This is a genomic window from Micromonospora sp. WMMB235, from assembly GCF_001855515.1.
GTDB classification, from domain to species: domain Bacteria; phylum Actinomycetota; class Actinomycetes; order Mycobacteriales; family Micromonosporaceae; genus Micromonospora; species Micromonospora aurantiaca.
On sequence record NZ_MDRX01000001.1, the window covers coordinates 4,852,212 to 5,078,455 of the forward strand.

215 protein-coding genes, 2 pseudogenes and 2 riboswitches (2 of these 219 cut by a window edge) are annotated in these 226,244 nt (G+C 73.2%); of the genes and pseudogenes, 120 read left to right on the top strand and 97 right to left on the bottom strand.

All coding sequences use genetic code 11. From position 1 onward, the window contains the following. Both BFV98_RS21355 and BFV98_RS21360 read right to left on the bottom strand, forming a co-directional pair. Positions 1–176 carry the 5' portion of a type 1 glutamine amidotransferase domain-containing protein gene (locus BFV98_RS21355; protein ID WP_232236698.1) on the bottom strand. It extends 481 nt beyond the left edge of the window, so 176 of the gene's 657 nt are visible here — the first part of the coding sequence; its start codon is at positions 174–176; the stop codon falls past the left edge of the window. 75 nt (positions 177–251) lie between these two features. Continuing rightward, positions 252–701: a hypothetical protein gene (locus BFV98_RS21360; RefSeq protein WP_030272068.1), complete on the bottom strand. Its 450-nt coding sequence runs from the start codon at positions 699–701 to the stop codon at positions 252–254. A gap of 170 nt (positions 702–871) precedes the next feature. Between BFV98_RS21360 and BFV98_RS21365 the strand changes: the two genes are divergently transcribed. Together BFV98_RS21365 and BFV98_RS21370 are read left to right on the top strand one after the other, a co-directional pair. After that, positions 872–3,271, top strand: coding sequence for a M4 family metallopeptidase (locus BFV98_RS21365; protein WP_013475056.1), 2,400 nt, complete (start codon positions 872–874; stop codon positions 3,269–3,271). Between the two features lie 76 nt (positions 3,272–3,347). Next, positions 3,348–4,112, top strand: a complete 765-nt coding sequence (locus tag BFV98_RS21370; RefSeq protein WP_030272070.1) for an enoyl-CoA hydratase/isomerase family protein — start codon at positions 3,348–3,350, stop codon at positions 4,110–4,112. 48 nt (positions 4,113–4,160) lie between these two features. Here BFV98_RS21370 and BFV98_RS21375 read toward each other — a convergent pair whose 3' ends face one another. Continuing rightward, a complete protein-coding gene (locus BFV98_RS21375) occupies positions 4,161–4,712 on the bottom strand; it encodes a peroxiredoxin-like family protein (RefSeq protein WP_030272072.1) in 552 nt (183 codons plus the stop codon). Positions 4,713–4,781: 69 nt separating this feature from the next. Between BFV98_RS21375 and BFV98_RS21380 the strand changes: the two genes are divergently transcribed. Further along, positions 4,782–5,405, top strand: coding sequence for a TetR/AcrR family transcriptional regulator (locus tag BFV98_RS21380; protein ID WP_030272074.1), 624 nt, complete (start codon positions 4,782–4,784; stop codon positions 5,403–5,405). Positions 5,406–5,480: 75 nt separating this feature from the next. Here the strand turns inward: BFV98_RS21380 and BFV98_RS21385 are convergent, their stop codons facing one another. The 4 genes from BFV98_RS21385 to BFV98_RS21400 form a co-directional block, all read right to left on the bottom strand. Further along, on the bottom strand, positions 5,481–5,921 hold the full coding sequence (locus BFV98_RS21385; protein WP_013475060.1) for an HNH endonuclease: 441 nt from the start codon (positions 5,919–5,921) through the stop codon (positions 5,481–5,483). A gap of 217 nt (positions 5,922–6,138) precedes the next feature. After that, positions 6,139–7,275, bottom strand: coding sequence for a hypothetical protein (locus tag BFV98_RS21390; protein WP_030272076.1), 1,137 nt, complete (start codon positions 7,273–7,275; stop codon positions 6,139–6,141). Between the two features lie 54 nt (positions 7,276–7,329). Next, the gene (locus BFV98_RS21395; protein ID WP_030272078.1) at positions 7,330–8,874 is read right to left on the bottom strand and encodes an FAD-dependent oxidoreductase; all 1,545 of its coding nucleotides are present in this window, start codon (positions 8,872–8,874) and stop codon (positions 7,330–7,332) included. A gap of 197 nt (positions 8,875–9,071) precedes the next feature. After that, positions 9,072–9,551: an MSMEG_6728 family protein gene (locus tag BFV98_RS21400; RefSeq protein ID WP_071097575.1), complete on the bottom strand. Its 480-nt coding sequence runs from the start codon at positions 9,549–9,551 to the stop codon at positions 9,072–9,074. Positions 9,552–9,638: 87 nt separating this feature from the next. On the opposite strand from BFV98_RS21400, the gene BFV98_RS21405 reads away from it, so the two are divergent. After that, entirely contained in the window at positions 9,639–11,423 is a 1,785-nt protein-coding gene (locus tag BFV98_RS21405; RefSeq protein WP_176921712.1) for a TrkA family potassium uptake protein, read from the top strand. 124 nt (positions 11,424–11,547) lie between these two features. On the opposite strand, the gene BFV98_RS21410 is transcribed toward BFV98_RS21405, so the two are convergent. Continuing rightward, on the bottom strand, positions 11,548–12,789 hold the full coding sequence (locus tag BFV98_RS21410; protein WP_071097577.1) for an APC family permease: 1,242 nt from the start codon (positions 12,787–12,789) through the stop codon (positions 11,548–11,550). A gap of 298 nt (positions 12,790–13,087) precedes the next feature. Here BFV98_RS21410 and BFV98_RS21415 point away from each other — a divergent pair, with 298 nt between their 5' ends. After that, a complete protein-coding gene (locus BFV98_RS21415; protein WP_071097579.1) occupies positions 13,088–14,233 on the top strand; it encodes a hypothetical protein in 1,146 nt (381 codons plus the stop codon). 97 nt (positions 14,234–14,330) lie between these two features. Here BFV98_RS21415 and BFV98_RS21420 read toward each other — a convergent pair whose 3' ends face one another. Next, complete coding sequence (locus BFV98_RS21420) at positions 14,331–16,883, bottom strand: glycosyl hydrolase family 18 protein (protein WP_071098963.1); 2,553 nt, start codon at positions 16,881–16,883, stop codon at positions 14,331–14,333. An 85-nt stretch (positions 16,884–16,968) separates the two neighbouring features. Next, on the bottom strand, positions 16,969–17,736 hold the full coding sequence (locus BFV98_RS21425; protein WP_071097580.1) for a phosphatase PAP2 family protein: 768 nt from the start codon (positions 17,734–17,736) through the stop codon (positions 16,969–16,971). A gap of 111 nt (positions 17,737–17,847) precedes the next feature. Here BFV98_RS21425 and BFV98_RS21430 point away from each other — a divergent pair, with 111 nt between their 5' ends. Further along, positions 17,848–19,056 (top strand): DUF4032 domain-containing protein, encoded by a 1,209-nt coding sequence (locus tag BFV98_RS21430; RefSeq protein ID WP_013288884.1) that lies wholly within the window; start codon positions 17,848–17,850, stop codon positions 19,054–19,056. A gap of 13 nt (positions 19,057–19,069) precedes the next feature. On the opposite strand, the gene nagA is transcribed toward BFV98_RS21430, so the two are convergent. The 3 genes from nagA to BFV98_RS21445 all read right to left on the bottom strand — a co-directional run bounded on the left by nagA (position 19,070) and on the right by BFV98_RS21445 (position 22,150). After that, positions 19,070–20,179, bottom strand: a complete 1,110-nt coding sequence (nagA, locus tag BFV98_RS21435; RefSeq protein WP_047891124.1) for an N-acetylglucosamine-6-phosphate deacetylase — start codon at positions 20,177–20,179, stop codon at positions 19,070–19,072. Further along, the gene (locus BFV98_RS21440; protein ID WP_071097582.1) at positions 20,176–21,108 is read right to left on the bottom strand and encodes an ROK family protein; all 933 of its coding nucleotides are present in this window, start codon (positions 21,106–21,108) and stop codon (positions 20,176–20,178) included. The genes nagA and BFV98_RS21440 overlap by 4 nt, the downstream gene beginning before the upstream one ends. A 112-nt stretch (positions 21,109–21,220) precedes the next feature. After that, the gene (locus tag BFV98_RS21445) at positions 21,221–22,150 is read right to left on the bottom strand and encodes an SIS domain-containing protein (protein WP_071097584.1); all 930 of its coding nucleotides are present in this window, start codon (positions 22,148–22,150) and stop codon (positions 21,221–21,223) included. Between the two features lie 199 nt (positions 22,151–22,349). Here BFV98_RS21445 and BFV98_RS21450 point away from each other — a divergent pair, with 199 nt between their 5' ends. The 4 genes from BFV98_RS21450 to BFV98_RS21465 all read left to right on the top strand — a co-directional run bounded on the left by BFV98_RS21450 (position 22,350) and on the right by BFV98_RS21465 (position 25,911). Continuing rightward, on the top strand, positions 22,350–23,135 hold the full coding sequence (locus BFV98_RS21450) for a DeoR/GlpR family DNA-binding transcription regulator (RefSeq protein ID WP_013288879.1): 786 nt from the start codon (positions 22,350–22,352) through the stop codon (positions 23,133–23,135). A gap of 142 nt (positions 23,136–23,277) precedes the next feature. Next, positions 23,278–24,276: an ATP-binding cassette domain-containing protein gene (locus tag BFV98_RS21455; RefSeq protein ID WP_071097586.1), complete on the top strand. Its 999-nt coding sequence runs from the start codon at positions 23,278–23,280 to the stop codon at positions 24,274–24,276. Then, positions 24,273–25,286 carry an ABC transporter permease subunit gene (locus tag BFV98_RS21460; RefSeq protein WP_013475074.1) on the top strand — a complete coding sequence of 338 codons (1,014 nt, stop codon included), beginning with the start codon at positions 24,273–24,275 and terminating at the stop codon, positions 25,284–25,286. Before BFV98_RS21455 ends, BFV98_RS21460 begins: the two co-directional genes overlap by 4 nt. A gap of 136 nt (positions 25,287–25,422) precedes the next feature. After that, on the top strand, positions 25,423–25,911 hold the full coding sequence (locus BFV98_RS21465) for a DUF3263 domain-containing protein (RefSeq protein ID WP_071097588.1): 489 nt from the start codon (positions 25,423–25,425) through the stop codon (positions 25,909–25,911). A 6-nt stretch (positions 25,912–25,917) separates the two neighbouring features. Here the strand turns inward: BFV98_RS21465 and BFV98_RS21470 are convergent, their stop codons facing one another. Beyond that, a complete protein-coding gene (locus tag BFV98_RS21470; RefSeq protein WP_013288875.1) occupies positions 25,918–26,130 on the bottom strand; it encodes a hypothetical protein in 213 nt (70 codons plus the stop codon). 152 nt (positions 26,131–26,282) lie between these two features. Here BFV98_RS21470 and BFV98_RS21475 point away from each other — a divergent pair, with 152 nt between their 5' ends. The 4 genes from BFV98_RS21475 (at position 26,283) to BFV98_RS21490 (ending at position 29,486) form a co-directional block, all read left to right on the top strand. Further along, positions 26,283–27,185 (top strand): hypothetical protein, encoded by a 903-nt coding sequence (locus BFV98_RS21475; protein WP_071097590.1) that lies wholly within the window; start codon positions 26,283–26,285, stop codon positions 27,183–27,185. 150 nt (positions 27,186–27,335) lie between these two features. Then, the gene (locus BFV98_RS21480) at positions 27,336–27,845 is read left to right on the top strand and encodes a GNAT family N-acetyltransferase (protein WP_013288873.1); all 510 of its coding nucleotides are present in this window, start codon (positions 27,336–27,338) and stop codon (positions 27,843–27,845) included. A gap of 150 nt (positions 27,846–27,995) precedes the next feature. Further along, positions 27,996–28,451: a hypothetical protein gene (locus BFV98_RS21485; protein ID WP_013288872.1), complete on the top strand. Its 456-nt coding sequence runs from the start codon at positions 27,996–27,998 to the stop codon at positions 28,449–28,451. Between the two features lie 3 nt (positions 28,452–28,454). After that, a complete protein-coding gene (locus BFV98_RS21490) occupies positions 28,455–29,486 on the top strand; it encodes an SRPBCC family protein (RefSeq protein WP_013475077.1) in 1,032 nt (343 codons plus the stop codon). A gap of 19 nt (positions 29,487–29,505) precedes the next feature. On the opposite strand, the gene BFV98_RS21495 is transcribed toward BFV98_RS21490, so the two are convergent. Genes BFV98_RS21495 through BFV98_RS21525 form a run of 7 tightly spaced genes read right to left on the bottom strand, consistent with a single transcriptional unit; the run spans position 29,506 to position 37,831 of the window. Continuing rightward, positions 29,506–31,746: an AAA family ATPase gene (locus BFV98_RS21495; protein ID WP_071097592.1), complete on the bottom strand. Its 2,241-nt coding sequence runs from the start codon at positions 31,744–31,746 to the stop codon at positions 29,506–29,508. Between the two features lie 37 nt (positions 31,747–31,783). Further along, entirely contained in the window at positions 31,784–32,278 is a 495-nt protein-coding gene (locus BFV98_RS21500; RefSeq protein WP_013288869.1) for a hypothetical protein, read from the bottom strand. A gap of 45 nt (positions 32,279–32,323) precedes the next feature. Then, positions 32,324–33,085, bottom strand: coding sequence for an ATP/GTP-binding protein (locus BFV98_RS21505; protein WP_013288868.1), 762 nt, complete (start codon positions 33,083–33,085; stop codon positions 32,324–32,326). Beyond that, positions 33,063–33,512, bottom strand: coding sequence for a DUF742 domain-containing protein (locus tag BFV98_RS21510; protein ID WP_013288867.1), 450 nt, complete (start codon positions 33,510–33,512; stop codon positions 33,063–33,065). The genes BFV98_RS21505 and BFV98_RS21510 overlap by 23 nt, the downstream gene beginning before the upstream one ends. Next, complete coding sequence (locus BFV98_RS21515) at positions 33,509–33,973, bottom strand: roadblock/LC7 domain-containing protein (protein WP_013288866.1); 465 nt, start codon at positions 33,971–33,973, stop codon at positions 33,509–33,511. The genes BFV98_RS21510 and BFV98_RS21515 overlap by 4 nt, the downstream gene beginning before the upstream one ends. Continuing rightward, positions 33,970–36,666: a nitrate- and nitrite sensing domain-containing protein gene (locus tag BFV98_RS21520; RefSeq protein ID WP_030272106.1), complete on the bottom strand. Its 2,697-nt coding sequence runs from the start codon at positions 36,664–36,666 to the stop codon at positions 33,970–33,972. Before BFV98_RS21520 ends, BFV98_RS21515 begins: the two co-directional genes overlap by 4 nt. Next, positions 36,653–37,831 (bottom strand): hypothetical protein, encoded by a 1,179-nt coding sequence (locus BFV98_RS21525; RefSeq protein WP_013288864.1) that lies wholly within the window; start codon positions 37,829–37,831, stop codon positions 36,653–36,655. Before BFV98_RS21525 ends, BFV98_RS21520 begins: the two co-directional genes overlap by 14 nt. 374 nt (positions 37,832–38,205) lie before the next feature. Between BFV98_RS21525 and BFV98_RS33095 the strand changes: the two are divergent. The 4 genes and pseudogenes from BFV98_RS33095 to BFV98_RS21540 all read left to right on the top strand — a co-directional run. After that, a pseudogene (locus tag BFV98_RS33095) lies at positions 38,206–38,908 on the top strand (alpha/beta hydrolase); the annotation flags it as partial. A 104-nt stretch (positions 38,909–39,012) separates the two neighbouring features. After that, positions 39,013–41,070 (top strand): annotated as a pseudogene (locus BFV98_RS21530) (ATP-binding cassette domain-containing protein); the annotation flags it as partial. Further along, positions 41,070–41,987, top strand: a complete 918-nt coding sequence (locus tag BFV98_RS21535; RefSeq protein ID WP_013288862.1) for an ABC transporter permease subunit — start codon at positions 41,070–41,072, stop codon at positions 41,985–41,987. The pseudogene BFV98_RS21530 and the gene BFV98_RS21535, both read left to right, overlap by 1 nt. Positions 41,988–42,138: 151 nt before the next feature. Next, positions 42,139–42,585, top strand: a complete 447-nt coding sequence (locus BFV98_RS21540; RefSeq protein WP_013288861.1) for a DoxX family protein — start codon at positions 42,139–42,141, stop codon at positions 42,583–42,585. A 55-nt stretch (positions 42,586–42,640) separates the two neighbouring features. On the opposite strand, the gene BFV98_RS21545 is transcribed toward BFV98_RS21540, so the two are convergent. After that, positions 42,641–43,294, bottom strand: a complete 654-nt coding sequence (locus BFV98_RS21545; protein ID WP_255368193.1) for a DUF4232 domain-containing protein — start codon at positions 43,292–43,294, stop codon at positions 42,641–42,643. 170 nt (positions 43,295–43,464) lie between these two features. Then, positions 43,465–43,597: riboswitch (SAM riboswitch) on the top strand. Between the two features lie 12 nt (positions 43,598–43,609). Here BFV98_RS21545 and thrC point away from each other — a divergent pair. The 3 genes from thrC (at position 43,610) to paaN (ending at position 48,027) form a co-directional block, all read left to right on the top strand. After that, the gene (gene thrC, locus BFV98_RS21550; RefSeq protein ID WP_071097597.1) at positions 43,610–44,899 is read left to right on the top strand and encodes a threonine synthase; all 1,290 of its coding nucleotides are present in this window, start codon (positions 43,610–43,612) and stop codon (positions 44,897–44,899) included. A 382-nt stretch (positions 44,900–45,281) separates the two neighbouring features. After that, complete coding sequence (locus tag BFV98_RS21555; RefSeq protein WP_071097599.1) at positions 45,282–46,301, top strand: GNAT family N-acetyltransferase; 1,020 nt, start codon at positions 45,282–45,284, stop codon at positions 46,299–46,301. Positions 46,302–46,353: 52 nt separating this feature from the next. Then, positions 46,354–48,027: a phenylacetic acid degradation protein PaaN gene (gene paaN, locus BFV98_RS21560; RefSeq protein ID WP_176921714.1), complete on the top strand. Its 1,674-nt coding sequence runs from the start codon at positions 46,354–46,356 to the stop codon at positions 48,025–48,027. A 63-nt stretch (positions 48,028–48,090) separates the two neighbouring features. Here paaN and BFV98_RS21565 read toward each other — a convergent pair whose 3' ends face one another. After that, the gene (locus tag BFV98_RS21565; RefSeq protein WP_013288856.1) at positions 48,091–48,606 is read right to left on the bottom strand and encodes a GNAT family N-acetyltransferase; all 516 of its coding nucleotides are present in this window, start codon (positions 48,604–48,606) and stop codon (positions 48,091–48,093) included. Between the two features lie 218 nt (positions 48,607–48,824). Between BFV98_RS21565 and BFV98_RS21570 the strand changes: the two genes are divergently transcribed. From BFV98_RS21570 to groL, 3 genes are all read left to right on the top strand, one after another. Then, positions 48,825–49,028, top strand: a complete 204-nt coding sequence (locus BFV98_RS21570) for a cold-shock protein (protein WP_013288855.1) — start codon at positions 48,825–48,827, stop codon at positions 49,026–49,028. 110 nt (positions 49,029–49,138) lie between these two features. Next, positions 49,139–50,491 (top strand): hypothetical protein, encoded by a 1,353-nt coding sequence (locus BFV98_RS21575; protein ID WP_071097601.1) that lies wholly within the window; start codon positions 49,139–49,141, stop codon positions 50,489–50,491. 274 nt (positions 50,492–50,765) lie between these two features. Next, positions 50,766–52,388: a chaperonin GroEL gene (gene groL / locus BFV98_RS21580; protein ID WP_013288853.1), complete on the top strand. Its 1,623-nt coding sequence runs from the start codon at positions 50,766–50,768 to the stop codon at positions 52,386–52,388. Positions 52,389–52,459: 71 nt separating this feature from the next. Here groL and BFV98_RS21585 read toward each other — a convergent pair whose 3' ends face one another. The 3 genes from BFV98_RS21585 to BFV98_RS21595 form a co-directional block, all read right to left on the bottom strand. Next, positions 52,460–52,702 carry a hypothetical protein gene (locus BFV98_RS21585; protein WP_013288852.1) on the bottom strand — a complete coding sequence of 81 codons (243 nt, stop codon included), beginning with the start codon at positions 52,700–52,702 and terminating at the stop codon, positions 52,460–52,462. 70 nt (positions 52,703–52,772) lie between these two features. Beyond that, the gene (locus tag BFV98_RS21590) at positions 52,773–53,699 is read right to left on the bottom strand and encodes a GNAT family N-acetyltransferase (protein WP_013288851.1); all 927 of its coding nucleotides are present in this window, start codon (positions 53,697–53,699) and stop codon (positions 52,773–52,775) included. Between the two features lie 43 nt (positions 53,700–53,742). Then, positions 53,743–56,148 (bottom strand): S8 family serine peptidase, encoded by a 2,406-nt coding sequence (locus BFV98_RS21595; protein WP_071097603.1) that lies wholly within the window; start codon positions 56,146–56,148, stop codon positions 53,743–53,745. Positions 56,149–56,216: 68 nt separating this feature from the next. On the opposite strand from BFV98_RS21595, the gene BFV98_RS21600 reads away from it, so the two are divergent. Together BFV98_RS21600 and BFV98_RS21605 are read left to right on the top strand one after the other, a co-directional pair. Beyond that, positions 56,217–58,034, top strand: a complete 1,818-nt coding sequence (locus BFV98_RS21600) for a glycerol-3-phosphate dehydrogenase/oxidase (protein ID WP_030272120.1) — start codon at positions 56,217–56,219, stop codon at positions 58,032–58,034. A 66-nt stretch (positions 58,035–58,100) separates the two neighbouring features. Further along, complete coding sequence (locus tag BFV98_RS21605) at positions 58,101–58,604, top strand: hypothetical protein (RefSeq protein ID WP_013288848.1); 504 nt, start codon at positions 58,101–58,103, stop codon at positions 58,602–58,604. Here the strand turns inward: BFV98_RS21605 and BFV98_RS21610 are convergent. Beyond that, positions 58,601–60,001: an FAD-binding oxidoreductase gene (locus BFV98_RS21610; protein WP_013288847.1), complete on the bottom strand. Its 1,401-nt coding sequence runs from the start codon at positions 59,999–60,001 to the stop codon at positions 58,601–58,603. The two genes, BFV98_RS21605 and BFV98_RS21610, sit on opposite strands and share 4 nt — an antisense overlap. A gap of 33 nt (positions 60,002–60,034) precedes the next feature. On the opposite strand from BFV98_RS21610, the gene BFV98_RS21615 reads away from it, so the two are divergent. Then, a complete protein-coding gene (locus tag BFV98_RS21615) occupies positions 60,035–60,367 on the top strand; it encodes a DUF4031 domain-containing protein (protein WP_030272127.1) in 333 nt (110 codons plus the stop codon). Here BFV98_RS21615 and BFV98_RS21620 read toward each other — a convergent pair. Beyond that, positions 60,293–60,928 (bottom strand): metal-dependent phosphohydrolase, encoded by a 636-nt coding sequence (locus BFV98_RS21620; protein WP_071097605.1) that lies wholly within the window; start codon positions 60,926–60,928, stop codon positions 60,293–60,295. The two genes, BFV98_RS21615 and BFV98_RS21620, sit on opposite strands and share 75 nt — an antisense overlap. Positions 60,929–60,997: 69 nt before the next feature. Between BFV98_RS21620 and BFV98_RS21625 the strand changes: the two genes are divergently transcribed. Next, positions 60,998–62,251, top strand: coding sequence for an aromatic acid exporter family protein (locus tag BFV98_RS21625; protein ID WP_013288844.1), 1,254 nt, complete (start codon positions 60,998–61,000; stop codon positions 62,249–62,251). A 144-nt stretch (positions 62,252–62,395) separates the two neighbouring features. Here BFV98_RS21625 and BFV98_RS21630 read toward each other — a convergent pair whose 3' ends face one another. Further along, positions 62,396–63,658 (bottom strand): aminotransferase class V-fold PLP-dependent enzyme, encoded by a 1,263-nt coding sequence (locus BFV98_RS21630; protein ID WP_071097606.1) that lies wholly within the window; start codon positions 63,656–63,658, stop codon positions 62,396–62,398. A 45-nt stretch (positions 63,659–63,703) separates the two neighbouring features. Further along, positions 63,704–63,826: riboswitch (SAM riboswitch) on the bottom strand. A 23-nt stretch (positions 63,827–63,849) separates the two neighbouring features. Between BFV98_RS21630 and BFV98_RS21635 the strand changes: the two genes are divergently transcribed. Beyond that, positions 63,850–65,400 carry a PrsW family intramembrane metalloprotease gene (locus BFV98_RS21635; RefSeq protein ID WP_030272133.1) on the top strand — a complete coding sequence of 517 codons (1,551 nt, stop codon included), beginning with the start codon at positions 63,850–63,852 and terminating at the stop codon, positions 65,398–65,400. A gap of 27 nt (positions 65,401–65,427) precedes the next feature. On the opposite strand, the gene BFV98_RS32325 is transcribed toward BFV98_RS21635, so the two are convergent. Both BFV98_RS32325 and BFV98_RS21640 read right to left on the bottom strand, forming a co-directional pair. Beyond that, positions 65,428–65,586 carry a hypothetical protein gene (locus tag BFV98_RS32325; RefSeq protein WP_162881441.1) on the bottom strand — a complete coding sequence of 53 codons (159 nt, stop codon included), beginning with the start codon at positions 65,584–65,586 and terminating at the stop codon, positions 65,428–65,430. Positions 65,587–65,704: 118 nt separating this feature from the next. Then, complete coding sequence (locus BFV98_RS21640) at positions 65,705–66,052, bottom strand: co-chaperone GroES (protein ID WP_013288840.1); 348 nt, start codon at positions 66,050–66,052, stop codon at positions 65,705–65,707. Positions 66,053–66,224: 172 nt separating this feature from the next. Here BFV98_RS21640 and BFV98_RS21645 point away from each other — a divergent pair, with 172 nt between their 5' ends. After that, positions 66,225–67,499, top strand: coding sequence for an AI-2E family transporter (locus BFV98_RS21645; RefSeq protein WP_030272135.1), 1,275 nt, complete (start codon positions 66,225–66,227; stop codon positions 67,497–67,499). 52 nt (positions 67,500–67,551) lie between these two features. On the opposite strand, the gene BFV98_RS21650 is transcribed toward BFV98_RS21645, so the two are convergent. Next, the gene (locus BFV98_RS21650; protein ID WP_013288838.1) at positions 67,552–69,693 is read right to left on the bottom strand and encodes an ATP-dependent DNA helicase; all 2,142 of its coding nucleotides are present in this window, start codon (positions 69,691–69,693) and stop codon (positions 67,552–67,554) included. 124 nt (positions 69,694–69,817) lie between these two features. On the opposite strand from BFV98_RS21650, the gene BFV98_RS21655 reads away from it, so the two are divergent. After that, positions 69,818–70,324, top strand: a complete 507-nt coding sequence (locus BFV98_RS21655) for a DUF402 domain-containing protein (protein WP_071097610.1) — start codon at positions 69,818–69,820, stop codon at positions 70,322–70,324. Positions 70,325–70,330: 6 nt separating this feature from the next. Here the strand turns inward: BFV98_RS21655 and sigJ are convergent, their stop codons facing one another. Continuing rightward, positions 70,331–71,284: an RNA polymerase sigma factor SigJ gene (sigJ, locus tag BFV98_RS21660; protein WP_013288836.1), complete on the bottom strand. Its 954-nt coding sequence runs from the start codon at positions 71,282–71,284 to the stop codon at positions 70,331–70,333. 187 nt (positions 71,285–71,471) lie between these two features. Between sigJ and BFV98_RS21665 the strand changes: the two genes are divergently transcribed. The 3 genes from BFV98_RS21665 to BFV98_RS21675 all read left to right on the top strand — a co-directional run bounded on the left by BFV98_RS21665 (position 71,472) and on the right by BFV98_RS21675 (position 74,207). Continuing rightward, entirely contained in the window at positions 71,472–72,422 is a 951-nt protein-coding gene (locus BFV98_RS21665) for a PPK2 family polyphosphate kinase (RefSeq protein ID WP_013288835.1), read from the top strand. Between the two features lie 149 nt (positions 72,423–72,571). Beyond that, the gene (locus BFV98_RS21670) at positions 72,572–73,198 is read left to right on the top strand and encodes a DUF47 domain-containing protein (protein ID WP_013288834.1); all 627 of its coding nucleotides are present in this window, start codon (positions 72,572–72,574) and stop codon (positions 73,196–73,198) included. A gap of 4 nt (positions 73,199–73,202) precedes the next feature. Then, positions 73,203–74,207, top strand: coding sequence for an inorganic phosphate transporter (locus BFV98_RS21675; protein ID WP_013288833.1), 1,005 nt, complete (start codon positions 73,203–73,205; stop codon positions 74,205–74,207). Positions 74,208–74,250: 43 nt separating this feature from the next. On the opposite strand, the gene BFV98_RS21680 is transcribed toward BFV98_RS21675, so the two are convergent. Both BFV98_RS21680 and BFV98_RS32765 read right to left on the bottom strand, forming a co-directional pair. Continuing rightward, positions 74,251–75,219 (bottom strand): Gfo/Idh/MocA family protein, encoded by a 969-nt coding sequence (locus tag BFV98_RS21680; protein WP_030272139.1) that lies wholly within the window; start codon positions 75,217–75,219, stop codon positions 74,251–74,253. A gap of 124 nt (positions 75,220–75,343) precedes the next feature. Next, positions 75,344–75,481: a hypothetical protein gene (locus BFV98_RS32765; protein ID WP_232236700.1), complete on the bottom strand. Its 138-nt coding sequence runs from the start codon at positions 75,479–75,481 to the stop codon at positions 75,344–75,346. A gap of 277 nt (positions 75,482–75,758) precedes the next feature. On the opposite strand from BFV98_RS32765, the gene BFV98_RS21685 reads away from it, so the two are divergent. Then, a complete protein-coding gene (locus BFV98_RS21685) occupies positions 75,759–76,586 on the top strand; it encodes an NUDIX domain-containing protein (RefSeq protein WP_071097612.1) in 828 nt (275 codons plus the stop codon). Positions 76,587–76,657: 71 nt separating this feature from the next. On the opposite strand, the gene pstB is transcribed toward BFV98_RS21685, so the two are convergent. The 7 genes from pstB to BFV98_RS21720 all read right to left on the bottom strand — a co-directional run bounded on the left by pstB (position 76,658) and on the right by BFV98_RS21720 (position 83,734). Next, entirely contained in the window at positions 76,658–77,434 is a 777-nt protein-coding gene (pstB, locus tag BFV98_RS21690) for a phosphate ABC transporter ATP-binding protein PstB (protein WP_013288829.1), read from the bottom strand. 20 nt (positions 77,435–77,454) lie between these two features. Then, on the bottom strand, positions 77,455–78,543 hold the full coding sequence (gene pstA / locus BFV98_RS21695; protein ID WP_030272142.1) for a phosphate ABC transporter permease PstA: 1,089 nt from the start codon (positions 78,541–78,543) through the stop codon (positions 77,455–77,457). Continuing rightward, a complete protein-coding gene (pstC, locus tag BFV98_RS21700; protein ID WP_013288827.1) occupies positions 78,540–79,625 on the bottom strand; it encodes a phosphate ABC transporter permease subunit PstC in 1,086 nt (361 codons plus the stop codon). Before pstC ends, pstA begins: the two co-directional genes overlap by 4 nt. 41 nt (positions 79,626–79,666) lie before the next feature. After that, complete coding sequence (gene pstS / locus BFV98_RS21705) at positions 79,667–80,770, bottom strand: phosphate ABC transporter substrate-binding protein PstS (RefSeq protein WP_013288826.1); 1,104 nt, start codon at positions 80,768–80,770, stop codon at positions 79,667–79,669. 233 nt (positions 80,771–81,003) lie between these two features. Further along, complete coding sequence (gene mshD / locus BFV98_RS21710) at positions 81,004–81,942, bottom strand: mycothiol synthase (RefSeq protein WP_071097614.1); 939 nt, start codon at positions 81,940–81,942, stop codon at positions 81,004–81,006. A gap of 67 nt (positions 81,943–82,009) precedes the next feature. Further along, positions 82,010–82,864 (bottom strand): polysaccharide deacetylase family protein, encoded by an 855-nt coding sequence (locus BFV98_RS21715; RefSeq protein ID WP_071098965.1) that lies wholly within the window; start codon positions 82,862–82,864, stop codon positions 82,010–82,012. A gap of 150 nt (positions 82,865–83,014) precedes the next feature. Further along, positions 83,015–83,734 (bottom strand): response regulator transcription factor, encoded by a 720-nt coding sequence (locus tag BFV98_RS21720; RefSeq protein WP_176739763.1) that lies wholly within the window; start codon positions 83,732–83,734, stop codon positions 83,015–83,017. Between the two features lie 245 nt (positions 83,735–83,979). Here BFV98_RS21720 and BFV98_RS21725 point away from each other — a divergent pair, with 245 nt between their 5' ends. From BFV98_RS21725 to BFV98_RS21750, 7 genes are all read left to right on the top strand, one after another. Then, positions 83,980–85,029 carry a hypothetical protein gene (locus tag BFV98_RS21725; protein ID WP_071097615.1) on the top strand — a complete coding sequence of 350 codons (1,050 nt, stop codon included), beginning with the start codon at positions 83,980–83,982 and terminating at the stop codon, positions 85,027–85,029. 79 nt (positions 85,030–85,108) lie between these two features. Then, a complete protein-coding gene (locus tag BFV98_RS21730; RefSeq protein ID WP_013288821.1) occupies positions 85,109–85,891 on the top strand; it encodes a DUF2993 domain-containing protein in 783 nt (260 codons plus the stop codon). A gap of 95 nt (positions 85,892–85,986) precedes the next feature. Continuing rightward, positions 85,987–86,064, top strand: a complete 78-nt coding sequence (locus tag BFV98_RS33100; RefSeq protein ID WP_311202345.1) for an Ms5788A family Cys-rich leader peptide — start codon at positions 85,987–85,989, stop codon at positions 86,062–86,064. Positions 86,065–86,270: 206 nt separating this feature from the next. Then, entirely contained in the window at positions 86,271–87,119 is an 849-nt protein-coding gene (locus BFV98_RS21735) for a sulfurtransferase (protein ID WP_013288820.1), read from the top strand. Continuing rightward, positions 87,119–87,457 carry a DUF1416 domain-containing protein gene (locus tag BFV98_RS21740; protein WP_013288819.1) on the top strand — a complete coding sequence of 113 codons (339 nt, stop codon included), beginning with the start codon at positions 87,119–87,121 and terminating at the stop codon, positions 87,455–87,457. Before BFV98_RS21735 ends, BFV98_RS21740 begins: the two co-directional genes overlap by 1 nt. Positions 87,458–87,586: 129 nt before the next feature. Further along, positions 87,587–88,639 (top strand): hypothetical protein, encoded by a 1,053-nt coding sequence (locus BFV98_RS21745; protein ID WP_013288818.1) that lies wholly within the window; start codon positions 87,587–87,589, stop codon positions 88,637–88,639. Positions 88,640–88,693: 54 nt separating this feature from the next. Then, positions 88,694–89,545 carry a hypothetical protein gene (locus BFV98_RS21750; protein WP_013288817.1) on the top strand — a complete coding sequence of 284 codons (852 nt, stop codon included), beginning with the start codon at positions 88,694–88,696 and terminating at the stop codon, positions 89,543–89,545. A 2-nt stretch (positions 89,546–89,547) separates the two neighbouring features. On the opposite strand, the gene BFV98_RS21755 is transcribed toward BFV98_RS21750, so the two are convergent. The 3 genes from BFV98_RS21755 to BFV98_RS21765 all read right to left on the bottom strand — a co-directional run bounded on the left by BFV98_RS21755 (position 89,548) and on the right by BFV98_RS21765 (position 92,448). Beyond that, the gene (locus tag BFV98_RS21755) at positions 89,548–91,626 is read right to left on the bottom strand and encodes a glycogen debranching N-terminal domain-containing protein (RefSeq protein WP_013288816.1); all 2,079 of its coding nucleotides are present in this window, start codon (positions 91,624–91,626) and stop codon (positions 89,548–89,550) included. After that, positions 91,623–92,012, bottom strand: coding sequence for an SCP2 sterol-binding domain-containing protein (locus tag BFV98_RS21760; RefSeq protein ID WP_013288815.1), 390 nt, complete (start codon positions 92,010–92,012; stop codon positions 91,623–91,625). Before BFV98_RS21760 ends, BFV98_RS21755 begins: the two co-directional genes overlap by 4 nt. 73 nt (positions 92,013–92,085) lie before the next feature. Continuing rightward, positions 92,086–92,448, bottom strand: coding sequence for a DsrE family protein (locus tag BFV98_RS21765; RefSeq protein WP_013288814.1), 363 nt, complete (start codon positions 92,446–92,448; stop codon positions 92,086–92,088). A 23-nt stretch (positions 92,449–92,471) separates the two neighbouring features. Here BFV98_RS21765 and mtfM point away from each other — a divergent pair, with 23 nt between their 5' ends. Both mtfM and BFV98_RS21770 read left to right on the top strand, forming a co-directional pair. After that, entirely contained in the window at positions 92,472–92,576 is a 105-nt protein-coding gene (mtfM, locus tag BFV98_RS33010; protein ID WP_013475110.1) for a small membrane protein MtfM, read from the top strand. Positions 92,577–92,631: 55 nt separating this feature from the next. Beyond that, positions 92,632–93,222 carry an FABP family protein gene (locus tag BFV98_RS21770; protein ID WP_013475111.1) on the top strand — a complete coding sequence of 197 codons (591 nt, stop codon included), beginning with the start codon at positions 92,632–92,634 and terminating at the stop codon, positions 93,220–93,222. A 73-nt stretch (positions 93,223–93,295) separates the two neighbouring features. Here BFV98_RS21770 and BFV98_RS21775 read toward each other — a convergent pair whose 3' ends face one another. Continuing rightward, complete coding sequence (locus BFV98_RS21775) at positions 93,296–94,153, bottom strand: aminotransferase class IV (protein WP_071097617.1); 858 nt, start codon at positions 94,151–94,153, stop codon at positions 93,296–93,298. 92 nt (positions 94,154–94,245) lie between these two features. Between BFV98_RS21775 and BFV98_RS21780 the strand changes: the two genes are divergently transcribed. From BFV98_RS21780 to BFV98_RS21795, 4 genes are all read left to right on the top strand, one after another. Next, a complete protein-coding gene (locus BFV98_RS21780) occupies positions 94,246–94,653 on the top strand; it encodes a Fur family transcriptional regulator (protein ID WP_082171454.1) in 408 nt (135 codons plus the stop codon). Continuing rightward, entirely contained in the window at positions 94,650–95,759 is a 1,110-nt protein-coding gene (locus tag BFV98_RS21785) for a folate-binding protein YgfZ (protein WP_071097619.1), read from the top strand. Before BFV98_RS21780 ends, BFV98_RS21785 begins: the two co-directional genes overlap by 4 nt. Before the next feature lie 112 nt (positions 95,760–95,871). Further along, the gene (locus BFV98_RS21790) at positions 95,872–96,714 is read left to right on the top strand and encodes a 3-keto-5-aminohexanoate cleavage protein (RefSeq protein WP_013475115.1); all 843 of its coding nucleotides are present in this window, start codon (positions 95,872–95,874) and stop codon (positions 96,712–96,714) included. A gap of 94 nt (positions 96,715–96,808) precedes the next feature. Next, positions 96,809–97,768 carry an asparaginase gene (locus BFV98_RS21795; RefSeq protein WP_013288807.1) on the top strand — a complete coding sequence of 320 codons (960 nt, stop codon included), beginning with the start codon at positions 96,809–96,811 and terminating at the stop codon, positions 97,766–97,768. A gap of 121 nt (positions 97,769–97,889) precedes the next feature. On the opposite strand, the gene BFV98_RS21800 is transcribed toward BFV98_RS21795, so the two are convergent. Continuing rightward, on the bottom strand, positions 97,890–98,687 hold the full coding sequence (locus tag BFV98_RS21800) for an alpha/beta fold hydrolase (protein ID WP_225319748.1): 798 nt from the start codon (positions 98,685–98,687) through the stop codon (positions 97,890–97,892). Positions 98,688–98,800: 113 nt separating this feature from the next. Between BFV98_RS21800 and BFV98_RS21805 the strand changes: the two genes are divergently transcribed. The 5 genes from BFV98_RS21805 (at position 98,801) to BFV98_RS21825 (ending at position 102,246) form a co-directional block, all read left to right on the top strand. After that, positions 98,801–99,451, top strand: coding sequence for a helix-turn-helix domain-containing protein (locus BFV98_RS21805; protein ID WP_071097621.1), 651 nt, complete (start codon positions 98,801–98,803; stop codon positions 99,449–99,451). Further along, complete coding sequence (locus tag BFV98_RS21810; protein WP_013288804.1) at positions 99,448–100,227, top strand: hypothetical protein; 780 nt, start codon at positions 99,448–99,450, stop codon at positions 100,225–100,227. Before BFV98_RS21805 ends, BFV98_RS21810 begins: the two co-directional genes overlap by 4 nt. Positions 100,228–100,298: 71 nt before the next feature. Continuing rightward, positions 100,299–100,613, top strand: coding sequence for a DUF2516 family protein (locus BFV98_RS21815; protein ID WP_013288803.1), 315 nt, complete (start codon positions 100,299–100,301; stop codon positions 100,611–100,613). Beyond that, the gene (locus BFV98_RS21820) at positions 100,610–101,497 is read left to right on the top strand and encodes an alpha/beta fold hydrolase (protein WP_013288802.1); all 888 of its coding nucleotides are present in this window, start codon (positions 100,610–100,612) and stop codon (positions 101,495–101,497) included. The genes BFV98_RS21815 and BFV98_RS21820 overlap by 4 nt, the downstream gene beginning before the upstream one ends. A gap of 11 nt (positions 101,498–101,508) precedes the next feature. Then, positions 101,509–102,246, top strand: coding sequence for an alanyl-tRNA editing protein (locus BFV98_RS21825; RefSeq protein ID WP_013288801.1), 738 nt, complete (start codon positions 101,509–101,511; stop codon positions 102,244–102,246). A 1-nt stretch (position 102,247) separates the two neighbouring features. Here BFV98_RS21825 and BFV98_RS21830 read toward each other — a convergent pair whose 3' ends face one another. Further along, the gene (locus BFV98_RS21830) at positions 102,248–102,844 is read right to left on the bottom strand and encodes an ABATE domain-containing protein (RefSeq protein ID WP_071097624.1); all 597 of its coding nucleotides are present in this window, start codon (positions 102,842–102,844) and stop codon (positions 102,248–102,250) included. A gap of 46 nt (positions 102,845–102,890) precedes the next feature. On the opposite strand from BFV98_RS21830, the gene BFV98_RS21835 reads away from it, so the two are divergent. Then, positions 102,891–103,340 carry a VOC family protein gene (locus BFV98_RS21835; RefSeq protein ID WP_013288799.1) on the top strand — a complete coding sequence of 150 codons (450 nt, stop codon included), beginning with the start codon at positions 102,891–102,893 and terminating at the stop codon, positions 103,338–103,340. A gap of 4 nt (positions 103,341–103,344) precedes the next feature. Here BFV98_RS21835 and BFV98_RS21840 read toward each other — a convergent pair whose 3' ends face one another. Further along, entirely contained in the window at positions 103,345–104,016 is a 672-nt protein-coding gene (locus BFV98_RS21840; protein ID WP_071097625.1) for a DNA polymerase beta superfamily protein, read from the bottom strand. A 76-nt stretch (positions 104,017–104,092) separates the two neighbouring features. Here BFV98_RS21840 and BFV98_RS21845 point away from each other — a divergent pair, with 76 nt between their 5' ends. After that, positions 104,093–105,007 (top strand): SDR family oxidoreductase, encoded by a 915-nt coding sequence (locus BFV98_RS21845; RefSeq protein ID WP_071097627.1) that lies wholly within the window; start codon positions 104,093–104,095, stop codon positions 105,005–105,007. On the opposite strand, the gene BFV98_RS21850 is transcribed toward BFV98_RS21845, so the two are convergent. Then, positions 104,998–105,990, bottom strand: coding sequence for a YafY family protein (locus tag BFV98_RS21850; RefSeq protein WP_071097629.1), 993 nt, complete (start codon positions 105,988–105,990; stop codon positions 104,998–105,000). The genes BFV98_RS21845 and BFV98_RS21850 overlap by 10 nt on opposite strands. 40 nt (positions 105,991–106,030) lie before the next feature. Between BFV98_RS21850 and BFV98_RS21855 the strand changes: the two genes are divergently transcribed. Continuing rightward, positions 106,031–106,822, top strand: coding sequence for an EI24 domain-containing protein (locus tag BFV98_RS21855; protein ID WP_013475126.1), 792 nt, complete (start codon positions 106,031–106,033; stop codon positions 106,820–106,822). 1 nt (position 106,823) lies between these two features. Next, positions 106,824–107,342 carry an O-acetyl-ADP-ribose deacetylase gene (locus BFV98_RS21860; RefSeq protein ID WP_071097631.1) on the top strand — a complete coding sequence of 173 codons (519 nt, stop codon included), beginning with the start codon at positions 106,824–106,826 and terminating at the stop codon, positions 107,340–107,342. On the opposite strand, the gene BFV98_RS21865 is transcribed toward BFV98_RS21860, so the two are convergent. The 7 genes from BFV98_RS21865 to BFV98_RS21895 form a co-directional block, all read right to left on the bottom strand. After that, a complete protein-coding gene (locus BFV98_RS21865; protein WP_071097633.1) occupies positions 107,335–108,240 on the bottom strand; it encodes a GNAT family N-acetyltransferase in 906 nt (301 codons plus the stop codon). The two genes, BFV98_RS21860 and BFV98_RS21865, sit on opposite strands and share 8 nt — an antisense overlap. A 124-nt stretch (positions 108,241–108,364) precedes the next feature. Continuing rightward, a complete protein-coding gene (locus tag BFV98_RS21870; protein ID WP_013288792.1) occupies positions 108,365–109,372 on the bottom strand; it encodes a LacI family DNA-binding transcriptional regulator in 1,008 nt (335 codons plus the stop codon). Between the two features lie 19 nt (positions 109,373–109,391). After that, positions 109,392–110,759, bottom strand: coding sequence for a GH1 family beta-glucosidase (locus tag BFV98_RS21875; RefSeq protein ID WP_013288791.1), 1,368 nt, complete (start codon positions 110,757–110,759; stop codon positions 109,392–109,394). Next, on the bottom strand, positions 110,756–111,589 hold the full coding sequence (locus tag BFV98_RS21880) for a carbohydrate ABC transporter permease (protein ID WP_013288790.1): 834 nt from the start codon (positions 111,587–111,589) through the stop codon (positions 110,756–110,758). Before BFV98_RS21880 ends, BFV98_RS21875 begins: the two co-directional genes overlap by 4 nt. Further along, positions 111,586–112,575, bottom strand: a complete 990-nt coding sequence (locus tag BFV98_RS21885) for a carbohydrate ABC transporter permease (protein WP_013288789.1) — start codon at positions 112,573–112,575, stop codon at positions 111,586–111,588. The genes BFV98_RS21880 and BFV98_RS21885 overlap by 4 nt, the downstream gene beginning before the upstream one ends. Positions 112,576–112,645: 70 nt before the next feature. Next, a complete protein-coding gene (locus BFV98_RS21890) occupies positions 112,646–113,953 on the bottom strand; it encodes an extracellular solute-binding protein (RefSeq protein ID WP_013288788.1) in 1,308 nt (435 codons plus the stop codon). A 176-nt stretch (positions 113,954–114,129) separates the two neighbouring features. Next, positions 114,130–114,885, bottom strand: coding sequence for a maleylpyruvate isomerase family mycothiol-dependent enzyme (locus BFV98_RS21895; RefSeq protein WP_013475131.1), 756 nt, complete (start codon positions 114,883–114,885; stop codon positions 114,130–114,132). 70 nt (positions 114,886–114,955) lie between these two features. Here BFV98_RS21895 and BFV98_RS21900 point away from each other — a divergent pair, with 70 nt between their 5' ends. Next, a complete protein-coding gene (locus BFV98_RS21900) occupies positions 114,956–116,047 on the top strand; it encodes a UDP-N-acetylmuramate dehydrogenase (protein WP_071097634.1) in 1,092 nt (363 codons plus the stop codon). A gap of 331 nt (positions 116,048–116,378) precedes the next feature. On the opposite strand, the gene BFV98_RS21905 is transcribed toward BFV98_RS21900, so the two are convergent. Together BFV98_RS21905 and BFV98_RS21910 are read right to left on the bottom strand one after the other, a co-directional pair. Further along, the gene (locus BFV98_RS21905) at positions 116,379–117,161 is read right to left on the bottom strand and encodes an SAM-dependent methyltransferase (protein ID WP_071097636.1); all 783 of its coding nucleotides are present in this window, start codon (positions 117,159–117,161) and stop codon (positions 116,379–116,381) included. Further along, complete coding sequence (locus tag BFV98_RS21910) at positions 117,161–117,925, bottom strand: SDR family NAD(P)-dependent oxidoreductase (RefSeq protein ID WP_013288784.1); 765 nt, start codon at positions 117,923–117,925, stop codon at positions 117,161–117,163. Before BFV98_RS21910 ends, BFV98_RS21905 begins: the two co-directional genes overlap by 1 nt. A gap of 171 nt (positions 117,926–118,096) precedes the next feature. On the opposite strand from BFV98_RS21910, the gene mshA reads away from it, so the two are divergent. From mshA to BFV98_RS21925, 3 genes are all read left to right on the top strand, one after another. Next, positions 118,097–119,458 carry a D-inositol-3-phosphate glycosyltransferase gene (mshA, locus tag BFV98_RS21915; protein WP_071097637.1) on the top strand — a complete coding sequence of 454 codons (1,362 nt, stop codon included), beginning with the start codon at positions 118,097–118,099 and terminating at the stop codon, positions 119,456–119,458. Between the two features lie 45 nt (positions 119,459–119,503). Beyond that, positions 119,504–120,037 (top strand): YbjN domain-containing protein, encoded by a 534-nt coding sequence (locus tag BFV98_RS21920; protein ID WP_013288782.1) that lies wholly within the window; start codon positions 119,504–119,506, stop codon positions 120,035–120,037. Positions 120,038–120,324: 287 nt separating this feature from the next. Beyond that, on the top strand, positions 120,325–121,149 hold the full coding sequence (locus BFV98_RS21925; protein WP_369830087.1) for a hypothetical protein: 825 nt from the start codon (positions 120,325–120,327) through the stop codon (positions 121,147–121,149). A gap of 390 nt (positions 121,150–121,539) precedes the next feature. Here BFV98_RS21925 and BFV98_RS21930 read toward each other — a convergent pair whose 3' ends face one another. Together BFV98_RS21930 and BFV98_RS21935 are read right to left on the bottom strand one after the other, a co-directional pair. Beyond that, complete coding sequence (locus BFV98_RS21930) at positions 121,540–122,790, bottom strand: MFS transporter (RefSeq protein WP_013288780.1); 1,251 nt, start codon at positions 122,788–122,790, stop codon at positions 121,540–121,542. 80 nt (positions 122,791–122,870) lie between these two features. Further along, positions 122,871–124,196, bottom strand: a complete 1,326-nt coding sequence (locus BFV98_RS21935; protein ID WP_071097640.1) for an MFS transporter — start codon at positions 124,194–124,196, stop codon at positions 122,871–122,873. Positions 124,197–124,347: 151 nt separating this feature from the next. On the opposite strand from BFV98_RS21935, the gene BFV98_RS21940 reads away from it, so the two are divergent. Beyond that, positions 124,348–125,115 (top strand): phosphoglyceromutase, encoded by a 768-nt coding sequence (locus BFV98_RS21940; RefSeq protein WP_071097642.1) that lies wholly within the window; start codon positions 124,348–124,350, stop codon positions 125,113–125,115. Positions 125,116–125,213: 98 nt separating this feature from the next. Here the strand turns inward: BFV98_RS21940 and phoU are convergent, their stop codons facing one another. Further along, positions 125,214–125,858, bottom strand: coding sequence for a phosphate signaling complex protein PhoU (phoU, locus tag BFV98_RS21945; protein ID WP_013288777.1), 645 nt, complete (start codon positions 125,856–125,858; stop codon positions 125,214–125,216). A gap of 201 nt (positions 125,859–126,059) precedes the next feature. Here phoU and BFV98_RS21950 point away from each other — a divergent pair, with 201 nt between their 5' ends. The 3 genes from BFV98_RS21950 to BFV98_RS21960 all read left to right on the top strand — a co-directional run bounded on the left by BFV98_RS21950 (position 126,060) and on the right by BFV98_RS21960 (position 129,658). Then, on the top strand, positions 126,060–127,352 hold the full coding sequence (locus BFV98_RS21950) for a cell wall metabolism sensor histidine kinase WalK (RefSeq protein ID WP_244879688.1): 1,293 nt from the start codon (positions 126,060–126,062) through the stop codon (positions 127,350–127,352). A 21-nt stretch (positions 127,353–127,373) separates the two neighbouring features. After that, entirely contained in the window at positions 127,374–128,057 is a 684-nt protein-coding gene (locus BFV98_RS21955; protein WP_030272198.1) for a response regulator transcription factor, read from the top strand. A gap of 1,028 nt (positions 128,058–129,085) precedes the next feature. Continuing rightward, complete coding sequence (locus BFV98_RS21960) at positions 129,086–129,658, top strand: hypothetical protein (RefSeq protein ID WP_071097644.1); 573 nt, start codon at positions 129,086–129,088, stop codon at positions 129,656–129,658. A gap of 58 nt (positions 129,659–129,716) precedes the next feature. Here the strand turns inward: BFV98_RS21960 and BFV98_RS21965 are convergent, their stop codons facing one another. Next, positions 129,717–130,523: a hypothetical protein gene (locus BFV98_RS21965; RefSeq protein ID WP_041799125.1), complete on the bottom strand. Its 807-nt coding sequence runs from the start codon at positions 130,521–130,523 to the stop codon at positions 129,717–129,719. Positions 130,524–130,597: 74 nt separating this feature from the next. Here BFV98_RS21965 and BFV98_RS21970 point away from each other — a divergent pair, with 74 nt between their 5' ends. Next, positions 130,598–131,542, top strand: coding sequence for a Ppx/GppA phosphatase family protein (locus BFV98_RS21970; protein WP_013288772.1), 945 nt, complete (start codon positions 130,598–130,600; stop codon positions 131,540–131,542). Between the two features lie 75 nt (positions 131,543–131,617). Continuing rightward, positions 131,618–132,424, top strand: coding sequence for a sugar phosphate isomerase/epimerase (locus BFV98_RS21975; RefSeq protein ID WP_013288771.1), 807 nt, complete (start codon positions 131,618–131,620; stop codon positions 132,422–132,424). 57 nt (positions 132,425–132,481) lie between these two features. Here BFV98_RS21975 and BFV98_RS21980 read toward each other — a convergent pair whose 3' ends face one another. Genes BFV98_RS21980 through BFV98_RS21990 form a run of 3 tightly spaced genes read right to left on the bottom strand, consistent with a single transcriptional unit; the run spans position 132,482 to position 134,511 of the window. Then, entirely contained in the window at positions 132,482–133,048 is a 567-nt protein-coding gene (locus tag BFV98_RS21980) for a CGNR zinc finger domain-containing protein (protein WP_013288770.1), read from the bottom strand. Between the two features lie 19 nt (positions 133,049–133,067). Continuing rightward, positions 133,068–134,234, bottom strand: coding sequence for a glutathionylspermidine synthase family protein (locus tag BFV98_RS21985; protein WP_013288769.1), 1,167 nt, complete (start codon positions 134,232–134,234; stop codon positions 133,068–133,070). A 1-nt stretch (position 134,235) separates the two neighbouring features. Continuing rightward, positions 134,236–134,511: a hypothetical protein gene (locus BFV98_RS21990; RefSeq protein WP_225319763.1), complete on the bottom strand. Its 276-nt coding sequence runs from the start codon at positions 134,509–134,511 to the stop codon at positions 134,236–134,238. A 117-nt stretch (positions 134,512–134,628) separates the two neighbouring features. On the opposite strand from BFV98_RS21990, the gene BFV98_RS21995 reads away from it, so the two are divergent. Continuing rightward, the gene (locus tag BFV98_RS21995; protein ID WP_013288767.1) at positions 134,629–135,549 is read left to right on the top strand and encodes a proline dehydrogenase family protein; all 921 of its coding nucleotides are present in this window, start codon (positions 134,629–134,631) and stop codon (positions 135,547–135,549) included. A gap of 1 nt (position 135,550) precedes the next feature. On the opposite strand, the gene BFV98_RS22000 is transcribed toward BFV98_RS21995, so the two are convergent. Then, entirely contained in the window at positions 135,551–135,955 is a 405-nt protein-coding gene (locus tag BFV98_RS22000; protein WP_071097646.1) for a VOC family protein, read from the bottom strand. Between the two features lie 77 nt (positions 135,956–136,032). Between BFV98_RS22000 and BFV98_RS22005 the strand changes: the two genes are divergently transcribed. The 11 genes from BFV98_RS22005 to BFV98_RS22050 all read left to right on the top strand — a co-directional run bounded on the left by BFV98_RS22005 (position 136,033) and on the right by BFV98_RS22050 (position 145,997). After that, entirely contained in the window at positions 136,033–136,827 is a 795-nt protein-coding gene (locus BFV98_RS22005; protein ID WP_071097647.1) for an alpha/beta fold hydrolase, read from the top strand. Beyond that, positions 136,820–137,389 (top strand): TetR/AcrR family transcriptional regulator, encoded by a 570-nt coding sequence (locus BFV98_RS22010; RefSeq protein WP_013288765.1) that lies wholly within the window; start codon positions 136,820–136,822, stop codon positions 137,387–137,389. The genes BFV98_RS22005 and BFV98_RS22010 overlap by 8 nt, the downstream gene beginning before the upstream one ends. Then, positions 137,386–137,721: a YrdB family protein gene (locus BFV98_RS22015; RefSeq protein WP_013288764.1), complete on the top strand. Its 336-nt coding sequence runs from the start codon at positions 137,386–137,388 to the stop codon at positions 137,719–137,721. Before BFV98_RS22010 ends, BFV98_RS22015 begins: the two co-directional genes overlap by 4 nt. 115 nt (positions 137,722–137,836) lie before the next feature. Then, positions 137,837–139,390 (top strand): hypothetical protein, encoded by a 1,554-nt coding sequence (locus BFV98_RS22020; RefSeq protein ID WP_071097649.1) that lies wholly within the window; start codon positions 137,837–137,839, stop codon positions 139,388–139,390. Positions 139,391–139,418: 28 nt separating this feature from the next. Continuing rightward, positions 139,419–140,816 carry an efflux RND transporter periplasmic adaptor subunit gene (locus BFV98_RS22025; RefSeq protein ID WP_071097651.1) on the top strand — a complete coding sequence of 466 codons (1,398 nt, stop codon included), beginning with the start codon at positions 139,419–139,421 and terminating at the stop codon, positions 140,814–140,816. Continuing rightward, the gene (locus tag BFV98_RS22030; protein ID WP_013288761.1) at positions 140,813–141,682 is read left to right on the top strand and encodes an ABC transporter ATP-binding protein; all 870 of its coding nucleotides are present in this window, start codon (positions 140,813–140,815) and stop codon (positions 141,680–141,682) included. The genes BFV98_RS22025 and BFV98_RS22030 overlap by 4 nt, the downstream gene beginning before the upstream one ends. Further along, the gene (locus BFV98_RS22035; protein WP_013288760.1) at positions 141,679–142,863 is read left to right on the top strand and encodes an ABC transporter permease; all 1,185 of its coding nucleotides are present in this window, start codon (positions 141,679–141,681) and stop codon (positions 142,861–142,863) included. The genes BFV98_RS22030 and BFV98_RS22035 overlap by 4 nt, the downstream gene beginning before the upstream one ends. A gap of 213 nt (positions 142,864–143,076) precedes the next feature. Next, the gene (locus tag BFV98_RS22040) at positions 143,077–143,286 is read left to right on the top strand and encodes a helix-turn-helix domain-containing protein (RefSeq protein ID WP_013288759.1); all 210 of its coding nucleotides are present in this window, start codon (positions 143,077–143,079) and stop codon (positions 143,284–143,286) included. A gap of 220 nt (positions 143,287–143,506) precedes the next feature. Continuing rightward, entirely contained in the window at positions 143,507–143,608 is a 102-nt protein-coding gene (locus BFV98_RS31575; RefSeq protein ID WP_007465623.1) for a 30S ribosomal protein bS22, read from the top strand. Positions 143,609–143,727: 119 nt separating this feature from the next. After that, entirely contained in the window at positions 143,728–144,801 is a 1,074-nt protein-coding gene (locus tag BFV98_RS22045; RefSeq protein WP_013288758.1) for an NAD-dependent epimerase/dehydratase family protein, read from the top strand. Positions 144,802–145,139: 338 nt separating this feature from the next. Beyond that, positions 145,140–145,997 (top strand): lysophospholipid acyltransferase family protein, encoded by an 858-nt coding sequence (locus tag BFV98_RS22050; RefSeq protein WP_030269196.1) that lies wholly within the window; start codon positions 145,140–145,142, stop codon positions 145,995–145,997. Between the two features lie 15 nt (positions 145,998–146,012). Here BFV98_RS22050 and BFV98_RS22055 read toward each other — a convergent pair whose 3' ends face one another. The 3 genes from BFV98_RS22055 to BFV98_RS22065 form a co-directional block, all read right to left on the bottom strand. Next, positions 146,013–146,891 carry an HAD family phosphatase gene (locus BFV98_RS22055; protein WP_071097653.1) on the bottom strand — a complete coding sequence of 293 codons (879 nt, stop codon included), beginning with the start codon at positions 146,889–146,891 and terminating at the stop codon, positions 146,013–146,015. 112 nt (positions 146,892–147,003) lie between these two features. Then, positions 147,004–147,861 (bottom strand): DUF5667 domain-containing protein, encoded by an 858-nt coding sequence (locus BFV98_RS22060; RefSeq protein WP_071097655.1) that lies wholly within the window; start codon positions 147,859–147,861, stop codon positions 147,004–147,006. 283 nt (positions 147,862–148,144) lie between these two features. After that, on the bottom strand, positions 148,145–149,116 hold the full coding sequence (locus BFV98_RS22065) for an ECF subfamily RNA polymerase sigma factor, BldN family (protein WP_013288754.1): 972 nt from the start codon (positions 149,114–149,116) through the stop codon (positions 148,145–148,147). A 495-nt stretch (positions 149,117–149,611) separates the two neighbouring features. Between BFV98_RS22065 and BFV98_RS22070 the strand changes: the two genes are divergently transcribed. Genes BFV98_RS22070 through BFV98_RS22080 form a run of 3 tightly spaced genes read left to right on the top strand, consistent with a single transcriptional unit; the run spans position 149,612 to position 152,198 of the window. Then, entirely contained in the window at positions 149,612–151,288 is a 1,677-nt protein-coding gene (locus BFV98_RS22070) for an AMP-binding protein (protein WP_071097656.1), read from the top strand. Further along, a complete protein-coding gene (locus BFV98_RS22075) occupies positions 151,278–151,532 on the top strand; it encodes a glutaredoxin family protein (RefSeq protein WP_013288752.1) in 255 nt (84 codons plus the stop codon). The genes BFV98_RS22070 and BFV98_RS22075 overlap by 11 nt, the downstream gene beginning before the upstream one ends. Positions 151,533–151,556: 24 nt before the next feature. After that, the gene (locus BFV98_RS22080; RefSeq protein WP_013288751.1) at positions 151,557–152,198 is read left to right on the top strand and encodes an HAD family hydrolase; all 642 of its coding nucleotides are present in this window, start codon (positions 151,557–151,559) and stop codon (positions 152,196–152,198) included. A gap of 9 nt (positions 152,199–152,207) precedes the next feature. On the opposite strand, the gene BFV98_RS22085 is transcribed toward BFV98_RS22080, so the two are convergent. After that, on the bottom strand, positions 152,208–152,864 hold the full coding sequence (locus BFV98_RS22085) for a response regulator transcription factor (RefSeq protein WP_013288750.1): 657 nt from the start codon (positions 152,862–152,864) through the stop codon (positions 152,208–152,210). Positions 152,865–152,966: 102 nt separating this feature from the next. Continuing rightward, positions 152,967–154,271 (bottom strand): sensor domain-containing protein, encoded by a 1,305-nt coding sequence (locus tag BFV98_RS22090; protein WP_013288749.1) that lies wholly within the window; start codon positions 154,269–154,271, stop codon positions 152,967–152,969. Positions 154,272–154,660: 389 nt separating this feature from the next. Between BFV98_RS22090 and BFV98_RS22095 the strand changes: the two genes are divergently transcribed. From BFV98_RS22095 to BFV98_RS22120, 6 genes are all read left to right on the top strand, one after another. Continuing rightward, the gene (locus BFV98_RS22095; protein WP_013288748.1) at positions 154,661–155,431 is read left to right on the top strand and encodes a redox-sensing transcriptional repressor Rex; all 771 of its coding nucleotides are present in this window, start codon (positions 154,661–154,663) and stop codon (positions 155,429–155,431) included. Beyond that, entirely contained in the window at positions 155,428–156,801 is a 1,374-nt protein-coding gene (locus BFV98_RS22100; RefSeq protein WP_013288747.1) for a glutamyl-tRNA reductase, read from the top strand. The genes BFV98_RS22095 and BFV98_RS22100 overlap by 4 nt, the downstream gene beginning before the upstream one ends. Next, on the top strand, positions 156,798–157,784 hold the full coding sequence (hemC, locus tag BFV98_RS22105) for a hydroxymethylbilane synthase (RefSeq protein ID WP_013288746.1): 987 nt from the start codon (positions 156,798–156,800) through the stop codon (positions 157,782–157,784). The genes BFV98_RS22100 and hemC overlap by 4 nt, the downstream gene beginning before the upstream one ends. Further along, positions 157,781–159,361: a uroporphyrinogen-III synthase gene (locus BFV98_RS22110; RefSeq protein ID WP_013288745.1), complete on the top strand. Its 1,581-nt coding sequence runs from the start codon at positions 157,781–157,783 to the stop codon at positions 159,359–159,361. The genes hemC and BFV98_RS22110 overlap by 4 nt, the downstream gene beginning before the upstream one ends. Positions 159,362–159,374: 13 nt before the next feature. Continuing rightward, positions 159,375–160,358 carry a porphobilinogen synthase gene (gene hemB, locus BFV98_RS22115; protein ID WP_071097658.1) on the top strand — a complete coding sequence of 328 codons (984 nt, stop codon included), beginning with the start codon at positions 159,375–159,377 and terminating at the stop codon, positions 160,356–160,358. A 680-nt stretch (positions 160,359–161,038) separates the two neighbouring features. Beyond that, positions 161,039–161,524, top strand: coding sequence for a helix-turn-helix transcriptional regulator (locus tag BFV98_RS22120; RefSeq protein WP_255368200.1), 486 nt, complete (start codon positions 161,039–161,041; stop codon positions 161,522–161,524). Positions 161,525–161,556: 32 nt separating this feature from the next. Here BFV98_RS22120 and BFV98_RS22125 read toward each other — a convergent pair whose 3' ends face one another. The 3 genes from BFV98_RS22125 to BFV98_RS22135 form a co-directional block, all read right to left on the bottom strand. Continuing rightward, positions 161,557–164,829, bottom strand: a complete 3,273-nt coding sequence (locus BFV98_RS22125) for a lamin tail domain-containing protein (RefSeq protein WP_071097660.1) — start codon at positions 164,827–164,829, stop codon at positions 161,557–161,559. A 91-nt stretch (positions 164,830–164,920) separates the two neighbouring features. Further along, on the bottom strand, positions 164,921–165,937 hold the full coding sequence (locus BFV98_RS22130; RefSeq protein WP_013288741.1) for a GNAT family N-acetyltransferase: 1,017 nt from the start codon (positions 165,935–165,937) through the stop codon (positions 164,921–164,923). A 67-nt stretch (positions 165,938–166,004) separates the two neighbouring features. After that, positions 166,005–167,186, bottom strand: a complete 1,182-nt coding sequence (locus tag BFV98_RS22135) for a lytic transglycosylase domain-containing protein (RefSeq protein ID WP_071097662.1) — start codon at positions 167,184–167,186, stop codon at positions 166,005–166,007. Positions 167,187–167,224: 38 nt separating this feature from the next. On the opposite strand from BFV98_RS22135, the gene BFV98_RS22140 reads away from it, so the two are divergent. Together BFV98_RS22140 and BFV98_RS22145 are read left to right on the top strand one after the other, a co-directional pair. Beyond that, positions 167,225–167,440: a zinc ribbon domain-containing protein gene (locus BFV98_RS22140; RefSeq protein ID WP_013288739.1), complete on the top strand. Its 216-nt coding sequence runs from the start codon at positions 167,225–167,227 to the stop codon at positions 167,438–167,440. A gap of 155 nt (positions 167,441–167,595) precedes the next feature. Next, the gene (locus BFV98_RS22145; protein WP_013475161.1) at positions 167,596–170,412 is read left to right on the top strand and encodes an adenylate/guanylate cyclase domain-containing protein; all 2,817 of its coding nucleotides are present in this window, start codon (positions 167,596–167,598) and stop codon (positions 170,410–170,412) included. Positions 170,413–170,470: 58 nt separating this feature from the next. On the opposite strand, the gene BFV98_RS22150 is transcribed toward BFV98_RS22145, so the two are convergent. Continuing rightward, positions 170,471–171,013: a phospholipase gene (locus BFV98_RS22150; protein ID WP_013475162.1), complete on the bottom strand. Its 543-nt coding sequence runs from the start codon at positions 171,011–171,013 to the stop codon at positions 170,471–170,473. Between the two features lie 159 nt (positions 171,014–171,172). Then, positions 171,173–172,840, bottom strand: coding sequence for a glycoside hydrolase family 10 protein (locus BFV98_RS22155; RefSeq protein WP_013288736.1), 1,668 nt, complete (start codon positions 172,838–172,840; stop codon positions 171,173–171,175). 273 nt (positions 172,841–173,113) lie between these two features. Here BFV98_RS22155 and BFV98_RS22160 point away from each other — a divergent pair, with 273 nt between their 5' ends. Continuing rightward, positions 173,114–174,607, top strand: a complete 1,494-nt coding sequence (locus BFV98_RS22160) for an amino acid permease (protein ID WP_013288735.1) — start codon at positions 173,114–173,116, stop codon at positions 174,605–174,607. A 96-nt stretch (positions 174,608–174,703) separates the two neighbouring features. On the opposite strand, the gene BFV98_RS22165 is transcribed toward BFV98_RS22160, so the two are convergent. The 4 genes from BFV98_RS22165 to BFV98_RS22180 are packed head-to-tail and all read right to left on the bottom strand — an operon-like array spanning position 174,704 to position 179,387. Further along, a complete protein-coding gene (locus tag BFV98_RS22165) occupies positions 174,704–175,528 on the bottom strand; it encodes a carbohydrate ABC transporter permease (protein WP_030269210.1) in 825 nt (274 codons plus the stop codon). A gap of 9 nt (positions 175,529–175,537) precedes the next feature. After that, complete coding sequence (locus BFV98_RS22170; protein WP_047894644.1) at positions 175,538–176,500, bottom strand: carbohydrate ABC transporter permease; 963 nt, start codon at positions 176,498–176,500, stop codon at positions 175,538–175,540. Between the two features lie 6 nt (positions 176,501–176,506). Then, positions 176,507–177,838 carry an ABC transporter substrate-binding protein gene (locus BFV98_RS22175; protein ID WP_030269212.1) on the bottom strand — a complete coding sequence of 444 codons (1,332 nt, stop codon included), beginning with the start codon at positions 177,836–177,838 and terminating at the stop codon, positions 176,507–176,509. A gap of 37 nt (positions 177,839–177,875) precedes the next feature. Continuing rightward, positions 177,876–179,387, bottom strand: coding sequence for an alpha-N-arabinofuranosidase (locus BFV98_RS22180; protein WP_030269214.1), 1,512 nt, complete (start codon positions 179,385–179,387; stop codon positions 177,876–177,878). A 150-nt stretch (positions 179,388–179,537) separates the two neighbouring features. Here BFV98_RS22180 and BFV98_RS22185 point away from each other — a divergent pair, with 150 nt between their 5' ends. Beyond that, positions 179,538–180,536: a LacI family DNA-binding transcriptional regulator gene (locus tag BFV98_RS22185; protein ID WP_013288730.1), complete on the top strand. Its 999-nt coding sequence runs from the start codon at positions 179,538–179,540 to the stop codon at positions 180,534–180,536. 104 nt (positions 180,537–180,640) lie between these two features. Here BFV98_RS22185 and BFV98_RS22190 read toward each other — a convergent pair whose 3' ends face one another. The 3 genes from BFV98_RS22190 to BFV98_RS22200 form a co-directional block, all read right to left on the bottom strand. Then, positions 180,641–181,366 (bottom strand): BON domain-containing class I SAM-dependent methyltransferase, encoded by a 726-nt coding sequence (locus BFV98_RS22190; protein WP_071097664.1) that lies wholly within the window; start codon positions 181,364–181,366, stop codon positions 180,641–180,643. Positions 181,367–181,730: 364 nt separating this feature from the next. Beyond that, positions 181,731–182,048 carry a hypothetical protein gene (locus tag BFV98_RS22195; protein WP_013288728.1) on the bottom strand — a complete coding sequence of 106 codons (318 nt, stop codon included), beginning with the start codon at positions 182,046–182,048 and terminating at the stop codon, positions 181,731–181,733. A gap of 38 nt (positions 182,049–182,086) precedes the next feature. Continuing rightward, the gene (locus BFV98_RS22200) at positions 182,087–183,724 is read right to left on the bottom strand and encodes an ABC-F family ATP-binding cassette domain-containing protein (protein WP_071097666.1); all 1,638 of its coding nucleotides are present in this window, start codon (positions 183,722–183,724) and stop codon (positions 182,087–182,089) included. Positions 183,725–183,809: 85 nt separating this feature from the next. Here BFV98_RS22200 and BFV98_RS22205 point away from each other — a divergent pair, with 85 nt between their 5' ends. From BFV98_RS22205 to BFV98_RS31580, 4 genes are all read left to right on the top strand, one after another. Next, positions 183,810–184,580, top strand: a complete 771-nt coding sequence (locus BFV98_RS22205) for an ROK family protein (RefSeq protein ID WP_071097668.1) — start codon at positions 183,810–183,812, stop codon at positions 184,578–184,580. Between the two features lie 86 nt (positions 184,581–184,666). Continuing rightward, the gene (locus tag BFV98_RS22210) at positions 184,667–185,029 is read left to right on the top strand and encodes a M48 family metallopeptidase (protein WP_013288725.1); all 363 of its coding nucleotides are present in this window, start codon (positions 184,667–184,669) and stop codon (positions 185,027–185,029) included. Positions 185,030–185,088: 59 nt separating this feature from the next. Then, a complete protein-coding gene (locus tag BFV98_RS22215; RefSeq protein WP_013288724.1) occupies positions 185,089–185,343 on the top strand; it encodes a Smr/MutS family protein in 255 nt (84 codons plus the stop codon). 47 nt (positions 185,344–185,390) lie between these two features. Then, on the top strand, positions 185,391–185,786 hold the full coding sequence (locus BFV98_RS31580) for a CPCC family cysteine-rich protein (RefSeq protein WP_083395376.1): 396 nt from the start codon (positions 185,391–185,393) through the stop codon (positions 185,784–185,786). Between the two features lie 144 nt (positions 185,787–185,930). Here BFV98_RS31580 and BFV98_RS22220 read toward each other — a convergent pair whose 3' ends face one another. Further along, positions 185,931–186,620 carry a hypothetical protein gene (locus tag BFV98_RS22220; protein WP_255368205.1) on the bottom strand — a complete coding sequence of 230 codons (690 nt, stop codon included), beginning with the start codon at positions 186,618–186,620 and terminating at the stop codon, positions 185,931–185,933. 38 nt (positions 186,621–186,658) lie between these two features. Between BFV98_RS22220 and BFV98_RS22225 the strand changes: the two genes are divergently transcribed. Then, the gene (locus BFV98_RS22225; protein WP_071097671.1) at positions 186,659–186,904 is read left to right on the top strand and encodes a hypothetical protein; all 246 of its coding nucleotides are present in this window, start codon (positions 186,659–186,661) and stop codon (positions 186,902–186,904) included. Positions 186,905–186,908: 4 nt separating this feature from the next. Here the strand turns inward: BFV98_RS22225 and BFV98_RS22230 are convergent, their stop codons facing one another. Further along, entirely contained in the window at positions 186,909–187,457 is a 549-nt protein-coding gene (locus BFV98_RS22230) for a YciI family protein (protein ID WP_071097673.1), read from the bottom strand. Between the two features lie 107 nt (positions 187,458–187,564). Then, a complete protein-coding gene (locus BFV98_RS22235; protein WP_030269220.1) occupies positions 187,565–187,915 on the bottom strand; it encodes a helix-turn-helix domain-containing protein in 351 nt (116 codons plus the stop codon). Positions 187,916–187,944: 29 nt separating this feature from the next. On the opposite strand from BFV98_RS22235, the gene BFV98_RS22240 reads away from it, so the two are divergent. Continuing rightward, positions 187,945–188,829, top strand: coding sequence for an NAD(P)-dependent oxidoreductase (locus tag BFV98_RS22240; RefSeq protein WP_071097675.1), 885 nt, complete (start codon positions 187,945–187,947; stop codon positions 188,827–188,829). 82 nt (positions 188,830–188,911) lie between these two features. Here the strand turns inward: BFV98_RS22240 and BFV98_RS22245 are convergent, their stop codons facing one another. Beyond that, a complete protein-coding gene (locus tag BFV98_RS22245) occupies positions 188,912–191,290 on the bottom strand; it encodes a M28 family peptidase (protein WP_071097677.1) in 2,379 nt (792 codons plus the stop codon). Between the two features lie 293 nt (positions 191,291–191,583). Between BFV98_RS22245 and BFV98_RS22250 the strand changes: the two genes are divergently transcribed. The 7 genes from BFV98_RS22250 to BFV98_RS22280 all read left to right on the top strand — a co-directional run bounded on the left by BFV98_RS22250 (position 191,584) and on the right by BFV98_RS22280 (position 200,380). Beyond that, positions 191,584–192,795, top strand: a complete 1,212-nt coding sequence (locus BFV98_RS22250; RefSeq protein WP_013288718.1) for a PP2C family protein-serine/threonine phosphatase — start codon at positions 191,584–191,586, stop codon at positions 192,793–192,795. 70 nt (positions 192,796–192,865) lie between these two features. After that, positions 192,866–194,623, top strand: coding sequence for an ATP-binding protein (locus BFV98_RS22255; protein WP_071098967.1), 1,758 nt, complete (start codon positions 192,866–192,868; stop codon positions 194,621–194,623). Continuing rightward, the gene (locus BFV98_RS22260; RefSeq protein ID WP_013288716.1) at positions 194,620–195,072 is read left to right on the top strand and encodes a response regulator; all 453 of its coding nucleotides are present in this window, start codon (positions 194,620–194,622) and stop codon (positions 195,070–195,072) included. Before BFV98_RS22255 ends, BFV98_RS22260 begins: the two co-directional genes overlap by 4 nt. Next, a complete protein-coding gene (locus tag BFV98_RS22265; RefSeq protein ID WP_013475179.1) occupies positions 195,065–195,874 on the top strand; it encodes an inositol monophosphatase family protein in 810 nt (269 codons plus the stop codon). Before BFV98_RS22260 ends, BFV98_RS22265 begins: the two co-directional genes overlap by 8 nt. A gap of 184 nt (positions 195,875–196,058) precedes the next feature. After that, positions 196,059–197,096, top strand: a complete 1,038-nt coding sequence (locus tag BFV98_RS22270; protein ID WP_013288714.1) for a hypothetical protein — start codon at positions 196,059–196,061, stop codon at positions 197,094–197,096. Between the two features lie 36 nt (positions 197,097–197,132). Beyond that, positions 197,133–198,689 carry a fused MFS/spermidine synthase gene (locus BFV98_RS22275; protein ID WP_071097679.1) on the top strand — a complete coding sequence of 519 codons (1,557 nt, stop codon included), beginning with the start codon at positions 197,133–197,135 and terminating at the stop codon, positions 198,687–198,689. Between the two features lie 71 nt (positions 198,690–198,760). After that, positions 198,761–200,380 carry a serine/threonine-protein kinase gene (locus BFV98_RS22280; RefSeq protein ID WP_071097681.1) on the top strand — a complete coding sequence of 540 codons (1,620 nt, stop codon included), beginning with the start codon at positions 198,761–198,763 and terminating at the stop codon, positions 200,378–200,380. Positions 200,381–200,466: 86 nt separating this feature from the next. Here the strand turns inward: BFV98_RS22280 and BFV98_RS22285 are convergent, their stop codons facing one another. Further along, positions 200,467–201,135: a TrkA family potassium uptake protein gene (locus tag BFV98_RS22285; protein WP_071097683.1), complete on the bottom strand. Its 669-nt coding sequence runs from the start codon at positions 201,133–201,135 to the stop codon at positions 200,467–200,469. Further along, positions 201,125–202,459, bottom strand: a complete 1,335-nt coding sequence (locus BFV98_RS22290) for a TrkH family potassium uptake protein (RefSeq protein ID WP_071097684.1) — start codon at positions 202,457–202,459, stop codon at positions 201,125–201,127. The genes BFV98_RS22285 and BFV98_RS22290 overlap by 11 nt, the downstream gene beginning before the upstream one ends. A 106-nt stretch (positions 202,460–202,565) precedes the next feature. On the opposite strand from BFV98_RS22290, the gene BFV98_RS22295 reads away from it, so the two are divergent. After that, positions 202,566–203,684, top strand: coding sequence for a glycerophosphodiester phosphodiesterase (locus BFV98_RS22295; protein WP_071097686.1), 1,119 nt, complete (start codon positions 202,566–202,568; stop codon positions 203,682–203,684). 262 nt (positions 203,685–203,946) lie between these two features. Here BFV98_RS22295 and BFV98_RS22300 read toward each other — a convergent pair whose 3' ends face one another. After that, positions 203,947–204,174 carry a GntR family transcriptional regulator gene (locus BFV98_RS22300; protein ID WP_013288708.1) on the bottom strand — a complete coding sequence of 76 codons (228 nt, stop codon included), beginning with the start codon at positions 204,172–204,174 and terminating at the stop codon, positions 203,947–203,949. A gap of 277 nt (positions 204,175–204,451) precedes the next feature. Between BFV98_RS22300 and BFV98_RS22305 the strand changes: the two genes are divergently transcribed. From BFV98_RS22305 to BFV98_RS22325, 5 genes are read left to right on the top strand one after another with little or no spacing between them, the layout of a single operon-like run. After that, positions 204,452–205,654 (top strand): substrate-binding domain-containing protein, encoded by a 1,203-nt coding sequence (locus BFV98_RS22305; protein WP_013288707.1) that lies wholly within the window; start codon positions 204,452–204,454, stop codon positions 205,652–205,654. A 3-nt stretch (positions 205,655–205,657) separates the two neighbouring features. Then, a complete protein-coding gene (locus BFV98_RS22310; protein ID WP_013288706.1) occupies positions 205,658–206,401 on the top strand; it encodes an ABC transporter ATP-binding protein in 744 nt (247 codons plus the stop codon). Then, positions 206,402–207,130, top strand: coding sequence for an ABC transporter ATP-binding protein (locus BFV98_RS22315; protein ID WP_071097688.1), 729 nt, complete (start codon positions 206,402–206,404; stop codon positions 207,128–207,130). It begins immediately after the preceding gene. Then, entirely contained in the window at positions 207,127–208,017 is an 891-nt protein-coding gene (locus tag BFV98_RS22320) for a branched-chain amino acid ABC transporter permease (protein WP_013288704.1), read from the top strand. Before BFV98_RS22315 ends, BFV98_RS22320 begins: the two co-directional genes overlap by 4 nt. Then, positions 208,014–209,132, top strand: coding sequence for a branched-chain amino acid ABC transporter permease (locus BFV98_RS22325; RefSeq protein WP_071097689.1), 1,119 nt, complete (start codon positions 208,014–208,016; stop codon positions 209,130–209,132). Before BFV98_RS22320 ends, BFV98_RS22325 begins: the two co-directional genes overlap by 4 nt. 169 nt (positions 209,133–209,301) lie before the next feature. Here the strand turns inward: BFV98_RS22325 and BFV98_RS22330 are convergent, their stop codons facing one another. Then, positions 209,302–210,126, bottom strand: a complete 825-nt coding sequence (locus BFV98_RS22330) for a hypothetical protein (RefSeq protein WP_013288702.1) — start codon at positions 210,124–210,126, stop codon at positions 209,302–209,304. Positions 210,127–210,267: 141 nt separating this feature from the next. Here BFV98_RS22330 and BFV98_RS22335 point away from each other — a divergent pair, with 141 nt between their 5' ends. From BFV98_RS22335 to BFV98_RS22350, 4 genes are all read left to right on the top strand, one after another. After that, positions 210,268–212,124 carry a BTAD domain-containing putative transcriptional regulator gene (locus tag BFV98_RS22335; protein ID WP_071097691.1) on the top strand — a complete coding sequence of 619 codons (1,857 nt, stop codon included), beginning with the start codon at positions 210,268–210,270 and terminating at the stop codon, positions 212,122–212,124. Then, entirely contained in the window at positions 212,121–214,238 is a 2,118-nt protein-coding gene (locus BFV98_RS22340) for a RecQ family ATP-dependent DNA helicase (RefSeq protein ID WP_176921715.1), read from the top strand. Before BFV98_RS22335 ends, BFV98_RS22340 begins: the two co-directional genes overlap by 4 nt. A gap of 165 nt (positions 214,239–214,403) precedes the next feature. Continuing rightward, positions 214,404–214,634: a heavy-metal-associated domain-containing protein gene (locus BFV98_RS22345; protein ID WP_013288699.1), complete on the top strand. Its 231-nt coding sequence runs from the start codon at positions 214,404–214,406 to the stop codon at positions 214,632–214,634. Next, a complete protein-coding gene (locus tag BFV98_RS22350; RefSeq protein ID WP_071097698.1) occupies positions 214,627–215,781 on the top strand; it encodes a hypothetical protein in 1,155 nt (384 codons plus the stop codon). Before BFV98_RS22345 ends, BFV98_RS22350 begins: the two co-directional genes overlap by 8 nt. A gap of 22 nt (positions 215,782–215,803) precedes the next feature. Here the strand turns inward: BFV98_RS22350 and BFV98_RS22355 are convergent, their stop codons facing one another. Next, the gene (locus tag BFV98_RS22355; RefSeq protein ID WP_013288697.1) at positions 215,804–216,223 is read right to left on the bottom strand and encodes a helix-turn-helix transcriptional regulator; all 420 of its coding nucleotides are present in this window, start codon (positions 216,221–216,223) and stop codon (positions 215,804–215,806) included. 180 nt (positions 216,224–216,403) lie between these two features. On the opposite strand from BFV98_RS22355, the gene BFV98_RS22360 reads away from it, so the two are divergent. After that, the gene (locus BFV98_RS22360; protein WP_071097700.1) at positions 216,404–216,829 is read left to right on the top strand and encodes a hypothetical protein; all 426 of its coding nucleotides are present in this window, start codon (positions 216,404–216,406) and stop codon (positions 216,827–216,829) included. Positions 216,830–216,855: 26 nt separating this feature from the next. Here the strand turns inward: BFV98_RS22360 and BFV98_RS22365 are convergent, their stop codons facing one another. Beyond that, positions 216,856–218,004 carry an SAM-dependent methyltransferase gene (locus tag BFV98_RS22365; RefSeq protein WP_071097702.1) on the bottom strand — a complete coding sequence of 383 codons (1,149 nt, stop codon included), beginning with the start codon at positions 218,002–218,004 and terminating at the stop codon, positions 216,856–216,858. 191 nt (positions 218,005–218,195) lie between these two features. After that, entirely contained in the window at positions 218,196–219,857 is a 1,662-nt protein-coding gene (locus BFV98_RS22370) for a DEAD/DEAH box helicase (protein WP_071097704.1), read from the bottom strand. 282 nt (positions 219,858–220,139) lie between these two features. On the opposite strand from BFV98_RS22370, the gene BFV98_RS22375 reads away from it, so the two are divergent. Beyond that, positions 220,140–220,811: a ferritin-like fold-containing protein gene (locus BFV98_RS22375; RefSeq protein ID WP_071097705.1), complete on the top strand. Its 672-nt coding sequence runs from the start codon at positions 220,140–220,142 to the stop codon at positions 220,809–220,811. A 46-nt stretch (positions 220,812–220,857) separates the two neighbouring features. Here BFV98_RS22375 and BFV98_RS22380 read toward each other — a convergent pair whose 3' ends face one another. Together BFV98_RS22380 and BFV98_RS22385 are read right to left on the bottom strand one after the other, a co-directional pair. Next, on the bottom strand, positions 220,858–221,085 hold the full coding sequence (locus BFV98_RS22380; RefSeq protein ID WP_013288692.1) for a DUF3107 domain-containing protein: 228 nt from the start codon (positions 221,083–221,085) through the stop codon (positions 220,858–220,860). A gap of 65 nt (positions 221,086–221,150) precedes the next feature. Continuing rightward, on the bottom strand, positions 221,151–221,789 hold the full coding sequence (locus BFV98_RS22385; RefSeq protein ID WP_013288691.1) for a TetR/AcrR family transcriptional regulator: 639 nt from the start codon (positions 221,787–221,789) through the stop codon (positions 221,151–221,153). A 149-nt stretch (positions 221,790–221,938) separates the two neighbouring features. On the opposite strand from BFV98_RS22385, the gene BFV98_RS22390 reads away from it, so the two are divergent. The 3 genes in view from BFV98_RS22390 to BFV98_RS22400 are tightly spaced (at most 40 nt apart) and all read left to right on the top strand, a layout consistent with a single transcriptional unit that may run on beyond the window. Then, positions 221,939–224,755, top strand: coding sequence for a hypothetical protein (locus BFV98_RS22390; RefSeq protein WP_071097707.1), 2,817 nt, complete (start codon positions 221,939–221,941; stop codon positions 224,753–224,755). Between the two features lie 40 nt (positions 224,756–224,795). Continuing rightward, the gene (locus BFV98_RS22395) at positions 224,796–225,794 is read left to right on the top strand and encodes an alpha/beta fold hydrolase (RefSeq protein WP_071097709.1); all 999 of its coding nucleotides are present in this window, start codon (positions 224,796–224,798) and stop codon (positions 225,792–225,794) included. A 5-nt stretch (positions 225,795–225,799) separates the two neighbouring features. Continuing rightward, positions 225,800–226,244, top strand: partial view of a DUF3152 domain-containing protein gene (locus BFV98_RS22400; RefSeq protein WP_071097711.1) — the 5' portion only. The gene runs 419 nt beyond the window's last position; only the first 445 of its 864 coding nucleotides appear in the window; the start codon lies at positions 225,800–225,802; its stop codon lies beyond the right edge, outside the window.

Here is a 226,244-nt window from a genome sequence, read left to right on the forward strand (position 1 = left end):
TCGTCCCGCCCGTCGACGGGCGGCTCCCCGCCGGCCACGGAGACCAGGTCGACGTCGTACCCGGCGGCCCGGAACACCTCCCACGGCTCGGCGGCCTCGCCGACGTAGTAGCCGGTCGAGCGGCCGGTGCGGCCCAGCTCGGAGTGACTGGTCAGGGCGATGAGTGCGCGAGTCATGGCTTCCATGCTGGCGCGGCCGGCCCGCCCCGGCCATAGGCCGATGTCACAGCCGGAACGGGTTTGACGGGCCGGTCAGCCGGTGGCGCCGTTGAGCAGGTCCACCACCTGCGCGGTGACGGCCGGTGGCGTGGTCTCCGGCGGGCAGTCCACGTAGCCGACCTGGTTCGGCCCGATGGTGAGCCGGTAGGTGAACGCGTCGGCGCACATCGTCGGCAGCACGGTGACGGCGGCCTCGGCGGCGAGCCGGGGGTCGGCCGCGAGCTGCCGCAGCCGGGTGAGCTTCTCCGCGGCGAGCTGTCCCTCGCGGGAGGCGCCGCCGCGGTCGGTCCTCGTCCAGTGGCCGTCCGGCTCGACCCGGACGGTGTCGGACAGCCCGGCGATGCCGCCCGACTTCACGAGTACGACCTCGGTGGCCAGCGGCGAGGGTCCGTCCGTGAGGACGGGTGGGGCGTCGGTGCGGGCGCAGCCGGCGAGCGGGAGGAGAAGGGCGGCGACGGCCGCCGCGGCGGAGGCAGCTCTCATACCCGATCGGACGCGCGACGGGACCACCCGGTTCCGGCCCACCGGTCCTCCTCATCCGTTCGGTCAATGTCTCAGGCGGGATCTCGCCAGCCTCTTTCACGTTCTTCGATGTATCGCTATATCTACATCAGTGACTACCCCCGTCACAACTTCGCCTTCCAGGAGGGCCCGTGAAAAGATCCGTCGCCGCCGTCAGCGCAGCGCTGCTCACCAGCAGCGTGCTGGCCTGCGTCACCACCTCGGCGCAAGCGGCAGCGCCAACCGCCCCCAGCCCCGAGACCTCTGCCGCAGCCAAGGCCGCGAGCCTACTGCGCGCCAACCCCGGCGTCGTCCAGGGCGCCGGCGGTGAGGCCTACCAGGCCGTCCGCACCAAGGTCGACCCCTCCGGGGCGGCGCACACCCGGTACAGCCGGACCTACCAGGGTCTCCGGGTGTACGGCGGTGACTTCGTCATCCACACCGCCCCGAACGGCACCCTGACCAGCGCGTCGGTCAGCCTGTCCGCCCCGCTGACCCTGAGCACCACCGCGAAGGTCGGCGCGGACGCGGCCAAGGCCAGCGCCCGCAAGACGTTCTCCGGGTCGCTCACCTCGGTCGGCGCGCCGGAACTGTTCGTCGACGCCAGCAGCGGCAAGGGCCGCCTCGCCTGGGAGACCGTCGCGACCGGCTGGAAGGCGGACAAGCAGACGCCGTCGAAGCTGCACGTCATCACCGACGCCACCACCGGCAAGGTGATCGGCTCGTACGACGAGATCGAGACGGTGGCCGGCACCGGCCAGGGCGTCTACAGCGGCTCGGTCACCATCGACACGACGCTCTCCGGCAGCACGTACCAGATGATCGACCCGGTGCGCGGCAACGGCCGCACCTGCGACATGAACAACGGGACCTCCACCTGCACCACGTTCACCGACGCGGACAACGCGTGGGGCAACGGCGCCACCTCGAACCGGCAGTCGGCCGCCGTGGACGCGCACTTCGGCGCCGCCAAGACGTTCGACTACTTCAAGAACGTGCACGGCCGCAACGGCATCTTCGGCAACGGCCAGGGCGTGCCGAGCCGGGTGCACTACGGCAACAACTACGTCAACGCGTTCTGGGACGGCTCCCAGATGACCTACGGCGACGGCTCGGGCAACTCCCGCCCGCTGGTCTCGCTGGACGTGGCCGGTCACGAGATGAGCCACGGCGTCACCGAGGCGCTGGCCGGGCTGGTCTACTCCGGTGAGTCCGGTGGCCTCAACGAGTCCACCAGCGACATCTTCGGCAACATGGTGGAGTTCTACGCCGCCGCGCCGAGCGACCCGGGCGACTACCAGGTCGGTGAGAAGATCAACATCAACGGCAACGGTACGCCGCTGCGCTACATGTACAACCCGTCGCTGGACGGCTCGTCCGACTCCTGCTGGTCCACCAGCACGAAGAACAAGGACGTGCACTACTCCTCCGGCGTCGGCAACCACTTCTTCTTCAACCTCGCCGAGGGCACCGGCGCCACCGCGTACGGCACCTCGCCGGTCTGCGGCTCGGCCCCGGCGGTGACCGGCATCGGCCGCGCCAAGGCGGAGAAGATCTGGTACCGGGCGCTCGACGTGTACTTCACCTCGAACACCTCGTACGTCAACACCAGCAACCCGGCCAACACCGCCCGCGCGTACACCCTGCGGGCCGCGACCGACCTGTACGGCAACTGCTCCACCGAGTACAAGACCGTCCAGGCGGCGTGGACCGCGGTGAACGTGGCCGGCAACGACGCTCCGTGCAGCTCGACCGGTAACGACTTCTCCGTCTCGCTCTCGCCGACCTCCGGGTCGGTGACCGCGGGTGGATCGGCCTCCGCCACCGTCGGCACGTCCACCACCAGCGGCACCGCGCAGACCGTGACGTTCTCCGCGTCTGGCCTGCCGACCGGCGCCACCGCGTCGTTCAGCCCCGCCTCGGTGACCTCGGGCGGCTCGTCCACGCTCACCATCGCCACCAGCTCCGGCACCCCGACCGGCACCTACTCGGTGACCGTCACCGGCAGCGCGGCGTCGGGCACCAAGACCGCCACGTACTCGCTGACGGTGACCGGCACGGGCGGCGGCTGCACCGGCGCCGGCCAGAAGCTCGGCAACCCCGGCTTCGAGTCCGGCAACACGGTCTGGGCCACCACCTCCGGCGTGATCGGCCAGTACGGCTCGCAGGGCCAGCCGACCCGCACCGGTACGTGGAACGCGTGGCTGAACGGCTACGGCAGCACCCGCACCGACACGCTGTCGCAGTCGGTGAGCCTGCCGAGCGGCTGCTCCGCGTACAACCTCTCGTTCTGGCTGCACATCGACTCGGCCGAGAGCACCACCAGCGTCCAGTACGACAAGCTGAACGTGCAGGTGCTCAACTCGTCCGGCTCGGTGCTGGCCACGCTGGCGACCTACTCGAACCTGAACAAGGCCAGCGGCTACAGCCAGAAGTCGTTCTCCCTGGCGGCGTACGCCGGGCAGACCGTCACGCTGAAGTTCACCGGCACCGAGGACGTCTCGCTGCAGACCTCGTTCGTGATCGACGACACCGCGATCAACGTCTCCTGACCTGACCGCCGATCCCGGGGCCCGGCGGCCACCCCACGCGGGTGGTCGGCGGGCCCCGGCCGTTACGGTCGGACCCATGTCCGACGCGGAACTGACAGTCACCCTGGACGGCCCGGTGGCCACTGTCGTCATCCACAACCCGGCCCGGCGCAACGCCATGACCCCGGCCATGTGGCGGCAGCTCCCGGTGTTGCTAGACGGCCTGGAGGCGGACCCGGCCGTACGGGTGCTGGTCCTCACCGGCGCGGGCGGCACGTTCTGCGCCGGCGCCGATCTGGGCGACCTGGACGAGCTGCTGGCCGCCGGTGACGGCAGCATCGCGGTGGCCGCCGAGGAACGGCTCGCCGCGTTCGGCCGCCCCACAGTCGCCGCGATCGAGGGCGCCTGCGTGGGTGGCGGGTGCCAGCTTGCCGTCGCCTGCGACCTGCGCCTGGCCGCGGCGGACGCGCGGTTCGGCGTACCCCCGGCCCGGCTCGGCCTGGTCTACCCGGCACCGACCACGCGGCGGCTGGCCGCGCTGGTCGGCCCGTCGGCGGCCAAGCACCTGCTGTTCACCAGCGAGCTGGTCGACGCCCAGCGGGCGCTGCGGATCGGCCTGGTGGACGAGGTGCTGCCGGCCGGTGAGCTGGCCGGGCGGGTGGCGGCGCTGACCGCCACGGTCGCCGAGCGGTCCCGGCTCACAGTGACCGCCGCGAAGGAGATCGTCGATGGGCGCGCCGACGCCGACCGGCTCGCCTGGTGGCACGCCCAGGTGCGGGACAGCGGCGAGGCACGCGAGGGCGTGGCCGCGATCAACGAGCGCCGCCCGCCGCGCTTCGGCTGGACGCCGCCCGCCGTCTGACCGGCCGGCAGGCGTCAGCCGCGAACGGCCGGCCGGCACGGTCCGCCGTCACCGCGACGCGCGGTCCGCGCTGACGTGGGCCAACAGCTCGTCCACCGACCACTGGTCGGAGGCGTGTTCGCCGTATTTCTCGGCGAGCACCCGCCCGTCGGGTGCGATCAGGAAGTCGGCCGGCAGCCCGAGCCGCCCGCCGTGCGGGGAGGCGGACGGCAGTCGCTCCCGGCCGCGCAGCACGTGCCAGGTGCCGGTCACCACTGCTCGCAGGATCGGCAGCCAGGCGCGCGGGTCGAGCAGCGACCGCCGCGCCGACTCCACGCCGAACTCCCGGTAGAGCCGCCGGTCCGGATCGGCCACCACGGCGAACGGCAGGTCGGCGACGTGCTCGCGCAGTTCGTCGGCGGGGGAGTGGAAGAGCACCACCTCGCGTACGCCCGCGGCCTCGATCTCGGCGTGCCGGCGGACGATCGAGCGCAGGTGGAGGTTGCAGACCGGGCAGCCGGCGAAGCGCCGGAACTGGAGGTGGATCAGGCGGTCCGGATCCGGCAGGTCGATCCCGGTGCCGGTCACGCTGGTCAGGTGGCGGGGGGTGACGACGTCCATGCGCGCTCCCGTTGTAGGCGTACGACGTACTCCTACAACCGTAGGCGTATCTTGTACGCTGTCAAGGCCATGCCCCGTCCCCGTTCCCTGACCCCGGCCCAGCTCGCCGACGCGGCGCTCGCGGTGCTCGACCGGGACGGCCTCGCCGGCCTCACCATGCGCGCAGTCGGCGCGCAGCTCGGCACCAGCACGATGGGCCTCTACCGCTACGTCGCCGACCGGGACGAACTGGAGGCGCTCGTCGTCGAGCGGGTCCTCGAACAGGTGGACACCCGTCCGCCGGGCGACGTCCCGTGGCCGGACGGCATCCGGGACCTGGCCGACCGGGTGCGCCGCGCGGTCGGCGTCCATCCGGCAGTGGTGCCGTTGCTCCCCGCGTACCGGCACCGCTCGCCGACGATCCTGCGCTGGGGCGAGGCGGTGCTCGCGGTGCTGACAGGGGCCGGCTTCACCGGCGTCGGACGGGTGATCGCGTTCCGCGCCCTGCTCGGCTACGTGGTCGGCGCGATCCAGATGGAACACCTCGGCGCGCTGTCGGGCCCCGGAACGGCTGTCATCGCGGCGCTGCCCCGCGACGAGTTCCCCCTGCTCGCCGCGACCGCGCGCGAGGCCGGCGCGGTCGCACCGGAGGACGAGTTCGGCGGTGGGCTGGACCTCCTGCTCGACGGGCTGGCCCGGCGTCTCGACAGCTAGGCGACTTGGTGGGACCGGCGGGCGCGGCGCCGGGGCTCACCCCCGGCACCGCCCCCTGTGCCCGCCGGCCGTCCGTCACCGCGCCAGTGCGGCCCAGCTCGGCGTCACCGGCTCCCGCCGCAGCGGCATGCCCGCCTCGGCCGGGGTCCGGTCGCCCTTGCGCTGATTGCACGCGTAGCAGGCGGCGGTGGTGTTCCCCCAGGTGTTCCGGCCACCGCGCGAGCGGGGCAGGATGTGGTCGATCGTGCTCGCCGCGCCGTCGCAGTACGCGCACTTCCGCCGGTCGCGCGCCAGCACCCCGGCCCGGGACCAGGCCGGGCCGGCGCTGAACCGCCAGCGGGTCACCACGTACCGGACGAGGCGGACCACACGCGGCAGCGGGAAGACGCCGATGACCCGGTCGGGCTCGGCCTCGTGGATCTCGGCGACCCGGCGGCAGAGCATCCGGATCGCGTGCTTGACGGTGACCCGGTGCAGCGGGCCGAGGTCGGCGTTGACGACGAGGACGGCGTCCACCGGGTTCTCCCTTCACGATCGGCGCTACGGCGACGAAAAAGCCGCCCGGTCCACGGGGACCGGGCGGCGACGACGGGGACGCGCGAGGCGCGTCAGTCGTGCCCTCCGGGCCAGGGACCGTGTTCCCGGCAGCCGTCGCCGAGCAGCCACGACGTCATCGTGGTGGCGGGTCGTAGCGACATCGACGGCTCCCGGAGCGGTGGTTGACCTTGCGCGCTCACGGTAGATCGATCCGGGAATCGTGGGCAACGTATTTCGATCCGTCGTCGGCGGGCCGCCGCTGCCGTCCGGCCCGGCCGGCGCGCCTCGCGGCGGCGAGCGGCCGGTCGATGCGGGCGGTCATCTGCACCACCAGCTCGCTGTCCAGCAGCGGGCGGTTCACCTCGGCCGCCACCGACAGCGTGGGCGTGGAGATCGACCGCCAGATCGCGGTGAGCCCGGCGCCCAGGCCGACGAGCGCCACCGCCGCCCGGGTGGTGGGGGAACCGGCCGCCGCGGCGGCGCTGACCCCGACGACCGCCAGCAGCACCACCAGCAGGGGCGCCAGCACCGGCCAGAAGATCCCACGGGCGGCCTGCGCCACCAGCTTCCGGTCCCGGATGACGACGTTGCGGGCGATCACCGCCCAGTTCTCCTCGTCCAGCAGGTCGCGCGGGTGCAGGCCGCCGGTCAGTACGTCCTGCCACAGGTCGCCCTGGTTGCGCAGCTCGCGGGCCAGCTCGGCGAGCCCAGCCTCGCCCGGGTCGCCCACAGTGGCACGACCGACAGCCTTCGCCCAGGCGGCGAGCGAGCGGCGCACCACGGCGGCCGAGTACGGCGGCAGCACGCTCGCCAGCTCGTCCAGCCACCTGCTGATCTGGAGATGCCGGCCGCCGAAGCGCGCGGCGAGCTGGCCGGCGTCGCCGCGCCGCACGGTGTCGGCGAGCGAGCGCCCGAGCCGGTACGCCACACCCACCCGGTGGTTCGTCGCCATCGTCCAGCGCAGCACGTCGATGTTGAGGTCGTCGAGCGCGCGCAGCAGCGTTTCCCGGCCCGCCTCGGTGGCGCCCCGGGCGGCGGCGGTGGACGGCACCGTACGGCCCGCAGTGGTCAGCGGCGCGATCTGGGCCAGCGCGACGTCCACGCCGTCGAGGTACATGCCGAGCCGGTGCCGTCCGGCCAGCTCGGTCAGGTTCGACAGTTTCGGCGGCGCGGGCGCCGGCCGGTGCCCGTCCCCGGTCAGGTCGGCGGTCTGCGCGTGGTGGTAGGCGTCCGCCATGGACCAGCCGAGTCGCAGCGCGGTGACCACCGCGGTCCGTTCGTCCCGAGGTGTCCCGTGCTCCTCGTCGCGCCGATCCCGCGTCGCGGTGCTCACCGCCCGACCTCCCGTGTCGCCGGATCAGTCGAGCGTAGAGTCGATTTTATGCGCTTATGACCGTTTCGGCCCAGCCTTGCCGGCCAGCAGGCCGCGCGGCCGGATCGACCGGACCGGCTCGGCCGCCGCGCCCTCGGCACGGAGGATGTGGTTCGCGGCGATGATCCCGGTGGCCGCCGACCGTTCCATCAGCGCACTCGGGAAGTCGGTGCGAATGCCGTCCCCGGCCAGGTAGAGGCCCGGCGCGTCGGTCTCCACCCCCGGGCGCCAGGCGTGGCTGCCAGGCGTGAACGCAGGCGCCTGCGCCTCGACGCGGGCCCGCAGCTCGCGTACCCGAAGGTCGGCCACCTCCGGCCAGAGCGCGGTCAGCTCCCGCAGCATCCGGGCGGCCAGCTCGTCGGCCGGCACGTCCGGCTCGCAGGCGTACGCGTGCAGCTCCACCACCGAGCCGCCTGTGCGCGCGGCCCAGCGGCGGGGCTCGTCCTCCAGCCGGTGGTAGAGCGTCACCGAGTCCAGCGTGGGCTGCCGGGAGACGCCGCTGAACACCGCGCGGTCGGCCCGGACGTCCCCGTCCATCCAGTAGCGCGCCACCGCGTACGGCGGTCCGGGTCTGCCGAACGCGGGCATCCGCGCCACCAGCTCGGGTGCCGCCGCGACCAGGCCGGGGGAGGCGTCGACGAGCGCGGCGAGCGCGGGCGGGTCCACCGCGAGCACCACGTGCGGCGCCTCCCAGACGTCGCCGTCCGCGCCGGTCACCCGCCACCCCGCCGGGGTACGGTCCAGCCGGGCCGCCGCCGCGCCGGTCAGCACCCGGCCGCCGTGCTTCTCCACGTACCGGGTCAGCGGCTCCCAGATCGCCGTGCCGTAGTCCCGATCCGGGCAGTCGAAGGCCAGCCCCTCCGGGTTGCCGAGCAGGTAGAAGTGGAACTGCGCGATCATCTCGGCGGCCGACATCTCCGCCTCGTGGTTGAAGAACGAGTGCGAGAAGACCTCGAACAGCATGGCCCGCGCCCGGTCCGGCAGCCGCAGCGAGGTGAGCAGATCGTCGGCGGTCCGCTCGTCGAACTCCTCGTAGGTGCGTACCGGGTCGTAGGTGAGCAGCGGCAGCGCCGCGTCCCGGTCCATCGTGCGCAGGTCGGCCAGGCGCAGGCTCGGGCTGCGCAGCAGCAGCGCCAGCAGGTTCGCCGGCGGCGCGGGCGGCAGCTTGCCGAACTCCTCCGTGGGCCACTGCTCGGACAGGATCGGGTAGCCCGGGATCGGCTTGAGGAAGCCCAGCGCCGGGTCGACGCGGCGCAGGATCGACCGCCAGTTCCAGTACTGCCGGAAGAACGCGTGGAAGCCGTGCTCGTTGCGCTGGACGCCGTCGGACAGATCCTCCGGCCAGGCGCCGAGCCGCCCACCGAGGTGCGGCGCCGCCTCCAGCACCGTCACCGCCACCCCACGCTCGGCCAGCACCACCGCCGCCGACATGCCGGCGATGCCGCCGCCGACCACCAGCGCCGGGACCGGGCGCGGCACGCGGTCGGCGCCACCGCCGCCCGGGTCCACCACGTGCTCGCGTACGCCGATCAGGCGACCTACCACTTGCGACAGACCCACGGGGCATCCTCCAGTCGGCGGTCCCCCCAGTCTGCCCGAGGTGAAAGGAAGGGGCCCCTTTTAACGCATACGGATGTGCGGGGCCCCTTCTTAACGCCGCGTCGCCCCCGTGCTGGGTGCGTCGCGTGGGTGTGTGGGGCGAGGTGTTAACAAGGGGCCCTTCCTCTACCGCAGGCGTTAATAAGGGGCCCTTCCTTTCACGGCAGGCAGCGGCGGGGGCGGTCCGACGGCGGCCAGACGTACTCCAGGTCGGGGGAGACGTCGGCGAACAACCGTGCATAGTGGGCGGGGTCCTTGCGCAGCAGCGACGACTGGTGGCTGCGGTGCAGGTCGTCGTGGCCCAGCCAGGGCGGCAGCTCACCGGCGGCGGCCAGCTCGTCCTGGGTCCGGATCACCGAGATGCCGCAGGCGGCGGCGAGGTCGGTGGCGAGCGTCCCGGCGCAGGTGTCGGCCCGGCCCGGCTCGCACCACACCGCGCACATGTCCAGCCCGTACCGGGTCAGCGCCTCCTCGTACCCGGCCCACATCTTCACCGCGGGGTGGTTGCGCCAGCCGTAGTCCGGCCGGGTCAGCCCGCGCAGCACCTGGATCGCCTCCACGCGCTGCTTGCCCAGCCGCTTCTGGTCCAGCGTGCGCGCGCTGGCCAGGAAGTCCGGATACGGCAGGAACGTCTGCATGGCGGTGCTCTACCCGTACCCGGCCGTGCCATGCGTTCATGATCGCCGGGGCTGCGCGGATCGCGAGCGGCTGACTACGATCCGGACATGGCCGAGCCTCTGCGCGACCGCGCGCGCCGCGCAACCGGCTGGCGGCTCCGGATGAACGGTGACGAACGCCCCCACTACGTGGTCTGCGGCTCCGACCCGCTCGCCTACTGGGTGGTCCGGTCGCTGCTCGCCACCGACAGCGCCGACGGCCGGGTGCGGGTCACGCTCGTGGTGCCGGGCCGCCGCCGGTCCGAGGGCCCCGACGGCCGGGACGTGCCGGGGGTACGTGTGGTCACGGCGGAGCGCCTCGACGAGGCCGCGTTCCGCCGGGCCGGGCTGGCCGGCGCGGCCGGGCTCGCCCTGCTGCATCAGGACGACGTGGGCAACATGCACGCCGCGCTCTGCGCGCAGGAGGTCGAGTCGCGGCTGCGCCTGGTGGTTCGGATGTTCAACACCAACCTGGCGGACGGGCTGCGGCAGCTCTTCCCCGACTCGGCGGTGCTCTCGGACGCCTCGATCGCCGCACCCGCCTTCGTGGCCGCCGCGCTGGGCGAGGTGGCGCCGACCCACTTCCGGCACGCGGGGCGCACGCTCTACGTGGCCCGCCGCGACGACGTACTCCAGCAGGACGTGGTCTGCGGCCTTGCCGTCACCACCGATCCGGACCTGGTCCGGGTGCTGCCCGCTGACGAGGCGGCGGCCGACGTGGTGCTGGCCGAGGCGACCGGGCGGCCGGCGGGCACCGAGGTCGCCGCGCGGCGGCTGGTACGGGCGCGGCGGCGCAGGCAGCCGGTCGCCGTCCTGCTGCGGGCGGTCCGTCACTTCGCCACCCGCAAGATCGGTATCGCGGTGCTGGTGCTGCTCGGGGTGATCGCGGCGCTGGGCTGGCTCAACGCGCGGGCCGCCGACGTGAGCTGGAGCGAGGCGGTCTACCTGACGCTGGTCACCACGCTCACCGGCCAGGATCCGGACGTCAACAAGCCGGTCGCGGCCCAGGTGATGCAGGTGGTGCTCAACCTGGCCGGGCTGGCGCTGATCCCGCTGATCACGGCCGCGGTGGTCGACGGCATCGTCAACGCCCGGCTGGCGTTGCACGCGGGCCGGGTCCAGCCGGACCGCTCCGGGCACGTGGTGATGGTCGGGCTGGGCAACATCGGCACCCGGGTGATGGCGCAGTTGCACGACTTCGGTGTCGAGGTGGTGGCGATCGACAAGAACCCGGACGCACGCGGCGCCCCGCTGGCGCGCCGGCTGGGGGTGCCGCTGATCGTGGGCGACGCGGGCCGGGAGGAGACGCTCCGGTCCGCCTCGGTGGACACCTGCCAGGCGCTCGTGGTGGTGTCCACCGACGACGGGACGAACCTGCGAGCGGCGCTGATCGCCCGGTCCCTCGACCCGGACCTGCGCGTGGTGCTGCGGCTGTTCGACGGCGACTTCGCCGAGCGGATCCAGCAGGCGTTCGGCATCGGCATCTCGCGCAGCGTGTCCTATCTGGCCGCGCCGGCGTTCGCGGCGGCCCTGCTGGATCGCGCTGTGGTCGCCACCATCCCGGTCGACCGGCACGCGCTGCTGGTCACCGAGGTGCCGGTGGTGGCCGGTTCGCCGCTGGACGGGAGTCCGCTGAGCGCGGTGGCCCGGCCCGGCGAGGTACGCCTGCTCGCGCACACCCGGCCGAACCAGAAGGCCGACTGGTCGGCCGACCCCCGCATGGTGATCCAGGCCGGTGACCGGCTGACTGTGGTGGCCCGGCGGGCCGGGCTGACCGCCCTGCTCCGGGAGACCACGCCCGCGCCGCCGCCGGCACCCACCGGCCCGCCCGCCGCACGCCGCCCGCAGGAGTGACCGGACGCGCCAGCGGTCACGGCCGCCGGGCGCCAAGGCCGCCGGGCGCATTAAGGGCAGCCAGCGCATCAAGGGCTGCCGGCGCATCAAGGGCTGCCGGCCGCGTCAAGGCGGCCGGGCCGCGTCAGGCAGGTCGACGACGGCTGCGGACCGCGTACCCGAGCGCGCCGAGGGCGAGCACGCCGAACCCGGCGAGGACGCTCGGCAGCGGCAGGTTGACCGCCAGCACCAGGCAGCCGACGAGCCCGAGCGCGGCGAGCAGCCGTACCGGGACGCGCCGGGCCGGGTCCGGGCCGAGCGTCAGCGCCGACGCGTTGGTGATCGCGTAGTAGACCAGCACCGTGCAGCTGGAGAAGCCGATCGCGCCCCGGATGTCGCCCACTGTCACCACGGCGGCGACCACGGCGGCCACCGCCAGCTCGGCGCGGTGCGGCACCCGGTGGCGCGGATGGACCGCCGCGAGCGCGCCGGGCAGGTCCCGGCGGCGGGCCATCGCCAGCATGGTGCGGCCGACGCCCGCCAGCAGCGACAGCAGCACACCGGTCACCGCGACTGCGGCGCCGGCCCGGACCAGCCAGGCCAGGCCCGGGTGCCCGGCGGTGGTCACCACCTCGACCAGCGGCGCGTCGGTGGACGCCAGCCGGTCGGCGCCGAGCACGCCGAGCGCGACCACTGCCAGCGTCAGGTAGATCGCCAGCACCGCGCCGAGCGCCAGCGGCATCGCCTGGGGGATGGTGCGCTCCGGGTCGCGGACCTCCTCGCCCAGCGTGGCGATCCGCGCGTACCCGGCGAAGGCGAAGAACAGCAGGCCGGCGGCGGTCAGCACGCCGCCCGCCCCGATTCCGGCCGGCGCGGTGAGCCGGTCGGCCGCCACCTGCGGCGCGCCGGTCACCGCCACCACGGTGAGCACCGTGAGCACCACGGCGACGAGGACCCGGGTGGCGGTGGCGGTCTTGCCGATGCCGCGCAGGTTCACCGCCGTCACCGCCACCACCGCGAGGACCGCGACGAGCCGCGCCCGCCCCGGCCACAGGTACGCCCCGACGGTCAGCGCCATGGCCGCGCAGCTCGCCGTCTTGCCGACCACGAATCCCCAGCCGGCGAGGAAACCGGCGAACGGGTGCAGCCGTTCCCGGCCGTAGACGTAGGTGCCGCCGGACTCGGGGTAGCGGGCGGCGAGCCGGGCCGAGCTGGTCGCGTTGCAGTAGGCGATGAAGCCCGCGACCGCCAGCGCGACCAGCAGGCCCGGACCGCCCGCGGCAGCCGCGGCCGGTGCGAAGACCACGAAGACGCCCGCGCCGAGCATCGAGCCCAGACCGATGACCACCGCATCGGGTACGCCGAGTCGCCGCGTCAGTTGTTCCACACCGGCAGCCTAGGGCGCTCAGGTGAACGGCAGGTGCCCACCGGCCGGAAATTGACGAAAATGATTTGCATAATTAATCGGCGTTCAGCGGTGGCCGATCGCCGAACCCCTCGGTAGAGTCGTTTATGCAGGTCAAAGCGGGAGCGAATCGCCCCGCCAGCGCGGTTCGCAAATGTTCCGTGCCGATTATCCGATGGCGATGATCAGATTCTTTCTGCGTCGATCGGGCAATGGTGCCCTCGAATCGGCTCCGGCAATTTCGGGAACGTCTTCTCCGCGAACGCGGGAGGTACCGCACATGACGCTTTTCGGCTGGGACGCCAGTGACTACGACGTCGACCGGGGGTTGACGGCCGACCGGATCCGGGAGGCCCGCGCCGCGGGCATCGACTTCATGACCTACAAGGGCACGGAACAGTCGCGCGACGGCACGTTCCACAGCCAGTACTACGGGGTGATGCTCACCGCCGCGAAGGACGCGGGCATCCCGTTCCTGGGCATGTACGTGGTGGTGCACTCCGACGTCTCCATCGAGGACCAGGCGGCCACCGCCATCGACTACGCCGACAAGCACACCCCCTGGTGGCGCACGTACGACGGGTTCTTCTGGCAGATCGACCTGGAGCGCTGGCCGACCGACGACGTGCCCCCGCACATCGGCGTCGACGTGGGCCGGGAACTGGAGGAACGCACCGGCAAGGTGGCGGTGATGTACGCGTCGCGCGGCCAGTACGGCGACGACGACCTGGGCGACTTCCCGCGCTGGAACGCCGACTACCCGTACCGGGTGGCCGAGGACTTCAAGGCCGCGTACGCGCGGGCCGGCGGGGACTCCGGCCCGGGCTGGACGCGCTACGGCAAGCCGGCGGAGACGCCGCGGATCTGGCAGTTCACCGATTCGGCGATCATCGGCCGCCAGCACACCTGCGACGCGGACGCGTTCCGCGGCACCGCCGACGACTTCGCGAAGATGATCGGGGAGAAGACGTCCACGACGACCAAGCGGGACGTGATCGCCACCTTCCACAGCACCGCGCACGCCGGCGACACGCTCGACACCACCGACCGGTTCCACGCCATCCGCTGGGCTACCGGCCTGTACCACTGGACGGTGCCGGAGACCGGGCTGGTGAGCATCCAGGCGACAGTCGACCTGCGCGGGTTGCGGCGTGACGACCTGGTCCGGATACGCGCCGAGTACACCCGGCCCGGAGACGCGGAGAACGACACCCCGTTGCTGCGGCAGGAGCGGGTGTCGGTCGACCCGGAGACCACCGGCGGGGTGTTCGTGGTGAGCACGCCGGACGAACGGGTCGAGCTGCCGAAGGGCACCCAGATCCGCGTCCAGGTGGCGGTGCGGCCGGCGGACGACGACCACCGCCGGAGGCTGACCTACAGCACCCGTACCCGGATCAGCATCGTGGAGATCCGGACGGCAGGCTGAGCGCCGTGCCCGCCGTTCCACACACCGGAGGCCCGGGTCCCCCGGGTGAACGGCCGGTGCCGCCGGCAGGATCCCGCCGGCGGCACCGGGATCGGGTTCAGCAGGGCCCGTTGTCGGTCCACACGCCCTGGCTGTTGGTCCCCGGCACGTCTCCCTGGGTCCACCACCGGGAGGTCCACCGGTGTCCGCCGTAGGACACCACGGCACCTCCGGGGTACGCGGTGCCCGCGGCCCAGGCCGGCGCGGCACATGCACCGCCGGTGGGTGACGGCGAGCCGGTGGGCGTCGGGGAGGTGGTCGGCGTCGGGGAGCCCGTGCAGGCACCCTGGTCGGCCCAGACCGCGGCGCTGCCCGGCGTCTCGCCCTGGGTCCACCACTTCGCGCTCCAGGTCCGTCCGGCGTGCGAGACGGTTGCACCGCCGGAGTACGCGGTGGACGCCGACCAGGCCGGCGCGGTGCAGGTGCCCCCGCCGGGTGGGACGGAACCGCTCGGGCTGGGCGACGGCGTGACCACCTCGCCACCACGTGCCCAGTCCCCGGCCAGCGCGTACGTCTGGCCGCCGAAGGCGAGCGTGAAGTTGGCCGGGCCGGAGATCGGGAGCTGATAGTTGAGCGTCACCTCGGCGTACGAGCCGGGCGCGATTGCGGCCGGCACGGTGAGGCGTACCCGGTTGTGGTCGCCCTTCAGGCCGCCCACGTTGCTGCCGGTGTGGCCGGTGGTGACAGTGGTGAGCGCCCAGCCGGACTGCTGGCTGAGCGTGGCCGGGGTGGTGGTGGGATAGTCGAACTCCAGGTGCGCGCCGGCCGGGATCGGTGCGCCGGTGTTGTTGGTCAGCCGCAGCTCGGGGTTGATCGGGTAGTTGTTGTCGCCGAGCGCGAAACCACCCATGCCGACCGCCACGTCCAGCGTCCGGGTGGGCATGGTGATGCCCGCCTTGCGGGCGCCGTACGCCGGTGCGGCCTTCAGCCGGTCGTAGAGCAGCGTGGTCAGCGTGTCGCCCATGCCGTACCGGCCCTTGGCGGAGTCGTAGGCGTAGTCGCCGGCGAGTTCCCAGATCATCACGCCGCCGAGGCCCTTGGCCGCGACGTAGTCGGCCTTGGCGGCGAGCGACTGGTCGTCCTCGGTGGAGAGGAAGACCTTCTTCTCCGCGTTCCACAGCCAGGGCGCGACCAGCGCGGCCGAGTAGTTACGGGCGTAGCTGCCGCTGATCCGGTCGGCCGGGTCGGTGGCCGGGGTGAGGCCGTATCCGGCCAGGTAGTCGCCGGTGATGCCGGCCTGGAGGTTCTTCGCGTGCCACATCGGGTTGGCGCCGCCGGGCACCTCGTTGCCGGCGGCGTCGAGGTCGTGCCAGAGGTTGTCGATGCCGACCGCGCCGTTGCCGCAGGGGGTGGTGGAGCCGATCGAGCCGCCGGTGCCGGCCGGACACTTGGTCTGGTCGGGCAGCGCCGCCCGTCCCCACAGGCCGTTGGTGCCGCCGGTGACGCCCTGCCAGCCCCGGGTGTAGTAGGGCACGCCGATGTTCACCCTGCCGCTGGGCAGCGCGCCCCGGAAGTAGTGGTACGCCCAGTCGGTGTTCAGGTAGCCGATGCCGGAGTAGGCGCCGTACACGCCGCCCGCGGCCAGCTCGGCGTCGTCGCCGTTGTCGTAGAGCGCCGCGTTCGGCCCGACGAAGTGGTTCCACGCGCCGTGCAGGTCGTAGGACATCGCGTTGACGTAGTCGAGGTACTGCAACGCCTGGTAGGACTCCATCCCGCGCAGCAGCCAGCCGGACGCGGGCGCGGCCACGGTGAGCAGGTAGTGCCTGCCGTCGGTGGCGGCAGCCCGGTCGAGCTTCTCCCGCAGCGTGCGCATCAGCACCTGGTACGAGGCGTTGAGACCGGCCCGCTTGGCGTCGGCCTGGGCGAAGTCGAGCGGGTTGCCGGCCTTGTTGTTGGAGGTGGGGTACTCGTAGTCGATGTCCACCCCGTCGAAGCCGTACGTGCGCAGGAACGTCACCACCGAGTCGGCGAACGTGTTGATGCCGGCGGTGTTCACCGTGTTGGTGCCGGTGGTGGTCATCCGGTAGAAGCCGCCGGAGTCGATGCGGTTGCCTCTGTCGTCGATGAAGCCGCCGGTCTCGGCCCAGCCGCCGACGCTGATCAGCGTGCGGACTCCGGGGTTCTGCTTCTTGTACTTGTTGAGCAGGTTGAAGTGCCCGGTGTACGGCAGGGCCGGGTCCATCTCGGCACCGGCCACGCCGGGCCAGGTCATGTTCGTCGCCGGGTTGTCCGGGGCGCCGGGGTCGCCCACGGAGATGCGGTTGCCGCCGTCGACGTGGGCGAACGCGTAGTTGATGTGGGTGACCTTCTGCCAGGGGATCTGGTTCACCAGGTAGGCCGGGGCGCCGTTGCGGCCGGTCCGCCAGCTGGTGAAGTAGCCGATGATCCGGCGGGTGTGGTCCGCACCCATCTTCTCCCGGCCCGCGGTGTCGTAGACGGTGCAGTAGGGCACCGAGACCCCGGGCGTGCGGTAGAGCCCGTCGGGCCGGCACGCCTCGTCGTCGGCGGCGGCCGACCGGGCGTCCGGGGCGGCCACGACCACCGCCGTCATCGCGGTCAGCAGACCGGCGGCGCCGGCCGACAGCCAGCGGCTGATTCGTCTCGCCAGCACGCGCACCTCCTACATTTAACAAACTTAACTGTTAAGGTCGCTAAATGTATACCGGTGTCGATACGCCGAGACAAGAGGCGGACTGCTAGTCGAGATGCTCCGCCGGCCGGGCCCAGCCGTGGAGCCGCGCCGGCAGCGGCAGGCTGTTCCAGGGCACCCGGTGCAGCAGGCGGTCCAGCAGCAGGCCGAGCAGCAGCCCGGCGACCGAGTCGGTCAGCCAGTGCCAGCCCAGGTAGACGGTGGTGCAGAAGACCACCGCCGGTGGCACCACCCGGACCACTGTGACCAGCCGGGGCGGCACTGTGCGGCCGAGCGTACGCACGAGCGGGGCCAGCAGCAGGGCCAGGACGCCGTACCAGACGATCGAGTTGGCGACGTGCCCCGACGGGTACGACTGCGCGAAACGCACCGGCAGGTCGTGCTGGAACAGCGGCAGCGTCTGCTCGGGCGACAGGAACGGCTCCTTGACCGAGGCGCTCGGCGCCGGGCGGGCCGTCCACACCTTCAGCGGGCCGATCGTGAAGAACGTGAGCACGAACCCGGCCACCGGCGGCAGCAGCGGCCGCACCGAGCGCAGCCGCCACGCCAGCAGCACGCCCAGCCCGGCCGCGAGCAGCGTCAGCGGCGTGCCCTGGCCGAGCAGGTTCAGCGTCATCGCCACCCAGCGGGCGGCGGCCGGGCGGTTCTCGTCGGACCAGTCGGCCACCGCCCGGTCGAGGCCGAACAGGTGACCGGAGGCGAGCGCGACGGTCAGCGCCACCACTGCCGCGAGCAGCAGCAGGTCGAACCACCACCCGGCCGGCCGGACCGGCCGCAGCCGCAGGTCACCGCGTACCCCCGAGGTCTGACGCACGCGACCACGCTACCGGCCGCCGGCGGCGGCGGGGCGGCGCGGGCATCGGCGGCTGTGTGCCCAACCACGAAGGGAAGCGCGGCGCGGGGGTCAGCGGTCACACTGGTTGCCGTGCGGATCACCTCGGCTCTCGTCGACCCGGCGCTGCTCGACCTCCCCTGGTCGACACCGCTGGAGCAGTGGCCTGCCGAACACCTGGTGGCGCTGCCGCAGGGCATCTCCCGGCACATCGTGCGGTTCGTCCGGCTCGGCGGGTACGTCTACGCGGTGAAGGAGACCGGCGAGCGGGTCGCCGAGCGCGAGTACGACCTGCTGCGGGCGCTGGAGCGGATCGACTTCCCGTCGGTCGAGGCCATCGCGATCGTGGCCGACCGGCAGACCGACGACGGTGAACCGCTGGACCCGGTGCTGATCACCCGTCACCTCCAGTTCTCGCTGCCCTACCGGGCGCTGTTCTCCAACACGCTGCGCCCGGAGACCATGAACCGGCTGCTGGACGCGCTGGCCGCGCTGATCGTGCGGATGCACCTGACCGGCTTCTTCTGGGGCGACTGCTCGCTGTCGAACACGCTGTTCCGGCGGGACGCGGGCGCGTTCGCCGCGTACCTGGTCGACGCAGAGACCGGCGCGCTGCACCCGTCGCTGTCGAACGGCCAGCGCGGCGAGGACCTGGAGATCGCCCGGGTCAACATCTTCGGCGAGGCGCTCGACCTCCAGGCCGCCGGCCTGCTGCACGAGTCGATCGACCCGGAGGTGGTCTGCGAGGAGGTCGTGCAGCGCTACGAGCGGCTCTGGCACGAGATCACCTACGAGCAGCAGGTCGAGCGCGCCGCCCGGCACGACATCGAGGGGCGCATCCGCCGCCTCAACGAGCTGGGCTTCGACGTGGCCGAGGTGGCCATGTCGACAGTCGACAACGGGCGCTACCTGGTCCGGCCGAAGGTGGTCGACGCCGGCTACCACACCCGGCGGCTGCTGCGCCTGACCGGCCTGGACGCGGAGGAGAACCAGGCCCGCAGGCTCCTCAACGACCTCGACGCCTACCGGCTGGAGAGCGACCTGACCGACGAGCAGCAGGCGGCGCACCGCTGGCTGACCGAGGTCTTCGAGCCGGTGGTCCGGGCCGTGCCTGCGCACCTGCGGAACAAGCTGGAGCCGCAGGAGCTGTTCGCCCAGATCATCGAGCACAAGTGGCTGCTCTCCGAGCAGGCCGGGCGGGACGTCGGGATGCGCCGGGCGGTGCAGTCGTACCTGGCCGACGTGCTCGTGCACCGGCCGGACGAGCAGGCGGTGCTCGGCGTCGAGGTGCCGAGCGCCTGACGCCGGGGGCGGATCACTCCACCCAGTCGCCGCCGCGCATCACCCGCACCACGTTCAGGTCGTCGTCCAACATCACCAGGTCGGCGCGCAGCCCGGCGACCAGCGCGCCCACCTGGTCGCCCAGGCCGATCGCGCGGGCCGGGGTGGTGGCGACCATCCGGCAGGCGTCCGGCAGGGCCACACCCGCGCCGACCGCGTGCCGCAGCGCCGCGTCCATAGTGAGCGTGCTGCCGGCGATCGCGCCGTCACGGCTGAGCCGGGCCACCCCACCGGACACGGTGACCGCTTGGCCGCCCAGCTCGTACTCGCCGTCCGGCATCCCGGCGGCGGCCATCGCGTCGGTGATCAGCGCGGCCCGCTCCGGGCCGGCCACCGACGTGGCGAAGCCGAGCATGCCGTCGTGCAGGTGCACCCCATCGGCGACCAGCTCGCACACCACGTTCGGGGCCTCCAGCAGCGCCACCACCGGGCCGGGCTCGCGGTGGTGCACCGGGCGCATCCCGTTGAACAGGTGGGTGCCGACCGTCGCGCCCGCGGCCACCGCCGCCCGGGTCTGCTCCCAGGTGGCGTCGGTGTGCCCGACCGCCACGACCACGCCGTGCGACACCAGCAGCTCGATCGCCTCGGTGGCGCCGTCCCGCTCGGGAGCGATCGTGACCATGCGTACGGCGCCGCCGCCCAGCTCGATCAGCTCGGTCAGCTCCGCGGTGGACGGGTCGCGCAGGAACTCCGGGTTCTGCGCGCCGCAGCGGTCGGCGGACAGGTACGGGCCTTCGAAGTGGACGCCGGCGAGCACGCCGGACTCCACCAGCGGACGGTAGGCGGCGGTCGCGTCGCGCATCAGCTCGAACGGGGAACTGACCAGGCTGGCCAGCAGCGTGGTGGTGCCGTGCCCGCTGTGGAACGCGGCAGCCTGCCGGGCCGACTCCGCGTCGCCGGTGGTGAACGTGTGCCCGCCGCCGCCGTGGGTGTGCATGTCCACGAAGCCCGGCACGATCCAGTGGCCGTCGCGCACCGACGGATACTCGGCGACAGCGGTGATCCGCCCGTCGGCGATCTCCACGCAACCCTGCCGGATGACGCCGGTCGGGGTCACCACCTTGCCGGTCACGCGCCGGGTCATCGACTCTCCTTCGCCAGGGTGTCCAGGGCCAGCAGGGCGGCGCCCAGGCAGCCGGCCTCGTCACCGAGGTCGGCCGCGACCAGGCGCGGCTCGCGGTGGAACGTCAGCCGCTCGCGCAACGCCGTCCGCAGCGGGTCGAACAGCCGGGGACCGGCCTGGGCCAGCCCGCCGCCGAGCACCACTGTCGAGACATCGTAGAGCGCCTGCCCGGTGGCGAGTCCGTCGGCGAGCGCCTCGACCGCCTCCTGCCACACCTCCACGGCGAGCGGCTCACCGGCCGCCGCCCGGTCGGCCACCTGGGCGGCGGTGGTGGGCGCGCCTGACAGCTCGGCGTACCGGCGTCCGATCGCCGAGGCCGACGACACCGCCTCCAGGCAGCCGGTCCGCCCGCATCCGCAGCGCGGGCCGCCGGGGCGTACCAGGATGTGGCCGATCTCCCCGGCGGCGCCGTGCGCGCCGGTGGCGGCCGACCCGTCGACCACGTGGGCGGCGGCGATGCCGGTGCCGATCGCGACGAACAGCACATGCCCGCCGTCCCGTCCGGCACCGAGCCGGGCCTCGGCCAGGCCGCCCGCCCGCACGTCGTGGCCGAGCGCCGCCGGCAGTCCCAGCCGCGTGCCCGCCAGCTCCCGCAGGGGTACGTCCCGGAAGCCCACGTTCGCCGACCAGACCGCGACGCCGCGCTCCTCGTCGACCACTCCGGGTACGGCGATGCCGCAGGCCACCGGGGTACGGCCGTCGGCGCGGGCCTTGCCGGCGAGCCCTTCGGCCACGTCGAGGATTGTGCCGACCACGGCCTCCGGGCCGCGCTGCGCGTCGGTGGCGTGCCGTTCGGTGTGCACAGTCGTGCCGTCCGGCCGGACCAGGGCGCACTTCATCCCGGTGCCGCCCACGTCCAGCGCGACGACGACCTCGTCGCCTGCGCTCACGCCGTCTGCCGGCTTCGCATGCGCTCACGGCCCTCGCTGCGCTCGGTGCGTTCGCTCATGCCGTGCCGGCTTCGCATGCGCTCACGGCCCTCGCTGCGCTCGGTGCGTTCGCTCATGCCAGGACCACGGACCGGGTCAGGTGGCGCGGCGCGTCCGGGTCGAGGCCGCGGCTGGTGGCGAGCGCGACCGCGAAGCGCTGGGCCAGGATCAGGTCGGCCATCGGGTCGACCGGGTTGCGGCCGGCCGACCAGCTCGTCAGCACCGTGCGCCAGCCGTGCGTGCGGCTGTGCACGAACGCGGCGCCGGTCGCGGCCACGTCCTCGGGCAGGCCGTCCGGGATCTCGCCGAGTGCCCAGACCAGCCGTCCGGGCGCGGCGACCGAGATCGGGCCGTGCCGGTAGTCCATGGCCGGGTACGCCTCGGCCCAGAACGTGGCCGCCTCGCGGCACTTCAGAGCGGCCTCCTGGGCCAGCCCGACGGTCCAGCCGCGACCGAGGAAGGTGACCTGCTCGATGCCGGCCGGGTCGATCGGCAGCGGGGCGCGTACGGCCACCTCGGCGTCGGCGGCCAGCCGCCCGAGGTCCTCGCCGAGGTGGGCGCGCAGCAGCGCGAGCGCGGTGGTGGCGAAGCGGGTCTGCACCACCGACCGCTCGTCGGCGAAGGGCAGCGCGACCGTGGCGTCGGCGAGCGCGACGGCGGCCGAGTCGGGGTCGCCGACCAGGACCGTGGTGGGGATCCGGCCGCGCAACGCGGTGAGCAGGTCGAGCACCTCGGTGGTGGTGCCGGAGCGGGTGATCGCGATCAGCCGGTCGTAGCGGCGGTCGGCCGGGAACTCGCTGGCCTGGAAGGCGTCGGTCTCGCCCTGGCCGGCGGCCTCGCGCAGCCCGGCGTACGCCATCGCCATGAACCACGACGTGCCGCAACCGACCACGGCGACCCGCTCGCCGGGGCGCGGCAGGTGCTCGGCGACGGTCGGGGCGAGTCGCGCCGCCTCCCGCCAGCAGTCGGGCTGGCTCGCGATCTCCGCGTGCACGTACGCCATGACAACTCCTCCCCAGGGGAGACCTTGCGCAATACGGCGCGATACGGCCGCCTTTCGCGCGTCATTCTGCGTGAAACCTGGTGGCCGTGGCAACCGTCTCCCCGTTCGCGCAGCGCAGGGTTTTGCGCGGACCTAGTTTCGCGCACTAGTGTGCACGCAACCGATCACCGTTCACGCACAGTCTGGGGAGGGCCCCGCGGTGGACCGCTACGCGCGCTGGAACGCGCTGCTGGAGATGCTGACCGACAGCGGCCGGGTCAGCGTCGAGGAGGCGGCCGGGCGGCTCGACGTCTCCCAGGCCACCATCCGGCGCGACTTCGACCAGCTCGCCCAGCAGCAGATGATCACCCGTACCCGGGGTGGCGCGGTCGCCAACGGCGTCTCCTACGACCTGCCGCTGCGCTACAAGACCGCGAAGCACTCGGCCGAGAAGCAGCGGATCGGCACCGCCGCCGCGGCGCTCGTGTCGCCGGGCACCGTCGTCGGTCTCAACGGCGGCACCACGAGCACCGAGGTGGCGCGGGCGCTCGCCGTCCGCCCCGACCTCAACACCAGCGCCGAGGGTGCCCAGCTCACAGTGGTGACGAACGCGCTGAACATCGCCAACGAGCTGCTGGTGCGCTCGCGGATGAAGGTGGTGGTGGCCGGCGGCGTGGTCCGGCCGAAGTCGTTCGAACTGGTCGGCCCGCTCGGCGGGGCGCTGCTGCGCGAGGTCACGCTGGACGTGGCGCTGCTCGGCGTGGACGCGATCGACCCGCAGCTCGGCGCCGCCGCGCACCACGAGGGCGAGGCGGCCATGAACAGCCTCATGGTGGCCCGGGCCAAGCGGGTCGTCGTGATAGCCGATTCGTCGAAGCTCGGCGGGCACGCGTTCGCCCGGATCTGCCCGGTGGACCGGGTCGAGACGCTGGTGACCGACTCCGGCGCGTCGCCGGACGTGGTGGCGGCGTTCCGTGAGGCGGGCGTCCACGTCGTCTGCGCCTGACGTGCAAGGAAGGGCCCCTTCTTAACGCCTGCGGTAGAGGAGGGGCCCCTTTTTAACGCGCCGACACTGCATACCGGGTATTGCCTTCCGGTGCATACCGCGTATGGTGTCGCTGACGCCTACTTATCGGGGGAGGTCAGCTGTGTCGGCTGTCCTGGAGATCGAAGGTCTCCGCAAGACGTACCGAAGCCGGAAACGCGGGGTTCGCCACGCGCTCGACGGCTTCGACATGCGAGTGGAAGCCGGCCAGGTGCACGGCTTCCTCGGCCCGAACGGTTCGGGCAAGACCACCACGCTGCGGACGCTGCTCGGCCTGATCAAGCCGAACGGCGGCCGGATGGCCATCCTCGGCCAGGAGCTGCCGCACGCGCTGCCGGCGGTCGCCGGGCAGGTCGGCGCCATCGTGGAGAGTCCGCAGTTCTTCCCGCACTTCACCGCGCGGGACACGCTCGGCCTGCTCGCCCAGGCCGGTGAGCTGCCCAAGCGGCGCGTGGACGAGGTGCTGGAGCTGGTCGGGCTGCGCGACCGGGCCGGTGAGCGGGTCAAGACCTACTCGCTCGGCATGAAGCAGCGCCTCGCGGTCGCCTCCGCGCTGCTCAAGAACCCCAAGCTGCTGATCCTCGACGAGCCGGCGAACGGCCTCGACCCGGGCGGCATCCGGGAGATGCGCGGGCTGATGCGGGAGCTGTCCGAGGCCGGGATGACAGTGGTGCTCTCCAGCCACATCCTGGGCGAGATCCAGCTCATCTGCGACTCGGTCACCATCATCTCGCTCGGCCGCCGGGTCGCGTTCGGTCCGGTCGACCAGGTGCTCGCGGCCCACTCCCAGGGTGCCGTGCGGGTACGCCTGGAGGCGGTCAGCGACCTGCCCCAGGCCGCCGACGCGCTCACCCGGGCCGGGGTCCACGTGGCCGCCGAGCCGGACCACCTGATGCTGTCCGGCGTGGACAAGCCGGCCACCGTCAGCCGGCTCCTCGCCGAGCAGGGCCTGTACGTCAGCGAGCTAACCCCGGTCGCTGTCGACCTGGAGAGCGTCTTCCTCGAACTGACCGCCACCGCGCCGGTCCCCGGCCAGCACCGTCAGGTCGATCAGTCCGCCAAGGTCGACCAGACCGGCACCGCAGGAGGTTGGGGCGCATGAGCCTGTTCGTCACCGAGCTGCGCCGGCTCGGCAAGCGCCGGGTGACCCGGCTGATGCTCGTGCTGCTGGTGCTCGGCCTGGCCACCGTCGCGACCGCGTTCAGCTTCTCCAGCGAGAAGCTCTCGCCCGTCGTGGTCGCAGAGGCCGAGGCCAAGGCGAACAACGACTACCAGTCCGCGATGACGGAATGGAAGCGCACCATCGCGGAGTGCGAGGCGGCCCAGGCGCGCGGCGAGAAGACCGAGGAACGGTACGGCCCGAACTGCGGCAAGGACTACCAGCCGCAGCCCGACATGTTCGAGGCGAAGTGGTACCTGCCGTACCAGTTCGACTTCCGGGCCGAGTTCCCCCTGTTCATCGCCGTGTTCGCCGCCTCCGTGGCGCTGTTCGGCTTCATCGTCGGCGCCTCCTTCGTGGGCGCCGAGTGGAACACCGGCGGAATGATGAACCTGTTGCTCTGGCGGCCGAAACGACTGACCGTGCTGGGCACGAAGCTGGCCGCCCTGCTCACCACCGTGTTCGGCCTGACCGTGGTGCTCGGCGCGCTCTGGACGGCGGCGTTCTGGCTGATCGCCAGCCAGCGCGGCAGCACCGCGAAGATGACCGCCGGAGTGTGGCAGTCGATCGGGCTGGACGGTCTGCGGGCGCTGGGGATGACGCTGCTCGTGGCGGCGGTCGGGTTCGCGCTGGCCTCGCTCGGCCGGCACACGGCGATGGCGCTCGGCGCGGCGGTGGGCATCTTCGCGGTGAGCGAGATCGGCATCCGGATCGCGGTCGCCGTGCTCGGGGTCCAGTTCGGTGACCGGTACGTGCTGTCCACGTACGCCCAGTCGTGGTTCCTGAAGCAGGCGGAACTGTTCGACTACGACACCTGCCAGTTCTCCCAGGGCGCCTGCGAGCCTGCGACGTACGTGGTCACCTGGCAGCAGTCGGCTGTGGTGTTCGGCGTGGCGCTGGTGGGCGCGTTGGCGGCCGCGTTCTGGACGATGCGCCGGCGGGACATCGCCTGACCTGGTCCGCGCCGCCGGCCGGTGCCGGCGGCGCGGACCCCGCGTCCGATGCGGCCGGGGGCGGCCCTGGTTACGCTGGGGCTCCCCCGGCCGGCGCGCTCCGCGTGCCGGTCACCCGCCGTCGGAGAGGAGCGCCATGTCCGCCGACGCCTCGCAGCGGGCCGCCGTCGACCGGTCCGGCCCGGCAGCGGGTACGCGCCACGCGGGCGGGACTGTTCCGCCACCGCGCACCGCTCCGCCCGTCGAGTCCACCGCACCGTCGGAGCCGTCGGAGTCCGCCCGGCCCGCCGAGCCCGCCACGGCCGGGCCCGCCGCGCCGCCCGTCGAGTCCGCCGCGCCGGTCGAGCAGGCCGGTCCAGACGCGGCGGAGGCGGCCGCTGTAGGCACGACGCCGGCCGGCCTGACCGAGCGGGAGCAGCGGATCCTCGCGTTCGAGGCGCAGTGGTGGAAGCACGCCGGCGCCAAGGAACAAGCCATCCGGGACACGTTCGGGCTCTCCGCGACCCGCTACTACCAGCTGCTCAACGCCCTGCTCGACCAGCCGGCCGCGCTCGCCGCCGAGCCGGTGCTGATCGGCCGGCTGCGTCGGCTGCGCTCGTCGCGTGCCCGTAACCGGCGCCGCTGACCGGCGTCACTTCTCGTACGTGCGCAACCCGTTGCCGATGGCGAAGAACGTCGGGGCCCACTCGCCGATGAAGATGCCCCAGCGGTCCGCCCGCGCCACCCCGGCGCGCTCCATGTGCTTGGAGAGGAACCAGCTGGTCACCGAGAGGCCGATGCTGACGAACCCGGCGAGGTAGGCGTGCTCCGCCCGGATGCCGCCCTCGTGCAACCGCTCCAACATCTCGTACCCCCTGTCGCCGGGACCGACCCGGTCGCGTCCGACGCTACCGAAGGTCCGGAGAAGATGACGCACGGTTACCTCGATCGGGTCGGCCGGCGGATGACCGGCCGCGGTCCGGGTAGGCGGCCCGCGACGACGAACGGAGGCCGACGATGGGGGCACCAGACCGCCGGTACGCGATCGGCAGCAGGCTGGCCCGCCCGGTCGCGGAGGCGCCGGTGATGCGGGTGCGTTCCGCCTCCGACCCGGCGCCCGGCCGACCGGAGAACGAGGACGCGGTCTTCCGGTTCGGCCCGCTCGTCGGCGTCCTCGACGGCGCGACGGTGCCCGAGGGCTTCGACACCGGCTGCGTGCACGGTCCCGCCTGGTACGTCCGGCACCTGGCCGCCCGGATCGGCCTGGCGATCGCGGCCCGCCCCGCCGCCACGCTGATGAGCAGCCTCGCGGCGGCGATCCTCGCGGTGCGGGCCGATCACGGCGGAACGTGTGACCTCGACCATCCCGGCACCCCGTCCTCCACCGTCTGCCTGCTCCGGCACAGCGGCGACCGGGTCGACTACCTGGTGCTCTGCGACAGCCCACTGGTGCTCGACACCGACCAGGGGATCGAGGTGGTCACCGACGACCGGCTGGCCGACGCGGTGGCGGACCTGCGCCGCAGCGTCGCCGCACTGCCGGACGGCGAGACCGACCCGGTGACCCGGTTCCGGCGCGCGACGACCGTGCAGCGGACCCGGATGAACCGCACCCACGGCTACTGGGCGGCGGCGAGCGACCCGGACGCGGCCTACCACGCGCTCACCGGGACGCTTCCGCTGCGCGGTCCGGGGGCGCTGCGCCGGGCCGCGCTGCTCAGCGACGGCGCCTCCTGCGCTGTCGACCAGTTCGGCCTGTTCGACTGGGCCGGGTTGCTGGAGGTGCTGACGGTGGAGGGTCCGGAAGGGCTGATCGACCGGGTCCGCGCTGCCGAGCGGGACCACCCGGACCGGCTGCGGCGGCACAAGCGCACCGACGACGCCTCGGCTGTGCTCTGCGAGTTCGGCCCTTCGGCGTGAGCACGCTCACGTCGGAACGACCGGTCGGATGACAACGCAGCGTGAGGCGGGAACACCCCGGGGGTACGACCGGACGAGGCGGTCGGCCATAGCGGCAATCCCTCCCCAAAGGGGTGGACGACCCGGACCACGCGCGGCAGACTGCGCGACGTGACGGGTGCTGTACGGCTGGAGCCGGTGGACGAACGGAACCTGGAACCGTTGCTCTCCGTAGCGGCGGCCGAGGCGGAACCGGAGGACGTCATGCCTCCGGTGGACGCCCCCGCGGGCTGGTCGCTGGCCCGCCGCGACGCGTTCCGCGAGTTTCACCGCGCCAGCCTCGGCGGGCTGAACGGCCCGACCGGCACCGCCATGTACGCGATCGTCTCCGGCGGTGAGGTCGTCGGCATGGTGCGGATGACCCGCCGGGACGAGCCGGGAACAGTGGAGACCGGCATGTGGCTCGGCCGGTCCGCGCGGGGCCGGGGCCTGGGCGCCGCGGCGCTGCGGCAGTTGCTGCACGTCGCCGCCGGGGCCGGGATGCACACGGTGGTCGCGAACACCACGCCGGACAACGCGGGGGCGATCTCGGTGCTGCGTAAGTGCGGCGCGGAACTGCGTGAGGAAGATGGAGTGCTGCACGCCCGGATGTCCCTGGATTCGGCCCTGCCGATCCGCTGACCCCGCTTCCTTCCCCGATCACGTTTCTCCTGCTCAGAGTCGCCTCGGTGGGTGGTTTCGTGCTTGCACGGAAGTGTTTTGCCGAGGGGGTGACGGGTACTGCCCGCGTCTCCGGGCCCTGACTTTCCCGGGGAGCGCGGAGGAGAGCGGATGAAGAGCGGAACACGGGTGGCGTTCGCCGTCGGTCTCGGCTACCTGCTGGGTCGCCGGAAGAAGATGCGTACCGCGCTGACGCTCGCCGCGGCGGTCGCCGCCGGGCGGGCCAGTCGGCGCCCGGGCGGCCTGAAGCAGCTCGGCGCGGACCTGATGGCCGCGAACCCGCAGCTGCGCAACCTCGGCGGGCTGGCACCGCCGCTGGTGGCCGCGGGCCGCGCGGCCGCGACCGCCGCCGCCGGCAACGGCATCGACGCCATCGGCGGACGACTGCGTGAGGGCGCCGGTGCGTTGCGCCGCAAGGCGGGTACGGGCCGGCCGGACGCCGGGCGTTCCGCGTCGGACGAGGACCGTTCCGGGCCGGGCGCCGAGCGTTCCGCGCCGGACGAGGAGCAGGAACTGGACGACCAGCCCGGCGCGCCGGTGCCGGCCCGAGCCGATCGGGGGCGGTGAGCCGTGGCGACGGGCAGCCTGGCCGACCGGGCCCGCGACCAGATCGGCGGCGAGCTGCGCAACCTCGCCTCCGCGCTCGGTGAGCGGGCCGTGCAGGTGGTCACCGAACGGGTCACCGACGCCACCGGGCGGCTGAGCGAGTACGCGAAGCAGGGCGGCGATCCTGGCCTGGTCGCCGCCGCCACCGGCGCGCAACGGCTCGCCGAGGGTGCCTCCCCGGTGAGGGCGATGTTCCATGCCGGCCTGGCCGGCGGTAAGGAGAAGCTGATGGCGGCGTTCGGTCGCAAGGGTGGCCGGGACGGCGGCCAGAAGCTCAAGGTCACCAACATCGTCGAGACCGTCGAGGTCGGCGTGCCGGTCCGGGTCGCCTACAACCAGTGGACGACGTTCGGCGACTTCCCGAGCTTCATGAAGAAGGTCGAGCAGGCCGACTGCGACGCCGACGAGAAGATGACCTGGAAGGCGCAGGTGCTCTGGTCGCACCGGAGCTGGGAGTCGACGATCGTCCGGCAGATCCCGGACCGGCTCGTCCACTGGCGGTCGAAGGGCGAGAAGGGCTCGGTCGACGGCACCGTCAGCTTCCACGAGGTCGCCCCGGAGCTGACCCGGATCCTGGTCGTGCTGGAGTACCACCCGCAGGGCTTCTTCGAGCACACCGGCAACCTGTGGCGGGCGCAGGGCCGGCGGGTCCGGCTGGAGCTGAAGCACTTCGTCCGGCACGTGATGACCCGGACCGTGCTCGACCCGGACGCGGTCGAGGGCTGGCGCGGCGAGATCGAGGACTCCCAGGTCGTCAAGGACCACGAGACCGCGCTCCGGGAGGAGCGGGGAGACGCCGGGCCGGCCGACGACGAGTACGCCGCCTACGACGAGGGCAACGACTTCGACGACGACGAGTACGCCGACGAGCCGGTCCTGACCGAGCCGGAGCGTGCCCGCAGCCGGACGGCCCGCGGGCAGCGCGAACCCGAGCGCCGCCGCCGTGTCCCGGAGAGGCCTCGCCGCCCGGCCGCCCGCCGCCGCGACGAGCGCTGACCGGAGGCGGGCCGGTTCGTCAGGACCGGCCCGTGGCGTACGACTCCAGGTGCGCGAGCTGCACCGGGTCCAGGGAGGGGCGGACCCGGTTCCGGGCCGCCTCGACGTGCGCGGCGGTCACGGTGCTCGCGCTCAGCGACTCCCGCATGGCTGCCAGCGCCGCCTCCCGGATCAGCGCGGCGCAGTCGGCGGCGGAGAAGCCGTCCAGCTCTGCGCCGAGCGCGTCGAGGTCCACGTCCGGCGCGAGCGGGACGTCCCGGGCCGAGGCGCGGAGGATCTCCGTACGCGCCGGGCCGTCCGGCGGCGGCACGTAGACCAGCCGTTCCAGCCGGCCGGGACGCAGCAGCGCCGGGTCGACCAGTTCGGGGCGGTTGGTCGCGCCGACCACCACCACGTTGCGCAGTGCCTCCACCCCGTCCAGTTCGGTCAACAGCGCCGCCACCACCCGGTCGGTCGTACCGCCGTCGGTGGCCTGCCCGCGTATCGGGGCCAGCGCGTCCACCTCGTCGAGGAAGACGAGCGTGGGTGCGGCCTGGCGGGCGCGGCGGAACAGCTCCCGGACCGCCCGCTCGCTCTCACCCACCCACTTCGAGAGCAGCTCCGCGCCCTTCACCGACAGCACGTTCGCCCGCCCGGACCCGGCCAGCGCGGTCACCAGGTAGGTCTTGCCGCAGCCGGGCGGACCGTAGAGCAGCACCCCGCGCGGCGGCGTCACGCCCAGCCGGGCGAACGTGTCCGGATAGGTGAGCGGCCACAGCACCGACTCGGTGAGCGTCTGCTTGACCTCGTGCAGCCCGCCCACGTCGTCCAGCGTCACCGACGCCAGCTCCAGCGTGGACGCGGACATCGTGGTCGGCCGGACCACCTCCAGCGCGGCGGTGAAGTCGGCCATCGCCACCGTCGGCGTCTCCGCCGTCTTCTGGCGCAGCGCCGCGCGTACCCCTGCCTCGCGTACCAGCGCCGCCAGGTCCGCCGCGACGAACCCGGGGGTACGGGCGGCCACCTCGTCCAGCCGGACGTCACCTGCGAGCGGCACCTCACGGGTCAGCACCGTCAACTGCTCCCGGCGCAGCGCCGCGTCGGGCAGCGGCACGGTGATCCGCAGCGCGAGCAGGTCCGGGCCGCGCAGCGCCGGATCCACCGCCTCGGGGCGTCCGCTGGTGCACACCACAGCGGCACCGGCCCGCAGCGTCTCGGCCACCACCTGGCGGAACACCGTGGCCAGGGGGCCCGGCTCGTCGGCCGGGGCGATCGACTCCACGTCGGTGACCAGCAGCACGGCGGGACCACCGGCGCGTACCGCCGAGGCGGCCTCGCGCAGCCGGCGTGCCGCCGCGTCATTGCTGAGCGCGGCCAGCTCGGGCGCCCAGAGCGGCCGTACGCCCGCGCCGACCCGGGCGGCGACGGCACGCACCAGCGCGGACTTGCCCGAGCCCGCCGGGCCCTCCACCAGCACACCGAGCGAGACGGTGGTGCCGAGCCGGCCCAGCACCTCACGGTGGTGGAAGCCCAGATCCAGCAGTTCGGTCAGCTCCTCGGCCTGGGCGCGCAGGCCGGGCAGTTCGTCCACGTCGGGCGCGTCCTCCGGACCGAGCAGGTCCCCGTCGGGTTCCGTCCCGGGCGGCGTGGCGGGGGCGGAGAACCGCGCGGGGGAGGCCGAGGACGCCGGGCCGGAGCCGCGGGTGGCGGCGCCGTGCTCCCAGCCCACCACCGTGTCCATGGTGACGAGCGCGCCGACCGCCGGTTCGGCCGACACGACTGTGAGTAACGTGCTCGTCCAGGCGTACCCGACGGAACTGGCCAGACTGCGCCGCGCGGCCTCGATCAGGCCGCGCACGGCGGCGTCCGGCAGCACGTCCTGCGGCAGCAGCGAGACGTCGTCCCCGGCGGTGACCACCTTGCCCAGCAGCGCGAGCCGCAGCATCTCCGGCGGGACCGCGGCGACCACAGCGGCCGGGCCGGAGAGGGTGAGCCGGCGTGCCGGGGTCGCCGGCAGCGGGCTCACAGTGACCTGGCCGCCGGCCCGCAGGCCGAGGTTGCCCAGCAGCAGGTCGTCGGCGTGCAGGAGGGCGCCGCTGGTGCTCGGCTCGGCGGCGGCCGCGATGCCGGCGGTGACCCGGCGGCCGGTCAGGCGTACCGGGTCGCCGGGGCGCAGCGCCAGCGCGGTGAGCACCTCGGGATGCAGGCGCACCACGCCGCGGCGGGCGTCGAGCGCGGCCGGCCGCAGCGTCGCGGTCAGGGTCAGGTCGGGTTCGGCCACCCGCCGACAGTAGCCGCCCCGATCATCGGGTGCCGGGTCAGCGCGGGCCCGGGTCGTCCAGGAGCGACGGGTCGCGCCGGATCATCTCGGCCAGCCGGGCCGCCGGGTCGGATTCCAGCGGGTCGTGGCCGGGCGCGGGCACCGTCTTCACCGACATGGGCCACGCCGGCGGCGGCGCGGGCGGCGCCGCCGGGCCCACCGTCACCGCCGCGCCGGACCAGGAGACCCGCAGCGGGTACGCCTGCTCGCCCAGTTCCACGCGCAGCGTCACGGCCAGCCCGGGGTGCTCCGCCACCACCCTCCGGACCGCCTCGGCGACCTCCTCGACCGGGTCACGCCGAACCGGCGCCTCGCCACCGCGCAGCCGGTACGCGCCGCGCCCCGCCCGCTCGTCGCCCGGCTCGTCCGCCGCCTCCACGGGCACGTCCCGCTCGGGCGTCCCGGCCGGTTCGCCGGGCATCGGCGCCCGGCGGCGCAGCGCCTCCTCGCGCCGTGCCATCCGGGCCAGTGTCTCGTCCAGATCACCTCTCATGGCGTCCACCCCTTCGCCAGACAACGGATCGAAACGACTGCGAGTTCAGCCTGCCCGGGATCGGGTGGCCCGGTCCAGCGCACGGTCCAGGACGACGAGCAGGGCGTCCCGTACCGAGAGGCGGTCCCGGGCGTCGAACTGCACCAGCGGCACGTGCTCGCCGATCGCCAGCGCCCAGCGGATCGACGGCAGGTCCAGGGCCAGCCGGCCGTCGAAGGCGTTGACGCCCACCGCGAACGGCAGGCCGGACCGCTCGAAGAAGTCGATCGCCGGGTAGCAGTCGTCGAGCCGGGCGCTGTCCACCACCACGAGCGCGCCGAGCGCGCCCCGGGCCAGGTCGTCCCACATGAACCCGAAGCGCGCCTGGCCGGGCGTACCGAAGAGGTAGAGCTTCAGGCTGCGGTCGATGGTCACGCAGCCGAAGTCCATGGCGACGGTGGTGGTGGTCTTGCCGGCGACCCCGCCCGGGTCGTCGATGCCGATGCCGGCGGTGGTCATCTCCGCCTCGGTGGTCAGCGGCGCGATCTCGGAGATCGCGCCGACAGTGGTGGTCTTGCCGACCCCGAACCCGCCGGCTATGAGGATCTTGACCGGGATCGGCGGCCGGGGCGCCGGTACCCGGCTGACGATCGGGGCAGGTTCGGCCGGCGGCACACCCGGCGGCAGGTACGGCAGTGGCGGCGTGGGCGGGGGTGGCGTGGCCCGGCCGATCAGCGGCGCCGGGCCGCCGTAGCGGCTCGGGGCGCTGTTGGCGGCCGGCCCACCCGTGGCGGCCGCCGGCCATTCAGGAGATCGCACGAAGTCCATCAATCACTCGCAGGATGATGTCGGGATCGAGGGCGTCGTCGACGTCCGCGACGTGCACGTCGAGATGGCCGGCGGCGCGAAGGTCGCCGACCAGCACCCGGGTCACCCCGAAGTGCATCCGGGTCCGGGCGGAGATCTCGGCCACCGAGACGGGCTCGGCGCAGATCGCGACGATCGCCGCCAGCTCCGGGGCCAACCGGGCGGTCACCGCCCACGAGGTGCTGCCCGGACGAGCGGTGACCTGGGTCTCCAGGCCGATCGCCGGGTCGCCGTCCACCCGTCCGGAGGTCAGCACGAAGGGGCGTGGGCCGGTCGGCTCCCCGTCGCCCGCGTCCGGCTCCGGCACCGGAGCGGACGCGTGCAGGAAGGGGCGGATCCGGACGCCGGGTTCCGGCTCCGGGTCCGCGCCGGCGGCCCCTGGGATCATTGCTGTACGGCGTTCTTCAGCTCGGCGATCAGGCGCGGACTCAGGGCGCCGCCGGCGCGGCCGGCGAACAGCGTCATCTCGTACGCCACGGTGCCCAGGTTCGCCGTGCGGTCGGCGACGACGCCGAGCACCGAGCCGCTGCTGATCGCGCTGATCAGCAGGTATCCCTCGGCCATGTCGACGATCACCCGGTTGAGCGCGCCGAGCGCGTACCAGCTCGCCGCGCCCCCGGCGAGACTGGTCATGCCGGAGACCACGGCGGCGAGCCGTTCCGCGTTGGACCGGTCCTTGATCGCGGACATGGCCATCAGCAGCCCGTCCGAGGAGACCGCGATCGCCTCCATCACCCCGGCGGTGCTGGAGGTGAACGAGTCGAGCAGCCAGTTGAAGGTGCGTGCCTCGGGGCTGAGGTCGCCGGTGGTGCTCTGTTCGACGTTCTCGTGGAGGAAGGGGCTGGTCACCGTGATGGGTCCTCTTCGTAGCGGCGGTCGGTACTGACTTCGCGCAGAGCACGGGCGACGCCCGCCTCGAACTCGCTGATCCGGTTGCGTACCTCGACGGGGTCGCCGGGGTCGGAGCTGGTGGGGGGCACGGACTGCGCCGGGGAGACGGACAGGTTCGCGCCGGGCACCCGGCGGCTGAGCCGGGGCCGTTCCGCAGCCGGGGGCGCGTGGTCGACGTCGCCCTCGGCCCGCCGTACCCCGTCCTGGAACGCCTCGACCAGGGCCCGGACGCTCGACGGGTCCGCCGGTACGCCGATCAGTGGTCCGCCGGTGGCCGGTCCGGCCGGGCCGGCGGGCGGGGTGGCCGGCAGGTTCGCGCCGGGCACCCGCTGCCGGATCGGCGAGCGGGTACCGGGCCGCCCGGCGGGCGGCCCGACCGGGTTCGGCCCGGTCGGCGCCGGCATGACCGGGGATGACCCGGCGGGCGCCGGGGCCGGGCGGGTGGCCGGCGGCGTCAGGGTCGGGCCGGTCGCCGGCCCGGCGGCCGGGGGAGCGGCCGGGGCCGGGCCGACGACCGGTGTCGGCGGGGAGACGTGCCCGGGACGCGCCGCCGGTCCGGCCGGCCGGGTGTCCGACGGCGGCCAGGCCGGCGGCGGACCGCCGGTGGCCTGGCCCTGGTCCTCGATCGGCTCCGCGGTGTCGGCCTGGTGGCCGAAGGCGTTCCACGGGTCGCCGCTGGACATGCTGCGCGTGGCCCGGGTCAGCAGCTCGGCGTCGAAGCCGGACGGCGCCTCGACGGCCGGTGGCTCCGGCTCGCGGGTGCCGGGCACGGCGGCCCGGCCGGCGCCGGCGCCGACCGGCTCGGGGCGGCGGATCACGAGCGAGGCGCCCGGGATCTCCAGGGCGGCGGTGACGCCGCTACCGGGGGTGTGGCTCAGCCGGACGCTCCAGCCGTGCCGGCGGGCCAGCCGGCCGACCACGAACAGGCCGAGCACCTCGGTCGGGGCGAGGTCGAGGCGTTCCCGCCGGGTGAACCGGGCGTTCTCCTCGGTCATCCGGTCCTCGGTCAGGCCGATGCCGTGGTCGACCACGACAAGTCGTGCGCCGCCGTCGGTCAGCTCACCGGTCACCACCACACGGGTGTGCGGCGGCGAGAACGAGGTGGCGTTCTCCATCAGCTCGGCGAGCGTCAGCACCAGGTCGCCCGCGATGGCGGGGGCCGCCGCCACGCCGGGCGGTACCTCCACGTCGACGCGGGTGTAGTCCTCGATCTCGCCGAGCGCGAGCCGGACCACGTCGGCCAGCGGGACCGGCGCCACGTGACCGTCCGAGCCGGTGGCGCCGGAGAGCACCACCAGGCTGCCCGCGTTGCGGCGCAGCCGGCTGGAGATGTGGTCCAGCCGATAGAGGTGCTCCAGGCGGCCCGGGTCGGTCTCCTGCCGTTCCAGCCGGTCGATGAGCGCGATCTGGCGGCCGACGAGGTTCTGCGTACGCCGGCCGACGTGGCCGAACATCTGCGCCACGTTGCGCCGCCCGGCGACCTGCCGCTCGACCAGCCGGGCGGCGGTGTGCTGCACCCGGTCGAACGCGCGGGCCAGGTCGCCGATCTCGTCCCGGGCGCTGATTTCCACCGGGTCGAGGCGTACCGGGGGGACCGTCTCGGACTCGTCGTCGGCGACCCGGGTCAGCTCGGCCTCGGTGACCCGGGCGACCCGCTCGGCGGAGCGGGTGAGCCGGCTCAGCGGCCGGGCCACCGTACGCGCCACCGTCATGCTCAGCAGCACCACGACGAGCAGGATCGCCGCCGCCGCCAGGCTGACCAGCCAGGCCGCGGTCAGGGCCTCCCGTTCCCGGGCGCGGGTCTCCGCGATGACGTCCGCGACGACCTTCTTCTCCACGAACTGGCCCAGCGTGATCATCGACCGGGCCGACGGGAACAGCACGTCCAGCGGCACCGGCGCGATCGCCTTGTCCGGATCCCGGAGGCTGTCCACCAGGAACGTCGGGCTGGTCCGGGCGGCCACCGCCGCGTCGTCCAGCTCGGCCACCTTCAGCTGCTCCGGCGTGATCAGCTTGCGGAACCGCCGGTTGTCGACGTTGAGCCCCGCCATGCAGGCCACGAACGACCGGGCCACCTGCGGATCGCCCGTCGCCTTCACCAGCACGATCTGCGTGGTGCACGAGCTCAGTGCCTCGTCGACGCGCAGCAGCGCGTCCAGGGCGAGCACCTGCCGTCCGGCCGCGGTGTCGGTGTCCACCTGGAAGGGCAGCCGTAGCGCGTCGATCAGGGCGGTGTCGACCTCGCCGAACACGGTCAGGATCTGCTGCGGCGTGGCCCGGCCGCCGAGCGTGGCGTTGCGGACGTCCTCCAGCCGGCGTACCCCGTCGAGGCTCTTGCGGACCGCCGTCGGCAGCGTCTCGGCGCGCAGGTCCGCGACCCGGTCGTCGACGGTGGCCGACTTCTGGATCAGCTCGGTCCGGCTCACCCGCCCGAGCAGCAGCCCGACCGACAGCAGGCGTTCCTGCTGGAGGTCCTGGACCAGGCTGCCGACCCGGCTGGCGACGCGGACGGTCTCGGCGGTGTCGGCTGCATCCCGGGCGGCGGTGACCCGGTCGATGACGACCGGTACGGCGAGTCCGACCATGCTGAGCAGCGGAATGATGACCAGCAGGGCGAGCTTGCCCCGGATGCGTAACCTACCGAGCAGCATCGAACGGCCTCCACCGGTCGGCGTCGCCACCGTGCCCCACCGCGACCGGCTGGCGGTCGGCCCCGGGCGCGGAGAGCGGTGGCTCCGGGTGGACAGTCGGCGCCGGCCCGGCCTCGGCCGGTTCCCGGCGTGCCGGGGTGGCCCGGGACCGGTCCCGGCGCAGCGCGGCCACGTGCAGCGCGACGATCCCGGCGATCAGCACCACCGCCGCCCCGGCGGCGATCCGGCCCAGCAGCCGGTCCCGCTCCAGGGCGTCGAGTCGTTCCCGCAGCAGCGCGTCGAGCTGGTCGAGGATGACCGTGCGGAGCTGCTTGGCGGCGTTCTGCGCGCTGATCCCGGCGCGGGTGAGCTGGTCGGTGCTCGGCGCGGAGCGGCCGGCGCCGGGCGCCGAGTAGACAGCGAACGTCTCCAGTGAGCGCTGGTAGGTGTCCAGCGGCGTGAGCACGTTGGCGCCCAGGTCGGTGCTCTCCGAGCTGTCGACCGCCGAGCGCAGGTCGGCGACCAGGTCGGTGGCGGGACCGAGCGCGGAGACGCGCAGCTCGGCCAGCTCCGCGCCGACCCGCGCGCGTTCGGCGGCGGGGCGCTTGGCGGACAGCCGGGCCAGGTCGACGAGCCGCCCGGCCAGCACCGTCGCGGTGGGCAGGTCCCCGCCGATGCCGTCCTGGAGGAAGAACGAGTCGGAGCGCGGGTCGCGGATCAGGCCGGAGCTCTCCCGTACCTTCCGGTAGAGGGCCAGGAGCAGGTCGGACGCCTCGCCGTAGGCCCGGTACGCGGCCTCGGGGTCACCGATCCCGCGGTCCGGCAGCGCCTCCAGCTTGGCCCGCAGCCCGGCCCAGCGTTCGTGGGTGCGCAGCTCGTCGCCGACGGCGTTGTCCACCTCCGCGACGCCCTCGATGGCGGCGGCGAGCGAGGCCCGGGAGACGGCCCCTTCGGCGACGGCGATGGCCTGGGCCTCCACCAGCGTGTCGGTGACCGGCCCGAGGGCGCGCAGGTAGCGGACGCCGAGCCGCTCCCGGCTCACCAGGTCGTGGTCGTCGGCGAAGTCGCGTTCGGCCTGGACGAAGATCAGCCCGAGCGGGGCCAGCAGCGCCAGCACCAGCACCAGGGCGAGCGTGCGGCCCGGTACGGCGGGCCGCCGGCGAACCCGCGACGCGGGGACTGTCATGGTGTGTCTCCTCCGGCGACGGCGGGGCGATCGGTGCCCCGGGAGGTCGCCGTACGCAGTCCCGTGCACCGGACCGGAAAAGTAGCCGAACCGGACGCGCGTGAGACCTCGGCCGATGAGTCGGCTTCACGTCAGTCCATTTTGGGTGACCCTGCGTCAGGGCGAAAGGTACGTAGCGTGTGATCGTGTTGCCGAGAAATGACATCGACGATGGTTTGCGCCTGTAGATGTGAATTCACATGATCCGAATACGTCCCGCTGGGATGCTCTGGACCTTTGGCGGATGACGGACGCTACGCGACGATCGGTGCAACCGGACAGACGTACGGCGGATCTCAGCGAATGCTCAGCCGTCGGCCCGTACCGTGTGGCGCATGAGATCAACCGCCGCGCGGCTCCGGCGCGCCCTGGCCGGCCATCCGCGCCGCATCGTCGCCGCAGTGGTGGTGGTCGTCCTCGTCGCCGCCGCGCTGGTCTGGGTGGCCCGGCCGCGGGGCGCGGACTTCCGGACCGAGCCGGCCCTGGTGACAGTGCGTTCCGGGCCCTCCGGCGACGAGCCGGTCGACCTGGACACCACGCTCTACCTGCCGGAGGACGCCTCGTCGTCGAACCGGGTGCCGGCGGTGCTGCTGGCGCACGGCTTCGGCGGGACCAAGGACTCGGTCCGCTCCGACGCCGAGGACCTGGTCGCCCGCGGGTACGCGGTGCTCACCTGGACCGCCCGCGGGTTCGGGCGCAGCGGCGGCCAGATCCACCTGGACAACCCCGACTACGAGGTGCGGGACGCGCAGCGGCTGCTCGACCGGCTCGCGCAGCGGCCGGACATCCGCCTCGACGCGGCCGGCGACCCCCGGGTCGGTGTGGTCGGCGGCTCGTACGGCGGCGGCCTGGCCCTGCTGCTCGCCGCGCAGGACCAGCGGATCGACGCGATCGTCCCGATGATCACCTGGAACGACCTGTCCCGCGCATTCCTGCCGGAGAGCAGCGGCCGGCAGCCCACCGACGGCGTGTTCAAGAAGGGCTGGGCCGGCATCTTCTTCGGCGGCGGCGGGAACGCCGGATCCGGCCCGGCCGGGCTCTCCGGGGCCACCGCCGCCGCACCGGAGGGCGCACCCGAGTCGGCCGGCCCGCCGAGCCCGCAGCCGGGCGCCGGGCCGGGCACCGGTGCCGGTCGCGCGCCGGCCGGCGCCGCCGACCCGTCCTGCGGGCGCTTCGCGGCCGACGTCTGCGCCGCGTACCTGCGCATCGCCACCACCGGCCGGGCCGACGCGGCGGCGGTCGAACTGCTGCGCCGGTCGTCGCCGGCCGGCGTGCTGGACCGGATCAAGTCGCCGACGCTGCTGGTGCAGGGCGAGGCGGACACGCTGTTCCCGCTGGCCGAGGCGGACGCCAACGCCCGGGGCATCGCCGCCGCCGGCACCCCGGTACGGGTCGCCTGGTTCACCGGCGGCCACGACGGCGGCTCCGGACCCACCTCCGACTCCGACCGGGTGAAGTTCCTGACCGCACAGTGGCTCGACCACTACGTCAAGGGCGACGGGGCGGCGCCCGGCGACACGTTCACGTTCTCCCGGATCGCCGGGTTCGACGCGCTCGACCGGGGCCTGGTGGCGACCGGCTTCCGTACCGCCGACTACCCGGGGCTGACCGGGCAGGACCGCCGCGAGGTGACGCTCGCCGGTCCGCCCCAGCCGGTCGCCGTACCGCCGAACGGCAACCCGGCGGCGATCTCCTCGGTGCCGTTCGCGGGCGCGCTCGGCTCGCTGCTGGACGGCGTCGCCGGTGACATCCCCGGCCAGCACGCCCGCTTCGAGTCGGCGCCGCTGGACGAGCCGGTCGACGTGGTGGGCGCGCCCACCGTGCGGATCAGGGCCGCCTCACCGACCGGCGAGGCGGTGCTCTTCGTGAAGCTTTACGACGTCGACCCGCAGGGCGCTGCCACGCTGCCCTCCGGCCTGGTCGCGCCGGTGCGCCTGACCGGCCTGCCGGCCACCGTCGACGCGGCCACGCCGGTCACCGTGACGCTGCCGGGGATCGTCCGGCGGGTCGAGGCCGGGCACCGGCTGCGGCTCGTGGTGGCGACGTCGGACCAGGCGTACGCCTCGCCCGCCGAACCGGCCGTGCACACGGTGGCGCTCGCCGACGGGCCGCTGACGCTGCCCACCGTCGACGCCACGCCGATCCCCACCACCGCCGCGATCTGGCGCTGGGCGCTGGCCGGCCTGCTCGTCGCGATCGTGGCCGGGCTCGTCGTGGTCGTGCTGCTCACCCGCCGCCGGCACCGTCGCCAGGACGACTCCGTGCACCCGGAGTACGCGGGCGTCCCGCTCGCCGTGCGCAACCTGCGCAAGGAGTACGCGGACGGCTTCGTCGCGGTCTCCGACGTGGACTTCGAGGTGCACCCCGGCCAGGTGGTCGGCCTGCTCGGGCCCAACGGCGCGGGCAAGACCACCACGCTGCGGGTGCTGATGGGACTGACCCAGCCCACCGCCGGGGAGATCTACGTCTTCGGTCACCGGCTGGTGCCGGGCTCGCCGGTGCTGTCCCGGATCGGCGCGCTGGTCGAGGGGCCGGGCTTCCTGCCGCACCTGTCCGGCCTGGACAACCTCAAGGCGTACTGGCGGGCCACCGGCCGGCCGTGGGAGGACGCGCACTTCGACGAGGCGCTGGAGATCGCCGGCCTGGGCGACTCGGTGCACCGGCGGACGAAGAAGTACAGCCACGGCATGCGGCAGCGGCTGGCCATCGCCCAGGCCATGCTCGGCCTGCCCGAGTTGCTGGTGCTGGACGAGCCGACGGACGGGCTGGACCCGCCGCAGATCGCCGAGATGCGCCGGGTGCTCCAGCGTTACGCCACCGACGGCCGGGCGGTGCTGGTCTCCAGCCACCTGCTGGCCGAGGTGGAGCAGACCTGTACGCACGCGGTGGTGGTGAACAAGGGGCGGATCGTGGCGTCCGGCCCGGTGGAGGAGATCGTCGGCGAGTCGCCGAGCGTGCTGTTCGAGGTGAGCGACCCGGACGCGGCGCGCACGGTGCTCGACCGGCTCGACGGCGTACGGGTGCTGCCCGACGCCGAGGGCGGGCTGGTGGTCGACACCAACGGCACCGCCCGCAGCGAGGTGGTGGCCGAACTGGTCCGCGCCGGCATCGGGGTGGACCGGGTGGTGCCCCGGCGCCGCCTGGAGGACGCGTTCCTCGCCCTGGTGGGCGAGAACTCTCGGGGAAGCGGGGACCGGTGATGGCGGGTTCGTCTGTGGCATCGTCGCCTGGTGGCGGCACGTCCGGTACGGCGGCGCCGGGCGCGGGCGGGGCGGCGGCCGGTTACCGGCCCTCGGCCACGCTCCCGTTCGGCGCGGAGTTCCGGCGGCAGGCGTCGCGCCGGCGTACCCAGCTCGCGCTGGGGTTCATGGTGCTGCTGCCGCTGATCATCCTGGTGGCGTTCCAGTTCGACGCCGGGGACGACGACGGCGGCGGGCGGGGCGAGTTCTCCAGCCTGGCCGACCTGGCCACGTCGGGCGGGCTCAACTTCACCCTGTTCTCGATCCTGGTGTCCGCGTCGTTCCTGCTGGTCGTGGTGGTGGCGCTGTTCTGCGGCGACACGGTGGCGAGCGAGGCGAGCTGGGGCAGCCTGCGCTACCTGCTGGCGGTGCCGGTGCCCCGGGCCCGGCTGCTCGCGGTGAAGCTGGTCGTCGCGCTCGCGTACTCCGGGCTGGCCCTGCTGTTGCTGGCCGGCACCGCGCTGCTCGCCGGCACGCTCCGGTACGGCTGGAAGCCACTGAGCAGCCAGGTCTCGGCCGAGCTGGCGCCGGCGGACGGGTTGCTGCGGCTGCTCGGCGTGCTCGGCTATCTCGCGGTCGTGCTGCTGGTGGTGGCCGGACTGGCGTTCCTGCTGTCGGTGACCACCGATGCCGCGCTCGGCGCGGTCGGCGGCGCGGTGCTGCTGTGGATCCTGTCCAGCATCCTGGACCAGATCACCGCGCTGGGCGGGCTGCGGAACCTGCTGCCGACCCACTACAGCAGCGCCTGGCTGGGGTTGCTGTCGACGCCGATGCAGACCGACGACGTGGTCAAGGGCGCGTTCTCGGCGGTCGTCTACGCCACGCTGTTCTGGGGCCTGGCCTTCTGGCGCTTCACCCGCAAGGACGTCACGAGCTGAGGTGATCGGACGGGGTCACCACGGGAGCGCCTCGGCCCATATCATGGGAGCGTTCCCATGCGATTGTCCCGCCTGCAAAGATATCGATTAACATCAATCGATACTCCCGCCATCCTGGACGGCGTCCGGCACCCGTACCAGGAGGTTCCCTATGATCCCGGCGCAGCTGAAAGACCCCGTGCTGTCCCTGTTCCGCATCGTCACCGGCCTGCTCTTCCTCTGCCACGGCGCCGCCTCGATCTTCGGCCTGTTCGGCGGCAACCCGGCCACCGGCGGTGCCGTCCCGTTCGCCACCTGGCCCAGCTGGTGGGCGGCGCTGATCCAGCTCGTGTGCGGCGCGCTGGTCCTCGTCGGCCTGTTCACCCGGCCGGCCGCGCTGCTCGCCTCCGGCTCGATGGCGTACGCGTACTTCGTGGTGCACCAGCCGCACCACCTGATGCCGATGCAGAACGGCGGCGAGCTGGCCGCGCTCTTCTGCTGGTCGTTCCTGCTGGTCGCGGTGCTCGGCCCGGGAAACTGGGCGCTCGACGCGCTGCTGGCCCGCCGCCGGTCCACCGCGACCGAGCCCGCCGCCGCGCCGGCCTCGGTCCCGGTCTGAGCGTTCGCACCGAACCAGATCCCGGTCGGGGTGCTCCCGTGCCGGGCTCTGGTTCCTACAGCGGATTGACCGGCGGAGTCGTGGGCGAGGGCGGGGCGGCCGGCGTGGGCGTGTCGGCCGGGCCGGGCTTGCGGCGCTCCCACGCGCTGACGCCCAGCCGGCCGGTGTTGCCGAGGTCGATCGGCCCGTCCAGGGCGACCGGGTGCGCCGGCCGGCCGGCCACCGGCGCGACGTCGAGTCCGGTGCCGTTCGTCGCCGGCACCGTCGCGTCGGTGACCAGGTTCCGCCAGATCAGCGCCGCGCCGGCCCGCTCGCCGGGGGCCAGCACGATCCGGGTGGGCGGGTGGTCGAAGCCGGAGGTGATCGGCTTGGCGCCCGGGATGATCCGCACCTCGATCGGGTCGCCGTCGGCGTCCCGGAGCGCGACCGCCGGATAGCCGCGCAGCTCGTACGGCCGGTCGCCGCAGTTGAGCAGGTCCAGGCCCATCGCCCGCAGCCCCATCGCGGCGCTCACCCCCAGCTCGGTGATCGCGACGCCCTCCGGCGAGCAGGTGGCGGCGGGCGTCGGCTCGGCCGTGGCGGCACCCGGCCGCGGCGGCGCCGTGGGCATCGGATCGGACACTCCTTCCGCGGGCCCCTGCGCCGGGGCGCAGGCTGCCATCAGCGTCACGCCGGTGAGGGCGCCGATCAGGCGCACCGATCTCCGCATCGGGTGATCATGCCACTCGGCCGCGCTCGGCGAGGACCGCATCGAGCAGGCCCGGGTAGCCCGCTGTGGTGGAGCCGGTCGCGGTGGTCGGACGCCGAGCCGGCCCACAGCGTGGGATCCCGAGGTGGCGCGGCCGTGAGCAGCGCCTAGACTCGGCGGCACAACTGAATACCTCATCCAGAGGGGCTGAGGGATACGGCCCGACGACGCCCCGGCAACCACCCGCACGCTCGACGACGAGCGACAGCGGGCAGGTGCCAATTCCGTCCCCGCCGCACCCGGCGATGCGGGGAAAGATGAGAGGAACTCCTCGACATGACGTCGACGCTTCCCGTCGCCACCGGTATCGACACCACCCTCAGCCCGGCCCGCGCCCTGGTCTGCCGTGCCTGTTCGGCGCGGTACCCGCTCGCCGCGCAGCACGCCTGCTACGAGTGTTTCGGGCCGCTGGAGGTCGACTACGACACCGCCGCGCTCGCCACCGTCACCCGTGAGCAGATCGAGGCCGGTCCGGACAACATCTGGCGGTACGCGGCGCTGCTGCCGGCCGGTCAGGACCCGGCCACCCGGGTCACGCTCGACCCGGGGCTGACCCCGCTCGTCGCCGCCCCGCACCTCGCGGCCGAACTGGGGCTCACCGCGCCGCTCTGGGTCAAGGACGACAGCGCGAACCCCACCCACTCGTTCAAGGACCGGGTCGTCTCGGTGGCGCTCACCGCGGCCCGCGCGCTCGGCTTCGCCCGCTACGCCTGCGCCTCCACCGGCAACCTCGCCAACTCCGTCGCCGCGCACGCGGCCCGGGCCGGCGTGCCGTCGATCGTCTTCATCCCCGGCGACCTGGAGCAGGGCAAGGTCGTCACCACCGCTGTGTACGGCGGCGACCTGGTCGCCATCGACGGCTCGTACGACGACGTGAACCGGCTCTGCGGCGAGCTGGTGGAGACCGACGAGTTCGAGGACACCGCGTTCGTCAACGTGAACGTCCGGCCCTACTACGCGGAGGGCTCCAAGACGCTCGGCTACGAGGTGGCCGAGCAGCTCGGCTGGCGGATCCCGGCCCAGGTGGTCATCCCGATGGCCAGCGGCGAGCTGCTCACCAAGATCGACAAGGCGTTCGCCGAGCTGGTCGAGATCGGGCTGGTCGAGGCGCCGGCCGGCGGCTGGAAGGTGTTCGGCGCGCAGTCGGCCGGCTGCAACCCGATCGCCACCGCGCTGCACGGCGACACCGACACGATCGTGCCGGTCAAGCCGGCCGGCATCGCCAAGTCGCTGAACATCGGCGACCCGGCGGCCGGGCTGTACGCGCTGGAGGCGGTGCGGCGTACCGGCGGCTGGATGGACTACGCCGCCGACGACGAGATCCGCGCGGGCATCCGGCTGCTCGCCCGTACCACAGGGGTGTTCGCCGAGACGGCCGGCGGCGTGACGGTCGCGGTGCTGCGCAAGCTGGTCGAGTCGGGCCGGCTCGACCCGGCCGCCGAGACGGTGGTGTTCAACACCGGCGAGGGCCTGAAGACGCTCGACGCGGTGGCCACCCAGGTCGGCCCCACCCACCGCATCAAGCCCAGCCTCCGCGCCGCCCGCGACGCCGGCCTCCTGGCCTGACCTTCCGGTCCTCCGCCACCTGCGCGGTGATCAAGGAGTATGTGTCGCCGGCCGGGCCGTTTCGTGACACGAACTCCTTGGTCACCGCCGTCGGCGGGGGTGGCCGGGTGGGGGAGGTGGGGCTCGCCCGGGTGGGGGATCGGGTGAGACCGGTGGGTAACCGGTGATGTGCGGTGAGTGCCAGAAAACCGCCCTCAAGGACTTGACGGCAGGAACCGGACGGCGCAAGATGCTTCGTGCGGGAGGGCATCCGCCGGAGACTTTTCAAGTTCTTGCGACCCAACGCCGGAGGCGTTGTGCGGACGTCCCTCCCGACCAACGTCCGAAGAGGCCAGCGGAAAACCGCTGGCCTCTTCGCTGTGTCCGGCGCACCCTCGGTGGCATGACGCTCACGGTGACGCCGCTGGATCCGACCGACCGGCAGACGCTCGACGCGGTCTACCGGATCGCCTGCGGCGCGCAGGCCGTCGACGAGCCGGACCTGCCCGACCTCTGCCGGCGGCGGTTCGAGGCGCCGCTGCGGCACCCGATGCCCGGCATCGACACGCGCTGGCTGGTGGCCCGGTTGGACGGGCAGCCCGTCGGCTGGCTCCGGCTCTACCTGCACACGATCGACAACACCGAGAACGCGAGCGTCGAGCTGACCGTGGACCCGGCGTGCCGGCGGCAGGGCATCGGGCGCACGCTGCACGACCACGGCGTCCGGCTGCTGCGGGAGCACGGCGGCAAACGACTGGTCGGCGCTACCGTCGCCGCGCTGCCCGACGAGGAGGGGCGGGTCTTCCCCGGTGCCGCGTTCGCCGCCGCCGTGGGCGCCAAGCCGGCGCTGGCCGACGTCCGCCGCCGCCTCGACGTGGCCGGGCTCGACCGTGACCGGCTCGCCGCGCTGCTGGCCGACGCGCGCGCCGCGGCGACCGGCTACCGGCCGGTGCGGTGGCGCGACCACACGCCCGAGGAGTACGTCGCGGACGTCGCCTACCTGGAGGGCCGGCTGCTGCTCGACGCGCCGATGGGCGAGCTGGACTGGGAGCCGGAGCAGATGGACGCCGCGCGGGTGCGGGACGCGGAGCGGGCACTGGACGCCCGGGGCGTACGCCGGTACAACACCGGCGCGGTGCACGAGGCGACCGGCCGCCTGGTCGGGTGGACCCAGCTCAGCCTGGACGCGAGCAGCACCGACCACGCCTGGCAGCAGATCACCCTCGTCGACCCCGGCCACCGCGGCCACCGGCTGGGCCTGCTCTGCAAGGCCGGGAACCTGGAGTACGCGCTGGCGCACGAACCGGCGTTGCGGGCCGTCGACACCTGGAACGCGGCCGTGAACCGCCACATGATCGCGATCAACGAGCAACTCGGGTTCCGCCCCGCCGCCGGTTCGGTCGACTGGCAGTTGACGATCTGAGTTGTGACACGCCCCTACTGATCTGGTGCCTTTCTGTTGCATGATGGCGGGCATGACGGAGACCCCGCACCCCCTGTACGACAGGCACCGCGAGACCCTCGACCGGGCGCTGACCGCCATCGCGGAGCGCGGGTACTGGTCGGCCTATCCCGAGTCGCCCAGCCCCCGGGTGTACGGCGAGACCGCCGCCGCCGACGGCAAGGCCGCCTTCGAGGCGTACCTGGGCGGGGACTTCCCGCTCGACCAGGCCGGTGACGGCACCACGGTGGCCACCGAGGCCAGCCCGTTCGGGGTGGCGCTGGACGTGCGCTACCCGCACGCGGGCGCCGACCAGCTGGTGTCCGCCGCGAGCGCCGCGCTGCCCGCCTGGCGCGACGCGGGCCCGCAGGCCCGGGCCGGTGTCTGCCTGGAGATCCTGGACCGGCTGCACCGCAACGTGTTCGAGCTGGCCAACGCGGTGCAGTTCACCAGCGGCCAGGCGTTCGTGATGGCGTTCCAGGCCGGTGGCGCGCACGCGCTGGACCGCGCGCTGGAGGCGGTCGCCTACGCGTACGCCGAGATGACCCGCCACCCGGGGACGGCCGGCTGGGAGAAGGCCGCCGGCAAGGGCGACCCGCTGCGGATGACCAAGACGTTCCACGTGGTGCCGCGCGGGGTCGCGCTGGTCATCGGCTGCAACACGTTCCCGACCTGGAACTCGTACCCCGGTCTGTTCGCCTCGCTCGCCACCGGCAACCCGGTCGTGGTGAAGCCGCACCCGCGCGCGGTGCTGCCGCTGGCGATCACCGTCAGGTACGCCCGCCAGGTGCTCGCCGAGGCCGGCTTCGACCCGAACCTGGTGCAGCTCGCCCCCGAGACCGACGGCGAGAAGCTCGCCACCACGCTGGCCCTGCACCCGGCCGTGAAGATCGTCGACTTCACCGGCTCCACCGAGTACGGCGACTGGCTGGAGGCGAACGCCCGGCAGGCCGCCGTCTACACCGAGAAGGCCGGCCTGAACACGGTGGTGATCGACTCCACCGACGACTTCGCCGGGCTCTGCCGCAACCTCGGTTTCACGCTGACGCTGTACAGCGGCCAGATGTGCACCACCTCGCAGAACCTGCTGATCCCGCGGGACGGCATCGAGACCGACCAGGGTCACAAGAGCTTCGACGAGGTGGCGGCCGGGATCGCCGGCGCGGTCGCCAAGCTGACCGCCGACCCGGCCCGGGGCGTCGAGCTGACCGGCGCGATCGTCAACGACGGCGTGCTGGAGCGGCTGGAGGAGGTCACCAAGGTCGGCGAGCCGGTGCTGGAGTCGCGCACCGTCGAGCACCCGTCCTTCCCCGGCGCGGTGGTGCGTACGCCGACTGTGGTGAAGCTCGACGCGTCCGACACCGCCACCTACTCGCGGGAGTGGTTCGGGCCGATCTCGTTCGCCATCGCCACCGACTCCACCGAGCACAGCCTGCGCATCCTGCGCGAGACGGTGGGGGAGAAGGGCGCGCTGACCGCGGGCGTCTACTCCACGAACGAGGCGGTGCTGGACGCGGCCGAGGCGGCGGCGATCGACGCCGGGGTGCACCTGTCCTGCAACCTGACCGGCGGGGTGTTCGTCAACCAGTCGGCGGCGTTCTCCGACTTCCACGGTTCGGGCGCGAACGCGGCGGCCAACTCGGCGCTGACCGACGGCGCGTACGTGGCAAACCGGTTCCGCATCGTGCAGAGCCGCCGGCACGTCTGAAAGGAGGGGCCCCTTCTTAACGCCTCCGGTAGAGGAGGGGCCCCTTATTAACGCCGCGCCGGCTCAGGCCGGGCGGCGCATCTGCAGCTCGTGCAGACCGGCGATCCGGGGGTGCGGCACGCGTACGCCGGTGTCCACGAAGCCCAGCTTCTGATAGGCCCGGTAGGCGCGGTCGTTGCCGACCACCACCTCCATCATCAGCTCGGGCCGTCCGCAGGCGCGCGACCAGGCAGCCACCTCGTCGACGAGCGCCGCCAGCAGGCCGCTGCCCCGCCGGGCCGGCGTCACGTAGACCGCGTAGACGAGCGTCAGGCCCGGCTCGTCCGGCGCGGCGATGCCGCCGGCGTGGCCGACCAGACGGCCGCCCGGGTCGGCCACGAACTGCGCGGTGTGGTCGCCCCGGGAGACGGCCGCGACCCGGGCCGCGAACTCCGCGTGCGGCCGGGCGGCGGCCTCGGCCACCGTCTCCAGGAAGGCCAGCGGGGAGTCGGCCAGCATCTCCAGCCGGAGCGCCCGCATCCGGCCGGCGTCCTCCGGCCGGACCCGGCGGACGGTGGTCGTGGTGCTCACGCTGGTCATGCCGCATGCATACCGGACGGCCCGCGACGGGTGTGCGACAGGCCCGGGTACGCCCCGGAATATGCCCGATTTGTGGTCGTGCGCCGTCGTCACGCCTCGTGTAGCGTGCGATTTCGGTCACCGAATTCAGCGTCGCCGATCGCTGGACCGGTGCGCCACCGGTGCCGGTCCGCCGGTTTCCGGGTGTTGGAACGCCGCGCAGAGTGAGGAAGTGCACCGTGGCACAGGGCACCGTGAAGTGGTTCAACGCCGAAAAGGGCTACGGCTTCATCGCCGTCGACGGCGGGCAGGACGTCTTCGTCCACTTCTCCGCGATCGAGATGGACGGCTACAAGGCGCTCGACGACGGCCAGCGCGTCGAGTTCGAGATCGCGCAGGGGCAGAAGGGTCCGCAGGCCGAGCGGGTCCGCGTCATCGCCTGACCTGCGGCGGGCGGTGCTCCCGCGACCGGACCCCGGCCCGGGGGCTGCGTTGCGGCCGACCACCATGGAAGATCATGAGCCGTTCCAGCCGTAGTCGCTGAGGAGGGCCCATGTCCGATCTGCCCCCGTCGGGTTCCACCGAGCCGGCGGCGTCCGGCCCTCCGGCCGACCCGACCGCGCCCCCGCCGCCTGCCGCCGAGCCGGCACCGGGACCGTCGGGGACCACCGGAGGGGCCACGCCCGCCTCCGGCGCGTCCGGCGCCGACCCGTGGGCCGGTCATACCGGCCCCGTGCCGATCGTCCCGGCCGAGCCGGGGTACGACACCTCGCAGCCCGGCGCCCCGTTCCCGGCCAACCCGCCCGGATGGACCGCGCCGGATGACACCTCACCCGGCCACACCTCGCAGGGCTGGACCGTGCCGCCGGGCACTCCTCCGCAGGGCTGGAACGCGCCGGGCACTCCTCCGCACGGTTGGAACGCGCCGCCGGGCACCCCGCCGCCGGGATGGGGTGGTCCGGCGTACCCGGGCTATCCGATGCCCGGTGCGGCCTACCCGGTCCCCGGTGCGGCGTACCCGGTGCCGGCCGGTCCCGGGGCGTACGCCGGCTGGTTCCCGGGCATCGACCCGCAGGATCCGCTCGTCAACCCGCCGCACGCGGGCATCGGTCCCTGGTTCGCCCGCTGCACCGCCGCGCTGCGGCGCGGCTGGCGGCAACTGCTGCCCATCGTGCTGCTCACCCAGGTCGTCCCGGCGGCGGTGATCGGCGTCCTCACGCTCGTCTTCAGCCCCGAGGGCGAGATGGCGACCGCCCCGGACGGTGCGCCGGTGCTGCCGGCCGGCTTCTGGGGGCAGATGTTCGCCTTCTACGGCGTGCTCCTGTCCGCCGGGCTGGTGTTCGGCCTGCTCCAGGCGGCGGGCTGGGCCGCCGGCACCTGGGTGGTCGCCCGCCAGGCGGCCGGCGAACCGACCGGACTCGGCGCCGCCTTCCGGTACGGGCTGCGCCGTGCCCTCGGCCTGTGGGGCTGGACGCTCCTGGTCTCGCTGCTGGTCATGATCGGCAGTTGCTTCTGCCTGCTGCCTGGCCTCTACGCCGCGTTCGCGCTGGCCCTGTTCGGTCCGGTCTACCTGTTCGAGCGGCGGGAGCCGATCGGGCGGGCGTGGCGGTTGTTCCACAGCCGGTTCGGCATGGTGCTGGGCCGGGTCGCGCTGGTGATGGCTGTCCTCCTCGCGGCGACGGTGCTGGACGCGGTCGTGGGCGGGATCAGCGGGGCGGTGTTCGGCGTCGAGCCGATGAAGGCCGTCGGCACCGCGATCGGCGCCGTGGCGCTCGCCGTGTTCGGCGCCCTGCTGGCTGCACCGGCCTACCTGGCGCAGCAGGTCGGGCTGGTCGTCACGTACGCCGAACAGCGGGCTCAGGAAGGCCCGGTGAACGCGGCCCGGCTGGCGGCGGAACTCGGCTGAGCGGGGCTGTCGTGCTTGCACTCGGCTAGGGAGAGTGCTAAACAAGTCATTGGCACTCGCGTACGGTGAGTGCCAGAAGGTCGGGGCGGTAGGGCCACGGCCGCGCCGGTGTCCGAAGGGACGCCGGAGCGGTACGAGGCCGGTCGTCGCGGGCTGTCCGGCCCGACCGAGGAGACGTCGTCGTCGCCAGGTGGCGACGTCCCCAAGGTGCGTACACCAGACGGCCCATCCGGGCATCCGGGTGGCCCGTGAGTGTCCAGGAGGACAACGCCGTATGGCCAAGATGATCGCGTTCGACGAAGAGGCGCGCCGCGGCCTCGAGCGGGGCATGAACCAGCTCGCCGACGCCGTGAAGGTGACCCTCGGCCCCAAGGGCCGCAACGTCGTGCTCGAGAAGAAGTGGGGTGCCCCCACCATCACCAACGATGGTGTGAGCATCGCCAAGGAGATCGAGCTCGAGGACCCGTACGAGAAGATCGGCGCCGAGCTGGTCAAGGAGGTCGCGAAGAAGACCGACGACGTCGCCGGTGACGGCACGACGACGGCGACCGTCCTGGCCCAGGCCCTGGTCCGTGAGGGTCTGCGCAACGTGGCCGCCGGCGCCAACCCGATGGCCCTGAAGCGGGGCATCGAGGCCGCCGTGGCCAGCGTCTCGGAGGAGCTGCTCAAGCTCGCCAAGGACGTGGAGACCAAGGAGCAGATCGCCTCCACCGCCTCCATCTCCGCCGCCGACCCCAGCGTCGGCGAGATCATCGCCGAGGCGATGGACAAGGTGGGCAAGGAAGGTGTCATCACCGTCGAGGAGAGCAACACCTTCGGCCTGGAGCTCGAGCTCACCGAGGGCATGCGCTTCGACAAGGGCTACATCTCCGCCTACTTCATGACCGACCCGGAGCGTATGGAGGCCGTCTTCGACGACCCGTACATCCTGATCGTCAACAGCAAGATCTCGTCGGTGAAGGACCTGCTCCCGATCCTGGAGAAGGTCATGCAGTCGGGCAAGCCGCTGCTGATCATCGCCGAGGACCTGGAGGGCGAGGCCCTCGCCACCCTGGTGGTCAACAAGGTCCGTGGCACCTTCAAGTCGGTCGCCGTCAAGGCGCCGGGCTTCGGTGACCGCCGCAAGGCCATGCTGACCGACATCGCCATCCTCACCGGTGGCCAGGTCATCAGCGAGGAGGTCGGCCTCAAGCTGGACGCGACCGGCCTCGAGATGCTGGGCCGCGCCCGCAAGGTCGTGGTGACCAAGGACGAGACCACCATCGTCGACGGTGCCGGCGACGCCGAGCAGATCCAGGGCCGGGTGAACCAGATCCGGGCCGAGATCGACAAGAGCGACTCCGACTACGACCGGGAGAAGCTGCAGGAGCGTCTGGCCAAGCTGGCCGGCGGTGTTGCGGTGATCAAGGTCGGCGCGGCCACCGAGGTCGAGCTGAAGGAGCGCAAGCACCGCATCGAGGACGCCGTCCGCAACGCGAAGGCCGCCGTCGAGGAGGGCATCGTCCCGGGTGGTGGCGTCGCGCTGGTGCAGGCCGGCAAGACCGCCTTCGACAAGCTGGACCTGGCCGGCGACGAGGCGACCGGCGCGCAGATCGTCAAGATCGCGCTGGACGCCCCGCTGCGGCAGATCGCCGTCAACGCCGGTATGGAGGGTGGCGTCGTCGTCGAGCGGGTCCGCAACCTCGACCCGGGTCACGGCCTCAACGCCGCGACCGGCGAGTACGTGGACCTGCTGGCCGCGGGCATCATCGACCCGGCCAAGGTGACGCGTTCCGCGCTGCAGAACGCCGCCTCGATCGCCGCGCTGTTCCTCACCACCGAGGCCGTCGTGGCGGACAAGCCGGAGAAGACCCCGGCCGCCCCGGCGGGCCCGGGTGGCGGGGAGATGGACTTCTGAGTCCAGCTCCACCCAGTACGCCGAAGGGGGCGGGCCGCGTCAGCGGTCCGCCCCCTTTCCGCGTATCCGGCTCAGGTGGGCAGCCGGCGCTGGTTGCGCCGCTTGTGCGCCCTGTCGTACGGCGGTGGCGGCCGCCTCGGCTCGTCCACCGGCTGCCGTGGCTCCTCCACCGGTGGTGCGTCTGCGCCGGTCAGCTCGGCGAGCTGCTCGGCGTCGCCGACGTCGAGCCGGTCGAACGGGAGCTGGCCGGGAAGCTCGTCGGCCGGGCGCCGGGCCGCCGCCGGATCCTCGGCCCGTTCGTCATTCGTGGTCATGCACCGCCTCCTCTGCTCCGACCGTAGAGCCCGGTCGATGGCGAAGGAGGCTGAATGGCACTATTGACGTCTATGCCCCTTTGATGGCTTTCCGGTAGAGGAAGAACACCCGCTCGATCCGGGCGCCCGCCGCGTTCGAGTAGAACGGCACCGGCCCCACCCAGCCGATCTGCGCCGCGGTGATCCCGGCCGCCGCCTGGTCGCGCAGGCACCGGCGCAGCAGCACGCCGCCGATCCCGGAGCCCTCCGCCGCCGGTGCGGTGCCCATCGGCCCGAACCAGCTCGGCCGCGCCGAACCGTACGCGGCGAACCCGAGGATCTCGCCGTCCCGCTCGGCGAGGTGCACACCCGCGTCCGGCCGTCCCACCGAACCGGCCAGCTCACCGTCCCAGGCGCCGCCGAACGTGGACCTGGCGAACGCGGCGAGCGCCGGCAGGTCGTCGGAGGCGGCACGGCGTACCGTCACGCCCCGCCCGGCCAGCCGCTGCTCGGCGGCCTCGGTGGGGCGCAGCGCCGCCGACCCCTCGGACAGCTCGGCGGTCATGTTCCAGGCGGTACGGTCCTGCCGGTAGCCGAGCCGCTGCGCGGCGCAGACCGCCGGGGTGTAGCGCACGTCGACGCCCGGCCAGGCGTAGTGCGGCGGGTTGCCGGCGAGCAGCACCTCGGCCGCGCCGAGCGCGCCGAGCCGGCTCTCCGCCTCGGTCAGCAGCGCCCCGCCCACGCCCTGGCGGCGCTCAGTGGGCGCGACAGCGACCAGGTCGACGTGGCCGAGGCGCGGATCGGCCGCCGACAGCGACCCGACGAGTACGCCGACCAGCGCGCCGTCGCGTACCGCACCGAGGCGCAGCACCGGGCGGTCGGCTGCGGCCCGCTCCGCCACGGTGACCACCACGGCTGACGCCTCGGCCGCATCCTCCGGCAGATCGAACGACAGCCGGCACAGCTCGACCACCTCGGGCAGCCGGTCCCGGCCCAGCTCGATGATCTCCACGTCCATGGACGCCGACCCTAGGGCATCGGCAGACCAATGGACAGGGTTGTTAACCGGTCGCCACCGACCGGGCCGCGCGGACCGCCGCGTACGCGTCGACGAGCCCGGCGCCGGAGACGTCCTGCGTTCCACCGCAGGCGTCGGCGGGCTGGGTGACCGGCTGCGCGGTGTCGCGCAGGATCGCCCGGGTCCGCTCCAGGTCTCCGACCAGTGCCGGGTTCGCCGACCACATCAGCGCCACCACGCCCGCGACCTGTGGCGTGGCCATCGAGGTGCCGTCCAGGGTGGCGTACCCGCCGTCCGGCATCGCGGACAGCACCGCGGCGCCCGGGGCGACCAGGTCCGGCTTGGCCCGACCGTCCGGCGCCGGGCCGCGGCTGGAGAACTCGGTGACGCGCCGCTGCCGGTCCACCGCCCCGACGGTCAGCACGTCCGGGTACGGCGCGGGCGCATCGTTGATCGAGCCGCACGACGGGCCGGTGTTCCCGGCCGCGGCCACCACCAGGATGCCGGCCGCGGTCAGCGCGGCGGTCGCCGGTCGCAGCGCCCCCGGGTCGCACCCCTCCACCGGCGGGCAGCCCCACGAGTTGGTGAGCACGTCCGGGGCGCGTGAGGGACGGCCGTCGGTGAGCGGGTTCCCGCCCTCGGGGAACGGGGCCAGCATGAACTGGAGGCAGTCGAGGTAGCGGGCCGGGCTGCCCATGTTGCGCTCCAGGTTGACGCAGCCGACCCAGCTCGCACCCGGCGCCACGCCGATCCCGTCCCGGCCCACCGCGCTGCCGAGCGTGTGCGTCCCGTGGCCACCCCGGTCGGCCGGGGCGCTGCGGCCCTCCCACGGGTCGTACCACGAGTCGTCGCCGCCCCGGAAGCCGCCCGCGAGCGCCGGGTGCCGGCCGTCCACCCCGGAGTCGGAGCTGCCGACCACCACGCCGGACCCGGTGACGCCCAGGTCCGACCAGACCCGGTCCGCGCCGATCAGCGAGACGTTCCAGGCCGGGCCGGCCGGCGCCGGGGCGTCGCCGCGCGCCTGCGGGGCGAGCGCGGGCAGCGGGCGCAGGCGCTGGCTCACCAGCACCCGGGCCACCTCGGGACGACTCGACAGCCAGGCCCGCACCGCCGGCCCGCCGTCCGTCTCGATCGCGTTCACCAGGTAGTACGGCGTCGGGTTCAGCCGCATCCCGGCCAGCGTGCGGCGCAGGTCGCCCTGCGTGCGGTCGGCTGTCGCCACCAGCCGCCGGTAGACCTCGGTCGCCCGGACGTCCCGCCCGGCCCGGCCCGGCGTCCCGGCCGGCAGGCCGGTCAGATCGGCCTGCTCGCGCAGCACCACCAGCAGCCGCTCGCCGTACAGTCCGGGCCGGCCGGGGACCACGTACACCACGGCGACGGCGGCGAGCAGCGCGGCGGCGACCAGCGCGGCCGGACCGCGCCGGGGCGCGCGGGTGCGGGACCGGGCGAGCAGCACGCCGTACCCGACTGCGAGCAGGACCGCGACGGCGAACGCCACGCCGGTGCCCACCGCGACCCAGAACGGCGCGTCGCGGGTGGCGGACAGCAGGAGGCTGATCTCCTCCGGGTCGGTGAACGCCAGCGGCCCCAGCAGGGCGAGCCCGACCAGCCGGCGCACCGGCGCGGGCCCGGCCGAACGACCCGCGTGGCGGGCCGCCGCCTCCAGCGCGGCCAGCACGAAACCGAGCGGCGGCAGCAGCACCAGCGCCGGCAACTGCACGCCCGACTGCCCGGCGCCGGCCGCGAGCGGCGTCAACGCGACACCCGCGACCAGACCGCCGACGAGCACCAGCCGGACCGGACCCGGCCCGAACGCGGCCCAGAAACCGGCGCCGAGCAGTGCCCCGGCGAGCGCGCCCAGCGCGGCGGCGGCCAGGCCGGCGAGCAGCGTCTCCAGCGCTCCGCCGAGCGCGCCCACCCAGGCCCACGGCAGGAGTACGGCCAGCCCGGCCGCGATCGCCAGCAGCGACACCGACCCGAACCGGCCCTCCGGGGCCGCGTCCACCACCACCGGTGGCCGGACCCGGCCGAGACGGACGGCGACGAGCGCGAGCGCCGCGGCGGTCACCGCGAGCGCGGCCAGGTACGCCTCGTGGTGCACCGGCGGCACCGTCCGCAGCAGCGTGGTCGCGCCGAGCGCGACCACGGCGGCGGTCCAGGCCCGGCCGGTCGCCCGCAGCGCGGGGGAGCGGGGCGCGAGCGCGAGCGCCAGCGCCGGGGCGCCGGCCAGCAGCACCGTGGCCACCGCGACCACCGGCCAGGCCGCCACCGGCCGGTCCGCGCCGATGACCAGCGCCACCTGGTCGACCAGCCAGCCGGTGATCTGGCCCGGCACGGTGACCAGCACGATCCACACCCCGGTCGCCACCGCCGCCACGACCGGCCACGGACCGGTCTCGCGCGGTGGCGGCGGTACGGGGGCGAGCGGCGGACCGGTCAGCATGGTCATCACGGTACGGCCGGGCCGTGTCGCCGCGCGCCCGGGACGGTTACCGTTGACTGGTGCGTGACCCGAGTGTGTCCCGATCCACGGCCGGCCGGCTGTCCGCCGAGCGCCGCGCCGACGACCTGCGCCGCCTCCGGGCCGAGCGGTTCGACGTGCTGGTCATCGGCGGTGGCGTCACCGGAGCGGGCGCCGCGCTCGACGCCGCCTCCCGAGGGCTGAAGGTCGCCCTGGTGGAGGCGCGCGACTACGCCGCCGGCACGTCCAGCCGGTCCAGCAAGCTGATCCACGGCGGCCTGCGCTACCTGGAGCAGCTGGAGTTCCACCTGGTCCACGAGGCGCTGACCGAGCGCGGTCTGCTCGCCACCCGGCTCGCGCCGCACCTGGTCCGGCCCGTGCCGATCCTGGTGCCGCTGCCCGCCGAGGGCGGCGCGGGCGACCTGCCCCGGCGGTTCTTCCGCCGCTCCTACTACGGCCTCGGCGTGGCCGCGTACGACGCGTTCGCCGGGATCTTCGGCGGCGGTCGCGGCATGCCGCTGCACCGGCACCTCACCCGCGAGGGCACCCGCCGGATCTTCCCCAGCCTCCGGCCGGACAAGCTGGCCGGCGCGATCCGCTACTACGACGGCCAGGTCGACGACGCCCGCCTGGTGGTGACGCTGGCGCGTACCGCGGCGAGCCTCGGCGCGACTGTGGTGACGAGCGCCCGCGCGGTCGGCCTGACCCGGCAGGCCCGGGAGGTCACCGGCGTGCGGGTCCGCGACCTGGAGGCGCCCGCCGGTTCGCCGGACGCCGAGTTCGAGGTACGCGCCCGCACCGTGATCGCCGCCACCGGCGTGTGGAGCGACGACATGTCGCGGATGCTCAACGACGTCGGGCTGCGCCCGAAGCTGCGGGTCCGGGCCTCCAAGGGGGTGCACCTCGTGGTGCCCCGCTCGGCGATCGTCGGCGAGACCGGCCTGATCCTGCGTACCGCGACGAGCGTGCTGTTCGTCATCCCCTGGGGCGGGCACTGGATCATCGGCACCACCGACACGGACTGGCAACTCGACAGGTCCCACCCGGCCGCGACCGCGAGCGACATCGACTACCTGCTGTCGCAGGTCAACATGGTGCTGGACCGGCCGCTGACCACCGCCGACATCGAGGGCGTCTACGCCGGGCTGCGCCCGCTGCTGGCCGGCGAGGCGGACTCCACCTCCAAGCTGTCCCGCGAGCACGCCGTGGTGGAGCCGATGCTCGGCCTGCTGCTGGTCGCGGGCGGGAAGTACACCACCTACCGGGTGATGGCCTCCGACGTGGTCGACCGCGCGATGCACCGGCTCGGCCGGACCCGCTCCTCGCGTACCGCCGACCTGCCGCTGCTCGGCGCCGACGGGTACGCCGCCATGTGGCGGGACCGGGCCGACCTGGCCCGCCGGCACGGGGTGGCGGTCGGCGTGGTCGAGCACCTGCTGGAGCGCTACGGCAGCCTCACGCTGGAACTGCTCGCCCTGGTCGACGCCGATCCGCTGCTCGGCTCGCCGCTCGCGGGCGCGCCGGAATACCTGGCCGCCGAGGTGACGTACGCCGCCCGCGCCGAGGGCGCGCTGCACCTGGAGGACGTGCTCACCCGGCGTACCCGGATCTCGATCGAGACCAGCCACCGCGGCCTGGAGTCGGCGGAGCACGCCGCGGAGCTGATGGGTGCGGTGCTCGGCTGGGACGCGGCGACCCGGGACCGGGAGGTCGCCCACTACCGGGCGCGGGTGCTGGCCGAGCGGGAGTCGCAGCTCATGCCGGACGACATCGCTGCCGACGCGGCCCGCCTCGGCGCGCCCGACGTCCGCGGATTCGAGGCCGACCGGGGCACCGACGGTCCGGGCGTTGAACTTCCGGCCTCCCCCAGGTAGGGGATCCCCTACCCGGGCCGCTCGGCCGGTAGTGCGCGCTACCTACGGAAGTGTAGGTTTCCCCGCGTGGTTCGCCCATCCTGGTCGCGCGTCCCCGCTCTGTCCGCCGTCGTCCTGCTTGCGGCCGCTCTGACCGGCTGCTCCTTCGGACGGGCCGAGGGCGCCACCGCACCCGGGGCGGCGGGCACGGCCGGCCCGACACCGGACGGCAGACGCGTCTCCCTGGTGCAGCGGCTCGGTGACGGCCCGGTCCGCAACCTCGACGTGGACCCGTCCGGCCGCTGGCAGTGCCGCGACTGCGCCGGTGACGGCGTGGACGCCACCGGCACGCTCAGCCTGGAGCAGACCACGCGGCTCCAGCGGATGCTCGCGGACCCGGCGATCGCGAAGGAGACCGACCAGGCCCGCAGCTACAAGCAGGGCTGCATCGGAGTGCTGACGTCGACGCTGCTCGTGCCGCCGGACCTGACAGTCACCATCCAGGACTGCCCGGGCGAGCCGAAGCCGAAGGTGGCCTACGACGTGCTGCTGCTCGTCACCCAGGCCACGCCGGCCGAGGACAAGGGCTAGAAGACCTTGCCGGGGTTGAGCAGGCCGGCCGGGTCCAGCGCCGCCTTGATCGCCTGGTGCACGCGTACGCCCACCGGCCCGATCTCGCGGGCCAGCCAGTCCCGCTTGAGCAGCCCGACGCCGTGCTCCCCGGTGCAGGTGCCGCCCAGTTCCAGCCCCAGCCGCATGATCTCGTCGAAGGCCCGCCGTCCCCGGGCCAGGCTCGCCGGATCGGCCCGGTCGACCACGATGTTCGGGTGCATGTTGCCGTCGCCCGCGTGACCGACCACCCCGATCGGCACCCGGCACGCCTCGGCGATCCGGGCCACCCCGTCGAGCAGCTCCGCGAGCCGGCCGCGCGGCACCGCCACGTCGTCGATGACCAGGCCGCCGTTGCCGCCCGGGAACGTCTCCGCCGCGAACCGCTCCATCGCCGGATGGGCCAGCCGCCGCGCCTGGAGCAGGGCCGCCGCCTCGGTCGCGTCGGTGGCCGCGTAGACCTCGTCGGCACCCGCCGCCGTGCACACCTCGGCCAGCCGGGCCAGGTCGTCGGCGGCACGCGGGCCGGTGTCCACCGCCGCGAGCAGCAGCGCCTCGGCATCGGTGCGCAGACCCATCGGCCGGTACGCCTCGATCGCCCGCAGATGCGTCCGGTCCAGCAGTTCCAGCAGGCTCGGGGTGAGTCCCCGCTCGGCGATCCCGGCGACCGCGCCACCTGCCGTCGCCACAGTGGGAAAGACCGCGACCAGGGTCAGTGACTCCTCCGGGGCCGGGCGCAACGCCACAGTCACCTCGGTGATCACGCCGAGCGTGCCCTCCGAGCCGACGAAGAGGCGGGTCAGGTCGTACCCGGCGACCCCCTTGGCGGTACGCCGCCCGGTCCGCAGCACCTCGCCGGAGGCGAGCACCACCTCCAGGCCCAGCACGTACTCGCTGGTCACGCCGTACTTCACGCAGCACATGCCACCGGCGTTCGTGGCCACGTTGCCGCCGATGGTGGACGACTCCCACGAGCCGGGGTCCGGCGGATACCAGAGGCCGTGCTCCCGTACCGCACGGGCGAGCGCCGCGTTCACCACGCCCGGCTGCACCACGGCGATCCGGCCGACCGGGTCGATCTCCCGCACCGCGTCCATCGCCACGGTGCTCACCACCACCGCGCCGGCGACCGCGTTCGCCGCGCCGGCCAGCCCGGTCCGCGCACCCTGCGGCACCACCGGTACGCCGTGCCGCCCGGCCGCCCGGACCACAGCCACCACCTCATCCGTGCCGCGGGGGCGCACCACCGCCAGCGGGGTGCCCGAGTCGCACAGGTCGGCCTCGTCGCGCTCGTGCCCGGCCAGCAGATCCGGGTCGGTCAGCACGGCGGCGTCGCCGAGCGCGGCCCGCAGGTCGTCGAGGAGGGGATGGGCGGCCATGCCGGGAAGGCTACCGGCGTACCGTCTGTTGCCGTGCTCTACCTGGACCCGCCCGCCGTGCCCTGGCGCGGCCGGCTCTGGTCGCACCTGATCAGCGACGTCTCGTACGCCGAACTGCACGCGTTCGCCGAGATGCTCGGCGCGCCCCGGCGCGGCTTCGACCGCGACCACTACGACGTGCCGGCCGAGCGGTTCCGGGCGGCGGTCTGGCTGGGCGCCACGGTCGTGCCGTCGCGGGAGATCGTCCGCCTGCTGCGGGACTCCGGTCTGCGCCGCCCGAAGCACCGCGTCTCAGGTGAGCGCGGCCAGCTCCCGGGACAGATTGGCCCGGGCCGGGGCCTCCCAGCGGGCGTGCGGCTCGGGTAGGCGGTAGAGCGCCGGCAGGGCGAGCAGGTGCCGCAGCACCGCGGCCCGGCCGGTGCGGAAGTCCGGATCGGGCACGTGCGCGTACTCGGCGCGGATCGCCGCGGCGTACCTGTCGTAGCGCGCCGGCGGGGCGGCGAGCACCGCCAGGTCCGCGTCGCACAGCAGCGCGCCGTCCGGGTCGTCCGGCCCGACCGCGTGGCCGACGGTGAGCAGCACCAGGCGGCGTACCCCGGTCACCGTCGCGGCCGGGAGCCCGGCGGCGGCCAGCAGCTCGCCGGCCAGGTCGGCGCTGGCCCGCTCGTTGGCGTCGCCCGCCGCGCGCGGGTCGTAGACGGCGTCGTGGCACCACGCCGCCAGCCGGACCAGGTCGGGGTCGCGGGCCAGATCGGCGTACGCGTCGACCACGTCGAGCACCGCCCGCAGGTGCTCCTCGTCGTGGTAGCGCCGGTGCGGCTCCCGCCAGCCCGCCAGCAGCCGGGCACCGGCCCGGTCGGCTCCCGCCGGATCGGTCGCGCCCGCCGCCCGTGCCGTTTCCCGCCAGCGTGCCGTCAGGTCGTCCATCGGGTGCAGTCTGCCCCACTCCGGCCCGGTCGGAGGGATTCAGCCGGAGCGGTACGGGTAGTACCGGCCATGGCCCGGGAAGGACGACTGCGGTTCCTGCGTCGTGGCAACCTGCGTGAAGGGCTGGCGGACCGTGACGGGCAGCGGATCGCCTCCGCGATGGAGGAACTGCGGCACCGGGGCAAGGCGACGCTGCACGACCGGCTGCACCGGGTCCGTACCGCGTTCGGCCTCGCCGTGCAGGCCGGGCTCGCCGCCGGCCTGGCGTACCTGATCTCGCACCGGCTGCTGAAGAACCCGCAGCCGGTCTTCGCCCCGATCTCCGCTGTCGGCACGCTCGCCGCCTCGGTGGGGCAGCGGTTCCGGCGCACCGTCGAGCTGATCGTCGGGGTCGCGGTGGGCGTGCTCGTCGGCGACGCGCTCATCTACTTCGTCGGCACCGGCGCCTGGCAGCTCGCGCTCGTGGTGACCTCGGCGATCCTGCTGAGCATCTTCGCCGGGGCGAGCGTGGCCATCGTGATCCAGGCCGCGGCCACCGCGGTGCTGATCGTGACGCTCAGCCCGTCCACCGAGAACCTGGAGTTCCCCCGCTTCATCGACGCGTTGCTCGGTGGCGGCATCGCGCTGCTGGTCACCGCCATCCTGCTGCCGCTCAACCCGCTACGGGTGATCAACCGGGCCGCCCGGCCCGCGCTGGACCTGCTCGCCGGCCAGCTCGACGCCTGCGCCGACGCGGTGCGCAGCCGGGACCGGGACGCGGCCCAGCAGGCGCTGTTCCGCCTGCGGGAGAACAAGGAGGAACTGGCCGCCCTCTCCGAGGCGATCGAGGGCGCGAAGGAGACCAGCACGCTGTCCCCGGCTCGCTGGCACCGGCGCAGCGAGCTGACCCACTACGCCGAGGCGGCCGACCCGATCGACCGGGCCATGCGCAACACCGGCACGCTGATCCGCCGCGCGGTCACCATGATCGAGGACTCCGAACCGGTCCCCGAGCCGATGCCGGACGCGATCGGTCACCTGGCCGAGTCGGTGCGCCTGCTCCGCCAGGAGTTCGCCGCCGGGCAGGAGCCGCAGGAGGCCCGCGAGCGGTCGCTGCGCGCGGTGAGCGAGGCCGGGCGGGCGTACGCCGAGGGGGTCGGCTTCTCCGGCAGCGTGGTGATCGCCCAGGTGCGTACCACGGCGAGCGACCTGATGGTGGCCTCCGGGATCGAACAGGAGGAGGCGAACCGGCTGGTGCGGCAGGCGTTCGGCGAGAACCGCCAGGGCGAACCCGCAGCCCGGAACCCCGCCGCTCATCCCCCCACAGCCCCACCCGTCGGCTGACCCCCGCCCGGTCGCGCTCCCGCCCTGGCTCCCGCGCTCCCGCCCTGGCGCCCTGCCGCGTTGATCAAGGAGTTACCGGACTCCGAGGAGATCAACTAGTGCACAAACTCCTTGATCACCGCTCGAGGTGCGGTGGGGAGAGGGCTAGGGGAGGTGGGTCAGGGCGGTCAGGAGGGTGTCTACCTCCGGCTCTGTGGTGCCCAAGCCGAGGCTGGCGCGCAGGGCGGTCGGGGGCAGGTCGGTGCGGCCGGTACGGGCGGCGGCCTCGGCCAGCAGACGCCGGGTCAGCGGGTGCGCGCAGAACAGGCCGTCGCGTACCCCGATCCGGTGCCGGCTCGCCAGGTGGGCGGCCACCTCGGCGGAGTCCCGTCCGGCGACCACGAAGCTGACGATGCCCACCCGGGGCGCTTCGGGGGAGAACACGCGCAGCTCCACCACGTCCGGCAGCGCGGCCAGGCCGGTACGCAGCCGGGCCAGCAGCGCCTGTTCCCGGGCGTGCAGCGCGTTCCGGTCGGCCGCGCCGAGCGCCTCGCAGACAGCGGCGAGCGCCACCGCACCCAGCAGGTTCGGGGTGCCGGCCTCGTGCCGGGCCGGGCCGGCCGTCCAGCGCACCTCGTGCGTCGCGGCGCCGACGTGGCTGGTGGCGCCGCCTCCGGCCAGGTACGGCGGGGCCGCGTCCAGCCAGTCCGCGCGCCCGGCCAGCACGCCCGCGCCGAACGGGGCGTACAGCTTGTGCCCGGACAGGGCCACATAGTCCACGTCCAGCGCGGTCAGGTCGACCGGGGCGTGCGGGGCGAGCTGCGCGGCGTCGACCAGGATGCGGGCGCCGTGCCGGTGGGCCACCCGAGCCAGCTCGGCGACCGGCCAGCACTCGCCGGTGACGTTGCCGGCGCCGGTGACCGCGACCAGCACGGGCAGGCCGGGCCGGGCGTCGCGGGCGAGTTCGCCGAGCGCCGCCGCGAGGGACCGGACCGCTCCGGCCGGGCTGTCCGGGACCGGCAGCCGTACCGAGCCGCGCGGCCAGGGCAGCAGGTTGGCGTGGTGCTCGGCGCCGAACGTGATCACGGTGGTGCCGGCGGGCAACGCCCGGGCCAGCAGGTTCAGCGCGTCGGTGGTGTTCCGGGTGAAGATCACGTGGTCGTCGGGGCGGGCGCCGAGGAAGTCGCCGACCGTCTGCCGGGCCCGCTCGTACGCCAGTGTGCAGCGTCGCGACAGCGCGCCCGCGCCGCGGTGCACGCTCGCGTACCAGGGAAGAAGCCCGGCCACCGCGTCGGCCGCGGCCCGCGCGCACGGCGCGCTGGCGGCGTGGTCCAGGTTGATCTCCCCCGGTACGCCGAGCACGCCGAGCGGGTCGGGCCGGACCGGCGCGGGCAGCACGGGCAGTGAGGGTACGAGGGTGACGGTCATGCCGGAGCCTCCCGGGTCACAGGACCCCAGGCGGTGCCGGGACGGGGTCCGCGCTTGCCCGGCGCGCGGAGCGGCACCGGGCCCGGTCATCACCCGGGGCACCCCACCGCGAACCTCGACGAGGGTTGCCGGCCAGCAAGCCGGGGCTTGACGCTGGCGCTCGTGACCTGTCCGGGAGCATAGCCCTCACGATGCGACCGGACCAGTGGGTCGCAGGTGACTACGCTGACCGCATGGCCGACACCCCGCCCGGCGCAGCCCCGCCGCCACCGCATGCGCCCGCCGCCCCGCCGGGGGCGCCGACGCCCCGGATGCCGCTGCGCCGGCTCGGCTGGCGGCGCTTCCTGGTGCTGGCCGGTGTGGTGCTGCTGATCGCGGCCGGTGCGCTGTTCATGGTGTTCACGCTCGGCGAGAGCCTGGGCGCCGAGGCGCTGCTGATCGGCGTGATCGCGGCGATCCTGCCGGTGCCGGTGCTGGTCTTCTGCTTCCTCTGGCTCGACCGTTACGAGCCGGAGCCGCTGAAGTACCTGATCTTCTGCTTCGCCTGGGGCGCCTTCGTCTCCACCGCGATCTCGCTGCTGGTGAACACGGCCAGCGCGGGGCTGTTCGAGGACCGAGGGCTGCCGGTCGCGCTGACCGCGGTGCTGGTCGCGCCGTTCATCGAGGAGCTGACCAAGGCGGCCGGTCCGCTCCTGGTGCTGATCTTCCGGCGGCGGGAGTTCTCCGGGATCACCGACGGCCTGGTCTATTGCGGGCTCTCCGCGGTCGGCTTCGCCATGGTGGAGAACATCCTCTACCTGGGCGGGCACGGCTACCGCGCCGGCGCCGACGAGTACGGCCCGGCCACCGGCGCGCAGCAGGTGATCGCGATCTTCATCGTCCGGATCCTGCTGTTCGGCTTCGCCCACCCGCTGTTCACGTCGATGACCGGCGTCGGGCTGGGCGTCGCCGCGCGTACCGCCGACCGGCGCGTGCGGGTGCTCGCGCCGCTCGCCGGGCTGCTGCTGGCGATGATCCTGCACGGCACCTGGAACCTGCTGCCCTCGCTGGCCCAGGCCACCGGGGAGGTGGTGATCGTGCTCTACGGCTACATCGGCGTGATGGTGCCGATCTTCTTCGCGATGGTCGGGCTGGCGGTCTGGCTGCGCGCCTGGGAGGGCCGGCTGACCGAGCGCACGCTGCCCGACTACGTCCGTGCGGGCTGGCTCACCCCGCCCGAGGTGGCGGCGCTGGGCAGCCTGGGCCGGCGGCACGCGGCGCGCACCTGGGCACGGCGGGTCGCCGGTGACGGCGGGGTACGCGCGATGCGCGGCTACCAGTTCGCCGCGACCCGCCTGGCGCTGCTGCGCGACGGGATGCGCCGGGGACTGGACCGCAAGCCGGAGGAGCGGGAGCGGACGGCACGGGAGGAACGGGAGCTGCTGGACGCGATCACCGCGTACCGGTCGTTCTTCGTCGGTCGCGACCCGCAGGCGCCGGTCGGGGTCTGGGACGGTCAGCGCTACCACCTGCGGTTCCCGGACGGTTCGCAGCGCCCGGTCGAGGCGCCGGACGACCCGGTGGTGCCGATCCCGGTGGTGCTGGCCCAGCCGCCCGCATTCCCGCAGGGCGGCTACGGTCCGGGCGGCTGGCACGGCGGCCCGGGCGGTCACGGCCCGGCCGGCTGGCACGGCGGCCCGGGTGCCGGGCACGGACCGGGCGGCTGGCACGACCCCGGCGCGCCCTGGCACCCCGGGCGCTGAGGCCGGCCGGCTAGTCGGGGGCGCCGGTCAGCTCATCAGGCCGGTCAGGAAGTCGCCGAGCCCCTGGGCGATGGCCATCAGCGCGCCGCCGATGCCCTTGAACACCTGCGCCGCGCCGTCCGGCCGGAACGCCATGAAGTAGATCAGGAACGCGAGGAATCCCCAGGCGAGGATCTTTTTGATCACTACCGGCATGGTGTCCCTCCCCAGGGCGCGCTGAGGTGCCTGGGCTTCCCGCCGGGCAGCGCCGCAAACAGCACCGCCGCAGAGCGACCGGCACCGGAGCGCGGCAACAGGTAAGGACCTACAGGTAGAGACCGGTGGAGCCGGCGGCGGTGCTCTCCACCCGCTCGGCCGCCACGGCGTGCACGTCCCGCTCGCGCAGCAGCACGTACGCCCGCCCGTGCAACTCGACCTCGGAGCGGTCGTCCGGGTCGAACAGCACTCGGTCACCGGCCACTATCGCGCGGACGTTCGGCCCCACGCCGACCGCCGTGGCCCAGGCCAGCCGCTTGCCCACGGCTGCCGTCGCGGGGATCACGATGCCGGCGGTGGAGCGGCGTTCCCCCTCCGCACCCTCGGTACGCACCAGCACGCGGTCGTGCAGCAGGCGGATCGGCAGCCCGGCGTCGAGACTCTGGTCGGCGGTCACGCGAAGACGCTACCGCGTGCCCGTCGGTCGATCCCGGCGTGGTTGGCGAGAGCGCCGGGCGGGCAATGTGTGGCCGAGTCGCCCTAGGGTGGGGCGTACGGACGTATCCTGTGCCCCCTGCGACCTGGTGGGGCTGATTTTGCCGGAGGTGCGCTTGAGCCGCTTCGAGCGGATGCGCGGACGGCTCCGCCGCGCGTACGAGTCGGGCCGGGAGGCGGCCCGGACCCGGCGGGCCGCCGCGGACACCGGGGACGCCGGAGTGGCCTCGCCCGCCGCGCCGGGGCCACCCGCCGCGCCGGAGGCGGTGGTCGTGGGCGCCGCGTCGCCGGCGGCGTTGCACTCCTCGACTGTGAGCCGGGACGACACGGAGGTGCCGCACGCGCTGCGCATCGCCGCCGCGTGGTGCTGGCGCCTGATCGTGATCGGCATCGTGACCTGGGCCCTGCTCAGGATCGTCGGCACCATCAGCATCGTGATCATCCCGTTGACCGTCGCGCTGCTGCTCTCCGCGCTGCTCGCCCCGGCGGTCGGCTGGCTGCTCCGGGCCCGGCTGCCCCGCTCGCTGGCGACAGCCGTGGTGCTGGTCGGCGGCCTGGCCGCTGTCGTCGGCACGCTCACGCTCGTGGTCAACGAGTTCATCAAGGGCGTACCGGAGCTGAGCCAGAAGTCCTCCGAGGGCGTACGCCAGATCCAGGACTGGTTCAAGACCGGCCCGCTGCACCTGTCCGACAGCCAGCTCAACCGCTACATCGACGAGGCGCAGAACTGGATCAACGGCAACACCGAGCGGTTCACCAGCGGTGCGATAAGCACCGCCGCCACGCTCGCCGAGGTGCTCACCGGCACCGTCCTGGTCCTGTTCGCCACGTTCTTCTTCCTGCGCGACGGCAACAACATCTGGCGGTTCCTGGTCCGGCTGCTGCCGGTAGCCGCCCGCTGGAAGGTCGACGACGCCGGTCGCGCGTCCTGGGCGACGCTCGGCGCGTACGTGCGGGCCACCGTCCTCGTGGCGTTCATCGATGCGGTCGGCATCGGCATCTTCCTGGTGCTGTTCGACATCCCGTTCGCGTTCCCGCTGGCCGCGCTGGTCTTCCTGGGCGCGTTCATCCCGATCGTCGGCGCGTTCCTGTCCGGCGTGGTGGCCGTGCTGGTGGCGCTCGTCGACAGCGGCCCGGTGACCGCCCTGATCATCCTGGGCGCGGTGATCGGCGTGCAGCAGGTCGAGGGCCACGTGCTCCAGCCGCTGATCATGGGCCGCGCGGTGGCCATCCACCCGCTCGCCGTGATCATCGGCATCGCCGCCGGTGTGGTGCTCGCCGGCATCGCCGGCGCGCTGGTCGCGGTGCCGCTGATCGCCGTCCTCAACACCGCGGTGCGCCGGCTCGCCGCGCGTACCGTGCCGGACACCCCACCGGACGCGGTGGTGGTCGCCTCCCAGGCGCCCTGACCCGGCAAGACCTGCCGACGCCCGCGTCACCCCGCCCGGGGAGGCGCGGGCGTCAGCTCTTGGCGAGCCGTTCCAACGCGCCCCGGGCCACCTCCGGCCGGGTGGTGTACCAGAACGGCGGCAGCGACCGGCGCAGGAACGGGCCGTACCCGCGTGCCGTCTCCAGCCGCGAGTCGAGCACCGCCACCACGCCCCGGTCGCCGGTGGCCCGGATCAGCCGGCCGACACCCTGGGCCAGCCGGACCGCCGCGATCGGCACGCTCACCGCCGCGAAACCGGACCCGCCACCGGCGTCCACAGCCGCCGCCCGCGCCGCCGCGAGCGGCTCGTCCGGACGGGGGAACGGCAACCTGTCGATCACCACGAGCTGGCAGGCGTCGCCCGGCACGTCCACCCCCTGCCAGAGCGACATCACCCCGAACAGGCAGCTCTCCCGCACCTCGCGGAACCGGCGCACCAGCAGCGGCAGCGCCTCCTCGCCCTGGAGCAGCACCGGCAGGTCGGTCCGCGCGCGGACCAGCTCCGCGGCCTGCTGCGCGGCCCGTCGCGACGAGAAGAGCCCGAGGGTACGACCACCGAGCGCCTCGACCAGCGCCAGCAGCTCCTCACCTGCCGGTCCGGGCAACCCGGAGACGCTGGGGCGGGGAAGGTGCGCGGCGACGTACAGGATGCCCTGCCGGGCGTAGTCGAACGGCGAGCCGACGTCGAGCGAACTCCAGCCCGGCCCTTCGGTCGCGGGGACGGTGCCGACCGACGCGCGGCTGCCCTCGGCGGCGGCCACCGGCGTGACCGGGGAACGGCCCGCGGCGGCAGCGGTGGCGATCGCGGCGGCGGCCGGTGACGGCGGGGCGGGCGGAGGCGCGTCCAGCCCCAGCGCCCGGGCCACGGTGTCGAAGCGGCCGCCCAGCGCCAGTGTCGCCGAGGTGGCGACCACTGTGCGCTCGTCGTACAGGTGGGTGGCGAGCGTGCCCGCCACCGACAGCGGCGCGACGACGAGCGCCCGGCGGCTGCCGTTGTCCGGCTTCTCGACCCAGGCGACGTCGTGGTCGGCTTCCTCCAGCAGCCGCTGGGCGGTGGTGGACAGCTCGTCCAGCACGGCCTTGGCCTGCTGCTTGCGTACCGGATCGGGGTCGTCGGCCTTCACGTCGCCGATCCCCTCCAGCGCGGCCCGGGTCGCCGAGTCCAGCAACGTGCACGCCTCGCGCAGCGCGGGCGGCAGACCGGCGGTGAGCCGCCCGGCCGGCGCCTCGGCCAGCCCCACGGCGAGCGCGTCACCGGCCTCGGTGAGCCGTTCGGCCACGTCCGGGCGCAGCAGGGGCCGCGCCCGCCGGGTGGACCTGTCGATCAGCTCCGGCACCAGCTCGGCCTGGGCGGCCGACGAGACCCGGTCGGCCAGTTCGTGCGCCTCGTCCACCACGAGCAGCCTGTGCGGCGGCACGATGTGCCGCCCGGCGAGCATGTCGACGGCGAGCAGGCTGTGGTTGGTGACCACGATGTCGGCCTCGCGGGCGCGTGCCCGGGACGCCTCCGCGAAGCACTCCTGCCCGAACGGGCAGCGGCTGGCGCCCACGCACTCCCGGGCCGGCATGGAGACGCTGCGCCACACCTGGTCGTCCACGCCCGGATCCAGCTCGTCGCGGTCGCCGGTGGCGGTCTCCTCGGCCCAGTCGCGCAGCCGCTGCACCTGCTTGCCCAGCCGGCCCGCCTCACCGAGCCACTTGGTGCCGCCGTTGCCGGAGTGCGGCGCGTCGAACAGCGCGTCGTCCGGCTCGTCCTCGACCGAGCTGTCCAGCCGGGCCAGGCACAGGTAGTGGTGACGGCCCTTCAGCACGGCGAAGGTCGGGCGGCGGCCCAGCACCGGCTCGACCGCGTCGGCCAGCCTCGGCAGGTCGTGCTCGACGAGCTGGGACTGCAACGCCAGTGTGGCGGTGGAGACCACCACCGGCCCGTCCACTGTGAGCGCCGGAGCGAGGTACGCCAGGGACTTGCCGGTGCCCGTGCCCGCCTGCACCAGGAGATGCTCGCCGGAGGCGATGCTGCGCTCGATCGCCTCGGCCATCTGCTGCTGACCCGGCCGGGCCGCGCCACCCGGAACCGCGCCCACCGCGGCGGTCAGCAACTCCCCGGCACCGGCGCGGCCCTTGCGGCGCTTCTTCGGGACGGCCGGGCCGGTGGCGGTGCGGGACGGGGTCACCGTGCGACCGTACCCGCCGGCACCGACGGCGGTCCGGCCGCTCCGACGGCGTGGCGGGACGGCGGGTCGCGTCCGGTTACCTCCCGATCGCGTGGCGTGGCCGGAATCGGTTAGGGTGCCAGGCATGCCGAGCGATGTGGTCCGCGTGATCTACCGCAAGTACGACGGCAGCGCACACCGCGACTACCCGGCCCGCCGGCTCGCCGAGGACGATCTCGGCGTCTGGCTCGGCGTGCCCGCCGGCACCGAGTCCGTCTACCACGGCCGCCCGTCGGTCGAGCAGATCCCGTTCGTCCTGCTGGTGCCGCACCACGGGTGGTGGACCGGCATGTTCAACCCGCCGCCGCGCACCAGCGAGGTCTACTGCGACATCGCCACCCCGGCCCGCTGGGAGGGTGAGGAGACGGTCCACCTGATCGACCTCGACCTGGACGTGGTGCGCCGCCGTGAGACCGGCCTGGTCGAGCTGCGCGACGAGGACGAGTTCGCCGTGCACCGGGCCCGCTGGGGCTACCCGGAGGACGTGGTCACCGAGGCCGAGGCCGCGTCCCGCTGGCTGCTCGGCGCGCTCGGCGACGGCACCGAGCCGTTCGCCACGTCGTACCGGAAATGGCTCGCACTGGTGGTCTGAGCCGGCTCACCAGCGCGGCGGCCAGGCGGCGTCCGGGCCCAGCGGCGGCAGCTCGCCGACCTTGGCCGGGTTGAGCTGGTTGAACACACCGGTGACCCGCCCCTCGTGGATCGCGAACGAGGTGACCATCCGAATGGTTCGCCCGTCCCGGTGGAAGAACTCCGTCTGCCATCCCAGCGTGCCGTCCACCAGCACCGGGCGTCCGCGCAGGCCACCCCGCTGCCGGGCCTGGCCGTAGAGGCCGAGCAGCAGGCGGCCGACCGACTCCACACCGACCACCGGCCGGCGACCGGCCGGGAAGTGGCCGCCGGCGTCGCCGATCGACACCACGTCCGGGGCGAGCACGCGGACCAGCTGCTCCAGCTCACCGGACTCCACCGCGGCGGCGAACGCGGCGAGCACCCGCCGCTGCTCGGCGAGGTCGGCGCTGTGCCGGGGCGCGTCCGGCCCGTGCACCGCCCGGCGGGCGCGCGACGCCAGCTGACGGGCCGCCTCCGGCGTCACCGCGAGCACGTCCGCCACGTCGGAGAACGGCACCGCGAACACGTCGTGCAGCACGAACGCCACCCGCTGCTCCGGCGTCAGCCGTTCCAGCACCACCAGCAGCGCGGTGCCGAGCTGGTCGGCCCGTACCGCCCGCTCGGCCGGGTCGGGCGCGAACCCGTCCGCCGCCGGCGCCGCTGTCACCATCGGCTCGGGGAGCCACTGACCCGGGTACGCCTCCCGGCGCACCCGGGCGGAGCGGAGCACGTCCAGGCAGATCCGGGAACAGGTGGTGATGAGCCAGCCCCGCAGATCGCGTACGCGGGCGCGCTCCCCCGGGTCGCTCAGCGCGCCGGAGAAGCGAAGCCAGGTCTCCTGCACCGCGTCCTCGGCCTCGCTGCGGCTGCCCAGCATCCGTTGCGCGACCGCCAGGAGACGCCCTCGTTCCGCCTCGAACTCCCCCGCAAGCTCGTCCACCCCCTCATTCTCCCGCCCCACCGCCCGTCACGGCACCCGCCCACCCTCGCCGGCACCCCGCCCACCCTCGCCGATCTTGCACTTGCCGCCCCGGCAAACGGTGCTTTCCGGGCGTACCAGGGGCCGCAACTGCAAGATCGACGGGGCGGGGCGGGCGGGGAACGGCTCCGGGGGTGAGGATCGGGGGATGAGTGAGGTGGTGGGGCCCGACGGCGGGCCTATGCGGGAACTGCTTCGGGTGGGGCCGGGCACTGTCGATCTGGCGGCTGTCGATCCTCGGTCGACGCCGGGCCTACCGGTGGCGGCCGGGCACGGGCCGGCGCGCAAGGAGTGGGCGCGGGCCCAGGTCGAGCTGATCGGCGCGGAACTGGGGCGGCAGCAGGAGATGCTGTACGCCTCCGCGCAGGGCGCCGCCGGGCCGGGCAGCGCCACCAGCGCGCCGGCGCAGGCGGACGCCGGGCTGGACGGCGACCGGCCGCGCCGGGTGCTGCTGGTGCTCCAGGCGATGGACTGCGGTGGCAAGGACGGCACGGTCAAGCGGGTGGCGGGCGCGATGAACCCGCTCGGGTTGCACATCCGCTCGTTCGGGCCGCCGACCGAGGAGGAGTTGCGGCACGACTTCCTGTGGCGGGTACGCCGGGCGCTGCCGCCACCCGGGTACGTGGGCGTGTTCAACCGCTCCCACTACGAGGACGTGCTCATCGCCCGGGTCGAAGGGCTGGTCGACGAGGCGACCTGGCGGTCCCGGTACGCGATCATCAACGACTTCGAGCGGGAACTGACCGAGCAGGCGGTCACAGTGGTGAAGGTCATGCTGCACATCTCGTACGCCGAGCAGGGCGAGCGGCTGATGGAGCGGCTCACCGACCCGACGAAGTTCTGGAAGTTCAACCCCAGCGACCTGGACACCCGGGCACGCTGGGGCGACTACCAGGACGCGTACGCCGAGGCTCTGGAGCGTTGTGGCACGGACGCCGCGCCCTGGTTCGTGGTGCCGGCGGACCGCAAGTGGTACCGGGACTGGGCGGTCGCCCACCTGCTGCGGGAGACGTTCGGCGGGTTGGATCTGGGGTATCCGCCTGCCGATTTCGACGTCGAACGGGAGCGTGACCGGTTACGGAGCCAGCGCCGTCCGTGATCAGGTGAACGGAAGGTGAACGAGCGGTGAATCGGGCCTGACCAGGGGTGGGCCGATCGAAAGTGGGTTCGGCGCGGTCCCTAGCATGCGCAGAGCAGACGCCCGGGGGGCGACGGCCACCCTTCCACCGACACGACGAGGTCCGTGCTGTGAAGTTTTCCTTCCGTCCCACCGAGGGCGCCTTCTACGAGCTCTTCACCAGGGCCGCGCAGAACCTGGTGAAGGGGACCGAACTGCTCAACGAGCTGGGTCTGCCCGGTGCCGACGTGCAGTCGATCAGCGAGCGGCTGACCGACATCGAGCACGACAGCGACCAGATCACGCACGAGCTGTACAAGAAGATCAACTCCACGTTCATCACGCCGTTCGACCGGGAGGACATCTACCGGCTGGGCTCGCTGCTCGACGACGTGATGGACCACCTGGAGGCGGTCGGCAACCTGCTCTACCTGTACGGCCTGACCAAGCTCCCGTCGCTCCCGCGCGAGCTGCACGAGCTGGTCAACGTGCTCGACCTGCAGGCCAAGCTCACCGCCGAGGCGATGCCCCGGCTGAAGTCGATGAAGGATCTCGAGGACTACTGGATCGAGTGCAACCGGCTCGAGAACGACGGCGACCAGGCGTACCGGATGCTGCTGGTCCGCCTCTTCTCCGGTGAGTACGACGCGCTCACGGTGCTGAAGATGAAGGAGGTGGCCGACGAGCTGGAGGCCGCCTGCGACGCCTTCGAGCACGTCGCCAACACCGTCGAGACCATCGCGGTCAAGGAGTCCTGATCCAGTGACACCCGAACTCATCGCCGTGCTGGCGGTGATCGCGGTCGCCATGGCGTTCGACTACACGAACGGCTTCCATGACGCGGCCAACGCGATCGCCACCAGCATCTCGACCCGGGCGCTGACCCCCCGGATCGCGCTCGCGCTGGCCGCCGTCGGCAACTTCGTCGGTGCGCACTTCGGCGCCGGGGTGGCCAAGACGGTCGGCGACGGGCTGGTGACGTTGCCGACCGGGGTGGAGAGCCTCGGCGTGGTCTTCGCCGGCGTGCTCGGCGCGATCATCTGGAACCTGATCACCTGGTACTTCGGCCTGCCGTCCTCGTCCTCGCACGCCCTCTTCGGCGGCCTGGTCGGCGCCACCCTGTTCGCCGCCGACGGCATCGTCCAGTGGGGCACCATCATCGAGAAGGTCCTCATCCCGATGGTGCTCTCGCCGGTGGTCGGCCTGATCCTCGGCTTCCTGATGATGCTGGCGATCATGTGGCTGTTCCGGAAGGGCCAGCCCGGCAAGCTCAGCCGTGGCTTCCGGTGGGCGCAGACCGCGTCCGCCGCCGCCATGTCGGTCGGCCACGGCATGCAGGACGCCGCCAAGACCATGGGCATCATCGTGCTCGCGCTCTACACCGGCGGTTTCCAGGAGAGCAAGACGCACATCCCGGGCTGGGTCTTCTGGACCTCCGCCGCGATGCTGGCCGCCGGCACGTACGCGGGCGGCTGGCGGATCATCCGGACGCTCGGCCGGAAGATCATCGACCTCGGCCCGGCCGAGGGCTTCGCAGCCGAGACCGTGGCCAGCGCGGTGCTCTACTTCAACGCGCTGGTGCTGAAGGCACCGATCTCCACCACGCACACGATCACCTCGGCGATCATGGGTGTGGGCGCGACGAAACGGCTCTCCGCGGTGCGCTGGAACGTGGCGGGCAACATCGTGATCGCCTGGATCATCACGTTCCCGGCCGCCGCCGCGATCGCCTGCCTCGCGTACCTACTGGTCCGGCCCTTGTTCTGAGTGACCTGACGCCGAGGGGTTCCCCGCCGTGGCGGGGGACCCCTCACGCGTAGGAGACGCCGATCCGGGCCTTGATGTCGTCGATCAGGCCCATCACCTCGAGCGTGGCGGAGTGCGGGACCAGCGGGCTCTCGGTCAGCCCGGCCGCCAGGCAGCGCTGCACCTCGATCGCCTCGTACTGGTAACCGCCGCCGGTCAGGTCCGCCGGGATCGTCTCCGGCTCGGCGCCGGCCCGGTGCAGCACCACGTGCGCGGGCCGGAAGAACAGCTCGGGCAGGTCGATCCGGCCGGTCGTACCGGTGATCGACGCGGAGATCTCTGTCGCCCCGACCATGCCGCAGCTGAGCGTCGCCACGGCGCCGGAGTCCCAGCCGAGCACCATGCCGGTGTTCTCGTCCACCGCCTCCGGGGTCAGCTTGGCCCATGCCTGCACGTGCTGCGGCACGCCGAGCACCAGGTGGGCCAGGCTCAGCGGGTAGACGCCGAGGTCCAGCAGCGCGCCGCCGCCGAGCGTGCGGGCCCGCATCCGGTGCTCCGGCGGGAACGGGCCGGCCACGCCGAAGTCCGCCCGTACGTGCGTCACCTCACCGATCGCGCCGTCCCGGATCAGCTCCAGCACCCGCAGGATCAGCGGGTTCGTCCGCATCCACATGGCCTCCATGAGGAACAGCCCTCGGGCGCGGGCCGTCTCCACCAGCTCGGTGGTGGTCGGCAGGTCCAGCGTGCACGGCTTCTCCACCAGCACGGCCCTGCCGCCGGCCAGGCAGGCGAGCGCCGCCTCGTGGTGCGCGGCGTGCGGCGTCGCCACGTAGATCGCGTCCAGGTCCGGGTCCGCGGCCAGTTCCGCCCACGAGGCGTACGCCCGCGGCACGTCGTGCCGGCGCGCGAACAGTTCGGCGCTCTCCCGGGTACGCGAGCCGACCGCGACCAGCTCGGCGTCCGGCACCAGCCGCAGATCCTCGGCGAAGCGGGCGGCGATGTTTCCGGTGGCCAGGATTCCCCAACGCGTCATGCCGGGCACGCTATCCCTTCCCGCTCCGGGGCCGGCAGGGTGATCCACCCGTCGGGACGTCAGGCGGTGCCGTGGGTGTCGGCGGCGGCCCGGGCGGCCCGTTCGATCATCGCCCGACGCACCGTCAGCGTCGGCTGGTCTCGGTCAGCACGTGGACCATGACGTTGAACAGCTTGACGTCGTGCCGCTTCGCGGTGAACACGTAGCGTGAAGACTGCGCAGAGTGACGGCTGCCGCCCTCCTCCTCGTCGAAGCTAGGCACCGAAAAGCGATCAACCGGACATAAGTCGGCGCTGGCGCGAGCTGGACTGACTACCTCTCGCCGACTTTGCTCTGCAGCCTCATGCGCACCGATCACGGACGGTTGCCGATGCGGATCTGGCTGCAGAGCAAAGGCGGCAGAGGGGTGTCTGTTGCTCCGGGGCCGAAAACTACGCATCGTGACCAGACGGCGCGGTCGGGGAGTGTGGGTGAGGCGGCGTGCGTCTCCGCCCGGCCGCCGCCGGGCCGGGCCGCCCGTCGCGAACTAGGCTCGGCGCATGACGATCGACGGCTTCGCCGCACCCCCCGCCCTGGTGGAGCACGCCCGCCGGTTCCAGGCCGAGGGCGCCGTACCAGCCGTACCCCGGGTCGCCGCCACCGTGCTGCTGCTCCGCCCGGCCGGCGACGGCTTCGAGGTCTACATGATCCGCCGGGTGGCGGCGATGACGTTCGGCGGCATGTACGCCTTCCCCGGCGGCGGGGTGGACCGCTCCGACTCGGAGGCGCACCTCGGCTGGGCCGGCCCGGACCCGGCGGCGTGGGGTGAGCGCCTCCGGCTCGACCCGGCCGCCGCGCAGGCGGTGGTGTGCGCCGCCGCCCGCGAGGTCTTCGAGGAGGCGGGCGTGCTGCTCGCCGGGCCGGACCCCGACACCGTGGTAGGCGACGTGAGCGGCGACGACTGGGAGGCGGCCCGGCAGGACCTGGAGGGACGGCGGGTCGGCTTCGCGGACCTGCTGGCCGGTCGGGGCCTGACGCTCCGGTCGGACCTGCTGCTGCCGTGGAGCCGGTGGATCACCCCGGAGTTCGAGCCGCGCCGCTTCGACACGTACTTCTTCGTGGCCCTGCTGCCCGAGGGGCAGCGGACCCGGGACGTCTCCGGCGAGGCCGACCACACGCTGTGGCTGCGCCCGGCCGACGCCCTGGCCCGGACCGAGGCCGGCGAGCTGACCATGCTGCCGCCCACCATGGTCACGCTCGCCGAGGTCGCCGCCGCGGGCGACCTCGCCGGCGTGGCCCGCGCCGCGGCAGAGCGAGAGCCGGGTACGCCGATCCTGCCCCACATCGACGGCCTGGACGGTGCCGAGCCCCGCTTCCGCCTGAGCTGACCTCGGCCGGAGGTGTTAAGAGGGGCCCCTTCCTCTACCGGAGGCGTTAACAGGGGCCCCCTCCTTACACCTCAGCCGAAGCGGCCGGTGATGTAGTCCTCGGTCTTCTTCTGGCTCGGGTTGCTGAAGATCTTCTGGGTGTTGTCGTACTCGATCAGGCGCCCCGGGTCGCCGGTCTTCTCGATCGAGAAGAAGGCAGTACGGTCCGACACCCGCGCGGCCTGCTGCATGTTGTGCGTGACGATGATGATGGTGAACTTGTCCTTGAGCTGGAACATCAGGTCCTCGATGGCCAGCGTGGAGATCGGGTCCAGCGCCGAGCAGGGCTCGTCCATCAGCACCACCTGCGGCTCGACAGCGATGGTGCGGGCGATGCAGAGCCGCTGCTGCTGACCGCCGGACAGGCCCGCGCCGGGCTTGGCGAGGCGGTCCTTCACCTCGTCCCACAGGTTCGCCGAGCGGAGCGCCCGCTCGGCCGCCTCCTCCAGGATCGACTTACGCCGCACGCCGTTGAGCCGCAGGCCCGCCACCACGTTCTCGAAGATGCTCATGGTGGGGAACGGGTTCGGCCGCTGGAAGACCATGCCGATCATCCGGCGGACCGCCGTGACGTCCACGTCGCGGTCGTAGATGTCCTGGTCGTCGATGGTGAGGCTGCCCTCGACCCGGGCGCCGGGCAGCACCTCGTGCATCCGGTTGATCGACCGCAGGAACGTGGACTTGCCGCAGCCGGACGGCCCGATCAGGGCGGTGACGGTCTTCGGCTCGACGGTCAGGTTGATGTTCTCGATCGCCTTGAAGCCGCCGTAGTAGGCGGTCACGTTCGTGGCTTCGATGCGCTTGGCCATGGTGGCGGTACCTCCGGGGTTCATCGGCCGAGCCGGTTACGACGGGCCAGCAACTTCGCCGCGACGGTGAGGACGAGGACGAGGGCGACCAGGGTCAGCGCCGCGGTCCACGCCCGTGCCGGCGAGTACTTCGACGCCTCGCCGGCCTGCTGGTAGACGAAGAGGGCCAGCGACGACTGGTTGTTCTCGAACGGGTTGAAGTTGATCGCCGCGCCGCCGCCGGCGACGAGCAGCACCGGGGCGGTCTCACCGGCGGCCCGCGCGATGGCGAGCATGATGCCGGTGACGATGCCGGGCAGCGCGGTCGGCAGCACGACCCGCAGGATGGTCTTCCACTTCGGTACGCCCAGGGCGTACGCGCCCTCGCGCAGCGGCGCCGGCACCAGCCGGAGCATCTCCTCGGTGGAGCGGACCACTGTGGGCAGCATCAGCACGCTCAGCGCCAGCGCGGCGGCGAAGCCGGAGAAGCCCGGCCGGCCGTCGTTGAACCACGGCGAGACGACCAGCACCCAGAAGGCCAGCACGAACAGGCCGGTGACGATCGACGGGATGCCGGTCATCACGTCCACGAAGAAGCGGATGGTGAACGCGAACCGGCCCCGGCCGTACTCGACGATGTAGATCGCGCAGAGCACGCCGAGCGGCACCGTGATCAGGGTGGCGATGCCCACCTGCTGCAACGTGCCGACGATCGCGTGGTACGCGCCGCCGTTGGCGTCCCGCGAGCCGATGTTGTTCATCGAGGTGCCGAAGAAGTTGGCGTCCAGCCGCTCGGAGCCCTTGCTGACAAGCGTCCAGACCACCGAGGCCAGCGGCAGCACCGCCAGCACGAACGCGGAGTGGATCAGCGCGCTCCAGGTGCGGTTGCGGGCCGACCGGCGTCCCTCCACCGCGTTCGCCGCGACGAAGAGACCGGCCAGGTAGAGCAGCGCGCCGACCACCACGACCAGGACCGGGCCGCCGATGCCGGCGCCGTACACCAGGGCCGCCGCGAGCAGCAGCGCCGCGACGGCGATGGCCGGAGCGGCGTACGCGGGAAGCCGCCTCGCCCGCAGCGTGGCCGGCTGGGCCGGCGGGCGCGGGCGGCGGGGGGTGAGGGTAGTGGTCATGCGGCCGACTCCGTGAACTCGCGCCGCCGGTGGATGATCGCCCGCGCGGTGATGTTGACGATCAGCGTGATCGCGAACAGCACCAGGCCGGAGGCGATGAGTGCGCCCCGGCCGGTGTCGTTCGCCTCGGCGAACCGGTTGGCGATGTTCGCGGCGATCGAGTTGCCGCCGCTCTGCAGGATGTTGAACGAGATGGCGTACGTGGAGCCGAGCGTGAGCGCCAGCGCGATGGTCTCGCCGAGCGCCCGGCCCAGGCCGAGCATCACCGCGGCGATGACGCCGGGCCGCCCGTACGGGAGGACCGCGGTGCGGATCATCTCCCAGCGGGTGGCGCCGAGCGCGAGCGCGGCCTCCTCGTTGGCGGTCGGGGTCTGCCGGAACACCTCGCGGGACAGCGAGGTGACGATCGGCAGCACCATGATGGCGAGCACCACCGAGCCGAGCAGGATCGAGTTGCCGTACGGGCCGTCGCCGAAGATCGGGATCCAGCCGAAGTACCTGTTCAGCCACGCGGACAGGTCGGCGACCGGCTGGGCGAAGTAGTCCCGGCCCCAGAGGCCGAACACGACGCTCGGCACGGCGGCCAGCAGGTCGATCAGGAAGCCCAGGGCGTTGCCGAGCCGCCGGGGCGCGTAGTGCGACAGGTACAGGGCGATGCCCAGCGCGACCGGCACCGCCATGAGCAGCGCCAGCAGCGAGCTCAGGACCGTGCCGAAGGCGAGCGCGCCGATGCCGAACTGCGGCGGGTCGTCGTTCGGGAACCAGCCCTCGAACGTCCAGAACGACTCGGTGTTGGCCCGCAGCGCCGGGACGGCCTTGGCGATCAGGAAGATCGCGATGGCCGCGATGACCACCAGGACCGTGGTGCCGGCGGCCAGGGTCAGGCCGCGGAACGCCCGTTCCGCGCCGAAGGCGCGGGCCCGAGGGAGGGCGCCGCCGCCGCCGAGGCCACCGTCGGGGCGGCCCGGGTTACCGGGGCGCTCGGCCACACGCGCCGAGGCACCGGCGGGTCGCTCGTGACTCGTGGTCACGGGGTTCCCGCCGGTGCCGGCGTGGGCCGAGCGGTGAGGGGTGTCACCCATCTGCTCGCTCGCTTCGTGTTGAGGAGGTGTCGGTCAGAGCGTCAGGAGAGGCTCTTGACCGCGGCCTCGACCTTGGTGCGGACGGTCTCGGGCAGCGGCGCGTAGCCCAGCTCGACGAGCTCCTTCTGCCCCTCGGCGCTGGCGGCGTGGCCGAGCAGGCCCTTGACCAGCGGCAGCTTGTCGGCGGCGAGGCCCTTGCTGCAGACGATCTCGTAGGTCGCCAGGACGATCGGGTACGCCCCGGCCTCCTTGGTGTTGTAGTCGATCGACATCTTCAGGTCGTTGCCCTGACCCTCGAACTTGGCGCCCGCGATGGTCTTGCCGGCCGAGTCGCCGGTCAGCTCGACGAACTCGCCGTTGCCGTTCTTGATCTTCGCCATCTTCAGGTCGGAGTTCTCGGCGTACGACCACTCGACGTAGCTGATGGTGCCGTCGGTGCTCTTGACCTTGCTGGCCACACCGTCGGACTTGGCCGCGCCGACGCCGCCCGGGGCCTTCCACGCCTTGGAGTTGCCGAGCGTCCAGTCCGCCTCGGCGGTCTTGGAGAGGTACTTGGTGAAGTTGTCGGTGGTGCCCGACTCGTCCGAGCGGTGCACCGCCTGGATCGCGGTCGACGGCAGCTTGGCGTCCGGGTTGTCGGCCTTGATCGCCGCGTCGTCCCACTTGGTCACCTTGCCGGCGAAGATCTTCGCCAGGGTGGCCGGGCTGAACTGGAGGTTGTCCGCGCCACTGACGTTGTAGACGACGGCGACCGGGCCGATGACCATCGGCAGGTTGAGCGCCTGGCCGCCGGTGCACTTGGCGTCGGCCTGCGGCTGCTCTTCCGGCTTGAGGGCGGAGTCCGAGCCGGCGAAGTCGGCGGTGCCGGCGATGAAGGCCTGGATGCCGGCGCCCGAGCCGCTCGGCTCGTAGTTGATCGTGGTGCCGGCGCACTTCTGCTGGTAAGCCTTGATCCACTCGGCCATGGCGTTCTTCTGGGCGGAGGAGCCCTGCGCGTTCAGCGTGCCCGTCGCGCAGTCCACCGCGGCGGCGGAACCGGAGGCGGAGGCACCGGCCGGCTCGTTGTTGTCCGAGCCGCAGGCGCTGAGACCGAGAACCGCGGTAAGAGCGAGACAGGCGATGGCGCCGTGCCGCTGGAGCTTCACTTGAGGGGTTTCCCTTCACGTCTTTGGTCAGGTCGCCCGGAGTGCCGGGGGCCGGCGCTGACCGGCTGACACGAAAGGTAGGAGGGCCAGGTGGACGGTTCGCCGGACGTAAGTGAACGCGCGGTGAACACGTTCAGCCGACGAGGTGGCCGTACGCTGAGGAGGGGTTGTCCATTTCGTGAACTAGCAGCCCGCTATCGCCTTTGTGGCGAATTTCCGGGGCCGGCGAGCGCTCAGCCGAGCTGGTAGTTGACGTGCGCGGACCAGTGCGCGAAGCCCAGCCGCTCGTAGAGCGCCACAGCGGCGGTGTTGCTCTCGTCCACGTAGAGCATCACCCGGTCCAGCCCGCGCTCGTCGCGCAGGTGGGTCAGGCCCGCGGCGGTGAGCACCCGGCCCAGCCCGCCCCGGTGCGCGGACGGGTCGACGCCGAGCACGTAGACCTCGCCGATGCGGGCCGAGCCCTGCTGCTCGTGCACCTTGGTCCAGTGGAAGCCGAGCAGCCGCCCGGTGGCGGAGTCGACGGCGAGCAGGAATCCGGCCCTGTCGAACCACGGCTCGGCGATGCGGACGCGCAGGTCGTCGAGCGTCCACCTGCCCTGCTCCGGGTGCTGGGCGAAGGCGGCGTTGTTCACCGCCAGCCAGGCCTCGTCGTCCTCGCCGGGGCGGAACGCGCGCAGCGTCACGCCCTCCGGTACGACCGGTGCCGGCAGCTCGGCGGTGAGCGGACGGCGCATCTGCCAGAGCACCCGCGCCCGGGAGAAGCCCAGGTCGACGGCCAGTGCGGCGGCCGACGGGTGGTCGCCGTGCGCCCAGGCGCGCAGCGGTCCGGACGCGGCGGCCACCACGCCACGGGCCAGCGCCCGGCCGGAGCCACGCCGCCGGTACGCCGGGTGCACGACCATCTCCACGCCGACTCCCTCGGCCGGGGCGGTGGTGTCGAGGTGCGCGTACCCGGTGAGGGTGCCCTCGGTGGTCCGGGCGGTGAGGTGCACGGCGGGCGCCTCGGGGTCGCGCAGCCGCAGCAGCACGTGCTCGTCGAGCGGGTCGGCGCCGTCGGCGTCACCGGCGGCGCGGGCCAGCGCCAGCACCTCGGCGACCTCGTCCGGCGTCAGCCGGTCCGCCCGGTCGATCCCGTCGGCCCCGGCACCACTCGTCGGCTCGGTGCTGCTCATCTGAGTCACGGTAGCGGCAGGCGGGCCGCGGTTCCCGTCGGACGACGACGGCGATCGGTGGCGCTCGTCACGGGCTGCCGACGGGCAGCGCCTCCAGCTCGAACCGGGCCAGCAGTTCGGGCAGGAGTTGCTGCAACGCGCTGACGGTGCCGGACCGGTCCCCGCCCGCGTCGTGCATGAGCACGATCGCGCCGGGCCCCATCTGCGAGCGGACCATCGCCTCGATGGTGGTGGCGCCCGGCGCCTTCCAGTCCGACGGGTCCACACTCCAGTGCAGCGGGGTGAGACTCAGGTCGGCGCAGGCCGACATGACGGACGGCGTCCAGGCCCCGCCGGGCTGGCGGTAGTACGCGATCCGCGCGTCGGGCGCGGCGGCCAGGATCGCGTCGTTCGTGCGCAGCAGGTCGGCCCGGATCGTCGCCGGGGCTCGCTTGCCCAGGTTGACGTCGTGGTTCCAGGAGTGGTTGCACAGCGTGTGGCCCTCGGCCACGATCGACCGGACCAGGTCCGGGTGGGCCTCGACGTTCTCGCCGACGACGCAGAAGGTCGCCCGTACGCCGTACTGGGCCAGCAGTGCGAGCACCTGCGGTGTCCAGCGGGGGTCGGGGCCGTCGTCGAAGGTGAGCGCGACCTGGGACGAGCCGGTGGCGACCAGGGCGCCGTACGGGCCGTCGCCGCCGGGCTCGACCGGTGCGGCGTCCGGCACGGCGTCGGGGCTCGGCCGTGGGCTGGCCGTGCCGCCCGGGAAGTCGGTGCTGGGTGGCTGCTCGCCGTAGCGCGGCCCGTTGAGCGTGGTGGCGACTCCGGCGGCCGACGGATGCGGGTCGGGCACCAGGCTGCGGCCCAGCGCGAACGCCGATCCGAGCAGGCCGGCCAGTACGACTGTCACGAGCCCGGCGGCGCGCAGCGTGGAGCCCCGCATCAGCGGCACCGGCCGTTCGTCGCCCCCGTGGTCACCGCACGCACCGTCGCCCCCTTAGCCCGACAATTCCGGCAGCCAGAATATGGCTGACTGATCGGGCAAAAAGGGCATATAAGAAAAGTGCCCTCTAGTGGGGTGGGGCGTGGGCGGTCAGACCGGCAGCGGGGCGGGCTCCGGCTCCGGCAGCGAGCGCGACGGCGGGACGACGAACTTGTAGCCCACCTGGCGGACGGTTCCGATCATCGACTCGTACTCCGAGCCGAGCTTGGCGCGCAGCCGCCGCACGTGCACGTCCACCGTCCGGGTGCCGCCGAAGTAGTCGTAGCCCCAGACCTCGCGCAGCAACTGGTCCCGGGTGAACACCCGCCCCGGGTGCTGGGCCAGGAACTTCAACAGCTCGAACTCCTTGTACGTGAGGTCGAGCGGCCGGCCCTTCAGCTTGGCGGCGTACGTGTCCGGGTCGATGTTCAGCTCGCCGGCCCGGATCGAGCCGCCGGCGCCGGCGGTGGCGTTGCTGAGCCGGCCGACCGCGAGCCGCAGCCGGGCCTCCACCTCGGCCGGCCCGGCGCCGGCCAGGATCACGTCGTCGACGCCCCAGTCCGCGTTGAGCGCGATCAGCCCGGCCTCGGTGACGACCGCGACGAGCGGTACGCCGAGCCCGGTGGCGTGCAGCATCCGGCAGGTGGCCCGCGCCTCGCTCAGCTCGGAGCGGGCGTCCACCAGGACGGCGTCCGGGGTCGGGCCGGAGACCAGCGTGCGGACGTCGCGGGGTGCGGTGCGAACCGAGTGCGGCAGCAGGTCGAGTGCCGGCAACACCGCCGACGGCTCACCGGCCCGCGCGGTCACGAGCAGCAGGAGCTCCACGATCACCTCCGTCCCGGCGGCCTTCCGGCCGCGCGCGACCAGCGACACGCCCGGGTGCGGGCGGCACTGTGAACTTGCGTGGGTCCCGGCGTCGTCGACGGGCGGGTAACGGCCTGAGCGTAACCGATGGACCGGCCGTCACCTTCGCGCGATTTACCGTTTGCCCTTTCTGCCCTCGATCGCGGCGCAGGTTTTAACGTCGTCGAAACCGGGACCTCCGCCGAGCCGCCCGGGTCTGGCACGATCGGGGCGTGTTTCCCTCCACCTCGCGCGACACCGGTCGTGAACCGTGGGCCGACGACCCGTCCGCCGGGCCGTCCGGCCCCGCCCGTGGCTACCCGCCCGCCCCGCGTACCGGCCCCGCCGAGGAGGAGGGCGAGCGGCCGGAGCGCAAGGGCCCGCGCCGGCTGCGCAAGGGCGGTCCCGGCCGGCGTCCCGACGACGAATCCGACGAGGAGCCCGAGGAGGAGGTGCCTCCGGTCCCGGTCCGCCGCCCCCTGGCGCTCACCGTCGCCGGCTTCGCCGCGCTGCTCGGCGTCGGCCTGGTGCTCGGCGCGCAGACCTCGGGCCCCGGGCACCGGCTTCCGTTCGCGGCGATCATCTTCGGCGTCCAGCTCCTGTTCGTGCTGGCCTGGACGATGGCCATGCGACCGCCCGCACTGCTCGTCGTCGCGCTCGTCAGCGCCGCGACGGCGGTGATCGCCGACGTCGCCGCCGTGCAGTCGGACATCGCCGGCCTGGCCCCGCTCGGCTACGCCGCCGCAGCCGGGCTCCTGCTGGCCGTGCTGGGGCAGCTCGTGCGGCGGGTGGACCGGGTCCGGGTGACCGACTCGCTCGGCGGCACCCTGCTGATCGTCGTGGGCGTGGTCGCCTTCGCCACGCTCATCGTGCTCAGCCGGATCCCCAAGGGCACCCAGGCGATCACTGTCTGCCTCACCGCCGCCGGGGTGGCGCTGCTCGTCGCCCGGCTCACCGACGCGGTCGCGCCGTGGCCACGGCTCGCCCCGCAGGTGCCGCGCGGCGCGACGGGCGTGGTCGCCGGCGCCATGATCGGCACCCTCACCAGTGCCGTGCTCGGCAGCTACCTGGTCGGTTTCACCCCGACCAGCGCCGCCCTGGTCGGGGTGGTCAGCGCGGCCACCGCCGTCCTGGCCGACCTCGCGGTGGGGTACGCCGAGGCGGGCCGCCTGATGGCCGGTGAACCGCCGACGATGTGGGTGGCCCGGCACATGCAGGGACCGCTGGGCGGGTTCGCGCTGGCCGCGCCCGCCGCGTACGCCATGTGCGTGCTGTTCCTGTGACGCGGTTGGGGAGGATTCGCCTCGGGTAAGTACGGTTGCGCCGCGAGGCGCGGTGACGGCGGCGAGGACTGGAGGCGGCGTGGCAGAGGCGTATCCGGCGGAGGGCCGACCCCGGCGACGGGGCCGGAAGGTGCTGATCGGCTTCCTCGTCCTGCTGCTGGTGCTGGCCGGGCTGCTCGTGGTCGCCGACCGGGTGGCCGCCGGCGTGGCCGAGCGCGCCATCGCCGACCAGGTCCGGCAGGAGATCGCCAAGCAGGACGCGCAGTCCGCCGCGCCGCAGGTCGAGGTGGGTGGCTTCCCGTTCCTCACCCAGGTGCTCGACGGCCGGTACGAGCGCATCTCGATCCAGCTCACCGACGTGCGCGGCGACGTGCAGGGCGACGCGGTCGAGGTGCCGAAGCTCGACGTGGACGCGCGCAACGTGACCGCCTCGCTGGACACGCTGCGCTCCGGCCGGGGCGACGTGGTGGCCGAGAGCGTCGACGGGCGGGGCACCGTCACCTACGAGAGCCTGGCCAAGCTGCTGGACCGGCCCGGGCTGACGCTGGGCGAGCGCAACGGCAAGCTCGCCGTCACCGCGCCGGTGGACGTCCTCGGCATCAAGCTCACCGTCAACGGCACCGCCGACGTCACGGTGGCCGGCAACAAGGTGGCGCTGCGCTTCAACGACCTCACCGCCGAGGGCCTGCCGAACGTGCCGCTGGCGCGGGCCGCGCTGACCCGGTACGCGCAGGGCATCTCGATCGACGTGCCGCTGCCGGAGCTGCCGTTCCAGCTCAACCTGCGCAAGGTGGAGCCGAAGCCGGAGGGCCTGGTGGTCACGGCGGACGCGGCGAACGTGCCCATCAATTCAGCCGGCTGAAAGCCGCACACGGCCGGTCCGGGGAACGGGCCTGCCGTCCCGGATGCTGGTCGGCCTGGTGGCAGCTGTCGCCTCGGCTGGTAATCTCCCTGCCCATGGGGACCCTCCTCACCAAACGGCGCGCGGTCGACCTGTGCCGCGTGGCCACCTGCCTGTGTCGCCCCGTCATCTGACGGCGGGGCTGTCTCCGGCCGCCTGAACGGCGGCCACCCAGGGTCCACGAACCTTTCCCGGTTCCCCCTCCTCAACGCCCGGCAGCGGCGCCGTCGCACGTACCCGTGATCCGTTCCTAGCTCAGGGTCCGCGTGTGGTGCGACAACCATCGACATCGATCTCCACGCGCAGGCTCACCAAACCATCCTCACCAGGGAGTGATCTGATGAGTCGCGACACCGCACTCGTCTCGGCCGAGTGGGCCGAGAAGAACCTCGGCGCCCCGGGCGTCGTCTTCGTCGAGGTCGACGAGGACACCTCGGCCTACGACACCGGGCACATCGCCGGCGCCGTCAAGCTCGACTGGCGCACCGACCTGCAGGACCAGGTCCGCCGGGACTTCGTCAACAAGAGTCAGTTCGAGGCGCTGCTGTCCGACCGGGGCATCGCCAACGACGACACCGTGATCCTGTACGGCGGCAACAACAACTGGTTCGCCGCGTACGCGTACTGGTACTTCAAGCTCTACGGCCACGGCGACGTGAAGCTGCTCGACGGCGGCCGCAAGAAGTGGGAGCTGGACGCCCGTCCGCTCGTCACCGACGTGGTGGAGCGGCCGAAGACGCAGTACGTCGCGCAGGAGCCGGACACCTCGATCCGCGCGTTCCGCGACGAGGTGGTCGCCGCGATCGGCACCAAGAACCTGGTCGACGTGCGCAGCCCCGACGAGTTCGCCGGCCGGCTGCTCGCCCCCGCCCACCTGCCGCAGGAGCAGGCGCAGCGGGCCGGCCACATCCCGACCGCGATCAGCGTCCCGTGGTCCAAGGCGGCCAACGAGGACGGCACGTTCAAGTCCGACGACGAGCTGCGCAAGATCTACGCCGACGCCGGGCTGGACGACGGCAAGGAGACGATCGCGTACTGCCGGATCGGCGAGCGCTCCTCGCACAGCTGGTTCGTGCTCCAGGAGCTGCTCGGGCACCGCAACGTGAAGAACTACGACGGTTCCTGGACCGAGTACGGCTCGCTCGTCGGCGTGCCGGTGGCGCTCGGCGACGAGCCCGGGGAGGCCTGATGACCGCCGCCTCCGCCGCCTCGACGGCTGCCGCCGGCTGCGCCGCGCCGGACCAGTCCGCCCCCCTCCCGGCGAGCCTGGACCTGGAGAAGGAGACCGTCATCACCGGCCGCGTGCTGGCCGAGTCCGGTGAGGTCGTGCCGGGCGCGTACGTGCGCCTGCTCGACTCGACGGGCGAGTTCACCGCCGAGGTGGTGACGTCGGCGGCCGGGCAGTTCCGGTTCTTCGCCGCGCCGGGCTCCTGGACGCTGCGCGCGCTGTCCCGCCACGGCAACGGCGACACCGCCGTGTCCGCGGCCCGCGGGATCAACGAGGTGACCGTCTCGGTCGCCGCCTGACCCACGCTCTGATCGTGGCCCGCCGCCCACCCGGGTGGCGGGCCACGAGCCGTTCCGGCGACTGTGCGGCTCGCCCGTGGCTGGCAGGCTGGACGGCGGTGCGCCCCGGACGCGCCGGAGGGGGATCAGGTGCTCGACGACGCCGCTGCCCACGCCCGCCGCTATCTGATCGACTTCATCGACGGCAACCGGGGCGAGGAGGTCGTCCGCGAACTCCAGCGCACCGACGCGTCCGGCCGGCGGCGCCCGTTCGACGTCTCGGTGGCCAGCCTCGACACCGATCTGTCGTTCCTCACCAAGCGGGCCACGCTCGTCACGGCCAAGCTGGTCCTGTCCCAGCCGGGCGGCGAGCACCGCTATCTGGTCAACCGGGAGATCTGCAAGAGGTGCGGCGAGGACCCGGACCACTGCGGGCCGCGCTGCCGGTACGAGGACATCCGGATCGACCAGCTCTTCGCCGAGTGCGACGACCTGGGCCGCCTCGGCGCGTACCTGCGGGACTGCGCGCCGCTGCTCGAGCTGGGCCAGCTCGTCTACTTCCCGCAGACCTTCCGCCGCAGCCACCTGGAGTCGCGCGCGCCGGACGCACAGTCCACCTCGTCGCTGTTCGACACATCAGGCCGGATCGAGCTGGGCGACAACCCGGACCGCACGCTCGACCTGATCGTCAAGGGGCATCGGGTCGTCGACGTGCCGAGCGGGGATCCGGTGAAGGCGCGGCTGGTCACCCCGCTGCTCCAGCTCGAACTGCCGATGCTGGAGGGCACGTCGCTGCGGGACTACTGCGCCATCCTGACCCAGGAGGGCGACGCGCTCGCCGCGACCCAGGCGTACCTGCGAGGCCGGATGCTGGAGGTCGACACCGACCCGGACCGCGCGCTGGTACAACTCGTGAAGCTCGACGCGGAGATCCAGGAGGGGGTGCGGGCGGCCCGGGCTGAGGTGGCCCGGGTGGCCCGGCGCTCGGCCGTGCAGGCCGCAGGGGCGGCGGTGGCGACTGTCGCGGCGACGCTGGTGGCGGTCGAGGGCACCCATCTGGCGCCGGTGCTCGGCATGCTGGGCGCGGGCGGGTTCTTCTCCGCCGTGCTCGCCGCCGACCAGTACGCCGACCGTCGCGGCGAGCTGCGACAGCGCCCCTTCTACCTGCTGTGGCTGCTGTCCCGCCGGTCGGAGCCGGTCTGAGCGAGGTGCCGAGGCGCGGCCGGGCGTCTCGCCCGTCCGTGACACCATGGCCGGGTGACTGCCGTCGAGACGGGCTACGCCCCGCCCACCCCGCCCGGCCGGCCCGGCCCCGGCGGCCGACGCCGGCTGCGCTGGCTGACGGTCGCCACCGTGGTGTGGGCCGTGCTGCTCGCGAGTCTGACCTGGTGGTCGGTGCGCACGGACGCGCCGACGGTGAAGGAGCAGCGGTCGCTGGACCAGGCCGGCCCGGTGGTGGACCGGGCGATCGGCGAGCTGACCGCCGCGGTCGGCGCCGCGGGCGTACCGGCGCTCCTGCCGGACCGGCTGGAGCGCGGCTGCCGGATCACGCCGATGGACGACGGCGCGACGCTGGAGCGCGGCGTCGAGGTGGCGATCGGCGGCGACGACGTACGCGAGGTGCTGCGCGGCATCGCCGACCGGCTGCCGTCGGGCTGGCGGGCCGGCGTGTCGACGCTCGACGGCGAACCGCTGCTGCGCGCCGACGCGGGCGAGTTCGTCGCGGTCGAGGGCCGGGCCGGTGGCCCGGGCCGGGTGCTGCTCACCGCCGACACCGGTTGCCGCCCGGCGGGCTCCGGCTACCGGGTTCCGTCCGCCGACGCCGCCGCCGAGTCGGCCGTGCTGGCGTCGGCGCTGGGCCGGTGGGGCGGCGCGACCGGGCCGGTCCAGGTGCTGACCGCGCCCTGCCCGGGTGGCGGGACCGCCCGCACGGCCCGGTCCGAGGCCGCAGTGCCGGCCGACCAGTCGCTGGCCGCCGCGTTCGGCGTCGGCGCCGCGCCGGTGGTGGACTCGGCCGACGCGTACGCACGCCCGGGCGACCCGGCGGTGCTGGCGCTGCGGGCCGGTGAGCGGGTCCGGGTGGCGGTCACCACGCCCTGCCGGGCCTGACGTCAGCCGCCGGGCAGGGTCAGCGCCGGTGGCGACGGCTGTTCCTCGTGCGGCTCCCGGCTGCGGCCCAGCGCGTCCACCCGGCCCCAGCGGCCCGGGATGTCGAGCAGTTCCACCCGGCCCATCCCGGGCGGCACGGCCGGGTCGATGATCAGGTGATCGCCCTGCGGTTCCAGTCCCAGGATCACCCGTAGCAGCAGCAGCGGCGTGCCGGCGGACCACGCCTGCGGGCTGCACGCCGTGGGGTACTCCACCGGGTAGTCGGTGAGGCCGCGCTCGTAGCCGGCGAACACCTCGGGCAGCCGCCCGTCGAAGTAGTGCGACGCGCTGAGCAGAGCGTCGCAGATCCGGCCGGCCTGCTGGCGGAAGCCGTACCGCCACAGGCCCCAGGCGATGATCGAGTTGTCGAACGGCCACACCGTGCCCACGTGGTAGCCGACCGGGTTGTACCGGCCCTGGTCGTCGGCGAGCGTCCGCACACCCCACCCGGAGAACAGGCGTGGGCCGAGCAGATGGGCGGCGACGGCGGGGGCGCGGGCCTCGTCGACGATGCCGCTCCACAGCAGGTGACCGATGTTGGAGGTGAGCGCGTCCACCTGGCGGCCCAGCGGGTCGAGCGCCAGCGCGTAGTACTCGCGGTCCGCGATCCAGAAGTCGCGGTTGAACCGTTCCTTCAGCGCCGCCGCCTCGTGTTCCAGCCGGTCGGCGTACGTCGGGTCGTTCCAGTACGTGCGGGCCAGGCGGGCGCCGCGCAGCTTCGCGTCGTACGCGTACCCCTGGAGTTCGCACGTGGCCCGGGGGAACTCGGGCATCCGCCCGTCGGCGTAGGAGATGGCGTCCGGCGAGTCCTTCCAGCACTGGTTCGGCAGGCCGGTCTCCGGGTTCCGCGACATGTACCAGACGTAACCGGTGCCGAGCAGGTCGCCGTACGTGTCCAGCCAGGTCAGCGCCGCCCGCGTCTCGTGCTCCAGCTTGCGCACCAGGTCGGCGTCGCCGGTCCACCGCTCGTACTCGTCGAGCAGGATCACGAACAGCGCCGTGGTGTCGGCGGCGCCGTAGTACGGCGAGTGCGGCTGCTCCTCGAAGCCGGCGGTCTCGCCGTAGCGCAGCTCGTGCAGGATCTTGCCGGGCTCCTCGTCCCGGAAGTCGTCGACCCGGCTGCCCTGGAGTCCGGCGAGCATGACGATCGTGGGCTTGACCATCTCGGGCAGGAACGGCAGCACCTGCAGCGAGGTGAAGATGCTGTCCCGGCCGAACAGCGTCATGAACCAGGGCAGGCCGGCGGCGAGCAACCGGACGCCGAGCGTGATCGACTCGTACCGGAGCGCGGCCAGGTCGTTGAGGCTGCGCCGGTACGCCCCGGCCAGCGGCTCGCAGTCGCAGCCGAGCTTCGGCGCCCGGCTGATCAGGGCGCTCTGTTCCGCCTCGATGTCGGCCGCCGTCCGCTGGCCGCCCAGCGGCAGGATGGCCCGGATGTCCTCGCCCCGGGCGCCGTAGATGACTGTGTCGATGTGCAGCCGGGTGGTCCACTCGCCGTGCGGGCCGACCCGGATCCGGAACGTCATCCCGCTCTCGTCGACCTCGGCCGGCGCGCTGCTGGTCACCATCGTCTCGCGGTGGAACGCCTGCCGGCGGTAGGTCAGCCGCAGCGCGTTCGTCTCCACGCTGGGCGTGGTGGTGCCCTTCTTGTCCCGCTTGTGCTTGATCTCGAACAGGTCGGCGAAGTCGGAGCCGATCTCCAGCCGGAGCCGGAACTCCATCTCCTGCTCGGAGTGGTTGAGCAGGGTCAGTTCCTCGTCCATGCTGCCGCCGATCGCGCGGCTGCGGATCACCGAGACCTTCGCGTCCAGGTAGTGCGTCGGCTCGCCGGGGACCAGGAAGAACCGCGTCTTGTACGACAGTGAGTCGTCGATGGAGAGCGCGTGCAGGGGTTCCCCGTCGAGGGTGAGGATCCAGGTGGAGAGGAACCGGGTGTCGAAGGAGAACAGCCCGGTGGGGAAGTCGTACGACGGCTGGATGTTGCCGCGATCGTCGCTGACCAGGAACGTGTTGCCGTCGAGGATGCTGACCCGCTCCTTCACGCCACCCGCCGGACGTGGTCGCGGGCGGCGTCCCGCGGATCCCGTACGTCGGGCCGGGTCGGCAGGAACCGGCGGAACGCCAGGAACAGCACGACGTGCCCGCTGAACGTGGCCTCGTTGCGCAGCACCGCGGCCATGCCGGCCTCGCGGCCGGTGACCAGCTTCTCGAACAGTTCGGTGGAGAGGGTCAGCACGCCGTCCGCCTGCCGTTGCTCCTCCCGGCTCACCTGGGCCGATCCGGGGGCCAGCGTCACGTACCAGTGCTCGGTCCGGTTGCCGTCGGCCAGGTCGATCTGGAGCGTGCCGCCGATCGGGCTGTTCAGCACCGCCGCGGCGCGCGCCGGTAGCGACGCGAAGAACTGTTGGATCGCCTCACTCACGTTCACATGGTAGGCGTAATCCGGACATGTCGGGTCAGGATCGGCTCACCGGTCAGAGTGGACGACCCGGGCGGGTCGCTCAGTAGACGAGCGCCTGCGCGCCCTCGGTCATCGCCTCCTCGACGAACACCGCGGCGCCCGCGATGCGTACGCCGGGGATGACGTCGCCCGGGCCGATGTCCCGCCGGGCCGCGCACTGGGTGCAGGCGGTCACCCGGCCCGTGGTCAGGACCACGTGCAGCAGTTCGCCGAGCGGCGCGGAGTGCGGCAGCTCGAACGTCTCCGCCCGCCCGGGGAGCGCGAACCAGGTGGACTCGCCGGTGAGCCAGAGCGACACGTCCACCCCGGCCGCGGCTGCGGTGGAGGCGACTGTGAACGCCTGGGCGCAGCGTTCCGGGGAGTCCGCGCCGGCGGTGGCCTTGACGACGAGAGTGCGCGCCATGACGCCAGCATAGGATGGCCCGGATGGTTACCGAGATCGGGTTCGTCAGCCTGCTGGTCGCCGGCCTGGGCGCGCTCGCCGGTGGCCTGGTCTATGTCGCAGTGCGAATCGCTAGAGGTAGATGGTGAGCGCGAGGAGTGAGCCGGTTTTGCGAGCCCCGCAGTCGCGAACGAAGGTGGCGCTGTGAATAGTGAGAATCCGCTTCAGCCGCCGTGGCTGAACGCGCCGCCGGTCGACCCGTACCCGTACGAGGAGAGCCACGACCTGCGCGTCGGCCCGAAGCTGCACCCGAGCCTGGACGGCCTGCTGCCGTACATCGGGGTCTGGCGCGGCCGGGGCCGGGGTGGGTTCCCGACGATCGAGGACTTCGACTACGCGCAGGAGATCCGGATCAGCCACGACGGCCGGCCGTTCCTGTTCTACGAGTCCCGGGCGTGGATCCTGGACGAGCAGAGCCGCCCGGTTCGTCCCGCCGGCCGTGAGGTGGGCTGGTGGCGTCCGGTGCTCGACGGTGAGCGGGTGACCGACGAGCTGGAGGCGCTGATGACCACGCCGACCGGCGTGATGGAGCTGCACATCGGCAAGCGCAAGGGCACCCAGATCGAGTTCGCCACCGACGCGGTCGTGCGTACCGCCACGGCGAAGGAGGTCACCGCCGGTGCCCGGCTGTTCGGCATCGTCGAGGGCGCCCTGCTCTACGCGCAGGAGATGGCCGCCGTGGGCCACCCTCTGAGCCCGCACCTCTCCGCCCGCCTGACCCGGGTGGCCGGCTGACGTTCCCTTCTCGCTCCGGCGATCATGAAGTTGGCGGCGATCCTTGCCCGATTTGTCGCCGCCAACTTCATGATCAACGGGGTGGGGGTGGGGGGAAGTCCAGGAGGGTCTGGATGCGGGGGGTCAGGGGAGAACTCGGGCGGGGGATTCCGTTCAAGGCCGTGACCTCTGCCGGGCCGCGCAGCGAGCTGGTCAGCCAGATCGCCTCGGCCTCGTGCAGGTCGGCCACGGTGGGCAGGTGCTCGTCTGCGGTCAGGCCCAGCTCTCCGGCGCGTTCCAGCAGATGGCCGGCGGTCACGCCGGGCAGGATTCCGGTCGGTGCCGCCGGCACCGTGAGGAGACGGCCGCCACTCAGCCACACCACGTTCGCGGTGGGCCCCTCCAACACGTAGCCGTCGGTCGAGACCCAGAGCACGTCGTCCACGCCCGTCCGCTGCGCCCACCGCCGGGCGGCGGTGCTGAGCGCGTACGAGGTGGACTTCACGCCGCTCGGCAGCCACCCCAGTTCCGGGCGGGACCGGGCGGCCACCCCGAGCGGCAGCGTGGCCACAGTCACCCCGTCCCGCCGGGCCAGTCGGGCGGACGCAGGCACCTCGCCGAGCGTCGCGTACACCGTGGGCGGCCCACCGCCCTCCGGTCCCCGCGTACAGACCAGCCGCAACGCGCCCTCGGTCCGGGCGGGCCAGCCGGCGCACACCGCGTCCAGCAGCTCGACGAGCGCGGCATCAGGGGGCAGCGGCAGGTCGATCGCCGCCGCGCCGGCCCGCAGCCGGGCCAGGTGCGGCTCCAGCAGCCAGGGGCGGCCGTCGCGCAGGTGCAGCGTCTCGAACAGGCCGTCGCCGTGCAGGACGCCCCGGTCGTCGCCGCGCAGCACCGGCTCGCCCGCCGGTACGAGCCCCCGGCCGAGCACCGCCACCCGTGTCGTACCCACTGGCGCAGCGTAGTGGCGTACCCCCGGCGGCGGACCGGCCGGCGCGGCGGCCGAACTATGATCGAAGGGTGTCCGAATCCTCCCTCGCGGAAATGCTCCGCTCGCGCGGGCTGCGGCTGACGGCGCAGCGGCAGCTGGTGCTCCAGGCCGTCCTGGATCTGGGGCACGCCACCCCGGAGCAGGTGCACACAGCGGTCCGCGAGGTCGCGGCCGGAGTCAACATCACCACCATCTACCGCACGCTGGAGCTGCTGGAACGGCTCGGCCTGGTGACGCACACGCACCTGTCGCACGGTTCGCCGACCTACCACGCGGCGGGTGAGCACCAGCACGTGCACCTGGTGTGCCGGGAGTGCGGGGCGATCGACGAGATCTCCCCGGAGATGCTCCGCCCGCTCGCCGACCAGCTGGACGAGCAGCGCGGGTTCAAGGTCGACATCGGGCATGTCGCGCTCTTCGGGGTCTGCGGCCGCTGCGCACAGAACGGGGAACGCACATGATCGACATCGCGGGCGCGGTGACCACCGACGCCATCGACGACCAGACCCGGGACCAGCCGGAACCGGCCCACCGGGCGGCGGGCGTCGGCCCGGTGGCCGCCCACTACGGCGACCCGATGCGCGAGCAGCGGCTCCTGGCCACCGGCGTGGGCCTGGTCGACCGCTCGCACCGGGGCGTGGTCGCGGTGCCCGGCGAGGAGCGGATCGGCTGGCTGCACACGCTCACCAGCCAGCACCTGGCCGCGCTGGCGCCGTGGCAGGGCACCGAGCTGCTGGTGCTCTCCCCGCACGGGCACGTCGAGCAGCACGCGATGGTCGCCGACGACGGCGAGACCACCTGGCTCGACACCGAGCCGGGGATGACCGAGGGCCTCCTGGCATACCTGGAGAAGATGCGGTTCTTCAGCAAGGTCGACCCGCGCGACGCCACCGCCGACCACGCGCTGCTGTCGCTCGTCGGGCCGGAGGCGCCCGGCGCGCTCGACACGCTCGGCGTCACCGGGTTGGCCGCTCCCGACGTGGCAGCGGTGCCGGGTCCGAAGTTCCGTTCCGGCGAGCTGCCCGCGCGGCCGTCAGCGGTGTACGACGTCAAGCCGCTGCCGGTCGGCGGCTGGGCCCGGCGGGTGGCGCTCGGCGTCGACCTGCTCGTGCCACGGGCGGCCATGGACGAAATGGTGGCGGAGCTGCGCGGCGCCGGGGTGCCGGTGGCCGGGCTGTGGGCGTACGAGGCGATCCGGGTGGCCGCCAAGCAGGCCCGGGCCGGCGTGGACACCGACCACCGGACGATCCCGGCCGAGGTGGACCTGATCGCTCCGGCCGTGCACCTGGACAAGGGCTGCTACCGGGGGCAGGAGACGGTCGCCCGGGTGCACAACCTGGGCAAGCCGCCCCGCCGGCTCGTCCTGCTGCACCTGGACGGCGTGGCGAGCGACCAGCCGCCCGTCGCCGGTACGCCGGTGACGCTCGACGGCCGGACGGTCGGCTTCGTGGGCACCGCCGTGCAGCACTACGAGTTGGGTCAGGTGGCGCTCGCCGTGCTGAAGCGCAACACGCCCGACGACGCCCGACTGCTCGTGGGCGAGAGCGCCGCCGCCATCGACGTGTAAGGAAGGGCCCCCTATTAACGCCTCCGGTAGAGGAAAGGTCCCTTCTTAACGCCGCCTGCACCGGAAATCCTCCGGTCGACCCGGCGCCGGGCACCGGTCTAGGATCCGGGGCATGACGACAGGGACGTTGATCACGGTTGCCCCCACCGGCGCGGAGTCGGCGAAGGCGGAGGTGCCGGCGCTGCCGGTGACGCTCGACGAGCTGCTGCTGACGGCCAAGGAGTGCGAGGCGCTCGGCGCTGCCGTGATCCACGTCCACATCCGCGACGACGACGCACGGCCCACGCTCGACCAGGGGCGGCTGCGCGACACGGTGGCGGCGCTGCGGGAGAGCACCGACCTGATCGTGCAGCTCTCCTCCGGCGGCGCGGTGACCGACCCGGAGTCGGCCCGGCTCGCGGTGCTCGACGCCGCACCCGACATGGCCTCCTGCACCATGGGTACCGTCAACTTCGGCGACGACGTGTTCCTCAACCGGTGGGAGTTCATCGTCGACCTGCACACCCGGATGCAGGAGCGGGGCGTCGTCCCCGAGTACGAGATCTTCGACCTGGGCCACCTCACCGCCCTGCAGCGGCTGCTCGGCAAGTACGGCCTGCCGCACGGCGGGCACGTGCACGTCGACTTCGTGATGGGCGTACCGGGTGGCATGCCCGGCACCACGGCGACCCTTGTCGCGGCCCAGCAGATGCTGCGCGACCTGCCCGAGGGCACCACGTTCGCGGCCACCGGCATCGGGCGCAGCACCATCCCGGTGATGCTGGCCTCGCTGTCGGCCGGTGGTCACCTGCGGGTCGGCATGGAGGACACGGTCACGTACGCCAAGGGCCGCCCGGTGGAGTCCAACATGCAGCTCGTCGCGCGGGCGGTGGGCTTCGCCCAGCTCGCCCAGCGGCCCCCGCTGACCACCGCCGAGGCCCGTACGCTGCTCGGCGTCCCGGCTACCGTCCGGTAAGCGGCGCACCCCGCTGCGACCCCGTACCGCCCCGGTCGACGTCGCAGGTCACCCCGCCGCCGACCGGGTCCGTCCCCTCGGTACGGTCCATACCGTGGGAAAAACGTACGAGGGCGGCGTGCCGCTCGCCGAGGTGGTCCGGTCCGGCTTCGTGGAGGGCGTCCACCGGGGTTCCGTGGTGGTGCTCGACGCCGCCGGTGAGCCGGTCGCCGGGGCCGGTGACGTCACCTCGCCGATCTTCCCCCGCTCGTCGAGCAAGCCGATGCAGGCGATCGGCATGCTCCGGGCCGGCCTGCCGCTCACCGACCCGGCCGACATCGCGCTCGTCGCGGCCAGCCACGCGGGCGAGGAGTTCCACGTCGAGCGGGTGACAGCGCTGCTGCGCGACGCCGGCCTGACCGAGGACGCGTTGCACTGCCCGCCGGACCTGCCGTTCGGCGAGGCCGCCCGGGAGGCGGTGCTGCGGGCCGGCGGCGGCCCGGCCCGGGTGCTGATGAACTGTTCCGGCAAGCACGCCGGCATGGTGCGCACCTGCCTGGCCGCGGGCTGGCCGCTGGACGGCTACTGGCGGCCCGAGCACCCGCTCCAGCAGTGCCTGACCGCCACGATCGAGGAGTTCACCGGCGAGCGGGCGGCGGCGGTCGGGGTGGACGGCTGCGGCGCACCGGTGCTGGCCGTCTCGCTGACCGGGCTGGCGCGGGCGTTCCTGCGGCTGGTCGAGGCCGAGCCGGGCACCGTCGAGCGGACGGTGGCGGACGCGATGCGGGCGTACCCGGAACTTGTCGGCGGCACCCAGGCGGAGGACACGCGGCTGATGCGCGGCGTACCCGGCCTGCTCGCCAAGATCGGCGCGGAGGGTGTGATCGCGGCGGCGATCCCGGAGGTCGGCGCCGTCGCTCTGAAGATCGACGACGGCGCCGCGAGGGCCCGCACACCCGTCCTGGTGTCGGCCCTGGCACGCCTGGACGTGCGCGCCCCCATCCTCACCGAGTACGCCGAACCGCCCCTGCTGGGCGGCGGCCTCCCGGTAGGAGCCATCCGCCCCACCTGGTAACCCTTCCCCGCCCTCTACCCCCGGCGATCTTGCACTTGCTGCCCCGGCGAAATGCGCATTCCAGGCGTGCCGAGGGCTGCAAGTGCAAGATCAACGCGGCGAAGGGAGGGAGTCGGGGTGGTCAGGGGAGGAACGGCAGGAGGGTGGCGTTGGTCTCGGTGGGGCGCTCCAGGGGGAGCAGGTGGGCCGCGTTCGTCACGTCCGGCATGCGCACGCCGTGGGGGGCCTCGTCGGCGATGCGGTCGGCCAGGCGGCGGATGTCGGCCAGGTCGTCCGCGCCGGTGCCGACCAGTACCGGTACGCGCAGCTCGCCCAGCCGGTCGATCGCCGGCGGGTCCAGCTCGCCCACCTCGATCGCGCTCAGCGCCTGCTCGGCGGCGAGTGCCCGGCGGTCCATCTCCTCGGCGAACCGGATCAGCTCCGGGTCGACGTCCTCCGGGCGGCGGGTCGGGCCGACCACCCAGAAACGCACCTCGCCGGCGGCGGTGGCGGCGAAGTCCTCCGGGTCCACGTCGCCGACCAGCTCCTCCCAGAGCTGCTCGGTCTCCTCGGACCACTCGTTGCCGGAGACCGGAGCGCCGAAGAGCGCCAGCGCCGAGACCCGCTCCGGGTGGGCGAGCGCGGTGTCCACCGCGACCCGGCCGCCGAACGAGCAGCCGACGAGCGCGGCCCGCTCGACGCCCAGCGCGTCGAGCAGCCCGACCACGTCGTCGTGGTGGGCGAACGGCGTGGTCGGCAGCTCCGACTCGCCGTAGCCGCGCAGGTCCAGCGCGATCACCCGGTGGCGCTGCGCGAGCGCCGGGACCTGCCCGCGCCACATCCGCCGGTCGGCGATGCCGGCGTGCAGCAGCACCACGGCGGTTCCGGTGCCGCTCTCGTCGTACGCGAGCTGGGCGCCGTTGATATCGATCTTGGTCACGGGGGAGAACGGTACGGACCGGACATGGCCTCCGCAACCCACCTTCGGTGACCCTGCTAACTCTGGCTAGCGTTTTGCTTGCAGGAGTTAGCGGACCGAGCTAGCGTTGAGTCATGGCCACCAGCAAGGACCTTCCCGATGTCGGCGGGTTCATTCGCGACCTGCGGCGCAACGCGAAGATCTCACTGCGCCAGCTCGCCGAGCAGGCGGGCGTCAGCAATCCCTACCTGAGCCAGATCGAGCGTGGGCTGCGCAAGCCGAGTGCCGAGGTGCTCCAGCAGCTCGCCAGCGCACTTCGTGTCTCCACCCCGGCGATGTACCTGCGTGCCGGGCTGCTGGACGACAAGGAGGGCCAGGGCGTGCTCGCGGCGATCGCCGTCGACCCCGAGCTGACCATGGCCCAGAAGCAGTCGCTCACCCAGATCTACGAGACGTTCCGGCGCGAGAACGCCCGCCTGGCCGAGGCGACCGAGGCGGCCACGACGGCGGAGGCGGCCGAGAAGGCCGCCACGACGGAGACGGCCGCGACCGAGCCGGCCTCCGCGCCGGAGGCCCCGGCGACGGTGGCCGCGGCCGCGACCGGTCCGGTCACGCCGGAGGGCACGCCGACCGAGGCGGTCCTCGAATCGGTAGCCGTCACCGAAGCGGGTGCCGCGCCCGCCCCGACCACCGCGCCCGCCCCGACCACCGCCGCCCCGCAGGACACGACCGCCCGCCGGGCGGCCCGGAAGGCCGCCGGTGCGGCCGAAGAGGAGCAGTCATGACCACCCAGCCGAAGACCAACCGCATCCCCGCACCCCTCTACGCCGCCGCCGGCGCCGGTGAGCTGGCCCTGGAGCAGCTCCGCAAGCTGCCGACGGTGGTCAGCGGCCTCGGCACCCGGGTCGTCGCCGACCTCGGCGGCAAGGCCGTCGTCACCGGCTTCGAGCTGCGCCAGAAGGCCACCGAGACGCTGAAGACCGCCAACCAGACCGCCACCGGGCTGCGCGAGCGCGCCGTCGCCACCGACCTCGACCAGCTCCGCGAGGCCGCCAACCTGGAGAAGCTGCGCGAGGCGGCGAACCTGGAGAAGCTGCGCGAGGCCGCCAACCTGGACAAGCTCCGCGAGGCCGCCACCCGCAACGCCGCCGTCGTGGTGGCCGGGGCGCACGCCGCGCAGGAGCGCGCGCTGGCCGCGTACGCCGAGCTGGTCGCCCGGGGTGAGCGCGTCGTCGGCGCCGGCGTGCTGGAGGCCGCCGACACGGTGAACGCCGACATCGAGGCCACCGAGGCGACCGGCACCGAGGTGACCCCGAAGGCCGAGATCACCCCGAAGCCGGAGACCGCGCCGAAGGCCGCCGCGACGACCGAGGTGCCCAGCCCGGCCGAGGTGGCCGAGGCGGTGGCCGCCAAGCCGGCCGCGGTGAAGCGCACCCGCGCCACCAAGGCGACCGCGACCAAGGCCGTCGCCAAGACGACCGCCACCAAGGCGACCAAGCCGGCCACCCCGTCGGCGAAGCTGCCGAAGGCCACGAAGCGGACCCGCCCGGCTGCCGAGTGACCTGATGCTCCACCGGACCCCGGACAACGTCTTGTCGGACGTTTCCGGGGTCTCGGCATAAGCTTGCCCCCATGGCCATCGCCGCGCCGATCTTCGCGTTCGCAGTCCAAGACGTGATCCAGCTGATCCTGCTCGTCTTCGCCCTGGTCGTACAGGGAGTGGCGCTGGTGCACGCGGTCACCCAGCGCGGCGACGGATTCGCCGCGCTCGGCACGCTGCCCAAGGGCGGCTGGGTCGCCATCCTGGCGGTCTGTCTGCTGCTGACCCTGCTCGGCTTCGGCCCGATCAGCCTGTTCGGACTGATCGGCATCGCCGCGGGTCTCATCTACCTGCTCGACGTGCGGCCCGGCCTGCGGGACCTGCACGACGGCCGAGGGTCCTGGTGAGAGGTTTCCGCTGGCCTCCGCCGCCGGACGGCGGTCCCCGCACCTGGGGGCCCGGCCCCGGCGCGCCCCGGACCGGGCGCCCCGCGCTGCCCGAGCCGGAGACGGAACTGGTCGCCACCCCGCACGGGGTGAGCCTGGAACGGCTGGTCACCGGCACCGGTGACCCGGTCACCGTGTTCGCGCACGGGCTGGGCAGCGGCATCGCCACCACCCGCCCGTTCGGCAGCGGCGTCACCGGGCGGCGCATCTTCTTCCAGTTCCGCGGGCACGGCCGCTCCGACTCGCCGCCCGGGCCGTGGAGCTACCTGGACCTCGCCCGTGACCTGCGGGCCGTCGCCGACCTGGGCGGCGCGACCCGGGCGTTCGGCGCCAGCCTCGGCGCGGGCGCGCTCTGCCGGCTGCTCGCCGAGAGCCCGGAACGCTTCGAGAGACTCGTCTTCTTCCTGCCCGCCGTGCTGGACACGCCGCGCGGCGAGGTGGCACGCGCCCGGCTCACCGGCCTGCTCGACGCGGTGGCCGAGGGCGACGCGTCGGCACTGGCCGACGCGGTGTCGCTGGAGCTGCCGCCGTCGGTGCGCAACACCCCGGCCGGCTGGGCGTACCTGCGGCAGCGGCTCGACCAGCTGCTGCGCGACGGGCTCGCGCCGGGGCTGGCCGACCTGCCCGCCCAGGCCCCGCTCGACGACGCCGGGTCGCTCGCCGCGGTCACCGCGCCGGCGCTGGTCATCGCCGCCGCCGAGGACGACCTGCACCCGGTCGCCGTCGCCGAACGGCTCGCCGCCGCGCTCCCGAACGCCACACTGCACGTGTACGACCGGCCCGGCGTGCTCTGGACCGAGCGCGCCGACCTGCGGGAGCGCGTCTCGGAGTTCCTGAACGGGTAACGTCGCCGTCCATGGGCGTCACACACCACGGCCGTACGCACCGGCTCGACCTCGCCGACCCGACCCTGCGCGAGTGGACCTGCCGGGTGCTGGCGGCCGATCCCGAGCAGGGCATCGTGCTGGACCGGTCCGCGTTCTACCCGGGCGGCGGCGGGCAGCCGCCGGATCACGGGGTGCTTCTCTGGCAGGGCGTACAGACCCGGATCGTCGGCACCCGCAAGGGCGACGACCTCTGGCTGATCCCGGCCGAGGGTGACCCGGTGCCGCCGGTCGGCACCGAGGTCGCCGGCGCGGTCGAGGACACGCGTCGGACCATGCTGATGCGTACCCACTCCGGGCTGCACGTGCTCTGCGGCGTGGTGTTCCGCGACTTCGGCGCGCTCGTCACGGGCGGCAACATGGAGCCGGGCGAGGCGCGGATGGACTTCAACCTCCCCGAGGTGCCGCCGGACTTCAAGGCCCGCATCGAGGAGCTGGTGAACGCCGAGGTGGCCGCCGACCGGTCGGTGGCGGTGCGGGTGCTGCCGCGCGCCGAGGCGCTGGCCCTGCCGGACATCATCCGTACCCAGTCGAACCTGATCCCGCCGGAGGAGCAGGAGGTGCGGATCGTCGACATCGTCGGGCTGGACGTGCAGGCCGACGGCGGCACGCACGTGGCCTCCACCGCCCAGATCGGCAAGGTCCAGGTGGTCAAGGTGGAGAGCAAGGGACGGGCCAACCGCCGGGTACGCGTGCGCCTGGCGGACTGAGTCACCCGGGCGCGCGCCGGGACCGGAGGGCGCGCGCCTTCTGCCGGTTGCCGCAGCGTTCCATCGCACACCAGCGGCGCTGCCCCGGCCGGGAGGTGTCCACGAAGACCAGTTGGCAGTCGTGCGCGCCGCACTCCCGGATCCGGGCCGCGTAAGGGCCGGTGAGCAGGTCGACCGCGTCCCGGGCGAATGTCGCGACCACTTGCGCGCCGGTCAACGGCGTACGCCAGGACCGGCTGCCGTCGGGACCGGCCTGCGGGCTCAGCGGCAGCCCGGCCGCCGCGTCGTTCACCACGGCCAGGTCCGCGGCGGGCGGGGTCTCGTCGCGGGTACGCGCCTGCGTCACTCGCCAGAGCGCGTCGCGCAGCCGACGGGCGGCGGCCAGGTCGTCCGCGTCGACGGTGACGGTGGCGGGGTCCAGGCGCAGGCGGGACACGGCCAGCCAGCCCGCGAGGTCGTCCGGCCGGTGCAGCACCTCGTAGCGGGCGAACCCGCCCGGACCGCCGGTGGTCAGCAGCTCCAGGCAGAGCGCGCCCGGGTCGAAGCGGTATCGAGTGCCTTCGGGACTGATCAGGGTGAGTCCGCTTGCGCCGTCCATCACGTAACCACTATAACTGGTTACACCAGCTGACCACGGAGGACACATGGCCCGGGACTGGAAACTCGTCATCGACTGTGCCGACCCGATCGGGCTGGCCCGCTTCTGGGCCGAGGCGCTCGGCTACCAGGTCGAGGACAACAGCGTGCTGATCGAGCGGCTGGCCGCCGCCGGTGCGGTGCCGCCGGAGGCGTACGTCGAGGTGGACGGCCGCAAGGCGTGGCGCGAGCTGGCGGCGGTACGCCACCCGGACGACCCGGTCGACCCGGCCAGCGGCACCGGGCTGGGCCGGCGGTTCCTGTTCCAGGCCGTCCCCGAACCCAAGCGGGTGAAGAACCGCCTCCACGTCGACCTGCACGTCGGGCCGGAGGGGCGGGCGGCCGAGGTGAAGCGGCTGACCGCGCTCGGCGCGACGGTGCTGGCCGAGGTCGCCGACCGGGGCAGCGAGCACACCACGATGGCCGACCCGGAGGGCAACGAGTTCGACGTGCAGTGACCGCTCAGTGCGGCAGGTACGCCGCCCGGACGGCGAGCAGCCAGCGTTCCACTGTCTCCTCGTCCGGGCGCTCCGGCAGCGGCGAGCGGGTCCGGTCGAACTCCGCCTCGGCTGCAGCCACCAGGGCCTGCGCCTCGCCCAGCGCGCCACCGGCGACCCGTTCGCCGAACGCGCGGAACCACTCCGGGTCGGCGAGGCGGATCTCCAGCACGCCTGTCGTGTACAGCGTCCGGCCCTGGTGCAGCAGCCGGGCCAGGTGCCGGGCGTGCTTCGCCGAGCGCCGCCGCCCGCCGCTGTCCGCCGGGGCGGTGGCGAGCTTGCGGAACTGCTGCGAGGCGTACCCGAGGTAGGCGTCGCGGACGCGCGGCGCGCTCAGGAACGCCGACCGGATCGCGATCAGCTCCTCGCCGAACCCGGTGCGGGTCTCGTAGCAGTCCTCGGGCAGCCACATCAGCTCGGTGGCGGTCGGGTTGCCGCTCAGCGCCAGCAGCGCGTACTTGCGCGCCTCGTGCAGCGTGACGTCCGGGTCGGTGGTGACCACCGACTCGCGGGGCGGGCGTAGACCGTGGAACGCGACTGTGGGCGCGGCGAACACGCCGATCCGGTCGGTGTCCGAGCCGGGACCGGCCAGCCCGTACGCGACCGAGCCGACGATCCCGGACAGCAGCAGGTGCATACCGGTGATGATCGCCCATCCGGATCGTCCGGGAAACCGGACTTCCGCTGTCAGGTATCTGTTGCACGGTTATCCCATGAACTCACCACTGACCGGAACTGTCGCGCTCGTCGCGGGCGCGACCCGGGGTGCCGGGCGGCAGATCGCCGTGCAGCTCGGCGCCGCCGGGGCCACCGTCTACGCCACCGGCCGCACCACCCGCGAGCGCCGCTCCGAGATGGACCGGCCGGAGACCATCGAGGAGACCGCCGAGCTGGTCACCGCCGCCGGGGGCACCGGGATCGCCGTCGCAGTCGACCACCTGGACCCCGAGCAGGTACGCGGCCTGGTCGAGCGGATCGACGCCGAGCAGGGCCGCCTGGACGTGCTCGTGAACGACGTCTGGGGCGCGGACCCGCTGATCACCTGGGAGAAGCCGGTCTGGGAGCAGCCGCTCGACGCCGGGTTCCGCACGCTGCGGCTGGCTGTCGACACGCACATCATCACCAGCCACTTCGCGCTGCCGCTGCTGATCCGCAACCCGGGCGGCCTGGTCGTCGAGGTCGGCGACGGCACCAAGGAGCACAACGACAGCGAGTACCGCCTGTCGGTCTTCTACGACCTGGCGAAGGTGTCGGTGAACCGGCTCGGCTTCAGCCAGGCGCACGAGCTGGCCCCGCACGGCTGCACCGCCGTCGCGCTCACACCCGGCTGGCTGCGCTCGGAGGCGATGCTCGAACACTACGGCGTCACCGAGGCGAACTGGCGCGACGCCGCGAAGACCGAACCGCACTTCGTCATGTCGGAGACGCCGGCGTTCGTCGGGCGCGCGGTGGCCGCACTGGCCGCCGACCCGGACCGGGCCCGCTGGAACGGGCAGTCGCTGGACAGCGGCGGCCTGTCCCAGGTGTACGGCTTCACCGACGTCGACGGCAGCCGCCCGCACTGGGCCCGCTACTACGAGGAGGTGGTCAAGCCTGGTAAGCCGGCCGACCCGGACGGCTACCGCTGACCGTCGGACGGCGGATCGGTGTAGAGCGCCGCCGCGCGGCGGGCCGCCTCGGCGAAGCGCGCCCGCAGCTGCGGCGGCGCCAGCACCTCCACCTCCGGGCCGAGCGCCAGCAACTGGCCGTACGCGACGTCGACCGACTCGACAGGCAGCCGCAGCACCAGCCGCCCCTGCTCGTCCGGCGGCCCGGCCGCGTCCACCGCCTCGGTGTAGACGAACGGCGCGTCCACCAGGTGCCGCAGCGCCCGCAACCCGGCCGGGCCGAGCCGCACCGTCACCCGCTCCCGCAGCAGCTCGCGCAGGAACGCGCCGGCCTGCTCCCGCCAGTACGCCCCGAGGTCGAAGTCCTCGTCCCGGTCGAACCCGTCGGCGCCCACCTCGACCGCCACCACCCGGTCCACCCGGTACGTCCGCCAGCCGTCACCGACCCGGCCGACCAGGTACCAGACCCCGTTCTTCAGCACCAGCCCGTACGGAGCCAGCGTGCGGGCCACCTCCCGGTCCCCGCGCCGGTAGCGCAGCTCCACCATCAGGTCCCGCCAGACCGCCCGGGCCAGCTCGGCGAGGGCCGGCGGCGGCGTGGTCTCCCGGAACCAGCCCGGCACGTCCAGGTGGAACCGCTGCCCGGTACGCGCGGGCGCGTCCCGCAGGCTCGGCGGCAACGCGGCGAGCACCTTCAGCTCGGCGGCGGCCACCGAGTCGGCCAGTCCCATGTCCCCGGCCGGTCCGGGCAGCCCGGCCAGGAACAGCGCCTCGGCCTCGTCCCGGCTCAACCCGGTCAGCCGGGTCCGGTAGCCGCCGAGCAGCCGGTAGCCGCCGGCCCGGCCCCGGTCCGCGTACACCGGGACACCGGCGGCGGAGAGCGCCAGCACGTCCCGGTAGACGGTCCGCTCGGACACCTCCAGCTCGCGGGCCAGCTCGGCGGCGGTCATCGTCTCCCGGGACTGGAGCAGCAGCACAAGCGAGATCAGCCGGGACGCACGCACAGGCCCATTGTGGTGCACCGGCAGATTAGGCTGTGCCGTCGTGAACGCCTCCCGTACGATCGCGCCCGTCACCGGCGCGGCCACCCGCTTCCTCGGCGGCGCCGGGCTGCTGCTGCGCGGCTTCGGCATGTACGTCCGCAGCCCGAAGCTGATGCTGCTCGGCGTGATCCCGGCGCTGATCACCGGCGCGCTCTACGTGGCCCTGTTCGCCACGCTGCTCTACTTCGTCGACGACCTGGCGGGCTGGCTCACCCCGTTCGCCGACGACTGGTCGTCGCCCTGGCGCGGGCTGCTGCGGGTCGCCGCCGGGCTGGCGGTGGTCGGGGTCGCCGGGCTGGTCGGGGTGCTCACGTTCACCGCCGTCACGCTCGTCATCGGCGACCCTTTCTACGAGGCGATCTCCGAGCGGGTCGAGGACCGCCTCGGCGGCACCCCCGGTGCGGTGGACGTGCCGTTCTGGTCCTCGCTGCGACGCAGCCTCGCCGACTCGCTGCGCCTGGTGGCGCTGTCCGCGCTGATCGGCGTACCCCTGTTCGCGGCCGGTTTCATCCCGGTGGTGGGACAGACGGTGGTCCCGGTGGTCGGCGCCCTGGTGGGTGGCTGGTTCCTGGCGCTGGAGCTGGTGGGCGCGCCGTTCTACCGGCGGGGGATGCGGCTGCCGGACCGGCGGGCGCGGCTGCGGGCCGACCGGCCGACAGCGCTCGGTTTCGGGGTGGCGGTCTTCCTGTGCTTCCTGATCCCGCTCGGCGCGGTGCTCGTCATGCCGGCCGCCGTCGCCGGGGCCGCGCTGCTGGCCCGCCGCTCGCTGGGCCAGGCAGTCGAGGAGAGCTGAGATGGACACCGTCCTGATCGAGGGGGACATCACCGCCCAGCAGGTCGACGCGATAGTCAACGCCGCCAACTCGTCGCTGCTCGGCGGCGGGGGAGTGGACGGCGCGATCCACCGGCGCGGCGGGCCGGCGATCCTGGAGGAGTGCCGGGCGTTGCGCGCCTCCCGCTACGGGCGCGGGCTGCCCACCGGCCAGGCGGTCGCCACCACCGCCGGCAACCTGCCCGCCCGCTGGGTGGTGCACACTGCCGGCCCGGTCTTCTCGCCGCGCGAGGACCGGTCCGCGCTGCTGCGCGACTGCTACGCCAACAGCCTGCGCGTCGCCGACGGGCTGGGCGCGACCCGGATCGCGTTCCCGCTGATCTCCGCCGGGATCTACGGCTGGCCGGTCGAGGACGCGGTGGCACAGGCGCTCAGCGTGCTGCACGCGACCACCCCGGAGCACGTCGCCGAGGCACGGCTGGTGCTGTTCGGCGCCGACACGTACGCCACAGCGGTGCGGGTGGCCGCCGGGCTCAGGTGAGTTTGCGCCGGCACGACCACTGGCTGTCCACCGGCCGGTAGCCGAGCCGCTCGTTCACCGCCAGCATCGGCGCGTTCGCCTCGTCGTTCGAGGTGTACGCGGTGCGTACCCCGCGCGCCGCGGCGGCGTGCAGCGCGGCCTGCTTGGCCAGCCGGGCCAGCCCGCGCCCCCGGTACGCGGGCAGCGTGCCGGTGAAGTCCGACCACATCCGGTCGCCGTCCCGCTTCACCAGGCTGAGTGCGACCAATTCGCCGTCCACCTCGGCGAGCATGCTCGCCTCCCGGTCCAGCCCCGGGTTGTCCCAGCACTCGTGCCGCCACAGGTCGAAGTCGAGCGAGTCCGTCGGCACGTCCCCCGGCTCGTCCCGGGACGACTCGGCGTCCACTCGGTGCACCAGGCGGGGGTCGAGCCCGGCGGCGGACACCAGCCGTACGCCCGGCGGCGCCTGCGGCATCGGCGGGGCGGTGCTCAGGTCCAGCGCCGAGTAGCGCAGCTCCCGGCTGGGTGTGAAGCCGTGCCGCTGCGCGAACGGCAGCGACTCGGTACGCGCATGGGTCAGCACCCGGGTGGACCCGAGCGTCCGCAGGTGACCGAGCGCGGTGTCGAACAACGCGGTGCCGGTGCCCCGGCGGCGATGCTCCGGGTGCACGTGCAGCGTGGCGATCTCGCCCACGCCGGGCGTCGACGTCTGCGTGTTGCGGTACGCCGACACCCAGCCCACGACCTGCCCGTCCGCCTCGGCGACCCAGGCCGCCCAGTCCTCGCCGGGCGGTGGTTCGGCGATCATGCGGCGGGTCGACTCGACGCCCCGCACCAGGTACGGGTAGACGAGCGCGCGCAACGCCACCACGGCGGGCGCGTCCTCGGCACGGGCGGGACGGATCAGGGCTCCACTCATCCGGCGGACCCTAGCCCCGCCGCCGCCCGCGCCGCGACCGGTTAACGCGCGGCGGGCGGGTCGCCCGGCGGGCTGTTAAGAAGGGCCCCCTCCTCTACCTGAGGCGTTAAGAGGGGGCCCTTCCTTACGCGGACTCGCGTAGCACCAGCTCGGTCGGCAGCACCAGCGCCTGCTCGACCTCCTCGCCCGCGGCGATGCGCAGCAGTTGCCGGGTCATCGACCGGCCCAGCTCCACTATCGGCTGCCGCACGGTGGTCAGCGGCGGCTCGGTGTAGGCGGCCGTCTCGATGTCGTCGAACCCGATCACCGCCACGTCCTCGGGCACCCGCCGCCCGGCCTCCCGCAGCGTGCGCAGGGCGGCGTGCGCCATCAGGTCGGAGGCGGCGAACACGGCGTCCAGCTCCGGGTCGGCGGCGAGCAGCTCGCGCATCGCGGCGGTGCCGGACTCCCGGGTGAAGTCGCCGTACGCGACCAGCTCCGGCAGCCCGGCCTCGGTGATCGCGGTGCGGTAGCCGATCAGCCGTTCGATCCCGGCGACCATGTCCTGCGGGCCGGCGATGGTGGCGATCCGCCGCCGACCGCTCGCGATCAGGTGCCGGACCGCGGTGCTCACGCCGCCCTCGTGGTCCACGTCCACGTACGGCACGTCGGCGCCGTCGAGCGGCCGGCCGCTGCACACCACCGGGATGCCGAGGCGGGCCAGCCGGCCGGGCAGCGGGTCCTCGCCGTGCAGCGAGGCGAACAGCACCCCGTCGACGTGCCGCCCGGTGGTGTACCGCTCGACCCGTTCGTGCCCGGCCGGCGAACCGGCGAGCATCAGCACGAGCTGCTTGTCCGCCGCCTCCAGCTCCTGTGCCGCGCCCCGGATGATGCCCGGGAACACCTGGTCGTCGGAGAAGACCCGGGTGGCCGCCTCGGGCATCACCAGCGCGACCGAGTCGGTCCGCTGGGTGACCAGGCTGCGGGCGGCGAGGTTCGGGACGTACCCGAGTTCCTCGACCGCCCGGCGTACCGCCTGCCGGATCGGCTCGGCGACTGTGGTCGAGCCGTTCACCACCCGGGAGACGGTGGCCCGGGACACGCCGGCCAGCCGGGCCACCGCCTCCAGGGTCGGTCGCTGTGCCGTCGTCATCCCCGTAACCACCACCTCGTCACAGCCCGTTCCGGGCGATCACCTCCTGGTACCAGCGGGCACTGCGCTTGGGTGTGCGCCGCTGGGTCAGGTAGTCGACGTGGACGATCCCGAACCGCTTCCGGTAACCCTCGGCCCATTCGAAGTTGTCCAGCACCGACCATACGAGATAACCACGCAGGTCCACGCCGCGGGCGATGGCTTCGTGCGCCGCGCGCAGGTGCCCGTCGAGGTAGGCGACCCGGTCGGCGTCGGCCACCCCGCCCTGCTCGTCGAGGTCGGTGTCGGGGAACGCCCCGCCGTTCTCGGTGATCATCAACGGTAGCCCGGGATAGTCGGCCGCGACGCGTTCCAGCAGCCGGGCCAGCCCGGCCGGCTCGATCGACCAGCCCATCTCGGTCAGCGGCCCGGCCGGCGGCAGGAACTCGACCGCCCCGGCGGTGCCCGGGTACGCGGCACCTCCCGTGCCGTCCGCCCGCCCGGCCACGTAGGTGGGCGCGTAGTAGTTCAGGCCGAGCAGGTCCAGCGGCGCGGCGATCAGCTTCTCGTCCCCGTCCCGGACGAAGTCCGGCGCGACGATCCGGCTGACGTGGGCCAGCACGTCCGCCGGGTAGCCGCCGCCGGTGAGCGGGTCCAGGAAGATCCGGTTGTGCAGGCCGTCGACCAGCCGGACCGCCTCGGCGTCAGCGGCGCTGCCCGCGTCCGCCGGTTGCACGTCGGCCAGGTTGAGCGTGATCCCGAGCGTCTCCGCGCCTGCCGCGCGCAGCGCCCGCGCCGCCAGGCCGTGGCCGAGCAGCAGATGGTGTACGGCCCGGAACGCGTCACCGGCGTCGCGGCGCCCCGGCGCGTGCACGCCCGAGCCGTACCCCAGGTAGGCCGAGCACCACGGCTCGTTGAGCGTGGTCCAGGTGCGCACCCGGTCGCCGAGACGGCCGTGCACGGCGAGCGCGTACTCGGCGAAGTGCTCGGCGGTCTCCCGGACGGTCCAGCCGCCCCGGTCCTCCAGCGCCTGCGGCAGGTCCCAGTGGTAGAGCGTGACGATCGGGTCGAGGCCGGCGTCCAGCAGCGCGTCGGTCAGCCGGTCGTAGAAGTCGAGCCCGCGCGGCTCGACCGGGCCGGTGCCGTCCGGCCGCACGCGGGGCCAGGACACCGAGAACCGGTACGCCCGCAGCCCCAGGTCGGCCATCAGCGCGACGTCCTCGGCGTACCGGTGGTAGTGGTCGCACGCCACGTCGCCGGTGTGGCCCTGAAACACCGCGCCCGGCGTACGGCTGAAGGTGTCCCAGATCGACGGGCCGCGACCGTCCTCGCGTGCGGCGCCCTCGATCTGGTACGCGGCGGTGGCCCCGCCCCAGACGAAGCCCTCCGGGAATCGGACGTTGCTCATGCCTTGACCGCACCTTCCATGATGCCGCCGATGATCTGGCGGCCGAAGACGACGAACACCAGCAGCAGCGGCAGCGTGGCGATGGCCGTGCCGGTGAACACCTGCGACATGTCCTGGTAGTACCCGTCGGAGAGGGCCCGCAGCGACAGCTGCACCGTCGGGTTCTCCGGGTCGTTCAGCACCGCGTACGGCCACAGGAAGTCGTTCCAGGTGGTCATGAACGTGAGCAGGCCGAGGACGGCGGCGGCCGGGCGCAGCGCGGGCAGCACCACGTTCCAGTAGATCCGCGCGGTGTTGCAGCCGTCCATCCGGGCCGCCTCGATCAGCTCGGTGCTGACCGCCTGGCCCGCGTACTGGCGCATCATGAATACGCCGAAGCCGGTCACCAGCGCCGGCACGATCACGGCGGGCAGCCGGTCGTTCCAGTTCAGCTTCGTCATCAGCAGGTAGAGCGGGATCACGCCGAGCTGGGTGGGGACCATCATGGTGGCGACGATGACCAGCAGCAGCGCGTTGCGCCCGCGGAAGCGCAGCTTGGCGAACGCGAACCCGGCCAGCGTGGAGAAGAACACCACCGAGATCGTGACGGTGGTGGCCACGATCGCCGAGTTGATCAGGCCGGTCAGGAAGTACGCGTCGGTGTTGTCGAACAGCCGGGCGATGTTGGCGCCGAGGTTGCCGCCGGGCGTGAGCGGCGGCGGCACCTGCCCCATCGTGTCGCTGGTCCGGCTGGCCACCACGAACATCCAGTAGATCGGGAAGATCGACAGGATGGCCGAGAGCGTCAGCGCCAGGTAGGTGAGCCGGCTTGCCGACCAGAGGCGGGTCATCGGGAGACCTCCTTGCGGGAGCCGCCGCCGAGCCGGCGCAGGAGCAGGACGTTGATCGCCGCGACCACAGCGATGAGCGCGAACAGCAGCCAGGCGACTGCCGAGCCGTAGCCGAAGTTGTAGTGCGGCGCGAAGGCGTTCTCGAACATGTACATGGTCACCGTCTGCGACTCCCGCAGCGGCCCGCCGCGGATCGCGTTGGTGCCGGAGTTGAACATCCGCGGCTCGGTGAAGAGCTGGAGGCCGCCGATGGTGGAGATGATGACCGCGAAGATGATCGTCGGCTTGAGCAGCGGCACCGTGATGGACCAGAACTGCCGGGCCCGGCCGGCGCCGTCGATCGCCGCCGACTCGTACAGGTCGCGGGGGATGGCCTGCATGGCGGCCAGGAAGATCAGCGCGTTGTAGCCGGTCCAGCGCCAGTCGACCATCGTGGAGATGGCGACCCAGGCGGCGAACCGGTTCGCCTTCCAGTCGATCGCGTTGATCCCGACGTGGTCGAGCAGCCAGTTGATCATGCCGAACTCGCGGCCGAACAGCACCGCGAACACGATCGCCACGGCGGCGGTCGACGTGACGTTCGGGATCAGCACCGCCATCCGCCAGGTGGTACGGGCGCGCAGCTGCCGGTTGAGCAGGTTGGCCAGCCAGAGCGCTGCGAGCAGCTGGGGGACCGTGGAGATCACGAAGATGCCCAGCGTGTTGACGACCGAGTGCCAGAAGTCCGAGTCGGCGAGCAGCTGGGTGTAGTTGTCGAAGCCGATGAACGGGTGCTCGGCGCCGAGCAGGTCCCAGTCGTGCAGCGAGACCCAGAACGTGTACGCCAGCGGGTACGCCCCGAAGACGCCGAACAGCAGGAAGAACGGGGCGATGAACAGGTACGGCGAGTACTTGGTGTCGATCCGGCTGAGCCGGTTGCCCAGGCCGGGACGGGTGGGGCGGGGTGCCGGTGCGACCGGCGGGCGGGCGTCGAGCTGGACGGCCATGACCCGGGACTCCTTTCCGCCGTGCGGGCGGCCCCCGTGGCCGGGTGGCCGCCCGCACGCGCTGCTCGGGTTACTTGGCGGCGGCCTTCTCGGCGTTGGCGACCGCGTCGGTCCAGCCCTGCTCCGGGGAGCGCTTGCCCAGCTCCACGCTGCGGACGGCGTTCTCGACCTCGGTGCGTACGGCCTGGTTCTTCGGTCCCATGTAGACCGGCTTCAGGCTCTTGGCGCCCTCGGCGAAGATCTTCCCGACCGGTGCCTCGGAGAAGTAGGCGTTCTTCGAGTCGATGATCGCCGGATCCTCCAGCGCCTGCGGGGACGAGGGCAGCGGGCCCTTCGCCTTGAACGCGCCGATCTGACCCTTGGCGCTGGTCAGGAACTTGGCCAGTTCGATCGCCTCGGCCTGGTGCTTGCTCTGCTTCGGCACGGCGAGGAACGAGCCGCCCCAGTTGCCGCCGTTGCCGGGGATCTGGGCGATGTCCCACTTGCCCTTGGCGGCGGCGCCGGCGTTGCCCTCGATCACGCCGGTCATCCAGGCCGGGCAGGCGATGGTGGCGAACTTCGACTGCTTGAACGCCGACACCCACTCCTCGGACCAGGAGCCGTACTTGCCGGACAGCCCCGAGTCGATGATGTCCATCGTGGTGTCGTACGCCTGCTTCACCGCCGGGTTGCTGCCCACGACGAGGTTGTTGCCGGTGTCGTAGTAGCTGTAGCCGCTGCTGTTGCCGGCGGTCTGGAGCAGGATCGTGTTGAACGTGTTCGTCGCGGCGTCCAGGAACGAGGCGCCCGTCTTCTTCGCGGTGAACTGCTCGCCGACCTTGATGTAGTCCTGCCAGGTGGGCCAGAGCTTGGACACCGCGTCGCGGTCGGTGGGCAGGCCGGCCTTGGCGAACAGGTCCTTGCGGTAGCACATCGCCATGCCGCCGACGTCGGTGCCGAGGCCGATGAGCTGCTTGCCGTCGGCGGTGAGCCCCTGGTTCCACTTCCAGTCGAGGAAGTTGCCCTTCAGGTCGGCCGCGCCGTGGTCGAGCAGGTTGACGAAGTTCTGCGGGTTGGCCTTGTACTCGACGAGCAGGCCCTCCTCGATGGCCACCACGTCACCGGCGCCCTTGCCCGCGGCGAGCCACTGGGTGAGCTTCGGGGAGTACTCGTCGAGGTTGCCGCCGGTGCCCCGCTCGACGATCTTCACGCCGGGGTGGCTGGCCATGTACTCCTGGTAGAGGTCGGCGTAACCGAACTGGCCGAAGACGTCGACGGTGAGCGTTATCGGCCCGTCGGCGGCGGCATCGTCGCCGCCGCCGCAGGCGGTGGTGCCGAGCAGTGCGGTGGCGGCCACCAGGGCCACCGCCGCCAGGCGGCGGCGCGTGAAGGTGAGCATGCTGTCCTGACCTCTCGGGTCGTCGAAACGGGTGGTGGAAGGCGGTTCCGGAACTTAGAGAGCGCTCTCACGACAGCGTGGTGGAGGGTCGTGGACCTTGTCAAGAGAGCGCTCTCAGAGGTGTCCGAAAAGAAGGAGAGGGGCGATCGTCGCCCCTCTCCGTCCGGTGCCCGTCGTCAGCCGACCCGTAGGCCGCCCAGCAGGGAACGGTCGCCCGCCACGTCCAGCGCGTCGAAGCTGATCCGGCCCATCAGCGCCAGCAGCAGATCGCTCGCCGTGCCGGCCACCTGCGCCCGCGCGCGGTGGTCGTCGTGGTCGAGGATCGTCGCGGTGTCCAGCAGCGCGACCCCCTCACCCCGCAACCGCAGGTACCACTCCTGCGCGGCATCGGTCGCGTTCAGCTGAACCACGCCGCGCCACTGCCCGGCATGCATCCGCCGTCCCGCCGGCAGCCAGGTGTCCAGCACCTCGCTCACCCCGTCGGCCGCGAGCTTCGCCTCGATCGGATCACCCGCACCGATCGCGAGCTGGGCGTCCCAGCGGTGCACAGCCGTCTCGTGCGCCAGCCGGCGTGGCCAGAAGACCGCCTTCTTCGGCTGCGGCGCGAAGTTCCAGGCCGGCGCTTCCGGGTCCGTCGCCTCCAGCAGTGCGCTGATCCGCTCGTACTCCTGCGTGAACCACTGCGCCGCGGTCAGGCCCGCCGGGGGCTCCGGGTCGTGCCGCTCCGGGCGGGTCGCGATGCCCGCGGTCAGCACGGTGCCTGCCCAGGCGTACGCGCGGGTCAGGTGATGAGCGAGATCGGTGACGGTCCAGCCGGGACAGGACAGCACGGGTGTCTCGGGCGGCGCCTCAGCCACCGCCGCGGCGAAGGCGGGGCCCTCCGTGCGCAGCGCGCCGATCCAGAAGTCCTTCGTGTGGTGCAGTCTGCTCATCGCCATCCTCCCGGGGGTGACCGGGCCACCAGTGGGTGCTCCGGCTACCCCTCAGCCTAGGGTGAAAGGCGTGTCAGACGTCTACGCCGAACCGGCGACTGCCGGTGACCCGACCGATCCGGCCACCCTGGCGCGCTACACCACGCTCCGGCTCGGTGGCCCCGCCGGGCGGCTGGAGATCGCCGGCGACGCCGCCCAGATCGTACTGAAGGTGCAGGAAGCGGAAGCCCGGGAGCAGGCCGTGCTGGTGCTGGCGGGCGGTAGCAACGTCGTGATCGGCGACCAGGGCTTCCCCGGCACCGTCGTGCTCGTCCGCTCCCGGGGGTTCCGGACCGTCGCCGAGGACGGCGACACCGTCACGGTACGTGTCGAAGCCGGCGAGCCGTGGGACGACCTCGTCGCCGCCACCGTCGAGCGCGGCTGGTCCGGGCTGGAGTGCCTCTCCGGCATCCCCGGGTCGGCCGGCGCGACCCCGATCCAGAACGTCGGCGCGTACGGCCAGGAGGTCGCCGAGACGATCGTCGCAGTCGAGGCGTACGACCGGACGGAGCGCCGGGTGGTCCGGATCCTGGCGGCCGACTGCGGGTTCGTCTACCGGGGCAGCATCTTCAAGTACAGCGACCGCTGGGTGGTGCTCACCGTCGACTTCCGGCTCACCCGGTCCCCGCTGTCCGGCCCGGTCCGCTACGCCGAACTGGCCCGGGCGCTCGGCGTCGAGGTGGGCGACCGGGTGCCGCTCGCCGACGCCCGCGCCACCGTACGGAAACTGCGCGCCGGCAAGGGCATGGTGCTGGACGCGGCCGACCCGGACACCTGGTCGGTGGGCTCGTTCTTCACCAACCCGGTGCTGCCGGGCGAGGCGTTCGAGCAGGTACGGGAACGCGCTGCCGACCTGGGGGAGCCGCCGAACTGGCCGGGCGCCGACGGGGCGGTGAAGGTCAGCGCGGCGTGGCTGATCGACAAGGCCGGGTTCGGCAAGGGGTACGCGGGCCCGGAGGGCGTCGCCATCTCCAGCAAGCACACGCTGGCGCTCACGAACCGTTCCGGCACCGCCAGTACGGCCGCGCTGGTGGCGCTGGCCCGCGAGATCCGCGACGGCGTCCAGTCCCGCTTCGCCGTGACCCTCCACCCCGAGCCAGTCCTCATCAACTGCACCATCTGACCCCGCTTTCGCCCCTGCCCCGCCTCACCCCCGCACACCCTCGCGCGGCCCCGCCCGCCTCACCCCCGCGATCTTGCACTCCCGGCCCTCGAGGCAGGCGTTTCGACCCGTTTTACCGGGGCGGCAAGTGCAAGATCAACGCGCCGTGAGAGGGCTCGGCGGGGCTCGCCGAGAGCGGGGCTTCGCGGAAGGGTGGGTGTCGTCGATCTTGGAGTTGTGGTACCTCGCGAAATGCGCTTAGTGGGCATTCGAGGCGCCACAACTCCAAGATCGACGGCTAACTGCCAGCGGCCAGGGGGCGCGGCGGGCGACTAGCGCGGGTGCGGTGCGGTCAGCGGGGGGCTACGGCGGGCCAGGGGAGCGTCAGGTAGCCGTGGCGCCACGTGCGGGGGTTGCCCCGGACCGGCCAGCCTGACTCCTTCACCGCCTCGACCGTCCGCAGCCATCGTTGCCGAGGACCGAACGGGGCGTAGCCGGCGGCCGAGCGCCACGCCTGTTCCAGCGCCTCGATCAGGTCGTGGACGCGTTCACCCGGAACGTTGCGGTGGATCAGCGCCTTCGGCAGCCGTTCGGCGAGCGTGGCAGGGCTCTCCAGCGTGGTCAGCTTCGCCGACAGCGTGAGCGTGCGCGGGCCGGTGGCGTCGAGCAGCACCCAGGAGCCGAGCCGCCCCAGTTCGTCGCAGGTGCCCTCGACCAGCAGCCCGCCCGGCGCGAGCCGCCCGGTGACCGTGTGCCAGGCGTCGGCCACCTCGCTCTCGTCGTACTGGCGGAGCACGTTGAACGCCCGCACCAGCGCGGGACGCAGTCCGGCCAGCTCGAAGCCGCCCCTGGCGAACGTCAGCCCGGGTGGGTCGGCGGCGGGGCGGGCGGCGGCGACGCGTACCGGATCGATCTCCAGGCCGACCACCCGCACGTCGGCGCGGACCCCGGCCGCGAGACGGGCCCGCAGTTCGACGGGTGTGACCGGGGTGGCGCCGTAGCCCAGGTCCACCACGAGCGGGTCGGCGGCGGCGCGCAGCGCGTCGCCGCAGGTCTCGACGATCCAGTTGTCCACCCGCCGGAGCCGGTTGGGGTTCGTCGTGCCCCGGGTGGCCACGCCGAGCGGACGCTCCATTAGGACGTCCGGTGCACCTTGTGCTGCGCGGCCTGGGCCAGCGGGCGGACCACGAGCTGGTCGATGTTGACGTGGTGCGGGCGGGTCGCGCACCAGGCGACGCAGTCGGCCACGTCGTCCGCAACGAGCGGTTCGGCGACTCCGGCGTAGACCGCCTCGGCCCGGTCGGTGTCACCGCCGAAGCGCACCAGGCCGAACTCCTCGGTCTTCACCATGCCGGGGTCGATCTCGATCACCCGGACCGGGCGGCCGCACAGTTCGAGCCGGAGCGTGCCGGCGATGGCGGTCTGGGCGTGCTTGGCGGCCGTGTAGCCGCCGCCGCCCTCGTAGACCACGTGCCCGGCGGTGGAGCTGACGATCACGATCGTGCCGGCGCCGGAGCGCTCCAGCGCCGGGAGCAGCGCCTTCGTGACGCGTAGCGTGCCGAGCACGTTGACGTCGTACATCCATTGCCAGTCGCCCACGTCGGCCGTCTCGACCGGGTCCAGGCCGCGGGCGCCGCCGGCGTTGTTCACCAGCAGCGTGACCGGCCCGGGTGCGGCCTCGGCGGCGGCGGCCAGGCCGGCCACCGACTCGTCCGAGGTCACGTCGCAGGCCACCGCTGTCGCCGCGCCGCCGGCCGCCTCGATCTCCGCCACGAGCGCGGCCAGCCGGTCGGTACGCCGGGCGGCGGCCAGCACGTGGAATCCCTCGGCGGCGAGCCGGCGGGCGGTGGCCGCGCCGATCCCGCTGGACGCCCCGGTGACGATGGCGACTGAAGTCATCCGGTCATTGTCTCCCGTCGCCGGGCCGGGCGGCGGGATGAGGTCCGTCACGCCCGGGACCCGGCGGAAAGCATTTCCGTACCCCGATGGGGAAGATGACATCCGGCACACGGGTTGACCGAGAAGCGCCGGTCGTGCGGGACGGCATCAACCGTGACAGAGGGAGCGGACGTGGCGGATTTGCACACCGGTGTCGGTCGTCAGCGAGGTGCCCTTCCGTGGCCGCGGCCCCGCCGTATCGCCACCCTGTCGGTGCACACGTCGCCGCTGCACCAGCCCGGCACGGGTGACGCGGGCGGCATGAACGTCTACATCCTGGAGGTTGCCCGGCGGCTGGCCGAGGCCGACGTCGAGGTGGAGATCTTCACCCGTGCCACCGCCGGTGACCTGCCCCCGGTGGTCGAGGTGGCACCCGGCGTATCCGTCCGGCACGTCACCGCCGGACCGCTGGAAGGGCTGACCAAGGAGGAACTGCCGGGTCAGCTCTGCGCCTTCACTGCCGGGGTGCTGCGTGCCGAGGCGGCCCGCCCGCCGGGCCACTACGACCTGATCCACTCGCACTACTGGCTCTCCGGTCAGGTCGGCTGGCTGGCCAAGGAGCGCTGGGGCGTACCGCTGGTGCACACCGCGCACACGCTCGCCAAGGTCAAGAACGCCCGCCTCGCCGCAGGGGACCGTCCCGAGCCGAAGGCCCGGGTGATCGGCGAGGAGCAGGTGGTCACCGAGGCGGACCGGCTGGTCGCCAACACCCGGGTCGAGGCCCGCGACCTGCTCGACCGGTACGCGGCCGAGCCGGACCGGGTGGCGGTCGTGGAGCCCGGCGTCGACCTGGACCGGTTCCGTCCCGCCGCGGGCGACCGGGACGCCGCGACCCGGGCCGCTCGCCGCCGGCTCGGCCTGCCGACCGACGGGTACGTGGTCGCGTTCGTCGGCCGGATCCAGCCGCTGAAGGCGCCGGACGTGCTGGTCCGCGCCGCCGCCGCGCTGCGCGAACGGGATCCGGCGCTGGCCGGCGAGCTGACCGTGGTGATCTGCGGCGGTCCGAGCGGCACCGGCCTGGACCGGCCCACCGCGCTGATCGAACTCGCGCACGCGCTCGGCATCGCCGACCGGGTGCGTTTCCTCCCGCCGCAGACCGGCGCGGACCTGCCCGCCCTCTACCGGGCCGCGGACCTGGTCGCGGTGCCGTCGCACAACGAGTCGTTCGGGCTGGTCGCGCTGGAGGCCCAGGCGTGCGGCACGCCGGTGCTGGCCGCCGCCGTGGGCGGCCTGGTGACCGCGGTACGCGACGGCGTCAGCGGCATGCTCATCGACGGGCACGACCCGGTCGACTGGGCCCGCGCGCTGGCCCGCCTGCTGCCCGATCCGGTACGCCGTGCCGCGCTGGGCCGCGGCGCCGAGCGGCACGCCCGGGACTTCTCCTGGCACCGCACCGCCTCCGGCCTGCTCGCGGTCTACGGGGAGGCGATCACCGAGCACCGGGCCCGGCTGGCGCGGCGGTGCGGCGACCCGGCCCTGCTGTGTTCCTGGTGATCCGCCACCCGGCGGCCCCGGTACGCCGGTCGTAGAGTGGGTGCGATGAGCCGCAGGAGTGAGGTCGCCGCGCTGATCGAGTCCGTCTGCGCGGAGCGTGAGCTGGAGTGGGAGTCCACCGGCGAGGCGTCGTACGCGGTGACGCTGCCCGGCACGCACAAGCTCAAGACGATCTGCAACCTGATCGTGGGTGAGCACGCGCTGCGGGTCGAGGCGTTCGTGATGCGGCAGCCCGACGAGCGCCGCGAGGAGCTGTGGGCCTGGCTGCTCCAGCGCAACGCCCGCATGTACGGCGTCTCGTTCTCCATCGACTCGGTCGGCGACGTCTACCTGACCGGGCGGGTCAACCTGGCCGGGATCGACGCCGACGAGCTGGACCGGCTGCTCGGTTCCGTGCTGACGTACGCCGACGAGTCGTTCGACAGCATGCTGGAGATCGGCTTCGGCACCGCCATCCGCCGGGAGTGGGAGTGGCGGGTCAAGCGCGGTGAGTCGACAGCCAACCTGGCCGCGTTCGCGCACCTCTTCGAGCCCTCCGCCACTGCCGGATCGTCCGCCGGAGGTTCGGAGCCCTCCTGACGGGTATGCCGCCCCGCGCGGTGCGGAGCACTGGGACCCACCGCGGGCCGAGGACGGACTGTCGAGGAGCGTGTCCCATGGCTCAGCGCAACAGCTCAGGTCGCGGCACGACTGCGACCCGGACCAAGCGGCAAACCGGCAATCAGACGCCGAACACCCCGAGGGTGTCGGAGTCGGCGATCTCCCGGATGAAGGTCGACGACCTCCGCAGCCAGCTCAAGCGGCGCGGGGTCTCGGGGATCTCCGCGCTGCGGAAGCCGGAACTGGTGAAGACCCTGGCGCGGACCATGCGCGGGGAGGGCGGCGCCGCCCGGCGGGGCACCGGCCCGGCCGGCCGGCCGTCGGCGACCCGCAAGAGCACCGCCGCCAAGAAGACCACTGCGGCGAAGCGGACCACGTCGGCCCGCCGCAGCGCCACGTCGCCGGCGAAGGCCGCGCCGGCCGCACGCGCCACCGGCGCCAGGGCCAAGGCGACGGGTACGCGCAAGGCGGCGCCCGCCCGAGCGAAGGCGACCTCGTCCCGCGCGAAGACGGCCTCGTCCCGCGCGAAGGCGACGCCGGCTCGGGCCAAGGCGGCTCCGGCGCGTGCCAAGGCCGCCCCGGCTCGCGCGAAGGCGGCTCCGGCTCGGGCGAAGGCCGCTCCGGCTCGGGCGAAGGCGGCTCCGGCTCGCGCGAAGGCGGCCCCGTCGCGGGCCAAGGCGGCGCCGGCTCGGAAGACGTCGTCCGCCCGGGCGCAGGCGGCGCCGACCCGTGGGCCGGCGTCCAGCCGGTCGATCGGATCGTCGCAGCTCATCACGTCCCTCGCGGACCGGCCGGAGCGTCCGGGCCGGAGCCTGGTCACCCGTAACCACGAGGTGATCCAGCGCTGGGCGAGGGCGCGGGGTGCGAAGCCCGCCACCATCGCGGGTACCGAGCGCGAGGGCCGGCCCGGGGTGCTGACGTTCAACATCCCCGGGTACCGGGAGAGCAGCCGGATCCGCGAGATCACCTGGAACGACTGGTTCCGCACGTTCGACCTGCGGCGGCTGAACCTGATCTACCAGGAGCAGATGCGGGACGGCCGGCAGAGCAACTTCTTCCGGACCGAGAACCCGAATCGCGAGGACGGCTGAGGTTTGCGGGAATGGCCGACGGGAACCCGGTGTTTGCCATTCCAGGGACGACAACACGGACAGCCGGGTTTCCGACACGGGCGCTGTGACGGGCAAGACAGCGATCTGGGTTGAATCCGGAATCCGGGCGAACTAACTTTATTGCACCGCGTCACGCTTGTTTACGTTCGGGGGAGCGGTGGATCGATCAGATCCGCGCAGGCGAGACGCGAAGATCGGGTGGAGCACGCCGTTGGGGGACGGTGCCACCCGTGGAACCGGCGGCGCGAGCGGGCGACGCTTACGGGGGTGAGTGTCGCCCGCCGCCGCCGGGCGTACGGTACGAGCGCCCATCTCGACGGGGGTCGAGGTGGGCGCTCTGCCGTTGTCTCCCCGAGCCCTCAGCAGCCCTCAGCGAACGGATTCGACCGGTTTCGCCGCCGCTGCCCGCAGCGCGGCGACCCGCCGCTCCCGGCGCGGTCCGGCGAGCAGGTGCCCGGCGGCGGCGAGCAGGCCGAGCGCGCCCACCACCAGCCAGTGCCGCTCGCCCAGGTGTTCCAGGCTGAGCCCGCCGAGCGCCGGCGCCACGAACGACGCGGCCGGGAACGTCAGGTAGAACACCGACTGGTAACGGGCGCGCAGGTCGGGTGGCGCGAGGTCCGCGTTGATCTGCGCGTTCGGCGGCGCGGCGAGCATCTGCCCGACCGTCCAGACCACCGCCGCGCCGAGGTAGAGCGGCAGCCCGTCGGCCACTGTGAGCGCGCCGAACCCGAGCGCCATCAGGCCGGTGGAGACGGCCAGCACGCTCGACTTTCGGTACGGCTCGATGAGCCGGGGCACGAACAACTGCCCGGCCACGATGAGCGCCCCGCCGAGCGCCACCACCAGCCCGTACGCCGACGGGCGCAGGCCGTCCTCGCGCATCGCCAGCGGCATGATCGTGGAGGTCTGCATGGTCAGCACGGCCAGCAGGAACGTCAGCCCGACGAACACCAGGAACGTGCGGTCGGTCAGCGCGGTGTGCAGCCCGGGACGGCGTCCCACCACCGCCCGTGGCGTGAGCGCGGGCCGCCGGGTGAGCGTCTCCGGCACCTTCAGCGCGATCACCACCGCCGCGGCCAGCGTGGCTCCGGCGTCGACCAGGAACAGCGCGGTGAAGCTCGCCTCGGCGAGGATGCCGGCCAGCAGCGAGGCCACCGCCATGCCCAGGTTGAACGCCCAGAACTGCAGGTTGAACGCGCGGGAGCGGCGCGCCTCGGGTACCACGTCCACGATGGCGGCCACGAACGCCGGGCTGGGCATCGAGTGCGCCACTCCGACCAGCGTGGCGAGTGCGGCGATCACCGCCAGGTGCGTGCTGAACGCCAGCGCCGCCATCAGCCCGGCGGCGGCGAGGTGGGCGGCGAGCAGCGTGGCCCGCCGTCCCCACCGGTCGGCCAGTACGCCGCCGAGCAGCGTCCCGGCCGCGCCGCCGATCCCGTACGCGCCGACCACCAGCCCGGCCAGCGACGGCGGGGCACCCCGCGCGGCGGTCAGGTAGAGCGACAGGAACAGCAGCGCGAACGCGCCCGCCCGGTTGATCAGCAGACCGGACCAGAGGTACCAGAACGTGGCTGGTAGTCCGCCGGCTGTGTCGTCCCACCAGCGCCGCAGGCCGCGCACCCGTCCTCCAGGAAAGTTTCCTTACCGATTCCTTCCCGTACCGTATCCACCCGCCTTCGGGCGGCCGCGTCGGGGCGTACTCAGGAACCGGCCCGGACCGGCGCGGCGGGTGCGGTCGCAGCGGCCTCGGCCGACTCGGGCGCCGGGGAGGCGGTGACGGTGACCGGCGTGACGGGCGTGCCCACGGCGCGCAGCGCGACCGCGCGGCGCTCCCGGGCCGGGCCGGAGATCAGGTGGGCGACCGCCGCCACGACGCCGATGCCCGCGCAGCCGAGCCAGAGCGTGCTGTTGCCGGCGTTCTCCCGGACCAGGCCGCCCAGGATCGGCGCGGCGGCGCCGGCGAGCTGCCAGGACAGCGAGAAGACGCCCTGGTAGCGCCCGCGCAGCGCGGCCGGGGACAGCTCGGCGATCAGGGTGGCGTTGGACGGCGAGTTGAGCATCTCGCCGACGGTCCAGATCAGCACGGTCAGGCCGTAGAGCCAGACCGTGTCGGCGAACGCGGTGAGCCCGAACCCGGCGCCCATCACCAGCGCCGCGAGGGCCAGCACGTGCGAGCGGCTGCGGCCCTTGATGAGCCGGGGTACGAACAGCTGGCCGACCACGATGAGCACGCCGTTCAGTGCGATCACCGAGCCGTACGTGGCCGGGCTGAGCCCGGAGTCGCCCATCGCGATCGGCAGCATCGAGATGTGCTGGAGGAACACCAGCGCGGCGAGCAGGTTGAGCGCGACGAAGCCGAGGAACACCCGGTCGGCGAGGATGGTGCGCAGCGCCCCCGCCGGCGCCGGCATCCCCTTGACCGGGAGAGCGGTGACCGGGCCGCGGGTTTCGCCGACCTTGGCGAAGATGATCAGCGCGGTCACGAGTGTGGTGGTCGCGTTCACCAGGAACAGCAGCAGGTAGCTGCCCTGGGCGGCGAAGCCGGCGAGCACTGCGGCGCAGGCGAAGCCGAGGTTGATGGCCCAGTAGTTCAGCGAGAAGGCGCGCAGCCGGTCCTTGTCCGGCACGACGTCGACCATCATGGCGCCGAAGGCGGGGCGGGCCGCCTCGGCGAACGCGCCGAGCAGCAGCGCGCCGACTGCGACCGCCCAGAGCGGGCGGGCGAAGCCGAGCGCGATCATCATGCCCGCCGCGCCGACGTGCGCGGTGAGCAGCGTGGGCCGCCGTCCCCAGCGGTCGGTCAGGGTGCCGCCGATGGTGGTGCCGACCGCGCCGCCGGCGCCCCAGAGGCCGATCACCAGTCCGGCCTGGGAGGCGGAGAAGCCGCGTTCCTGGGTCAGGTAGATGGCCAGGAAGATCAGGACGAACGAGCCGAGCCGGTTGATCAGCGTGCCGGCCCAGAGGTACCAGAACGTCCGTGGCAGGCCACCGGCTGTGTCCTGGAACCAGCCCCGTACCGTCCGCATCCCGACGCCCCCCGCTTGGTAATGACCGACCTCTTTAAGACGCCTTACAACCTAGTGCCGGCCCGGAGCCGTGGTCATCAGGTTTTCCACGTGGTGGTCGTCACCACAGGTCGCCGCGTGTCCGCCCGCGCCGTACGGCAGGATGATCGGCATGACTGCGAGCGAGGGGCCCACCGTCGGGACGCTGGTCCTGCTGCGGCACGGCGAGAGCGACTGGAACGCCAAGAACCTCTTCACCGGCTGGGTCGACGTCGACCTGACCACCAAGGGGGAGACCGAGGCGCGGCGCGGCGGCGAGCTGCTGCGCGAGCACGACCTGCTGCCGGACGTGGTGCACACGAGCCTGATGCGCCGAGCCATCCGCACCGCCGAGCTGGCGCTGAACGCCGCCGACCGGCACTGGATCGCGGTACGCCGGTCGTGGCGGCTCAACGAACGCCACTACGGCGCCCTGCAGGGCAAGGACAAGAAGCAGACCCTCGACGAGTACGGCGAGGAGCAGTTCATGCTCTGGCGCCGCTCGTACGACACGCCGCCGCCGCCGATCGACGACGCGGACGAGTGGTCGCAGGTCGGCGACCCCCGGTACGCGCTGCTGCCGACCGAGCTGATGCCGCGCACCGAGTGCCTGAAGGACGTCGTCGACCGGATGCTGCCCTACTGGTACGACTCGATCGTGCCGGACATCCTGGCCGGCCGGACGGTGCTGGTGGCCGCGCACGGCAACTCGCTGCGCGCCCTGGTCAAGCACCTCGACCAGATCTCCGACGACGCGATCGCCAAGCTGAACATCCCCACCGGCATCCCGCTGCGCTACGACCTGGACGCCAACCTGCGGCCGCAGGTGCTCGGCGGGACGTACCTGGACCCGGACGCGGCGAAGGCTGCCGCCGCCGCGGTCGCCAACCAGGGCCGCTGAGCCTGGGTGTAAGGAAGGGCCCCTTTTTAACGTCTGCGGTAGAGGAAGGGCCCCTTATTAACACTGAGTGTTAATAAGGGGCCCTTCCTTGCACAGGGTCAGGCGGATGTGGAACCGGTGATCAGGTAGACGACGTGCTCGCCCGCGTTCACCGCGTGGTCGGCGAAACGCTCGTAGAAGCGACCCAGCAGCGTCGCGTCGATCGCCGTCTCCACCCCGTACGGCCAGTCGTCGCCGAGCAGCACGCCGAACAGGCTCTTGTGCAGGTCGTCCATCGCGTCGTCGTCGCTGTCCAGTTCGGCGGCCACGTCGGCGTCCGGCTTGGCCAGCACCGAGCCGATCTTCTCGGCCATCCGGTCGGCGATTCCGGCCATGTCGGTGAAGACCGGCCGCAACTCGGCCGGCACCGCCGGGGACGGGTGGCGGCGCAGCGCCGTCTTCGCCACGTGGTCGGCCAGGTCGCCCATCCGTTCCAGATCGGCTGCCACGTGCAACGCGGTGATCATCGCCCGCAGGTCGGAGGCGACAGGCGCCTGCCGGGCCAGCAGGTCACAGACCCGCTCCTCCACGTGCCGGTAGAGGTCGTCGATCTCGGCGTCCCGCGCGATCACCGTCTCGGCGGCCGTCCGGTCGGCGGTGAGCAGCGCCTTGGTGGCCTGCCGCATGGCCGCGCGTACCGCCTCGGCCATGTCCACCAGCAACTGGCTGACAATCTGCAGGTCGGCCCGGAACTCGTCGCGCATCGTCACTTCCTGGGGTCGGTGGCCGCCACCCCGAGGGGGTACGGCAGGAGCAGGTGCGCGCCCCACGCTAGGCCGAACGGTCGGCACCAGGGTGAACGCGGATGAACGACGCGGGGCACACAGGTGAACTTTGCCGAAAGCGAGAGTGGTTCGTCCCTTTGTGCCCGATACCCGGGTTAACAATGACCCTACGATCGCCGGGTGGAATGGGCGGTGGCCGTCGTGGTGGCCGGAGCACTGGTGACCGGACTGGTCGCCGGGGCGCTGCTGTCCGGACCCGTTGACGAATGGCGGCGCCGCCGGGCGTCGCGGGGCGGCGGGCTCCTCCGTCGTGACGCAGGGAGGACGACCATTCCGGACGACCAGCAGGGGGGCCTATCCGGGCTCGGCCGCAAGACGATCGACTCGCTGCGCGCAGGCGTGGTGGTGCTCGGCCCGGACGACGTTCCGGTGCTGGTGAACCCCGCCGCCCGGGCGATGGGACTGCTCCGTACCGGGGCGACGCCGGGGTCGATCGCGGCGCACCCGTTGATCCGTACCCTCGCCGGGCAGGTCCGCCGCACGGGCGTGCGGCGCGAGATAGAGCTGGACCTGCCCCGGGGCCGCGACAGCGGCGGGGACAACCCGCTCGGTGTGCACCTGCGGGCGATGGGACTGGGCTCCGGCTACATCTCGATCGAGGCGGTCGACGTCACCGAGTCGCACCGTCTCGCGCGGGTACGCCGGGACTTCGTCGCGAACGTCAGCCACGAGCTGAAGACGCCGATCGGTGCGCTGCAACTGCTCGCCGAGGCGCTCGTCGACGCCACCGAACCGGCCGCCGACGGCGCGCCCGACCTGTCCGAGGACCTGGTCGCCGCGCGGCGGTTCGCCGAGCGGATCCAGCACGAGTCGACCCGGCTCGGCCGCCTCGTGCAGGAGCTGCTGGAACTGACCCGCCTCCAGGGCGCCGAACCGCAGCCCGCGCCCGAGCCGGTCTCGGTGGACTGGGTGCTCGCCGAGGTCGTCGACCGGACCCGCACCGCGGCCACCGCGCGCCGGGTGGAGATCGCCGTGGGTGGGCAGCGGGGCCTGACCGTGTACGGGAGTGACAGCCAACTCGCCACCGCTGTGGCGAACCTGGTGGAGAACGCGATCAACTACTCCGGCGAGGACACCACGGTCCGGGTGACAGTCACCGGCACCGAGGAACACGTCGAGATCGCCGTGGCTGACCAGGGCATCGGCATCGCCCCGAACGAGGTCGACCGGATCTTCGAGCGCTTCTACCGGGCCGACCAGGCCCGCTCCCGGTCCACCGGTGGCACCGGCCTGGGCCTGGCCATCGTCAAACACATCGCCAGCAACCATGGCGGCCGGGTGGACGTGTCGAGCACCCTTGGTGGGGGGTCGACGTTCACTCTCCGGCTGCCCGCACGCCCCCCGGACGACCTGGAGGCGACACTCGCCTCCGCTGGGATCGAGGCCGGCCCGGCCGAGCTCCGGCAGGTCTGACCACAGGAAAGGAAACACCCGTTGAGCCGCGTACTGGTGGTCGAGGACGAGGAGTCGTTCTCCGACGCCCTGTCCTACATGCTCCGCAAGGAGGGGTTCGAGGTCTCCGTCGCCGCGACGGGCCCCGCCGCCCTCACCGAGTTCGACCGGACCGGCGCCGACATCGTGCTGCTCGACCTGATGCTGCCGGAGATGTCCGGTACCGAGGTCTGCCGGCAGCTCCGCCAGCGCTCGCACGTGCCGATCATCATGGTCACCGCGCGGGACAGCGAGATCGACAAGGTGGTCGGCCTGGAGATCGGCGCCGACGACTACGTGACCAAGCCGTACTCGCCGCGCGAACTGGTCGCCCGCATCCGGGCGGTGCTGCGCCGGCAGAGCGCCGAGTCGAACGAGACGGGCGCGCCGACGCTCGCCGCCGGCCCGGTCCGGATGGACATCGAACGGCACGTGGTGACGGTCGGCGGCGCTGGGGTGCAGCTCCCGCTCAAGGAGTTCGAGCTGCTGGAGCTGCTGCTGCGCAACGCCGGGCGGGTGCTCACCCGGGGTCAGTTGATCGACCGGGTCTGGGGTGCCGACTACGTGGGCGACACCAAGACGCTGGACGTGCACGTGAAGCGGCTGCGCTCCAAGATCGAGCCGGAGCCGTCCGCCCCGCGCTACATCGTCACGGTCCGGGGCCTGGGCTACAAGTTCGAGCCCTGATCCCCCCTCCCCTCGGCCGCCCTATCCCGCCACCCGTCGCCGATCTTGGAGTTGTGGCGCCACGACATGCCCGCTTTGGCGCGCTTCGCGAGGCACCACAACTCCAAGATCGCCGGGTCGGCGCGGGACGGTGGCCAGCTCCCGCCGATCCCCGGGCAGGACCTGCCCACCCCCCGGGGCCCCACCCGCCGATCTTGCACTTAGGTACCCGGCAAACCACGTGAATGGGACACCTGAAGGGCTCGAACTGCAAGATCGCGCAGGCGAGCCGCCCGGCGCTTCACCCCCGCCCCGAGCCGGCCTCGGGGGCGCGTCGATCATGAACTTGGCGGTGATCGGTGTCCGTTTTGTCGCCGCTAACCTCATGATCGACGGTGGGGCCGAGCGCGTGAACCTCGTGTCTTGTCGGGCGGCAGGGTGGCGGCTGCCGTGCGGGGCGCCCCCCGGGCGATCATCGCGCTGGGCTCGGCGCCTGATCCCGACTCCCGGTGGAGTGGTGCTGGCGGTGCTGGGGGTGCAGGTGGTGCTGATGGGAGGGCTCCGGGGGTGCGGCGAGGTGCGGGGCGCGGGAGTTTCGTGCCGGTTCGGGAGGGGTGTCCGGTTCGGGGGTGGTGGGTGGCACTCTGGGGGTGGAATCGCGGGCGGGTGGGTGGCGTTGTAACCGGGTGAACGACCGAGCGAGGCTCGCCCCGCGAGTGGGGTGGCATCTGCAAGGCCTTGGGAATCACCCCGGGGCGGCTGGTCGTTGAGTGAGGTTCCGGCGACGTGAGCCGCGGGGAATCATCCTGGCCGGCTGGTCGTTGGACACGGTTCCGACGACGTGAACCCGCGCCGCTTTCTGGTGGCGTGTTGAGCCTCCGGGAATGGTGGCGGGTGGCGGGTCGTTGAACAGTGTTCCGGCGCCGCGACGAGGCATCCCCCTGCCCTCGCGAGCAGCCGGATCCCCCCAGTCTTTTTGAGCGCCTGACGGTGCCCACGCATCCCCGTTCCCCCGCGGGGTGTGTCGACCCCCGAATGGAGCACTTCTGATGAACACGATTCTGCGTAAGAGCATTCTGGGTGTTGCTGGTCTGGCTTTCACCGGTGGCGTGTTCGCCGGTCCGGTGGCTGCGCACGCGGCGGACACCACCCACACCAAGCCGGTCAGTGTGAGCGTGCAGGGTGACAAGCTGATCCCGCACGGTGTGCAGGGTGAGCAGTCCCGTATCGACCTCAACGACGAGCAGACCGCCAACGTGAAGGCGATCATCGCGGCGACGAAGAAGGCCGGTATGGACGAGCGTGCCGCGGTCGTGTCGATCGCCACGGCGTTGCAGGAGTCGAAGCTGGAGAACCTCGGCCACCTCGGTGACCGTAACGACCACGACTCGCAGGGCCTGTTCCAGCAGCGCCCGTCCAGTGGTTGGGGCACGGTGGAGCAGATCACCGACCCCGAGTACTCCACGACGGCGTTCCTGAAGGGTCTGAAGCAGGTCGACGGCTGGCAGGACATGCCGCTGACCAAGGCCGCCCAGACCGTCCAGGTGTCGGCCTACCCGGACCACTACGCCCAGTGGGAGCAGCAGGCCGCCGACCTCGTCGCCCAGCACTGGAACAGCTAAGACCAACAAGTGAGACCAAGCTGAAGGCCGGCACCCCGAACCAACGGGGTGCCGGCCTTCAGTCGCTTGCGGGGTGCGGGGCGATCTGACCCTGGCGCTGCCGGGCGGCGCAGAGTTCGGCCAGCTTCGCGTACGCGGGCGCACCGATCAGCGCGGTCAGCTCCGGCCCGTACGAGACGTACATCGGCTCGGCGCCGACGTGCGCGTCGGTGGAGGACGTGCACCACCAGTCGAGGTCGTGCCCGCCGGCGCCCCAGCCGCGCCTGTCGAACTCGGCCAGCGTGGAGATCAGCACCTTGGTGTTGTCCGGCCGCTTGTGCCACTCCTGGTCGCGGCGTACCGGCAACTGCCAGCAGACGTCCGGCTTGTACTCCAGCGGGTGCACGCCGTCGCGCAGCGCCTGGGCGTGCAGCGCGCAGCCGCCCCCACCGGGGAAGTCGGCGTCGTTGAGGAACACGCAGGGGGCGTCGACGTCGCGGGTGGCGGTACGCCGGGCCGGCGTCTTGCCGTCGACGGTGTCGTTCTCGGTCCAGTTCTTGAACCCTCGCCGGAAGTGCTGCCACGTCTCCGGCGTCAGCCGCTTCACCGCTGCCCGGACCCGCTTCTCGTCGTCGGAGTCGGTGAAGAACGCGCCGTGCGAGCAGCACCCGTCGGCGGCGCGCCCGGCGATGATGCCGTGGCAGCCCTGACCGAAGATGCACGTCCAGCGGGACAGCAACCAGGTCAGGTCGGCGCGGACGACGTGCTTCGCGTCGGCCGGGTCGACGAACTCGATCCACTCCCGTGGGAAGTCCAGCCCGACCTCGCGGCTGCGCGGGTCCTCGGGGTCGTCCACCAGCACGTGAAGCTCGATCTGCCCTGTCACTCGGACCAGCGTACGCGCGGTGACCCCGCCCGGCCGCCGAGCCGACGAAACGTGTTGGCCCTAGGGTCTTCCCCATGCGACTGGGTGTCCTCGACGTCGGTTCCAACACGGTGCACCTGCTGGTGGTCGACGCCCACCACGGCGCGCATCCCTGGCCGGCGCACTCGGAGAAGGTGGTGCTGCGGCTGGCCGAGCAGATCGGGCCGGACGGCGCGCTCACCGGCGGCGGCGCGGACGGCCTGGTCAAGGCGGTCGGCATGGCCCGGGCGGCGGCTGACGGGCTGGGCGCCGAGGATCTGCTGGCGTTCGCGACGAGTGCGGTCCGCGACGCCACGAACGCCGCCGACGTGCTGGCGCGCGTCCGCGACGAGACGGGCGTACGCCTGGAGGTGCTCTCCGGCGCGGACGAGGCGCGGATGACGTTCCTGGCGGTGCGGCGGTGGTTCGGCTGGTCCGCAGGGCGGCTGCTGGCGATGGACATCGGCGGCGGCTCGCTGGAACTGGCCGCCGGCATCGACGAGCACCCGGACGTGGCGATCTCGCTGCCGCTCGGCGCGGGACGGCTCAGCCGGGAGCGGCTCGCCGTCGATCCGGCGGGCACGGCGCCGCCGTCGGCCGAGGCCGTGGAGGAACTGCGGGCGTACGTGAACGCGCAGCTCGACCCGGTGGTGGAGCAGTTGACAGCGGTGGGCTGGGAGCGTCCGGTGGCCACCTCGAAGACGTTCCGCACGCTGGCCCGGCTGGCCGGCGCCGCGCCTTCGGGTGCGGGTCTGTGGGCGCGCCGCAGCCTGACCCGTACCGGCCTGCGGCAGGTGCTGGGCTTCATCAGGCACATCCCGCCGGCCCAGTTGCCCGAGCTGGAGGGGGTGAGCGCGCAGCGGGCCCACCAGCTCCTCGCGGGCGCGGTGGTGGCGGAGGCGGTGATGCGGCGCCTCGACGTGGACTGCGTGGACATCTGCCCGTGGGCGCTGCGGGAGGGCGTCATCCTTCGCCGGCTGGATCAGCTCGCGCCGATGTGACAGTACGAGCGCTCTGGGTTGCTTTGCGGTTGCTCGTCCCGATGCTCGCTGGCGGTTGGAGCTACCCTCGGAGGTGTGACTTACCGCGTTCCGGTGCTCCTGTCCACGTCCTCGGTCTTTCCCGAACGGACCGCGGCGGCGTTCCAGCTCGCCGCCGAGCTCGGCTACGACGGCATCGAGGTGATGGTCTGGACCGACCCGGTCAGCCAGGACGCGGGCGCGCTGCGCGGCCTCGCCGAGCACTACGGCGTCCCGGTGCTGTCGGTCCACGCCCCGTGCCTGCTCGTCACCCAGCGGGTGTGGAGCCCCGACCCGTGGGAGCGGCTGCGCAAGGCCGCCGAGCTGGCCGAGACGCTGGAGGCGCCCACTGTCGTGGTGCATCCGCCGTTCACCTGGCAGCGTGACTACGCGCGCACCTTCGCCGACGGGCTCGACACGATCGCCGGGCAGTTCGGCGGCCTGCACTTCGGGGTGGAGAACATGTATCCGGTGCGGATGGCCGGGCGGCAGTTCGTCCCGTACGCGCCGGGCTGGGATCCGACCGAGATCGGGTACGCCTCCTACACGCTGGACCTGTCGCACTGCGCGGCCTCGCACACCGACGCGATGGCGATGGCCGACCGGATGGGTTCCGGGCTGGCGCACGTGCACCTGGGCGACGGCACCGGCGAGGGGCGCGACGAGCACCTGGTGCCCGGTCGCGGCGGTCAGCCCTGCGCGGAGATGCTCCGCTCGCTCGCCGGGCGGGGGTTCACCGGCTCGGTGGCGGTGGAGGTGACCACCCGGGGCGCGAAGAGCCGCGCGGTCCGCGAGGCGGACCTGCGGGAGTCGCTGGAGTTCGCCCGGGCCAACCTGACCGCGCCGTCGCCGGTCGACGTCTGACCGGCACGCGCCGCCCCGGCCGCCGTTCGAGCAAGGGCGGCCGGAGCGCTGCGGAGGTCAGCTCACCGGGGACAGCGGCTGCGCCGGGACGGCCTGCTCGCCGACCGCGGCCCGCTTGCGGGCCCGGTGCGCTGCCACGTGGGAGCGGGTGGCGCAGCGCTCGGAGCAGAACCGCCGGCAGCAGTTGGACGAGGTGTCCAGGTAGACGTTGCCGCAGCGGTCGTCGGCGCAGACCCCGAAGCGGGCGCTGCCGTACTCGCACAGCCACACCGACAGGCCCCAGACCGCGCCGGCCAGGTATTCGGAGGAGACCGACGCGCCCCGGCTGGTCACGTGCATGTGCCAGTCGGAGGAGTCGTGCCCGGAGATGCGCGGCTGCACCGGGAACGCCTCCAGCATCGCGTTCAGTTCGGAGACCGCGTCGGCGTCCCGGCCCGAGGTGCCGTACTCGAAGACATCCCGGAGGCGCTTCTGCGCCCGCCGGAAGATCGCCAGGTCCCGTTCCGCGACCTCGTCGCGCATCCAGCCCTGCTCGTCCGAGAAGACGGCCCGCAGGCCGTCCAGGTCGTCCAGCCGGGCGTTGACGAGCTCGACCCCGGTCCGGGCGTACGCGTCGAAGTTCACGACACCAACGGTAGACGACTCAGAGCACACGCGGTGCGTCGATGTAGTGGGGCAGGAACCGCGCGTAACCGTCAGTGATGAGGCTCTCGCTCTCACGGACCCCGGCACCGGCCGACTCGCCGTCCACGATCCAGCTCCCGAGCACCGTCCGGTTGCCCTCGAACTCGGGCAACGCGCGGAACTCCTGGAAGCAGAAGCCCTCGTCGCCGTAGATCCCCGGGTTGGTGATCTCCGTGTCGCCGGTCACGATGCGTACCGAGCCGCCCTCCCGACCGAGCAGCGGCTTGGCCACGTACTCGGTCATGCCGCGCGGCGAGTCCAGGTACGCGGGCAGCAGGTAGTCGTGCCCCGGGTACATCTCCCAGAGCACCGCCAGCAGCGCCTTGTTCGACAGCAGCAGCTTCCAGGCCGGCTCGATCCAGGTGGTGGGCGTGCCCGGGTCGAGCGCGGGCCGCCCGTACGGCTCGGCCAGCATCCACTCCCAGGGGTAGAGCTTGAAGCAGGTGGTGATCGGCCGGTCGTCGGCGTCGACGAAACGTCGCCCGTCCCAGCCGACCCGCTGGATCGGCATGAGCGTCACGTCCAGCCCGGCCTGGCGGGCCGTCTCGGCCAGGTAACCGGCGGTGATCTGGTCCTCGCCCGACTCCTCCTCGGAGGACCAGAGCACGTGTGCCCTCGGCTCGTGCAGGCCGGCGCCGATCTTGGCCCACGCGCCGACCAGCCGTTCGTGCAGGCTGTTCCACTGGTCCGCGTCCGGGCGGGTGTGCTCCAGCCAGTACCACTGCACGATGCTCGCCTCGACCAGCGCGGTCGGGGTGTCGGCGTTGTACTCCAGCATCTTCGGCGGTCCGCTGCCGTCGTACCAGAGGTCGAACCGGCCGTAGAGCGTCGGCGGGGACTCCCGCAGCGAGCGGGCGACCGCCTCGGCGGCCCACTCGGGGATGCCGAACTCGGCGTACCGGCGGCGGGCCACCACGTGCTCGGCGGCGGCCACCGACATCCGGTGCAGCTCCTCCGTGGCCTCCTCCAGCCGGAGCACCTCGTCGAGCGTGAAGGAGTACGCCGCAGTCTCGTCCCAGTACGACATGATCTCGCCGTCGGGCAGCTCGGTGTCCACGTACACCAGGCCCTGGGCCCGGATGGTCTCGTCCCAGCCGGGGCGCGGCGTGCTCGCCTCGCGGCGCACGTCAGCCGCCGCAGGAGGCGAGGTGGGTGCCGAAGCCGCCGCGCTCGGGCAGCGCGGCGGTCGGGGCCGGTTCGCCGCGCGCGGCGGTGGCCGGCGCGGGCACGAGCAGGGCGACCGCGACGGTGTCGCCGCCTCCGCCGGCCGGCCCGAGCGCGCAGTCGTCATCGTCGTCGTCGTAACCGTTGTTGCAGCCGGAGAGCGCGAGGGCCAGCGCGGTCAGCGCGCCGAGCTGCACGGAGGCCGAGCGGAGCCGGCGCCGGGGGTGTCGTCGATCCACGTGAACGTTGTAGCCGATCCCCGCCAGCCGGGGGTGCCCGGGCCGGTCGGAGGGCGGGAGGGAACGGGCCTCGGACGCACCCGGCGAGGGCCCGGTGGTGAGCGTTACGCTCGGCTCATGCTCCGTTCCGTCATCCTCGCCGCCTCCCGGTCTACCCAGGTGGAGCGGCTCGTCGCGACGGCCCCGTTCACCCGGGACGTCGTCCGCCGGTTCGTCGCCGGCGCCGCCACCGACGACGCGCTGCGCGCAACCCGCGAGCTGGTCGCCGACGGCCAAGCGGTCACCCTCGACTACCTGGGCGAGGACACCACCACCCCGGAACAGGCGAACGCCACCCGGGACGAGTACCTCACGCTGCTGAGCCGCCTCGCCGCCGCCGGGCTCACCCCGGCCGCCGAGGTCAGCGTGAAGCTGTCCGCGCTGGGCCAGATGTTCGACGAGCAGCTCGCGTACGACAACGCGCGGGCGATCTGCGCGGCGGCCGACGCGGCGGGCACCACCGTCACGCTCGACATGGAGGACCACACCACCACCGACTCGACGCTGGACATCCTGGCGAAGCTCCGCAAGGACCACCCGGGGACGGGTGCGGTGCTCCAGGCGTACCTGCGGCGGACCGAGTCGGACTGCCGGGAGCTGGCCTCGGCCGGGTCGCGGGTGCGGCTGTGCAAGGGCGCGTACAAGGAGCCGGAGTCGGTGGCGTACCAGTCCGCCCGCGAGGTGGACAAGTCGTACGTGCGCTGCATGAACGTGCTGATGTCCGGCGACGGCTACCCGATGCTCGCCACGCACGACCCGCGGCTGATCGCGATCGGCGAGGACCGGGCGCGGTGGTTCGACCGCGACCCGGGCCGGTTCGAGTTCCAGATGCTCTACGGCATCCGCCCGGAGGAGCAGCAGCGCCTGGTCGGCGAGGGCTACACGGTGCGGACGTACGTCCCCTACGGCGACCAGTGGTACGGCTACCTGATGCGCCGGCTCGCGGAGCGCCCGGCCAACCTGGCGTTCTTCGGCCGCGCGGTGCTGTCGAAGAAGTGAGTCAGTCGTTCGACCAGGCCCGGGTGCACAGCACGAGGCGGTAGCCGTCCGGGTCGGCGAACGTGACGCCCCACCTGTCCCAGTACGGGCCGGCGGAGACCCTGGTCCCGCCGGCCCGTTCCAGTCTCGGGACCAGCTCGTCGTCGGCCGGGCCGTCGAGATAGAGCACTAACAGGTCCTCCCCGGTGGGACGCGGCTCGACCGCGAGCGTCGCGCCACCGACCAGCTCCAGGTGCCAGCCGGCCCCGGGCAGGCCGAGCATCACCAGGTCGTGCTCGTCCGCGTGGCCGCCCTCGCTCCGGTAGAGCACGTCCAGGCCCAGCCCCTGCGTCCAGAACCGTTCGGCGGCGGCGAGGTCGCGGCTCGGGCGGGCGTGGCGTACGTGGGTGTCGGCGGTGATCGGCATGCCCGGGATCGTGCGACCTCATCCCGGGTTGAGGTCAAGCTTGACGGTGGTTGGCTAATGCTATTAGCTTTACGGCTATGACGGTTAGCCAAGTGGCGCGGGACGGCGGCACGATCGCGTACGAGGTGCACGGGTCGGGACCGCTCGTGGTCCTCTCGCACGGCATGGGGGAGAACCGGGCGGCCTTCCGCCACCTGACGCCCCGGCTGGTCGCGGCCGGTTACCGGGTCGCCTCGGTCGACGTACGCGGGCACGGCGACTCCAGCGCGCACTGGCCCACGTACGCCCCCGAGCAGGTCGGCGGCGACCTGCTCGCCGTGGTGCGGGCGCTCGGCGGCGAGCCCGCCACCCTGGTCGGCAGCTCCTCCAGCGCCGCCGCCGTGGTCTTCGCCGCCGCCGAGGCACCGGACCTGGTGAGCGGCATCGTGCAGGTCAGCCCGTTCGTCGGCACGCCGAAGCCGAACCCGCTGATGCGTGTGGCGCAGGCGGCAGTGCTGCGCAGCCCTCGGCTGTTCGGGCTGTTCCACCGCACGCTGTTCCCCTGCGGGCGGCCGGCCGACGACGCCGCGTACCGCAAGGAGCTGGTCGCCAAGCTGCGCGGCCGGATGGCCGCGGTGCGCGGCGTGATCGCACCGGCCGACCCGCACTGGACCGCCCGCGCGCCCGAGGTACGCCGGCCGGTGCTGGTTCTGATGGGTACGAAGGACCCGGACTTCCCCGACCCGGGCGCTGAGGCGCGGGCCGCGCGCCGGCTGTTCGCCGTGGCCGAGGCCCGGATGGTCGCCGAGTCCGGGCACTACCCGCACGCCGACCAGCCCGACGCCACCGCCGCCGACCTGGTCGAGTTCCTGGCGGTGACCGCACGTGCCTAGGGCCGGTCTGACCCCGGCGACTGTCGTGCGGGAGGCCGCCGCGCTCGCCGACGAGGTCGGCTACGAGAAGCTGACCCTGGCCGCGCTCGCCGCCCGGCTCGGCGTCGCGCTGCCGAGCCTCTACAAGCACGTCCGGGGCGCGGACGCGCTGCACCAGAAGCTCGCGGTGCTCGCCACCGCCGAGATCGCCGACGTGCTCACGGCCGCCGCCGCGGGTCGCTCCGGCGGCGACGCGTTGCGCGCCGTCGCCGCCGCCTACCGGGAGTACGCGCGGCAGCACCCCGGCCGCTACCCGGCCGCCCAGCGGGCGCCCGACCCGGCCGACCCCGAACACCTCGCCGCCGGGCAGCGCGCGGTCGGCGCGGTCCGCGCCATCCTGCTCGGGTACGGCCTCGACGGCGACGCCGCCACCGACGCCATCCGGATGTTCCGGGCCGCCGTGCACGGCTTCGTCGCCCTGGAGGCGGCGGGCGGATTCGGGCTGCCCCGCGACACCGACCGTTCCTTCGACGAGATGATCGCCGGCCTGGACCGCGCCTACCTCTCCTGGGAGAACCGATGAAGGCCCTGCTGCTCGGCGTGATCTTCCTGCTGGAACTGGCCCTTCTGGGCTCGGCCGGATACTGGGGCTTCACGCTCGGCACCGGCTGGCCGGTACGCCTGCTGGCCGGGCTCGGCACGCCGCTGGTGATCGCCGTGGTGTGGGGTCTGTTCTGCTCGCCGCGTGCAGCCGTTACGCTGCCCGACCCTGCCAAGCTCGCCGTCCAGGCCGCCTGCTTCCTGACCGGCGGCGTCCTGCTGACCCTGGCCGGCCACACGGTGCCGGCGGTCGCCCTGGTGGCCCTCTGGGCAGCCGACAAGACGGCCTTGACGCTGACCGGCACCCCGATCTGAGAGATCTTGGTACGAAACGGCCCCATCAGGGCGCTTTCGTACCAAGATCTCTCGGCGGGGCGGAACAGCGGCGGGACTCTTTCCCGGAACGCCCGATTGGTCGTACCCTTCGCCGGTGACCGACGGCGACGAGCAGCCTCCCGGCCGGACGACGGACGGCGACGAGCCTCGCCCCACCGTCGACGCCGACCGCGCCGCCGACGCGAGCGCCGCCAACGTCAGCGCCGCCGCCAACGCCAGCGCTGACGACACGCGCGCTGACGACGCCCGCGTCGAAAACGCCGCCACCTCCGCCGGCGTGGACGCCGCCGTCGACACCATCGCACCGGCACCGGCACCGGATGCGGCGTCATTGCCGCACCCCGCCGCTGGTCCGGCGTCGTACCCCGTACCCCTGGCGCAGCCGGACCCGACGCGGACGGTGCGGCAACGACGGCGGTGGCCGCTCTGGACCGCGCTCGGGCTGGCGCTCGGCCTGGTGGCGGGCGCCGTGCCCGGCGTGCTCCTGCGGGAGTCGGCGCCTGATGCGGCCGGGCGGTCGGCCGCGAACGCCGACCCGGGCACGGCGGCGCAGCGGCGGCTCGGCGAGCGGATGCTCGCGCTGCTGGACCGGCAGGCCGCCGCCCTCGTCGGCGCGGACCGGGCCGGCTTCCTCGCGGTCGCCGAGCCGGCGGCCCGGCCGGCGCTGAGCCGCCGGTACGCGGCGCTGCGGGCGCTGCGGGTCACCGCCTGGCGGCCGGCTGCGGACGGTGTGCCGGAGGCTGTCGAGGGGCGGCCGGGGGAGTGGCGGCAGACGGTGACAGTGGGCTACTGCTTCGTGGTGCCGGAATGTGAGCCGAGCACTGTGGAGCTGGGTGCGCGCTGGCGGCTGGCCGGGGAGGAACCCCGGCTGACCGCGCTGGAACCGTCCGAGGCGGACCTGGCCGGTGTACGGCCGTGGCAGATGAACGACCTGGCCGTGACGGTCGGCAAGCGGGTCGTGGTGGCCACCACGCCGGCCCAGCGGCGCAAGTTGCCCGGCCTGCTCGCCCAGGCCGAGACCGCCGCCCGGGCCGCGGACCGGTACGCGATCGGCGGCCGGCCGCCGGACCGGTACCTCGTCTACTACGCCGGGAAGGGCGAGTGGCAGCGCTGGTACGGAGGCGGGCGGCCGAAGTGGACAGCCGGTTACGCGGTGGGCGTCGGCGGTGGACGCCACGACGTGGTGCTCAACGCCCAGATCGTCACCCCGGCCGGCCTCGACGACCTGCTCCGGCACGAGCTGACCCACGCCGCCTCGCTGCCCGACCGGGGCTACGCCGACCGCGCGGACTGGTGGCTGGTGGAGGGGCTGGCCGAGTACGCCGGTGCCGACGGCCAGCCCGTACACCGCTACGACGGCCTGACCGAGGTGCGGGACCTGCTGCGCGGCGGCTGGTCCGGGCGGCTGGAGGCGGTGGCGCCCGCCGACGACGCGAGCGACGACCGGGTCGGCGGCGCGTACGGCGTCGGCTACCTGGCCGTACGCCATCTGGTCGACAGGTACGGCGAGCAGCGGATGCTGGACTTCTACCGGGCCGTGGTGCACCAGGGACGGACCCCGGAGCAGGCCGCCGACGAGGTGTTCGGCGACCCGTGGTCGATGCTGCACGACGACTGCGTGGCCTACGTGCGGGCCGTCATCGGCTGAACGTCGACGCCTGTCGACGGGTCGTAGCATGGGCCGGGTGGCCCGCACTCCCTCGCCGCGGCTGCCCGCGGCCCGCCGCCCCCGTCTCGTCACAGCGGTGCTCGCCGTCGTCGCGCTGACCGGCACGACCGCCGCGTCCTGCGGCGACGACGCCCCGGCGGTCACAGTCGCCGAGGTGGGCCGCGCGCCGGTCAGCGAGGTGATCGACGCCCCGGCCACAGTCACCGCGCGAGCCGCCGCCACCCTCACCGCACCCGCCGACGGCACGCTCGCACGTCTGCGGGTGCAGCCGGGGCAGCGGGTGACCCGGGGGCAGGTGCTCGCGGTGATCGACTCGCCGTCGGCCCGGGACCGCCTGGCGAAGGCGCGGGACGCGCTGCGTGCGGCGAAGCGGGCCGGGCGGGGCACCGGCACCGGCGGCCTGGGTGGCAGCCGGCGCGGCACCGACCGGGCTGCCGACGAGGCGTTCGCCGCCGCCCGCGCCGCCGCCGGCAAGGTCGGCGATCCGCAGGTACGCGCCGCGCTCCTGCTCCAGGTCCAGTCGGCGCAGCGGCAGTACGAGTCGGCCGCCCGCGCCGCCGACCGGGCCGTGGCCCAGGTGCAGCGCGGGGTCGCCGGCCTGAACAGCGCCGTCGGCGCGCTGTCGTCCGCGCAACGACTCCAGGCCCAGCAGGCGTACGACCTGGCGAAGGCGACAGTGGACGCGTTGACGTTGCGCGCGCCGATCGCCGGTGTGGTGCAGCCGGGCGGCACCCGGTCGGCGGGGCCGGCCGACCTGGCCGGGCTGCTCGGCGCGGCGGGTGGCGCGGCGGTGCCCGGTCTCGACCCGTCGGCGCTGGGCGGTGGCGGGCAGGGCGGCCCGCCGCCGGGGGTGGACGACGCGATCCCGGCCGGTGGCCGGGTCACCGCCGGCACGCCGGTGCTCACCGTCGTGGACATCGGCCGGCTCGGCCTGCTCGCCGAGGTGGACGAGACCGACGTGCTGCTGGTCCGGGCCGGGGTGGCCGCGTCGGTCGAGCTGGACGCGGTGACCGGCGCGACGTACGAGGCGACTGTGCGGTCGGTGGACGTGCTGCCGACCAGCTCGGCGCGGGGCGGCGTCACCTACCGGGTCCGCCTCGACCTGGGCGCCGGCCGCCTCGGTGAGGCCGAGGCCGCTCCGGCACCCCGCCCTGGCATGAACGCCGTGGTACGGCTGCGGGTGCGGGAGGCCGCCGACGCGGTGGCGGTGCCGGCGTCGGCGGTGTTCTCCACCGACGGGCGGGACGCGGTCTGGGTGCTGCGGGACGGCCGGGCCGACCGGGTGCCGGTGACGGTGGGCGTGCAGGGGCAGGACCTGGTGCAGATCGTCGACGGCGTACGGGCCGGTGACCGGGTGGTGGTGCGCGGCGCCGACCAGGTGCGCGACGGCCAGGAACTCCCGTGACCGTACCGGCGGTCGAGGCGGTCGACGTCTGGCGCACGTACGAGCTGGACGGTGTCTCGGTGTCCGCGCTGCGCGGGGTGTCGCTCACCATCGACCAGGGCGAGTACGTGGCGGTGATCGGGCCGTCCGGCTCGGGCAAGTCGACGCTCATGCACCTGCTCGGCGGGCTGGACCGGCCCAGCGGCGGCCGGCTGGTGATCGGCGGGCGGGACGTGACCACGCTCACCGCGCCGGAGCTGGCGACGCTGCGCAACGAGACCATCGGCTTCGTGTTCCAGGCGTTCCATCTGCTGGCCCGTACCTCGGCAGTGGACAACGTGGCGTTGCCGCTCGTCTACCGGGGTGTCGGGGCGCGGCAGCGGCGGGAGCGGGCGGCGGCGATGCTGGGCCGGGTGGGGCTCGGTCACCGGCTGCACCACCGGCCCAACCAGCTCTCCGGCGGCGAGCAGCAGCGGGTGGCGATCGCCCGGGCGCTGGTCACCGAACCGGCGGTGCTGCTCGCCGACGAGCCGACCGGCAACCTGGACAGCGCCACCGGCGAGGCGGTGCTGGAACTGCTGGAACAGTTGAACGCCGAGTCCGGGGTGGCGCTGGTGATGGTGACCCATGACCAGGAGGTGGCCGCCCGGGCACACCGGCGCATCGCGGTACGGGACGGGCTCATCCGGTCCGACAGCCTTCATGATCGACCGGCGTCGGACGGCTCCGGCGTACCTGCGACACTGGACCCCGCTCCCAGCGCGGAGCCCCGGTCCGCGTCCGGAAGCGGCCCGGGGCACCCGCCCGGTGGCCCCGGTGGCGCCACCGGGGCCACCGGGCGCCTTCCGCGCGCCGCAGGCGGCCGTCAGCAGGGCGACGCCGGATGAGGCTGGCCGAGGCGTGGCGGGTGGCGTCGGACGCGCTGCGGGCCAACCGGATGCGCAGCCTGCTGACCATGCTCGGGGTGATCATCGGGGTGGCCTCGGTGGTGATCCTGGTGGCCATCGGCACCGGCACGAAGCAGCAGGTCGAGCAGCAGGTCGAAGGGCTCGGCTCGAACCTGCTGCTGGTGGTGCCGGGCCGGATCGAGGTGGGCAACGCGCCTGTGGTCTCGCCGCTGGACCTCAGCGACGCCGACGCGGTCTCCCGGGTGGTCGGCGACCCCGGCCGGGTCGCCGTCACGGTGGCCTCCGGCGCTACCGCGCGGGCCGGCAACCGGTCCGACTTCACCACTGTGCAGGGCGTCCTGGAGACCACCCCGTCGGTGTTCACCAGGTCGCTGTCGCGGGGCCGCTACCTCACCGGGGCGGACGTGGACACCAGCCGCCGGGTGGCGGTGCTCGGTGACTCGGTGGCCCGCGCGCTCTTCCCCGATCGGGATCCGCTCGGTCAGCAGGTCACGCTGGCCGGGGTGCGGTTCCGGGTGATCGGCGTCTTCGCCCCGCTCGGGCAGAGTCTCGGCGTGGACCGGGACGACGAGGTGCACGTACCGGTGACGGCGGCGCAACGGCTGTGGGGCACCCAGCGCATCGACGGCATCGCGGTGAAGGCGCCGGACCGGGAGCGGATCGACGAGCTCGGCGACCGGATCGTCGCGGAACTGTCCCGCCGGCACCCGGACACCGAGTTCAGCGCCGTCACCCAGCGGCAGATCCTCGGCGTGCTCGGCGACATCCTTGGCGTGCTGACCGGCGTGCTGGCCGCCATCGCGGGCATCTCGCTGCTCGTCGGCGGCGTCGGCGTCTCCAACATCATGCTGGTCTCGGTACGCGAGCGGACCCGCGAGATCGGCCTGCGCAAGGCGGTCGGCGCCCGCCCCCGCGACATCGGCGTGCAGTTCCTGCTGGAGGCGGTGCTGCTGACATCGGTCGGCGGCCTGACCGGGATGGCGCTGGGCGTGGGCACCGCGCTGCTCGTGGACGCGTTCTCCCCGATCCCGGCGGCGATCACCTGGTGGTCGCTGGCGCTGGCGTTCGGCGTCTCCGCGGCGGTCGGCATCGTCTTCGGCGTGGTGCCGGCGCAGCGGGCCGGACGGCTCGACCCGGTGGTGGCGCTGCGCGCCGAGTAGACGGCGGTCGCCCGGATCGGACGAGACACCCGTCCGGGCGAAAAAGCCCTGGTGGACATCGGGTGAACGGCTGTCTCGCCATGATCAAAGGGTGGAAGGGATCGCGCAGGTCACAGCCGTCCCGCTACCGTACTGGTTACACGCGCGTCGCTCGTCGAGGCGGGAACACCTGCCCGGTGACACGCGCCGGGCACGGGAATGGGTCGGTGAGCCATGGCCGGGTCGCAGTCCGACGCACGGCTGTCGGATGTCAGGTTCCTGACCGTCGCCGAGGTGGCGACGGTCATGCGGGTCTCCAAGATGACCGTCTACCGCCTCGTGCACAGCGGTGAGCTGACCGCGGTACGGGTCGGCCGGTCGTTCCGGGTGCCCGAGCACGCCGTGCACGAATACCTCCGGGGCGCCTTCCAGGAGTCCGCCTGAGCCCTCGGCGCACCGTCCGCCGAGTGCGACGAAAAGGGGCATCGACGGGGGCGCGTTGGTCCTGCTGACGCACTCCGGTTAGGCTGGGCCACGACCGTGACCGCTCTCTGGTGTGCCCTGCCCACCACGCTGGTCCGGTCCGTTGTCCGCAAGCGGTCACGGCGCCACCCGTGGTGGTGCCGTCCGGTCCGCCCCGCACGTTGCATCGAAAGGCTGTCGTATGGGCTCGGTGGTCAAGAAGCGCCGCAAGCGCATGGCTAAGAAGAAGCACCGCAAGCTGCTGCGCAAGACCCGCGTCCAGCGTCGCCGTCTCGGCAAGTGACCGGGGCCGGGCAGCAGCCCGGCACCGGCACCACTTGCCAACTGTCGACCCTCGGAGGCTCAGGTGATCAGGCCGCGGACGTCCCGGCTCGATCCCGCCTGCCGCGCTAGGCGCACGACATGACCCCCGGTGACACCTCCGGTGCCCCGGGGGTCGTCGTCGTCACCGGGGTCGGCCGCTGGCTCGGCGCCCACGTGGCCGCCCGGCTCGCCGCCGACGAGCGGATCGAACGCGTCATCGGAGTCGACCCGGCACCACCCAACCCCGAGCTGACCGACCTGCTCTCCGACGTCGAACGCATCCGCCTGGACCTCGACTCGCTCGGCGGCCTCCTGCACGACCTCGACGTCGACACGGTGGTGCACCTGGCGCTCGTCACCGCCCCCGACCCGCAGCAGGGTGGCCGGGCGGGGATGAAGGAACAGAACGTCATCGGCACCATGCAGCTGCTCGCCGCCGCGCAACGCGCGCCCCGGCTGCGCAAGCTCGTGGTCCGCTCGTCCACCGCCGCGTACGGGGTGTCGTTCCGCGATCCGGCCGTCTTCACCGAGGAGACCGAGCCGCGCGAGGTGCCGCGTGGCGGTTTCGGCCGCGACATCCTCGACATCGAGGGGTACGTCCGCGGGTTCCGCCGCCGTAGGCCCGACGTCACCGCGACGGTGCTGCGCTTCGCGCCGTTCATCGGGTACGCCGCCGACACCACGCTCACCCGCTACTTCTCCCAGCCGGTGGTGCCCACCGTCTTCGGCCGCGATCCGCGCCTGCAGTTCGTGCACTTCGACGACGCGCTGGAGGTGCTGCACCGGTCCGTCGCCGAGGATCACCCGGGCACGTACAACGTCGCCGGGCCGGGGGTGCTGTCGCTGTCGCAGGCGATCCGCCGGGCCGGCCGGGTGGCGGTGCCGGTGCTGGAACCGGGCCTGGCCGGGGTCGCCGCGGTCGCCCGCAGTCTGGGCTTCGGCCGGTACGGCTTGGACCAGGTGGACCTCTTCGTGCACGGTCGGGTGGTGGACACCAGCCGACTGGAGCGGGAGTACGGCTTCACGCCCCGCTCGACCGCCGCCGCGTTCGAGGACTTCATCCGCGCCCACCACGGCGGCGTCGTGGTCACCCGGGACCAGCTCGCCGCCGCCGAGCAGTTGGTGCTGGAGAGCATCCGGCAGGTCCGCTCGACCGTACGGGAGCGTTCGTGAGCAGCCCCGACGAGCGGCGTGACGGGCGTTACGACGTACCGCTGGGTGTGCCGGATCCGGGCGCGGAGCCCGCGCGGCGCAACGGGCACCGCCGGGTGACCGCGCCGTCCGCCCGCCCTGCGGCGCCGCCGGACGAGCCGGACACCTCCGCCGACGAGCCGGGCGCCGCCGCCGGCGCGGGCGTTCCGGCCACGCCGCACCAGCCGGCGAAGAAGACAGTGGCCAAGAAGACGGTCGCGAAGAAGGCCGTGGCGAAGAAGGCCGTCGCCAAGAAGGCCGTCGTGCAGCAGGCCCCCGCGGACGAGGCACCGACCGGGAACGCGCCGTCGGGTCCGGCCGTGGCCGACCGGCCGGGGGACCACTGGGACCGCAAGGTGGCCCAGGGGCTGGCGTTCCTGCGGCGGCGGCTCGCCGGTGACTACGAGGTCGACGAGTTCGGCTTCGACCCCGACCTGACCGACGCGGTGGTCCACCCGCTGGTCCGGCTGCTCTACCGGGACTGGTTCCGCACCGAGGTCAGCGGCATCGAGCACGTACCAGACGAGGGCGCCGGTCTCGTCGTCGGCAACCACTCCGGCACCGTGGCGCTCGACGCGCTGATCCTCTCCACCGCGCTGCACGACCGGCACCCGGCGCACCGCTACCTGCGGCTGCTCGGCGCCGATTTGGTCTTCCGGATGCCCGTCGTCTCCGAGATAGCCCGCAAGACCGGCGGCACCGTCGCGTGCAACCCGGACGCGGAGCGGCTGCTCGGCAACGGGGAACTGGTGGGCGTGTTCCCGGAGGGCTTCAAGGGCGTCGGCAAGCTCTACGCCGACCGCTACAAGCTCCAGCGCTTCGGCCGGGGCGGGTTCGTCTCCGCCGCGCTGCGCACCGGTACGCCGATCGTGCCGGTGGCGATCGTCGGCGGCGAGGAGATCTATCCGATGCTCGCCGACATCAAGCCGCTGGCCCGGCTGCTCAAACTGCCGTACTTCCCGGTCACGCCGACGTTCCCCTGGCTGGGGCCGCTGGGCATGGTGCCGCTGCCGAGCAAGTGGCTGATCGAGTTCTGCCCGCCGATCCCGACCGCGCACCTGCGTGACGCGGCGGACGACCCGCTCGTGGTGTTCAACCTCGCCGACCAGGTGCGGGAGACGATCCAGCAGACGCTGCACAAGCTGCTCGAACGCCGGCCGGACCCGTTCGGCCCCTGAGCCGGGCCGCGCCGGTCAGACGTCGCGGTGGCGGCGCCGGTGCAGCGCCAGACCGGCCGTGACCGCGCCGGCGAGCAGCCCGGCCGCCGCGGTGGAGGGCACGGCGATGCGTACGGCCCGGCGCCCGGTGCGGAAGTCGCGCACGTCCCAGCCCTGCTCGCGGGCCTGCCGCAGCAGCGCCGGATCGGGGTTGACCGCCACCGCACGGCCGACCGCGCGGAGCATCGGCAGGTCGTTCGCCGAGTCGCTGTAGGCCGCACACCGGGCCAGGTCCAGCCCTTCCACGGAGGCGAGCTGGGTGACCGCCTCGGCCTTCGCCGGCCCGTGCATCAGGTCACCGACCAGCCGCCCGGTGTACGCGCCGTCGACCACCTCGGCCACAGTGCCGATCGCGCCGGTCAGGCCGAGCCGGGTCGCGATCACCCGGCCGATCTCCACCGGGGCGGCGCTGACCAGCCAGACCCGCTCGCCCGCGTCGAGGTGGCGCTGCGCCAGGCGACGGGTGCCGGCCCAGATGCGCGGTGCCATCAGCTCGTCGAAGATCTCGTCGGTGAGGCGTTCCATGTCGTCGACCCGCCAGCCCTGGACGAAGGCGAGCGCGGCCTCCTTGGCCTGCGACATGTCGCCCGCGTGCTCGGTGGCGAGCAGCCGGAACCGTGCCTGCTGCCAGGCGAACCGGGCCAGGTCCCCGGTGGTGAAGTACTTCCGGGCGGCCAGCCCGCGGGCGAACCAGTAGATCGATGCGCCCTGCATCATCGTGTTGTCCACGTCGAAGAACGCGGCCGCGGTGGGGTCGGGCGTGACTGTGGTCGCCGGTGCCGACGGGGTCTCCGACCAGCCCGCGGTGTGCCCGTGCGCGTCGGTGCTGACGGTCACCTTCCGGCTCCCGGCCACGGCGACCTCCCTGCCTCGACGACGGCGTACGCCCACCTCGTCGAGCGTATCCGGCACGATGTGACGGCCGGGTGTCCGCCGGGAGAAGTGTGGCGCGGTAGGCGTCCGCCGCTCAGCGGTCGGCCGGGCAGGTGGCCGGAGCGGGCCCGAGCATGTCGCTGGCCTGCGGCGCGGGCAGCCCGCAGGCGATCGCCTCGCGGAGCGCGTCGGCGCGCTTGCCCGCCGCGTCGAGCAGGGACAGCGAGCGGCGGGTGCGGTCCCGGTCGGCGTGGTCGGGCCGGTCGAGCAGGCCGCTGACCACCCGGCGCTGGCCGGCGAGGAACGTGTCCACCGCGTCCAGCGCCGTCGGGTCCGAGCGCTGCGCGGCGACAGTGGTCAGCAGGCGTACGCCCTGGCGGGTGTCCGCGTCCATGTCGTCCAGGACGGCGCTGAAACCGATGCGGTCGTCGCGCACCGAGGCGGCCTCGTCGAGCCGGGTGCGGGCGAAGTCGAGGAAGAGCTGGCCTCGGCTGATGTCCGAGCTGGCGAGCGCGAGCTGGGCGCGCTCGGTGGAGCGCTTCATGCCGTACAGGGCGTCGCCGGGCAGCGCGTTCTCGCTGGCGGCGGAGATACCGGAGAGGGCGACCGCCCCGGCGGCCACGCCGACCAGGATCGCGCCCCGGGCCCGCGCCCGGCGGCCGGTGATGGCGGGGAGCAGCGCACCGCGTACGCCGGAGGTGCCGGTCCTGGCCGGAGCGCCGACGCCCTCGCGTTCGGCGGTGGCCACGAGCATCGCCCGCAGGCCGGTACGGAACTCGGCGTCCACCTCGACGTCGGGCCGATCGGCGGTGAGCCGGCGGCTCACCTCGACGAGTGCGGTGAGTTCACCGTCCGCCTTGGACCGGACGTGGTGCCGGCGTCCGCCGTTGGCCTCGTCGAGGAGTTGCGCGAAGCGCTCGGCTCGCCGACGGGAGAAGAGGTCGCTGTCCACCGCGGCACCCCCTCTCGCTGGTCACGGCCGGGCGGCCGTCGTCGTCACCAGCGACCGGTGGCAGCGTGTGGCCCAGGGCCGACCGGAACGGCCGACCTGACCCGCCGGACCGGGTGGCCCGGGGGACGCCGGGACAACCACTGGTCGCACCCGGAGAAACGGACCGCGCCGGTCGCCGGTTACGGCTGGGGCGGCGGCGAAATCACCGGGAGTGAGGGGCGGGTGGGGGGTACGTCGGGCATGCGACACCGCCCGGCGTCGTGCGCCGGCCGGGTCGGGACCGTCAGGAGTGGAAGCCGTCGGGCAGCAGCCGGGCCAGCGCCCGGACCGCCCGGTACTGCAGGGCCTTGATGGCGCCCTCGTTCTTGCCCATGGAGCGGGCCGTCTCGGCCACCGAGAAGCCCTGGAGGAATCGCAGCACGATGCATTCCTGCTGCTCCGGGTTGAGCTGCTTGACGGCGGTGAGCAGGGCGACGTTCGTGATGTGTTCCACCACCGCCGCCTCGGGGCTGCCCTCGGGTCCGCGGTCCTCCCGGTCGGCGTCCAGGACGTCACCGGTGGTGACCTCCAGCCGGTAGCGCCCGGACTTGAAGTGGTCGGCGACCAGGTTGCGGGCGATGGTGACCAGCCAGGCGCCGAGGTCGCGCCCCTGCCAGGTGAAGCTGCCGATCCGCTTGAGCGCCCGCAGGAACGTGTCGGAGGTGAGGTCCTCGGCGAGCTGGCGGTTGCCGACGCGGAAGTAGACGAACCGGAAGACGGTGTCGACGTACCTGTCGTAGATCAGCCCGAACGCCTCGGACTCGCCCGCCTGTGCGCGCTCGACCAGCGTCCACACCTCGGTGGCCGGGTCGGACGGGTCGGGGCGGCTGGGGAAGCCGGTGGCGGGCGCGGCGGCCGGCACGGCGGGCAGGACGGCGGTGTCGCCGGTGGTCACCGCCGGCAGGACCGCGGTCTCGGCGGCGGACGGCTCGGCCCCGGTCGCCGCGTCGCCGCGTCGCGCCTGGGCCGGCATGGTCGGGCGGGTCGGACTGCCCAGGCGGCCGGTCGCGGGCTTCGCGTTGCCGCCCGGGGTCGCGGGGCGGGGCGGCGCCTCGTTCGTGTGGTGCGCGCGGCTGCGGACGCGCCGCCCGTCGCCGCGTACCGCGAGCTGGCCGTCGGTGCCCCGGGGGCCGGGGTCCGCGCGCTCGTTGAGCGGGTTGCGCTGGGCCGGGCCGGTGACACCGGCCGGTCGTTCGGCGTAACCGAAGGTGGTCACCGCGCCTCCCCAGGCTGAGCGGACAGTGACCGCGCCGGAGGACCGGGTAACACCCGGTCGGGCACGGCCGGGTCGGGACGTGCCGGCGGGCGGCAGATCCCCTTGAGGTGCTGGTCCAATGCGCTCACGGGCACGGGGGCCTCCTCGGGCTGAGGGGTGTCGACTCACGGCAAATGGGGTGAGCCGACCCGAGTGATGATAGGGCCAACGTCACCCACGCGTGGCAAGTCCGTTACACAGAGCGGAAGTATTTCCCGCCAGGTCGCACACATGGCGGACCCGTTGTCCGTCGTGTGTGGTTGACTTTCGCGCCGGAACCTGGTCCGCAGTGGAAAGTCCTGGTCGGAGCCGATTTTCTTTTCGCTCGGCGTGTCGCGGGAGCGGTGCGGCCGGGTCACGTCCGGCTTCCCGCCCGGGCACCGGTGGAGATCCTCATCCCGTGGCTAGGAATCCCACTGCACGGCAATTGCAGTCCCGTGCGGCGGACCCGGCGCCGTGTTCGGGCATGGCCTGTCGGACACCGCTGTGCCAGACTCAGCCACCGTGCAGGACGCCGCCGAAAGCTCCGCGCCGAACCTCGCCGACCGGCTCCGCCACGCCGCCGCGCAACGGGGCGACCGGGCCGCGCTGCACTGGCGCGACCGGACGCTGCTCTGGTCCGAGCTGGACGACGCGGTCACCGCCACCGCCCGCGCGCTGCTCGCCGACGCGCCACCGGCCGACGGAACCGGCCACCCGCCCCGGGTGGCGATCGCGTTCGGCAACACCCCCGACTTCGTGGTCACCTACCTCGCCGCGCTCCGGGCCGGGCTGGTGGCCGTACCGGTCAACCCGACGCTGACCGCCCGCGAGCTGCGGCACGTCCTCGCCGACTCCGGCGCGGCCGTGCTCGTCGGCGCCCCCGAGGTGACCGCTCGGGTGGACCCCGCCGAGCTGCCCGCGCTGCGTGCCGTGCACACCGCGCCGCCGGTGTCCGGCGACGCCGCGCCGGCCCGGTTCCCGGCCCGCTCCGGCGACGACCTCGCCGTCCTGCTCTACACCTCCGGCACCGAGGGCCGGCCCAAGGGCGCGATGCTGTCGCACCGGGCGCTCGCCGCCAACCACGACCAGGTCGACCGCATCGAACCACCTGTGGTCGGCCCCGACGACGTCGTGCTGCTCGCCCTTCCGCTGTTCCACGCGTACGGGTTGAACTCCGCACTCGGCGCCGTCGTGCGGCACGGGGCGACCGGGGTGCTCGTCGACGAGCCCGGCCCGGCCGGTGCGCTGGACGACATCGCCCGGCACCGGGTCACAGTGCTCGTCGGCGTACCGCCGATGTTCCTGACCTGGGCCGAGGCGGAGCGTGACCCGGCCGCCGCGCTCGCCTCGGTACGCGTCGCGGTGTGCGGCGCGGCGCCGCTGCCGCTCGCAGCCGGCGCGCACTTCACCGAGCTGACCGGGCACCCGGTGCACGTCGGCTACGGGCTCACCGAGACCGCGCCGGTGCTCACCTCGACGCTCGTCGGCGGCGAGCCGAAACCAGGTTCGATCGGCCGCCCGCTGCCCGGCGTCGGGCTGCGCCTCGTCGGGTCCGACGGCACCGAGCTGTGGCGCGACGGGGTGCCCGCCGACGCCCCCGACGAGGACGAGATGGACCTCTCCGACGAGCCGTCCGGCACCGATCCCGGGCAGATCGTGGTACGCGGCCCGAACCTGTTCGCCGGATACTGGCCGGACGGGCGGGGTGGGCCGGACCCGGACGGCTGGTGGCCCACCGGCGACGTGGCGTACGCCGACGGCGACGGCGACCTGTTCCTGGTCGACCGGCTCGGCGAGCTGATCCTCGTCAACGGCTTCAACGTCTACCCGCACGAGGTGGAGCTGGTGCTCCAGGCGCACCCCGGGGTGGCCGAGTCGGCCGTCCTGGGCGTGCCGCACCCGCGGACCGGCGAGACTGTGCGGGCGTACGTGGTCCGGGCGGCCGGCCCGCCGGTGACGGCGGAGGACCTGCTCGCCCACTGCGCGCGTAACCTGGCCCGGTTCAAGTGCCCGACCGCCGTCGAGTTCGTCGACAGCCTGCCGTACTCGGCGATCGGGAAGGTACGCAAGACCGAGCTGCGCCCGGCGCCCGCGGTGCCGTCCCCGGCGACGCCGACCGAGATCCGCACGGAGGTATCCGATGTCCAGTGACCCGAGGCTCATCCTGATCACCCGGCCCGGCTGCCACCTGTGCGACGACGCCAAGGCCGCGCTCGACCGGGTGGTGGCGGTCACCGGCGACCGGTGGGTGGAGCGGGACGTCACAGGCGACCTGGAGATGGAGCGCGACTACGGCGACCGGCTGCCTGTGGTGCTGCTCGACGGCAAGGAGCACGGCTACTGGCGGGTCGAGGAGGACCGGCTGCTGCGCGATCTGACCACGCCGCAGCTCTAGCACTATGGTGCTCGGGTGACGGGTATGCGACGCCACCTCGTGTGGGACTGGAACGGAACGCTCCTCGACGACCTCGACCTGGTGGTTCAGGCCACTAACGTCGCCTTCGCCAGCGCCGGCGGACCGGCGGTCACCGCGGCCGAGCACCGGGTCCGGTTCCGGCGGCCGATCGCCGACTACTACGCCGAGATGCTCGGCCGGGCCGTGGACGCCGAGGCGTTCGGGACGCTCGACCGGGTCTTCCACGACGCCTACCGGGCCGGGCTGACCACCTGCGCCCTGGCCGCCGACGCCACCACCGCGATCGAGTCCTGGGAGGGCAGCCAGTCGCTGCTGTCCATGTGGTTCCACGACGAGCTGGTGCCGACCGTGCACACGTACGGCCTGACCCCGCACTTCCGCCGGGTGGACGGGCTGCGCGCCACGGTCGGCGGCGGGCACAAGGCCGAGTGGCTGGAGAAGCACCTGGCCGAACTGGGGCTGGGCGGGCACGAGGTGGTGCTGATCGGCGACTCGCTCGACGACGCCGACGCGGCCGCCTCGGTCGGCGCCCGCTGCGTCCTCTACACCGGCGGCCTGTCCGACCCGGACCGGCTGCGCGGCAGCGGCCACCCGGCCGCCGACACGCTCACCGAGGCGGTGACAGTGGCCCGCACGCTCGCCTGACCGGCCCGGTCAGGCGCGCAGGTGGGCCAGGACGGCCAGGACGCGGCGGTGGTGGGTGGTCGCGTCCGGGGGCAGGTCGAGCTTGGTGAAGATGTTGCGGACGTGCTTCTCCACCGCGCCGTCGCTGACCACGAGCGTCCGGGCGATGGCGGTGTTCGAGCGGCCCTCGGCCATCAGCGCCAGCACTTCGCGCTCGCGCGGGGTCAGCGACGCCAGCGGGTCGTCGCGCCGCCGCCGGACCAGCAACTGGCTGATCACCTCCGGGTCGAGCACGGTGCCGCCGGCCGCCACCCGGGCCAGGCCGTCGAGGAACTCGTCGATCGCGGCGACCCGGTCCTTGAGCAGGTAGCCGATCCCACCGCCGCCCCCGCCCGCGGTGTCCAGCAGGTCGTCGGCGTACGACACCTCGACGTACTGGGACAGCACCAGGATCGGCGTACCGGGCACCCGGCGGCGGGCCTCCACCGAGGCGCGCAGTCCCTCGTCGGTGTGTGACGGCGGCATCCGCACGTCCACCACCGAGACGTCGGGCCGGTGCGCCACCACCGCCTCGACCAGCGCGTCACCGTCACCGACGGCCGCCACCACCTCGTGCCCGTACTCGGTCAGCAGCCGGACCAGCCCCTCCCGGAGCAGTACGGCGTCGTCCGCGATCACCACCCGCATGGGTCCGGTGTCTATCACGCCCGGACCCGGTTGCCGCCCGGCGGCCCGGATGCCGGGCGCGCCGCGCCACCGCGCGACGGCCCGGAGCCCGGGCGAACCAGGTCACCTCGGCAGTTCGGCGTGGATCCGGGTCGGGCCGCCGGCCGGGCTGGCCACCTCCAGGGTGCCGCCCGCCGCCCGGACCCGGTCGGCGATGCCGCTGAGCCCGTGCCCCTTGGCCAGGTGCGCGCCGCCGGCGCCGTCGTCGGTGACGGTGATCTCCAGCCGGCCCACCTTCCGGGTGACCTCCACCCGGCAGATGTTCGCCCGGCTGTGCTTCGAGACGTTCGTCAGGGCCTCGGCCACCACGAAGTACGCGGTGCTCTCCAGCCCCGGGTCGAGCCGTCCGGCGGCGGTGCCCAGGTCGTCGTCCACGGCCAGCTCGGTGGGTACCAGGGCGCGGGCGGCGAGCGCGGCGAGCGCGCTGGGCAGGCCCCGGTCGACCAGGATCGGCGGCGCGATGCCCCGGGACAGGGCACGCAGCTCGTCCAGCGTCTCCCGGGTCTGCGCGACCGCCTCGTCGAGCGTCTGCCGGGCCGCCTCCGGGTCGGCGGCGAGCTGGTGGCGGGCCCGGCCGAGGTCCATGGCGAGCCGGACCAGCCGCTGCTGCGGGCCGTCGTGGATGTCGCGCTCCAGCCGGCGCAGCGCGACCGCCTCGGCCGAGGCGGCGGCCCGCTTCTGCTCCTCCAGCGTGACGATCCGCTGCCGCATCTCGGCCACGCCGGTGAGCAGCGAGTACGCCAGCCCGGCCTGGAGCCGGGCGCACCCGCGTGCCACCAGCGGGAGGGTGAACAGAGCGAACAGCCCGATCGCGGTGTTCAGGGCGATCCGCGCGCCGGGGCCGTCGCCCATCCCGAGGAGCTGGCTCAGGTCCTGGTCGTCCGCGCCGCGCGGGATGGCCCAGTCGTACGCGATGTAGAGGGTGCCGCCCAGTGCGAGCACCCACCAGACCACGAGCAGCACGAACGTGGGCACCGCCACGAGCAGCCGGACGAAGGCGTGCAGCAGGTCGAGCCACGACTGCGCGTCCCGGATCGGGGTGAACACCCGGCGCCAGAACCCGGCACCCGGCTCCGGTCTGCGGTAGACCGGGCGTACCCGGGGCCGGTCCTGCACCCCGGCGAGCCGGAGCCGCTCGATGTCGGCCAGCCCGCGGGCCGCGTAGAGGAAGCCGGCGAGGATCGGCAGGCCGAGCGTGGTCACCAGCAGCCCGGCGCTGAGTGAGATCCCCACCACTGCCAGCACGAAGCTGACGATCGCCAGCGGGAGGCCCACGAGCACGTAGGTGGTGTCGCGGGCGAGGCGGCGCAGGAGCCCGTGGACGGGGGACAGCGGAGCGGGCGCGGTGGCCAGTGGTGCTGCGGTCATGGTTCGAGGCTATGGGCGCGTGCCCCGCCGACCCATCCCGCACGCTGGCCTGTTCGGGGTGGGGTTCTCCCTACTCGAAACGTGAGACTCGCCTCGCCACGCCGGTCACGGAGCGCTACGGGCCCCGCGCGATTGGTCAGGGAAGTCTGGATTGAGCAATAATCGGCATGCGCCGCCGAGAGACGCGGTTGATCGATCTTGCGGGAATGGAGGGGCAGGTGAAGGCGCGTCGCGAGCTTTCAAGATCGCGATTTGTGCACCCCTTCACAAACACCTACTCTGTAGTTCCGACGCGCCCTGCTAGCACAGCCGGCAATCTCGGTCGCCAGCGGGAGTCCCGAAACGACCGGCCCCCGTCGCTGGTCGAGGATCGCACCGCACGGAGTCTCATGAGCCAGCACCGTCAACCAGGCGCGCCCGGTCGCACCGGTGCCGTACCGGCGCTTCCGGACCTGCCCGAGGCGACCGTGTCCCGGCTCCCGGAATACCTGCGTGCGCTGCACGCGCTCGCCGACGCCGGGCACGAGACGGTGTCCAGCGAGGGCCTCGCCAACGCCGCCGGCGTCAACTCCGCGAAGCTCCGCAAGGACCTGTCCCACCTCGGCTCGTACGGCACCCGCGGGGTCGGCTACGACGTGGCGCTGCTGGTCGACCAGATCTCCTCGGTGCTCGGGCTCACCCAGTGCCGGACCGTCGCGCTCGTCGGCGTGGGTAATCTCGGTCACGCCCTGGCCGGCTACGACGGCTTCGCCAACCGCGGATTCCGCATCGCCGCGCTGGTCGACGCCGACCGGTCCCGCGTCGGCGAAGTGATCAACGGCCTGGTCGTACGGCACGTCGACGAGCTGCCCCAGATCGTCGCCGAGGAGTCGATCTCGATCGGCGTCATCGCCACCCCCGCCCCGGCCGCCCAGGCGGTCGCCGACCAGTTGGTCGCCGTCGGCGTGACGAGCATCCTCAACTTCGCGCCCTGCGTACTCTCGGTTCCGGACGGGGTCGACGTGCGCAAGGTCGACCTCGCCATCGAGCTGCAGATCCTGTCCTTCCACGAGCACCGCAAGGCATCGCTGACCGCGCTCCCCGCCACCGGCGGGTCCGCCCTCACCGCCCTGCCCGGCGGACTCGCGGCAACCGACACCCAGGAGGCGATCGGCACGTGAAACTGCTCGTCGTCGGCGCGTCCTACCGCACCGCCCCGGTCGCCACCCTGGAACAGCTGGCCGTCCCGCCCGCCGACCTCACCCGCACGCTGGACCGCCTGATCGCCCAGCCGTACGTCGCCGAGGCCGTCCTGGTCTCCACCTGCAACCGGGTGGAGGTCTACGCCGCCGTCTCCGGGTTCCACGGCGGACTCGGTGACATCTGCGCGGTCCTGGCCGACCAGGCCGGCTGCCAGCCCGCGGCGCTCGCCCCGCACCTCTACGTCCACTACGACGCCGCCGCCGTGGACCACGTCTTCCGGGTGGCCGCCGGGCTCGACTCGATGGTGGTGGGCGAGGCGCAGATCCTCGGCCAGCTTCGCGACGCCTACCACTCCGCCGGTGGCGCCGACTCCGCCGGGCGGCTGCTGCACGAGCTGATGCAGCAGGCGCTGCGGGTCGGCAAGCGCGCGCACGCCGAGACCAACATCGACCGGGCCGGGCAGAGCGTCGTCACCGCCGCCCTCGATCTCGCCGCCGGGCTGCTCGACGGCGACCTGGCCGGCCGGCCCGCCATGGTGGTGGGCGCCGGCGCGATGGGCTCGCTGGGCGTGGCCACGCTGTCCCGGCTGGGCGCCGGCCCGCTCACCGTGACCAACCGGGGCGCCGCCCGTGCCGTCCGGCTCGCCGAGTCGTATGGCGCGTCCGCCGTGCCGATGGCCGAGCTGATCACCGCGCTCGCCGACGTCGACGTCGTGGTCGCCGCCACCGCCGCCACCGAGGCGGTGCTCACCCGCGACGTGGTGACCCGGGCGCTGGCCCGCCGGGACGCCGACCGCGGCCCGCTGGTCCTGCTCGACCTGGCCGTCCCGCGCGACGTCGAGCCCGGCGTCGCCGAGCTGCCCGGCGTCGAGGTGATCGACATCGACCGGATGGCCGCCGTCCTCGCCGACGGACCGGCCGCGGCCGACGCCGCCGAGGTGGCCCGGATCGTGACCGGCGAGGTCGAGGCGTTCCTGAGCTGGCTGCGCGGCGCCGACGTCGCACCGACGGTGGCCGCCCTGCGCGGCCGGGCCGAGGACGTCGTCACCACCGAGCTGCGCCGGCTCGGCCAGCGCCGCCCCGACCTCAGCGACGACCAGCGCGCCGAGGTCGCCCGCACCGTGCACCGGGTCGTGCAGCGGCTGCTGCACCAGCCGACCGTACGGGTCCGCCAGCTCGCCGCCGAGCCCGGCGGCGACCAGTACGCGGCGCTGCTGCGCGAACTGTTCGACCTGGACGTTCCGCAGACGTCCCCGGTCGACACCGTCCCCGACGTGGTCGCCACCGACCTCGACGGCCGGCCGTCGTTCGACGCCGCCGACGTTCCGCCCACCGGAGGTGCGCGATGACCGCCCCCCTTCGCCTCGGTACCCGGGGCAGCGCCCTGGCGATGGCCCAGTCCGGCCACGTCGCCGAGGCCCTCACCGCGGCCACCGGCCGCCCGGTCGAGCTGGTCGAGGTGGTGACCGCCGGCGACAGGTCCACCGCCCCGGTGCAGCGGCTCGGCGTCGGCGTGTTCGTCTCCGCGCTGCGCGACGCGCTGACCGCCGGCGAGATCGACTTCGCCGTCCACTCGTACAAGGACCTGCCCACCGCGGCGGCGCCCGGCCTGCACGTCGCGGCCGTACCGCCCCGGCAGGATCCGCGTGACGCGCTGGTGGCCACGAACGGCCGTACGCTCGCCGAGCTGCCGCCCGGCGCCCGCGTCGGCACCGGCGCGCTGCGCCGGATCGCCCAGTTGCACGCGCTGGGCATGCAGTTGGAGGTCAGCCCGATCCGGGGCAACGTCGACACCCGGCTCGGCCGGGTGCTCGGCCCGGACGCCGACCTCGACGCCGTCGTGCTCGCCCGCGCCGGGCTCAACCGGATCGGCCGCGCCGACGTCATCACCGAGACGCTCGACCCGATGCTCATGCTGCCCGCACCCGCCCAGGGTGCGCTCGCCGTCGAGTGCCGGGCCGACGACCAGGACGTGATCGAGCTGCTCGCGCTGCTCGACCACGCACCGTCCCGTGCCGCGATCACCGCGGAACGGGCGCTGCTGGCCACCCTGGAGGCAGGGTGCAGCGCGCCCGTGGCCGCGTACGCCGTTCTCGCCGAAGGCGAGCCCACCGACGAGGGCGACGTCAATCAGGAGATCTACCTGCGCGGTGCGGTGATCAGCCCGGACGGTACTCGTGACCTCCGGCTGTCCCGCACCGGAACGCCCGCCGACGCGGCGGAGATCGGCAAGGCACTCGCCGCCGAACTCCTCGAACTCGGCGCCGACTCGATCCTCGGCCAGGACGCACAGGCCGGCCCGGGGACCCAGCAACTTGGGAGCACAGAATGACCCGCACCCGTAAGCCCGTAGGCCAGATCGCATTCGTCGGGGCCGGTCCCGGCGACCCGGGCCTGCTGACCCGCCGGGCGCTGGACGCCCTGGTCGAGGCCGACCAGGTGGTCTACGACCGGGGCGTACCCGAGTCGCTCCTGGCGCACGTCCGCGCCCAGGCCCGGCCGGGCGCCGAGTTCAGCCCCGCCGAGGGCGTGCCGGGGGACGTGGCGAAGGTGCTGATCTCCGCGGCCCGGTCCGGGCAGAACGCCGTGCACCTGGTCGCCGGTGACCCGTTCGGCCACGACTCGGTGGTCAAGGAGGTGCAGGCGGTCGCGCGTACCGCCGCGCACTTCGAGGTGGTCCCGGGCGTCGGCCAGGCCGAGGGCGTGGCCACGTACGCGGGTGTCCCGCTGCCGGGCGTACGCACCGCCGCCGACGTCGAGGACGTCACCGCGCTGGACTTCGAGGCGCTCGCCACCGCCGTCGGGCGGGGTTCGCTGGCGCTCGCCGTGGACGCCGGTGACCTGGCCGCCGTCCGGGACGGCCTGCTGGCCGCCGGGGTCGACGGCACCACAGCGGTCGGGGTGACCGGTGACGGCACCGGCGAGACGCAGTACACCACCACGTCGACAGTCGACTCCTTCGTCGCGGCGGCGCTCGGCTTCACCGGCCGGGTGGTGCTCACCGTCGGCGCGGCCGTCACCGACCGCGACAAGCTGAGCTGGTGGGAGAACCGCCCGCTGTACGGCTGGAAGGTGCTGGTGCCCCGCACCAAGGAGCAGGCCGGCGTGATGAGTGCGCGGCTGCGCGCGTACGGGGCGATCCCGTGCGAGGTGCCGACCATCGCGGTCGAGCCGCCGCGTACCCCGGCGCAGATGGAGCGGGCCGTGAAGGGCCTGGTCGACGGCCGGTACGCCTGGGTCATCTTCACCTCGGTGAACGCGGTCCGCGCGGTGTGGGAGAAGTTCGCCGAGCACGGCCTCGACGCCCGCCACTTCGGTGGCGTGAAGATCGCCTGTATCGGTGACGCCACCGCCGAGGCGGTCCGCGCCTTCGGCATCCAGCCCGAGCTGATCCCCTCCGGGGAGCAGTCCTCCGAGGGCCTGCTGGCCGAGTTCTCGCCGCACGACGAGATCCTCGACCCGGTCGGCCGGGTGCTGCTGCCGCGCGCCGACATCGCCACCGAGACCCTGGCCGCCGGCCTGACCGAGCGCGGCTGGGAGGTCGACGACGTGACCGCGTACCGGACCGTGCGCGCGGCGCCGCCGCCCGCCGAGATCCGCGACGCGATCAAGTCCGGCGGGTTCGACGCGGTGCTGTTCACCTCGTCGTCCACAGTGCGGAACCTCGTCGGTATCGCCGGGAAGCCGCACGCGCGGACCGTTGTTGCAGTGATCGGGCCCAAGACGGCGGAGACCGCCACCGAGTTCGGCCTGCGCGTCGACGTGCAGCCGCCGCACGCCTCGGTGCCCGACCTGGTGGAGGCGCTCGCCGCCTACGCCGTCGAGCTGCGGGAGAAGCTCGCCGCCATGCCGGCGAAGCAGCGCCGGGGCTCGAAGGTGCAGGGCCCGACCGCCCTGCGGTTCCGCTGACAGGAGGCCCGTCATGCCGTACCCCGAGATCCGGCCCCGCCGGCTGCGCCGCAACGCGGCCGTGCGGCGGCTGGTCTCCGAGACCCGCGTCGACCCGGCCGAGCTGGTCGTGCCGATGTTCGTCAAGGAGGGGCTGACCGAGCCGCGGGCCATCGCGTCGCTCCCGGGGGTGCTCCAGCACTCCCGGGACTCGCTGCGCAAGGCCTCCGCGGAGGCGGTCCAGGCCGGGGTCGGCGGGATCATGCTGTTCGGGGTGCCGGCGACGCGGGACGAGACCGGCTCCGGTGGCATCGACCCGGCCGGCGTGCTCAACACGGCGATCCGGGACGTGGTCGCCGAGGTCGGCGACTCGACTGTGGTGATGAGCGACCTGTGCCTGGACGAGTTCACCTCGCACGGGCACTGCGGCCTGCTCACCCCGGACGGCGGGGTCGACAACGACGCCACGCTCGCCGCGTACGCCGACATGGCGGTGGCCCAGGCCGCCGCCGGGGTCCACGTGGTCGGGCCGTCCGGGATGATGGACGGCCAGGTCGGCGTGGTCCGCAAGGCGCTCGACGCCGCCGGGCACCAGGACGTCTCGGTGCTCGCGTACGCGGTGAAGTACGCCTCCGCCTTCTACGGCCCGTTCCGCGACGCCGTGGAGTCGGCGTTGGAGGGGGACCGGCGCACCTACCAGCAGGACCCGGCGAACCTGCGCGAGTCGCTGCGCGAGGTAGAGCTGGACGTGGCCGAGGGCGCCGACATGGTGATGGTCAAGCCCGCGCTGCCCTACCTCGACGTGGTGTCGGCGGTCCGGGACGCGGTGAACGTCCCGGTCGCCGCCTACCAGGTCTCCGGCGAGTACGCGATGGTCGAGGCGGCCGCCGCGAACGGCTGGATCGACCGGGAGCGGGTGATGCTGGAGACGCTCACCTCGATCCGCCGGGCCGGTGCCCAGATCATCCTCACCTACTGGGCCGTCGAGGCCGCCCAGTTGCTGCGCGAGCGCTACTGACCTACTGACCGCTGCTCGGCCGACGTGGTCCGTCTGCTGCCGCCACGTGCGGCGGCAGGGCTCGGCTCGCCGTTCTCCGGTTTCGCCCTCCTCGTTGTGGTCGCCGCACGTTGTCCACAGCCCAAGGCGGTCACTCAGCGTATCTTTTCGGCCGGCGGGACACTTCACCCCTCGCCGACTTTGCTCTGCAGCCACGGGCGCAACTGTCACGAATCGTGAGCGCTGCCTCGGTGGCTGCAGAGCAAAGTCTGCCGAGGCGGTTATCCCTGCCGTGGCGATCGTGAGGTTTGTGTCCGCTTAAGTCGGCTTTGTGCTGCAGCTGGGTCACTCGCTTTGATGGCAGCCCTTAACGCTGAGTGAGCGTCACCCTCTGTGTGTGCTGGCGGTCGCTGCCATGCGGAGTTGGACGCCGAATCCCGGGTTTTCCACAGGGGCGGGCAGCGGGGTTGCCGGGCCGGTGCGGGAGACGGGACCGTGGGCGGCGTGACAGACATCGCCGACACCGAGCCGGAGGCGGGCACCGCCACGGGCGCCCACAGCGGCACCGCCACCGCCGCTGCCACGGGCGCGGGGACGGGAGCCTGCGCCGCACCCGGCGTGCCTGGCGCACCCGGCGTGCCCGGCGTGCCCACCGTGGCGGCGGGAGGCGACGGGCCGCGCTGCTCACCGAGCCGTTCGACGTGCCGTTCCCGGCGCCGGGGATCGTCCGGGCGGTGCGTCGCCGGGCCGACGCCAGCCAGCGTGAGCTGGGCCGGTTCGCCCGGGTGCATCCGAGCACGATCGGGCGGATCGAGGCGGGGACGCTGACGCCGAGCCTGGCCATGCTGTCGCGCATCATCGGCACGGCCGGCTTCCGGCTCGTGGTCGTCGACGAGGCCGGCCGGGTTCTCAAGCCGATGCGTGACCGGGCCGACCTGCGGGACGGCGCGGAGCGGCGGTACCCGTCCCACCTCGACGTCATCACCGACCCGGAGCCGGGGGAGTGGTGGGCCGACCGGTACGGGCTGGCCCGCCCGCCGGAGACGTTCTACCGCAACCGGGAGGTCCGGGACTGGCTGCGCCGCCGCAGCCAGTGGGAGGTGCGGGTGGCCAAGTACCGGAGCGTGCCGCCTCCGCCCGATCCGCAGCGGTGCGGATACCGCGGCGGCCCGCCGATCCGCCCATGAGGGGATCGACGGGCCGCCGCGCGGCACACCGCTCAGTCGTCGTTCAGGATCGTCCCGACGCCGGACGGGTCGGCGAGCCGCAGGCCCGGCACCCCGGCCACGTACAGCGTGAGCTTCTCGTCCGCCTCGCGCTTGCGGTCACCGCGCACGGTGACCGGGAACGTCAGCGAGGTCCGGCCCGCGGCCAGCACCCGGCAGCCCACGTACGGGTCGTAGTCCGACCCGGCCTGGGCGGTGGTGCCGTAGGTGGCCGCGCAGATCAGGGCCGGCTCGGAGAGCGGGCGGGACACGGTGACAGTGAACGTCATCGTGCTGGTGCCCTTGTCGCCCTCGGTGACCGAGGTGTCCGCGACCCGCAGCGAGGCGCGCGACCGGAACCGGGCCACCTGCGGGTCGTGGTCGCTGGCACCCCGGTCGCCCAGCTCCGGCGCGTCGGTCGGGTAGTCGGCGTTGATGTGCGCCGTCCGCACCTGCACCAGGTCGTCGTGCATCGGGTCGTTCACGAAGAGGTTGTCCAGCGTCTGCGCCTGACCGCTGAATGTGTACGAGTACGCCGACGCCGGCGCGTCCTTCACCAGGTCGTCCCAGAGGTTGTGCAGCCCGGCCTCGTACAGCGGGGCGAGCTGGTCCGACGGGGTCGGGTTCTGGGCGGTGGCGATCGGGTCGTCCGGGCGGGGGAAGACGTTCAGGTCCCCGCCGTAGACCACGCGGGCGTTCGGGTCGCTCGCCTCGACCGCCTGGACGATCGCTGCCCCGTACGCGGCCTGCTCGCGGCGCTGCCCGACCCGGCTGTCCGGTCCGGACGAGAAGTGGTTGGCGACCGCCCAGAGCGTGAACCGCTCGGTCGATCCGGGGCCGGCCTTCACTGTGAACCGGGCCACCTGCGCCGCGCGGGTGTAGACGTTGCTGCCGTCCACCCCGGTCGACCGGTCCACGTCGGCCGGCAGCACCGCGTTGAGCGCCTTGGGGTTCTGCACGTCTGCGTTGGACGGCAGCGCCGCCGAGCGGTACTGGACGGTCGGGGCGGAGCCCAGCAGCGGGTCCGCGGCGGTCGCCTCGGCGAGCGTCAGCCGGTCGGTCCGGTAGAGGAACGCCGAGGCGATGCCCCGGGCGTCCGCGCCGGTCCGGTCGTACGCGGCGGCGTACGCCGGGCCGCCGTTGGCCGCGATGGCGAGTGCCAGCTCCTGCACGGTGTCCGGCGCGCCGTCGGCGTTGTTGGTGTCGCCGCAGGCCAGAGCGCCGTCGACCACCGAGCAGATGTCCTGGTCCTCGGCCTCCTGCACCAGGATCAGATCCGGGCTGTGCAGCGACTGGACGATCTGCCGGGCCTGCACGGCCAGCTTGGCCGCGTACGCCTCCGGGCTCGCCGGCACGTAGTCGAACGGCGGGCTGACGCCGGGGCAGCCGGTGTTGCCGGCGAAGTCGCAGCCGTCGAACGGGTCGTCGCGGTAGTCGTACAGGTTCTCCACGTTGTAGGTGGCGATCGCGACCTCGCTGCCGCGGTCGACCGGCTGCGGCGGGTGGTTGGCGGCCGGGTCGGCGCCACCGGTCAGCGTGAGCTGCTCCGGCTGCACGCTGTACTTGCTGAACGCGTACGAGACGGAGCCGTAGGCGTCCTCGGTGAGCGTGTCGAACGTGCGTGCCTCGGGCAGCAGCGCCCGGGAGTCACCGGCGGTCGCCTTCACACCGCCGGCGCCCAGCAGGATGCGCTGGTTGTTGCCGTTGTCGAACAGCGTGCCGGGGATGTCGTCGAGCGGGTGCGCGTCCCGGAACACCCGCCGGGCGTACGGGTCGGACCGCTTCATCACCGGGTCCTCGCGGTCCAGCACGTAGATCTCGGAGTCGGCGGTGGAGGAGTAGATGTGCCGGGGCGCGGAGACGCCGCTGCCGGCGCGTACCCGCATCCGCTCGCCCTCGTGCCGCTCCCAGAACAGGTCGGCGGCGGCCGCCTCGGCCGGCGGGACCGCGTCGTCGACCCGGACCACGGTGTCCACGTCGAGGCCGGAGTCGAGCTTGCGGACCAGCGAGGCGCTGGACAGCTGGGTCTGGCTGAAGTACTCGGAGACCCGGCCGCGCAGCACGACCTCGTCACCGACGGTCGGGGCGTACCCGCCGATCAGCGTGGTGAACGAGCCCATGAAGACGAACAGGCCGTCGGAGGTCAGCGGGTCGCCGTCCTCGCTGCCGAGCCGGCTCTGGAGGTAGAAGCCCCACTGGTCGGCCCCGGCCGAACTGCGGGTCAGGGACATGCCGGTGATGACGCCGCGTACGTCGTACAGCGTGGAGCTGGTGCCGTTGCCGCTGGCCGGTGCGAGCGGCGACCGGTCGGTGCGGCCGTCCTCGTCGTCGGCGGTGCGGCCCTGCACCTCGCCGACCGACAGCACGCTCGTGGCCTGCACGGTGAGCGTGCAGGTGGCGCTGTCGCCGTCGGTGTCGGTGGAGGTCACGGTGACCGCGTAGCTGCCGGCCGGCAGGCCGGTGGCGGTCAGCGTCGCGGTGGCCGTGCCGCCGTCGGCGGTCGCCGGGGTGAACGCGGTACGACTGATCGAGCCGCTCGCCGGCACCGGCACGACCGAGGTGACCGCCAGGTCGGTGATCGTGTCGTCGGCGTCGGTCGCGGTCACCTCGCGGGTCGCGGTGGCGCCCGCCGACAGCGTCAGCGCGCCGCCGCAGGCCACTGTGGGCGGCTGGTCGACCGGACCGTCGCCGCCGACGGTGTGGCTGCCCAGGCCGTCGAACGTGTCGGTGGCGAAGCCGGCCCACTGCGCGGCCGGGTCGAACGCGTCCGCCGGGTCGGTGTCGCTGGCGGTCACCGAGGGCAGCCGGCGCAGCGTGTTGTCCGCAGTGCTGGTGAGGCCGCTGCCCCACTCGCTGCCCGGGTCGACGCCGACCTGGCCCAGGGAGTCGACCACCGTGCCGCCCTTGCGCAGCACGATCGCGTCGTCGCCGTTGAACAGCGAACCGGAGTACGTCTGGTCGGCTTGGGCGAGGATCGCCGGCGCGGCCGCCGCGGCGGCGAAGACGAACACGTCACCGGCGGCGACGGTCCCGGTGAGGGCCACGTTCGTCGAGGTGGTGGCGCCGTTGAAGAAGAGCTGGAGCTGGTAGCCGCCGGCTCCCAGGTCGATCGGGGCGCCGGTGCCGTTGTACAGCTCGACGGCCTTGTTGTTGGACGACCCCTCGACGTACTCCGAGATGAACAGGTCGGTGGGCGCGGCGCTGGCCGCGGTGGGTGCGACAGCGATCGCCGTGAGGGTGACGGCGGCGGTGGTCGCGAGCGCGGCGAGGGTGCGGCGCGGGCGCATGGGGCCTCCACGATGGGTGGACAGGAACTAACGAACGTTAAGGCTCTCGTGGGTACACCGTCCAGCCCTTCGATGGCCGGACGGTGAACGGTCAGCGGTGACTGTCCAGCCGGTGCACCAGTTCGGCCACGTCCACACCGTATTCGCACCAGTCGCGGTCGGGGCGGTAGCCCAGCTCGGCGTTGACCTTCAGCATCGACTCGTTGTCCTGCGCGTTCCAGGTCTGCACCTCGGCCACCTCGGGCTCGGCCGAACGCAGCTCCAGCAGCATCCGCGCCTTGATGGCCCGGTCGATGCCGTAGCCGCGGTGGTCGTGGACGACGATCGTGTCGTACTGGTCGGCCCGGGTCGGGTGCTGCGCCGGCACCACCACCTCGGTCAACCCGGCCACCTCGCCGGTCTGCTCGTGCAGCGCCAGCACGATGTACGGCTTCATGCCGCGCCGGTGCAGCGTGGCGAGGCTGTCGCGCAGCCGGTCCGGGTCGTAGGAGCTGGGCCGCAGCTCCACGTCGTCGGAGTCGCGCACCTCGGCCTTGGCCCGCGCGTACGCCTCGATCAGCTCGTCCGGCGGGCCACCCGGCCAGAACTCCACGCGGTAGCCCGCGCCGACCTCGGCGGCCATCTCGGTGAGCGCCGGCCAGTCCACCGAGCGCAGGTCGAGCACGCTGCGGGTCTCCACGTAGTCGCGGGTGAAGCCCAGCGACTCGTAGAACCCCACGGCCGGGGTGTCGCCGACCACCTCCACACCGATCGACTGGAAGCCCTCGTCCCAGACCCGGCGGGCGGCCACCCGCACCAGCTCGCGGCCGACGCCGCTGCGCCGGATCGCCGGGTGCACCAGCACCTCGAGCACGCCGATCCCGCCGAGCAGCAGCACGTGCACATGCCCGAGGATCGCCCCGGGCGTGCCGTCCGGGCCGGCGTCCTCCTGCGCGACCCACGAGATCCGCCGCTCGCCGGGCATCACCTCGGAGAGATACTCCCGCATGGAGCTCTCCCGCCAAGGCGGATCCTGCGGCAGATCGGCCGCCAGGACCGCGTTCAGCGTGTCCAGCAGGGACGCGATCTCGGCGGACGACGCGGTCCTGGGATCCCACTCGCGCACCATCACCCGTCTAGCTTGCCGTCAACGGCAGCCGGGGGGAAGGGTTGAGTCCGCGAATGTACGCGAGCCGTCACCTCACGTTGCGGCTGAGCCTGCCGTACTCGTCGGCCTTGTCGAAGACGGCCTGGGCGTACCGACGCACATCGTTGTAGGAAAGGATGGCGCCCCACCAGTCACCCGGGATGGTCATGTTCCGGCCGCCCTTGCACAGGTAGAGCCCGGCGGCCAGCGCCGCGTCGTCGATGTCGTGCGGGTTCTTCACGCCGTCGCCGTCCGCGTCCGCGCCGATCTCCTGCCAGGTGGTCGGGATGAACTGCATCGGGCCGAGCGCCCGGTCGTGGACCCGGTCGCCGTCGAGCAGCCCCTGGTCGGTGTCGAGGATCCGGGACCGGCCGCCCTGCCCGTCGAGTGGCTCTCCCTTGATCTCCGGCAGGGCCCGCCCGTCGGCTTGCAGCGTGGCGCCGTTGGCCGCGCCGTGGCGCGACTCGACGTAACCGATCGCGGCCAGCGTGGTCCAGCTCAGCTGGCACCCACGGTTGGTCTGGGCGAGCACCAGCTCGGCGTAGGCGTACGCCTGGAGCGCCACCACGGGGACGCCGGTCACCGCGCCGACCCGCTGCGCCCAGCCGGTGAGCGCGTCGGCGGGACGCCCGGCGGGCAGCACCGGCGCGGTGGTCGCACCGGGCAGCGGCGTGCCGGTGGGCGCGGCGGTTCCGGGCAGGCCGGTCAGCTCCGGCAACGGCGGCGTGGCGGGCGCCGCCGCGGTCTGCGGCACGCTCTGCGACGGCGTGGCCTCGGCGACCGGCTCCGGCCGGCCGACCGCCGCCGGCACGACCACCGCACCGGCAGTGGCGGCGGCGGCGACCAGCGCGAGCAGGAACAGCGCGGGCAGCGTGGTGCGGCCGCCGGGCCGCCGGGACCAGGCGCGGGTGGCCCGGGCCGCGCCGACTGTGAGTTGCCTCGGGCGCGTCCGGACGGCGTGCGCGAACGGCATCCGCCGACGCCGCCCGCCGCTCTCGGCCGCCGCCTCGGCCTTCGTCTCCGGCCCGGAATCTGGCTGCTCGTCCCCGCCCGACCCGGGCTCGGCGTCCGCCTTCGCGCCCGGACCGACCTGCGGCTTCTCGGCAGGCTCGGAGCCGGCTCTGCGGGGCCGCGGGATGGGCGGGGTGCCGTCGTCGGGTGGCGCGGCGGGTCGCAGGGGCCGGGCCGTCGCTCGCCGTTCGCCGTCCACCACCCGTCGAGTATCACCCATCCGGGTGACGACGTCAGGCCCGGCCGTACGCTTGGGACATGCCCCGGTACGAGTTCCGTTGCCGCGCCTGCGGCGACACCTTCGAGGTCAACCGCCCGATGGCCGAGGCCGGACGGCCGGCCACCTGCCCGCAGGGCCACGCCGACACGGTGAAACTGCTGTCCACGGTGGCCGTCACCGGCCGGGGCGGCTCCGCTCCGAGCGGTGGGATTCCCAGCGGCGGCGGTTGCTGCGGCGGCTCCTGCGGCTGCTGACTTTCCGCCGTCCGTCCCGCGGGTCGATCGGGGTCTTGCCGCCGGTGTGATCCTTTGGCACCTTGGGGCGGAATCTGCCCAGCCGTTCTCACGATGCGTGACGGCACGACCATAGGGCAGCATGAACCCGACGTCACCGGGCGGAGGTTCGACGTATGTCGCAAGGACACCACCTCCCCAGCGGGTGGGTGACCTTCGTGTTCACCGACATCGAGGGCTCGACGCGGCTGGCCCGGATGCTCGGCCCGGTCTACCGCCCGGTCCTGCACGAGCACCGGCGGCTGCTGCGCGACACCCTGGCCGGCACCGACGGCGCGGAGCTGCTGACCGAGGGGGACTCGTTCTTCCTCGCGTTCCCCGACGCCGCCGCCGCGGTCCGCGCCTGCCTGACCGCGCAGCGCGCGCTCGCCGGCCACGAGTGGCCCAACCCGGACGCCACCCCCCGGGTACGGATGGGACTGCACACCGGGTACGCCGAGCCCCGCGACGGCGAGTACGCCAGCCCCGAGGTGCACCGGGCCGCCCGGGTGGCCGCCGCCGCGCACGGGGGGCAGGTGCTCTGCTCCGCCGCCACCGCCCGGCACGCCGACCCGCTGCCGGACGGGGTGTCCCTGCTGGACCTCGGGCTGCACCGGCTGCGCGGCTTCGACGACCGGGAGCGGCTGTTCCAGCTCGTCGCGCCCGGGTTGGAGCGGCGGTTCCCGCGTCCGCGTACCGCCGACGCGACAGCACACAACCTGCCCACCCAGGTCACCTCGTTCGTCGGCCGGCAGGCCGAGCGCGCCGAGCTGGGGCGGCTGGTCGAGGCGTACCGCCTGGTGACGGTGCTCGGCGCGGGCGGCGCCGGCAAGACCCGGCTGGCGGTGGAGCTGGCCTCCGGGATCGTCGAGGACTACCCCGACGGCGTCTGGTTCGTCGACATCGCCGCGGTGACCGACCCGGGGCTGGTGGCGTTCGAGATCGCCGCCGTGCTCGGCCTGCGCCCGGAGCCCGGCCGGCCGATGGTCGACACCCTCGTGGAGTACGCGGCGCCGCGCCGGATGCTCGTGCTGCTGGACACCTGCGACGCCCAGACCGCGGCGTCGGCCGAGGTGATCGGCCGGCTGCTCGCCGGTGGCCGGGGTGTGCGGGTGCTGGCGACCAGCCGGGAGTCGTTCGGCGTACCCGGCGAGGTGGTGTGGCGGATACCGCCGCTGTCGGTGGACGAGGGGCCCGACGGCGGGGGGAGCGACGCGGTGGCGCTGCTGCTGGACCGTACCGCCGTGGCGCGCGGCGGCCGGGCGCCGGAGCCGGCCGAGCAGGCCGACCTGCACCGGGTGGTACGCCGCCTGGACGGGTTGCCGCTGGCCATCGAGCTTGCCGCGGCCCGGCTGCGGGTGCTCTCGGCCGGGCAACTGGCCGAGCGGCTGGACGACATGCTGGGCACGCTCGACGCCGGGCGGGAGACGGCGGAGCCGCCGCCGGTGGAGGCCGGCTGGAGCGGCAACCAGCAGGACACGGTGGATCTGGTGGCCGCCGCGACCGGCGCCGCACCGCCCACCCCGGCGACCCGGGCGGTGCAGCGGTCGGCGAGCGAGCGGCACCTGACCATCCAGGCCACAGTGACCTGGTCGTACCGGACGCTCGGCGCGCGCTCGGCCCGGCTGCTGCGCTGGATGGCGGTGTTCGCCGGCCCGGTGGACCTGCCCACCGTGCAGTGGCTGCTCGACGAGGACCCGCTCGACCCGCTCTCGGTGCTGGTGGACAAGTCGATGGTGCTGGCCGAGCCGCACGCCTCCGGCAGCACCTACCGGATGCTCGACCCGATCCGGGCGTACGCGGCCCGGCGGCTGGTCGAGGCGGGCGAGGAGCAGAGCGCCCGGGACCGGCACGTCGCCTGGTGCCGGCACGCGCTGGACCGGGCGCACCTGGGGCCGGACGGCCGCCCGGTGACGCTCTCCCTGTACGCGCTCGACCCGCTGGCGAACGAGTTGCGGGCCGCGTTGCGCTGGTGCGCCACAGGTGGCAGCGCCCGGTCGGGACTGTCGCTGGCGGGTGACCTGGACCAGTGGTGGCGGGAGCGCGGGCTGGCCCGGGAGGGGCGGCTCTGGCTGTTCCGGCTCTACGGCCGGCTCGCCGAGACCGGCGAGGTGATGCCGGACGCCGAGCTGGCCGCCGCGTACCACATGCACTCGCTGCACGCGGGCGCGGACGGCGAGTTCGGCGAGGAGCTGCGGTACTCGCAGCGGGCCGAGGCGGCCGCCCGGCAGTCCGGTGACCGAGGGCTGCTGGCCCGGGTGCTGGCCGGTCGCGCGGCGCCGCTGGTCGACATGGGGCAGTTCGCCGAGGCGGAGCGGGTCTGCCGTGAGGTGATCGACTGGGCGTACGCGCAGGACGTGGTGGGCGACGCGCTCCTGGCCGTCTACAACCTCGCCGAGCTGCTCTGGCGCCGGGGCGCGCTGGACGAGGCGGCCGACCTGCTCGCCGCGGCCCGTCCGGTCGAGGCGGCCCGGCCCGCCGAGCGGGGCGGCCGGTCGGTGGACATGCTGCTCGGCATGGTGGCCCTGGCCCGGGGCGACCTGGTCGCCGCGCACGAGCACCTGCTGGTGGCGTTGCGGTCCCGGATGAGTCACGGCTACCTGGGCCGGGCCTGCGACACGATCAACGCGATAGCGGTTCGCTGCGCGCTCGCCGGGGACGCGCTGGCGGCGGCCCGGCTGTTCGGGGCGGCGCAGGCCACCCGGGCGAACCTGCGGGCCACACCGGGGATATACGGCCCGTACTGGTCGGCCCGGCAGACGGAGTTGCGGCGGGTGCTGGGCGACGAGGCGTTCGACGCCGCCTACGGCGCCGGGACGGGGCTGCGGCTGGACGAGGTGGCGGCGCTGGCGCTGCACGTCGAGCACCCGGACCTGGCCGCCGACTCGCCACGGTTCGGCAAGCAGACGCCGGGTTCGTGGCCGGCGTTCGAGCCGCGCAGCACAACGGGCTGAGCCGGGCGGCCGACGAGGGCGGGGAGCCCGCCGGGTGGCGGACTCCCCGCGCGGTGCGTCAGGCGGTCGCGGCGGCGCGACGCTGGGCGTCGGCCTTCATCCGGGCGGCGCGGTCGAGGTCGGCCTGCGACACGGCGGCGACCGAGCCGAAGACGCTCACCGCCTGGTAGTACGTCCAGGCGAGGCTGTAGCAGGCGGGCCGGACCACCGCGTTGTACGTGGCGCAGACCCGCTTCAGGTCGGCGTAGAAGGCGCTGTCCAGGCGGGACTTGCTGGACGAGAAGACGCCCATCGCCTTGTGGTTGCGGTAGCCGAAGTCGTGCCGGTAGCAGGAGAGCTTGAAGTTGAACCCGATCGGGTTGTCCGGGCTGGACGAGCAGTAGTCGGTGGACCAGTCGAAGCCGTACTCCGTCCAGGGTGCCCGGTTCTGCCGGGCGCTGTTCCAGGCGTTGTAGCTGGACGCGCTGGTCTGCGTCCAGCTGGTCAGGACGGACAGCTTCTGCTGGGTGCTCACCGCGGCGGCGGCCGGCGTGGCCAGGCCGAGCATGGTGAGCAGGGCGAGTGTTCCGGCGGCGAGGATGGTGGCGAGGCGACGGGACACGGGAACCTCCGCGGGTGGTGGCCGGGATCTCCGGATGTCGACAAGTGTCGATCAAGTGGGTGACCTGGGGCGATGCTCCGGGGAACGGCTCGCTGACATCCGCCCAAACAGACGAATGCCCCCGGGCCGGCGAGGCGGCCCGGGGGCATTCGACGGGGGTCAGCGCACGAAGCGCGGCGGGCTCGCCGGGCTCTCGTTCGCCAGCCGGTCCAGCGCGGTCACGTAGTACGTGTACCGGGCGCCGTCGGCCGCCGTGGTGTCCACCCAGGACTGCACGGCGCCGTCGGTGGCCCGGACGGTGCCGACCAGGTGGGAGGCGTCGGCGAAGTCGCAGCGCCCGGCCAGGCCGTGCCCGTCGAACCGGTAGATCGCGTACGACGCGGCGGTGCCGAGCGGGCCCATGCCGTCGGCCGGCTGACGCCAGCTCAGGCGTACCCCGTCCGCCTCCCGCTGGGCCTTGGTGACCACCGGGAACAGCAGCGGCTTGCGCGGCAGGTGCGTCATGGTGGGCACCAGCGCCGGGCGGGAGTAGTGCTCGGCGGCGTAGATGTCGGTGGCGCCGAGCCGGTTCGCCCGCACCTGCACCGCGGAGAAGTGCACGTTGCCGAGCACCTCCGGGTACGACCGGTTGAGCGTCAGGTGGTTCGACAGCTCCTGCGGGTTCATCCAGAACGACCCGTACGCCGGGTCACCGCTCTTGTAGTCGGCCTGGCCGATGTAGAGCTGCACCCGCGTGCCGCGCACCTGCTCGGCCCACCACGGCACCAGCCGGGCGTAGTCGGCGGCCGGGTACTGGCCGATGTACCAGTAGAGCTGCGGCACGATGTAGTCGATCCACTCCTCCTTGACCCACTTGCGGGAGTCGGCGGAGATGATGTCGTACGACTGCGAGCCGGTGGTGTCCGAGCCGTTCGGGTCGGCCGACGCGTTGCGCCAGATGCCGAACGGGCTGACGCCGAACTTCACGTACGGCTTGACCGCCTTGATCTTGGCGTTCATCTCCTGGATCAGCAGGTTGATGTTGTCCCGCCGCCAGTCGGCCTTGTCGGTGAAGCCCCTGTTGTACGCCGCGAACGTGGCGTCGTCGGGCACCTGGTGGGTGCCGCTCGGGTACGGGTAGAAGTAGTCGTCGAAGTGCACGCCGTCGATGTCGTACCGCTTGACCGCGTCCATCATCGCGGTCTGGACGAACTCGCGGACCTCGGGGACGCCGGGGTTGTAGTAGAGCCGGCTGCCGGCGACGCCGGCCGGCGGGTAGGCGAAGACCCAGTCGGGGTGCTGGCGGGCCGGGCTGTCCGGGGCCAGTTGCGACAGGTCGGCGCCGGCGCCGCCGGGCGCGGGCATGGAGACGCGGTACGGGTTGAACCAGGCGTGGAACTCCAGGTTGCGCTTGTGCGACTCGGCGACCAGGAAGTCCAGCGGATCCCAGCCGGGGTTCTTGCCGCGTACGCCGGTCAGGTACTCCGACCACGGCTCGTACGGCGAGGGCCAGAACGCGTCCGCGGTCGGGCGGACCTGGACCACGACGGCGTTGTGGTTGAGCTTCTGGGCTAGGTCGAGCCAGGCCAGGTATTCGGCCTTCTGCTTGGCCACCTGGTCCGGCGCGGTCCAGGAACCCTTGCTGGGCCAGTCGATGTTCGTCACCGAGGCGATCCACATGGCCCGGAACTGGCGCTTGGGGGTGGCCGGGTCGGTGACGCAGTCGGTGGAGGGGGAAGTGGCGGTGCCTGTGTTGTCGCCGGGGGCGGCCTGCGCCGGTGTGCCGGCGACCAGCGTGCCGAGCAGCGCCGCGGCCAGCGCGGCGGCTCCGAGCCGAGTTGCCTTCATGCGGTGCGGTCCCTTCGTCGGGTCCGGGGGGACGGTCGGCGGCGGGGCGTCACGGCAAGATTCGCCGCGATACCCATGCCTCCGGTAGAAAACTTTCATCTATCCGTGCCCGGCGCAAGACCCTGAGGGCCGATCGATGTCCGGGGTCGTCCGATCGGCCGGATCGTGACGATTCCGAGACACACCGTGCGGGATTGGAGCGCAAAACGGCTGGGTAGCTTGCCCGGTCACGGACCGCCACCGTGGCGGCCGCACGGCGGGGGAGGTGATCAGATGTCGGTCCTGCGTACCAAGCCGATCGGCGACGTGCTCGCCCAGGGCGACGCCGACGGCGAGGACGGCAAACCGGGCCTGCGGCGCCGGCTCGGCGCGGTCGACCTGATGGGCTTCGGCATCGGCATCGTGATCGGCACCGGCATCTTCACGCTCACCGGTGTCGAGGCGCGCAACAGCGCCGGGCCGGGTGTGGTGATCTCGTTCGGCATCGCCGGCCTGGTCGCGCTGCTCGCCGCGCTCTGCTACGCCGAACTCGCCAGCAGCGTGCCGACCGCCGGCAGCGCCTACACCTATGCGTACGCGACGATGGGCGAGATCGTCGCCTGGATCATCGGCTGGGACCTGCTGCTGGAGTTCGCGCTCGGCGCGGCGGTGGTCGCCCGTGGCTGGTCCGGCTACCTCGCCGACCTGTTCGGCCTGCCCAGCGCCTGGTTCGCCGAGGAGGGCAGCGTCGTCAACCTCGGCGCGATCGGCATCGTGCTGGTGCTCGGTGTGGTCGCCGTCGTCGGCATCCGCGAGTCGGCCCGGGTCACCAACCTGCTCGTGCTGGTCAAGGTGGCGATCTGTGCCTTCGTCATCATCGCCGGGCTGTTCTTCGTCAAGGCGGCCAACCTCAGCCCGTTCATCCCGTCCGCCGAGCCGGCCGGGGCCGGGGACGACGGCGTCAAGCAGCCGGTCACCCAGGCGATCTTCGGGTTGGAGCCGTCCGTCTTCGGCTTCGCCGGGGTGCTCACCGCCGCCGCAGTGGTGTTCTTCGCGTACACCGGGTTCGAGGCCGTGGCGAACCTGGGTGAGGAGACCCGCAAGCCCAAGCGGGACCTGCCGCTGGGTCTGCTCGGCACGCTGCTCATCTCCACGGTGCTCTACATCGGCGTCTCGCTCGTCGTTGTCGGCATGGTCAAGTACACCGAGATCGACGAGGGCGCGCCCATCGCGTCCGCGTTCCGGGCGGTCGGCGCCGGCTGGGCCGCGGTGCTCGTCTCCATCGCCGCCGTCGCCGGGCTCACCAGCGTGATCCTGGTCGACCTGGTGGCGATGGGCCGGATCGGCTTCGCCATCGCCCGCGACGGGCTCATCCCACCCGCCATCGCCAAGGTGCACCCGCGCTGGGGCACCCCGTACCGGATCGCCGGGATCATGACCGTCGCGGTGGCGCTGCTCGCCGGTTTCCTGCCGCTGTCCGCGCTGGCCGACCTGGTCAGCATCGGCGCGCTCTGCGCGTTCACGCTGGTCGCGATCGCGGTGCCGATCCTGCGCAGGCGCCGCCCCGACCTGGAGCGGCCGTTCAAGGTGCCGTTCTCGCCGGTGCTGCCGATCGTCACGGCAGTGGCCTGTCTCTACCTGAGCCTGAACCTGTCGGTGGAGACCTGGCTGCGGTTCCTCGCCTGGATGCTGCTCGGCGCGGTCATCTACTTCGGGTACGGCCACCGCAAGAACCGGCTCGCCCGTCGCGAGCACTCGGACACCCCCGAGCCCGCCCCCACCCCCTGAGGCGGGCCCCCCGAAGGAAGGGCCCCTTCTTAACGCCTGGCGTTAAGAAGGGGCCCTTCTGCTACCGGAGGCGTTAAGAAGGGGCCCTTCCTTACCTCACCCCTTCAGGCCGCTGCGGGACACGCCCTGGATGACGTGCCGCTGGGCGAACACGAACAGGATCAGCACCGGTACGCTCGCCAGCACCGCGCCCGCCATGATGACCGGATAGTCGGTCACGTACGCGCCCTGGAGCAGGCCCAGGCCCGCCGGCAGCGTCAGCCGTTCCGGGCTGAACAGCACGTACACCGGCCAGAGGAAGTCGTTCCAGTTGGTCAGGAACGACAGCACCGCCAGCGTCGCCAGGGCCGGCTTCGACAGCGGCAGCAGCACCCGGCGGAAGACCTGCCAGTGGTTCGCGCCGTCCAGCACTGCCGCCTCCTCCAGCTCGGCCGGGATGGACAGGAAGAACTGGCGCAGGAAGAACACCCCGAACGCGCTCGCCGCACCCGGCACGATCACCACTGTGAGCGTGTCGATCCAGTTCAGCCGCTCGGCGATGATGAAGTTCGGGATGATCAGCGAGGTGGGCGGCAGGAACAGCGTGCCCACGATCAGCGCGAACAGCACCTTGCGGCCGCGGAACCGCATCCGGGCCAGCGCGTACGCGGCCATCGACGCGGTCACCAGCACCAGCAGCGTGTGCAGGGTGGCCGCCAGCATGCTGTTGACGAACCAGCGCAGCACCGGGTTCGCCGCGTTGTCGACGATCTGCTGATAGCCGTAGGTGGAGAACGGGTTCGGCAGCCAGCCGGGCGGCACCCGCTGCGCGTCGTCGTACGTCTTCACCGACGTCAGCAGCATCCAGACCAGCGGGGTCACGAAGATCGCGGTGATCAGCAGCAGTACGCCGTACCGCGCCACCGCGCGCATGTTCCTCATGTCGTCCCCTCAGTCTTCCCGGTAGCGGAACAGCCGGAAGTTGACGACGCTCACCACTGCGAGCATCAGCGCGAAGAACACGCTCATCGCGGCGGCCCGCCCGGCGTCGTAGTCCCGCAGCCCTTCGTCGACGATCCGCCAGACCACCGTGCGGGTCTGTTCGCCGGGCGCGCCCTGGGTGATCAGGAACGCCTGCCCGAACACGTTCGCCGAGGCGAGGATCGTGGTGGTGAAGACGAACAGCATCACCGGCCGCAGGCCGGGGATCGTGACGTGGCGGAACCGGTCCCACGCGCCCGCGCCGTCCACCTTGGCCGCCTCGTACAGCTCGGCCGGGATGTCCTGGAGACCGGCCAGGTAGATCACTGCGTTGAAGCCGCACGTCCACCACACGGTCACGCCGACGAGTGACACCCAGGCCCACGGCACGTCGGTCACCCACGGCGTGTCCGAGGGGAGCCCGAGCACGCCGAGCAGCCGGTTGACCAGGCCCAGGTTGGCGTCGAGCAGGAACCGCCAGAGCAGGCCGATCACCGCCACGCCCAGCACGTACGGCGCGAAGAACGCGGCCCGGAAGAACGTCCGGCCGGGGAACGAGCGGTTGAGCAGCAGCGCCAGCCCGAGCGGGACGACCACGAGCAGCGGTACGGAGAACAGCGTGAAGACCCCTGTCGCCCGGACGCTCGACCACCAGTCCCCGTAGATCGCCGAGTCGCTGGAGAACAGGTCCCGGTAGTTGCCGAGCCCGACGAACGGCCGGTTGGGCAGTTGCAGATCCCACTGGTGCAGGCTGATCCAGACCCCGAACACGATCGGCGCCAGGCCGAAGACGCCGAACAGGATCAGGTACGGCGCGAGGAAGAGGTACGGCGTCGTCCGGTTGCCGCGTTCCGTCGCGCCCCGGCGGCGGGTGCGTGCCGCCGGTGGCGGCGCGCCGTCACGCGCCGCCCCGACCTCGATCACGTCCGCCACGGCGGATCAGTTCCCGTACTTCTTGCGGTTGTCCTCCAGTTGCTTGTTCGCCTTGGCCACGCCGTCGTCGAGCGCCTGCTTCGGCGACTTCTTGCCCAGCGCCGCCTCGTTGAAGGCGCTGTAGAAGGTCAGGATGACCTCGCCCAGGCCGGGCGCGGCGGGCGGGAACGCGGCGTACTCCAGTTCCGGGGCGAGCGCGTTGACCTCGGTGAGCGCGGTGAACTCGCTGCTCTCGCGGACCGCCTTGCGGGCCGGCACCTGGCCGCCCTTGGCCCAGTCCAGCGAGTGCTGGCTCAGCCAGTTGATGAACACCTTCGCCCCGGCGGTCTTGTCGGCGTTCGCGGAGCGCTGCTTGACGATTGTGAAGTTGTGCGAGTTCGCCCAGGCGGCCTTCTGGCTGCCGATCTGCGGCAGCGGCGCGACGCCCCACTGCACGTTCGGACTCTTCTTCAGGTCGTTGATCTGCCAGATGCCGTTCCAGGTGAACGCGTTCTTGCCGCTCTTGAACGCCAGGTAGTCGGCGTCCTGGCCGACGTTCGCGGGGGAGTGGCCCTGCTTGATCAGGTCGACCAGCCAGGTGCACGCCTCGACAGCCGGGTCGGAGTTGAACGTCGCCTTCGCCACCTCGGCGTCGAAGACGGTGCCGCCCCACTGGTGCAGCAGGCTGTAGTACGTCATGCCGCCGGTGAACTGGAACGGGCTGACCCAGAAGCCCTGCACGCCGGACTTCTTCAGCTCGGTGAGCGCGGCTATGTACTCGTCCCTGGTGGCCGGCGGCTTCTCCGGGTCCAGGCCGGCCTTCTGCATGACCGCCTTGTTGTAGTAGAAGCCCAGCGGGTGCATGTCGAGCGGGATGCCGTACCGCTTGTCGTTGTAGAGGCCGCCCTTCCACACAGTCGGGGCGAAGTCGCCCTCGCTCAGCTCCAGCGCCTTCGCCACGTCGTCCAGTTCGGTGATCACGCCGCGGGCGGCGAACGTGGCGAGCTGGTCCATGTGCATGACCGCGATGTCCGGTCCGTTGCCGCTGGAGACCGCGCCGGGGAGCTTGCTGTAGTAGTCCTCCCACTGGTACGTGATCACGCTGACCGCGATGTTCTTGTGCTCGCTGTTGAACTGCTGGACGAGCGTCTTGAAGATGTCGCCGTCGCCGCCGGTGAAGCCGTTCCACAGCTTCAGGTCGACTTTCGGGCCGGTGTAGTCCTTGCCGCCGTTGCCGGAGGCGCCGGAGCTGTCGGAGCTGCTGCCGCCGCCGCAGCCGCTGAGTGTCAGCGTGGCCGCCGCGCCGAGCCCGACGCCGAGCCCGAGCAGGCGCCGCCGGCTCATCTCGTTCTGGATCATGGGTACTCCTTGGGGGACGGGATGGAGTATTTGCTGGTCACAGCGCCGGCACGAAGCGCAGCAGGTTCCAGGAGGTGGCCGGCAGCAGCACGGAGGCCCGGCCGCCGTCGACAGTGGGTGTGGTGAGGTCCCGGGGCGTGACCCGCTCCGGGTCCGCTTCGGTGTTCGTGGCGTTCGGGTCGGTTCCGGCCGCCACCGTGGTGTGCGCCTCGGCCCGCAGGCCGGGCAGGCCGCGCAGGTCCAGGTCGAGCGGGAGGTCCTGCGAGCTGCGGTTGACCGCGAAGACGGCCAGCTCGCCGCTCTCCTCGTCGTGCACGGCGACGGTGTCCAGCGCGGGCACGTCGCCGTACCGCGGGGTCTCGTAGGTCGGGCCGGTGGGCTCGGTCCGCAGCACGGTGCCGCGGGCGTACCGGGCGGTCAGCGCGAACGGGTGGAAGATGCTCTGCCGCCAGGCCGGGCCGCCGTTGCGGGTACGGATCGGGGCGATCACGTTCGCGAGCTGAGCCTGGCAGGCCACGCCGATGCGGTCGGCGTGCCGGAGCAGGGTGATCAGCAGGTCGCCCACCACCACCGCGTCGACGGCTGTGTAGTCGTCCTCGATCAGCGCGGGCGCCTCGACCCAGCCGCGCCGGTCCAGGTCGGACTGGAGGCGGGACTGGTACCAGACGTTCCACTCGTCGAACGAGATCTTCAGCTTGCGCTTCTGCCGCAGCTTGGCGCCGACGTGGTCGGCGGTGGCGACGACCTCGGTGATGAAGGCGTCCATGTCGACGGCGGAGGCGAGCAGGCTGGCCCGGTCACCGTCGGACGGGTCGTAGTAGGTGTGGGCGGAGATGTAGTCGACGTGCTCGTAGGTGTGCTCCAGCACCGTCGCCTCCCACGAGGCGAACGTGGGCATGCCCCGGTTGGAGCTTCCGCAGGCGACCAGGCTGATCGAGGGGTCGATCATCTTCATCGCGCGGGCGGTCTCGGCGGCGAGGCGGCCGTACTCGTCGGCGGTCTTGTGCCCGACCTGCCACGGCCCGTCCATCTCGTTGCCGAGGCACCACAGCCGCACCCCGTACGGCTTCTCGGCGCCGTGCTTGCGGCGCAGGTCGGACAGCTGGCTGCCGCCCGGGTGGTTGGTGTACTCCAGCAGTTCGAGCGCCTCGGTGACGCCGCGGGTGCCGAGGTTGACAGCCATCATCGGCTCGACCCCGGCCTCCGCCGCCCAGGTCATGAACTCGTCCAGCCCGAACTCGTTGGTCTCGATGGTCTTCCAGGCCAGGTCGAGCCGGCGCGGGCGGTCACCGACCGGGCCGATGCCGTCCTCCCAGCGGTAGCTGGAGACGAAGTTGCCGCCCGGGTAGCGGACCACCGAGACGCCCAGCTCACGGGTCAGGTCCAGCACGTCGCGCCGCAGCCCTCGCCGATCGGCTGTGGGGTGGCCCGGTTCGTACACCCCGCCGTAGACGCAGCGCCCCATGTGCTCGACGAAGGAACCGAAGATCCGGCGGTCCGCCGGCGCGACCCGGAACGCCGGATCGATCGTGAGCTGCGCGTTCGGCACGATGCCAACCTCTCCCTCGCTGCTGGTGCGGGTGACCGCGGTCACTCCGCTGTCAGTGGTTTCTACAACGTTGTAAGCGCTCGTGTAAAGAGGCAGTCGCGTCGTCGTGGCGCGGTACAGTGCGGCCAGCGTTCACCGGAAGGAAGTGCAGTGCGGCACAGGCTCAAGGACGTCGCGGAGCGCGCCGGAGTGTCGGTGAAGACCGTCTCCAACGTCGTCAACGGCTACCAGCACGTGCGCGCCGACACCCGGGCCCGCGTCGAGGAGGCCATCGCCGCGCTCAACTACCGGCCCAACCTGTCGGCCCGCAACCTGCGCAAGGGGCGCACCGGTGTGATCGCGCTGGCCGTACCCGAACTGGACATCCCCTACTTCGCCGAGCTGGCCCGGCACGTCGTCACCGCCGCCGCCGACCACGGCTGGACGGTGCTGATCGACCAGACCGGCGGCCGCTCCGAGCAGGAGCGCAAGGCCGCCAGCGGGATCGGCGACCACATGATCGACGGCCTGATCCTGAGCCCGCTCGCGCTCACCGCCGACGACCTCGCCGCGCTGGCCGGTCTGCCCATGGTGCTGCTCGGCGAACGCGTCGACCACGGCCCCGCCGACCACGTGATGATCGACAACGTGGCCGCCGCCCGCGAGATCACCGCCCACCTGATCGGGCTCGGCCGCCGCCGGATCGCCGCGATCGGCTCGCAGCGCACCCCCGAGGGCGCCAGCGCCCGGCTCCGCCTGGCCGGCTACACCGCCGCGCTGACCGAGGCCGGCATCGCCTACGACGACCGCCTGGTGGCGCCCGCGCCGGCCTGGCACCGCGCGGACGGCGCCGCCGCCATGCGGCACCTGCTCACCACGGGGGTACGCCCCGACGCCGTCTTCTGCTTCAACGACACCCTTGCGCTCGGCGCGCTGCGTGCCCTGCACGAGATGGGCCTGCGCGTGCCCGAGGACGTCGCGGTGGCCGGCTTCGACGACATCGAGGACGGTCGCTTCTCGATTCCGACGCTGACCACGGTCGTCCCCGACAAGGAGCGCATCGCCCGCCTCGCGGTCGAGCTGCTGGCGGGCCGCCTGGGCCCCGATCGCGAGTCCCCACCCCGCGAGCTGGTGGCCCCCCACCACCTGGCCCTGCGCGAATCCGCCTAGCCCTGTTTTGCCGTCGATCATGAAGTTGACGGCGAAGTCGATCTCCTTGAGTGCCGTCAACCTCATGATCGACGGGGCGGTCCCTCGGGTCGGCCGGCGCGGCTTCAGTCGAAGAAGCGGGCAAGGTGGGAGGAGGGCGGGGCAGGGGCGTCCGGTGGCAGCGGGGTGAGGTCGGCGAAGATCGAGGCGCCGTCGCAGCCGACGTGCAGCGGGTACCAGCGTGGCGTGCCCGGCGGGCGCTGGCCGCAGATGCCCTTGAACGTCTGCACGTCGAGCAGGCGTACGTGCGTCGGGTCGGCCACCGCGTTGACGTGCCGCCACCAGGGACTCATCACGTGCAGCACCCCGCCCGGCCGCAGCGCCCGGTGGCACTCGTCGAACAGCGGCAGGAAGTCGATCAGATGCTCGACGATGTGCACCGCGAAGAACACGTCCACCGAGTCGTCGCGCAGCGGCAGTGAGCCGGCCAGGTTGGCGACCGCGTTCACCCCCGGCGCCGGATAGATGTCCAGTCCCAGGTTGCCCGGCCACTGCTTGGTCGCACCGCAGCCCAGGTCGACCACCACCGGCGCCCGTCCGGCCACGCTGACCCGGCACCAGACGCCGAGTACGCCGGACAGCCGGCCGATCAGCTCCCGTACCAGCCGTAGCTGTTCCGGGTCGGCGACCTCGCCGGTCAGGTGCGCCACCCCACGGTCGAAGCGCACCTCGACCGCCGTTCCGCGCAGCCGCTCGTCGTGCCGGACCATGTCGGCCCACGCCTCGGCGAGGAAGCCGTCGGTCTGCCGGAGTCGCTCACCCGAGAGCGCGGTCTGCCCCATCGCCACCATGCGCCACCTCCGGCGGCCCGTTACCCCCGATTCACCCCAATATGCCCCCAGGCACCGAGCCCGCCCCCCGTCACAAATTGATCAAGGAGTTCGTGTCCTGCCAGAGTCGCCCCGCCGACCTCGATGATCAAGGAGTTCGTGCCCTGTTTCGAGCACGACGTTGACACAACTCCTTGATCACCGGGACGGCGGTCGGGGTGTGCGCGCCGATGTCGGCTCCCGCGCCCCCGCCGCCGTCGATCTTGCACTTGCGGCCCGGACCAAGCTCGCAAAAGGGGCACCTGAGGGGCGGCAACTGCAAGATCGACGGGAGCAGAGGGACAGGGGGAACAGGGGGACAGGGGGGCAGGGCGGGGGCGGGCGGTCAGGGGGAGAGGGTTCGGCGGACTGTGCGGGAGCCTCGCATGCGCTGGCGCGGCTGGGCAGCCGCTGCCTTCGGGCGCTTGAGGTGGTAGCGGTGCAGCTCGTTGTTGCCCGGCAGCGACGGGTCCTCGCTCATCGCGACCAGTTCCCAGCCCTGGTCACCGGCCCGGTTCAGGTGGGCCAGCGCGGTGTCGCCGTACGGCGTCACGTCGATCATGGAGCCGTCCGGGCCGTACCAGATGAAGACGACCTCCCACCCGGCGTCGGTGGCGGCGGCCTGGCGGCGGCGGACCAGCAGCGCGTACTCCCACTTGAGCATGCGCTCATTGTGGACCCGCGCGCGCGGGTCGGCACGGATCAGTGTTCGGCGATCCGTCCGTCCGCCACGCGCAGCCGCCGGTTCACGCTCACCGCGTCGAGCATCCGCCGGTCGTGGGTCACCAGCAGCAGCGTTCCCGGGTAGCTCGCCAGCGCCGACTCCAACTGCTCGATCGCGGCCAGGTCGAGGTGGTTCGTCGGCTCGTCGAGCACCAGCAGGTTGACGCCCCGGCCCTGGAGCAGGGCCAGCGCGGCCCGGGTCCGCTCGCCGGGTGACAGCGTCGCCGCCGGCCGCAGCACATGCTCGGCGCGCAGCCCGAACTTGGCCAGCAGCGTCCGCACGTCCGCCGGGGCGAGATCGGGTACGGCGGCGCCGAACGCCTCCAGCAGCGGCTGGTCGCCGAGGAACAGTCCCCGGGCCTGGTCGACCTCACCGACCACCACACCGGGGCCGAGCGCGGCGTGTCCCTCGTCCAGCGGCAGCCGGCCGAGCAGCGCGGCGAGCAGGGTGCTCTTGCCGGAGCCGTTCGCCCCGGTGATCGCCACCCGGTCGGCCCAGTCGATCTGGAGGTCCACCGGGCCGAGCGTGAAGCCGCCACGGCGTACCACCGCTTGCCGGAGCGAGGCCACGACGGCGCCGGCGCGGGGCGCGGCGGCGATCTCCATCCGCAGTTCCCACTCCTTGCGCGGCTCCTCGACCACGTCCAGCCGCTCGATCAGCCGGGCGGTCTGCTTGGCCTTCGCGGCCTGCTTCTCGGTCGACTCGGCGCGGTACTTGCGGCCGATCTTGTCGTTGTCGGTGGCCTTGCGGCGGGCGTTCTTGACGCCCTTCTCCATCCACGCCCGCTGGGTGCGGGCGCGCGCCTCCAGGTCGGCCTTCGTGTCGGCGTACTCCTCGTACTCCTCGCGGGCGTGCCGGCGCGCCACCGCGCGCTCCTCCAGGTAGGCCGCGTAGCCGCCGCCGTAGTGCTTGACCTGCCGCTGGTGCAGGTCCAGCTCGACGATCCGGTTGACGGTGCGGGTGAGGAACTCCCGGTCGTGGCTGACCAGCACGGTCCCGGCGCGCAGGCCGGTGACGAAGCGTTCCAGCCGGTCCAGCCCGGCCAGGTCGAGGTCGTTGGTGGGCTCGTCGAGCAGGAAGACGTCGTACCGGCTGAGCAGCAGCGACGCGAGCCCGGCGCGGGCGGCCTGCCCGCCGGACAGTCCGGTCATCGGGTGGTCCAGGTCGACGTCGAGACCCAGCTCCGCCGCGACCTGCTCGGCCCGCTCGTCCAGATCCGCGCCGCCGAGGTCGAGCCAGCGTTCCAAGGCGTTCGCGTACGCGTCGTCGGCGCCCGCCGTCCCGGCGGTGAGCGCCTCGGTGGCGGCATCAAGCGCGGCCTGCGCGGCGGTCACCCCGGTCCGCCGGGCCAGGAAGCCGCGGACCGTCTCGCCGGGCCGGCGCTCCGGCTCCTGCGGCAGGTAGCCGACAGTCGCCGTGGGCGGGCTCAGCGCCACCGAGCCCTGCTCGCGGGGGGCAAGACCGGCGAGGGTACGCAGCAGCGTGGACTTGCCCGCGCCGTTGACCCCGACCAGCCCCACCACGTCGCCGGGTGCGACGACGAGGTCGAGGTCTTCGAAGAGGATGCGGTCACCGTGGCCGGCGGTGAGGTCCTTGGCGATCAACGTGGCGCTCATCAGGTGATCGAGCCTACCGGCGGGCGTATCCGGATTACCGTGACCCGCGCTCGCGGCGGCACCGGTGTGAGGGAGACTCACAGCCGTGGTGACCACACTGGCGATCGACTGTGGTGGCGGCGGGATCAAGGCCTCCGTACTGGATGCCGCCGGAACCATGCGCGCGCGGCCGCTGCGCGTGCCCACGCCGTACCCGTTGCCGCCCGGCCTGTTCGTCAAGACGCTGCTGGATCTCGGCGCCCGCCTGCCCACGGCGGACCGGCTCACCGTCGGCATGCCCGGCATGATCCGGCACGGCGTCGTGGTGGCGACGCCGCACTACGTGACCCGTTCCGGGCCGCGCAGCCGCGTCGACCCCGAGTTGCTGGCCGAGTGGTCCGGTTACGACGCGCGCACCGCGCTGGCCGGGGCGTTCGGCGTGCCGGCGCTGGTGCTGAACGACGCCGAGGTGCACGGCGCGGGCGTGGTCGCCGGGACCGGCTGCGAGCTGGTGCTGACGCTCGGCACCGGGCTGGGCAGCGCGTTGTTCGACGGCGGGATGCTGGCACCGCACCTGGAGCTGTCGCACGCGCCGGTGCGGTGGAACACCACGTACGACACGTACGTGGGGGAGCCGGAACGACGGCGGCTCGGCGACGCGTTCTGGTCCCGGCGGATCCGGCAGGTGGTGGACGGCCTGCGGCCGGTGTTCCGCTGGGACCGGCTGTACCTCGGCGGCGGCAACTCCCGGCTGATCCGGCCCGAGCAGGTGGCCCGGATGGGCGACGACGTGGTGATCGTCCCGAACACGGCCGGAATCGTCGGTGGTGTCCGGGCCTGGGACCTGATCGGCGGCCGGTACGACCCGACCACCTGATCTTCGCCCGCAGGAACACTCGCGCTTGCTCCGGTGTTGTGCCAGCGTCGGACCAAGGCCTGGCGCGACACGAGGAGGTGGGTCGAGTGGATCTTCTGGCGGAGTACCGGCGGGCGACCATGTTCTTCGAAGCGGGTGACCCGACCGGAGCGGCCCGGCTGCTCGAACCGATCATCGAGGCCGAGCCGGACAACTCTTCGGTCCGGCAGCTGCTGGCCCGCGCGTACTTCCAGTCGGCCCAGCTCAACCGGGCCGAGGAGCAGCTGCGCGCGCTGGTCGACCGCGACCCGAGCGACCACTACGCGCACCACGTGCTCGGCCGCACGCTGGAGCGGATGAACCGGCCCGTGGACGCGCTGCGGCACCTGCGCATCGCGGCCGCGATGTACTCGACGAACACCGACTACGCCACCGCGCTGCGCCGGGTGGAGGGCAAGGTCGGTCGTTGACTGATCACGCGGAAGGGCAGCCCGGGCGGGCTGCCCTTCCGCGTACCTAGGATGGGACCGTGAAGCTCAAGCTCGACCTCCACGACATCTACAACAAGGGCCACGACATCGACCGCGCGTTGCGCGGGATCATGGATGAGGCGGTGGCGAAGAAGGCCACGCTCGTGGAGATCATCCCGGGCAAGGGGTCGGGCGCGCTGAAGAAGAAGGTGCTGCGCTTCCTCGACCAGAAGGACGTGAAGCAGCTCTACCACCGGGTCGAGAAGGACTCGAAGAACTTCGGCCGGCTGTTCGTGCACTTCCGCTGGAAGTAGCGGTATACAAGCCACTTCAACCCGATCGACAACGTGAGGTGCAGAGGATGGACGAACATGCCGGCAAGCAGGAGGGGCCGTCCGCAGAAGAACTCGCGAGTCGCACCAGGTGGTTTGAGCAGTACGTCGAGGCGTTGAACCAGCGATCTGTAGTGGCTGAAGCGGGTGGCGAACCCTACGCGTGTCCCTGCTGCCGGCACCCGACGCTCGAAGGGCGAGGTCAGTTCGAGATCTGCTTCGCCTGCGGTTGGGAGGACGACGGGCAGGACGACGAGGACGCTGACACGGTGCGGGGTGGCCCCAACGGTTCGCTCAGTCTGACGGATGCACGTCGTGCCTACGCCGAACGGCCGGTCAGTCTGTCGGATGCGCGGCGTGCCTATGCCGAGCGACGAGCCCGTTGGGAGCGCAGACGCCGTCGATCAACGCCCGGGACGGCTTGACGTGCTCGGACGGCACAGCCGGTCACTTCCGCGCTCTCGCCGAGAGTCACGCAGGTCCTGATACCGATCTGTCATGTGGATCCCGAGACCGGACAACGCTCAGGCGCTCTGGGGTGGTGGCGCCATCGCGTCTGCTCACCTCGGTCAGGCCGCGGTGAGCACCGTTATGGGGAGGCCGAAGGTGGTTGTTCCGGGACCGTGCCCGATGCCGATCAGGACCCGGTTGCCGAGCGGAGCGGCCAGGCGCACCACCACCTCGCGCTCCTCGGCGTAGGCCAGCCGATAGCCGTCTCCGTCGCGGGCGACCTCCACCGGTTCGACGAGCACCGCCGTGTCCGTCTCGAACACCACGGCGTCTGGGTAGTCGGCATATTGCGCGGGCGTTCCGATGAACCGGAACGTCAGAGTGCGCCCATCGTGCGCGAGCACGGCCTCCTCGTGATGAGCGGCTCCTACGCCGGGTGGCCGCCACGTCATCCGACGTTCGAAGTCCGGGTCCAGAGCGATGAACGGCCATCGCCGGTCGTCGGGGTGCATCATCCACGCCGGGAGTTCGCGAGTGCCTCGGTCGGTGGCGAGCGGTCCGTTCGCCCGGATGATGTTCGCCAGCGGTCTCCGCGCCCCGCTCTGCACGTCACGGCAGTAGTCGACGGCGGCCGGCGCGATCTCCGGCGGCAACTCGGACTCCGGGACGCCGGGGGCGTCGAACAACGACCGCCACTGCGTGTCCGTCATCAGCCGGTCGAGTGCCGTGACGCCCATCGCTGTCAGCACGATCGGGCGCGGCTCGCGGTGAACGGGGAAACCGTCCCACATCGCCAGCGCCTGCCGCACACACTCCGGATCGCTTGGCACGTCGCCAGCCTAGCCACGTGGATACTTGGCGGCGTGTCCCAGTCGGCGAATCGCCCCCCGCCGGCGAGTTGCTGCGCCTTCAGTTCACCGAGCCGTACGTCGCCTACGACATGGGGGAATACGGTGAGACCCGGGTCGGACCGGCACAACGTCCCGATTTACTGGCGCTGCTGCCGGGGCATCGGCTGCTGAACGCCGCGCCCATCCACGGCGGCACGACGCAGCCCGCAGGTCTCCTGCTGCGGTTGGGAGATCACGAGTAGCCGGTCACGCCGGGCGGCCGCCGAACACCCAGTTGTGCACCTCGACGTCGGCGTACCGGTCGGCGGCCAGCACCGCCCGAGCCTCGTCCGGGTCGGCCGCTCGCACCAGCGCCGCCGTACCGAGCCACCTCGTGCCGTCGTCGGACAGCAGCGGCCCGTACGCGATCAGCTCGTCCTGCCGCTGCGGCAACACCGGGCCGGCGCTCTGCTCCGGACCGAGACCGAGTACCAGGTAGCGGTTGCCGCCGGTGCGCCCGCCGGGGAAGCCCCACATGGTGCGGCCCAGCATGTTGCGCCACCGGCGCAGCATCACGTCCCGGTACGCGCCGGCCTGGTAGTTCGGCTCGTCGAAGGCGAACGCCCGGGCTGCGGCAGGGCCGGGCAGGGCCAGGATGTGCACGCTGCCGGTCGGCGAGCCGTCGTCGGCGAGGGTCGGTCCGCGAGCGATCATCTGCTCCGCGTACCCGTCCATGTAGGACCAGTGCTCCTCGATCAGCTCCTGGCGCAGAGTTGCCGAGTCGAGCCGATCGCGGTGGTAGCAGAAGAATTCCATGACCCGAGTCTCGCTGTCGATCGACAGGCGTAGCCACTTTTTGTGGGTACTTGTCGGCGTGCGCGACCGCGACGAACCTGGTTGTGGGCGGAGGCGGAAAAGGGTGGTCAGGAGGCGGTGCGGGCTTCGGCGAGTTTGTCCAGGCGGCGGTGGCCCCAGTCGGAGAGAGGTGCCAGCGCCTCGGCGAGGTCGCGGCCGAAAGTGGTGAGCGAGTACTCGGTCTTCAACGGCAGCACCTCGTACGCCTCCCGGTGCACCAGTCCGTCGCCCTCCATCTCCCGTAACGCCTGAGTCAGCACCTTCTCGGTGAGGCCCGGAAGCTGCCGGCGCAGCTCTCCGGGGCGGCGCGGGCCGGATTCCAGCAGCCAGAGCAGGGCTGTCTTCCACTTGCCGTCGATCACGGCGATCGCGGCCGTCACTCCACAGACGTTCAGATCCTGGGCCCGGCTGCGCGTCATCTGCGTCCCGTTCGACAAGAGGAGTCTGCGTGAACACCAATCCCGACAAGTCTGTCACGGTGCTCGGTCTGGGACCGATGGGTCGTGCGCTGGCCGGCGCCTTCCTGAGCGCCGGAGTGCCGACGACGGTCTGGAATCGCACGCCCGGCAAGGACCGTGAGCTGGTCGAGCGGGGCGCGACGAGCGCCCGGACCGCCGAGGAGGCGGTCGCCGCGAGCGGGCTGATCGTGGTCTGCGTGGTGAACTACGACGCGTCGGACGCCATCCTGCGACGCGAGGCGGTGGCCGCCGCACTCACGGGCCGAACGGTCGTCAGCCTGACGGCCGACACCCCGGACCGGGCCCGGGACACCGCGCGGTGGGCGGCCGGACACGCCATCCGGTACCTGGACGGCGCGATCATGACGCCGACCACCACCATCGGCACCCCGGACGCGGTGCTCATCTACAGCGGTCCGGCCGGCCTCTACCAGGAGCACCAGCCGGTGCTCGACGCGCTGGGCGGCACCCACACGCACCTCGGCGAGGAGATCGGGCGCGCGGCGGCGTACGACATCGCGCTGCTCGACATCTTCTGGACCGCGATGGCGGGTTATGCGCACGCGCTGGCGGTGGCCAGGGCGGAGGGCGTGACGGCGCGGGAACTCGTGCCGTTCGCCGCTGGCATCGCCGCGATCCTGCCGCCGATCTTCGAGGAGGGTGCGGCGGAGATGGACACGGGGATCTTCCCCGGCGACGGCAACCCGATCACCTCCGCCGTGTCCTCCATGGCCCACATCGTCCACACGTCCGAGGCGCCCGGCATCGACGCCGGGGTGATGCGCGCGGCCGAGGGCATGGCCCGCCGGGCCGTCGGGCTGGGCCACGGCGCGGACGGTTTCCTGCGGGTCGCCGAGGTGCTGGGGCGGCGCTGACCCACAACCAGTACGCCGAGGTGGCGGTATCCGCGAGCCGGGATACCGCCACTCCGGCGAGGCGGTGTCGATCAAGCGGCTGTCAGAGCGGGTACGTGCGCGCCACCGCCAGCATCTCCGAGCTGTGCGAGCCGACCACCCCCACGCCCGCCGGCCGCGCCCGGAACCCGGGCACCCCGGACAGTCCGTCACTGGCGTCCATGGCCCGCACCGACACCGCACCGCCGCGCGGCACGAGAGTCAGCGTCACCTCGACGCCCTCCGGCGGCGGGGCGTGGAACACGACCCCGAATCCCCACTTCCCGTCGCCCGGCTCGACCGGCACGTTCCGCCCGGCCACGGTGGCGGACCGCACCGTGGCGGTGCTGGTGTCGACGTGCAGCGTGAGCAGGCGTACCTGCCGCTGCGGCACCACCCGTACCCGCAGCACACGCTGGTCGCCGTTGCGGGTGTCGGAGAGCGTCTCCACCTTCGGCGCGGGCAGGGGCGCGGCGGTGGCCGGTCCGGCGCGCATCTCGCCGTTGCCCAGCCCGGGGAACTCGTCGGCCACCGCGATGCTCCGGTCGACGTAGCCGTCGGTCCAGGGCTGCGGCTTCTCCTCGCGAGTCAGCCAGGCCGCCTTCCCGGTGCCCGCATCCAGCGCGTACATCAGATGGGTCGGCACGGGATGCGCGGCGTCGAAGCGGTCCACCGCGAGGCCGACCCCGGCGAGCACCACCGCCGCCAGCGCGGCCGCCGCGGCGGGCAGCGCGCCGAGCCGGCGTGCGCGCAGCGCGAGCAGGCCGCGCTGGCCGCCGGCCCGGGGGTGCAGCAGGTCCACCACCGGGAGTACGGCGAGGCCGAGCAGCACCGCGACGAGCGCGGCTACCGCGCCCATGCCCATGCCGAGCGCCGGGAACAGCAGCACCACCGGAGGCAGCAGGATCACCACTGCCACCGCAGCGGCGAGCGTCACCGCGACCACCGGCCACGGTCCGTCGCGGCGGGTGGCGAGCGCGGCGAAACCGGCGAGCGCGCCGGCCAGCGCCGGCAGTGTCGTCAGGTACGCCCCGCCGGGCACCGCCACGGCGAGCAGCACACCGAACACGGCCAGCCAGGCCAGCCCGCCGAACGCCAGCGCGGCCGGGCCGACCCGGCGGCGCAGCAGCGCGTACCAGCAGAACAGCACCGCGGCGGCGAGCGCCACGACGGCGAGCCGGTACCAGACCGGGCGGTACGGGTCGAGCAGCTCGGCGTACCCGGGGCGGATCGTGGTGATCGCGGCCCAGAGCAGCCACGCGCCGAGCGGGGCCACGACGACCGGCACCAGGGTCAGGCCGAAGCCGGCGGCGAGCGTGCCGGCGGTGGCCCGGCCCCGGCGGCGCAGGAACCAGCCGAGCGCGCCGACAGCGAGCAGCGCGGCCACTGCGAGCGGCAGGGTCAGCCAGCCGGGGTAGCGGACCAGGCCGCCGAGCACGGGGAAGTAGGTGTCGTCGTGGCCGGCGCGCAGGTCGCCCAGGTCGGTACGGCCGAACTCGCGGGCCAGGCCGAGCGCGTTGTCACCGTGCATCTGGAGGCTGCCCCGGTCCATCCGGGCCGGCACGTCCAGCGGGGTGTGGTAGATCGCGCCGCCGTCGATGTACGCGGAGTTGAGCCCGACGAACTCGCGGTCGAGGAACGCGGTGAAGTCGGTGTCGTTCGGCAGCGCCCGGTAGATCTCCACCGCGAACGAGGTGCCCACCGGGTGCGGGGCGGCCTTGCCGAAGATCTCGACCAGCTTCGCGTTGTTCCGGGACGTCTCGAACATGATCACCGGACCGGTGGAGCCGCGCGCCTCCAGGTTGAGCACCACCCCGCCGTCACGGGCGAGCGGATGGTCGCCGGCGAACCCGGCGGCCCCGCACAGGCACGCCTCCTCCGCGTCGGTCAGCGCGAAGACGATGTCGTTGCGGGGGCGTGGGCCGGTGGTCAGCGCCCGGGCCACCTCCAGGATCGCGGCGGTGCCGGCGGCGTCGTCGTTGCCGCCCGGCCCGGTCTGCACCGAGTCGTAGTGCGAGACCAGGAACACCTTCCCGGTCGGGTCGGTGCCGGGGAGCCGGGCCACCACGTTGCGGACCCGGGCCAGCGTCGCCCCGCCCGCCGCGCCGGACAGCTGCCCGGCCTCGGGCGCGACCGCGTCCTGCACCTCGGTCTGAAGGCCCAGCCCGCGCAGCGTCGCCACCAGGTGCTCGCGCACCCGGTCGTTCGCGGCGCTGCCGGCCACGTGCGGCTCGGCCGCGATCACCTCGACGTTCCGGAACGCCCGGGCGGCGCTGAACTCGCCCTCGGGCGCGTCCGCCGGGCGCGGTGCCGGGGTGGAGAGGCCGACCAGGACGCCCGCCCCGACGGCGAGCAGCGCGGCGAGCGCGGCCAGGGCGGCGATCGGCCGGCGGCGGGGCCTGGTGAACGCGCGGTCGGCGGGGCGGGTGGGGGGTGCGCCCACGGGGACTCCTCGGGGTGGATCTACGGGGTGGGGATCATCCTGCACCCCCGGGGCCTGCGGCGGCAGTCCCCGGTCGGTGCGCTGCCGGTGTGACACCGCTTGCGGCGTAACATCGTGGGTCGACCGTGCCGCTGTCCGGATGGACGTGTCACACGCTCCGCCGCACCGGCAGCGGTCGCGCGGTGTGCGACTGTTGTCTGAGTCAGGATCAGCAGGGCATTCGGAAGGAGCCCGACATCACCAGCGAACTCCCGCGACTCGCGGCGGTTACCCGACCGCAGCGGGGTTCCGGCATGTCGGGTGCCGTCCGCGTGCCGTCGGCCGGGGCGGGGCTGCACGGCGGCGTACCGCCGGGCGAGCGGCTGCGGGTGCTGCTGGTCGAGGACGACGAGGGCGACGCCTTCCTGGTCGGTGAGCTGCTCGCCGAGACCAACTCGATGATCGACCTGCTGGTCGCCACCAGCCTCAGCGAGGCCCGGCAGCGGGTGATGGGCGTGGACTGCGTCCTGCTCGACCTGGGTCTGCCGGACGCGCAGGGCCTGGACGGGCTGCGCCGGGTGCTGGAGATGGCCAGCGGTGCCGCGGTCTGCGTGCTGACCGGCCGCTCGGACGAACACCTGGGCATCGTCGCGGTCGCCGAGGGGGCGCAGGACTACCTGGTCAAGGGCCAGGTCGACGGTGTCCTGCTGACCCGGGCGCTGCGGTACGCGGTCGAGCGCAAGCGGGCCGACGAGAACGCCCGCCGGCTGCGTGAGGTGGAGCTGCGCCAGGCCGAGTCCGCCCGCCTGGAGCGCGGCCTGCTGCCGCAGCCGCTGATGACCACCGACGAGGTGTCGGTGCACACCTTCTACCGGCCCGGCCGGCACGCCGCGCTGATCGGCGGCGACTTCTACGACGTGGTGCAGACCCAGCCGGACCGGATCGACCTGATCGTCGGCGACGTCTGCGGGCACGGCGTGGACGAGGCCGCGCTCGGCGTCGAACTGCGCGTCGCCTGGCGGGCCCTGGTGCTGGCCGGGGTGCCGGACGACGAGGTGCTGCCCGCGCTGGAGCAGGTGCTGATGAGCGAGCGCCGCCTCCAGGAGATCTTCGCGACGGTGGCCACCACACGGCTCGACCTGGCGTCGGCGCGGGCCACCGTACGCCTCGCCGGTCACCCGCCGCCGCTGCTGCTCAGTGGCGGCAAGGTCGCGCCGGTGCCGGCCAAGGGCGGGCTGCTTCTGGGCGTACGCCCGCGCCGCCCGGTCGCCTTCGACCTGGAGTTCGACACCGACGACTGGTCACTGCTGATGTACACCGACGGCCTGATCGAGGGCCGGGTGGACGGCGGTGACGAACGGCTCGACGTGCCGGGCCTGACCGGGCTGCTCGCCGACCCGGCGAACCGGGCGGTGCCGCTGGCCGAGCTGCCCGCCTGGCTGGTCGGGCGCGCCGAGCAGATAAACGGCGGCCCGCTCGCCGACGACGTGGCGATGTTGCTGGTCACGCGGGGCAGCGGCCGGTGAGCGCCGAGCCGGCTCCGCGGTCGCGAACGAAGATGACGCAGTGAGCGCGAAGGGCGACGGGGAGGAACCTGTGAAGGCGTACCAGCAGGGGTGGACCCTGCGGCGGCGGGTGGTCGCGCTCCTCGGCGTGGTGCTGGTGCTGCTGCTCGGTCTGGCCGCCGCGGAGGCGGCGGTCGCGGCGAAGAACCGCGAGAACATCGACGCGGTGCTGCTCAAGACCGGCCCGCTGCGCGTCCAGGCGCAGGAGCTGATGAGCGTGCTGCTCGACCAGGAGACGTCGGTGCGCGGGTACGCGGTGAACGGCGACCGCAGCGACCTGGAGCCCTACCAGGAGGGCGTGAAGCGCGAGCAGAGCCTGGTCACCTCGATCCGGGACCTCTCCGCCGACTACCCGGACGTGCGGCGGTCGCTGGACGTGGTCGAGCAGCAGACCGCACAGTGGCGGGCCCAGGTGGCCGAGCCGGTCATCACCACTGTCGAGCGGGACGGCGCGGAGGCCGGCCAGGCGCTGATCACGGACGCGACCCGGCAGCAGTTCGACGGCATCAGGGCGTCGGTGAACACGCTCCAGGACGAGATCCTCACCGTCCGGGAGGAGACCGCCGACCGGGTCAACTCGACCAGCAACACGCTCGTCGTGCTGCTGATCATCGCCGCGCTCGTGGTGACGGCGGCCGGCGTGGTCATGCTGCTCTCGCTGGACCGGATCCTGATCCGCCCGCTGGCCGCCCTGGTCAGTCAGGTGCGCGAGGTGGCCGACGGCGACTACCGGCACCACATCGAGGGCTCCGGCCCGCCGGAGTTCCGGCGGCTCGCCGAGGACATCGACCAGATGCGGATGAAGATCGCCCGGGAGCTGGACGAGGTACGCGAGGCGCGGGAGCGCATCGAGTGGGTCAACAGCCAGCTGCAGAAGCAGGCCGAGGAGCTGACCCGGTCCAACCGTGACCTGGAGCAGTTCGCGTACGTCGCCTCGCACGACCTCCAGGAGCCGCTGCGCAAGGTGGCGAGCTTCTGCCAGCTCCTCCAGCGGCGGTACGCCGGGCAGCTCGACGAGCGGGCCGACCAGTACATCGCGTTCGCGGTGGACGGCGCGCAGCGCATGCAGCGGCTGATCAACGACCTCCTGGCGTTCTCCCGGATCGGCCGGTTGACCACCGGTTTCACCGAGGTCGACCTGAACAAGGTGATGGGCGACGTGGCGGGGCAGACCGAGGCGGCGTTGCAGTACGCCGACGCGGAGCTGACCTGGGGCGAGATGCCGACCATCCGCGGCGAGGAGCCGCTGCTGACCAACCTGCTGGTCAACCTGGTCAGCAACTCGGTGAAGTTCCGCCGGCCCGACGTGCCGGCGAAGGTGCACGTGTCGGCGCGGCTGGTGGACGGCGAGTGGGAGATCAGCTGCCGGGACAACGGCATCGGGATCGAACCGGAGTTCGCCGACAAGATCTTCGTGATCTTCCAGCGGCTGCACTCGAAGGACGCGTACCCGGGCACCGGCATCGGACTGGCCATCGTCAAGAAGATCGTGGAGTATCACGGCGGCCGGGTCTGGGTGGACACCGACGCCGACGAGGGCACCACCATCCGGTTCACGCTGCCCGCGCTGGAGGCCGACATCGAGGCCGCCAAGGCGGCGGAGGCGGCAGCGGACGGGGACGCCGCGGACGGGGACGCCGCGGAGCCGGCCGGAACGCCGGCCGCCGAGGGCGCCGAGACCGACCCGGCGGGCGCCGGGCGGCAGCCGGACGGCGAGGCACGCGAAGAGCCGCCCGCGCAGGCGGACCGACACGGTACAAACGGTGGCATGAAGGAGACGGTGGGATGACCGCGCCCGCGGACGGCAAGAGCCCGATCGAGGTCCTGCTCGTCGAGGACGACCCCGGTGACGTGCTGATGACCCAGGAGGCGTTCGAGGAGCACAAGCTCCGCAACCGCCTCACCGTCGTCTCCGACGGCGCCGAGGCGCTCGCCTACCTGCGCCGCGAGGGCCGGTACGCGGACGCGGTGACGCCCGACCTGATCCTGCTCGACCTGAACCTGCCCCGGCGCGACGGCCGGGAGGTGCTCAAGGAGATCAAGAAGGACGCGCAGCTCTGCCGCATCCCGGTCGTGGTGCTCACCACCTCGCAGGCCGACGAGGACATCCTGCGCAGCTACCAGCTGCACGCCAACGCCTACGTGACCAAGCCGGTGGACTTCGAGCGCTTCATCTCGGTGGTCCGCCAGATCGACGAGTTCTTCGTCAGCGTGGTCAAGCTGCCGCCGCGTGGCTGACCCGCTGCTGGACGACGTCGGCGCGCTGCTGCGGGAGGCGGCGGCCAAGGTCGTCGTGCCGTTGTTCCGCCGGCTCGACGCGTCCGACATCTCCGAGAAGGCACCGGGCGAGGTGGTCACGGTCGCCGACCGCGAGGCCGAGGCGCTGATCTCCGAAGGACTGCGGCGGCTGCGTCCCGGCTCGGTGGTGGTCGGCGAGGAGGCCGTCGCCGACGATCCCGACCTGCTGCGGCACCTGCGCGGCAGCGGCGACGTCTGGCTCGTCGACCCGGTCGACGGCACCTCCAACTTCGCCGCCGGCCGCCGGCCGTTCGCACTGATGGCGGCGCTGCTCACCGACGGCGTACCGGTGGCGTCCTGGGTGTACGACCCGCTCGACGGCACGATGGCGGCGGGCCGGCTCGGCGCCGGCGCCGCGCTGGACGGGGCGTCGCTGAGTGCGCCGCGGGCCGAGCCGAGGGTGGGCGCGCTGCGCGGCACCGCGGCGACGAAGTTCCTGCCCCCGGATTTCCGCCGCCGGGTGGAGGAGGGCGGCCGCCGCATCGGTGAGCTGCTGCCCGGCCAGCACTGCGCCGGCCGGGAATACCTGGACGTGCTCACCGGCGAGCAGCAGTTCGTGCTGTTCTGGCGCACCCTGCCGTGGGACCACACGCCCGGCACGTTGCTGGTGCGCGAGGCCGGTGGCGTGGCCCGCCGGTTCGACGGTGCCGACTACCACCCGGCCGACGAGGGCCGGGGACTGCTCGTGGCGGCGAGCCCGGAGATCTGGGACGAGGTGAGCGCCGCCCTGCTGGGCGGTTGAGCGGCGCTGCGCGACGGGCACGGCACGCTGCGTCGACGTCGGAGGCCGTACGCCGTCGCCGGCCTGGCGTGTCGCGCGTGGTCCGGTATCGTGACCGGCGGTCTCCGCCAGCAGGCCGCCGTCCGGCGCCGGCGGAGACGCCGCTCGGTGTACGGGGGCCGGCGGTCGACGGAAGGACCAACACGTGCCCAGGACCAGCCCTACCGGCCGGCGCGTCCGGCGGTCGCTGCTCGCCGCGTTCGCCGCGGTGGCCGTGCTGCTCGGCTCCGGCGTGGCCGCCGGCCCGGCCGCCGCCGTACCCAGCCCGAACGCCCCGAACGAGGGCGGCAGCAAGCAGTTGCGGGCGGCGTTGGAGGCGGCGGCGAAGGGCCACATCGAGGCCCAGAACAAGCTGGAGAACTCCAAGCGCCGGCAGAAGGCGCTCGCCGCCCAGCTCACCGACATCGAGGGACGCCTCGTCGGGCTCAGCGCGCAGGCCGGTGAGGTCGCCGCGCAGTCGTACCGGATGGGCCGGCTGACCGCGACGTCGATGCTGCTGGCCAGCGCCGACCCGAACGACTTCCTCAAGCGCGCGGCCGAGCTGGACGTGATGGCCCAGCGCGACAGCAAGCGGCTGCGGGAACTGGCCGACGCGAAGGCGCAGGCGGCCGAGGCGAAGCTCGCCATCGACGCCGAGGTGCGCGAGCAGGCCAAGCAGGTCGCCGTGCAGGCCCGCAAGAAGAAGGACGCCGAGGTGGCGCTGGCGAAGGTCAGTTCCGGCGCCGGGTCCGGGTTCAACGGCACCTCCTCGTCGGCGAAGCCCGCGCCGCGCAACTCGGACGGCTCGTGGCCGTCGGAGTCCTGCTCGGTCGACGACCCGACGCCCGCGTCCGGCTGCATCACCCCGCGCACGCTGCACATGCTCCAGCAGGCCAAGTCGGCCGGTTACAAGCGCTACGCCTCGTGTCACCGCAGCGGTGGCGGCGGCGAGCACCCCAAGGGCCGGGCCTGCGACTTCTCCGCCGCCAGCGGCGGGTTCGAGGACAAGACCGCCACCGGTGGCGACAAGGCGTACGGCGACAGCCTCGCCGCCTGGGCGAAGAACAACGCCAACCGGCTCGGCATCATGTACGTCATCTGGTATCGGCAGATCTGGATGCCGAACACCGGCTGGCGGGCGTACAGCGGCGGCGGCAGCCCGGCGGCGGACCACACAAACCATGTTCACATCTCGATGTATTGACCCGGCCCGCCGCGAGCGCTGCGTAGCATCGCCACGGTGAGCAGCACATCGTCCGACGTCATCGCGGGACCGGCGGCCGACGCCCCGGTCCCGCCCCGGGCCCTGCCCAACGGGCTCGCCGCGTTCCTCGTCTTCCTCTCCAGCGGGGCCGTGCTGGTGCTGGAGACCGTGTCGTTGCGCCTGGTCGGCCCGTACGTCGGGGTGACCCTCCAGGTGACCAGCTCGGTGATCGGCATGGCGCTCGCCGCCATCGCGTACGGGGCGTGGTTCGGCGGCTGGCTCGCCGACCGGCGTGACCCGCGCACCCTGCTGGCCCCGGCGCTGGTGCTGGCCGGCATCGCCACCGCAATCACGCTGCCCATCGTCAGGTACGCCGGTGAGGCGCTGCGCGGCGGCGCGGCGAGCGCGGTCCTCCTGCTGACCGCGCTGACCGTCCTGCTGCCCGCCGCGTTGCTGGCCGGGATCACCCCGCTCGTGGTGAAGCTCCAGCTCGCCGACCTGCGCCGGACCGGGCAGGTGGTGGGCAAGCTGTCCGGCATCGGCACGCTCGGCGGCATCACCGCCACGCTCGGCACCGGTTTCGTGCTGGTGGCGGCGCTGTCCAGCACCGTCATCGTGCTGGGACTGGCCGCCGTGCTCGGCGTGACCGGGCTGGCGCTCGGCTTCTGGCTGCGACGGCAGGCCGGCCCGAGCGGACTGTCCGCGCCGGGCCGGGTCAAGGCCGCGCTGGCGTTGCTCGGGCTCGCCGCCGCCGGGCTCACCGCCGCGGCGCCGAACCCGTGCGACGTGGAGACCGCGTACCACTGCGCCCGCGTCGAGGTGGACCCGTCCTGGCCGCAGGGGCGCACGCTCTACCTCAACTCGGCCGAGCACTCGTACGTCGACCTGGGCGAGCCGACCCACCTCAAGTACGCGTACACGCAGTGGATCGGCCTGGTCGCGGACGTGGCGCGGCCGGCGAAGCAGCCGATGGACGCGCTGCACCTGGGCGGCGGCGGCTTCACGGTGCCGCACTACCTGGCCGCGACCCGGCCCGGCAGCGACAACCTGGTGTTCGAACTCGACGGCGGCCTGGTCGAGCTGGACCGGCGGGAGCTGGGCCTGCGTACCGGCACGCAGATGCGCGCCGAGGTGGGTGACGCGCGGGTGCTGCTGCGCGGCGAGCCGGCCGACAGCCGCGACTTCATCGTCGGCGACGCGTTCGGCCACCTGGTCGTGCCGTGGCACCTGGCGACCCGGGAGATGGCCGCCGACATCCGCCGGGTGCTGCGCCCGGACGGGATCTACGTGCAGAACGTCATCGACTACCCGCCGGGCCGGTTCATCCGGGCCGAGCTGGCCACCGTGAAGGCCGAGTTCGCGCACGTCGCGCTGATCGCCCCGCCCGGCGCGATCGACGGGAGGCAGGGCGCCAACTTCGTGATCGTCGCCTCGGACGCGCCGCTGCCGCTCGCCGCGATCCCGCCTGGCCTCAAGCTGCTGCCCGAGCCGGCCGCGCTGATGGACGAGGCGGCGGTGACCGAGTGGGTGGGCGACGCGATGGTGCTCACCGACGACTACGCGCCGGTGGACCAACTGCTCGCGACCGCCTGAACGGGTGAACTTCCTGACCGATTCCGACAGCTGAGGTGTACCGGGGCCCACTTCGGGCAACAGGACCGACCATGGGTGGACCGGTCAGGAACGGCGTGCAACTGCTCGGCGAGCGATATCGGCTCGTCGAGCAGTTGGGTGCGGGCGGCATGTCGGTCGTCTGGCGCGGCTACGACGAGGTGCTGGGCCGCCAGGTGGCGGTCAAGGTGCTGGCCTCGCGGCTGGCCAGCGACAAGGCGTTCCGGCACCGGATCCGGGTGGAGGCGCAGGCCGCCGCGCGGCTGTGCCACCCCAACATCACCAACGTGTACGACTACGGCGAGTCCGTGCAGGTCGGCCTGACCGTGCCGTACGTGGTGATGGAGCTGGTCGACGGCGGTCCGCTCAGCGGGCGGCTCGGCCGCGACGGGCAGCTTCCCTGGCGGGAGGCCATGACCATCGGCGCGGAGGTCGCCTCGGCGCTGGCCGCCGCGCACGCCCGCGGTGTGGTGCACCGGGACGTGACCCCGGGCAACGTGATGCTGACCCCGACCGGCGTGAAGGTCGTCGACTTCGGCATCTCGGCGCTGGTGGGGGAGAGCGACAAGGGGCCGGACGGCGCGTTGCTCGGCACGCCCGCGTACCTGGCGCCGGAGCGGCTGGACAACGGCCACGTCTCGCCGGCCACCGACGTGTACGCGGTCGGGCTGCTGCTCTACCGGATGCTCACCGGCCGCCTGCCGTGGCAGGCCAGCACCACCACCGAGATGCTGCGCGCCCACATGTACCGCGACCCGGACCCGATGCCCGCGGTGCCGGGGCTGCCCGAGCCGGTCGCCTCGCTCGTGCAGCGGTGCCTGGCCAAGCGCCCCGAGGACCGCCCGGCGACCGCCGAGGTGGCCCGTACGCTCGCCGAGGCGGCAGGTATCGCGGCGATCGTGCCGGTGTCGCCGGCGTTCGGCCGGATGGACCCGGCGCTCGCCGAGAACGCCGGCACCACCATCCTGCCGTGGTCGGCGGAGACCGACGCGCTGCCGTTCTCGGTGGTGCGTACCCGCACCAGGCGGGCGGTGGCGCGGCGGCGCAAGGTGGAGGCCGGGGTCGCCGCCGTCGGGCTGGTCGCGGTGACCGCCACCCTGTGGGGGCTGACGTCGCGGAGCCCGGCCAGCGGCGGGGTGGAGCCGACCGAAGCGCGGATGAGCCTGCCCGAGACGATCCCGTGCGCTGTCGACTACTCGCTGCGCCGCGACACCGGCAAGGACTTCTCCGCCGAGCTGACGCTCACCAACACCAGCGACCGGGAACTGCGCGGCTGGACCATGAACTTCACGTTCCCCGGCAAGCAGACGGTCACCACGGCCCAGCCCACGGCACGTCAGGTGGGGCGTACCGTCTCGATCGCCGCACCGGCGACGGACCCGGCGCTGGCCCCCGGCGCGTCGACGAAGCTGACGCTGGCCGGCCGCTACACCGGGAGCAACACGCTGCCTGTCGAGTTCACGCTCGGCGACAGCACCTGCGGCGTGCAGGTCTCCGGCATCGCCGGCTCGGCGCCGACCACCGCGCCGCCGGTGAAGACGCCGGTCAAGCCGGCCACCAAGACCACCGCCAAGAGCGGGCCGGCGAAGGCCAAACCGGCGCCGGCGAAACCGAAGCCCAAGGCCGCGCCGAAGTCCAAGGGCAAGGAGAACGGCAAGGGAAAAGCAAAGTAGACCGGCCGAAGGGGGGTGGGCACGGCAAGGGCAAGGGTCCGAAGAAGGGCTGACAGGCGAGACCTGCCGTCAGGTCGGCGCCGTCGTCAGGTCAGCGCGGAGAAGCGCTGCACCTGGGTGATGCCGCCCTCCACGATGAGCACGGTGTCCGCCTGCAGCACCGTGTCCGGCCCGGCATAACGGAACGGCTGCCCGGACTGCTTCTCGCCCACCACCATGACGCCGTACCGGTCCTGCGGTGCGATGTCGCGCAGTGACCGCCCGACCAGCGGCGCGGGCACCTTGACCTTGGCGATGGCGAAGTCGTCGTCGAACTCGATGAAGTCGAGCATCCGGCTGACGATCAGGTGCGCCACCCGCTCGCCGGTCTCCGCCTCGGGGAAGACCACGTGGTGCGCGCCGACCGAGTGCAGGATCTTCGCGTGCTTCTCCGAGGTGGCCCGCGCCCAGATCTGCTCGATCCCCAGCTCGGCCAGCGCCAGTACGGTGAGCACGCTCGCCTCCAGCGACGCCCCGATCGCGACCACGACCCGGCGGAAGTCCGCCAGCCCGAGCTGGCGCAGCACCACCTCCTCGGTGCTGTCCGCCTGCACCACCCGGTCGAGGTCGGCCGACCAGTGCTGGACCCGGGCCGGGTCACGGTCGATCGCCAGCACCTCGTAACCGAGACGGGACAGGGACTCCGCCAGGCGCGTGCCGAACCGGCCCAGGCCGATCACCGCGATGCCTGTCTCCTCCGGATGTCTAGCCGACAATGGGTTGCTCCTCCGGGTAGCGGTACAGCCGTCGACGGGTGTTCAACGCGATGGCCGAGCCGAGGGTGAGCGGCCCGACCCGGCCGATGTACATGAGCGCGGTCAGCACGTACTGACCCGGCGGGGAGAGCTGCCCGGACACCCCGACGGTCAGACCGGTCGTGCTGAACGCGGAGGTGACCTCGAACAACGCGGCCGAGAACGACACGTGCGAGGTCAGCGCGATCAGGCCGACGGTTCCCCCGGCCACGAGCGCCACGCTCAGCAGCGCCACGGTCAGCGCCTGCCGCTGGCTCGCCGCCGCCACCCGGCGGCGCCCGACAGTGGTGTCCGGCTCGCCCCGCAGCTCGGCCCAGATGGCGAAGCCGAGCAGGAAGAACGTGGAGACCTTGATGCCGCCGGCGGTGCTGGCGCTGCCGCCGCCGATGAACATCAGGCCGATCAGCATCGGGTAGCTCTCGTCGGTGAGGTGCCCGACGTTGATCACGTCGAAGCCGCCGGTACGGCTCAACGCGATCTGCGTGAACGACGCCAGCAGCTTGCCCTGCACGTCGAAGGTGCCGATCGTGAACGGGTTGGTCCACTCGGCCATCAGCAGGTAGGCGACGCCGAAGACGGTCAGCACCACGCTGCCCCACACGGTCAGCTTCGTGGCGACCGCCCAGCGCGCCGGCTGCCGCCACTCGCGTACCGCCTCGAACAGCGCCGGGAAGCCCAGCCCGCCGATGATCGCGCCGATGCTGAGCGGCAGCGCCACCCAGCCGTCCCGGGAGAACGCGATCAGGCCGTCGGAGTAGAGCGCGAACCCGCCGTTGTTGAACGCCTGCACCGAGTGGAACACCGCCGACCAGAGCGCCCGGCCCGGCCGGTAGTCGTACGCCAGGAACAGGCGCGTGGCGATCACCGCGGTCATCAGCGCCTCGATCACGAAGACGGTCGCCGCGATGCGCAACAGCAGCCGGCGTACGTCGCCGAGGCCGAACTCGGCGGTCTCCGCCTGCACGAGCAGCCGGTTACGCAGGCCGAGCTGGCGGGAGACCGCCAGGATCACCAGCGACGCCCCGGTCAGGATGCCCAGACCGCCGAGCTGCGTCAGCACGGTGATCATCACGAGCCCGAAGCCGTTCCAGTAGTTCGGCGTGTCGGTCACCGCCAACCCGGTCACCGACACCGCCGACGTGGACGTGAACAGCGCGGTGACGAACGGGGTGTACCGCTGCTCGTTGGTGGCCCAGGGCAGCATGAGCAGACCGGTGCCGACCAGGATCACCGCCAGGAACCCCAACGGCACCAGCCGTACGGGCTTCCGGAGCAGGCGGCGCATCCCGTCATCTTCCGTCCGGAGATTCACCGGCAGGTCAGGAACCGACCAACTGGCGGTCAACCACGACCGGTCTGCTGTGCGTACCCATCGACGACAGGAGACGGCGTTGCGACGTACCCTTTCCACCCTCGGCGTGGCCGGCGCGCTGCTCGCGGCGGCCGCTGTGGTGGTGCCGGCCGTGGCCGCCCAGGCCGGCCCGGACCACCGCGCCGAGCGTGCCCCCGCGGCCCAGCGGCCGATCGTGATCGGCCACCGCGGCGCGAGCGGCTACCGCCCGGAGCACACCCTGGAGGCCTACCGGCTCGCCATCCGCCAGGGCGCCGACTTCATCGAGCCGGACCTGGTCTCGACCAAGGACGGCGTCCTGGTCGCGCGGCACGAGAACGAGATCTCCGGTACGACCGACGTGGCCGCCCGCCCCGAATTCGCCGGCCGCAAGGCGACGAAGACCATCGACGGGGTCACCGTCACCGGCTGGTTCACCGAGGACTTCACGCTGGCCGAGCTGAAGACGCTGCGGGCCAAGGAGCGGCTGCCCCAGGTGCGGGTCGCGAACACCGCGTTCGACGGCAGGTTCGAGATCCCGACGTTCCAGGAGGTCATCGACCTGGCGCGGGCCGAGTCGAAGGCCCGGGGCCGGACCATCGGCGTCTACCCGGAGACCAAGCACCCCACCTACTTCGCCTCGATCGGCCGCCCGCTGGAGGAGCCGCTGGTGGCGGTGCTGCGCCGCAACCGGCTCACCCACCGCGCCGACCCGGTGTTCGTCCAGAGCTTCGAGACCGCCAACCTGCGCAAGCTCGACAAGATGATCGACGTACGGCTGGTGCAGCTCATGGACGCGAGCGGCGCGCCCTACGACTTCGTCGCGGGCGGAGACAAGCGGACCTACGCGGACCTGGCCACGCCCGCGGGACTTGCCTGGATCTCCCGGTACGCCGACGGCGTCGGCCTGAACAAGAACCTGATCGTGCCCCGGGACTCCGCCGGCCGGCTGCTCGCGCCGACCTCGGTGATCCGCGACGCGCACCGGCAGAAGCTGGTGGTGCACGCGTGGACGTTCCGGGCCGAGAACCAGTTCCTGCCTGCGGACTTCCGCATCGGCACCGACCCGAACGCGCGTGGTGACATCACGTCCGAGTACGAGCTGTTCCTCGACCTGGGCCTGGACGGCGTGTTCAGCGACCACCCCGACACGGCCGTGGCCGCCCGAGCCGGCCGCTGACCCTGCTCCGCTGAAACGGGGTGCTCGCCGTTCCGGCGGGCACCCCGTCCGCGCTTTCCCCGGCCCCGTCGCGCTCGGCCGCCCCCGAGATCTTGGTACGAAACGGCCCCTCCAAGGGCCATTCCATACCAAGATCTCGCGAGGGCGGTGGCGGTGGTGGTGGGCGGTGGTGGCGGGGCTTGTCGCGCGGGGCGGGCGCCACTTCGGGGAAGTGGCTGCTTCCGGGCGCGATGATGCCGCCACTTCGACGTAGTGGAGTTGATCAGCTCGGGGGTTCGGCTACGTACGTGCCGCGGCCGGGCTGGCCGGTGATCAACTCGCGATCGTGCAGCAACGACATCGCACGGTAGGCCGTGTTCATGTGGACGCCGTAGGTCTCGGCGAGTTCACGGGTCGAGGGCAGTCTGTCGCCGGGCTTCAGCTCGCCGCTCTTGATCTTCGCGGCGATGTCGTTGGCGATACGGCGGAACGGTGCTTCAGCTGTGGGCATGGTGGGGACTCCGGTTGGTTCGGCGAATCCGATCCTGCCCTGCCTACACAGGCACTGCGACAGGTCGCGCGATGGCGTGGGACGACATTGCCGGCGAGGTGCGCGTGGTGGGGGCGGCCATCCCGGGTCGGTGCGGTTACGTGGCGATGTCCGGCGTTGTAACGTGCGGCCATCCCGTCACAGGTACTTGTGTGCGCCGACCACATAGCCCGTGGGTGACGTCACTTCTAGCGTGAGCCGACAACTGACATTCCCCCTGTCCTCACCTGGAGTCGCAATGACGATCCGGCACACGCGACGGGTGTTCCTTACCGCCGCCACCTCGGTGGCGGTCGCTCTGGCCGCCACGGCCTGTGGCAGCCCGCAGGACACCGCATCCGGCGGCGGCGACGCCGCCCCGGTCAAGGTCGGTCTGGTCTACTCCCAGTCCGGGCCGCTCGCCAGCTACGGCAAGCAGTACATCGAGGGTTTCAAGGCGGGCCTCGACTTCGCCACCAAGGGCACCGGCAAGGTCGGTGACCGCACGATCGAGGTGACCGAGGCCGACGACGCGGGCGACCCGGCCAAGGCCGTGTCCGCCGCGAAGGACCTGATCGGCAAGGGTACGAAGATCATCGCGGGGTCCACCTCCTCCGGGGTGGCGCTCCAGGTGGCGCCGATCGCCGCGCAGAACAAGGTGCTGTTCATCTCCGGCCCGGCCGCCACCGACGCGGTGACCGGCGCGAACAAGTACACGTTCCGTTCCGGCCGTCAGTCGTGGCAGGACGTGGTGACCGCCCGGTCGTTCATCGGCGACGCGGGCGGCAAGAAGGTCGTCGTGTTCGCGCAGGACGGCGCGTTCGGCGACGCGAACGAGGCCGCCGTGAAGGCCGTCATCGGCGGTGCGGGCGCGAACGTGAGCAGCGTCCGGGCCCCGGCCAGCGCCACCGAGTTCACGCCGTTCGCCAGCCAGATCAAGGCCGCCAAGCCGGACCTGCTCTTCGTCGCCTGGGCGGGCACCACCGCCGGTGCCATGTGGCAGACGCTCGACCAGCAGGGCGTCCTCGCCTCCACCACTGTCGTCACCGGCCTGGACATCCGTGCCTCGTGGCCGACGTTCGGCGCGGCCGGCAGCAAGATCTCGTTCCTGTCGCACTACTTCGACGGCGCCAGCGACACCGAGGCCGCCAAGGCCGCGAAGGCGAAGGTGCCGGGCGGCACGCTCGACCTGTTCCACCCGGACGGGTTCGCCGCCGCGCAGATGGTCGTCCGGGCCGTGCAGGAGGGCGGCGACGACGTGGAGAAGATGATCAAGGCGCTGGAGGGCTGGGAGTTCGAGGGCGTCAAGGGCACCATGAAGATCCGCGCCGAGGACCACGCCCTGCTCCAGCCGATGTACCAGGCCAAGCTCTCCGGCAGCGGCACCGCCTTCACGGCGACCGCGCAGAAGTCGCTCACCGGTGACGAGAGCGCGCCGCCCGTCGCGCAGATGAAGGGCTGACCCGTGCTCGCCACCCGCGGTCTGACCTGGCGGATCGGTGAGGTCGCCATCGTCGACTCCGTCTACCTCGATCTGGCGCCGGGGGAGTTCCTCGGCGTGATCGGGCCCAACGGCGCAGGCAAGACCTCCCTGTTCAACCTGATCACCGGCCTGCGCCGGCCCACCGAGGGCACGGTCCTGCTGGACGGCGCGGACATCACCGCGCTTCCGCCGCACCGGCGTGCCCGGCTCGGACTGGGGCGTACCTTCCAGGCGTCCTCGGTCTTCGGCTCGCTGAGCGTGCGGGAGAACGTCCGGCTCGCCGTACAGGCACACCGGGGTGGCTCGATGAAGCTGTGGCGGCGGGCGGCGGCCGACCGGGAGGTGGCCGCCGCCGCCGACGCGGCGCTCGACCGGGTCGGCCTGCACCACAGGGGTACGGCGCTCGCCGGCACCCTGGCCCACGGCGAGAAGCGCAAGCTGGAGATCGCGCTGCTGCTCGCCGGTGAACCCCGGGTGATGCTGCTGGACGAGCCGATGGCCGGCGTGAGCGCCGAGGACGTGCCCGAGCTGGTCAGCGTGATCAAGTCGTTGACCGGCGACAGCGGCCGGGCGGTGCTCATGGTGGAACACCACATGGACGTGATCCTGGAACTGGCCGACCGGATCGCCGTGATGCACCACGGCGCGCTGCTGGCGTGCGACACCCCGGACACGGTGATGGCGAACGCCACCGTGCAGGAGGCGTACCTGGGGGAGGCGCTCTAAATGACCGAACCTGTCCTGTCCGTGGCGGACCTGTCCGTGCGGATCGCCGGGCTGCACATCCTCCAGGGGGTGTCGTTCGAGGTCGCGCCGACCGGCGTGACGGTGCTGCTCGGACGCAACGGCGTCGGCAAGACCACCACGTTGCGCGCGATCGTCGGGCTGACGCCGCGCGGCGGTGAGGTGCGCGGCAGCGTACGCATGGGGGCGCGCAGCCTGCTCGCGCGCCCCACCCACCGGCTGGTCCGCGACGGCCTCGGCTACGTGCCGGAGGACCGTTGCGTCTTCGCCGCGCTCACCGTCGCGGAGAACCTGCGGCTCGCCGAACGGCGGGGCGTCACGCCCGCGTACGACAAGGTCTTCTCGCTCTTCCCCGAGCTGGAGCGGCGCGGACGGCAACGGGCCGGCTCGCTGTCCGGCGGGCAGCAGCAGATGCTCGCGATCGGCCGGGTGCTGCTGAACGACAACCGGCTGCTGCTGGTCGACGAGCCGACGAAAGGGCTGGCGCCGAAGGTGGTGACCGAGGTGGCCGAGGTGCTGGAACGGGTGGCGGAATCGGTGCCGGTGCTGCTGGTCGAGCAGAACCTGGCGGTGGTACGGCGGCTGGCGACCGACGCGGTGGTGCTCTCCGCCGGGAAGGTCGCCTGGACCGGCGACGCCCAGGAGCTGCTGCTGGAGACCGCGCTGACGAAGTCGTTGCTCGGTGTGGGTTCGGCGGAGGTGCGCTCGTGAACACAGTGGTTCTGCTGACGCTGACCGGGCTGGGCCTGGCGGCGCTGTACTTCCTCGTGGCCTCCGGCCTGTCCCTCGTCTTCGGCCTCGCCGACGTGCTCAACTTCGCGCACGGGCTGTTCCTCGGCGTGGGCGCGTACGCGACCTGGTGGGCGGCGGGCAACCTGCCCGGCGCCGGGCCGGACGGGTTCGGCTTCGTGCTGGCTGTCGTCTTCGGCGTGCTGGCCGGTTCGCTCGTCGCGGTGCTCGTGGAGCTGGTGCTGATCCGGCCGCTGTACTCCCGCACCATCGAGCAGGTGCTGGTCACCGTCGGCCTGTCGCTCGCCGGGGTGGCGCTGCTCCAGGCCACCTGGGGTGCAGACCCGCGGCCGTTCCCGCGTCCGGACTGGAGCCGGGGCGTCACCTCGGTGCTCGGCGCCCAGGTGCCGAACGCCGGGCTGCTGCTGATCGTCGCCGCCGCTGTGGTGCTCGGCGCGCTGCTGGCGTTCCTGCGCTGGACCCGGTACGGCCTGATCATCCGGGCCGGCGTGGAGAACCGGGAGATGGTGACGGCGCTCGGCATCGACGTGCGCAAGGCGTTCACGCTGGTCTTCGCGATCGGCGGGGCCGCCGCCGCGCTTGCGGGCGCGCTCGGCGGCGTCTACTTCGGCACCGTCTCGCCGGGGCAGGGCGGCTCGCTGCTGATCTTCGCCTTCATCGTGGTGGTGATCGGCGGGATGGGCTCGGTGGTCGGGTCCGCGTACGCGGCGGTCGCGGTGGGGCTGCTGCAACAGTTCGTCAACTACTACGGCACGTCCGGGCTGGGCGACCTGTGCGTGGTCGGTCTGCTCGCCGTGGTGCTGCTGCTGCGTCCGCAGGGCCTGGCCGGAAAGGTGGCTCACGCATGACCGAGGTCAAGAGCGCCGAGACGCCGGCACCCCCGGCTGCGGTACCGGACGAGCTGAGCCCGGGCCGCGCCCGCTGGCACGGACTGCGCCCGTACCTGCCGCTCGTGGCGCTGGTGGTGGCGGCGGTCCTGCCGTACTCCACACTGCACCTGCCGGGGATCTTCGAGGGGCCGCTGAACTCGCCGGGCACGCTGCAACTGCTCGCCATCTGCCTGGTCTTCGGCGGGCTCGCGGCCGGGTACGACCTGCTGTTCGGGCGTACCGGCATGCTCTCCTTCGGGCACGCCCTCTACTTCGCCGCCGGGGTGTACGGCACCGACATCCTGGTCACCAAGGCCGGGCTGCCGCTGTGGCAGGCCGCCGTGCTGACGGTGATCGGCGGGACGACGCTCGCCGCGCTGCTCGGTGCGGTGGCCCTGCGCACGGTGGGCATCGCGTTCGCCATGGTGACGCTGGCGTTCGCGCAGGTCGGGGCGATCCTGGTGGCCCGCGACTTCGGCGGTCTCACCGGCGGCGAGGAGGGTCTGCCGCTGGACGTCTCCGGGCTGCCGTCGGCGCTGGTGGGCGTCACCAACACGGTGAACCTGTACTGGCTGGCGCTGGCGTACCTGGCCATCGTGGTCCTCGTGGTGCACCGGGTCAGCGCCTCGCCGACCGGGCGGGTGCTCGCCGGGCTGCGCGACGACGAGCGGCGGATCGGGGTGCTGGGGCTCGACCCGTACCGGTTCAAGCTCGTCGCGTTCACGCTCGCCGGCGGTCTCGCGTCGGCCGGCGGTGTGGTCTACGTGCTGATCGTCGGCGGCGCCAGCCCGCACATCACCTCGTCGGAGCTGACGCTGTCGCTGCTGGTCATGGTGGTGCTCGGCGGCCCCGGCACGCGGTGGGGGCCGGTGCTGGGCGGCGTCCTCTACATGTACCTCGACCACCGGCTCACCGCGTTCGGCAGCAGCGACGCGGTGAACAGCCTGCCCGCGTTCCTCAGCCACCCGCTGAGCCAGCCCCTGTTCGTCCTGGGCACTGTGTTCATCCTGGCCGTCTACTTCTTCCCCGGCGGCCTGGCCAGCCTGCGCTCCCGCGTAACCCCCCTCCTCACCGCCCTCCGCCGCTCCCGCTGACCCCCGCTGACCCCCGCCCCGCCCCGGCGATCATGAAGTTGACGGCACGACACGCCGTGTCCGGCCCGCGCCAACTTCATGATCGACCGGGGCGACGTGCTCGGCCGCTGACACGCGGAAGGGGCGGCGGCCCCCCGTGTGGCCACCGCCCCTCGCGCGTCCGTCGTGGTCAGCCGTTGAGCATCTCGTACGCCGACGCCGGCGCCTTCTGCACCTGCGCGCCGGTCGGTGCGCTGAGCTTCGGCGCCTTGCCGAAGTCGTAGTACTTGGCGACCAGCTTCATCGCCTTCTTCTTGCCCGCGGCCGGCACGTCCAGGGTCAGCGACGTGAGGTTCCCGTCCGGCCCGACCACAGCCGTGAACGGCACCTTCTTCGCCGCGTCACCGAGCGCGTCCACGTCCACGGTGCTGAAGTTCTCGCGGATGTCGGCGTTCGCGGTCAGGTCGGCGAACCCGCCGTACGTGCCGTTGCCCCGGTCCTCGACCGTCTCCGCGGTCCGGATCACCGCGGCCGTGTTGGCCGGGTCGGCGTTCTGGTAGACAGGCACGTCGGAGGCGTCGTCGAGCTTGGTGCGGTCCAGGAGCATCCAGCGCTTCGGCAGCTTCATGATGTCGTGCAGACCGGGGATGCCGGTGAGCTTGACCCGGACCCAGATGTCCTCCTCGATCACCCGGAAGGTCATCGCCATGGTGAACTCCGGGTCCTTGATCTTCTCCGACATGGACAACTCGAGGCCCTGCGCCGCCGGGTCGACCACCCCGTCGAACTTCTCCGCGCCCTCGATGGTGGAGAACCGGAAGGCCGGGTCCTTCTCGTCCGGCACGGCGGCCAGCAGCGCGGCCTTCGGGTCGGCCGACGGGCTGGGCGCCGCTCCGGTGCCCTCGGAGGCGTCGCCGGTTCCGCACCCCGCGGACAGGACGGTGGTGGCCAGCACGGCCGTCGCGAGAGCCGCGATCCGCCGGAGGCTCGCGGCGGAACCGATTCGCTGCGTCATGGTGTTCGACTCGCTTTCCCAGGTGATTGTTGCCGGGGAAGTATCGCCAGCCGTCACGGCGTTCCCGCTGCCGTTATGCTGCCGTCCGACTGCCGTCGGCCACGGTGGGCGGGGGCAGTCGGTACGGGGGCGGAAACTCGCATGTCAGAGGCGCTGCGCTTCGAACTCCTCGGCCCGCAGCGGGCCTGGTACGCCGGCCGACCACTCGATCTCGGCCCGGCCAAGCAGCGGGCCGTGCTGGCCGTGCTGCTGCTCGCCGCGGGCCGTCCCGTGCCGACCGGGCAGATCGTCGAGGCGGTCTGGCCGGACGAGGCGCCGGTGAACGGCCTCAACGTGGTGCAGAAGCACGTGGCCGGTCTGCGCCGGATGCTGGAACCCGACCGGTCGCCGCGTACGCCGGCCCGGGTGCTCACCCTCACCGACGCGGGCTACCTGCTGCGCGTGCCGCCCGAGGCGGTGGACGTGGCGCGCTTCGAGCGCGGCGTGCGGCGTGCGCGGGCGGCACAGGCGGCCGGGCGTACGGCGGAGGCGCTGACCGAGGTGAGCGCCGCGCTGGAGCTGTGGCAGGGGGAGCCGTTCACCGGGTTCGGCGGCGCGTACTTCGAGACGGCCCGGCACCGCCTCGTGGAGATGCGGGCGGTCGCGCTGGAGACGCGTACCGAACTGGAGCTGGCCGACGGCCGGCACGGCGAGCTGGTCGGCCGGCTGGTCGAGCTGGTCGCCGAGTTCCCGGTCCGGGAACGGCTGCGTCACCAGCTCATGCTGGCGTTGCACCGCAGCGGACGGCAGGCCGAGGCGCTGGCCGCCTACCGTGACTACGCCGGGCTGCTCCGGGACGAGTACGGCATCGAGCCGGGGGAGCCGCTCCAGGATCTGCACCGGCGCATTCTGCGCGCCGACCCGGATCTCCTCGCGCAGGCGCCGCGTCGTCCGGCCGGATCCGGCGACAGGTGGGCGGTCGGCGGCCCGGAGCCGTCTCCGGCCCCCGCCGAGGAACCGGCCCGGCCGCTGCCCATGAGCCCGGCCGAGAGCCCGCTTCCGCTCACGGCGCCGCCCCAGCCCGCCGCTCCGCCCCAGCCCACAGCTCCGGCCCAACCCACGGTCTCGGCTCAACTCACCGTTCCGGTGCAGTTCACCGTCTCGGCGCAGCCGGGCAGCCCGTTCCCGCCGCCACCGGCCGGCCCGGGTGAGTCGCCGACCGGCCTGCCGGCCTGGGTCGCGCCACCGGTCGCGCCGCTGTTCGGTGCCGTGCCGCCGTCCCGGCGTCCGGCCGGAGTGCCCGGGTGGTTGAGCGTCGTCGCGACTGTGGGCGGCGCGTTCATCGCCCTGCTCTCGTTCGGCATGCTCACCTGGCTGGTGGTGCTGCTCTACGGGATCTGGCGGCGGGGCTGGGGCAGCATCCTCGCCGCGGTCTGCTACCTGACCGTCGCCGTGACATTCGTGGTGGTCGTCGGCGGTAGCGAGACGGAGGAGGTCAGCGGACCCGAGGGCGCCATGATCCTGATCTGGCTGACCACCTGGATCTCGGGCGTCCCGCACGTGGTGCTGCTCAACGGCCGGCTGCTCGCCTGGCTGCGCGGGCTCTGGCGTGGCCGGCCGTACGCCGACCGCAACCGGCTGCGCCGGGAGTACGCCCGCTACCTGCTCTACCAGTACCCGTCGGCGCGGGAGGACCTGCGCATCGGCCGCCCCGACCTACCCCGGGCGTACGACGACGGCGGACTGGTGGACGTCAACTCGGTGCCGGACCACGTGATCAGCGGGCTGCCGGGACTGACCCGGTCGCAGGCGCAGCATGTGGTGGTCGACCGGCGGATGCGCGGCCCGTACACGTCGATGGAGGAGCTGGCCTCGCGGTGCCTGCTGCCGGCGGCGGCGACGGACTCGTTGCGCGAGCTGCTGATCTTCCTGCCGCCCGCACCGACACCCGTACCGCCGCCCACGTCGCCGCCCGGTCCGCCGGTGACGTCGGTGGCCCCTGGTAGAAATGCCGGATGAGCCAGGATCGGATGGCCGTCCGGGAGCGTGCCGAGGCGGTGCTGCGGCGGCTGGCGGGTGACCACGCCCGGCTGCGCGAGGACCAGTGGCGGGCCATCGAGGCGCTCGTGGTCGACCGGCGGCGGGTGCTCTGCGTGCAGCGCACCGGCTGGGGCAAGTCGGCCGTCTACTTCGTGGCCACCGCGCTGCTGCGCGAGGGCGACCGGCACGGGCCGACCGTGATCGTCTCGCCGCTGCTGGCGCTGATGCGCAACCAGGTCGAGTCCGCCGCCCGCGCCGGCATCCGGGCATGCACCATCAACTCGGCGAACCTGGACGAGTGGGACGAGATCACCGCCGAGATCCACGCCGGCGCCGTCGACGTACTGCTGATCAGCCCGGAACGCCTGAACAACCCGGACTTCCGCGACGGCGTGCTGCCGAAGCTCGCAGCCACCACCGGGCTGCTCGTGGTGGACGAGGCGCACTGCGTCTCCGACTGGGGGCACGACTTCCGGCCCGACTACCGGCGGCTGCGCACGTTCCTGGCCAACCTGCCCGAGCGCACGCCGGTGCTCGCCACCACCGCCACCGCCAACGCCCGGGTCACCCAGGACGTGGCCGAGCAGCTCGGTGACGCCCTGGTGCTGCGGGGCACCCTGGACCGCGAGTCGCTGCGCCTCGGCGTACTCGATCTGCCGAGCCCGGCCCACCGCCTGGCCTGGCTGGCCGACCACCTGGACCGGCTCCCCGGCTCGGGGATCGTCTACACGCTCACCGTCGCGGCGGCCACCGAGACGGCCGACTTCCTGCGCGGCCGGGGCTGGTCGGTCGCCTCCTACACCGGGCAGGCCGAGGACGCCGACCGGCGGGCCGCCGAGCAGGACCTGCTGGACAACAAGATCAAGGCGCTGGTCGCCACCAGCGCGCTCGGCATGGGCTTCGACAAGCCCGACCTGGGCTTCGTCGTGCACCTGGGCGCGCCGCCCTCGCCGATCGCCTACTACCAGCAGGTCGGCCGCGCCGGCCGGGCCGTCGAGCACGCCGAGGTGCTGCTGCTGCCCGGCGTGGAGGACGCGGCGATCTGGCGGTACTTCGCCTCGCTCGCCTTCCCGCCCGAGGAGCAGGTGCGCGCCGTGCTCGCCGCGCTGGACACCGAACGGCCGATCTCCACCCAGGCCCTCGAACCGGTGGTCGACCTGCGCCGGGCCCGGCTGGAGCTGATGCTCAAGGTGCTCGACGTGGACGGCGCGGTCCGCCGGGTGCGTGGCGGCTGGCTCGCCACCGGCGAACCCTGGGTCTACGACGAGGCCCGGTTGCGGCGCGTCGCCGACGCGCGCGCCGCCGAGCAGCGGGCCATGCGGGAGTACGCCTCGACGTCCGGCTGCCGGATGCGCTACCTGCGGGAAGGGCTGGACGACACGGGGGCGCAGGACTGCGGGCGGTGCGACAACTGCGCCGGCCCGTTGTTCGACGCCGCTGTCTCCGACCAGGCGCTGACCGCCGCGCAGACGTTCCTCGGGCGGCCCGGCGTGCCGATCCCGCCGAAGAAGCTCTGGCCGACCGGGTTGGAGTCGGTCGGCGTACCCCTGAAGGGCCGCATCCCCCCGGCGGAGCAGGCGCTGCCCGGCCGGGCCGTGGGCCGCCTGTCCGACCTGGGGTGGGGTGGGCGGCTGCGCGGGCTGGTCGGGCCGGAGGCGCCGGACGGCCCGGTGCCCGACGACGTGGTGGCCGCTGTGGTCGAGGTGCTGAAGGCATGGGCGCACGGCGACGACCCGTGGCCCCGGCGGCCGGCGGGTGTGGTCGCGGTCGGCTCCCGGACGCGACCGCTGCTGGTCGGCTCGCTGGCCGAGCGGATCGCCGCCGTGGGCCGGCTGCCGCTGCTCGGCCAGGTCGTCCCGGCCGGGCCTGGCGGCGGCGGGCCGCGCGGCAACAGCGCCCAGCGGGTACGCGCGCTGCACGACGCCTTCCGCCTGCCGGACGAGCTGGCCGGTGCGCTGGCGGGGCTGGACGGCCCGGTGCTGCTGGTGGACGACCTGGTCGACTCGGGCTGGACGATGGGCACGGTGGCGCGGCTGCTGCGCCGGGCCGGTGCGCCGGACGTGCTGCCGCTGGCGCTCGCGGTGGCCGGCTGACCCGTCCCTCGGCCTGCCTGACGGGAGTCCCGGCGTGGCGTGCCGCCGGTCGGCGCGGCAGTTCCCGGGCTGCGGGAAAAGTTCCCGGGCCGGGCGGAATGCGAGCGTCACCACCGTCGGCGGACCGTCGTCGGGCCCGCACCCGGGCGGCGGTACCGTGGGGTCATGACCGAGCAGCGACCCGTCGTCCAGACGTACACCGTGACCGGGATGACCTGCGGACACTGTGTCAAGGCGGTGACCGAGGAGCTGTCCGCGCTGCCCGGCGTCGACGAGGTCCGGATCGATCTGACCAGCGGCACCGCCACTGTCACCAGCGCGGCGCCGCTGCCCGTCGAGTCCGTGCGTGCCGCTGTGGACGAGGCGGGTTACGAGCTGGTCGGCGGCGGTGCCTGAGTCGTCGTCCGTCACGTCCGGCACCGGCGTCGTCCCCGACGACTCCGAGGCCGGTTCCGGCGCTCCCGCGGCGCAGCCCGGGGATGCGGCTCTGGCCGGGGACGCTGTTCCGTCCGAGGGCGCGGGACGGTCTGCGGACGCGGCTCTGCCCGGGGACGCGGCGCTGGCCGGGGACGGTTCGAGTGGTTCGGCCGGGGCGGCCGGGCCCGTCGCTGTTGACCGGGAGACGTTGCGGCTGGCCCTGGTGGTGGGCGGCCTGGTGCTCGCCGTCCTGCTCGGCTTCGGCCTCGGGCGGATGAACGCGCCGGCCGACCCGGCCCGGCCCGCCGGCACGACGGCCGGCGGGGTCGCCACGGGCGGCGCCGACGGCGGCGCGCACGCCCACTCACCCGGGACCGGCGCGCACACGCACGACGGCGCAACAGTCACCCAGGGCGGCGGCGACGGCGCGACCGGACTGTCGATCACCTCGGCCGGCTACACGCTGGTGCCGTCGACCGAGCTGGTCGCGGGCCGCGCCGGTGAGCTGCGCTTCCAGATCCGCGACGACCAGCGCCGGGCGGTCACCCGGTTCGCCGTCGTGCACGACAAACCGATGCACGTGATCATGGTCCGGCGTGACCTCGGCGGTTACCGGCACCTGCACCCGACGATGGCCGCCGACGGCACCTGGTCGGTGCCGATCACGGCACCTGAGGCGGGCCCCTGGCGGATGTACGCGGACTTCACCGCGGTGGCCGACGACGGCCGCCAGGTCGCCGTGGTGCTCGGCGCCGACCTGACCGCGTCCGGCGCGTACCGGCCCCGGCCGCTGCCCGCCGCCGCCACGTCGGCCACCGTCGACGGGTTCACCGTCGGGTACGCGGGCACGCCGGAGGTGGGGAAGTCGGTGCCGCTGCGGTTCCGGGTCACCGGGACGGGCGGCGCGGCGGCGGCGCTGGAGCCGTACCTCGGGGCGTACGGGCACCTGGTGGCGCTGCGCGAGGGCGACCTCGGTTACCTGCACGTGCACCCGGAGCCGGTGCGCGACGGCGACGACGTGACGTTCTGGCTGACCGCGCCGGGGCCGGGTAGCTACCGGATGTTCCTGGACTTCCAGGTCGGCGGCGTGGTGCGGACCGCCGAGTTCACGCTGACCGTGGCCTGAGCCCTCGTCGCCCGCCCGGCGCTCAGCCGGCCCGGCGGACCGGGCGGCGGGCCAGGTAGCGGAGCAGATCGCGGATGTGGTGCTTCTCCTCGGCGGGCACGTTCGGGTCGGCGAGCCGATCCAGGATGACGCGCACGTCGGCCTCCACCGGGCCGTCCTCGGCGCCCCGGCGGCGGGGCAACGGCCCGGCGTCGGGCAGGCCCAGCGCGCGGAACGCCGCAGCCACGGGCAGGTCGAGGGCGGCGCAGAAGCCGCGGACCTTCGCGAGTTCGGGGTAGTCCTGCCAGTCGCCGGCCAGCCAGCGGAACACAGTGGAGCGGCCGACGCCGGTGTGGGTGGCGAGGTCGGTCACCGTCCAGCCGCGCTCCTCGCGCGCGGCGTCGATGGCCCGTCGTACGAAGCGCGCGAAGGCCATCTGTGGCGAAACGTCTGCGGAACCCATCCCTGGTGGATCTGTCCCCTTCCTCCGGTGGCCCGGCTCGCGCACCGAGCCTAGTACGCCGGGCCGGAGAAGTAACTGACTGATCGGTCCGGAGGTCTCATTGGCGGGACCGCCCGACTACGGAAAGTTGCCGCCGGTCAACTAAGCTGAGGCAATCCTGGATGTCGATGGAGGAACAGAATGGCCGAGCCGGACCGCCCCGTACCGCATCGCCCCGGCGCGGTGAGCCTCTTCTTCGTGGCCAAGGCCGCCGTGTTCGCGCTCGGCTTCTGGATCTGGCTGCTGGTGCTGGCGGTACGCGGAGGCGAGGCGACCGGCGTACACCTGATCGCCGCGACCGGCGCGATCTGCACCACACTGGCCGCTGTGGTGCTCGGCGCGCGGATGGCGTTGCAGCGCAACGCGGCCGTCCGGCACGCCGAGGTGAAGCGGTTGCTCGTGGACATCTCGTGGAACGCCTTCGCCGCCGCCGGCAACGCCGAGCATGCCGGGAAGGTGGTGCCGTTCCGGAGCGCGTCACACGACGGCGAGCGAGGTCCGACCCGTGGTGAGCGGGTGTCGGTGCTGGACCGGGGCGACCGCAACCGGGGCGAGCGCGGGCGGTAGGACCGCCGCGCTCGGCGCGCCTCGGCTCAGCGCGCCTCGGCCAGCAGCGTCTCCAGCCGGGGCGTGACACCCCACTGGCCGACCAGCTCGCGATACTCGGCGCGCTGCCCGTCTGTCGGCGCGCCTGCCGTCCGCCGTGCCCGGATCAGCAGGTTGCGCGGCGTGTGCTGGGAGTCGACGAACTCCACCACCTCGGCGCGGTAGCCGTGCAGCCGCAGCAGCGCGGCCCGCAGCGAGTCGGTGAGCACGTCGGCGAACCGCTCCCGCAGGATGCCCTGCCGGGTCAGCAGCTCGTACGGCGCGGGCGCCTGACCGCTCCGGAGCTGGGCGGCCAGGTCGTGGTGGCAGCAGGGCGCGGCCAGCACCCAGCGGGCGCCCCAGCGCACCGCCCGGGCCAGCGCCTCGTCGGTCGCGGTGTCGCAGGCGTGCAGCGCCAGCACCAGGTCGGGCGCCGGGTCGACGGCCGCGTCGGCGATGGTGCCGGCCACGAAGCCCACCCGGTCGGCCCAGCCCAGCCGCTCGGCCAGCTCGGTGTTGCGGCGGCGCTGGTCCTCGCGCACGTCCACCCCGACGAGCGTCACGTCCAGGCCGCGCTGGACCAGGTAGCGGTAGGCGGCGAAGGTCAGGTACGCGTTGCCGCAGCCCAGGTCCACCACCCGCAGCGGGCCGGTGAGGTCGTCGGGCAGCGTGGCCGCGAGCGCGCGCAGGAACGCGTCGACCTGGCGGCGCTTGGCCGCCGAGCCGCCGATCTCCCGGAACAGGGGATCACCGGGGTCGAGCAGCCACTCCTTCGCCCGGTCGTGCCCGCCCGGCTCCGGGGCCGGACGGCTGGCCGCCGCGCGGTGCACCTGCGCCTCGCCGGACTTGGTGACCCGGAGTTGGAGCGTGGCGTCGGCGGTCTCGACGTGCCAGTTGCCGAACGGCTCGGCGAGCAGTTCGTCGACAGCCGCGCCGGCCTCCGTACCCGGTGCCACGTTGCGGGTGTGCGGACGTGATCCGTCGGAGACGGCGATCTGCAACCGCGGACCGGCCTTCAGCGTGACCGGGCGCAGCTCCGCGCGTACCACCGAGGGACGCTGCCCACGACGGCGCCCGGCGGCGACCGCGCGGGTCAGCCCCGGCGCGAGCAGCAGCGCCCGCACCTCGGCCAGCGCCGAGTCCAACGCTTCCGGCATCAGTACCTACCTTCCTGCTTCCCGCCCTCGCCCTCGCCCTCGCCCTCGCGATCATGAAGTTGGCGGCCGTGAGGACGGCGTGTCGCGCCGTCAACTTCATGATCGTCGCAGTCGGCGAGTGAGCGAGAGGGCCCGGGGATGGGGACGGCCTCCGGGACCGGGGTCCGGGAGGCCGTGTCCGTTGGTGTTCGTCAGTCGGCGGTGGTGGCCTCGGCGGGCGCGCCGGTGCTGCCGCTGCGGCGACGGCGACGGCGACGCGGCTTGCTCGCCGCCTCACCCTCCGCGGCCTGCTGCGGTGCGGCGGCGGTCTCGGCCGCGCCCTCGGTGCCGATCACCGCGGTCGGCTCACCGGCCACCGTCTCGCCGGCCCGGCGGCGACGCCGACGACGCGGCGTACGCGGGGTCTCGTCGTCCCCGGCGTCGGCCTGCGCGGCGGGCGAACCGGCGGACGAACCGCCCTCGCCGCCCCGGCCACGACCGCGGTCGCGGTCGCCGCGCTCGCGGCCCCGGCTGTCGCCGCGCCGTGCGCCCCGACGCGACCGGCCGCCACCGCCCAGGTCTTCCTCGACCTCGGCGGACAGGCCGGCGCGGGTGCGCTCGGCGGTCGGCAGCGTGCCGCTGACGTCCGTCGGGATGGCCAGGTCCGTGTAGAGGTGCGCGGAGGTGTGGTACGTCTCCGGCGGCTCGGGCATGTCCAGCCCGAGCGTCTTGTCGATGATCCGCCAGCGGGGCATGTCGTCCCAGTCGACGAACGTCACAGCGACACCCGTGGCCCCGGCCCGGCCGGTACGGCCGATGCGGTGGGTGTAGGTGTCCTGGTCCTCCGGGCAGTCGTAGTTGATCACGTGCGTGACGCCCGTGACGTCGATGCCCCGGGCCGCCACGTCGGTGGCGACCAACGTGTCGATCTTGCCGGCCCGGAACGCCCGCAGCGCCCGCTCACGCGCGCCCTGGCCGAGGTCACCGTGCACGGCGGCGACGGCGAAGCCGCGGAAGTCGAGATCCTCGGCGACCCGGTCGGCGGCCCGCTTGGTGCGGGTGAAGATCATGGTCAGCCCGCGGCCCTCGGCCTGGAGGATGCGCGCCACGATCTCGACCTTGTTCAGCGAGTGCGTGCGGTACGCGAGCTGCGTGGTCTGCGGCGACGGACCGGTCTCGGCCGTGTGCCCGGCGTGGATGGTCACCGGCCGGCGCAGGAAGCGCCGGGACAGCGCGACGATCGGGTCCGGCATGGTGGCCGAGAACAGCATGGTCTGCCGGTCCTCCGGCAGCATCGCCAGGATCTTCTCGACGTCGTCCAGGAAGCCCAGGTCGAGCATGCGGTCCGCCTCGTCGAGGACGAGCGCGCGGACCCGGTCGAGCCGCAGGTGCTTCTGCTTCTGCAGGTCCAGCAGGCGGCCGGGGGTGCCGACTAGGATCTCGACGCCCTTGCGGAGCGCCTCGATCTGCGGCTCGTACGCCACGCCGCCGTAGATCGGCAGCACCCGGACGCCCCGGGTACGGCCGGCGGCGTCGAGGTCCTTGGCGACCTGGATGCCCAGCTCACGGGTGGGTACGACGACGAGCGCCTGCGGGACGCCGTCGCTGCCCTCGGACGGGGCGAACACGCGCTCCAGCAGCGGGATGCCGAAGCCGAGCGTCTTGCCGGTGCCGGTCGGCGCCTGCCCGATCAGGTCGACGCCGCGCAGCGCGATCGGCAGCGCGTACTCCTGGATGGCGAAGGCGCGGGTGATGCCGGCGGCGGCCAGCGCCTCGACGGTTTCCTGCCGCGCACCGAGCGCGGCGAACGTGGGTGCCTCCGGGGGGACCGGAGCGGTGGGGGCCAGTGGCTGGCCGGAAATCTGCTCGCTCATATGGATTTGGGGGTGCCCTCTCGTGGTGCGCCCCTCAGGTCCTCAGGGCGCGATCGGTGTGGCGCGGGCCACGCGGTCAGGGGCGATTTCGCCGAGCCGGACCGGGCCGCACGCGCGTCGGGGACCGGCGTTGATCAGCAAGTGACCGATTCGGTGCCCACGGCAACTGTCTCATCGTACCTGAACGGTCCCTGAGTCGTCCCGATTCCCAGGTGGTGGCCGTGCACGCCGGGCGGTTCGCTGTGACTTGAGTCACAGGCGCAACGTCGGTAGCCTGCGCTCGTGTCCGCCCCCGACCCCGCCGCGACCGACCCTGCCGCCGACGATCCCGCCGCGACCGACCTGTTCGGGCTCGTCGCCTACGGCGAACTGCTCGCGTTCGACCGCCTCGCCGCCGACGCGCGCCTCGCGCCCGACCTGCGCCGCCGGGCCGCGCTCAGCGAGATGGCCGCCGCCGAGATCGCGCACTACAGGTGGCTCACCGACCGGCTCGCCGCGTGGGGCGTCACGCCGGAGGAGGCGATGGCGCCCTACGTCGAGGCGCTGCGGGCGTACCACGACTCGACCGAGCCGCGGGACTGGGCGGAGGCGGTGACGAAGGCATACGTGGGCGACGCGATCACCGACGACTTCCTGCGCGGGATCGCCGACGGCCTGGACGGGCCGGACCGGACGCTGCTGCTCGACGTGCTGCACGACTCCCGGTACGCCGAGTTCGCCGCAGCCGAGATCCGGGCCGCGATCGAGGCCGATCCCCGGGCGGCCGGGCGGCTGTCGATGTGGGCGCGGCGGCTGCTCGGTGAGGCGCTCTCCCAGGCGGGCCGGGTGGCCGCCGCCGACCGGGGCGCGCTCGTCGCGTTGATCGGGCGGACCGGCGGGGACGTGCCGGGGCTGCTGCGCCGGCTGACCGAGGCGCACTCCGCGCGGATGACGTCGGTCGGGTTGAACAACTGAGCCGCCGTGGCGGGGAGGCCCGCCACGGCGGCCGGTGCCGCGGGAATCAGCGAACGGTGAATCCGACCGCGCGGGGCGACGCCTCGGCGATCTCGACGTAGGCGACCTTGCCGACCGGCACGATCACGCGCCGGCCCTTCTCGTCGGTCAGGGAGAGGGTGCCCTCGCTCTTGGCGAAGGCGTCGGTCACGATCTGCTCGATCTCGGCCGGCGACTGCGCGCTCTCCAGGACCAGCTCCCGCGGCGCGTACTGCACGCCGATCTTGACCTCCACTGTGCCTCCTCAACTGGGGCGAAAAAGCCACCGTGGGAAGGCTATCCGATCCGGCGGCCCGATGTTCAGGCTGACTCACCTTGCAGCGGGAAGCTGGCGATGCCGCGCCAGGACAGGGCCGCGACCAGCGCCTCGGCCTCTGCCTTGGGCACCTGACGGCCGCCGGCGAGCCAGAACTGGGCGGCCGTCTCGGCGGCGCCGACCAGGCCCGAGGCGAGCAGTTCGGCGTGCGAGCGGCTGACCCCGGTGTCCGAGATGATCGTGTCGGTGATGGCCGCGATGCAGCCCTGCTCGACCCGCTCCACCCGCTGCCGCACCGCCGGGTCGTTGCGCAGGTCCGACTCGAAGACCAGCCGGAACGCCTCGCTCTCGTGGTCGACGAAGTCGAAGTACGCGCGCACCGCGGCGCCGACGCGCTCCTTGTTGTCGTTGGTGCCGCTCATCGCGTCCTGCACGTTGGCCACTATCGCGTCACAGTGCGTGTCCAGCAGCGCGAGGTAGAGCTCCATCTTCCCGGGGAAGTGTTGGTAGAGCACCGGCTTGGAGACACCGGCCCGCTCGGCGATGTCGTCCATCGCGGCGGCGTGGTAGCCCTGCGCGACGAACACCTCCTGGGCGGCGGCGAGCAGCTGCTTACGGCGCGCCGAGCGGGGCAGGCGGGTGGGCCGACCGGCGGTCTGTGCACCGTTCCCCACTGCGGTCATCGGATCCTCCGAGTATCTGCGTACGAGCCGGCACGTATCACCCGAACCGGTCCGGGTTCGTGAACCCGTCGCGGAATTGGCCCGCCGCTGTAACTTATCGCCACTGTCACCACACGGTAGCCTCAGCGGGGGCGACCAAGGAGCGCGCGGTGAGTGAAACAGGGCAACCCGGAGCCGCCACCCCGGGAGAGCACGGCGACGGGACGGGCCAGCAGGACGACCCGGCCCGTACCGGCGGCGGTTGGGCGCCCCCGCCGAACGGCTGGTCCCGCGGCGCTCCGGCGCCCGGCGGCTGGCCCTACGGCGACCTCGGCGGCTGGGCCGCCTCCTCGCCCCGGCACGGCGACCTGCCGGCCCCGCTGCCCGGCCACTCCGCGCCGGAACCGAGCCGCGTCAACGGCCGCCACGTCAACGGCGTGCACCACGCCGGGGAGGAGTCGCCAGTGACCCGCCAGGCGCCGGTCAGTGCCCCGCCCGCGGACGAGTTGCCCCGGCCTGCCGACGGCGAACGGCTGGCCGTACCGGCCCCGCGCCCGGCGCCGACGATCGAGCAGCCGACCGACCCGGGGGAGCCCGCCGGTTCCCGGCACGCCGCGGGCGACCCGGCCGCCCGGGCCCCGCGCTGGGCCGAGAGCGGGCCGACTTCCGCGCCCCCGGCGCTCCAGGTCCCGCCGGTCGGCGCCGCCGCCTCCGGGTTCGAGGTGCCGCCGGGCTTTCACGCGCCGAACACCGAATCCACCCCGTCGCTGTCCCACGGCTGGGCCGACCGGCCGGTCACCCCGCCGCCGGCCGTGAGCCGGCCGGAGCACGCACCGGGCGAGGTCCACCCGCCCGAGGGCCGGGCGGCCGGCGCCGAGCCGCGGGCCGCGGCCGAGACTCCGGCGGCCGACGACCCGAGGGCCGCCGAACCGGACTGGTCCGGGCCGTCCTGGAACCGCCCGAGCTGGGGTGACGGCTGGGCCCCGCCGTGGGCCCGGCCCGACGAGCCGCCGGCCCGCCGCGCCGAGGAGCCCGTCGCCGAGCGGCGGGAGTGGGAGGACGACAGCGCCGCCCACCGCACCGCCCGCGAGGACCGCGCGGCCGAGTGGGCGCCCGAGCCGGTGCGGCCGTACGAGCCGGCCCGGGTCGAGCCGCCCGCCGCCTACGAGCCACCCCGGCCCGAGCCGGTACGGCCGTACGAGCCGCTGCGCGCCGAGCCGGCCCCGGGACCGGATGCGGTGCGGCAGTACCCGCCGCCCGCCGAGTCCGAGGTGTCCCGGCCGTACGAGCCGGGTGCCGGGCCGGAGCCGGCGCGCCGGTACGAGCCGCCGGCCGCGCCCGAGCCGGCGCCCGAGGCGACCCGCCCGTTCCGGCTGCCCCGGGGCGACGCCGAACCACCGCACGGCTACGAGCGGCCCTCCTGGGCCGGGCCGCCGGTGCCGGTCGCGCCGCTGATCACGCCCCCGGGCCCCCCGCCGACGAGTGCCCCGCCCGCGCCCGGTGCGCCGCCGGTAGCCGGTGCCCCGGCCGCCCCGGCCGGTGGATACGCCCCGGCGCCGCCCGCCGAGGCGGCTGCCGCCGCCCCGCCGACCTCAGGCGTTCCCGCCACGAGCGGCACGCCACGGTTCGACCCCGCACCCGCGCCCCACCCGACGAGCGCCCCTCCCTACGCGGCCCGCCGGTCCGCACCGGAACCGGTGCCGGCCGCCGACGCGGTCGCCGAGCCCCGACCGGAGGAACCGTCCCCCGTGCTGCCGCAGCGCGTCCCCTCGGAACCGGACGTGCCCGTCGTGCCGGAGCCACCGGCAGTGGAACCGTCCGCCGAGACCCCCGAACTCGCCCGCATCGCCACCCACCTGCGCCGCGACGACGAACCCGCGCCACTGCGGGAGCGGCCGGAGGGCTTCGACGTCAACGCGATCCTCGACGCGGTCCGGGAGGTGGCGGGCGTACGCGACGCCGCGTTGCGCCGTACCCCGGCCGGCGCGCACAGCCTCCGGCTCGACCTGGCCGACGGCGCGGACCCGGCCGAGGTCAGCCGCATGGTGGCCCGGCTGCTCCAGGAGCGGATGGGTCTGGCCGCTGCCCCACAGAACCTGCCCGGCGCGCCCGCCGTACCGCCCCCGGCCCCGCTGCGCCGCCGGTCGGCCCGGCTGGACCGCTCCGGTGAGACGCGCGCGGGCGAGACACGAGCACCCGGGACGCAGCCGGCACCGGTCGAGGCCCGCGCCCCGCAGGCGGAGCCGGGCGAGGCCCGTAACGGTGAGGAGACGGGCGGCGACGAGATGCCGGCGCGTGCCGGTGTGGTCCGTCCGGCCGCGAACCGTTCCGGCGACGCGCGGTTCGGTGCGGACCGCGCCACGCGCCCGGCCGAGGCGCCCGGCGACGGCGACGAGCCGCCGCGCCGCCGCCGGCAGGCCACCCACCGGGGCCGGGCCGCTGTCGACGAGACGTCGCTGGCCTCCGCGCCGACCGGCATGTCCACCGGCAGCCCGGTCACGCTCGGTACGTCGTACTCCGGTGGGCAGATGACCACGACGGAGACCGCGCCGTCGCGACCGCTGGACACCGGCGGCGTGCCGGGGCCGCGGGTGGTGATCGAGCACGTCCTGGTGAGCACGTTCGGCCTGGACGCCACCACCGAGGTGCGCCTGGTCGCCGGCGACCGGACGGCCGAGGGGCACGCGACCGGCCCGGCTGTCGACGGGTACGTGCTGCGGCTCTGCGCGGTGGCCGCGGCCGCCGCGGTGGACGAGCTGCTCGGCCGGGTCGTCCCGGCCGGCGAGCGGGGCCGGTGCTTCGTGGAGCACGCCGCCGTGGTGCCGTTCGGCAACTGCGAGGTCGCCACAGTGGTGGTGCTGCTGGTCTGCGACGGCTGGGTGGAGCAGCTGGCCGGTTCGGCGCTGGTGGCCGGGGATCCCCGGCAGGCGGTCGTGCGGGCCACGCTCGCGGCGGTGAACCGGCGGCTGGAGGCGCTGCTCTCCTGAGCCGGTGTGCGGTACGGCGTGCGCGGGGAAGACTGGAGGCATGAAGCGCGCCGCACTGTGGCCGGAGCACAGCCTTCCCACCCACCACGTCCCGCCGCCCTGGCCCGGCCGGCACGTACGCCTCGACGGCACGCTCGTGCACGTCCGCGACACCCCGGCCACCGGTCCCGGCGCGGAGCCCGCGCTGTACGTGCACGGCCTCGGCGGGTCGGCGCAGAACTGGACCGACCTGGCCGGGCTGCTCGCGGACCGGCTCGACGGCCAGGCGATCGACCTGCCCGGATTCGGGCGCAGCGAGCCGGGGCCGCGCTACACGATCCCGTCCTTCGCCGAGCGGGTGATCCGCTGGATCGAGCACAGCGACCGGGGTCCGGTGCACCTGTTCGGCAACTCGCTCGGCGGCGCGATCTCGGTGCGGGTGGCGGCGTTGCGCCCGGACCTGGTCCGCACGCTCACACTGGTCTCGCCCGCGCTGCCGTTCCTGGACTTCCGCCGCTCGTTGCAGGGGCGGATGCTCCCGTTGCTGGCGATCCCCCGGGGCGAACGGCTGGCCGCCTGGCGGCTGGCCCAGTTCAGCCCGGAGGTGACCGCGCAGCAGGTGATGGAGGCGTGCGTGGCGGACCTGACCCGGATCAGCGATCAGCGCCGGCAGGAGGCGATCGACGAGATCCGGGTCCGGTACGAGGCGGCCCACTACGCCGCCGCGTACGTGCGGACGTTCCGGGGCCTGGTCAGCAGCTTCCTGCGTTCGTACCTGCCGGGGGAGGGCGCGCTCTGGCGGCAGGCGGCGGCGGTACGGGCGCCCACGCTCGTGGTGGGCGGGCGGCAGGATCGGCTGGTCGACGTGCGGGTGGCGCCGCAGGCGGCCCGGGTCATCCCGGACAGCCGGCTGCTGATGCTCGACGGCGTCGGGCACGTGGCCCAGTTGGAGGTGCCCCGGACCGTGGCGCGGGCGGTGCTCGGCCTGCTCGCCGAGGCGACACAGTCGCTCACCACCGGCATGGGGGAGAGCGGAACGGAGCGTGACATGGCAGGCTGAGCCGGATGCCCAGCTCCCGCCGTCCTCGTGCCGCCCGCTCCCGTTCCTCGCTTCGTCACTGGCGTACCGCGCTCGTGGTCTGCGCCTTCGCTGCCGCCGCCGCGGTCGGTGTCGGCGTGGCGGTGCAACTGCCGTCGGCGGGCGCGGGGACGCGGATCACCGACGGGTTCGTCGCTCAGCCTCCGGCGCCCACGCGGGAGCCGTCCACGCCGAGCGTCGCGCCGCCGCCGGCGGTGACGCCCAGCTCGCCGGCCGCGCCGGTGCTGACGCTGTCCGACCCGGGGCCGGCGAAGGGCCGGGGCAGCTTCGCGTACGACGACCGGACCAGCGGCGTGCTCGGCCGCTCGGGGACGCTGCGCCGCTACCGGGTGGCGGTGGAGAACGGCTCCGGCGAGGAGGTCCGCGCCTTCGGCGAGGCGGTGCAGCGCGCGCTGGCCGGCCCAGGTAGCT

Bases quoted from the DNA above. Each gene is read 5' to 3' on its own strand.
- BFV98_RS21360 (WP_030272068.1), bottom strand. From the start codon at position 701: ATGAGAGCTGCCTCCGCCGCGGCGGCCGTCGCCGCCCTTCTCCTCCCG.
- BFV98_RS21370 (WP_030272070.1), top strand. From the start codon at position 3,348: ATGTCCGACGCGGAACTGACAGTCACCCTGGACGGCCCGGTGGCCACT.
- BFV98_RS21375 (WP_030272072.1), bottom strand. From the start codon at position 4,712: ATGGACGTCGTCACCCCCCGCCACCTGACCAGCGTGACCGGCACCGGG.
- BFV98_RS21380 (WP_030272074.1), top strand. From the start codon at position 4,782: ATGCCCCGTCCCCGTTCCCTGACCCCGGCCCAGCTCGCCGACGCGGCG.
- BFV98_RS21400 (WP_071097575.1), bottom strand. From the start codon at position 9,551: ATGCAGACGTTCCTGCCGTATCCGGACTTCCTGGCCAGCGCGCGCACG.
- BFV98_RS21405 (WP_176921712.1), top strand. From the start codon at position 9,639: ATGGCCGAGCCTCTGCGCGACCGCGCGCGCCGCGCAACCGGCTGGCGG.
- BFV98_RS21415 (WP_071097579.1), top strand. From the start codon at position 13,088: ATGACGCTTTTCGGCTGGGACGCCAGTGACTACGACGTCGACCGGGGG.
- nagA (WP_047891124.1), bottom strand. From the start codon at position 20,179: ATGACCCGGCGCGTGACCGGCAAGGTGGTGACCCCGACCGGCGTCATC.
- BFV98_RS21445 (WP_071097584.1), bottom strand. From the start codon at position 22,150: ATGGCGTACGTGCACGCGGAGATCGCGAGCCAGCCCGACTGCTGGCGG.
- BFV98_RS21460 (WP_013475074.1), top strand. From the start codon at position 24,273: ATGAGCCTGTTCGTCACCGAGCTGCGCCGGCTCGGCAAGCGCCGGGTG.
- BFV98_RS21465 (WP_071097588.1), top strand. From the start codon at position 25,423: ATGTCCGCCGACGCCTCGCAGCGGGCCGCCGTCGACCGGTCCGGCCCG.
- BFV98_RS21470 (WP_013288875.1), bottom strand. From the start codon at position 26,130: ATGTTGGAGCGGTTGCACGAGGGCGGCATCCGGGCGGAGCACGCCTAC.
- BFV98_RS21475 (WP_071097590.1), top strand. From the start codon at position 26,283: ATGGGGGCACCAGACCGCCGGTACGCGATCGGCAGCAGGCTGGCCCGC.
- BFV98_RS21485 (WP_013288872.1), top strand. From the start codon at position 27,996: ATGAAGAGCGGAACACGGGTGGCGTTCGCCGTCGGTCTCGGCTACCTG.
- BFV98_RS21500 (WP_013288869.1), bottom strand. From the start codon at position 32,278: ATGAGAGGTGATCTGGACGAGACACTGGCCCGGATGGCACGGCGCGAG.
- BFV98_RS21505 (WP_013288868.1), bottom strand. From the start codon at position 33,085: ATGGACTTCGTGCGATCTCCTGAATGGCCGGCGGCCGCCACGGGTGGG.
- BFV98_RS21510 (WP_013288867.1), bottom strand. From the start codon at position 33,512: ATGATCCCAGGGGCCGCCGGCGCGGACCCGGAGCCGGAACCCGGCGTC.
- BFV98_RS21520 (WP_030272106.1), bottom strand. From the start codon at position 36,666: ATGCTGCTCGGTAGGTTACGCATCCGGGGCAAGCTCGCCCTGCTGGTC.
- BFV98_RS21525 (WP_013288864.1), bottom strand. From the start codon at position 37,831: ATGACAGTCCCCGCGTCGCGGGTTCGCCGGCGGCCCGCCGTACCGGGC.
- BFV98_RS21535 (WP_013288862.1), top strand. From the start codon at position 41,070: ATGGCGGGTTCGTCTGTGGCATCGTCGCCTGGTGGCGGCACGTCCGGT.
- BFV98_RS21540 (WP_013288861.1), top strand. From the start codon at position 42,139: ATGATCCCGGCGCAGCTGAAAGACCCCGTGCTGTCCCTGTTCCGCATC.
- BFV98_RS21545 (WP_255368193.1), bottom strand. From the start codon at position 43,294: ATGCGGAGATCGGTGCGCCTGATCGGCGCCCTCACCGGCGTGACGCTG.
- thrC (WP_071097597.1), top strand. From the start codon at position 43,610: ATGACGTCGACGCTTCCCGTCGCCACCGGTATCGACACCACCCTCAGC.
- BFV98_RS21555 (WP_071097599.1), top strand. From the start codon at position 45,282: ATGACGCTCACGGTGACGCCGCTGGATCCGACCGACCGGCAGACGCTC.
- paaN (WP_176921714.1), top strand. From the start codon at position 46,354: ATGACGGAGACCCCGCACCCCCTGTACGACAGGCACCGCGAGACCCTC.
- BFV98_RS21565 (WP_013288856.1), bottom strand. From the start codon at position 48,606: ATGACCAGCGTGAGCACCACGACCACCGTCCGCCGGGTCCGGCCGGAG.
- BFV98_RS21575 (WP_071097601.1), top strand. From the start codon at position 49,139: ATGTCCGATCTGCCCCCGTCGGGTTCCACCGAGCCGGCGGCGTCCGGC.
- groL (WP_013288853.1), top strand. From the start codon at position 50,766: ATGGCCAAGATGATCGCGTTCGACGAAGAGGCGCGCCGCGGCCTCGAG.
- BFV98_RS21585 (WP_013288852.1), bottom strand. From the start codon at position 52,702: ATGACCACGAATGACGAACGGGCCGAGGATCCGGCGGCGGCCCGGCGC.
- BFV98_RS21590 (WP_013288851.1), bottom strand. From the start codon at position 53,699: ATGGACGTGGAGATCATCGAGCTGGGCCGGGACCGGCTGCCCGAGGTG.
- BFV98_RS21595 (WP_071097603.1), bottom strand. From the start codon at position 56,148: ATGACCATGCTGACCGGTCCGCCGCTCGCCCCCGTACCGCCGCCACCG.
- BFV98_RS21610 (WP_013288847.1), bottom strand. From the start codon at position 60,001: ATGGCCGCCCATCCCCTCCTCGACGACCTGCGGGCCGCGCTCGGCGAC.
- BFV98_RS21620 (WP_071097605.1), bottom strand. From the start codon at position 60,928: ATGGACGACCTGACGGCACGCTGGCGGGAAACGGCACGGGCGGCGGGC.
- BFV98_RS21625 (WP_013288844.1), top strand. From the start codon at position 60,998: ATGGCCCGGGAAGGACGACTGCGGTTCCTGCGTCGTGGCAACCTGCGT.
- BFV98_RS21630 (WP_071097606.1), bottom strand. From the start codon at position 63,658: ATGACCGTCACCCTCGTACCCTCACTGCCCGTGCTGCCCGCGCCGGTC.
- BFV98_RS21635 (WP_030272133.1), top strand. From the start codon at position 63,850: ATGCGACCGGACCAGTGGGTCGCAGGTGACTACGCTGACCGCATGGCC.
- BFV98_RS21645 (WP_030272135.1), top strand. From the start codon at position 66,225: ATGCGCGGACGGCTCCGCCGCGCGTACGAGTCGGGCCGGGAGGCGGCC.
- BFV98_RS21655 (WP_071097610.1), top strand. From the start codon at position 69,818: ATGCCGAGCGATGTGGTCCGCGTGATCTACCGCAAGTACGACGGCAGC.
- BFV98_RS21665 (WP_013288835.1), top strand. From the start codon at position 71,472: ATGAGTGAGGTGGTGGGGCCCGACGGCGGGCCTATGCGGGAACTGCTT.
- BFV98_RS21680 (WP_030272139.1), bottom strand. From the start codon at position 75,219: ATGACGCGTTGGGGAATCCTGGCCACCGGAAACATCGCCGCCCGCTTC.
- BFV98_RS21685 (WP_071097612.1), top strand. From the start codon at position 75,759: ATGACGATCGACGGCTTCGCCGCACCCCCCGCCCTGGTGGAGCACGCC.
- pstB (WP_013288829.1), bottom strand. From the start codon at position 77,434: ATGGCCAAGCGCATCGAAGCCACGAACGTGACCGCCTACTACGGCGGC.
- pstA (WP_030272142.1), bottom strand. From the start codon at position 78,543: ATGACCACTACCCTCACCCCCCGCCGCCCGCGCCCGCCGGCCCAGCCG.
- pstC (WP_013288827.1), bottom strand. From the start codon at position 79,625: ATGGGTGACACCCCTCACCGCTCGGCCCACGCCGGCACCGGCGGGAAC.
- mshD (WP_071097614.1), bottom strand. From the start codon at position 81,942: ATGAGCAGCACCGAGCCGACGAGTGGTGCCGGGGCCGACGGGATCGAC.
- BFV98_RS21715 (WP_071098965.1), bottom strand. From the start codon at position 82,864: ATGCGGGGCTCCACGCTGCGCGCCGCCGGGCTCGTGACAGTCGTACTG.
- BFV98_RS33100 (WP_311202345.1), top strand. From the start codon at position 85,987: ATGGGGACCCTCCTCACCAAACGGCGCGCGGTCGACCTGTGCCGCGTG.
- BFV98_RS21735 (WP_013288820.1), top strand. From the start codon at position 86,271: ATGAGTCGCGACACCGCACTCGTCTCGGCCGAGTGGGCCGAGAAGAAC.
- BFV98_RS21740 (WP_013288819.1), top strand. From the start codon at position 87,119: ATGACCGCCGCCTCCGCCGCCTCGACGGCTGCCGCCGGCTGCGCCGCG.
- BFV98_RS21765 (WP_013288814.1), bottom strand. From the start codon at position 92,448: ATGGCGCGCACTCTCGTCGTCAAGGCCACCGCCGGCGCGGACTCCCCG.
- mtfM (WP_013475110.1), top strand. From the start codon at position 92,472: ATGGTTACCGAGATCGGGTTCGTCAGCCTGCTGGTCGCCGGCCTGGGC.
- BFV98_RS21780 (WP_082171454.1), top strand. From the start codon at position 94,246: ATGCTCCGCTCGCGCGGGCTGCGGCTGACGGCGCAGCGGCAGCTGGTG.
- BFV98_RS21785 (WP_071097619.1), top strand. From the start codon at position 94,650: ATGATCGACATCGCGGGCGCGGTGACCACCGACGCCATCGACGACCAG.
- BFV98_RS21790 (WP_013475115.1), top strand. From the start codon at position 95,872: ATGACGACAGGGACGTTGATCACGGTTGCCCCCACCGGCGCGGAGTCG.
- BFV98_RS21805 (WP_071097621.1), top strand. From the start codon at position 98,801: ATGGCCACCAGCAAGGACCTTCCCGATGTCGGCGGGTTCATTCGCGAC.
- BFV98_RS21810 (WP_013288804.1), top strand. From the start codon at position 99,448: ATGACCACCCAGCCGAAGACCAACCGCATCCCCGCACCCCTCTACGCC.
- BFV98_RS21815 (WP_013288803.1), top strand. From the start codon at position 100,299: ATGGCCATCGCCGCGCCGATCTTCGCGTTCGCAGTCCAAGACGTGATC.
- BFV98_RS21825 (WP_013288801.1), top strand. From the start codon at position 101,509: ATGGGCGTCACACACCACGGCCGTACGCACCGGCTCGACCTCGCCGAC.
- BFV98_RS21830 (WP_071097624.1), bottom strand. From the start codon at position 102,844: ATGGACGGCGCAAGCGGACTCACCCTGATCAGTCCCGAAGGCACTCGA.
- BFV98_RS21835 (WP_013288799.1), top strand. From the start codon at position 102,891: ATGGCCCGGGACTGGAAACTCGTCATCGACTGTGCCGACCCGATCGGG.
- BFV98_RS21840 (WP_071097625.1), bottom strand. From the start codon at position 104,016: ATGCACCTGCTGCTGTCCGGGATCGTCGGCTCGGTCGCGTACGGGCTG.
- BFV98_RS21845 (WP_071097627.1), top strand. From the start codon at position 104,093: ATGAACTCACCACTGACCGGAACTGTCGCGCTCGTCGCGGGCGCGACC.
- BFV98_RS21860 (WP_071097631.1), top strand. From the start codon at position 106,824: ATGGACACCGTCCTGATCGAGGGGGACATCACCGCCCAGCAGGTCGAC.
- BFV98_RS21865 (WP_071097633.1), bottom strand. From the start codon at position 108,240: ATGAGTGGAGCCCTGATCCGTCCCGCCCGTGCCGAGGACGCGCCCGCC.
- BFV98_RS21870 (WP_013288792.1), bottom strand. From the start codon at position 109,372: ATGACGACGGCACAGCGACCGACCCTGGAGGCGGTGGCCCGGCTGGCC.
- BFV98_RS21875 (WP_013288791.1), bottom strand. From the start codon at position 110,759: ATGAGCAACGTCCGATTCCCGGAGGGCTTCGTCTGGGGCGGGGCCACC.
- BFV98_RS21880 (WP_013288790.1), bottom strand. From the start codon at position 111,589: ATGACCCGCCTCTGGTCGGCAAGCCGGCTCACCTACCTGGCGCTGACG.
- BFV98_RS21885 (WP_013288789.1), bottom strand. From the start codon at position 112,575: ATGGCCGTCCAGCTCGACGCCCGCCCGCCGGTCGCACCGGCACCCCGC.
- BFV98_RS21890 (WP_013288788.1), bottom strand. From the start codon at position 113,953: ATGCTCACCTTCACGCGCCGCCGCCTGGCGGCGGTGGCCCTGGTGGCC.
- BFV98_RS21895 (WP_013475131.1), bottom strand. From the start codon at position 114,885: ATGAGCAGACTGCACCACACGAAGGACTTCTGGATCGGCGCGCTGCGC.
- BFV98_RS21905 (WP_071097636.1), bottom strand. From the start codon at position 117,161: ATGGAGCGTCCGCTCGGCGTGGCCACCCGGGGCACGACGAACCCCAAC.
- BFV98_RS21910 (WP_013288784.1), bottom strand. From the start codon at position 117,925: ATGACTTCAGTCGCCATCGTCACCGGGGCGTCCAGCGGGATCGGCGCG.
- BFV98_RS21920 (WP_013288782.1), top strand. From the start codon at position 119,504: ATGAGCCGCAGGAGTGAGGTCGCCGCGCTGATCGAGTCCGTCTGCGCG.
- BFV98_RS21925 (WP_369830087.1), top strand. From the start codon at position 120,325: ATGCGCGGGGAGGGCGGCGCCGCCCGGCGGGGCACCGGCCCGGCCGGC.
- BFV98_RS21935 (WP_071097640.1), bottom strand. From the start codon at position 124,196: ATGCGGACGGTACGGGGCTGGTTCCAGGACACAGCCGGTGGCCTGCCA.
- BFV98_RS21940 (WP_071097642.1), top strand. From the start codon at position 124,348: ATGACTGCGAGCGAGGGGCCCACCGTCGGGACGCTGGTCCTGCTGCGG.
- phoU (WP_013288777.1), bottom strand. From the start codon at position 125,858: ATGCGCGACGAGTTCCGGGCCGACCTGCAGATTGTCAGCCAGTTGCTG.
- BFV98_RS21960 (WP_071097644.1), top strand. From the start codon at position 129,086: ATGAACACGATTCTGCGTAAGAGCATTCTGGGTGTTGCTGGTCTGGCT.
- BFV98_RS21970 (WP_013288772.1), top strand. From the start codon at position 130,598: ATGCGACTGGGTGTCCTCGACGTCGGTTCCAACACGGTGCACCTGCTG.
- BFV98_RS21995 (WP_013288767.1), top strand. From the start codon at position 134,629: ATGCTCCGTTCCGTCATCCTCGCCGCCTCCCGGTCTACCCAGGTGGAG.
- BFV98_RS22000 (WP_071097646.1), bottom strand. From the start codon at position 135,955: ATGCCGATCACCGCCGACACCCACGTACGCCACGCCCGCCCGAGCCGC.
- BFV98_RS22005 (WP_071097647.1), top strand. From the start codon at position 136,033: ATGACGGTTAGCCAAGTGGCGCGGGACGGCGGCACGATCGCGTACGAG.
- BFV98_RS22015 (WP_013288764.1), top strand. From the start codon at position 137,386: ATGAAGGCCCTGCTGCTCGGCGTGATCTTCCTGCTGGAACTGGCCCTT.
- BFV98_RS22025 (WP_071097651.1), top strand. From the start codon at position 139,419: ATGGGCCGGGTGGCCCGCACTCCCTCGCCGCGGCTGCCCGCGGCCCGC.
- BFV98_RS22035 (WP_013288760.1), top strand. From the start codon at position 141,679: ATGAGGCTGGCCGAGGCGTGGCGGGTGGCGTCGGACGCGCTGCGGGCC.
- BFV98_RS22040 (WP_013288759.1), top strand. From the start codon at position 143,077: ATGGCCGGGTCGCAGTCCGACGCACGGCTGTCGGATGTCAGGTTCCTG.
- BFV98_RS31575 (WP_007465623.1), top strand. From the start codon at position 143,507: ATGGGCTCGGTGGTCAAGAAGCGCCGCAAGCGCATGGCTAAGAAGAAG.
- BFV98_RS22045 (WP_013288758.1), top strand. From the start codon at position 143,728: ATGACCCCCGGTGACACCTCCGGTGCCCCGGGGGTCGTCGTCGTCACC.
- BFV98_RS22075 (WP_013288752.1), top strand. From the start codon at position 151,278: ATGTCCAGTGACCCGAGGCTCATCCTGATCACCCGGCCCGGCTGCCAC.
- BFV98_RS22080 (WP_013288751.1), top strand. From the start codon at position 151,557: ATGCGACGCCACCTCGTGTGGGACTGGAACGGAACGCTCCTCGACGAC.
- BFV98_RS22085 (WP_013288750.1), bottom strand. From the start codon at position 152,864: ATGCGGGTGGTGATCGCGGACGACGCCGTACTGCTCCGGGAGGGGCTG.
- BFV98_RS22090 (WP_013288749.1), bottom strand. From the start codon at position 154,271: ATGACCGCAGCACCACTGGCCACCGCGCCCGCTCCGCTGTCCCCCGTC.
- BFV98_RS22095 (WP_013288748.1), top strand. From the start codon at position 154,661: ATGAGCCAGCACCGTCAACCAGGCGCGCCCGGTCGCACCGGTGCCGTA.
- hemC (WP_013288746.1), top strand. From the start codon at position 156,798: ATGACCGCCCCCCTTCGCCTCGGTACCCGGGGCAGCGCCCTGGCGATG.
- BFV98_RS22110 (WP_013288745.1), top strand. From the start codon at position 157,781: ATGACCCGCACCCGTAAGCCCGTAGGCCAGATCGCATTCGTCGGGGCC.
- hemB (WP_071097658.1), top strand. From the start codon at position 159,375: ATGCCGTACCCCGAGATCCGGCCCCGCCGGCTGCGCCGCAACGCGGCC.
- BFV98_RS22125 (WP_071097660.1), bottom strand. From the start codon at position 164,829: ATGCGCCCGCGCCGCACCCTCGCCGCGCTCGCGACCACCGCCGCCGTC.
- BFV98_RS22130 (WP_013288741.1), bottom strand. From the start codon at position 165,937: ATGGTGCGCGAGTGGGATCCCAGGACCGCGTCGTCCGCCGAGATCGCG.
- BFV98_RS22135 (WP_071097662.1), bottom strand. From the start codon at position 167,186: ATGGGTGATACTCGACGGGTGGTGGACGGCGAACGGCGAGCGACGGCC.
- BFV98_RS22140 (WP_013288739.1), top strand. From the start codon at position 167,225: ATGCCCCGGTACGAGTTCCGTTGCCGCGCCTGCGGCGACACCTTCGAG.
- BFV98_RS22145 (WP_013475161.1), top strand. From the start codon at position 167,596: ATGTCGCAAGGACACCACCTCCCCAGCGGGTGGGTGACCTTCGTGTTC.
- BFV98_RS22155 (WP_013288736.1), bottom strand. From the start codon at position 172,840: ATGAAGGCAACTCGGCTCGGAGCCGCCGCGCTGGCCGCGGCGCTGCTC.
- BFV98_RS22160 (WP_013288735.1), top strand. From the start codon at position 173,114: ATGTCGGTCCTGCGTACCAAGCCGATCGGCGACGTGCTCGCCCAGGGC.
- BFV98_RS22165 (WP_030269210.1), bottom strand. From the start codon at position 175,528: ATGAGGAACATGCGCGCGGTGGCGCGGTACGGCGTACTGCTGCTGATC.
- BFV98_RS22175 (WP_030269212.1), bottom strand. From the start codon at position 177,838: ATGATCCAGAACGAGATGAGCCGGCGGCGCCTGCTCGGGCTCGGCGTC.
- BFV98_RS22190 (WP_071097664.1), bottom strand. From the start codon at position 181,366: ATGGTGGCGATGGGGCAGACCGCGCTCTCGGGTGAGCGACTCCGGCAG.
- BFV98_RS22195 (WP_013288728.1), bottom strand. From the start codon at position 182,048: ATGCTCAAGTGGGAGTACGCGCTGCTGGTCCGCCGCCGCCAGGCCGCC.
- BFV98_RS22200 (WP_071097666.1), bottom strand. From the start codon at position 183,724: ATGAGCGCCACGTTGATCGCCAAGGACCTCACCGCCGGCCACGGTGAC.
- BFV98_RS31580 (WP_083395376.1), top strand. From the start codon at position 185,391: ATGGACGAACATGCCGGCAAGCAGGAGGGGCCGTCCGCAGAAGAACTC.
- BFV98_RS22230 (WP_071097673.1), bottom strand. From the start codon at position 187,457: ATGGAATTCTTCTGCTACCACCGCGATCGGCTCGACTCGGCAACTCTG.
- BFV98_RS22235 (WP_030269220.1), bottom strand. From the start codon at position 187,915: ATGACGCGCAGCCGGGCCCAGGATCTGAACGTCTGTGGAGTGACGGCC.
- BFV98_RS22250 (WP_013288718.1), top strand. From the start codon at position 191,584: ATGTCGGGTGCCGTCCGCGTGCCGTCGGCCGGGGCGGGGCTGCACGGC.
- BFV98_RS22260 (WP_013288716.1), top strand. From the start codon at position 194,620: ATGACCGCGCCCGCGGACGGCAAGAGCCCGATCGAGGTCCTGCTCGTC.
- BFV98_RS22280 (WP_071097681.1), top strand. From the start codon at position 198,761: ATGGGTGGACCGGTCAGGAACGGCGTGCAACTGCTCGGCGAGCGATAT.
- BFV98_RS22290 (WP_071097684.1), bottom strand. From the start codon at position 202,459: ATGCGCCGCCTGCTCCGGAAGCCCGTACGGCTGGTGCCGTTGGGGTTC.
- BFV98_RS22300 (WP_013288708.1), bottom strand. From the start codon at position 204,174: ATGCCCACAGCTGAAGCACCGTTCCGCCGTATCGCCAACGACATCGCC.
- BFV98_RS22305 (WP_013288707.1), top strand. From the start codon at position 204,452: ATGACGATCCGGCACACGCGACGGGTGTTCCTTACCGCCGCCACCTCG.
- BFV98_RS22315 (WP_071097688.1), top strand. From the start codon at position 206,402: ATGACCGAACCTGTCCTGTCCGTGGCGGACCTGTCCGTGCGGATCGCC.
- BFV98_RS22325 (WP_071097689.1), top strand. From the start codon at position 208,014: ATGACCGAGGTCAAGAGCGCCGAGACGCCGGCACCCCCGGCTGCGGTA.
- BFV98_RS22330 (WP_013288702.1), bottom strand. From the start codon at position 210,126: ATGACGCAGCGAATCGGTTCCGCCGCGAGCCTCCGGCGGATCGCGGCT.
- BFV98_RS22335 (WP_071097691.1), top strand. From the start codon at position 210,268: ATGTCAGAGGCGCTGCGCTTCGAACTCCTCGGCCCGCAGCGGGCCTGG.
- BFV98_RS22340 (WP_176921715.1), top strand. From the start codon at position 212,121: ATGAGCCAGGATCGGATGGCCGTCCGGGAGCGTGCCGAGGCGGTGCTG.
- BFV98_RS22345 (WP_013288699.1), top strand. From the start codon at position 214,404: ATGACCGAGCAGCGACCCGTCGTCCAGACGTACACCGTGACCGGGATG.
- BFV98_RS22355 (WP_013288697.1), bottom strand. From the start codon at position 216,223: ATGGGTTCCGCAGACGTTTCGCCACAGATGGCCTTCGCGCGCTTCGTA.
- BFV98_RS22360 (WP_071097700.1), top strand. From the start codon at position 216,404: ATGGCCGAGCCGGACCGCCCCGTACCGCATCGCCCCGGCGCGGTGAGC.
- BFV98_RS22365 (WP_071097702.1), bottom strand. From the start codon at position 218,004: ATGCCGGAAGCGTTGGACTCGGCGCTGGCCGAGGTGCGGGCGCTGCTG.
- BFV98_RS22370 (WP_071097704.1), bottom strand. From the start codon at position 219,857: ATGAGCGAGCAGATTTCCGGCCAGCCACTGGCCCCCACCGCTCCGGTC.
- BFV98_RS22385 (WP_013288691.1), bottom strand. From the start codon at position 221,789: ATGACCGCAGTGGGGAACGGTGCACAGACCGCCGGTCGGCCCACCCGC.
- BFV98_RS22395 (WP_071097709.1), top strand. From the start codon at position 224,796: ATGAAGCGCGCCGCACTGTGGCCGGAGCACAGCCTTCCCACCCACCAC.